At 72.7% G+C, this 161,860-nt stretch carries 157 protein-coding genes; 80 read left to right on the forward strand and 77 right to left on the reverse strand.

Going from position 1 to position 161,860, the window contains the following annotated elements:
* From AB0J71_RS17170 to AB0J71_RS17180, 3 genes are all read left to right on the forward strand, one after another.
* Window positions 1–330 (forward strand): aldehyde dehydrogenase family protein (locus AB0J71_RS17170; RefSeq protein ID WP_364414877.1); only part of this gene is annotated, 330 nt, incomplete at its 5' end.
* Between the two features lie 85 nt (window positions 331–415).
* On the forward strand, window positions 416–1,573 hold the full coding sequence (locus AB0J71_RS17175; RefSeq protein ID WP_352319364.1) for an extracellular solute-binding protein: 1,158 nt from the start codon (window positions 416–418) through the stop codon (window positions 1,571–1,573).
* Window positions 1,574–1,756: 183 nt separating this feature from the next.
* The gene (locus tag AB0J71_RS17180; protein WP_352319366.1) at window positions 1,757–2,977 is read left to right on the forward strand and encodes a saccharopine dehydrogenase C-terminal domain-containing protein; all 1,221 of its coding nucleotides are present in this window, start codon (window positions 1,757–1,759) and stop codon (window positions 2,975–2,977) included.
* A 52-nt stretch (window positions 2,978–3,029) separates the two neighbouring features.
* Here AB0J71_RS17180 and AB0J71_RS17185 read toward each other — a convergent pair whose 3' ends face one another.
* Complete coding sequence (locus AB0J71_RS17185) at window positions 3,030–3,230, reverse strand: hypothetical protein (RefSeq protein WP_352319368.1); 201 nt, start codon at window positions 3,228–3,230, stop codon at window positions 3,030–3,032.
* A 210-nt stretch (window positions 3,231–3,440) separates the two neighbouring features.
* On the reverse strand, window positions 3,441–4,769 hold the full coding sequence (gabT, locus tag AB0J71_RS17190) for a 4-aminobutyrate--2-oxoglutarate transaminase (RefSeq protein WP_352319370.1): 1,329 nt from the start codon (window positions 4,767–4,769) through the stop codon (window positions 3,441–3,443).
* A 124-nt stretch (window positions 4,770–4,893) separates the two neighbouring features.
* On the opposite strand from gabT, the gene AB0J71_RS17195 reads away from it, so the two are divergent.
* A complete protein-coding gene (locus tag AB0J71_RS17195; RefSeq protein WP_364414879.1) occupies window positions 4,894–6,522 on the forward strand; it encodes a PucR family transcriptional regulator in 1,629 nt (542 codons plus the stop codon).
* Window positions 6,523–6,545: 23 nt separating this feature from the next.
* Here the strand turns inward: AB0J71_RS17195 and AB0J71_RS17200 are convergent, their stop codons facing one another.
* Window positions 6,546–7,193 (reverse strand): TetR/AcrR family transcriptional regulator, encoded by a 648-nt coding sequence (locus AB0J71_RS17200; RefSeq protein ID WP_352319373.1) that lies wholly within the window; start codon window positions 7,191–7,193, stop codon window positions 6,546–6,548.
* A 291-nt stretch (window positions 7,194–7,484) separates the two neighbouring features.
* On the opposite strand from AB0J71_RS17200, the gene AB0J71_RS17205 reads away from it, so the two are divergent.
* Window positions 7,485–8,912, forward strand: coding sequence for an aldehyde dehydrogenase family protein (locus tag AB0J71_RS17205; protein ID WP_352319375.1), 1,428 nt, complete (start codon window positions 7,485–7,487; stop codon window positions 8,910–8,912).
* Window positions 8,913–9,008: 96 nt separating this feature from the next.
* On the opposite strand, the gene AB0J71_RS17210 is transcribed toward AB0J71_RS17205, so the two are convergent.
* Both AB0J71_RS17210 and AB0J71_RS17215 read right to left on the reverse strand, forming a co-directional pair.
* Entirely contained in the window at window positions 9,009–10,085 is a 1,077-nt protein-coding gene (locus AB0J71_RS17210; protein ID WP_364414881.1) for a trypsin-like serine protease, read from the reverse strand.
* A 55-nt stretch (window positions 10,086–10,140) separates the two neighbouring features.
* Complete coding sequence (locus AB0J71_RS17215; protein ID WP_364414883.1) at window positions 10,141–11,154, reverse strand: peptidase; 1,014 nt, start codon at window positions 11,152–11,154, stop codon at window positions 10,141–10,143.
* 198 nt (window positions 11,155–11,352) lie between these two features.
* Between AB0J71_RS17215 and dxr the strand changes: the two genes are divergently transcribed.
* The 4 genes from dxr to AB0J71_RS17235 all read left to right on the forward strand — a co-directional run bounded on the left by dxr (window position 11,353) and on the right by AB0J71_RS17235 (window position 16,354).
* On the forward strand, window positions 11,353–12,543 hold the full coding sequence (gene dxr / locus AB0J71_RS17220; protein ID WP_364414885.1) for a 1-deoxy-D-xylulose-5-phosphate reductoisomerase: 1,191 nt from the start codon (window positions 11,353–11,355) through the stop codon (window positions 12,541–12,543).
* Between the two features lie 40 nt (window positions 12,544–12,583).
* Window positions 12,584–13,753 (forward strand): flavodoxin-dependent (E)-4-hydroxy-3-methylbut-2-enyl-diphosphate synthase, encoded by a 1,170-nt coding sequence (ispG, locus tag AB0J71_RS17225; protein ID WP_352319382.1) that lies wholly within the window; start codon window positions 12,584–12,586, stop codon window positions 13,751–13,753.
* Window positions 13,754–13,882: 129 nt separating this feature from the next.
* Complete coding sequence (locus tag AB0J71_RS17230; protein ID WP_364414887.1) at window positions 13,883–15,475, forward strand: alpha/beta hydrolase; 1,593 nt, start codon at window positions 13,883–13,885, stop codon at window positions 15,473–15,475.
* A 36-nt stretch (window positions 15,476–15,511) separates the two neighbouring features.
* The gene (locus AB0J71_RS17235; RefSeq protein ID WP_352319456.1) at window positions 15,512–16,354 is read left to right on the forward strand and encodes a GNAT family N-acetyltransferase; all 843 of its coding nucleotides are present in this window, start codon (window positions 15,512–15,514) and stop codon (window positions 16,352–16,354) included.
* Window positions 16,355–16,364: 10 nt separating this feature from the next.
* On the opposite strand, the gene AB0J71_RS17240 is transcribed toward AB0J71_RS17235, so the two are convergent.
* From AB0J71_RS17240 to AB0J71_RS17250, 3 genes are read right to left on the reverse strand one after another with little or no spacing between them, the layout of a single operon-like run.
* Window positions 16,365–16,742: a DUF3037 domain-containing protein gene (locus tag AB0J71_RS17240; protein ID WP_352319386.1), complete on the reverse strand. Its 378-nt coding sequence runs from the start codon at window positions 16,740–16,742 to the stop codon at window positions 16,365–16,367.
* Window positions 16,739–17,551 carry a HipA family kinase gene (locus tag AB0J71_RS17245; protein ID WP_364414889.1) on the reverse strand — a complete coding sequence of 271 codons (813 nt, stop codon included), beginning with the start codon at window positions 17,549–17,551 and terminating at the stop codon, window positions 16,739–16,741. Before AB0J71_RS17245 ends, AB0J71_RS17240 begins: the two co-directional genes overlap by 4 nt.
* Window positions 17,552–17,599: 48 nt before the next feature.
* Window positions 17,600–18,778: an FAD-dependent monooxygenase gene (locus AB0J71_RS17250; RefSeq protein WP_364414891.1), complete on the reverse strand. Its 1,179-nt coding sequence runs from the start codon at window positions 18,776–18,778 to the stop codon at window positions 17,600–17,602.
* A gap of 62 nt (window positions 18,779–18,840) precedes the next feature.
* Here AB0J71_RS17250 and AB0J71_RS17255 point away from each other — a divergent pair, with 62 nt between their 5' ends.
* Complete coding sequence (locus AB0J71_RS17255) at window positions 18,841–19,296, forward strand: MarR family winged helix-turn-helix transcriptional regulator (protein ID WP_364414893.1); 456 nt, start codon at window positions 18,841–18,843, stop codon at window positions 19,294–19,296.
* Window positions 19,297–19,396: 100 nt separating this feature from the next.
* Here the strand turns inward: AB0J71_RS17255 and AB0J71_RS17260 are convergent, their stop codons facing one another.
* Window positions 19,397–20,266: a TIGR03619 family F420-dependent LLM class oxidoreductase gene (locus AB0J71_RS17260; RefSeq protein WP_352319393.1), complete on the reverse strand. Its 870-nt coding sequence runs from the start codon at window positions 20,264–20,266 to the stop codon at window positions 19,397–19,399.
* Window positions 20,263–21,510 (reverse strand): LLM class flavin-dependent oxidoreductase, encoded by a 1,248-nt coding sequence (locus tag AB0J71_RS17265; protein ID WP_352319395.1) that lies wholly within the window; start codon window positions 21,508–21,510, stop codon window positions 20,263–20,265. The genes AB0J71_RS17260 and AB0J71_RS17265 overlap by 4 nt, the downstream gene beginning before the upstream one ends.
* An 86-nt stretch (window positions 21,511–21,596) precedes the next feature.
* Here AB0J71_RS17265 and AB0J71_RS17270 point away from each other — a divergent pair, with 86 nt between their 5' ends.
* From AB0J71_RS17270 to AB0J71_RS17280, 3 genes are all read left to right on the forward strand, one after another.
* Window positions 21,597–22,418 carry a TIGR03619 family F420-dependent LLM class oxidoreductase gene (locus AB0J71_RS17270; RefSeq protein ID WP_352319397.1) on the forward strand — a complete coding sequence of 274 codons (822 nt, stop codon included), beginning with the start codon at window positions 21,597–21,599 and terminating at the stop codon, window positions 22,416–22,418.
* A gap of 9 nt (window positions 22,419–22,427) precedes the next feature.
* Window positions 22,428–23,963 carry a protein kinase gene (locus AB0J71_RS17275; RefSeq protein WP_364414895.1) on the forward strand — a complete coding sequence of 512 codons (1,536 nt, stop codon included), beginning with the start codon at window positions 22,428–22,430 and terminating at the stop codon, window positions 23,961–23,963.
* Between the two features lie 108 nt (window positions 23,964–24,071).
* Window positions 24,072–26,168 carry a PASTA domain-containing protein gene (locus AB0J71_RS17280; protein WP_364414897.1) on the forward strand — a complete coding sequence of 699 codons (2,097 nt, stop codon included), beginning with the start codon at window positions 24,072–24,074 and terminating at the stop codon, window positions 26,166–26,168.
* A gap of 112 nt (window positions 26,169–26,280) precedes the next feature.
* Here AB0J71_RS17280 and AB0J71_RS17285 read toward each other — a convergent pair whose 3' ends face one another.
* A complete protein-coding gene (locus AB0J71_RS17285) occupies window positions 26,281–26,802 on the reverse strand; it encodes a TetR family transcriptional regulator (RefSeq protein ID WP_352319403.1) in 522 nt (173 codons plus the stop codon).
* Window positions 26,803–26,899: 97 nt separating this feature from the next.
* Here AB0J71_RS17285 and AB0J71_RS17290 point away from each other — a divergent pair, with 97 nt between their 5' ends.
* The gene (locus AB0J71_RS17290; protein WP_364414899.1) at window positions 26,900–29,131 is read left to right on the forward strand and encodes an MMPL family transporter; all 2,232 of its coding nucleotides are present in this window, start codon (window positions 26,900–26,902) and stop codon (window positions 29,129–29,131) included.
* A 100-nt stretch (window positions 29,132–29,231) separates the two neighbouring features.
* Here the strand turns inward: AB0J71_RS17290 and AB0J71_RS17295 are convergent, their stop codons facing one another.
* The 4 genes from AB0J71_RS17295 to AB0J71_RS17310 are packed head-to-tail and all read right to left on the reverse strand — an operon-like array spanning window position 29,232 to window position 31,854.
* Window positions 29,232–29,543 (reverse strand): hypothetical protein, encoded by a 312-nt coding sequence (locus tag AB0J71_RS17295; protein ID WP_352319407.1) that lies wholly within the window; start codon window positions 29,541–29,543, stop codon window positions 29,232–29,234.
* Between the two features lie 24 nt (window positions 29,544–29,567).
* Window positions 29,568–30,233, reverse strand: a complete 666-nt coding sequence (locus AB0J71_RS17300; protein WP_364414901.1) for a metalloregulator ArsR/SmtB family transcription factor — start codon at window positions 30,231–30,233, stop codon at window positions 29,568–29,570.
* The gene (locus AB0J71_RS17305) at window positions 30,233–30,724 is read right to left on the reverse strand and encodes a cupin domain-containing protein (RefSeq protein WP_364414903.1); all 492 of its coding nucleotides are present in this window, start codon (window positions 30,722–30,724) and stop codon (window positions 30,233–30,235) included. The genes AB0J71_RS17300 and AB0J71_RS17305 overlap by 1 nt, the downstream gene beginning before the upstream one ends.
* A 41-nt stretch (window positions 30,725–30,765) precedes the next feature.
* Window positions 30,766–31,854: an alcohol dehydrogenase catalytic domain-containing protein gene (locus AB0J71_RS17310; RefSeq protein WP_364414905.1), complete on the reverse strand. Its 1,089-nt coding sequence runs from the start codon at window positions 31,852–31,854 to the stop codon at window positions 30,766–30,768.
* A gap of 130 nt (window positions 31,855–31,984) precedes the next feature.
* On the opposite strand from AB0J71_RS17310, the gene AB0J71_RS17315 reads away from it, so the two are divergent.
* From AB0J71_RS17315 to AB0J71_RS17325, 3 genes are read left to right on the forward strand one after another with little or no spacing between them, the layout of a single operon-like run.
* The gene (locus AB0J71_RS17315) at window positions 31,985–33,217 is read left to right on the forward strand and encodes an ABC transporter substrate-binding protein (protein WP_364414907.1); all 1,233 of its coding nucleotides are present in this window, start codon (window positions 31,985–31,987) and stop codon (window positions 33,215–33,217) included.
* Entirely contained in the window at window positions 33,214–35,874 is a 2,661-nt protein-coding gene (locus tag AB0J71_RS17320; protein WP_364414909.1) for an ATP-binding cassette domain-containing protein, read from the forward strand. Before AB0J71_RS17315 ends, AB0J71_RS17320 begins: the two co-directional genes overlap by 4 nt.
* The gene (locus AB0J71_RS17325; RefSeq protein ID WP_364414911.1) at window positions 35,875–36,615 is read left to right on the forward strand and encodes an ABC transporter ATP-binding protein; all 741 of its coding nucleotides are present in this window, start codon (window positions 35,875–35,877) and stop codon (window positions 36,613–36,615) included.
* On the opposite strand, the gene AB0J71_RS17330 is transcribed toward AB0J71_RS17325, so the two are convergent.
* Window positions 36,607–37,335, reverse strand: coding sequence for a dienelactone hydrolase family protein (locus AB0J71_RS17330; protein WP_364414913.1), 729 nt, complete (start codon window positions 37,333–37,335; stop codon window positions 36,607–36,609). The two genes, AB0J71_RS17325 and AB0J71_RS17330, sit on opposite strands and share 9 nt — an antisense overlap.
* Window positions 37,336–37,380: 45 nt before the next feature.
* Window positions 37,381–38,274: a LysR family transcriptional regulator gene (locus AB0J71_RS17335; protein ID WP_352319422.1), complete on the reverse strand. Its 894-nt coding sequence runs from the start codon at window positions 38,272–38,274 to the stop codon at window positions 37,381–37,383.
* Between the two features lie 73 nt (window positions 38,275–38,347).
* Between AB0J71_RS17335 and AB0J71_RS17340 the strand changes: the two genes are divergently transcribed.
* Window positions 38,348–39,004 carry a type 1 glutamine amidotransferase domain-containing protein gene (locus AB0J71_RS17340; RefSeq protein WP_364414915.1) on the forward strand — a complete coding sequence of 219 codons (657 nt, stop codon included), beginning with the start codon at window positions 38,348–38,350 and terminating at the stop codon, window positions 39,002–39,004.
* A 183-nt stretch (window positions 39,005–39,187) separates the two neighbouring features.
* Entirely contained in the window at window positions 39,188–40,153 is a 966-nt protein-coding gene (locus AB0J71_RS17345) for an alpha/beta hydrolase (protein ID WP_364414917.1), read from the forward strand.
* Here the strand turns inward: AB0J71_RS17345 and AB0J71_RS17350 are convergent.
* Window positions 40,131–41,375: a helix-turn-helix domain-containing protein gene (locus AB0J71_RS17350; RefSeq protein ID WP_364414919.1), complete on the reverse strand. Its 1,245-nt coding sequence runs from the start codon at window positions 41,373–41,375 to the stop codon at window positions 40,131–40,133. The genes AB0J71_RS17345 and AB0J71_RS17350 overlap by 23 nt on opposite strands.
* Before the next feature lie 66 nt (window positions 41,376–41,441).
* Here AB0J71_RS17350 and AB0J71_RS17355 point away from each other — a divergent pair, with 66 nt between their 5' ends.
* Genes AB0J71_RS17355 through AB0J71_RS17365 form a run of 3 tightly spaced genes read left to right on the forward strand, consistent with a single transcriptional unit; the run spans window position 41,442 to window position 44,345 of the window.
* Window positions 41,442–42,542 (forward strand): acyl-CoA dehydrogenase family protein, encoded by a 1,101-nt coding sequence (locus tag AB0J71_RS17355; RefSeq protein ID WP_352319429.1) that lies wholly within the window; start codon window positions 41,442–41,444, stop codon window positions 42,540–42,542.
* Between the two features lie 19 nt (window positions 42,543–42,561).
* Window positions 42,562–43,536 (forward strand): acyl-CoA dehydrogenase family protein, encoded by a 975-nt coding sequence (locus AB0J71_RS17360; RefSeq protein ID WP_364414921.1) that lies wholly within the window; start codon window positions 42,562–42,564, stop codon window positions 43,534–43,536.
* Window positions 43,533–44,345: a TIGR03619 family F420-dependent LLM class oxidoreductase gene (locus AB0J71_RS17365; protein ID WP_352319433.1), complete on the forward strand. Its 813-nt coding sequence runs from the start codon at window positions 43,533–43,535 to the stop codon at window positions 44,343–44,345. The genes AB0J71_RS17360 and AB0J71_RS17365 overlap by 4 nt, the downstream gene beginning before the upstream one ends.
* 85 nt (window positions 44,346–44,430) lie before the next feature.
* Here the strand turns inward: AB0J71_RS17365 and AB0J71_RS17370 are convergent, their stop codons facing one another.
* The 7 genes from AB0J71_RS17370 to AB0J71_RS17400 all read right to left on the reverse strand — a co-directional run bounded on the left by AB0J71_RS17370 (window position 44,431) and on the right by AB0J71_RS17400 (window position 53,617).
* A complete protein-coding gene (locus AB0J71_RS17370; RefSeq protein WP_364414923.1) occupies window positions 44,431–46,449 on the reverse strand; it encodes a CHAP domain-containing protein in 2,019 nt (672 codons plus the stop codon).
* Between the two features lie 267 nt (window positions 46,450–46,716).
* Entirely contained in the window at window positions 46,717–47,466 is a 750-nt protein-coding gene (locus tag AB0J71_RS17375; protein ID WP_352319437.1) for a glucose 1-dehydrogenase, read from the reverse strand.
* Window positions 47,453–49,546 (reverse strand): acetate--CoA ligase family protein, encoded by a 2,094-nt coding sequence (locus AB0J71_RS17380; RefSeq protein WP_364414925.1) that lies wholly within the window; start codon window positions 49,544–49,546, stop codon window positions 47,453–47,455. Before AB0J71_RS17380 ends, AB0J71_RS17375 begins: the two co-directional genes overlap by 14 nt.
* A complete protein-coding gene (locus AB0J71_RS17385; RefSeq protein WP_364414927.1) occupies window positions 49,543–51,057 on the reverse strand; it encodes a class I adenylate-forming enzyme family protein in 1,515 nt (504 codons plus the stop codon). Before AB0J71_RS17385 ends, AB0J71_RS17380 begins: the two co-directional genes overlap by 4 nt.
* Window positions 51,058–51,073: 16 nt before the next feature.
* Window positions 51,074–51,397, reverse strand: a complete 324-nt coding sequence (locus AB0J71_RS17390) for a VOC family protein (protein WP_352319442.1) — start codon at window positions 51,395–51,397, stop codon at window positions 51,074–51,076.
* Window positions 51,394–51,756 carry an OB-fold domain-containing protein gene (locus tag AB0J71_RS17395; RefSeq protein WP_364414929.1) on the reverse strand — a complete coding sequence of 121 codons (363 nt, stop codon included), beginning with the start codon at window positions 51,754–51,756 and terminating at the stop codon, window positions 51,394–51,396. The genes AB0J71_RS17390 and AB0J71_RS17395 overlap by 4 nt, the downstream gene beginning before the upstream one ends.
* A gap of 10 nt (window positions 51,757–51,766) precedes the next feature.
* Entirely contained in the window at window positions 51,767–53,617 is a 1,851-nt protein-coding gene (locus AB0J71_RS17400) for a protein kinase (protein WP_364414931.1), read from the reverse strand.
* 184 nt (window positions 53,618–53,801) lie between these two features.
* On the opposite strand from AB0J71_RS17400, the gene AB0J71_RS17405 reads away from it, so the two are divergent.
* Together AB0J71_RS17405 and AB0J71_RS17410 are read left to right on the forward strand one after the other, a co-directional pair.
* Window positions 53,802–54,392: an isochorismatase family cysteine hydrolase gene (locus AB0J71_RS17405; protein WP_352319448.1), complete on the forward strand. Its 591-nt coding sequence runs from the start codon at window positions 53,802–53,804 to the stop codon at window positions 54,390–54,392.
* Window positions 54,392–55,129 (forward strand): SDR family NAD(P)-dependent oxidoreductase, encoded by a 738-nt coding sequence (locus AB0J71_RS17410; RefSeq protein WP_364415073.1) that lies wholly within the window; start codon window positions 54,392–54,394, stop codon window positions 55,127–55,129. The genes AB0J71_RS17405 and AB0J71_RS17410 overlap by 1 nt, the downstream gene beginning before the upstream one ends.
* A 14-nt stretch (window positions 55,130–55,143) precedes the next feature.
* Here the strand turns inward: AB0J71_RS17410 and AB0J71_RS17415 are convergent, their stop codons facing one another.
* Entirely contained in the window at window positions 55,144–56,346 is a 1,203-nt protein-coding gene (locus AB0J71_RS17415; protein WP_364414933.1) for a serine hydrolase domain-containing protein, read from the reverse strand.
* Between the two features lie 29 nt (window positions 56,347–56,375).
* Between AB0J71_RS17415 and AB0J71_RS17420 the strand changes: the two genes are divergently transcribed.
* The gene (locus AB0J71_RS17420; protein ID WP_352319452.1) at window positions 56,376–57,284 is read left to right on the forward strand and encodes a cyclase family protein; all 909 of its coding nucleotides are present in this window, start codon (window positions 56,376–56,378) and stop codon (window positions 57,282–57,284) included.
* 10 nt (window positions 57,285–57,294) lie between these two features.
* Here AB0J71_RS17420 and AB0J71_RS17425 read toward each other — a convergent pair whose 3' ends face one another.
* The 4 genes from AB0J71_RS17425 to AB0J71_RS17440 are packed head-to-tail and all read right to left on the reverse strand — an operon-like array spanning window position 57,295 to window position 61,784.
* A complete protein-coding gene (locus AB0J71_RS17425; RefSeq protein ID WP_364414935.1) occupies window positions 57,295–58,008 on the reverse strand; it encodes a cytochrome P450 in 714 nt (237 codons plus the stop codon).
* Window positions 58,009–58,016: 8 nt separating this feature from the next.
* Window positions 58,017–59,504, reverse strand: coding sequence for an AMP-binding protein (locus AB0J71_RS17430; protein ID WP_364414937.1), 1,488 nt, complete (start codon window positions 59,502–59,504; stop codon window positions 58,017–58,019).
* Window positions 59,505–59,506: 2 nt separating this feature from the next.
* Complete coding sequence (locus tag AB0J71_RS17435) at window positions 59,507–60,574, reverse strand: LLM class flavin-dependent oxidoreductase (RefSeq protein WP_352319977.1); 1,068 nt, start codon at window positions 60,572–60,574, stop codon at window positions 59,507–59,509.
* Between the two features lie 46 nt (window positions 60,575–60,620).
* Window positions 60,621–61,784, reverse strand: coding sequence for an MFS transporter (locus AB0J71_RS17440; protein WP_364414939.1), 1,164 nt, complete (start codon window positions 61,782–61,784; stop codon window positions 60,621–60,623).
* Window positions 61,785–61,858: 74 nt separating this feature from the next.
* On the opposite strand from AB0J71_RS17440, the gene AB0J71_RS17445 reads away from it, so the two are divergent.
* Complete coding sequence (locus AB0J71_RS17445; RefSeq protein WP_352319973.1) at window positions 61,859–62,860, forward strand: ROK family transcriptional regulator; 1,002 nt, start codon at window positions 61,859–61,861, stop codon at window positions 62,858–62,860.
* 39 nt (window positions 62,861–62,899) lie between these two features.
* Here AB0J71_RS17445 and AB0J71_RS17450 read toward each other — a convergent pair whose 3' ends face one another.
* Window positions 62,900–64,330, reverse strand: a complete 1,431-nt coding sequence (locus AB0J71_RS17450) for an ATP-binding protein (protein WP_352319971.1) — start codon at window positions 64,328–64,330, stop codon at window positions 62,900–62,902.
* On the reverse strand, window positions 64,327–65,976 hold the full coding sequence (locus AB0J71_RS17455; protein ID WP_364414941.1) for an FAD-dependent oxidoreductase: 1,650 nt from the start codon (window positions 65,974–65,976) through the stop codon (window positions 64,327–64,329). Before AB0J71_RS17455 ends, AB0J71_RS17450 begins: the two co-directional genes overlap by 4 nt.
* A gap of 84 nt (window positions 65,977–66,060) precedes the next feature.
* On the opposite strand from AB0J71_RS17455, the gene AB0J71_RS17460 reads away from it, so the two are divergent.
* Window positions 66,061–66,633, forward strand: a complete 573-nt coding sequence (locus tag AB0J71_RS17460; protein ID WP_352319967.1) for a helix-turn-helix domain-containing protein — start codon at window positions 66,061–66,063, stop codon at window positions 66,631–66,633.
* On the opposite strand, the gene AB0J71_RS17465 is transcribed toward AB0J71_RS17460, so the two are convergent.
* Window positions 66,623–67,384, reverse strand: a complete 762-nt coding sequence (locus AB0J71_RS17465) for an SDR family oxidoreductase (protein ID WP_352319965.1) — start codon at window positions 67,382–67,384, stop codon at window positions 66,623–66,625. The two genes, AB0J71_RS17460 and AB0J71_RS17465, sit on opposite strands and share 11 nt — an antisense overlap.
* A gap of 24 nt (window positions 67,385–67,408) precedes the next feature.
* Window positions 67,409–68,254, reverse strand: a complete 846-nt coding sequence (locus tag AB0J71_RS17470; protein ID WP_352319963.1) for an RNA polymerase sigma-70 factor — start codon at window positions 68,252–68,254, stop codon at window positions 67,409–67,411.
* Between the two features lie 144 nt (window positions 68,255–68,398).
* On the opposite strand from AB0J71_RS17470, the gene AB0J71_RS17475 reads away from it, so the two are divergent.
* On the forward strand, window positions 68,399–69,076 hold the full coding sequence (locus tag AB0J71_RS17475; protein WP_352319961.1) for a ThuA domain-containing protein: 678 nt from the start codon (window positions 68,399–68,401) through the stop codon (window positions 69,074–69,076).
* 51 nt (window positions 69,077–69,127) lie between these two features.
* Window positions 69,128–70,015: a hypothetical protein gene (locus AB0J71_RS17480; RefSeq protein ID WP_364414943.1), complete on the forward strand. Its 888-nt coding sequence runs from the start codon at window positions 69,128–69,130 to the stop codon at window positions 70,013–70,015.
* A 7-nt stretch (window positions 70,016–70,022) separates the two neighbouring features.
* On the opposite strand, the gene AB0J71_RS17485 is transcribed toward AB0J71_RS17480, so the two are convergent.
* Both AB0J71_RS17485 and AB0J71_RS17490 read right to left on the reverse strand, forming a co-directional pair.
* Window positions 70,023–70,661, reverse strand: a complete 639-nt coding sequence (locus AB0J71_RS17485) for a MerR family transcriptional regulator (protein ID WP_352319957.1) — start codon at window positions 70,659–70,661, stop codon at window positions 70,023–70,025.
* Window positions 70,662–70,676: 15 nt separating this feature from the next.
* Window positions 70,677–71,525 (reverse strand): LysR substrate-binding domain-containing protein, encoded by an 849-nt coding sequence (locus AB0J71_RS17490; protein ID WP_352319955.1) that lies wholly within the window; start codon window positions 71,523–71,525, stop codon window positions 70,677–70,679.
* A gap of 270 nt (window positions 71,526–71,795) precedes the next feature.
* Between AB0J71_RS17490 and AB0J71_RS17495 the strand changes: the two genes are divergently transcribed.
* Window positions 71,796–72,866, forward strand: coding sequence for an acetyl-CoA acetyltransferase (locus AB0J71_RS17495; RefSeq protein ID WP_364414945.1), 1,071 nt, complete (start codon window positions 71,796–71,798; stop codon window positions 72,864–72,866).
* Between the two features lie 103 nt (window positions 72,867–72,969).
* On the opposite strand, the gene AB0J71_RS17500 is transcribed toward AB0J71_RS17495, so the two are convergent.
* A complete protein-coding gene (locus AB0J71_RS17500; RefSeq protein ID WP_364414947.1) occupies window positions 72,970–73,920 on the reverse strand; it encodes a BadF/BadG/BcrA/BcrD ATPase family protein in 951 nt (316 codons plus the stop codon).
* A 79-nt stretch (window positions 73,921–73,999) separates the two neighbouring features.
* Between AB0J71_RS17500 and AB0J71_RS17505 the strand changes: the two genes are divergently transcribed.
* The 5 genes from AB0J71_RS17505 to AB0J71_RS17525 are packed head-to-tail and all read left to right on the forward strand — an operon-like array spanning window position 74,000 to window position 78,864.
* Window positions 74,000–74,869, forward strand: a complete 870-nt coding sequence (locus AB0J71_RS17505; protein ID WP_352319951.1) for a MurR/RpiR family transcriptional regulator — start codon at window positions 74,000–74,002, stop codon at window positions 74,867–74,869.
* A gap of 1 nt (window position 74,870) precedes the next feature.
* Window positions 74,871–75,605 (forward strand): SIS domain-containing protein, encoded by a 735-nt coding sequence (locus AB0J71_RS17510; protein ID WP_352319949.1) that lies wholly within the window; start codon window positions 74,871–74,873, stop codon window positions 75,603–75,605.
* Window positions 75,606–75,622: 17 nt separating this feature from the next.
* Window positions 75,623–77,035, forward strand: a complete 1,413-nt coding sequence (gene ngcE, locus AB0J71_RS17515; RefSeq protein WP_364414949.1) for an N-acetylglucosamine/diacetylchitobiose ABC transporter substrate-binding protein — start codon at window positions 75,623–75,625, stop codon at window positions 77,033–77,035.
* Complete coding sequence (locus tag AB0J71_RS17520) at window positions 77,035–77,946, forward strand: sugar ABC transporter permease (protein ID WP_352319946.1); 912 nt, start codon at window positions 77,035–77,037, stop codon at window positions 77,944–77,946. Before ngcE ends, AB0J71_RS17520 begins: the two co-directional genes overlap by 1 nt.
* The gene (locus AB0J71_RS17525; RefSeq protein ID WP_352319944.1) at window positions 77,947–78,864 is read left to right on the forward strand and encodes a carbohydrate ABC transporter permease; all 918 of its coding nucleotides are present in this window, start codon (window positions 77,947–77,949) and stop codon (window positions 78,862–78,864) included.
* Between the two features lie 251 nt (window positions 78,865–79,115).
* Here the strand turns inward: AB0J71_RS17525 and AB0J71_RS17530 are convergent, their stop codons facing one another.
* Together AB0J71_RS17530 and AB0J71_RS17535 are read right to left on the reverse strand one after the other, a co-directional pair.
* Window positions 79,116–79,583 carry an NUDIX domain-containing protein gene (locus AB0J71_RS17530; protein WP_364414951.1) on the reverse strand — a complete coding sequence of 156 codons (468 nt, stop codon included), beginning with the start codon at window positions 79,581–79,583 and terminating at the stop codon, window positions 79,116–79,118.
* 13 nt (window positions 79,584–79,596) lie between these two features.
* Window positions 79,597–79,818: a hypothetical protein gene (locus tag AB0J71_RS17535; RefSeq protein ID WP_364414953.1), complete on the reverse strand. Its 222-nt coding sequence runs from the start codon at window positions 79,816–79,818 to the stop codon at window positions 79,597–79,599.
* A gap of 123 nt (window positions 79,819–79,941) precedes the next feature.
* Between AB0J71_RS17535 and AB0J71_RS17540 the strand changes: the two genes are divergently transcribed.
* Window positions 79,942–80,124, forward strand: coding sequence for a hypothetical protein (locus tag AB0J71_RS17540; protein WP_352319938.1), 183 nt, complete (start codon window positions 79,942–79,944; stop codon window positions 80,122–80,124).
* A 14-nt stretch (window positions 80,125–80,138) separates the two neighbouring features.
* On the opposite strand, the gene AB0J71_RS17545 is transcribed toward AB0J71_RS17540, so the two are convergent.
* Complete coding sequence (locus AB0J71_RS17545; RefSeq protein WP_364414955.1) at window positions 80,139–80,585, reverse strand: MarR family transcriptional regulator; 447 nt, start codon at window positions 80,583–80,585, stop codon at window positions 80,139–80,141.
* A 97-nt stretch (window positions 80,586–80,682) separates the two neighbouring features.
* Here AB0J71_RS17545 and AB0J71_RS17550 point away from each other — a divergent pair, with 97 nt between their 5' ends.
* The 3 genes from AB0J71_RS17550 (at window position 80,683) to AB0J71_RS17560 (ending at window position 83,226) form a co-directional block, all read left to right on the forward strand.
* The gene (locus tag AB0J71_RS17550; protein WP_364414957.1) at window positions 80,683–81,525 is read left to right on the forward strand and encodes an alpha/beta fold hydrolase; all 843 of its coding nucleotides are present in this window, start codon (window positions 80,683–80,685) and stop codon (window positions 81,523–81,525) included.
* Between the two features lie 146 nt (window positions 81,526–81,671).
* A complete protein-coding gene (locus AB0J71_RS17555; protein ID WP_352319933.1) occupies window positions 81,672–82,586 on the forward strand; it encodes an ABC transporter permease in 915 nt (304 codons plus the stop codon).
* An 88-nt stretch (window positions 82,587–82,674) separates the two neighbouring features.
* A complete protein-coding gene (locus tag AB0J71_RS17560) occupies window positions 82,675–83,226 on the forward strand; it encodes a GNAT family protein (RefSeq protein ID WP_364414959.1) in 552 nt (183 codons plus the stop codon).
* On the opposite strand, the gene metE is transcribed toward AB0J71_RS17560, so the two are convergent.
* Window positions 83,217–85,376 carry a 5-methyltetrahydropteroyltriglutamate--homocysteine S-methyltransferase gene (metE, locus tag AB0J71_RS17565; RefSeq protein WP_364414961.1) on the reverse strand — a complete coding sequence of 720 codons (2,160 nt, stop codon included), beginning with the start codon at window positions 85,374–85,376 and terminating at the stop codon, window positions 83,217–83,219. The two genes, AB0J71_RS17560 and metE, sit on opposite strands and share 10 nt — an antisense overlap.
* An 82-nt stretch (window positions 85,377–85,458) precedes the next feature.
* On the opposite strand from metE, the gene AB0J71_RS17570 reads away from it, so the two are divergent.
* Window positions 85,459–86,298, forward strand: a complete 840-nt coding sequence (locus AB0J71_RS17570; protein WP_364415075.1) for a LysR family transcriptional regulator — start codon at window positions 85,459–85,461, stop codon at window positions 86,296–86,298.
* A gap of 67 nt (window positions 86,299–86,365) precedes the next feature.
* On the opposite strand, the gene AB0J71_RS17575 is transcribed toward AB0J71_RS17570, so the two are convergent.
* Both AB0J71_RS17575 and AB0J71_RS17580 read right to left on the reverse strand, forming a co-directional pair.
* Window positions 86,366–87,046: a DNA alkylation repair protein gene (locus tag AB0J71_RS17575; protein WP_352319928.1), complete on the reverse strand. Its 681-nt coding sequence runs from the start codon at window positions 87,044–87,046 to the stop codon at window positions 86,366–86,368.
* Window positions 87,043–87,714 carry a TetR family transcriptional regulator gene (locus tag AB0J71_RS17580; protein ID WP_352319927.1) on the reverse strand — a complete coding sequence of 224 codons (672 nt, stop codon included), beginning with the start codon at window positions 87,712–87,714 and terminating at the stop codon, window positions 87,043–87,045. The genes AB0J71_RS17575 and AB0J71_RS17580 overlap by 4 nt, the downstream gene beginning before the upstream one ends.
* 98 nt (window positions 87,715–87,812) lie before the next feature.
* Here AB0J71_RS17580 and AB0J71_RS17585 point away from each other — a divergent pair, with 98 nt between their 5' ends.
* The 3 genes from AB0J71_RS17585 (at window position 87,813) to AB0J71_RS17595 (ending at window position 91,240) form a co-directional block, all read left to right on the forward strand.
* On the forward strand, window positions 87,813–88,967 hold the full coding sequence (locus tag AB0J71_RS17585; protein ID WP_364414963.1) for an acetyl-CoA C-acetyltransferase: 1,155 nt from the start codon (window positions 87,813–87,815) through the stop codon (window positions 88,965–88,967).
* A gap of 124 nt (window positions 88,968–89,091) precedes the next feature.
* Window positions 89,092–90,570 (forward strand): glycoside hydrolase family 3 N-terminal domain-containing protein, encoded by a 1,479-nt coding sequence (locus tag AB0J71_RS17590; protein ID WP_364414965.1) that lies wholly within the window; start codon window positions 89,092–89,094, stop codon window positions 90,568–90,570.
* A gap of 4 nt (window positions 90,571–90,574) precedes the next feature.
* Window positions 90,575–91,240 carry a pentapeptide repeat-containing protein gene (locus AB0J71_RS17595; RefSeq protein ID WP_364414967.1) on the forward strand — a complete coding sequence of 222 codons (666 nt, stop codon included), beginning with the start codon at window positions 90,575–90,577 and terminating at the stop codon, window positions 91,238–91,240.
* A gap of 48 nt (window positions 91,241–91,288) precedes the next feature.
* On the opposite strand, the gene AB0J71_RS17600 is transcribed toward AB0J71_RS17595, so the two are convergent.
* The 4 genes from AB0J71_RS17600 to AB0J71_RS17615 are packed head-to-tail and all read right to left on the reverse strand — an operon-like array spanning window position 91,289 to window position 94,530.
* The gene (locus tag AB0J71_RS17600; protein WP_352319919.1) at window positions 91,289–92,311 is read right to left on the reverse strand and encodes a nitronate monooxygenase; all 1,023 of its coding nucleotides are present in this window, start codon (window positions 92,309–92,311) and stop codon (window positions 91,289–91,291) included.
* On the reverse strand, window positions 92,308–93,042 hold the full coding sequence (locus AB0J71_RS17605) for a CoA-transferase (protein ID WP_352319917.1): 735 nt from the start codon (window positions 93,040–93,042) through the stop codon (window positions 92,308–92,310). Before AB0J71_RS17605 ends, AB0J71_RS17600 begins: the two co-directional genes overlap by 4 nt.
* Window positions 93,029–93,805, reverse strand: coding sequence for a CoA-transferase (locus AB0J71_RS17610; RefSeq protein WP_364414969.1), 777 nt, complete (start codon window positions 93,803–93,805; stop codon window positions 93,029–93,031). The genes AB0J71_RS17605 and AB0J71_RS17610 overlap by 14 nt, the downstream gene beginning before the upstream one ends.
* Window positions 93,802–94,530: an enoyl-CoA hydratase family protein gene (locus AB0J71_RS17615; protein ID WP_352319914.1), complete on the reverse strand. Its 729-nt coding sequence runs from the start codon at window positions 94,528–94,530 to the stop codon at window positions 93,802–93,804. Before AB0J71_RS17615 ends, AB0J71_RS17610 begins: the two co-directional genes overlap by 4 nt.
* Before the next feature lie 46 nt (window positions 94,531–94,576).
* On the opposite strand from AB0J71_RS17615, the gene AB0J71_RS17620 reads away from it, so the two are divergent.
* Window positions 94,577–95,305, forward strand: a complete 729-nt coding sequence (locus AB0J71_RS17620) for an SDR family oxidoreductase (RefSeq protein ID WP_352319912.1) — start codon at window positions 94,577–94,579, stop codon at window positions 95,303–95,305.
* A gap of 29 nt (window positions 95,306–95,334) precedes the next feature.
* Complete coding sequence (locus AB0J71_RS17625; RefSeq protein ID WP_364414971.1) at window positions 95,335–96,243, forward strand: SDR family oxidoreductase; 909 nt, start codon at window positions 95,335–95,337, stop codon at window positions 96,241–96,243.
* Between the two features lie 10 nt (window positions 96,244–96,253).
* Here AB0J71_RS17625 and AB0J71_RS17630 read toward each other — a convergent pair whose 3' ends face one another.
* From AB0J71_RS17630 to AB0J71_RS17640, 3 genes are read right to left on the reverse strand one after another with little or no spacing between them, the layout of a single operon-like run.
* Window positions 96,254–97,324, reverse strand: a complete 1,071-nt coding sequence (locus AB0J71_RS17630; protein ID WP_364414973.1) for a hypothetical protein — start codon at window positions 97,322–97,324, stop codon at window positions 96,254–96,256.
* Window positions 97,321–97,809: a SigE family RNA polymerase sigma factor gene (locus AB0J71_RS17635; RefSeq protein ID WP_352319906.1), complete on the reverse strand. Its 489-nt coding sequence runs from the start codon at window positions 97,807–97,809 to the stop codon at window positions 97,321–97,323. The genes AB0J71_RS17630 and AB0J71_RS17635 overlap by 4 nt, the downstream gene beginning before the upstream one ends.
* 45 nt (window positions 97,810–97,854) lie before the next feature.
* Window positions 97,855–98,508, reverse strand: a complete 654-nt coding sequence (locus tag AB0J71_RS17640; RefSeq protein ID WP_364414975.1) for an NIPSNAP family protein — start codon at window positions 98,506–98,508, stop codon at window positions 97,855–97,857.
* Window positions 98,509–98,723: 215 nt separating this feature from the next.
* Between AB0J71_RS17640 and AB0J71_RS17645 the strand changes: the two genes are divergently transcribed.
* From AB0J71_RS17645 to AB0J71_RS17655, 3 genes are all read left to right on the forward strand, one after another.
* Window positions 98,724–98,981, forward strand: a complete 258-nt coding sequence (locus tag AB0J71_RS17645) for a hypothetical protein (RefSeq protein ID WP_352319902.1) — start codon at window positions 98,724–98,726, stop codon at window positions 98,979–98,981.
* A 32-nt stretch (window positions 98,982–99,013) separates the two neighbouring features.
* The gene (locus tag AB0J71_RS17650; RefSeq protein WP_352319900.1) at window positions 99,014–99,271 is read left to right on the forward strand and encodes a hypothetical protein; all 258 of its coding nucleotides are present in this window, start codon (window positions 99,014–99,016) and stop codon (window positions 99,269–99,271) included.
* A 90-nt stretch (window positions 99,272–99,361) separates the two neighbouring features.
* The gene (locus AB0J71_RS17655) at window positions 99,362–100,177 is read left to right on the forward strand and encodes a hypothetical protein (protein ID WP_364414977.1); all 816 of its coding nucleotides are present in this window, start codon (window positions 99,362–99,364) and stop codon (window positions 100,175–100,177) included.
* Here AB0J71_RS17655 and AB0J71_RS17660 read toward each other — a convergent pair whose 3' ends face one another.
* The 6 genes from AB0J71_RS17660 to AB0J71_RS17685 form a co-directional block, all read right to left on the reverse strand.
* Entirely contained in the window at window positions 100,178–100,924 is a 747-nt protein-coding gene (locus AB0J71_RS17660) for an SDR family oxidoreductase (protein WP_352319897.1), read from the reverse strand.
* A 34-nt stretch (window positions 100,925–100,958) separates the two neighbouring features.
* Window positions 100,959–102,164: a hypothetical protein gene (locus AB0J71_RS17665; protein ID WP_364414979.1), complete on the reverse strand. Its 1,206-nt coding sequence runs from the start codon at window positions 102,162–102,164 to the stop codon at window positions 100,959–100,961.
* A 28-nt stretch (window positions 102,165–102,192) separates the two neighbouring features.
* The gene (locus AB0J71_RS17670; RefSeq protein WP_364414981.1) at window positions 102,193–103,488 is read right to left on the reverse strand and encodes a DUF2252 domain-containing protein; all 1,296 of its coding nucleotides are present in this window, start codon (window positions 103,486–103,488) and stop codon (window positions 102,193–102,195) included.
* A gap of 63 nt (window positions 103,489–103,551) precedes the next feature.
* Complete coding sequence (locus AB0J71_RS17675) at window positions 103,552–104,325, reverse strand: SDR family oxidoreductase (RefSeq protein ID WP_352319891.1); 774 nt, start codon at window positions 104,323–104,325, stop codon at window positions 103,552–103,554.
* Between the two features lie 11 nt (window positions 104,326–104,336).
* Window positions 104,337–105,458 (reverse strand): acyl-CoA dehydrogenase family protein, encoded by a 1,122-nt coding sequence (locus AB0J71_RS17680; RefSeq protein ID WP_352319889.1) that lies wholly within the window; start codon window positions 105,456–105,458, stop codon window positions 104,337–104,339.
* Window positions 105,445–105,966 (reverse strand): flavin reductase family protein, encoded by a 522-nt coding sequence (locus AB0J71_RS17685; RefSeq protein ID WP_352319982.1) that lies wholly within the window; start codon window positions 105,964–105,966, stop codon window positions 105,445–105,447. Before AB0J71_RS17685 ends, AB0J71_RS17680 begins: the two co-directional genes overlap by 14 nt.
* Window positions 105,967–106,252: 286 nt before the next feature.
* Here AB0J71_RS17685 and AB0J71_RS17690 point away from each other — a divergent pair, with 286 nt between their 5' ends.
* The gene (locus AB0J71_RS17690) at window positions 106,253–107,413 is read left to right on the forward strand and encodes an acetyl-CoA acetyltransferase (protein ID WP_364415077.1); all 1,161 of its coding nucleotides are present in this window, start codon (window positions 106,253–106,255) and stop codon (window positions 107,411–107,413) included.
* 3 nt (window positions 107,414–107,416) lie between these two features.
* Entirely contained in the window at window positions 107,417–107,860 is a 444-nt protein-coding gene (locus AB0J71_RS17695) for an OB-fold domain-containing protein (RefSeq protein WP_352319887.1), read from the forward strand.
* A gap of 377 nt (window positions 107,861–108,237) precedes the next feature.
* On the opposite strand, the gene AB0J71_RS17700 is transcribed toward AB0J71_RS17695, so the two are convergent.
* Window positions 108,238–108,561: a hypothetical protein gene (locus AB0J71_RS17700; protein ID WP_352319885.1), complete on the reverse strand. Its 324-nt coding sequence runs from the start codon at window positions 108,559–108,561 to the stop codon at window positions 108,238–108,240.
* 138 nt (window positions 108,562–108,699) lie between these two features.
* On the opposite strand from AB0J71_RS17700, the gene AB0J71_RS17705 reads away from it, so the two are divergent.
* The 3 genes from AB0J71_RS17705 to AB0J71_RS17715 all read left to right on the forward strand — a co-directional run bounded on the left by AB0J71_RS17705 (window position 108,700) and on the right by AB0J71_RS17715 (window position 111,103).
* On the forward strand, window positions 108,700–109,452 hold the full coding sequence (locus tag AB0J71_RS17705) for a GntR family transcriptional regulator (protein WP_352319883.1): 753 nt from the start codon (window positions 108,700–108,702) through the stop codon (window positions 109,450–109,452).
* 265 nt (window positions 109,453–109,717) lie between these two features.
* Window positions 109,718–110,254 carry a GNAT family N-acetyltransferase gene (locus AB0J71_RS17710; protein ID WP_352319881.1) on the forward strand — a complete coding sequence of 179 codons (537 nt, stop codon included), beginning with the start codon at window positions 109,718–109,720 and terminating at the stop codon, window positions 110,252–110,254.
* 168 nt (window positions 110,255–110,422) lie between these two features.
* The gene (locus AB0J71_RS17715) at window positions 110,423–111,103 is read left to right on the forward strand and encodes a copper homeostasis protein CutC (RefSeq protein WP_364414983.1); all 681 of its coding nucleotides are present in this window, start codon (window positions 110,423–110,425) and stop codon (window positions 111,101–111,103) included.
* A 4-nt stretch (window positions 111,104–111,107) separates the two neighbouring features.
* Here the strand turns inward: AB0J71_RS17715 and AB0J71_RS17720 are convergent, their stop codons facing one another.
* The 5 genes from AB0J71_RS17720 to AB0J71_RS17740 all read right to left on the reverse strand — a co-directional run bounded on the left by AB0J71_RS17720 (window position 111,108) and on the right by AB0J71_RS17740 (window position 117,414).
* Window positions 111,108–112,244, reverse strand: a complete 1,137-nt coding sequence (locus AB0J71_RS17720; RefSeq protein ID WP_364414985.1) for an aldolase — start codon at window positions 112,242–112,244, stop codon at window positions 111,108–111,110.
* A gap of 8 nt (window positions 112,245–112,252) precedes the next feature.
* Window positions 112,253–113,575 (reverse strand): FAD-dependent oxidoreductase, encoded by a 1,323-nt coding sequence (locus tag AB0J71_RS17725; protein WP_352319875.1) that lies wholly within the window; start codon window positions 113,573–113,575, stop codon window positions 112,253–112,255.
* Between the two features lie 173 nt (window positions 113,576–113,748).
* Window positions 113,749–115,266: an AMP-binding protein gene (locus tag AB0J71_RS17730; RefSeq protein ID WP_364414987.1), complete on the reverse strand. Its 1,518-nt coding sequence runs from the start codon at window positions 115,264–115,266 to the stop codon at window positions 113,749–113,751.
* A gap of 16 nt (window positions 115,267–115,282) precedes the next feature.
* Window positions 115,283–116,350: a hypothetical protein gene (locus tag AB0J71_RS17735; protein ID WP_364414989.1), complete on the reverse strand. Its 1,068-nt coding sequence runs from the start codon at window positions 116,348–116,350 to the stop codon at window positions 115,283–115,285.
* Window positions 116,347–117,414 carry an LLM class flavin-dependent oxidoreductase gene (locus AB0J71_RS17740; protein ID WP_352319869.1) on the reverse strand — a complete coding sequence of 356 codons (1,068 nt, stop codon included), beginning with the start codon at window positions 117,412–117,414 and terminating at the stop codon, window positions 116,347–116,349. Before AB0J71_RS17740 ends, AB0J71_RS17735 begins: the two co-directional genes overlap by 4 nt.
* Window positions 117,415–117,515: 101 nt before the next feature.
* On the opposite strand from AB0J71_RS17740, the gene AB0J71_RS17745 reads away from it, so the two are divergent.
* Window positions 117,516–118,001 carry a hypothetical protein gene (locus AB0J71_RS17745; RefSeq protein WP_364414991.1) on the forward strand — a complete coding sequence of 162 codons (486 nt, stop codon included), beginning with the start codon at window positions 117,516–117,518 and terminating at the stop codon, window positions 117,999–118,001.
* Between the two features lie 6 nt (window positions 118,002–118,007).
* Here AB0J71_RS17745 and AB0J71_RS17750 read toward each other — a convergent pair whose 3' ends face one another.
* The gene (locus AB0J71_RS17750; RefSeq protein ID WP_364414993.1) at window positions 118,008–118,979 is read right to left on the reverse strand and encodes an acyl-CoA dehydrogenase family protein; all 972 of its coding nucleotides are present in this window, start codon (window positions 118,977–118,979) and stop codon (window positions 118,008–118,010) included.
* 133 nt (window positions 118,980–119,112) lie between these two features.
* On the opposite strand from AB0J71_RS17750, the gene AB0J71_RS17755 reads away from it, so the two are divergent.
* Both AB0J71_RS17755 and AB0J71_RS17760 read left to right on the forward strand, forming a co-directional pair.
* Window positions 119,113–119,784 carry a hypothetical protein gene (locus tag AB0J71_RS17755; protein ID WP_364414995.1) on the forward strand — a complete coding sequence of 224 codons (672 nt, stop codon included), beginning with the start codon at window positions 119,113–119,115 and terminating at the stop codon, window positions 119,782–119,784.
* A gap of 129 nt (window positions 119,785–119,913) precedes the next feature.
* Window positions 119,914–121,656 carry a proline--tRNA ligase gene (locus tag AB0J71_RS17760; RefSeq protein ID WP_352319862.1) on the forward strand — a complete coding sequence of 581 codons (1,743 nt, stop codon included), beginning with the start codon at window positions 119,914–119,916 and terminating at the stop codon, window positions 121,654–121,656.
* A 159-nt stretch (window positions 121,657–121,815) separates the two neighbouring features.
* Here AB0J71_RS17760 and AB0J71_RS17765 read toward each other — a convergent pair whose 3' ends face one another.
* Window positions 121,816–122,304: a ferritin-like domain-containing protein gene (locus AB0J71_RS17765; RefSeq protein ID WP_364414997.1), complete on the reverse strand. Its 489-nt coding sequence runs from the start codon at window positions 122,302–122,304 to the stop codon at window positions 121,816–121,818.
* 26 nt (window positions 122,305–122,330) lie between these two features.
* Entirely contained in the window at window positions 122,331–122,864 is a 534-nt protein-coding gene (locus AB0J71_RS17770) for a hypothetical protein (RefSeq protein WP_364414999.1), read from the reverse strand.
* 308 nt (window positions 122,865–123,172) lie between these two features.
* Here AB0J71_RS17770 and rimP point away from each other — a divergent pair, with 308 nt between their 5' ends.
* The 8 genes from rimP to truB all read left to right on the forward strand — a co-directional run bounded on the left by rimP (window position 123,173) and on the right by truB (window position 130,988).
* On the forward strand, window positions 123,173–123,667 hold the full coding sequence (gene rimP, locus AB0J71_RS17775) for a ribosome maturation factor RimP (protein WP_352319856.1): 495 nt from the start codon (window positions 123,173–123,175) through the stop codon (window positions 123,665–123,667).
* 12 nt (window positions 123,668–123,679) lie between these two features.
* Window positions 123,680–124,684 (forward strand): transcription termination factor NusA, encoded by a 1,005-nt coding sequence (nusA, locus tag AB0J71_RS17780; RefSeq protein WP_352319854.1) that lies wholly within the window; start codon window positions 123,680–123,682, stop codon window positions 124,682–124,684.
* Entirely contained in the window at window positions 124,668–124,967 is a 300-nt protein-coding gene (locus AB0J71_RS17785; RefSeq protein ID WP_352319852.1) for a YlxR family protein, read from the forward strand. The genes nusA and AB0J71_RS17785 overlap by 17 nt, the downstream gene beginning before the upstream one ends.
* A 125-nt stretch (window positions 124,968–125,092) precedes the next feature.
* On the forward strand, window positions 125,093–128,203 hold the full coding sequence (infB, locus tag AB0J71_RS17790; protein WP_352319850.1) for a translation initiation factor IF-2: 3,111 nt from the start codon (window positions 125,093–125,095) through the stop codon (window positions 128,201–128,203).
* A gap of 120 nt (window positions 128,204–128,323) precedes the next feature.
* On the forward strand, window positions 128,324–128,620 hold the full coding sequence (locus AB0J71_RS17795) for a DUF503 domain-containing protein (RefSeq protein ID WP_352320823.1): 297 nt from the start codon (window positions 128,324–128,326) through the stop codon (window positions 128,618–128,620).
* A 39-nt stretch (window positions 128,621–128,659) separates the two neighbouring features.
* Window positions 128,660–129,100: a 30S ribosome-binding factor RbfA gene (gene rbfA, locus AB0J71_RS17800; protein ID WP_352320726.1), complete on the forward strand. Its 441-nt coding sequence runs from the start codon at window positions 128,660–128,662 to the stop codon at window positions 129,098–129,100.
* Window positions 129,097–130,134, forward strand: coding sequence for a bifunctional oligoribonuclease/PAP phosphatase NrnA (locus AB0J71_RS17805; RefSeq protein WP_352365331.1), 1,038 nt, complete (start codon window positions 129,097–129,099; stop codon window positions 130,132–130,134). Before rbfA ends, AB0J71_RS17805 begins: the two co-directional genes overlap by 4 nt.
* Window positions 130,116–130,988, forward strand: coding sequence for a tRNA pseudouridine(55) synthase TruB (truB, locus tag AB0J71_RS17810; RefSeq protein ID WP_364415001.1), 873 nt, complete (start codon window positions 130,116–130,118; stop codon window positions 130,986–130,988). The genes AB0J71_RS17805 and truB overlap by 19 nt, the downstream gene beginning before the upstream one ends.
* 19 nt (window positions 130,989–131,007) lie before the next feature.
* Here truB and AB0J71_RS17815 read toward each other — a convergent pair whose 3' ends face one another.
* Window positions 131,008–132,027: an SAM-dependent methyltransferase gene (locus AB0J71_RS17815; protein ID WP_364415003.1), complete on the reverse strand. Its 1,020-nt coding sequence runs from the start codon at window positions 132,025–132,027 to the stop codon at window positions 131,008–131,010.
* Window positions 132,028–132,129: 102 nt separating this feature from the next.
* Between AB0J71_RS17815 and AB0J71_RS17820 the strand changes: the two genes are divergently transcribed.
* The 8 genes from AB0J71_RS17820 (at window position 132,130) to AB0J71_RS17855 (ending at window position 141,242) form a co-directional block, all read left to right on the forward strand.
* Window positions 132,130–133,056: a bifunctional riboflavin kinase/FAD synthetase gene (locus tag AB0J71_RS17820; RefSeq protein WP_352320734.1), complete on the forward strand. Its 927-nt coding sequence runs from the start codon at window positions 132,130–132,132 to the stop codon at window positions 133,054–133,056.
* A 181-nt stretch (window positions 133,057–133,237) separates the two neighbouring features.
* Complete coding sequence (gene rpsO / locus AB0J71_RS17825; RefSeq protein WP_090945762.1) at window positions 133,238–133,507, forward strand: 30S ribosomal protein S15; 270 nt, start codon at window positions 133,238–133,240, stop codon at window positions 133,505–133,507.
* 375 nt (window positions 133,508–133,882) lie between these two features.
* Window positions 133,883–136,219, forward strand: coding sequence for a polyribonucleotide nucleotidyltransferase (locus AB0J71_RS17830; RefSeq protein ID WP_352320736.1), 2,337 nt, complete (start codon window positions 133,883–133,885; stop codon window positions 136,217–136,219).
* 46 nt (window positions 136,220–136,265) lie between these two features.
* Complete coding sequence (locus AB0J71_RS17835) at window positions 136,266–137,573, forward strand: pitrilysin family protein (RefSeq protein ID WP_352320738.1); 1,308 nt, start codon at window positions 136,266–136,268, stop codon at window positions 137,571–137,573.
* A 113-nt stretch (window positions 137,574–137,686) separates the two neighbouring features.
* Window positions 137,687–138,424 carry a 4-hydroxy-tetrahydrodipicolinate reductase gene (dapB, locus tag AB0J71_RS17840; RefSeq protein ID WP_352320740.1) on the forward strand — a complete coding sequence of 246 codons (738 nt, stop codon included), beginning with the start codon at window positions 137,687–137,689 and terminating at the stop codon, window positions 138,422–138,424.
* Window positions 138,425–138,570: 146 nt separating this feature from the next.
* Complete coding sequence (locus tag AB0J71_RS17845; RefSeq protein WP_364415005.1) at window positions 138,571–139,044, forward strand: GNAT family N-acetyltransferase; 474 nt, start codon at window positions 138,571–138,573, stop codon at window positions 139,042–139,044.
* Between the two features lie 9 nt (window positions 139,045–139,053).
* A complete protein-coding gene (locus AB0J71_RS17850) occupies window positions 139,054–139,716 on the forward strand; it encodes a TenA family protein (protein ID WP_352320742.1) in 663 nt (220 codons plus the stop codon).
* On the forward strand, window positions 139,707–141,242 hold the full coding sequence (locus AB0J71_RS17855; protein WP_364415007.1) for a helix-turn-helix domain-containing protein: 1,536 nt from the start codon (window positions 139,707–139,709) through the stop codon (window positions 141,240–141,242). The genes AB0J71_RS17850 and AB0J71_RS17855 overlap by 10 nt, the downstream gene beginning before the upstream one ends.
* Before the next feature lie 38 nt (window positions 141,243–141,280).
* On the opposite strand, the gene AB0J71_RS17860 is transcribed toward AB0J71_RS17855, so the two are convergent.
* Complete coding sequence (locus tag AB0J71_RS17860; protein ID WP_352320746.1) at window positions 141,281–141,517, reverse strand: glutaredoxin domain-containing protein; 237 nt, start codon at window positions 141,515–141,517, stop codon at window positions 141,281–141,283.
* Window positions 141,518–141,647: 130 nt separating this feature from the next.
* On the opposite strand from AB0J71_RS17860, the gene AB0J71_RS17865 reads away from it, so the two are divergent.
* From AB0J71_RS17865 to AB0J71_RS17885, 5 genes are read left to right on the forward strand one after another with little or no spacing between them, the layout of a single operon-like run.
* Entirely contained in the window at window positions 141,648–143,270 is a 1,623-nt protein-coding gene (locus tag AB0J71_RS17865; RefSeq protein WP_364415009.1) for an ABC transporter substrate-binding protein, read from the forward strand.
* Window positions 143,243–145,183, forward strand: a complete 1,941-nt coding sequence (locus AB0J71_RS17870) for a prolyl oligopeptidase family serine peptidase (RefSeq protein WP_364415011.1) — start codon at window positions 143,243–143,245, stop codon at window positions 145,181–145,183. The genes AB0J71_RS17865 and AB0J71_RS17870 overlap by 28 nt, the downstream gene beginning before the upstream one ends.
* Window positions 145,183–146,136, forward strand: a complete 954-nt coding sequence (locus AB0J71_RS17875) for an ABC transporter permease (RefSeq protein WP_364415013.1) — start codon at window positions 145,183–145,185, stop codon at window positions 146,134–146,136. The genes AB0J71_RS17870 and AB0J71_RS17875 overlap by 1 nt, the downstream gene beginning before the upstream one ends.
* Window positions 146,133–146,975: an ABC transporter permease gene (locus AB0J71_RS17880; protein WP_364415015.1), complete on the forward strand. Its 843-nt coding sequence runs from the start codon at window positions 146,133–146,135 to the stop codon at window positions 146,973–146,975. The genes AB0J71_RS17875 and AB0J71_RS17880 overlap by 4 nt, the downstream gene beginning before the upstream one ends.
* A 2-nt stretch (window positions 146,976–146,977) precedes the next feature.
* Window positions 146,978–148,726: an ABC transporter ATP-binding protein gene (locus tag AB0J71_RS17885; RefSeq protein ID WP_352320825.1), complete on the forward strand. Its 1,749-nt coding sequence runs from the start codon at window positions 146,978–146,980 to the stop codon at window positions 148,724–148,726.
* Here the strand turns inward: AB0J71_RS17885 and AB0J71_RS17890 are convergent.
* The 10 genes from AB0J71_RS17890 to AB0J71_RS17935 all read right to left on the reverse strand — a co-directional run bounded on the left by AB0J71_RS17890 (window position 148,723) and on the right by AB0J71_RS17935 (window position 158,635).
* Window positions 148,723–149,298, reverse strand: coding sequence for an XRE family transcriptional regulator (locus AB0J71_RS17890; protein WP_364415017.1), 576 nt, complete (start codon window positions 149,296–149,298; stop codon window positions 148,723–148,725). The two genes, AB0J71_RS17885 and AB0J71_RS17890, sit on opposite strands and share 4 nt — an antisense overlap.
* 35 nt (window positions 149,299–149,333) lie before the next feature.
* Complete coding sequence (locus AB0J71_RS17895) at window positions 149,334–150,179, reverse strand: alpha/beta hydrolase (RefSeq protein ID WP_364415019.1); 846 nt, start codon at window positions 150,177–150,179, stop codon at window positions 149,334–149,336.
* A gap of 7 nt (window positions 150,180–150,186) precedes the next feature.
* Window positions 150,187–150,912: a GAF and ANTAR domain-containing protein gene (locus tag AB0J71_RS17900; RefSeq protein WP_364415021.1), complete on the reverse strand. Its 726-nt coding sequence runs from the start codon at window positions 150,910–150,912 to the stop codon at window positions 150,187–150,189.
* Between the two features lie 98 nt (window positions 150,913–151,010).
* Complete coding sequence (locus tag AB0J71_RS17905) at window positions 151,011–152,009, reverse strand: adenosine deaminase (RefSeq protein ID WP_352365297.1); 999 nt, start codon at window positions 152,007–152,009, stop codon at window positions 151,011–151,013.
* Between the two features lie 2 nt (window positions 152,010–152,011).
* Entirely contained in the window at window positions 152,012–153,751 is a 1,740-nt protein-coding gene (locus AB0J71_RS17910; protein WP_364415023.1) for an adenine deaminase C-terminal domain-containing protein, read from the reverse strand.
* Window positions 153,748–155,097 carry a cytosine permease gene (locus AB0J71_RS17915; protein ID WP_352320763.1) on the reverse strand — a complete coding sequence of 450 codons (1,350 nt, stop codon included), beginning with the start codon at window positions 155,095–155,097 and terminating at the stop codon, window positions 153,748–153,750. Before AB0J71_RS17915 ends, AB0J71_RS17910 begins: the two co-directional genes overlap by 4 nt.
* A 216-nt stretch (window positions 155,098–155,313) precedes the next feature.
* Complete coding sequence (locus AB0J71_RS17920; RefSeq protein WP_352320764.1) at window positions 155,314–156,189, reverse strand: 1,4-dihydroxy-2-naphthoate polyprenyltransferase; 876 nt, start codon at window positions 156,187–156,189, stop codon at window positions 155,314–155,316.
* Between the two features lie 12 nt (window positions 156,190–156,201).
* Entirely contained in the window at window positions 156,202–156,690 is a 489-nt protein-coding gene (locus AB0J71_RS17925) for a GNAT family N-acetyltransferase (RefSeq protein ID WP_352320766.1), read from the reverse strand.
* Between the two features lie 164 nt (window positions 156,691–156,854).
* A complete protein-coding gene (locus tag AB0J71_RS17930) occupies window positions 156,855–157,007 on the reverse strand; it encodes a CGNR zinc finger domain-containing protein (protein ID WP_364415079.1) in 153 nt (50 codons plus the stop codon).
* Between the two features lie 260 nt (window positions 157,008–157,267).
* A complete protein-coding gene (locus AB0J71_RS17935) occupies window positions 157,268–158,635 on the reverse strand; it encodes a PLP-dependent aminotransferase family protein (protein ID WP_364415025.1) in 1,368 nt (455 codons plus the stop codon).
* A 376-nt stretch (window positions 158,636–159,011) separates the two neighbouring features.
* Between AB0J71_RS17935 and AB0J71_RS17940 the strand changes: the two genes are divergently transcribed.
* The 3 genes from AB0J71_RS17940 (at window position 159,012) to AB0J71_RS17950 (ending at window position 161,383) form a co-directional block, all read left to right on the forward strand.
* Window positions 159,012–159,857 (forward strand): DMT family transporter, encoded by an 846-nt coding sequence (locus tag AB0J71_RS17940; protein WP_364415027.1) that lies wholly within the window; start codon window positions 159,012–159,014, stop codon window positions 159,855–159,857.
* A 95-nt stretch (window positions 159,858–159,952) separates the two neighbouring features.
* Window positions 159,953–160,975: a hypothetical protein gene (locus tag AB0J71_RS17945; protein WP_352320774.1), complete on the forward strand. Its 1,023-nt coding sequence runs from the start codon at window positions 159,953–159,955 to the stop codon at window positions 160,973–160,975.
* Between the two features lie 9 nt (window positions 160,976–160,984).
* On the forward strand, window positions 160,985–161,383 hold the full coding sequence (locus AB0J71_RS17950) for an ASCH domain-containing protein (protein WP_352320775.1): 399 nt from the start codon (window positions 160,985–160,987) through the stop codon (window positions 161,381–161,383).
* Window positions 161,384–161,860 lie beyond the last annotated feature (477 nt).

A 161,860-nucleotide genomic window follows, 5' to 3' on the forward strand; every position in this document is an offset into this window, starting at 1 on the left:
TCGGTGGTGCGGGTGTCCTCGTACGAGGAGGGCCTGCGGGTGATCAACGAGGGTGTGTACGGCAACGGCACGGCGATCTTCACCAACGACGGCGGCGCGGCGCGGCGGTTCCAGAACGAGGTCGAGGTGGGGATGGTGGGGATCAACGTGCCGATCCCGGTGCCGATGGCGTTCTACAGTTTCGGCGGGTGGAAGTCGTCGTTGTTCGGTGACACGCATGTGCACGGCGCCGAGGGGGTGCATTTCTACACGCGGGGCAAGGTCGTGACCTCGCGCTGGCTGGACCCGTCCCACGGCGGCGTGAACCTCGGCTTCCCCACCAACGGGTAACTCACGCCTCACGGCCGGGAGGGACCGGCGTCCCTCCCGGTCCCGTCCCCGGTAAGCTCCAGCGCAACGGACAAGGGGGGACATCGTGAGACGCCGTCGCATATCCGCCGTGGCGCTGGCCGCGGCGGCGCTGGTCGCCGGCACGGGAGCGGTGTCCTCGGCTGCCGGGCAGGCCGCACAGCCGGCCGCCAAGCCCAGCCCCAAGCCGACCCCGTCGGCCACGCCCTCGCCCACGGCCACCCAGAGCGACGGCACGCTGCAGATCCTCACCTACCGCGGCTACGCCGAGTACGGCGGCGTCAGCCCCAAGGCCAACTGGGTCGGCTCCTTCGAGAAGGAGACCGGCTGCCGCCTGGCGCGCGTCGACACCGTCCGCACCGCCGAGGAGATGGAGCGGGCCGTCGCGGCCGCCGAGCGCCCGTACGACCTGATCTCGGCGGGCCCGGCGCTGGCCGGCGACCTGATCACGCGCAAGCTGGTGCAGCCGATCGACTCCGCCAAGGTGAGCGGCTACGACGACCTGAACGAGCGTTTCCGCGACATGACGAAGGTGTCCGGCAAGGTCTACGGCGTGCCGTTCCTGTGGGGGTACCACGAGTTCATCTACGACTCGGCCAGGGTCAAGGGCGCGAGCATGAGCCAGGCGTTCGCCTCCGGCCGGGCCGCGCTCCGCGACAGCCCGCTGACCATCGCCGACGCCGCGCTCACCGACGCCACCGTCAAGGACCCGTACGAGCTGAGCCAGGAGCAGCTCGACCGGGCCATGGCGCTGCTCAAGCAGCAGAAGGAGCGCACCTACTGGCGCAAGCCGATCGACCTGGTCAAGGGCTTCGCCACCGGGTCGCTGGATTACGCGCAGGCCACACCGTACTATCGCCTGCTGCTGCAGAAGGCCGGCAAGCCGGTCCGGACGGTCGGCGCCAAGGCGGCCACCGGCTGGCTCGACTCGTGGATGCTCGGCGCCAACCTGCCCGACACCACCTGCGCCTACCGCTGGCTGACCTGGATGACCGCGGCCGACGCCCAGCGCGACGCGGCCGCCTGGGTGGGGCTGGCGCCGGCCAACGACAAGGCGTGCAAGGGCCGGGCCAAGTCGATCTGCGACCTCTACGGCGCCGACGACCCCAAGAAGCTCGACCGGATCGCCTTCGCCGTCCGGCCGCCGGGCGGTTGCCGCGGCGAGGACGGGGAATGCACTGATTATGCCGTCTGGGGGAAACGGTGGGCCGAACTCGCCGAGTAGGTGAGATCTCCGCCCCCCGCTCGACCCCATCGCGGGCGCACTTTCCCCCGGGTGCGCCTGCAGAGACGCCCCGGGCCTTCCCCCCTGTCCCGGGGCGTCTCGCTGTCTTCCGGCTGAAGGACGTCCGGGACTTTTCGGCGCGAGAATTCGACTGAATGACCAGTCAGTGAGTATGTTCTCTCCATGAGAATCCTTCTTGTCGGCGCCGGAGGCGTCGGCTCCGCCGTGGTGCCCATCGCCGCCCGCCGCCATTTCTACGAACACATCGTGGTGGCCGACTCCCAACAGAGCCGGGCGGCCCGCGCCGTCGCCGCCGTGGACGACCCCCGCTTCACCGCCATCCAGCTGGACGCCTCCGACCGGGCCCAGGTCGCCGCGGCGCTCCGGGAGCACCGATGTGACGTGCTGTTCAACGCGGTCGATCCGCGCTTCACCATGCCGCTGTTCGAGGCCGCCCTGGAGGCCGGGGCCCACTACCTGGACATGGCGATGTCGTTGTCGAAGCCGCATCCGCGCGAGCCGTACCGCAAGCCGGGGGTGAAGCTGGGGGACCGGCAGTTCGAGCGCGACGGCGAGTGGCGCGGCGCGGGCCGGCTCGCCCTGGTCGGCATGGGCGTCGAGCCGGGGCTCGCGGACGTGTTCGCCCGCTACGCCGCCGACCACCTGTTCGACGAGATCGACGAGATCGGCATCAGGGACGGCGCCAACCTCGTCGTGGACGGCTACGACTTCGCGCCCACGTTCTCCATCTGGACCACGATCGAGGAGTGCCTGAACCCGCCCGTCGTCTGGGAGGACGGGCAGTGGCGCACCACCGAGCCGTTCAGCGAGCCCGAGGTGTTCGACTTCCCCGACGGGATCGGGCCCGTGGAGTGCGTGAACGTCGAGCACGAGGAGGTGCTGCTCGTCCCGAGGTGGATCCCGGCGCGGCGGGTGACGTTCAAGTACGGGCTCGGCGAGGAGTTCATCGGCGTGCTCAAGACGCTGCGCAAGCTGGGCCTGGACAGCGCCGACAAGATCAGGGTGGGCGGGGCGGAGGTGGCGCCGCGTGACATGGTCGCCGCGAGCCTGCCGGACCCCGCGACGCTGGGCGCCCGCATGCGCGGCAAGACCTGCGCGGGCACGTGGGTCAAGGGCACCGGCAAGGACGGCTCGCCGCGCGAGGTGTACCTCTACCACGTGGTGGACAACGAGTGGTCGATGCGGGAGTACGGCTCCCAGGCCGTCGTGTGGCAGACGGCGATCCATCCGGTCGTCGCGTTGGAGCTGGTGGCGACCGGGGTGTGGAAGGGCGAGGGCGTGCTGGGCCCCGAGGCGTTCGACGCGGTGCCGTTCCTCGACCTGCTGCGCGAGTACGGCTCGCCGTGGGGCCTGCGCGAGACGGTCGCAACGGCCGCGGCTTGACGGCCGGGTTTCCCTGGCCGCGCTTGCCCGGCCGCGCTTGCCCGGCCGCGGCCTAGCGGCCGGGGAAGGCCACCACGGTCGCCATGGGAGCGGGCAGCAGCGCCTCGGCGCAATCGGTGCAGGCGAGCACGGAGGAGTTGTCGGGCAGTTTGCCGACCCGGACCCGGGGCCGCGGCCACCTCTTGTGGCACACCACGCAGGCGTCGCCGTCGCGCTGGGCCGGCGTCAGGCCCTCAGGGTCGAACGTCAACATACTCCGTGCCGTTCTGGTGGGACCCCAGTTCATCACGCTCCCAGCTGCCATCGCCCCTCCGCATGTCCGGATCCGTTATAACCCTGACCGAGGCCGTGATCGTCTAGCTGAGCGTCAAGCCAGGGTGAATTCTCTACCCGAGTGACCTGCGTTACACACACAAAATCGGGCATCCAGCCGCAAGCTGGATGCCCGATTTTTCGGTCTTTGCTATAGAGCGGAGATGGCCTTCTCCAGGATGCCCAGGCCCTCCTCGAGCAGGTGCTCGGGCATGACCAGCGGCGGCAGGAAGCGCAGCACGTTGCCGTACGTGCCGGCGGTCAGGACCACCAGGCCCTCGGCGTGGCAGCGCTTGACGATCTCCTGGACGGCGGTCGGGTCCGGGTTCTTCGTGCCCGGCTCGACCAGCTCGATCGCGATCATCGCGCCGCGTCCGCGCACGTCGCCGATCGCCGGGAACCGCTCCTGGAGCGAGCGGAGGCGGGGGAGCATGATCTCGCCGATGCGGCGGGCCTTGGCGACCAGGTCCTCCGACTCGATCGTCTCCAGGACGCCGAGCGCGGCCTCGCAGGCCAGCGGGTTGCCGCCGTACGTGCCGCCCAGGCCGCCGACGTGCACGTGGTCCATCAGGTCGGCGCGGCCGGTCACGGCGGCCAGCGGCAGGCCGCCCGCGATGCCCTTGGCGGTGCAGATGATGTCGGGGACGACGCCCTCGTCCTCGCAGGCGAACAGGTCACCGGTACGCGCGAAGCCGGTCTGGACCTCGTCGGCCACGAACACGATGCCGTTCGCCCGGCAGAACTCGGCGATCCGCGGTAGGAAGCCCCTGGCCGGGACGATGAATCCGCCCTCGCCGGCGATCGGCTCGATCACCACGGCGGCCACGTTCTCCGCCCCGACCTGCTTGTTGATCTGGTCGATGGCCTGCGCGGCGGCCTCCTCCGCGCAGTTGTCCGCGCCCGTCGGCCAGCGGAACGGGTAGGCCAGCGGCACCCGGTACACCTCGGGCGCGTACGGGCCGAAGCCCTGCTTGTACGGCATGTTCTTGGCGGTCATGGTCATCGAGAGCAGCGTGCGGCCGTGGTAGCCGTGGTCGAACACCACGACGGCCTGCCTGCCGGTGGCGTGCCGGGCCACCTTGACGGCGTTCTCGACGGCCTCGGCGCCGGAGTTCACCAGGAAGGTGCGCTTCTCGTGGTCGCCGGGGGTCAGCTCGTTGAGCTTCTCGCAGACCTGCACGTAGGACTCGTACGGGGTGACCATGAAACAGGTGTGGGTGAAGTCGGCCGCCTGCTTCTGGACGCGCTCGACGACCTTCGGCGCGGAGTTGCCCACGTTCGTCACGGCGATGCCGGAGCCGAAGTCGATCAGAGAGTTCCCGTCGGCGTCCTGGAGGATGCCGCCGCCGGCGCGGGTGACGAAGACCGGCAGCGTGGTGCCGATGCCGGAGGGGACGGCGGCCTGCTTGCGGGCCAGCAGCTCCTGCGACTTGGGGCCTGGGATCGCGGTCACGACGCGCCGCTCCTGGGGAATGCTCATGGGCTCGACGCTACGTCGGGCTCCGACCTGGACCGATACGTCGATATGGCACACTGGGGGTGCTCGCCTTTGCCGGAATGGACAAACTCGTATGGCACCTTCGCTGCGCACCGTGGTGCGACGGATGAGGTTGCGTCAGCTGGCCGGCGCGGCGGCCCCCGGAGCGCTCGACGCGGAGGTGCGCTGGGTCGCGGTCAGCGAGCTGGAGGACCCGACGCCGTTCCTTGAGGGTTCGGAGCTGCTGCTGACGACTGGGATCCGCCTGGAGGGCGACTTTTCCGGATATGTCGCCCGGCTGGTGGGGCGCGAGGTGGCCGGGCTCGGCTTCGGCGTCGGGCTCTCCCACGAGCACGTCCCGGCCGCCCTGGTGGCGGCCGCCGACCAGGCGGGGCTGCCGCTGTTCGAGGTGCCGCGCGAGACGCCGTTCATCGCCATCGGCAAGGTGGTCAGCGAGCTGCTCGCCGCCGAGCAGTACGACGAGATCACCCGCGCCTTCGCCGCGCAGGGGCGGCTCACCCGGGCGGCGCTGCGTCCGGAGGGCATGAACGCAGTCATCGACCGGGTGGCCAAGGAGATCGACGGCTGGGCGGTGCTGCTCGACGAGACGGGTGAGGTCCGGCACGCCACACCGGGGGCCCACGTGCCGGTCGTGGTGGCCGAGCTGCGCCGGTTGCGCGCCGGCGGCCGACCCCAGCCCGGCCAGACCGCCGAAGCCGAGCACGCGCCCACGGACGAGCCCGTCGCCCCCGGGGGGCAGGGCGGTGAGCGGGCGCGCGATGGCATGCCGGCCGAGCGACGCACACGCGGCGGTGGCCCGGCCGGTGATCGGGTGAGCGGCGGCGTGCCGGCCGGGGAACGCGTGCGCGGTGCGGTCCAGGCCGGTGAGCGGGTGCCGGCGAGCCTGGCGTTGTCCGGGCCCGACGAGCACGTCGTGATCCAGCCGCTCGGCGGCGGTCCACGGCCGCGCGGATTCTTCGCGGTCGGCGCCCGCAGGCCGTTCTCGCCGGTGACCCACACGGTGATCAACGCCGCCGGCTCGCTGCTCACGCTCGCCATGGAGCAGGGCAGGGCCCAGCGGGAGGCCGGTCGGCGGCTCCGTTCGGCCGTGCTGGAACTGCTGCTCGGCGGGGCGGTCGAGCAGGCGCGGGCGGTGGCCGGCACGCTCGGCGCGCGGCTGCCCGGCGAGCCGCTGGTGGTCCTGGCGGCGGGCGCGGCCGCCCTGGAGACCCTGGAGCCGCACGGCTTCACAGCGCTCCTCGACGACGGCACCGGCGGTGTTGAAGGCGGGGAGCAGGTGAGTGTCTGTCTGGTGTCCGAGGGGGGTGCGGAGAAGGTGGCGCGGGAGGTGGAGGGGCCGGTCGGGCTGAGCTCGCCCTGCCGCTACGGCGGCCTGCGCGACGCGCTCGACCAGGGGCGCCGCGCGCTGGCCCACAGCGACGGCGGCATGACGCGCTTCGCCGACCTGGCCGGGCAGGGCCTGCTCGCGCTGCTGGACGCTGACGCCCTGCGCGCGTTCTCCGGCGCGCTGCTGGCCCCGCTCACCGCGTACGGATCCCGTGCCGACCTGGTCGAGTCGCTGCGCGCCTACCTCGACAGCAACGGCCACTGGGACGCCGCCGCCCAGCGGCTCGGCGTCCACCGGCACACGCTGCGCTACCGCATGCGCCGCGTCGCCGAACTCCTCGGCCGCGATCTCGACGACCCGGGCGTACGCGCCGAGCTGTGGCTCGCCCTGGAGGCGGCCCGCCGCTGAACGCGCCGCCGCCTACAGGTGCTTCAGCGGCCGGGGGCCGACGGCAGGCTGTCCTTGTCCACCAGGTAGCAGCAGATCGTGGCCAGGGTGACCGCCTCGTACGTGCGGTCGTCCCGCAGGTGGCCGGCCCGTTCCAGGCTGATCGCGCCCTGCGCGGCGGCCCAGAGCGCGTCGGCGATCTTGCGTGGCTGGGTCGGCGTCAGGTAGCCGGCGGAGATGCAGTCGGCGATCACCCGGTCGAGGATGTTCAGCGCCGCGCGGGCGAGCGTCCTGGCTCGCTCGCTGGGCTCGAAACCGGGGATGGCCCGTTCGAACATCAGGTTGTAGTAGCCGGGCTCGGACAGGCACGCCTGCCGGTAGGCGGGGCCGAGCGCGGTCAGGTACTCCAGCGGGTTGCGCCGCTGCGGGACCGCTTCGAGAAAGCGGCGAAAACGCTCGAAACCCTCCAGATACAGCGCCTCGGCCAGGCCCTCCCGGTTGCCGAACATCGTGTAGATGACGGTCGTCGTGCAGCCGGCCTCGGCCGCGATCCTGCGCATGGTCAGACTGTCGGGACCCTCGCTCTGCAGCAGGTTCACCGCCACGTCGAGCAGGCGGGACCGGAGTTCGTCCTGGGTGGCGCGCTCGCCCAGCAGGTAGGCGCCCTGCAGGCCCAGCGGGGCCGAGGTCATGCGACCTCCCCAGCGACCAAGGAGCTCAGTGTCCTTGTGACCTGGCGTTGCTCGGTCACGGGGCCCACGCCTTTCTGATCGGGGGCCCACCGCGCTGGAGACCCGCACCCGATGACTTAGCCATGGCGGAGATCGCTCAAACCACTCCGCATGGTAAACATCCCGAATTGGGTCTACTTCTGTTACATCATGGGTATACACCAGGGCTTGTACTTAACGGTGAGCGCTCATGGGAGTCTTGTGCACCGTGGTGTAAATCCCCGGCCTCCCGCTTGGCATAACGTCGTGGGTATGGACGTGCGTACCTTCTGGCTTGCCGGCCGGCCCGCCACCGGCGAAACCGATCTCACCGTGACCAACCCCCATGACGGTCGTGAGGTCGGCCGGTACTCCGTACCGACCGATGCTCAGGTCGAGGAGGCCGTCGCGGCCGCCCACGCGGTCTCGCGCGAGGCCGCCGCGCTGCCCGTGCACGTACGTGCCGAGGCCCTGGCCCACGTCTCGCGCAGGCTGGCCGAGCGGGCCGACGAGATCGCCCACCTGATCACCGCCGAGAACGGCAAGCCGATCTTCTGGGCGCGCGGCGAGGTCAACCGCGCCATCTCCACGTTCCGCTTCGCCGCCGAGGAGGCCCGCCGCTGGTCCGGCCAGGTGCAGCGGCTCGACACCGAGCCGGCCGCCGCGGGCCGTCTCGCCTACGTCTCCCGCGTGCCCAAGGGGCCGGTGCTGGCGATCACCCCGTTCAACTTCCCGCTGAACCTGGTCGCCCACAAGGTCGCGCCCGCCATCGCCGTCGGCGCCCCGATCATCGTCAAGCCTGCCCCCGCCACGCCGCTGTCCTCGCTGGTCCTCGGTGAGATCCTGGCCGAGACCGACCTGCCCGCGGGCATGTTCTCGGTGCTGCCCGTGCAGAACGAGCGCGCCGCCGCCCTCGTCGACGACCCCCGCCTGCCCGTGGTCTCCTTCACCGGCTCCGCGCCCGTCGGCTACGCCATCGCCGACCAGGTGCCGCGCAAGCACGTGACCCTGGAGCTGGGCGGCAACGCCGCGGCCGTCGTGCTGGCCGACGCCGACCTGGACTGGGCCGCGCAGCGCATCGCCCTGTTCTCCAACTACCAGGCCGGTCAGAGCTGCATCGCCGTCCAGCGGGTGATCGTCGAGCAGCCGGTCTACGACGCGTTCGTCGAGCGTCTGCTGCCGGCCGTCGGCGGGCTCGTCACGGGTGACCCGGCCGACGAGAAGACCCAGGTCGGGCCGCTGGTGTCGGAGGCCGCCGCCGAGCGTGTGGAGCAGTGGGTGCGCGAGGCGGTCGCCGCCGGCGCCCGCGTCCTGGCCGGCGGCACCCGCGAGGGCGCCACGGTCGCGCCGACCGTGCTGGCCGACGTCCCGCACGACGCCAAGGTGGCCTGCGAGGAGGTCTTCGGGCCGGTCATGATCCTCCAGCCGGCCGCGTCGATCGACGAGGCGTACGCCATGGTGAACGACTCCAAGTACGGCCTCCAGGCCGGCGTCTTCACCCGCTCCCTGGACGCCGCCTTCAAGGCCAACCGCGAGCTGGAGGTCGGCGGTGTGATCATCGGCGACGTGCCGTCGTACCGGGCCGACCAGATGCCGTACGGCGGCGTGAAGGACTCCGGCATCGGCCGCGAGGGCCTGCACTCGGCCATGGAGGACCTGACCTACGAGAAGGTCATGGTGCTCACCGGCCTGTCGCTGTAGCTCCCCGCCCCGCGCCACCCCGCCCCGCCCCGCGGCTCCCCGGCGCGGGGCGGTCGTGCGTCCGGCGCCGTTCTCAGGCGCGTCCGGCGGTGGGTTTCAGGCGCGTTCGGCCGTGGCGTAGACCGCCTTGGCGGCCTGGCCGAAGTACGGGCCGTACATGGTGTGCTGGTCGTCGCTGTACTTGAAGCTGCTCAGCGAGGTGACCGTGCCGCGGCCGGTCATCGGGTCGAAGCCGGACAGCCAGGGGCCGCCGCTCGACCCGGCGGTCATGGCGCAGCCGAGCCCCTGGTCGCGCGTCTGCTTGTAGGGGTCGTCGCGCAGCCGTCCGGCGCAGTAGACGAGCTGGTCGCCGTCGTAGGGCGGGTCGGCCGGGTAGCCGAAGCCGTAGGTCTGGCCGCCGCGCCGGGTGTTGAAGGCGATGTCCTGGGTGCCCACCACGTCGGCGACGTGCCGCCCGCCCGAGGTGGCAAGGGCGACCATGCCGACGTCGTGATTGTCGTCGCCGGAGCGCGACCAGGGGGCGGAGACGAACATGCGGCGGGCCGCGTACTGGCCGTAGGGCTGCTCGCCGCCCCTGCCGTAGCCGGGGACGAACGTCCAGTTCTGGGCCCATTCGCCGGCGCCGTCCTTGACGCAGTGGCCGGCGGTGACGACGAGGTCTCTGCTGGCGCTGGTGACCGTGCTGGCCGAGCAGACGAAGTCGGCGCCCGCCAGGGTCAGGAACACCCGCCCGGTGGTCCTGGTCACGGCTCCGCCGGTGCTCCAGCGCGCGCCGATCGTGCTGGCCTGCGGCCTGGACGACGCCTGGTGCCGGCGGCCGACGTTGATCTCGGTACGGCCGCCGGACACGCCGGGCTTCGCCTGCACCCCGCCGCGGCCGGTCAGGCCGCTGAGCAGGCCGTCGCCGTCGGTCACGGAGTCGAGCAGACCGATGGGCAGGGCCGCCGCCATGCGTTGCGGGGTCCAGTAGCCGAGCACTCGCCGCTGCTCGGCGTCGCTGCGCGCGGCCTCGTGCTCGACCACCATGCTCTGCCGGGCCGCGGCGTGCTCGACGGCGTGCTCGACGGCGGGACGATCGACCTGGTGCTGGCCCGGGACCGCGCCGAGGATCGCCGGTCCCGTCAGCCCCACGATCAGCGGGGCGGCCGCAAGCAGGGAGGTGCTCAGGGTCATGGCCCCCGAGTGTGCACCACGTCGTGTGTTCTTGTGGCTACTTTCCGTAAATTGATCAGAGTGCGCCGGAGGTTTGCGCTGCCTGGTACACCGCCTGCGCTTCGTTTCCGAAATACGGGCCGAACATCCAGTTGGGGGCGAAGTTGTATTTGAAGCTGTTGACCGAGTTCTGCGTGCCGAGACCGGTCGACTCGTCGAAATTCAGCATCCACGGGCCGCCGCTCGCGCCGCCGGTCATGTCGCAGGTCAGGCCGAGGTCGTCGGAAAGCAGGAAGTCGTCGAACGCGCGGCCGCTGCAGTAGATGAGCTTCGAGCCGTCGTAGGGGGCCGCGGCCGGGTAGCCGAAGGAGTACATCTGCCGGCCCCGCGGCTGGTTGAAGGCCACACCCTGGCCGCCGACGACGTCCACCAGGCTCTTGCCGTCCACCTGGGCCACCACGGCGGCGGCCACGTCGAAGTTGACGTCCTCACTGGCGTTCCACTGGGGGGTGGTCAGCAGTCTGGCGGCCGGCCAGGTGCCGAAGGGGCGCTGGCCGGCGGCGTAGCCGGGCACGAACACCCAGTTGGTGTGGAAGGCGCCGCCGAGCTTGACGCAGTGGCCGGCGGTCAGCACCACGCTCTTGTTCGCGCTGGTCACCGCCGAGCCCGAGCACGAGGCGCTGCGTCCCTGGTAGGTGAAGAAGACGCGGCCGGTGGTCTTCACGACGGCGCCGCCGCCGCTCCAGGGGGCGCCGGAGCTGTTCGCCGACCGGAGCTGCCGACCGTCGCCCCGGCCGCCGGTGGGCGGCGCCTGCCAGGGGGTGCCGCCGCCTGGCTCGCCGGGCCCGGCCGCCGCGCCGCGGGCCGCCTTCCCGCCGTCCTTGGGCGCGGGCAGGTCGAGCGGCTGCGCGCTCTCCATGCGCGCCTCGGTCCAGTACCGCGTGACCTGCCGTTGCTCGGACGTCGAGTCCGCGGCGGCGTGCTGGGCGGGACGGGGTGCCGCGCCGGCCTGGGCCGCGGTGCCGGGGAGCAGGGCGATGCTCCCGGCGGCGAGGGTGAGGATGGAGAGCAGGGCAAATCTGCGGGGCATTACGTAACCTCCCGAAACCGGAGCTGGGGCTTGGAAGGTAGCCGCACAATAATCAGGATTTCTCAAGAAATGCGCATCCCGATATAGCGATATTTGGACATAAATGGCCTGGGTTATCGCCCGTCACTCAGGAGTCGGGATCGCGGCCGTAGGGCCCTCACGTGCCCGTCCGCGTCCGGCAGCGGCGACAATGGACACGTGCATGCAGAGACCCTCCGCTCCGTCGTCGTGCTCGGCTCCACCGGCTCGATCGGCACCCAGGCCCTCGACGTCATCGCCGCCGATCCCACCGGGTTCGAGGTCGTCGGCCTCGCGGCCGGGGGCGGCAGGGTCGAGGAGCTGGCCGCGCAGGCGGCCCGGTTCGGCGTGGAGGTCGTGGCGGTGGCCGACGCCGCCGCCGTCCCGGCGCTGAAGGAGGCGCTGGCCGCGCGCGGGGCGTCCCCCGTCGTGCTGGGCGGCCACGAGGGCGTCGCCGAGGTCGCGGGCTGGCGGTGCGACACCGTGCTCAACGGCATCACCGGCGCGCTGGGCCTGACGTCCACGCTGGTCGCGCTGGAGGCCGGCCGCACGCTCGCGCTGGCCAACAAGGAGTCCCTGATCATCGGCGGGCCGCTGGTCAAGCGGCTGGCCGCGCCGGGGCAGATCCTCCCGGTCGACTCCGAGCACTCGGCGGTGCAGCAGTGCCTGTGGGCGTCCGGGCCGGGCGGCCACGACCCCGCCGCCGTCAGGCAGCTCGTCATCACCGCCAGCGGCGGCCCGTTCAGGGGCATGAAGCGCGAGGAGATGGCCGACGTCACCCCCGAGATGGCGCTGGCCCACCCCACCTGGTCCATGGGCCCGGTCATCACCATCAACTCCGCCACCCTGGTCAACAAGGGGCTGGAGGTCATCGAGGCCCACCTGCTGTTCGACATCGGCTTCGACCGCATCGAGGTCGTCGTCCACCCGCAGTCGGTGATCCACTCCATGGTCGAGTACGTCGACGGCTCCACCATCGCCCAGGCCAGCCCGCCCGACATGCGCCTGCCGATCGCGCTCGCGCTGGCCCACCCGGCCCGCGTGCCCGGCGCCGCCCGGCCCGTCGACTGGACCAGGGCCCACACCTGGACCTTCGAGCCGCTCGACGACGCCGCCTTCCCGGCGGTCGCGCTGGCCAGGCACGTCGGCGCGGAGGGCGGCACCGCGCCCGCCGTCTACAACGCCGCCAACGAGGTCTGCGTCGAGGCGTTCACCAGGGGCGGGCTGCGTTTCCCCGCGATCGTCGACACGGTCGCCAAGGTCGTCGAGGAACACCGCGTCACCCCGGCCTCCAGCGTGGAGGAGGTGCTGGCCGCCGACGCCTGGGCCCGGGCGCGTGCGGCCGAACTCACAGCCGGGCAGTCCTTCTAGCTACCTAGACTGGGTAGCGTCGTCACACCTAAGGGTAGAAATGTCTTCTGTAGCACTTGGCATCCCGACGGTCCGCCCCAAGCCGCTCGCCGAACGCCGGCACTCCCGCCAGATCATGGTCGGCAGCGTTCCCGTGGGCGGCGACGCGCCCGTCTCCGTCCAGTCGATGACGACGACGGTCACCGCCGACGTCAACGCCACGTTGCAGCAGATCGCCGAGCTGACGGCGTCCGGCTGCCAGATCGTGCGGGTGGCCGTCCCGTCGCAGGACGACGCGGACGCGCTGCCGATCATCGCGAAGAAGTCCCAGATCCCGGTCATCGCCGACATCCACTTCCAGCCGAAGTACGTGTTCGCGGCCATCGAGGCGGGCTGCGCGGCGGTCCGCGTCAACCCGGGGAACATCAAGAAGTTCGACGACAAGGTGGGCGAGATCGCCAGGGCGGCCGCCGACCACGGCGTGCCGATCAGGATCGGCGTCAACGCCGGGTCGCTCGACCCCCGCCTGCTCCAGAAGTACGGCAAGGCCACGCCCGAGGCGCTGGTCGAGTCCGCCCTGTGGGAGTGCTCGCTGTTCGAGGAGCACGGCTTCAGGGACATCAAGATCTCGGTCAAGCACAACGACCCGGTCGTCATGATCAACGCCTACCGGCTGCTCGCCGCCAAGTGCGACTACCCGCTCCACCTCGGCGTCACCGAGGCCGGGCCCGCCTTCCAGGGCACGATCAAGTCGGCCGTGGCGTTCGGCGCGCTGCTGGCCGAGGGCATCGGCGACACCATCCGCGTCTCGCTGTCCGCGCCGCCCGTCGAGGAGGTCAAGGTCGGCGCCCAGATCCTGGAGTCGCTGGGGCTGCGCGAGCGGGGGCTGGAGATCGTCTCCTGCCCGTCGTGCGGCCGGGCCCAGGTCGACGTCTACACGCTGGCCGAGCAGGTCCAGGCGGGCCTTGAGGGGCTCAAGGTCCCGCTGCGGGTGGCCGTCATGGGCTGCGTCGTCAACGGCCCCGGCGAGGCGCGCGAGGCCGACCTCGGCGTCGCCTCCGGCAACGGCAAGGGCCAGATCTTCGTCAAGGGCGAGGTCATCAAGACCGTGCCCGAGTCGCAGATCGTCGAGACCCTGATCGAGGAGGCCCTGCGGCTGGCCGACGAGATGGGCGTCGAGGTCGACCTCGACGACGACGACGTGTCCGGGCCCCAGGTGACCGTGGGCTGAGCGCCCCCGGGGGCCGGTGACCCGGTGCAATGGCCCCATTACAAACTGGCAAGCCTTTCCCCATACCCAGCGTCATGACCCGCCCGCCCGCGGGAGCATCACAGGGCCATGACGAGGGGGAGGGGCTGGGTGAAGCGCGTATTCAGTGTTGCCATCGGCATCGCGGTGCTGGTCGCCGGGGTTGTCAGCGCGGACGGTGTGGCGTCGGCCGGCAGGGGCGCGGCCTGGGGGGCGCAACAGGTGGTCTGGGGGCCGTGCCCGGCGAAGGAGGGCAAGACGGTCCGGGCCGACCTGGAGTGCGCCACCGTACGCGTGCCGCTCGACTACCGCGACCCCTGGGGCCAGTCGATCAAACTGGCGATCAACCGCATCAAGGCCAAGGTGTCCAGGGACGGCAACCACCTCGGCACCCTGCTGATCAACCCGGGCGGCCCGGGGGCCTCGGGGCGTGACCTGACCGAGTTCGTCTCGAACGGGCTGCCGAACCGGCTGGGCGAGCGCTACGACGTCGTCGGGTTCGACCCGCGCGGCGTCGGCGGCAGCGAGCCGTCGCTCCACTGCGTTGACCCCGACGCCTACTACCGGGCGCCGCGCCCCGACGCGGTGCCGCGCACGGCGGGTGACGAGAGCAAGCTGCTGGCCAGGGCCGACGAGTACGCCACCCGTTGCGGCGACCTCTGGGCCTGGATGTTGCCGCACCTGACGACCGAGAACTCGGCCAGGGACATGGACACGATCAGGGCGGCGCTGGGCGAGGAGAAGATCAGCTACCTGGGCTACTCGTACGGCACCTACCTCGGGGCCGTCTACGCGACCCTGTTCCCGCAGCGGGTCAGGCGGCTGGTCATGGACAGCACGGTCAACCCCGAGGGTGTCTGGTACCGGTCGAACCTGGGCCAGGACGTCGCCTTCGAGCGCCGCCACCGCGCCTTCCTCGCCTGGACGGCCCGGCACAACGACGTCTACCGGCTGGGCGGCACGCTGAAGCAGACCTCGTTCGCCTACTACGCGATGCGCGACCGGCTGCGCACCCGCCCGGCCGGCGGCGTGGTCGGCCCGAGCGAGCTGGACGACACCTTCACCCTCGGCGGGTACACCGACCGGGTGTGGCCGGAGTTCGCCCGCGCCTGGTCCGCCTACGTGCGCAAGGGCGACGTGCAGCCGCTGGTGGAGGCGTACAACCGGCGCGGCAAGAACGACGCCGACGACGAGAACGGCTACGCCGTCTACCTCGGCGTCCAGTGCCGCGACGCCGCGTGGCCGCGCGACTGGGCCAAGTGGCGCACCGACATGGCCCGGCTGCACCGCAGGGCGCCGTTCCTGACCTGGCCGAACGCCTGGTTCAACGCGCCGTGCGCGTTCTGGCCGGTCAAGGGCGGCACGCCCGTCGCCGTGCACGGCTCGCCGAAGCTGCCGCCGGTGTTGTTCCTGCAGTCGCGCGACGACGCCGCGACGCCGTACCGGGGGGCGCTGGCCATGCACCGGCGGTTCCCGCGCAGCGGCATGGTGATCGACGAGGGCGGCAACCACGGCGTGTCGCTGGCCGGCAACCGGTGCGTGGACGGCCACCTCGCGGCGTACCTGGCCGACGGCACGCTGCCGGCCCGGACGGTGTCCTGCGCGGCCCTGCCGGACCCGGCTCCGGCCGCCCACCTGGCCGCCCACATGGCCGCCCGAGACGCGCAGGGTCACGATCGGCTCACCGACGTGCTGTCCCGGTGAGCTATTCGGGGTACGTTCGCGTAGTCTGACCATGTGATGCTGCGTACATCGGCGTCGCGCGTGCTCGACGACAGCGACCGGGACGAGGTTCTCGCCCTGCTTGACTGCGATCCGGTCGCCAACGTCTTCGTCTCCTCCCGGGTGCGGGCCGTCGGACTCAATCCGGCACGGCTCGGTGGGCAGATGTGGGGATTCGGGCCGCGCGGCGGGCTCGTGTCGCTCTGTTACGCCGGCGCGAACATGGTGCCGGTCAACGCCGGTCCCGAGGCCGTGCACGCGTTCGCCGACCGTGCCCGCAAGCAGGGGCGCAGGTGTTCGTCCATCGTGGGCCCCGTCGAGGCGGTGTCCCTGCTGTGGGAGCGGCTGGAGCCGCACTGGGGCAGGGCGCGGGCCATCCGGTGGGCGCAGCCGGTGATGGCGACCTCCAGCAAGGCTCCCGTGCCCGCCGATCCGCTGGTGCGCCGGGTGCGGCCCGAGGAGTTCGACATCGTGCTGCCGGCGTGCGTGGCGATGTTCACCGAGGAGGTGGGCGTCTCGCCCAACCTCGGCGACGGCGGCGCGCTCTACCGCACCCGGGTCGCCGAGCTGATCCGCATCGGCCGCTCCTACGCGCGCATCGACGACGGCCGGGTGGTGTTCAAGGCGGAGGTGGGCGCGGTCACGCCGCACGCCTGCCAGATCCAGGGCGTGTGGGTGGCCCCCGACCAGCGCGGCAAGGGCCACGCGGTGGCGGGCATGGCGGCGGTCGTGGAGGCGGCGATGAGCTGCTTCGCCCCCGTCGTGTCGCTCTACGTCAACGACTTCAACCACTCGGCGCGGGCCGTCTACCGCAAGGTGGGGTTCCGCGAGGTGGACACCTTCATGTCGGTGTTGTTCTGAGGGTGTGCGGCTAGAGGCGGACCAGCTTGTCGAAGAGGCGGGACAGCTCGGTGCCGGGGTCGGCGGTGAGGCCCGCGTGCACCGGCCCGGTCTGGACGATCGTGCTGCGCGGCGCGGTCAGCCAGCGGAACCGGCCGCCCAGCGGCTCTCCCGCGAGGGGGCCGGGACGGTCGCCGCAGGCCCGCTCGTAGGCGCTGAGCGCGTGGCGCACGCCGTCGAGGTCGGCGCCGGGGTCGAGGGCGCGCAGACGGGCCGGGTCGAGGTGCACGCGCGCGCACAGGTAGTCGCGCGGCTGGCAGTAGAGCAGCACGCCGGCGTTGATCAGCTCGCCGCGCTCGATCTTCGGCATGACGCGGATCACCGCGTACTCGTAGACGTCTCTGGTCACCGGCTGCCTCCCCGCCAGAACTCGCCGACCGAGCCGGGCCCGGACGCCCTGCGTTCCTTGTCGGGGCCGCGCAGCAGCCACTCGCGCGGCCCGTGCGCCCGGCTCAGCAGATGGTCGGTGTAGGCGTCCCGCACGGCCTGGGCGGAGTCGAAGCCCGGCTCGCCGTCGAGCCATTCGTCGGGCACCAGGGCCGTCACCTCGTCGAGCAGCTCCCGGGTGATGCGGCCGGCCAGGTCGTCGCCGGCGGCGGGCACGTCGGGCGCGAACGGGGCGAGCACGTGGTCGCCGGTGTCGAAGGCGCGCTGCGGGTCGGCCGTGCGCCAGTTGTGGTGGAACCACAGGGCCGCGCCGTGGTCGATGAGCCAGGTGTCGCGGTGCCAGACCAGCAGGTTGGGGTTGCGCCAGCTCCGGTCGATGTTGTGGATCAGGCCGTCGAACCAGACGACCCTGGAGGCGAACACCGGGTCGGGGATCCAGCCGAGCGGGTCGAACCCGAGCGCGCCGGGCAGGAAGTCGACCGCCAGGTTGAGGCCGGTGCTGGCCTTGAGGAGGTCCTGGACCTCCTCGTCGGGCTCGCGGACGCCGAGCTGCGGGTCGAGGTCGATGAGCTTGAGCTCGGGAGTGCGCAGCCCCAGCCGGCGGCCCAGCTCGGCGGCGATGATCTCCGCGACGAGCACCCGCCGGCCCTGCCCCGCCTCGCGGAACTTCACCACGTACGTGCCGAGGTCGTCGGCCTCGACGACGCCCGGCAGCGACCCGCCCTCCCGCAGCGGGGTCACATATCGGGTGGCTGCGATCTTTTCCAGCACGGGACGAGGCTATCGTCCCCCTGGCCCCCATCCGTAACTCCGGCCGGTTCAACGCGCCGGTGGTCGGACAGGACGGGCGAAAGGGGCGAACGGCTGCTGCAACGAGGCTTCGACGGCGGTGAACGCGTAGTCGAGCATGGCGTGCTCGTAGGCCGTCTTCGCCTCGGCGAGCGGGCGGCCCGCGGCGACGGCCGCGGCCAGACCCGCGCTCAGGGTGTGGGCGTCGCGCAGCGCGACGTTAGCGCCTTCGCCGCGCCCCGGGCTCATGCTGTGCACGGCGTCGCCGAGCAGGGTCACCGCGGGCTCGTCCCAGGGGCGCACGCGCCGTGCCGAGTGGGTGTGCACCAGGAACGTCGCCTCGGGGCCGGCCCGCTCGACGATCCGGCGCACGCCCTCGTGCCAGCCGGCGACCATGGCGAGCGCGAGCCGGTGCAGGGCGGCGGGGGAGGTGTCGTCAGGACGGGGGCCGGGGGCGGTCAGCGTCCAGGAGAAGTAGCCGGGGACGTCGGTCAGCCGCAGGCCGGGGGCGTGCCGGGCGGCGGCCTCGGCCACCGGCTCGCAGGGGCGGCAGGTGGCGACCGAGATCGCGGTGTGGTCGGGCGCGGTGACCCGGTTGAAGGTGTCGACCAGGTCGGGAGGCGTGGCGGCCAGCAGGTCGGGGGTCAGGACGGTCCTGCCGTACAGGGCCCAGTCGAGCCGGTCCACGACGGCGTCGGGGAGGAGCTGGGCGCGGACGCGGGAGCCGACGCCGTCCGCGCCGGCGAGCAGGTCGCCGTCCAGGGCGGAGCCGTCGGCGAGGTGGGCGCGGACGCGGCCGCCGGGCAGCGGCTCGTACCGGCTGAACTCGGTGCCGAAGCGCACGTCGAGGCCGGACAGCAGGATCTCGCGCAGGGTGAGCCGGTTGACGCCGAAGCCGTCCACGCCGGGGAGCTGGGGCGGGACGTCCTTGGAGAACTTGGGGACCAGCCGGGTGTCCATGAAGGTCATGCGGGTGGCGGGGCGGATGGAGGTGGCCACGGCCAGGTCGTACAGATCGGGGGGCAGGCACGCGCGCAGCGCCGCGGCGCCGGTCTCCTTGAGGCTGATGCGGTAACCCTGGGGGCGGTGGCCGGCCGAGGGGTCGCGCTCCAGGACGGTGGCCTGGAGACCCGCCTTGCGCAGGCCCTGGGCCAGGGATAAGCCGCCGATGCCGCCTCCTGCGACGATGATGTGGGCAGAAGTGTCCATGGGCCTGACGATAGACGATAGCTGTCGCGACAGTAAATGCTTGCGCCAGCTATTCTGGTCGCGTGACCGACGATCGTGTGCCGCCGCCGTTCGAACTGGTGCTGGGCGGCGGGTCGCTGCTCGTGCAGGTGGGGCGGGAGCTCAACACCGAGACCGAGCGCCGCCTGGCGCCGCTCGGGCTCACCGCGCAGCAGGCGGCGCTGCTGCTGCACGCGGCGGGCGGGCGCAGCACGCCCGGCGTGCTGAAGGGCCGGCTCGGCACGGACACGGCGGGGATGACCCGGCTGCTGGACCGGCTGGAGGCCAAGGGGCTGCTGCGGCGGGTGCGGCGGCCCGAGGACCGGCGGTCGGTCGTCATCGAGCTGACGGACGAGGGGCACGCGCTGGTGCCGCGCCTGCCGCCGATCTTCGGCGGGGTCAGCCGCCAGGTCTTCTCGGGCTTCTCCGGGGAGGAGATCGAGCAGGTCACGGGCATGCTGCGGCGGATCATGGCCAACCTGGCGGAAGGGCGATCGTGACCGGGACGCGCGCGTGCCGCGCTCCCGGCCAGGATCGTCGGAGGTTCTGAGGCTCCGGGGGTTCCGGGGCCCTGGTTTCTGGGGGGCCGGGGCTTCGGGGTCAGAGTTTGGCGATGACCTCCTCGGCGAAGCGCTCCATCGTGGCGATCTTCAGGTCGAGGCTGTCCGCGCCGTACCGGGCCTTCTCCTCGGGGGTGGCCAGCCACCAGGGGGCGGCCATGGTGGCGGTCACGCCCTTGGCGGCGAAGCGGCGGTAGGTCTCGGCGTCCGGCAGCACGGCCAGCGGGGCGACGATGTCGAACGGGCCCGTCCTGCCGTTCTCGTCGAGGTGCCGGCGGAGGGTGTCGAGCACCGGGTCGAGCTGCTCCTCGGTGTAGATGCGGTTGCCCAGCCAGCCGTCGCCGAAGCGGGCGGCCCGGCGCAGCGCCGCCTCGCTGTCGCCGCCCACGTAGACGGGCACGGGCCCGGCGGGCGTGGGGGAGATCGACAGCGGCGGCAGACCGTCCAGCTCGACGGTCTCGCCGGACCACAGGGCGCGCAGCGTGGGCAGCATCCGGTCGAGGCGGCGGCCCCGGGTGTGGAAGTCCTGGCCGGTGCCGGCGAACTCCTCCTCGCACCACCCCACCCCGACCCCGAACGTCACCCGTTCCCGCGACAGCACCGCCGCCGTGGAGACGAGCTTGGCCACGGTGAACAGGTCGCGGGCCGGGGCGATGTAGACGTTCGGCGAGAAGCGCAGCGTCGTGGTGGCCGTGGCCATCGCGCCGATCGTCACCCACACGTCGGGCCAGTGCGTCGCGGCGTCCCAGCGGGGCGCGCCCGACCGCGAGTACGGGTACCGCGAGGCGAAGTCGGCGTAGAACAGGTGGTCCGACAGCGTGAAGGTGTCGAAGCCGCAGCGCTCGGCCGCCCGCGCCAGCTCCACGAACTGGTCGGTCGGGACGAACGAGGCCCCCAGCCACATCTTCATCGGAACTCCGGCGCGACCTTGGTGGCGAACATCTCCAGGTTCCGCTTGACCGTGTCCAGCGGGAGCACGCCCTGCTGCCCCTGCATGTACAGGCCGAACCACTCCAGGTCCGGCATGCGGTCGAGCATGCGCTGGATGCCGCGCTTGACGTCGTCCGGCGTGCCGAACAGCGCCATCTCCACGTCGTTCATCCGCTTGGCGTCGCCCTTCTCGGGGGAGATCGGCTTGTGCTTCTCGTCCTCCTTCTTGCGTAGCACCTCCAGGTAGCCGAAGGGGCCGAAGAAGGCGGCGAAGTCCTTGGGGATGCTGCGGCCGAAGGTGTTGATCGCCTCCTCTGTGGTGTCCGCGATGCCGACGATCTTCAGGATGCCGGTGTGCTCGCCCAGCTTGTAGTGGCGGCCCTGCCGGGCCGACTCCTCCTGGTAGAGCTTGGCCTTGGCGGCGTGGTCGTCGGGGTTGGGGGTGAACATCCACGGCAGGATGTCCTCCTGCGCCGCCCTGATCACCGACCGGTCGGAGATCGTGAACGGCTGCCACAGCTCCGGATGCGGGTTCTGGTACGGCCGGGGGCAGACCGAGACGGCCTGGATCTTCCCGTCGTCGGAGACCTCGCCGGGCGCCCCGAACGTCTTGGTCCATTCCATCGCGGGCCAGCCCTCGATACCGTCAAAGGGGTACGGCACCTCGTAGTCCAGCACGTCGGACTTGTAGCGGAGGGTCTCCTGCGTCCAGGCCATCTTCATGATCTTCAGCACCTCGCCGAAGACGTCGAAGTTCCGCGTGTCCGAGGCCGAGCCGTCGGAGCGGGCGGCGGCGGCCTGCCAGCGCTGGCCGAGGACGTTCATCCAGCGGTTCTGGTAGCCGCGGGCCACGCCGAGCCGCAGGCGGCCCTTGCTGAACTGGTCGAGCAGCGCCACGTCCTCGGCGGCCCTGATGGGGTCCCAGGCGGGCAGCACCATGCCGAGCGGGGCGAGCAGGATGCGCTCGGTCCGCGCGGCGAGGTCGGTGAGGAACATCAGCGGATTGACCGAGAACTCCATCCCCTCGGAGTGGAAGTGGTGCTCGGTCATCATCAGCGCGTCGAACCCGATCTGGTCGGCGTGGACGGCTATCTCCCGCACCTCGTGCAGCAGCCGCTGATACGACTCGGTGTCGCGTCCGATGGGACGCCGTGCCTTGGCGTTCTCCTCGGCCGCGTATCCAGAGCCTGGAATCTGCGGATTCAGGAAGATAGAGAACTTCACCGGGAACCTCTTTCCGCGGACGTCGCCTTGCAAGCTACCCTGGAAATCTTAGCCGAGCAATCGCTTGGTTGATATGAGGAGGCCGTATGAGGCTGGGTGTCACGATGTTCGCCACGGATCTGGCCATGCCGGTCCAGGACCTCGCGGCCGCGGCCGAGGAACGCGGGTTCGACTCGCTCTACCTGCCCGAGCACACCCACATCCCGGTCAGCCGCCGCACGCCGCCCGCCGGCGGCCAGGCCGAGCTGCCCGAGGAGTACAAGCGCACGCTGGACCCGCTGGTCGCGCTCTCCTTCGCCGCCGCCGCGACCCGGCGGCTGCGCGTCGGCACCGGCATCCTGCTCGCCGCCCAGCGCGACCCGATCGTGACCGCCAAGGCGCTGGCCACGCTCGACCACCTGTCCGGCGGGCGCGTGGTGGTCGGCGTCGGGTTCGGCTGGAACGTCGAGGAGATCGAGAACCACGGCGTGCCGTACGGGCGGCGGCGCGAGGTCGCCCGGCGCAACGTGCTGGCCATGCGGGCCTTCTGGCGGGACGAGGTGGCCGCCGTCGAAGGGCTCGAACCGTCCTGGTCGTGGCCCAAGCCCGCGCACGACCTGCCCGTCTACCTCGGCGGGGCCGCCGGGCCGAAGCTGTTCGCCCACATCGCCGAGTACGGCGACGGCTGGATGCCCATCGGCGGCAAGGGCATCAAGGACGCGCTGCCCGCCCTGCGCGAGGCGTGCGAGAAGGCCGGGCGGCCGATGGCCCGGGTGATCCCGTTCGGGACGCTGCCCACCAGGGAGAAGCTGGACTACTTCGCCGGGCTCGGCATCGAGGAGGCCGTGGCCACCCTGCCGAGCGGCCCGGCGGACGTCGTGCTGCGCGCCCTCGACGGCTACGCCGCGCTGCTACAGGCGATGCCATAATGACGCCCTATGTCCGAGCTCCGTGCTGATGATCCCCGGCGGCTGGGGGAGTACCGGCTCTCGCGCAGGCTCGGGCAGGGCGGCCAGGGCGTCGTCTTCCTCGGTCACTCGGCGGCCGGGGCGCAGGTCGCGATCAAGCTGCTGCACGCGAGCGTGTCCAAGGACGCCGACGTACGGCGCAGGTTCCTCGGCGAGGTGGAGGCGGTGCGCCGGGTCGCGGCCTTCTGCACCGCCCAGCTCCTCGACGCCGACCTCGACGGCGACCGGCCCTACCTGGTCAGCGAATACGTCGAAGGGCCCTCGCTGGGCGAGCACGTGACGGCCGGCGGGCCGCGGCGCGGCGGCTCGCTCGACCGGCTGGCCATCGGCACCGCCACCGCCCTGGGGGCGATCCACCGGGCGGGGGTCGTCCACCGCGATCTGAAGCCGGGCAACGTGCTGCTCAGCCTCGACGGGCCGCGGGTGATCGACTTCGGGGTCTCCCGGCTGATGGACGCCGCCGCCACCACGACCAGGTCGCCCATCGGCACGCCGGCCTACCTGTCGCCCGAGCGCATCAGCGGGGAGCCGGCGGGGCCGCCCGCCGACATGTGGGCGTGGGGGCTGACCGTGGCGTACACGGCCGGGGGGCGGCACGCGTACATGGCGGACACCTACCAGGAGGTCCTGGCCCGGATCCTGTACGGCAAGCCGGACCTGCGCGGGTTGTCGGGTCGGCTGCGGGAGATCGTGGAGGCGTGCCTGGCCCACGACCCGCGCGACCGTCCGGACGCCGAGGAGACGTTGCGCGCGCTGCTCGGCCAGGACGGCGGAACGGGCGACGTCCTCCCCTCCGGCGCCCAGGCCGCCGCCCCCACGACCACCCCCGACCGAACCCCCGCCACAGTGCCAAGCCTCTCCCCGGAAGGGCCGCCCGCCACAGTGCCCTGGCCCTCCCCGCGGGGAACCCGCGCCCCCGCGGGCTCACTCCCTGAGACGGCCGCCGTCGCGGGCTCCTCTCCCCTTGAAGGGACGCCCGCCGTCGCGGGCTCCCCTCCCTCCGAAGGGACGGCCGCCGTCGCGGGGCGGAGGACGTGGCGGGGGTGGCAGGTGGTCGTGGCGGTGGCCGGGGTCGTGATGGGGGTCGCCGGGTTCGTGTTCTGGCTGCGGGCGTCCCAGGGCCCCGGCCTGGACGGCACCTGGAAGGGGACGGCCCAGCACACCCCCACCACCGGGCAACCGGACGCGACGCGCACCACCCTCGACGGCACCTGGACGGGATCGGCCGAGCACCCCACGGCCGGCCGGGTCTTCCCGGTCGAGCTGCGCCTGCGCGCCGACGGCGGATCCACCATGCGCTGGGGCGCCGACCTGCACTGTTCCGGCCGGCTCGCCCCCACCAGGAGCCCCGTCGTGTTCGCCCTCGGCCAGGTCAAGGGCCAGGCGTGCCACGCCGGGACGGTCCGCATCGTCCCCTCGGACGACCCCGACCGGTTCCTGGTCAAGGTGACCCGGTCCGACACCGGCGCCGTCATGTACGCGGGCCAGCTCTCCCGTTCCTCCTGACCGGCTGTGTCACGGTCAGGCGGCGATTGCCGTGCACACTGTTGACTGAACGCCGCCCGTTGCCTTCAGTGGAGAGCAAGAAGGGGTGGCGGCGAGGGGAGGCGCCCCATGCCGACGGCGCAGCCGCTGAGAACGGGGGACCCGCACAGACTCGGCGAGTACGAGCTCGCCGGGCGGCTGGGTGAAGGCGGACAGGGCGCGGTGTTCCTCGGTTCGCGAGGCGGCGAGAGGTACGCGGTCAAGCTGCTGCACGGGCCCGTGGGGGACGAGCAAGGGGCGTTCCTGCGGGAGGTGGAGCTGGCCAAGCATGTGGCCAGGTTCTGCACGGCCCAGGTGATCGACGCCGGGTTTGACGAGGGCCGGCCGTACATCGTGAGCGAGTACGTCGACGGGCCCTCGCTGCACCGGGAGGTCTCGCTGACCGGGCCGCGGCACGGCGGCGCGCTGGAGCGGCTGGCGGTCGGCACCGCGACCGCGCTGGCCGCGATCCACCGGGCGGGCATCGTGCACCGGGACTTCAAGCCGCAGAACGTGCTGCTCGGGCCCGACGGTCCACGGGTGATCGACTTCGGCCTGGCCAGGGCGCTGGACGCGGCGGCCACGGTGACGAACCGGGGCGTGGGCACGCCGGCGTACATGGCTCCCGAGCAGATCACCGCCTCGGCCGTGACCGGGGCGGCCGACGTCTTCTCCTGGGGCGCGACGATGTGCTTCGCGGCCAACGCGAGCGCGCCGTTCGGGCAGGACTCGGTGGCGCCGGTGCTGCACCGCATCCTGACCGCGCCGCCCGAGCTGGGCCGGCTGGACGGGCGGCTGCGGGTGCTGGTGGCCGCCTGCCTGGACAAGGACGTCAGGAACCGGCCCTCCAGCAGGGAACTGCTGCTCGCGCTGCTGGGCGAGCCGGACGCGCCGGACCGGGGGTACGGGGACGTGCCGCTGGTCCCCGGGCAACGTCCGCCCGTGCCGCTGGCCGAGCCCGAGGTCACCGGTGCGGCCGGCGCCTACCACCTGCGCTCCCGGACGGGCGCCGGCCCGGAACCTCCCACCTCCACCGGCCCGACGACCCCGCCGGACCCGACGGCCCCGGTCGAGCCGGGACCGCGACGCCCGAGGGCGCCGTACGAGCCGGGTCCGCCAGGCCCGAGGGCGCCGTACGAGTCGGGAGCGCGAGGCCCGAGGACGCCGGACGAGCCGGACGGTCTGAGGACGCGGGCCGGGACGGGCGCGACGGACCGCCGGGGGCGCGGGGCCGGGTGGGTGCAGGCGGTCGTGGCCGTGTGCGCGGCGCTGCTGGTGACCGCGGTCGTGCTCACGGTGATCGTGCCCGCGCTCAACGGCCACCGCTCCGGCCAGGCGTCCGTGCTGCCGGCGGCGCCGCCGAGCCCGGCGGGTTCGGCGCACTCCTCCTCGCGGCCGGGCGGGAAGCCGGCCGAGCGGCAGCGCGTGCCCACGGTCGCGCCCGCCGTCGAGCCCACCGTCGAGCCCACCGGCGGACCTACCGGCGGACCCACCGGTGAGCCGACAGCCGGGCGGCCGGTGACGGTCGCGGTTCCGCCGCTGACCGGCATGGACCGGGCCGCCGCGGTCAAGGCGCTCAAGCAGGCCGGGCTGACGGTCGGCGCGGTCACCAGGACCGACTCGCCGCGGGAGATCGGCCGGGTGCTGGGCAGCCGTCCGGCGGCCGGCACGGTGGTGGGCCGGGGCGGCGCGGTCGCGCTGGAGGTGTCGGCGGGGGTGCCGGTGCCGTCCCTGATCGGGCGGCAGCGCAAGGCGGCCGAGGCGGCGCTCACCGCCGCCGGGCTCGCGGCGGGGACGGTCACCCGGGCCTGCTCCGACCAGCCGGACGGCCAGGTCCTCGCGACGCGGCCGGAGGCCGGCGCGCGGCTGCCGGGCGGCGCGACGGTGGCGCTCACGGTGGCTCGCCAGGGCGTCGAGGTGCCGTCCGTGGTGGGGCGGCCCCGCGCCGACGGCCGGGCCGCCCTGGTCGCGGCCGGCTTCACGGTACGGTCCCGTGCCCAGGTCGTGGACGACGACGCCAAGGCGGACACCGTCCTGAGCCAGAGCCTGACCCCGGGCGCCTGCGCCGCGCCCGGCGACGTGGTGGTGATCACGGTCGGCGTCGCCGGCCAGTCCGGCGGCCCCGGCCCCGAGGAGCCCACGCAGACCCCGACCGGCCCCGCCACTGACCCCTCGACCGGCCTGTAGCCGCCACCGGCACGCCCGGAAGCGGCCCGGACGCGGCTTGGACGCGGAGGGGGAGCGGCCCGGACGCGGAGGGGGAGCGGCGAGGAGGCCGCGGGAAGCGGCGGGGAAGTCGTCAGAAGGCCAGCGCGGACTCCAGCATGACCGCCGTGACCTGGTCCTCGGGCAGGTCCATGGTCTTGACCACGCCCCACTGCAGCGCCCCGAGCAGCGCCCAGCACCTGACCCTGGCCTCCGGGCCCGGGTTCTCGCCGGCGAGCTTGGCGAAGATCTCGTCCCTGAACGTGCCGACGACCGCGCGCTCGGAGCCGGGCGGCTGGCTGTCGTCGGCCGCCAGGTCCTCCATGAACAGGCGGATCACCGCGCGGTGCCGCACCGCGAAGACGGCCAGGGCCTCGACGAACGCCTTGCGGTCCGGGTATTCGGTGTCGAGCAGCGTGATCATCTCGGCCGCGGCGGGGGAGAGCAGTTCCGAGGCCAGCCGGTCCTTGGGGTGGAAATGGTAGGCGACGGCGGTCTTGGTCAGCCCGACCGCGGCGGCGATGTCGGCCAGCGAGGTGCCCGCGTAGCCGCGCTCGGCGAACAGCTCGCGCGCGGCCGCCAGGATCCGGGAGCGGGTGTCGTCGGGTGTGGTCATCGTCTCATTTCCCACGGGATCCGGAATTTCGGATGTCCTCCGTTTTATCGTAGTCCTGTACGACCGTACAGGACGGCCGTCGGGCAGGGGCGAGACGATGACGCGGTTTCTTGGTCGGCTGGGTGGCTGGTGCGCGCGGCACGGGCGGATCGTGCTGGCTTTATGGGTGGCCCTGGCCGCGGGCCTGATGGGCGCGAGCCTCGCGCTCGGCAGCCCGGTCAGCAACGACGCCTCCATCCCGGGCACCGACGCGCAGCGCGCGCACGACCTGATGAAGGAGGGCTTCGGCCCCGGCTACGCCACCGGCGGAACCGTGCAACTCCTCCTGTACTCCGCGGACGGGAAGCTCACCGACGAACCGCGCAAGCAGGCCGTCGAGCGCGCGGTCGCCGCGATGCGCACGATGCCGCACGTCGTCCAGGTGGACACGCCCTACCGGATGGGCGGCATCGCCTCGAACCTGCAGATCGGCGTGATCACCGTCAAGATGCAGGGCAACGACCCCGACAAGGTGGGCGAGGACACCCAGGCCCTGTCCGACGCCGCTGCCCCGGCCAGGGACGCCGGGCTGGAAGTGGTGCCCGCCGCCGACTCCAACCCGGCGAGCAAGGAGATCAAGACCGGGCCGAGCGAGATCATCGGCGTGGTGTGCGCGCTGCTCGTGCTGGTCTTCGCGTTCGGGACGCTGGTCGCCGCGATGGTGCCGATCTTCGCCGCGCTGGTCAGCGTTGCGACCGGGCTCGGCGTGATCGGCCTGCTCGGCTACGTCGTGGACATGCCCAAGCAGGCCGGGATCATGTCCACGATGATCGGGCTCGGCGTCGGCATCGACTACGCGCTGTTCCTGCTGTCGCGCCACCGCAAACTGCTGGCCGACGGCGTGCCGGTCGTGGAGTCCGTACGGCGGACGGTGGCCAGCTCGGGCGGGGCCGTCGTGTTCGCCGGCGGCACGGTGATCATCGCGTTGAGCGCGCTGATGCTGGCCGGGTTCCCGCTGCTGAGCACGCTCGGCTGGGTGACCGGCATCTCCGTCGTCTTCGCCGTGCTGACCTCGGTCACCCTCGTGCCCGCCCTGCTCGGGCTGCTCGGCCACCGCGTCAACGCGCTCAAGGTGCCGCTGGTGCGCGGGCGGTCGTCCACCCGCGGCGGGGGCGCCGGCTGGGCCGGGCTGGGCGCGTGGGTGGCGCGCCGGCCGTGGCGGGTGCTGATCGGCAGCGTCCTCGTGCTCGGCGCGCTGGCCGCGCCCGCGCTCGCGCTGCAGCTGGGGCCCCTGGACGAGGGGTACGCGGCCAAGGACTCGGCCGGGCGCCGCGCGTACGAGCTGATGGCCACGGCCTTCGGCCCCGGCAGCAACGGCCCGCTCATCGTGGTCGCCGAGCTGCCGGAGAAGGTCTCCGGCGCCGGGGACGCCACCGTGAAGCGCATCGCCGACGAGGTCGCCCGCGTCGACGGGGTCGCCCACGTGTCGGACCCCAAGGTGAACGCCTCCGGCCGCTCGGTCCTGCTCCAGACGATCAGCGACTACGCCCCGAGCGACCCGAAGGCCGCCGAGGTGGTCAGGGAGGTCAGGGCCATCTCGATCCCGGGCGTCCAGGTGCACGTCGGCGGCAAGGTGGCCGGGCTGACCGACGCCGGGGACCGCATGAACGAGCGCACCCCGCTGGTCATCGGCGTGGTCGTGCTGCTCAGCGCGCTGCTCCTGCTGTTCGCCTTCCGCGCGCCCGTCGTCGCGGTCAAGGCCGCCGTGATGAACCTGGTGTCGCTGGGCGCCGCGTTCGGCGCGCTCGCGCTGGTGTTCTCGATCGGCCTCGGCAGCGGCCTGGTCGGCATGGACGCCCCCATGGACGCCTCCTACCTCCAGACGTTGTTCTTCTCCGTGCCGATCGAGAGCTACGTGCCGCTGATGTTGTTCGCGGTGCTGTTCGGCCTGTCGATGGACTACGAGGTGTTCCTGCTCACGGCGGTGCGCCAGGCCCACGCCCGGCACGGCGACAACAGCCGGGCGGTGGCCGAGGGCCTCGGCTCGACCGGCCGGGTCATCACCTCGGCCGCCCTGATCATGGTGGCGGTGTTCGTGGCGTTCATCGCCTACCCGGACGCGATGGTCAAGACGTTCGGCGTCGGGCTGGCCGTGGCCATCGCGGTGGACGCGACCGTCATCCGCGGCTTCCTCGTGCCGGCCACGATGGTGCTGCTCGGCCGGGCGAACTGGTGGTGCCCGCGCTGGCTGGACCGGCTGCTGCCGAACCTGTCGGTCGAGGGCCACGAGGAGGACGAGCCGGAGCCGCGCCGCGAGCGCGCGCAGGAGCCGGTGGGCGCCGGGCGTTGACCCCGCCGGCGGCCGGTGAGCCGGGGGCGCCGAGGTCGCAGGCCGGTCCGGGGCCGTCGAGGTGGCAGGCCGGTCCGGGGCCGTCGAGGTGACAGGCCGGTCAGTCGGGGTCGTCGAGGTGGCAGGCCGGCACCCACCCGACGACGCCCGTGGCCGCGTCGGTGCCGTGGTGCCACAGGGTGCTGTCGAAGGCGTCGTCGCAGCGGAACAGCTCGTGCTCCTCCGAGCGGTCGGAGTCGAAGCCGTCGCCGGGACGGCCCACGCCGAGCTGGGCCGCGCCGCCCTTCGGCTCGCTCCAGATGACCACCTCGCGGCTGCGGAAGTCGTAGCGGTAGCGGGCCTGCGCGGGGCCGGCGCCGCCCACGGTCACGACCGCGAGCAGGCCGGCCGCGACGGCTCCTCTGGCGAGCATGCGGACCTCCCTCACTGTGGGCGATTACCCGCTCACAGTACGCTCCCGCACGACCTCGTGCCCGGCACGCCGCCAGCCGACCAGGCCGCCGTCCAGCGGGCGGGCGTCGAGACCGCGCTCGCGCAGCAGGCGTGCGGCCTGCGGGGAGAGCACGCAGTACGGCCCGCCGCAGTAGGCCACGACCCGGGCGTCGGCCGGCAGCTCCGCCAGGCGGCCCGCCAGGTCGTCCAGGGGCACCGAGATCGCGCCCGGCACGTGTCCCTTGGCGTAGGCGCCGGCCGGCCGGACGTCGACGACCACCGTGCCGGGGTCGGCCAGCCGGGCGGCCAGCTCGTCGGCCGTGACGCCGGACAGGTCCCCCAGGTGCTCCCGCACCGCCTCGCGCAGGCCGGACAGCCGGTCGTGGGCGAACCGCTGGAGGTCGCCCAGGAAGCGCGAGACCTGCTCGTCGGCCAGCCGGTAGCGGATCCGCGTGCCGTCCCGGCGGCTGGTCACCAGGTGGGCCGCGTGCAGGTGCTGGAGCTGGGCCGAGGTGTTCTTGAGCGGCACGCCGGCCGCCCGCGCCAGCTCCTCGACCGTGCGCTCGCCCTGGTCGAGCACGTCGAGCAGGCGCAGCCGCACCGGGTTGGCCAGCGCCTTGCCGACGCGGGCCAGGTGCCGGTAGACGGGTTCCTCGGGGAAATCGGCCATCAGACCGCGTACTGGTCGTGGCGCAGCCAGAGTTCGGTCCACTCCTCGGGGGTGAGCTCGCGGCCGCTGTGGGCGATCTCGGCCAGCTCCTCGAAGTACGCCTCGCGCGGCGCGCCCGGCGTGAAGAGCACCAGCATCGAGGCCGGCTCGCCGGAGGCGTTGCGGAAGGCGTGCACGCCACCCTCGGGCACGTGCAGGAAGTCGCCGGGGCGCCCGTCGGCCCACTTGTCGCCGTCGTAGAGCTGGACGGTGCCGGTCAGCACGTAGAACGACTCGGTGATGGTGCGGTGGAAGTGCGGGGACGCGCCGCCGGGGCGCGGGCCCATCTCCCAGCGGTACAGGCCGTAGGCGCCGTTCGTCGAGCCGCCCGTGCCCAGGTAGTGGACGCGGGTGCCGGTCGCCATCGACAGGTCGGGGCCCTTGTCCGCCGGGCGCAGGGTGGCGCTGATCTCGCCGGTCTCGGCCAGGTAGCGCTGCTGGGGGTACGACATGGGACAACCTCCACTATTCCAAAGGAAATTAGAATAGCGTCTCAGAACGTGATAACCGTACGGGCGACCGTCCCCTGGCGGACGTGGGCGACCGCCTCGTTGATCTGGTCGAGGGGGAGGCGTTCGGTGATCAGGCCGTCGAGGTCGAGGCGGCCGCGGAGGTACTGGGCGGCCAGCATGGGCAGGTCGCGGTGCGGCGCAGCGTCGCCGCCCTGGGTGCCCATGAGGCGGCGGGAGGAGAACAGCAGGCCGGTGTCCAGCGCCATGGGGTGGCCCTGGGGCGGGCTGCCGACCATGACCGTGGTCCCGCCCGGCTGGGTGGCGGCGAAGGCCTCCGCCAGCACGCCGGGGACGCCGGTCGCGTCGAAGGCGTAGTCGACGCCGCCGCGGACCAGCGCGCCGACCTGGCGGGGCAGGTCGCCGGCGGTGAGCAGGTGGGTGGCCCCGAAGCGCTCGGCCAGCTTGAGCTTCCCCTCGGCCACGTCCGCGGCGATGATCGTGGTGGCGCCGGCGAGCACCGCGCCCTGGATGACGTTGAGCCCCACGCCGCCGCAGCCGACCACCAGGACCGAGGCGCCCGGCGGCACCTCGGCCACGTTGAGGACGGCGCCCACGCCGGTGATCACGCCGCAGGCCAGCAGGCACATGGCGGCGAAGGGCGCGTCCTTGGCGATCTTGACGCACATGGCCTCGGCGACCACCGCGTACTCGGCGAACGAGCCGATGCCGATGAAGCGGCGGGTCTCCCGGCCGTCGAGGGTGACCCTGGGCGGGCCGCCCATGATGGTCGGCAGCCGCTGCGGGCCCGAGCACAGGTGGAAGCGGCCGGAGCCGCAGTGGCGGCAGCGCCCGCAGGGGCCGCTCATGGCGATGATGACGTGGTCGTCCGGCCTGACGGAGGTGACGCCCGCGCCGACGCTCTCGACCACGCCCGCGCTCTCGTGCCCCAGGATGAACGGCGGCGCGCCCACTACGGGGCTCTTGCCGTCGATGGCCTTGAGGTCGGAGCCGCACACGCCCGAGGCCATGATCCGGACGCGCACCTCGCCGGGGCCGGGGTCGTCGATCTCGACGTCGCGGATCTCCAGCGGGGCGTGGAACCCGGTCAGCACGGCCGCGCGCATCAGCATGCGCCCCACGCTAGCCCGGCGCGCCGCCTGCGAGCAAGCGGTTGCTCGGTTAGTCGTTGACACCCCTTCCCGGCAAATCTACGCTCAGCGAAACCAAGCGAGCGCTAGGCCGAGTCGCGAGGAGAACAACATGGTACGGCGGGGCGCGGCGGCGCTCACCCTGACGCTGCTCGTCGCCGGCTGCGCGGCCCAGCAGACCGGCGCGGCCCAGTCGGGCGCGGGAGTGACGGACACCACGATCAAGGTCGGCGGCGTGCTGACCAAGACCAGCGCGAGCGGCTACTCGACCAGGGACGCCGAGATCGGGGCGAAGGCCAGGTTCGCCCGCGCCAACGCCGAGGGCGGCGTGCACGGCCGGAAGATCGACTTCATCGGCGCCGAGGACGACGCCCAGGACGCGGCCAAGGGCGACGCGGCGGCCAAGAAACTCGTCCAGAAGGACCAGGTGTTCGCCCTGGTCCCGGTGCACGCCCCGAACTTCGGCGGCGCGGCCTTCCTCGAACAGCAGGGCGTCCCCTGGTTCGGCTGGGCCACCGGGCCGCAGTGGTGCGGCACCAGGACCGGGTTCGGCTACAACGGCTGCCTGGCCCCCAAACGCGGCGCCGGGTCCCAGACGTGGTGGGGCAGGCAGCTGGCCGACCTGCTCGGCGGCGCCGCCGGCAAGAGCGTCTACGTGCAGACCAGCGACTCCAGCGGCAGCAAGTACGGCGGCACGACCATCTCCCAGTCGTTCACCGCGGCCGGGTTCAGGCTGGCCGGCGTGAACTCCGGCCTGCCGGCCGCCGCCCCGCCCCCCGACTGGCTCCCGTACGTCAACAAGATCATGACCTCGGACGGCGGCAGGGCCCCCGACGTCGTCGTCTCGGTGATCGCCGGCACCAAGTTCAACGTCGGGCTCTACGCGGCGCTCAAACGGGCCGGCTACAAGGGCGTGCTCACCGACGCCACCAGCTACGACCTGGCCATCCTCAAGGACCCGGCCGGCGCGCAGGCGCTCGACGGCGTGATCGCCGCGCCCATGTTCGAGCCGTTCGAGTCGCCGGCGCCCGAGATCGCCCAGCTCAAGAAGGACGTCGAGCAGGTCGCCCCCGGCGCCGCGCTCACCCAGCACCTGGCGATCGGCTACTGGTCCGCCGACATCTTCCTCGACGTGCTCAAGCGCACCGGCAAGGACCTGACCAGGGAGAAGTTCCTGGCCACCGCCAACGGCGACTACCTCTACGAGAACCCCGGGTTCGGCCGCATCCGCTACCCGAGGGACCACAGCGAGCCCAACGGCTGCGGCGCCCTGGTCAAACTGGAGGGCGGCGCCTTCCAGGTGGCCAGGAGGATGGCCTGCTTCGACAACGTGCCGCTGAAATGATCCTCCAGTACGTGCTCAGCGGCCTGGTCACCGGGGCCGTCTTCGCGATCATGGGCTCCGGCCTGACCCTGTCGTACGCGGCGACCGGGGTGTTCAACTTCGCCCACGGCGCCGTCGGCTTCCTGGCCGCCCTCGTGTTCTACGAGCTCACCGCCGCCGCCGGGCTGCCCGCCTGGCTGTCGGCGCTGGTGGCGGCCGGGCTGTTCGCGCCCGCGCTCGGCTACCTGCTGCACCGGGCCATGTTCCGCGGGCTCGCCCAGGCGGGGGAGACCGTGCAGATCGTCGCCACCATCGGGCTCACGATCGCGCTGCCCGCGCTCGGCCTGCTGGCCGTGGAACTGGCCGGGCTGCCCGCCACGGACGCCACCTCCCTGCCGCGCGGCGTCGGCCCCCATCCGGCCCGGGCGTTCGACCAGCTCGGCGTGCGGCTGGACAGCGACCAGCTCATCACCTTCGCCTTCTCGGCCGTCGCGGCGGCGGGGTTGTGGGCGTTCCTGCGGCACACGCCGTACGGGCTGCGCATGCGCGCCTGCGTGGACCGCCGCAGCCTGGCCACGCTCCGGGGCATCGACGCCGACGCCACCTCGGCGCTGGCCTGGATGCTCGGATCGGGGCTCGCCGGGCTGGCCGGGGTGCTGGCGGCGCCGGTGCTCGGGCTGGACGCGACGGCGTACACGGTGCTGCTGTTCGCCTCGGCGACGGCGGCCGTGTTCGGGCGGCTGCGCTCGATCCCCTGGACGTTCGCCGCCGGGCTCGCGCTCGGCGTCGTGCAGAACCTGGTCGCCGGGTACACCGACTTCCTGGAGGAGGTCACCGGGCTGCGCACGGCCGTGCCGGTGATCCTGCTGTTCGCCGGGCTGCTGCTGCTGAACCGGTCGCGGGAGCGGGTGGCGGGCAGCGCCGCCGAGGACGTCCCGCCGCCCGACCACCTGGCCGGGGTGCCGGCCTGGCGCAGGCGGCTGCCGTGGGCGGCGGGCCTGGCCGCGCTGGCGGCCTTCGCCCTGCTCGGGCCGGAGTACTACGTGGGCGTCGCGGCCCAGGGGCTGGTGCTGGCGCTGATCTTCTGCTCGTTCGTGGTGGTCACCGGGATCGGCGGCATGGTGAACCTGGCGCAGGCCGCCTTCGCCGCCATGGCGGCGCTGACCTGCGGGTGGGCGTTCGCCTCCGGGCTGCCGTTCGTCGTGGCGATCCTGCTCGGGGTGGCCGCGGCGGGGGCCGTCGGGCTGGTCGTGGCGCTGCCCGCGCTGCGGCTGGGCGGCCGGGTGCTGACGCTGGCCACGCTGGCCCTGGCGCTGCTGGCCGACCAGGTGCTGTTCCAGGTGGACGCCTTCAGCAACGGGACCATCGGATGGGCGCTGCCGGCGCTCGGGCTCGGCTTCGCCGACACCTCCGACCCGCGGGTGCGGGTGGCCGTGCTGCTGGCGCTGATCGGGCTGGTGGCGCTGCTGGTGCGCAACCTGGAGCGGTCGGCGTCGGGGCGGGCCGTCCTCGCCGTACGGTCGGCGCCCGCGGCGGCCGTCACCTCCGGGCTGTCCGCGCCGCGGGCCAAGATCGTGCTGTTCGTGCTGGCGTCGGGGATCGCCGGGCTCGGCGGCGTGCTGTTCGCGATCTCCAAGGGGTCGGTCACGGCCACCGACCTGCCGGCGTTCGCCGGGTTCGTCTGGCTGGCCGTGGTGGTGCTGCAGGGCGTGCGCAGGATCGGCGGGGCGGTGCTCGGCGGGCTGGTCGCGGTGGCCGTGCCCGAACTGCTGGCCACCTGGGACGTCTCCGCGCACGTCGGGTCGATCCTGTTCGGCGCGGGCGGCATGATCCTGGCCCGGCATCCGGACGGCGTGCTCACCCAGCTCGCCGAGGCCCGCCATCGCCGCCGCGCCCGCCGCCTCTCGGCCACTTCTCCCGCTGCTTCTCCCGCCGCTTCTTTCGGTGCTTCTTTCGGTGTTTCTTCCGGCAGGCCTTCCGCGCCCGGCGGCCCCGGGGGGCCGCTGTTCGTGCTGGAGGACGTCGTGGCCGGCTACGCCGACTGCACCGTGCTGCGCGGGGTGCGGCTGGAGGTGCGGCCCGGCGAGGTGGTGGCGCTGCTCGGCGCGAACGGCGCGGGCAAGTCCACCGCGTGCGCCGTCGCCGCCGGGGACCTGCCGGTGACCGGCGGCCGCGTCCTGCTCGACGGCGTGGACGTCACCGCCTGGCCGGCGCACCGGCGGGCGCGCGCCGGCGTCCTGCTGGCCCCCGAGGGGCGGGGCGTCTTCCCCGGGCTCACCGTGGAGGAGAACCTGCGTACCTGGCTGGAGGATCCGGAGCCGGTCTACCGGCGCCTGCCGCAGCTCGCGGCCCGCCGTACGGTGGCCGCGGGTGCCCTGTCCGGCGGCGAGCAGCAGCTCCTCACGCTGGCCCCGGCCCTGGTGCGGCCGCCGCGGGTGCTGATCGCCGACGAGCCCTCGCTGGGCCTGGCCCCGCTCGTGGTGCGGCAGGTGTTCGACGTCTTCGCCGAGCTGCGCGACCGGGGCGTGGCGCTGCTGCTGGTCGAGGAGAAGGCGACCGAGGCGCTGGCCGTCGCCGACCGGGTCGCGTTCATGCGGCTGGGCGCCGTCACCTGGACGGGCCCCCGCTCGGAGGTGGACGGCGACCGGCTGACCGCCGCCTACCTGGGGGTGAGGTGAATGCTGGCGGTGCAGGGCGTGTCCGTGGCCTTCGGCGGCGTCAGGGCGCTGGACGGCGTGTCGTTCGAGGCCAGGCCCGGCCAGGTCTGCGGCGTGATCGGCCCGAACGGCGCGGGCAAGACCACGCTGTTCGACGTGGTGTCCGGGCTGCGCAGGCCGGTCGCGGGCCGGGTCACGCTGGACGGGCGCGACCTGACCGGCGTGTCCGCGCTCCGGCGGGCCAGAGCCGGCGTGCGCAGGACGTTTCAGCGCACGCAGGTGTTCGGCCGGCTCACCGTGGCCCAGAACGTGCTGGCCGCGCTCGACTGGCACGGCGGTGGCGGCGGGCTGGCCGCCGATCTGGCCGGGTGGCCGGGCCGGCGGCGGATCGAGCGCGAGCGCGGCGCACGCGTGGCCGAGGTGCTCGACCTGTGCGGGCTCACCCCGCTGCGCGACGCGTACGCCGCCGCGCTGCCGGTCGGGCAGCGCCGGATGGTCGAGCTGGCCCGCGCGCTCGCGGACCGTCCTCGGCTCCTGCTGCTGGACGAGCCCACCTCCGGCCTGGACGCCGCCCAGACCGCCCGGCTCGGCGAGGTCGTCAGGGCCCTGGACACCACCGTGCTGCTGGTCGAGCACGACATGGGCTTCGTCATGGAGATCTGCGACCGCATCGTCGTCCTGGACCTGGGCAGGGTCATCGCGTCCGGGACGCCGGCCCGGGTCAGGGACGATCCGGTGGTGCGGGCCGCGTACCTAGGCTGAGTGCCGTTCGGTGAAGGACAGGATGCGGCGCCAGGCGTCCTGGCAGACGCCCTCCCACTCCTTGAACGAGCGGTCGAAGAAGGAGTGCGGCGCGCCCTCGTAGAGGTGGGTCTCGTGCTCGGTGCCCACCCGGTCCAGCGCCGCGGTGTAGGCGTCGAACTCCGCCGGGCTCGACACCTTGTCTGCGCCGCCCCGGAGCAGCAGCAGCGGCGCGCCGGGACCGGTCCTCGGCTCGTCGATGAAGCGCAGCGCGCCGTAGAAGCCGATGCTCCCGGCCAGGCCGTTGCCCTCCGCGCCCTGACGCCACGACAGCGCGCCGCCCATGCAGAAGCCGACCGTGAACACCGGACCGCCGGCCGCCAGCTCGGCGGTCGCCGCCGCCGCGTCGGCCTGCACCTGGTCGAGCTTGAGCTGGTCGACGTGCGGCATGTAGTCGAAGTCGTCGCCCCGGTCGTCGGTCCCGGCGGTGCGGCCGAAGTAGTCGATCGCGATCGTGCGGAACCCGGCCTCGGCGAAGCGCACCGCGAGGTCGCGATAGAACGGGTGCAGGCCGCGCACGTCCGGCATGATCACCACGCCGCGGCCGTTCGGCTCGGCCGGGTCGGCCCGGTAGGCCATGAAGCGGGTGCCGTCGGCGGAGGTCAGCGTGATCTGCTCGTGCGCCGCCACCTCCCCCTGGATCGGCGGGGCGGGCGGCAGGCTGTCGGTGGAATGACACATGTGCCCAGCATGCCCAAGCTGATCGCCCGTCATCCACCTTCGTCGTCAGTACGGCGGCGCCGCCCGGAACGCCGCCAGCAGGTGGGCCCGCACCCGCCCCACGGCCGGCCTGGCCGGCGCGCCCGACCGTACGGCCAGGTAGCCGGTGTTGATCGGCGGCTCCGCCGGCTCGGCCAGCACGACCAGCGTGCCCTCGGCCAGGTCGCGCCGGCACAGGTACGCGGGCAGGACGGACACGCCCATGCCGGCCCGCACCGCGCTCAGCACCCCGCGCAGGTCCGGGATGACGACCTGCGCGGCCATCGACGGCCGCCGCCCGAAGACGGCCCGCCAGTAGCGGCGCACGATGGGCAGGTCCTCGGCGTAGGCCACCACCGGGACCGCGGCCAGCTCCTTGGGCCCGACCCGGCCGACCGGCAGCCCGCGGGCCACGGACGGCGCCGCCACCAGGACGAACTCCTCGTCGTAGACCGGGTCCGCCTGGATGCCGCGCACCCGGGGCCGGATCGTGGACAACACCAGGTCGAGCCGTCCGGCCGCGAGGTCGGCCAGCAGGTCGTCGGCCAGGCCGAGGGTGGTGCGCAGGCGCAGCCCGTCGCGGACGAGCGGGGCGAGCATCGGCATGACCTCCTCGCACAGGAACTCGGCCGGGCCGCCCAGGTGCACGGCCTCGTCCGAGGGCAGCTCCGAGCCGGCCACCTCCTCCAGCGCGTCGAGGGCGGGGGCCACCCGGCGGGCCAGCTCGTCGGCGGCGGGGGTGGGCGCGACGCCGCGCGGCAGCCGGTCGAACAGCGGCCGGTCGAGCGTCGCCTCCAGCGTCTTGACCTGGGCGGTCACCGCCGGTTGCGAGAGGCCGAGTGTGTGCGCGGCGGCGGTGATGGAGCCGGTCCTGTGGACGGCGAGAAAGGTCCGCAGCAGGTCCAGCGAGAGAGACGACACATCACTATTCTGATGCCACGACCGACGTCTCGCTATTTGTGGCTGATGGGCTTTCCCGGCCATGCTCAACGGCATGAGCAAGCGCATCCTGATCGTGCTGACCAGCCACGACGACCTCGGCGGCGTGGAGCGTACCGGATACTACGTCCCCGAGGCGGCCCATCCCTGGCAGATCTTCACCAAGGCCGGCTTCGAGGTGGACGTCGCCAGCATCGCCGGCGGCCGGCCGCCCCGCGACGGCCACGACCCGGACGACCCGGCGCAGGCCGCCTTCCTCGCCACCGGCCTGGACGACGACACCGCCCCCCTCTCCGCGGTGGACGCCTCGGCCTACGACGCCGTCCTGTACGCCGGCGGCCACGGCACCATGTGGGACTTCCCCGCCGACCCCGACGTGGCCCGGGTCGGCCGCGAGATCTACGAGCGCGGCGGCGTGGTCGCGGCGGTCTGCCACGGCCCGGCCGCGCTGGTCGGCCTGACCTTGTCCGACGGCTCCCACCTGGTGGACGGGCGGCGGGTGGCCGCCTTCACCAACAGCGAGGAGACCGCGCGGGGCGTGGCGGGGGTGGTGCCGTTCCTGCTGGCCGACGCGCTGACCGAGCGCGGCGCCCGGCACGAGCCCGCCCCCGACTGGCAGCCGCAGGTCGTCGTGGACGGCCGGCTGGCCACCGGCCAGAACCCGGCCAGCGCCGCGCCCCTGGCCGAACAGGTCGTCGCCCTCCTGAGCTGACCCCGGCCGAACAGGCCGTCGCCCTCCTGAGCTGACCCCGGCCGACCTTGACCCGGCCCTGGCCGAGGTCGCCGGACGGCGGACGTCGGGCCGCCAACGGCAGCCGGATGGCGGTTGCCGCACCGTCGCGCGAGATCCGACCATCGAGGGGTACGGCAAGCCCCTCCGTGGAAGGAAGTCCTCATGGCGTTCCACCCCAACCTCGATCCGGACCTGCGTGCCGCCCTGGAGAACGCGCCGTTCCCGGCGTTCGACGTGACGGCGCTCGACGCGGAGGAGCTGGCCGGGCACCGCGCCCAGATCCACGCGATGCTGGCCGCGACGCCGCCCGCCGAGACCGAGGTGCGGATCGAGGACCGCCGCGTCCCCGGCCCCGACGGCGAACCGGACATCCGGGTCCGCGTCTACCGCCCCGCGCAGGACGGCGCCGGCCGGCCCGGCCTCTACTGGATCCACGGCGGCGGCATGATCGTCGGCATGCCCGAGGTGGACGACGCCACGATGATCGATTACGTCGAGCGGCTCGGCGTCGTCGTGGTCTCCGTCGACTACCGTCTGGCGCCCGAGCACCCGCACCCCGCGCCGGTCGAGGACTGCTACGCGGGCCTGCTGTGGACCGCCAAGAACGCCGAGGAGCTGGGCATCGACCCCGCCCGGCTGGCCGTCGGCGGGGCCAGCGCGGGTGGGGGGCTGGCCGCCGGGACCGTGCTGCTCGCCCGCGACCGGGGCGGGCCCGAGGTGGTCCTCCAGCTGCTGATCTGCCCGATGCTCGACGACCGCAACACCACCCCGTCGAGCCTGGAGTTCACCGAGGCCGTGGTCTGGGACCGGGCCGCGAACCTCTACGGCTGGTCCGCCCTGCTGGGCGACCGGGCGGGCGGCCCGGACGTCCCGGCGTACGCGGCGCCGGCGCGGGCCGAGGACCTGTCGGGGCTGCCGCCCGCGTTCGTCGACGTGGGCGAGCTGGAGGTGTTCAGGGACGAGGACATCGACTACGCCCAGCGGCTGGCGCGGGCCGGCGTGTCCACCGAGTTCCACCTCTACCCGGGGGCGTTCCACGGGTTCGACGTCATGGTGCCGGACACCCCGCTGAGCAGGCGGGCGCGGGAGACCCGGCTGGCCGCGCTCAGGCGGGCGTACCGCCTGTAGCGGTGGCGGCGGTGGCGGCGGTGACGTTGGCGGCGCCGGCGGTGGCGGCCTCAGCGGTGGTGGCGTTCGCGAGGAGGCGCAGCAGGGCGAGGGCGAGGTGGGCGCGCAGGCGTCCGGCCGGGTCGGCGAGGGAGAAGCCCAGCACCGACTCCGCCCGCGCGATGCGGGCCGCCATCGAGCTGTGGTGCAGGTGCACCCCGGTGGCGGCGGCGCGGACCGACCCGGCCGAGCACAGCGCGCGCACCGCGAGCAGGTGGTCCTCGCTCAGCCGCGCCATCGCCCGTACGTCGGCCAGCTCCGCGACGGCCGGGCCGGGCAGGTCGGCGAACAGCGCGAGCGCGCCGAGATCGGTCCAGCGCACCACCCGGTCGTGCGGGCCGGTGAAGCGCAGCGCCGTGCGGGCCTTGGCCCAGGACTCGGCGGCGTGCGACCCGGGCAGCTCCGGGCCGATGCCCACGCGGGCGCCCTCGGGCAGCTCGCCCTCGACGGTGGTGGCCACCAGCACGGCCTGGGTGTCGCCGATCCTGGCCGTCCGCACGCGGTGCCCCATCGCCCGCAACCCGGCCGCGAGCGGGTCGCGAGAGAGGGCGGACGCCGTGGTCCGGAGCGGGTCGCGGGGAATGGTGGACGTCGTGGCCTGAAGCGAGTCGCGGGGGAGGGTGGATGCCGTGACCTGAAGCGGGTCGCGGGGGAGGGCGAAGGCCATGGCCTGGAGAGGGGTGGACGGCGCGAAACCGAGCAGGCGCAGTGCCCGCGCGCGTTCCGCCTCGCCGGTCTCGGCCGACAGCACCAGCTCGACCAGCGCCGGGTCCCGGCCCTCGCGGGCCTGCGCGGCGGCGCGTTCCAAGGTCAGCTCGGCGGCGGCGGCGAACCGTTCGAGCACGATGTCGTCGAGGCCGTGGGGGGCGCCCTCGCGTTCCATCCACACGCTGCCCAGGCCGCCGCTCAGCTCCCTCGCCCGGACCCCCTCCCCGGCGCCCGGCCCCTCCCCGGCGCGCGGCGTCTCCGTGTCGGCGGACCGGCCGTCCGGGCCCGTCCGGAGGCGCCGGCCGGTGGTGGCGTCGTGCAGGCCGACCGGGCATCGCGCCAGCCGGGCGGTGGCCGCGAGCAGCACGGGCACGGTGACGTGGTCGCGCACCAGCGAGTCGAAGTAGGCGATGACCCGCACCGCGCTCTCGGCGTCGGTGTCGAGCGTGGAAAGCCGGAGCAGAAGACCCTGCACGACGTCCAGAGTAGGCCGACGGACGGCGGCCTGGCCAGTAGACCAAGCGTGCGCTAGTTTGGTTTTGTGGATCTCGACTTCTCCCCGGCCGAGCAGGACTTCCGCGCCGAGGTTCGCGACTGGCTGGCCGCCCACGTGCCCGAGCGGCTGCCGCCGATGGACACCGATGAAGGCTTCCTGGCCCACCGGGCCTGGGAGGCGCTGCTGGCCGGCGAGCGGCTGTCGGTCGTCTCCTGGCCCCGCGAGTACGGCGGCCGGGCCGCGTCCCTGATCGAATGGCTGATCTTCGAGGAGGAGTACTGGGCCGCCAGGGCCCCCGCCCGGGTCAGCCAGAACGGCATCTTCCTCCTGGCCCCCAGCCTCATGCGGTTCGGCACCCCCGAGCAGCGGCGGCGCTGGCTGCCCCGGATGGCGACGGCCGAGGACGTCTGGGCGCAGGCCTGGTCCGAGCCCGAGGCCGGCAGCGACCTCGCCGCGCTCACCGCCCGCGCCGAACGCGCCGACGGCGGCTGGCTCCTGTACGGGCACAAGACCTGGAGCTCCCGAGCCGCCCATGCCTCCCACGGCTTCGGCCTCTTCCGCACCTCCGGCGCGCGGCACAAGGGCCTGACGTACTTCCTGTTCCCCCTGGACGACGTCGCCGTCCGGCCGATCGCCCAGCTCGACGGCCTGCCCGGGTTCGCCGAGCTGCACTTCGACGGGGTGTTCGCGCCCGACTCCATGGTGCTCGGCGAGCCCGGCGACGGCTGGCGCATCGCGATGTCCACCACCTCCTCCGAACGCGGCCTGACCCTGCGCAGCCCCGGCCGTTTCCTCGCCACCGCCGACCGCCTCCTCGACCTGGCCCTGGACGCCGACCCCGCCCTCGCCGACCGGGCCGCGCGCTGCTGGACGGCGGCCGAGGCGTACCGGCTGCACACCTTCGCCACCGCGCGCCGGATCATGGCCGGGGCCGAGATCGGGGCGGCGGCCAGCATGGGCAAGGTCTTCTGGTCGGAGCTGGACCTGCGCATGCACGAGCTGGCCATGGAACTGCTCGGCGACCGCGCCGGCGGGACGGCCTGGCTGGACGGCTTCCTGTTCTCGCTGGCCGGGCCCATCTACGCGGGCACCAACGAGATCCAGCGCAACATCATCGCCGAGCGTGTCCTGGGCCTGCCCCGATGACCCCTCTGGAGTCGCCCTCATGCACTTCGCCTTCACCGACGAGCAACTCGCCCTGGGGGCGACCGTCCGCGACGTGCTGCGGGCGCACTGCCCGCCCGGCGCGCTGCGGACCGAACGCCGTCCCGCCTGGGACCGGCTGGCCGAGCTGGGGTTCTTCGGGCTGCTGCTACCGCCGGAGCTCGACGGGCTCGGGCTCGGGCTGACCGACGTACTGCCCGCCGTGGAGGAGACCGGGCGGGCCTGCCTGCCGGGGCCGGTGGTCGGGACGGCGGTGGCGGCGGCGTTCCTGACCCCCGGGCTGCCCAAGCTGGCCTCGGGCGGGGTGTGCGTCGGGGTGCTGCTGCCGGGGGAGGCGTACATGGCCGACGCCGATCTCGCCGACGTGCTGGTCGTGGCGCGTACGGGGGAGGGGGTGCGGGTGCTGCCGCGGCACGAGGCGCGGCTCGCCGCCGTGCCGGGGGTGGATCCGTGCCGGCCGATGTTCGACGTCGCCTTCGAGGCGTCCGGACACGATGATCCCGGCCCGGACCGGGTGGCGCTCGCCGCGCGGGCCGTCGCGGTGGCGACCGCCGCCCAGCTCGTCGGGGTCGCGCGGGAGCTGCTCGCGGTCTCGGTGTCGTACGCGGGGGTCCGGAGGCAGTTCGGCGCGCCGATCGGGTCCTTCCAGGCAGTCCGGCACCGGCTCGCCGACGTGGCCGTCGCCGTCGAGTTCGCTGCGCCGCTGGTGCACCGCGCGGCGCTGTCCGTCGACCGGGACGCGCCCACGGCCGGACGGGACGCGAGCGCCGCCAAGGCCGCGGCGGGCGAGGCGGCGACGCTGGCCGCCCGGGTCGCCCTGCAGACCCACGGCGCGATCGGCTACACCGAGGAGCTGGACCTGCGCTTCTGGCTCGCACGGGCCTGGTCCCTGTCGGCCGCGCACGGCACCACCGCCGCCCATCGCGAACACGTCCGCGCCTGCCTGCGCGCCCGCGACCTGCGGAGGTACCCGTGAAGTACGGCGTGCCGCTGGGCCTGCTGCACCCGGACGCCTGGAAGGACGTGGCCGTGGCCGCCGACGAGCTGGGGTTCGAGTCCGTCTGGCTGCCCGAGCACCTGGTGTTCGCCACCGACCTGTCGCTCGCCGTCTACCCGGGCACGGAGGACCCCGGCATCAAGCCGACGACCCCGCTGTTCGACGCCCCGGCCTACCTGTGCTGGCTGGCCGGGCTCACCACCCGCGTCCGGCTCGGCACCGCCGTGCACCTCCTGGCGCTGCGCCACCCGTTCGTCTCGGCCCGCGCCTTCGCCACCCTGGACGTGGTGTCGGGCGGACGGGCGATCTGCGGCGTGGGCGCGGGCTGGTACCGCGGCGAGTGGACGGCGGCCGGCCTGCCCTTCGAGACCCGCGGCGCCCGCCTGGACGAGGTCATCGAGATCGTCCGGCGGCTCTGGACCGAACCCGTGGTCGCCCATTCCGGACGGTTCTACCGGTTCCCGGAGGTCGCCTTCGAGCCCAAGCCCGTGCAGCGGCGGCTGCCGGTGCTGGCCGGCGGGGAGTCGGCGGCGGCGCTGCGCCGGGCGTCGCGGCTGTGCGACGGGTGGATCAGCATGCCGCACACCATCGAGTCCATCAGGCCACAGCTGGCCCGGCTGGGGGCGGGGGTGCCGGTCACGGCGCACGCGTACGCGCTGGGCTCTCCGGGGGAGGTGGCCGCCTGGGCGGAGCTGGGGGTGGAACGGCTGATCGTCCGGCCGTGGACGCGCAGCCGGGACGCGGTCACCCGCCTGGCCGCCTTCGCCGCCGAGTACGACGTGACCTGACCCCGCTGGGCCGCCGGGCCGCCGGGCCGCCCGGCCCTCCCCGCCACTCTCGCCACCCGGCCGTTCGGTCGCCCGTGGGCCGTCCTCACACGGGGGTGGGGGTGCGGTGACGGCGGCCGCGCAGCGGGGCGTCCTGGACGAAGGCGTCGATGGTGCTTGTCCCGCCGGACTCCTGGCGCAGCCCTCGCGGGTGCTGCGAGCCCGTGATCCCGGCAGGCGCGGCGCGACGGTGGCGGCGGCCGCGCGGGACGGAATCGGCGGTGAACTCGTCCATGAAGAAGGGGTGCTCGGAGGCGTACGCGTCCGCGACCGGCTCGCTGCGGCGGCGGCGGCCCCGGTACGTCGCGCCGATCCTGGACGCCTGGGCGGCCCGCGGCGTCGTCCTCGTCCGGGCGGCCACCTCGGCGCCCGGTCGGGGGCTGGGGGAGAAGGCGCTGAACGTGCTCGTCGCCGGGGGGAGCGAGATCGGAACCATCGGGCCGGCGTCGAACATGGGCTCGAAGGGCGCCGTGTCGGGGGCGGGCCGGAACGAGGCGCTGTCCAGCCGCCGCGGCGGGGCCATCCGGTCGGTGAACGGCTCGAACGCCTCCAAGCCGGCCGCGAGCTCGCCGCCGCCTGCGGGGCCGAGCTCGGGGACGGGGGCGGCGAACTCGAAGGTGCGGTTCCGACCGGCCTCGAAAGAGCCCGCGCCAAGCTCGAAGCGTTCCCTCTGACCGGTCTCGGGAGAGACGGCCGCGCGTTCGAACCCCGTGCCGGAAGGGGTGATGGGCAGTTCGAAGTGGTCGGCGGGCTCGGCGGTGGTCCGCAGCGAGGAGGGGCGGGTGTGGTCGTGGCGCGTCTCCGCGGGACGGCGGCGACGCCGGTGACGTGAAGGGGCGGCGTGGGTGCCGCGCCTGGAACGCGTCCCGGGAAGAGGCACGGCGACGGGCACCGGAACAGGCAGAGCGACGGGCACGGCAATGCCCGCAGTGACGCCCGCAGTGACGCCCGTAGTGACGCCCCCAGCGACGCTCAGAGCGGCGGTGCTCTGCGCCGCGGTGACGTTCAGGGCGGCGGTGCTCAGGGTGACGCCTTCCCCTGCGGATTCCCCCGCGGAGAGGGTCGCGGCGGCGGCGCGTACGCGGGCGGCCTTCGCCGAGGCGGCGGCCGGGCGCAGGCGGCTCTGGCGGGTCTTCGCCAGGGCGACGAGCGCCAGCGCGGCGATCAGCGCGGACCCGACCAGCGACGGGGAGCCGATCGCGGGCATCGAGCCGGTCGAGGAGGCGTCCACGAGCGCGGGAAGGGGCTCGGCGGTGGCGGACGTGGTGTCGGCGGTCGTCGCCTTGGCGTGCTTGGACTTCTGTCCCGACTTCCCGGCCGCCGCCGTCGGCACGGCCGCCGCCCCCGTCGCGGGCGAGGCGGACGCGGAGGGCGCGGCGGGGGGCGCCGAGGGCGAGGTCGCCGTGGTCCTGGCCGGCTTGTCGGTCTCGGCCTTCGGACGCGCGGCGAGCGGGACCTCGGCGGCGCGCTCCTGCTCGACGTGCGGAATCAGGGAGCTGAGCGAGTCGGCGGGAAGCTGGAGCGTTCCCACGTCGGTGCCGGGCCTGGCGGGTGTCGCCGCCTGCTCGTCGGCCCGCTTCTGGGCCGCCTCGGCGTCGAGGCGGGCCTTGATGCGTTCGGGGTAGCCGTAGCCGACGACCTTGCTGGTGTCGCGCTCCTTGCGCTTGGCGACGCCGCCGTCGATGTTGCCCTCGATGGTGAAGATCGTGTCGCCCTCGACCCGCGTGACGATGCCGACGTGGTCGATATTGTCGATCTTGCCGGTGCCGCTCCAGTCGTAGAAGACGAACGCGCCGGGCTTGGGCGTCTTCCCCCAGGCCCCCTGAGCCTTGAACCATTCGGCGTGCCGTACGGTCCAGGCGAACTGCCCGATCCACTCCTGGTAGCCGAGCTTGTGCGCGGCCCAGGAGAGGTACATGTCACACCAGGGTGCGGCGGAGTAGTCGGCGTCGAACTCGACGGTCTTGCCGTACCAGTCGCCGAACTTGGTGTACGCACCGGCCTTTTCGGCGTAGCCGAGCTGGCTCTCCAGCAGGTCGATGTACTTCTGCATCTCGGGCGTCATGGAAGTATGGGGGAACCTTCCGGTCAAGATCCGGATTTATCCGCACATACTCGGGTACACGGGGGTAACCCGGGACATGTGTGGCAAAACCGGAAACCTGTAGTCTTCCGTGCGGTGCGAGGTTACCGCTTCGTGACCAAGGTCAAGCACGTCCCAAGAGAGGGTAAAGACGTCACCGGGCGCATAACCGCAGCTCAACCAAGCCGGCGGACCCCGCCAAGGTGGGTGATTTAACAGGAAAAGACCCGCGTGTCGCGCTCATGGGGCCTAATAACCGGCTCCCGTCAGCAGCCCTCCGTCCACCGTGAACTCGCTCCCCGTGCAGTAGCTGGCCCGGTCCGAGGCCAGGAACGCCACCACGTGCGAGACCTCCACCGGCTTCGCGAACCGCTTGATGACCATGGACTTCACGAACGCCTCCGCGTCCACCTCGGCCATCAGGTCCGGGTTCACCGCCATCGCCGTGTTGATCGCCCCCGGATGCACCGAGTTCACCCGGATCTTGAACCGGGCCAGCTCCCGCGCGGCCGACTTGGTCAGCCCGCGCACCGCGAACTTCGAGGCCGCGTACGCCGACAACCCCTCCGCCCCGACGAACCCCTCGATCGAGGAGATGTTGACGATCGCGCCGCGCCCGGCCGCCTTCATGGGGTCGATCACCGACTTGACCCCCAGCCAGGTGCCCTTGAGGTTCACGTCGATCACCCGGTCGAAGTCCTCGGGCGCCATGTCCTGGATGCGGCCGTAGGTGAGGATGCCGGCGTTGTTCACCAGGACGTCGAGCCGGCCGTGCAGCTCCGTGGCCGCGCCGACGGCCCGCCGCCATTCGTCCGGGCTGCGCACGTCGTGCCGCACGTACGTGGCCCCGGTCTCGGCGGCCAGCGCCTTGCCCTCCTCCTCCAGCACGTCGCCGAAGACCACCCGCGCGCCCTCCTCGAGGAACAGGCGCACGTGCGACTCGCCCATGCCCCTGGCCCCGCCCGTGATCAGCGCGACCTTGCCGTCAAGCAGTCCCACGACTACCTCCTGCCGCGACCGCCGCCGCGGCCGCCTCCATGGAGCGGTAGACGGGGACGCCCGCCGCCGCCGCGATCCGCCGTACCTCGTCCTCCACGCCCGCGGGCGCGCACTCGCCGTTCCTGGTGACGAGCGTGATCCGGACGCGCGGCAGCGCCTCCTGCGCGCCGGCCAGGGCCCGCGCGTAGGCGTACAGGGGCTCGGCCGCGTCGCCGTAGGTGAAGAAGCTCTGCACGTTCACGTGGGCGACCACGTCCGCGTACGGCTCCCGCCGGACGATCGCCTCGATCACCTCCGCCACCAGCCCGGGACGCCCGCGCGGCCCCACCGGCACCTCCAGCGGGTTGCCCGCCGCGGCCAGGCCCAGCCCGTCGAGCACGCCGTCCCGCAGCGGGGCGAGCCGCACCCCGGCCCGGTCGAACGCGTCGGCCGCCAGCACGCCCGCGCCGCCGCTCGGCCCGATCACCAGCACCCGGTCGCCGTCCGTCACGCGGGAGCCGTGGGCCTGGAAGAAGGCCAGCACGCCGATCAGGTCGTCCTGGGAGGAGACCAGCGCCGTGCCGGTCTGGGCCGCGACCGCCGCCCACACCCGCAGGTCGCTCACCATGCCGCCGGTGTGCGAGAGCGCCGCCCGCTGTCCCTGCGAGCTGCGCCCGCCGACCAGCAGCGCCACCGGCAGCCCGGCCGCGCGCAGCGCCTCGTGCAGCTCCCGGCCGCCGCGCGGGTCCTCCAGGTAGAGCCCGACGGCCCGCGTCTCGGGGTCGCGGGCCAGCCAGGACAGCAGCTCGGCGGGGGTCACGTCGGCCGCGTTCCCCACGGTGACGACCCGGCTGAACGCCAGCCCGCGCCGCTCCCCGACCTTGATCACCTCACCCGCGAGGCCGCCGCTCTGCGAGATCAGCGCCACCGTCCCCGCCGGTCCGACGCCGCCGCCGACGAACGTCTGCCGGCCGCGCGGGCAGTACACGCCCATGCAGTTGGGGCCGAGCAGCCGGGTGCCCGCCGCGCGGGCGGCCCCGGCCAGGTCGCGTTCCAGGTCCGCGCGTCCGGCCTCGCCGAACCCCCCGCTCATCACCTGCACGTACGGGATGCCCGACGCCTGCCGCACCACCTCGGCGCACCGCTCGGCGGGCACCGCCACCAGCGCGTAGTCCACGTCGGCGGCGGCCAGCGACGGCACCGCGGGCACCCCCGCCACCTCGGCGGCCGACGGGTGCACGGCCACCAGCGGCACCCCGGCGGCCCGGTAGAAGTCGAGGAACATGTTCCCGAAGTTCGGCCGGCTCGCCGAGGCGCCGACGACGGCCACCGCGCGCGGCTCGAAGAGCGGCAGGAAGTCGGCCGGCTCGCGGGCGGTGGACGGGCGCGGCCGGCCGGGCAGGTGGCGCGCGTCCACCGCGGTCACGCCGGACGGGGTGGCGATGACCGGGTTCAGCTCGAACTCGCCCAGTTCCAGCCGTTCCCACAGGCCGCCGGGGCCGCCGACCGTCATGAGCAGCTTGACGACGGCGTCCACGTCCACGGGCGGGTGGCCGCGGTGGCCGTGCAGGAGGGCCGCGCCGCGCAGTTCGTCCAGCATGAGCCGCGCGTCCCGCTCGGAGATCGGGCAGAGGCGCAGCGCCGTGTCGCGCATCGCCTCGGTCCAGACGCCGCCCAGCCCGGCCAGCAGCACCGGGCCGAACCCCGGGTCGCCGACCAGGCCGACGATCAGCTCCACCCCGGCGGGCGCCTGCTCCTCGACCAGGAACCCCTCCACGTCCAGCCGGGAGCGCATCTCCGCGGCCGCCGCGGCGAGGCCGTCCGCCCGCAGGCCGAGCCGGACGGCCCCCGCCTCCGACTTGTGCACCAGCCCCGGGCCGAACGCCTTCAGCACCAGCGGCTCGGTCAGCCCTCCGGCCGCCGCGAAGTCCAGGTCGCGCACCACGATCCCGCGCGGCACCGGCACCCCGGCCGCCGCGACCAGCTCCTTGACCTCGTGCTCGCGGGGGACGCGGGGGACGTCCCGGGTGTCGCGCTCGTGAAGGTCGCGGGGGACGTCGTGGGAGGCGTCCCAGGTGCTCCCGTGCTCCTGGGCGTTCACCCGAGCAGGTGCCCGTGCTGCTCGCGGATCCGGCGGCGCAGCAGTTTGCCGGGGCCGCCGGAGGCGTCCTGCGAGTGCGGCAGCTCGCCGGTCACCACGATGTGGTCGGGCCGTTGGTGCGGGGGCAGCGTGTCGGCCAGGGCGAGGGACAGTTTGGCGGCGTCCAGCGACTGCCCGTCGCGCGGCACGACCGCCAGCAGCACCCGCTGCTCGGCCGCACCCTCCGGGACGCCCACCGCGCCGGCCTCGGCCACGCCGTCCAGGGCCGAGACGGCCTCCTCGATCGTGGCGGGCTGCGTCCACTGGCCGTGCTTGAGTATGGAGTCCTCGCGGCGGCCGAGGACGCGCAGCACGCCGTCGGCCGACAACGTCCCGAGGTCGCCGCCCACGTACCACTCGCCGCGCAGGACGCCGTGGTCGTCAGTCCCGTCGTAGCCCGCCATGCGGTGCGGCCCGGCCAGGTTGATCTCGCCGACCTCGCCGGTCACCGCGGCGCCGGACGGGCCGGTGATCCGCACGGCGTTGCCCGTGCGCGCCCGTCCGGACGACCCGAGCGGCGTCGAGCCGTCGTCCACGCGGCCCATGCACGTGTACGGCGCCTCGGTCTGCCCGTAGTAGGAGTAGACCCCCGCCCCGGGCAGCCTGGCCTTGATCCGGTCGAGCATGGTCGCGGTCAGCGGCTCGCCGCCCAGCATGATCACCTGGATCGACGACAGGTCCACCCCCTCGTGCTCGGACGTCCCCAGCAGCGCCGCGTAGAACGACGGGATCTGCGACACGTGCGTGACCCGTTCGCGCGGCACCACGCGCAGGAAGTTCGCCGGTCCCCAGTCCTGCTCCAGCACCAGGCGCATGCCCGCGTACAGGGCGGGGCCGACGATGGCGGGGAAGCCGATGCCCCAGATGATCGCGCCCGTGCCGAACACCGAGTCGGGGCCGCGCGGCACGTCCAGCCAGATCTGGGCGGTCGCCAGGGAGGAGGCGTGGGTGTGCACGACGGCCTTGGGCAGGCCGGTCGTGCCGGAGGTGTAGTAGAGGGCCAGCGGGTCGTCGTGGAAGCCGCCCAGCGGCGGTTCCTCCTCCTGGCCGCCGGCCAGCTCACCGGCGTCGATCCAGGTGGTGACCTGCGGGAGGGCGCCCCTGATGCCGCCGACCAGGTCGGCGACCGTGGAGTCGTACACGAAGGCCGTGCAGCCGGAGGCGGCCACCACCGCCCGCAGCGTCTCGGCCGGCCAGTACGGGTTGAGCGCCGCCGTCACCGCTCCGATCTTGGCCTGGGCCAGGTAGACCTCGGCGACCAGCAGCGTCTCGTTGAGCAGCGCAGCCACCCGCTGCCCGGCGGTGATCCCGGCCGCCAGCAGCGCGTTCGCCCGGCGGTTGACGGCCCGGTTGAGCTCGTCGTAGGTGAAGCTCCGCTCGCCGCAGTACGTCAGCGCCACCCGGTCGGGCGTGCGCAGCGCTCCCGCGGTCAGGATCGCGTGGCCGTAGTTGCCGTAGGGTGATCGCGCCATGGGGGATGCCTCCAGGTCAGAGGGGCGAGTAGAGCACGAACGTGTTTCCTGAGGGGTCGCGCAGCACGGCCCGCCTCTCGTGCGGCCCGTCCTCGGGCGCGCGCACCACCTCGGCCCCGCGCGCCGCCATCTCGCGCACCGTGACCGCCACGTCGTCCACCTTGTACGACGGCGCCGCCGACGCGGTGACGTGCTCGGCGGGACCGGCCAGCGCCACGGTGACGCCGCCGCCGTCCAGCGCGGCGAACCTGTCGCCGTCCCTGAACTTCACCGGCAGGCCGTAGAAGGCGATCGCCTCGTCCAGGTCGGCTACGGGGATGAGCACGTTGCCGAGCTTCACACGGGCCTCCAATGCGGCAGATCGTCCACGAACGTCACCCGCACCGGCATCCCGACGCGGACCTCCTCCGGCGCGCACCCCACGACGTGCCCGAACGCGCGCACACCCTCGTCCAGGTCCACCCACGCCGGCACGTACGGCTCCCGCCCCCGGTAGCCGGGCGCGAACGACCGGTGAACGACGGTGAACGTGTGGACCGTCCCCGTGCCCCTGGCGGGCTCGGCGGCCGTCTCGCCGCCGCCGCACGCCGGGCACGACGGCTCGGGCAGGCAGCCGCGGCGGCCGCAGCTCAGGCAGCGCCGGATCACCAGCTCGCCACGCGCCCCTGCGGCGCCGGTGGGGGAGGTCTCACCGCTCATCGCTGCCAAGCTAGCGCACGCTTGGTTGCCGAACAAGAGCCCGGGAGCCTGCCGGGGAGGCGGCCTCCATGAGGTAGGTGGTTCCCGGCGTGGGATGTGCCACGGGCGGGCTGCTGACCGGTGGCGTCCCTTCCGAGGTCGGGTGCGCCACGGGCTGCCCGCCGGTCGGGGACGCGGTGCCCGTCGGGGACGCGGTGCCGGTCGGGGTGGGCGGTGCGGAGCGGGTCGGCGGGACGGTGCAGGCGGGGCCGTCCACCGCGACCTCGCTCACCTGCGGTCCGTTGACCGCCGCCGGCTCGGTCATGACGATGATCCCGAGGTAGGCCCGCACCCCGCAGTCCACGCTCCCGGGATCGTGCCGGACCCCGCTGGTGTAGGCGGTGCTGCCGCGCAACGTGAGGGTCTCCCGCCGCACGGTGGTGACCGGCCCGTCGCCGAGCCGCCGCGTGTACGCGATCCGCAGCCGCACCGGCCCCGTGCCGTCCGCGGAGACCCTGATCGCGCCCGCCGAACCGCTCCACCGCGCGATGCTCGCCTCCCGCACGGCGGGCGGCGGCAGGGCGGTCCCGCTCTGCGCCCGCGTCGGCACCGTCGGCGGAACCGTCGGGGGCGCCGTTGTGGGAACTGTCGGCGGCACAGGCGGCGGCGCGGCACTGGTCGGCGCGGCCGGGCCGGTCGGGACGCGCGGCCCGCCGGTGGGCGCGGGCGGGGACGCGCTGCCGCGGGCCGTGGCGGGCACGCTCCTGCGGGGCGTCGGCGTGTGGGCGTCGACCGGCGCCGGGTTCAGCTCGCCCGACGGCTTCGGCTGCGGCATCAGGATCGTGCCCGCCCCCGGCGACAGCCGCCCGCCGGAGATCACCAGGGCGATCGCCACGGCGACCACCGTCGCGCCCGCCACCCACAGGTGCGGCGGCAGCGCGGGCAGCCGGACCGCCCGCCCCCGGATCCCGGCCGGGACGCGGGCGTCCTGCTCGGTCCTGGCCGCCAGCGGGAAGCGCAGCGCCAGCAGCGTGGCCAGCTCGGCGAGCCGGCGGCGGCCCCGCTGCTCCCAGCCGGGCCCGTACCCCGCGACGGCGTCCTCCTCCAGCTCGGCCGCGAACTGCCGGGCCGAGGCGTACCGGGTCGCCGGGTCCTTCGCCAGCCCGCGCCTGAGCAGGTCGCGCAGGGCGTCCGGGACCACCTCCAGCGGCACCGGCGCCGTCAGGTGCAGGTCCCGCAGGGCCGCGACGTCCTGCTCGCCGTCCCCGCCGTCCTTGTACGCCCGGTAGGGCGGCCGCCCCCTGACCGCCTCGAACAGCACGCAGGCCGCCGCGTACAGGTCGGCCGGCGGCCCCGCCCGTCCCTGCGTCCACAGCTCCGGCGACATGTACGCCGGGCTCCCCGCCGGCACCCCCGGCTCCTCGGCGTGCACGACCACCCCGAAGTCGGCCAGCTTGCTCGTGCCGTCCGCCTGGACCAGGACGTTCTCCGGCTTGACGTCCCGATGCGGCACGCCCTTCTCGTGCGCGGCGGCCAGGGCGGCGAGGATGCCCTTGAGCAGCACCAGGGCCGCCTCCGGGGCCGTCCGGCCGTGCTCGGCCAGCAGCGTGCGCAGCGAGACGCCGTCCACCAGCTCCATGACGACGGCCGCTCGGGACGGGGTCTCGACGTACTCGTAGAGGCGGACGATGTTGGGGTCGTCGAGCTCGACGAGCCGATGGGCGTCGGCCCTGAAGCGGTCCATGAACTCGGGGTCCCTGCGCAGGGTGGCGTTCAGGTACTTGATCGCGACGTAGGCGCCGGTGGACTGGTAGGTGGCGAGGAACACGCGGCCGGTGCGGCCCGCGCCGAGCTGACGAACTTCACGGTAACCAGGGACCAAGTCCAACCCCCATCAGCCATGCCGTCGTGCATTCGACGGTCTCACCCGGGGTGTGGGTTGTCACGTCTGGAGAAATTTCGCCCTTTGTGATGAACGGTGACGCCGGGTGAGGGTGAGGGTGTGGGTGCGGTGTTATGCTGTGGCGAACCCAAGCAAGCGCTCGGCTAAATGACGGAGGGTGCGGGTGGAGCGGTCGGCCGTGCTGGTGATGGAGATGCAGCGCGGGGTCGTCGGCGACCTCACGAAATTTCCGGATTTGGTGGCGGCCTGCGCCCGTCACGACGTCGTCCCCAACGCCGCCCGCGTCCTGCGCACGGCCCGAGCGGCCGGGCTCCCGGTGATCCACTGCACGGCCGCCTTCCGGCCGGACCGGGCGGGCTCGCACACCGGCAACTGCCCGTTCATCGTCTCCCTGCTCAAGGACCCCGTGCACATGCTGGAGGGCACGCCCGCCGTGGAGGTGCTGCCCGAGCTGCGCGAGGACGGCGACCTGGAGAGCCGGCGGCACCACGGGTTCTCGCCGTTCACCGGCACCTCGCTGGACATGACGCTGCGCTCGCTCGGCGTCTCGTCCGTGGTCGCGATGGGGGTCTCGCTCAACCTGGGCATCCCGGGGCTGGCGCTGGAGGCGGTCGACCTCGGCTACCGGGTGACGGTGGTGCGGGACGCGGTGGCCGGGATCCCCGAGGACTACGCCGAGGCCGTCCTGCGCAACACGATCAGCCTGCTGGCCACCCGCGTCGCCGCGGCCGACCTCGTCCGGGCGTGGACGTGATGGACGGCCTGCGCCTCGACGGCCGCGTCGCCGTCGTCACCGGGGGAGCGGGCGCGATCGGCACGGCGGTCGCCACCGACCTCGCCGCGCTCGGCGCCCGCGTCACCGTCGCCGACGTGGACCTCCCGGGCGCCCGCCGGACGGCCGTGGCGCTGCCCGGCGCGCGGGCGCTGGCCGTGGACCTGGCCTCGCCCGTTTCGGTCGAGGCGTTCTGCGCCGAGGCCGGGCCCGTGGACGTGCTCGTGCACAACGCCGGGGTGTCGATCGTGCAGCCGTTCACGGCGAGCGACCCGGCGGACTGGGACCTCATGTGGCAGGTCAACCTGCGCGGCCCGATGCTCATGACCAAGCTGCTCCTGCCCGGCATGACGGCCAGGGGCTGGGGACGGCTGGTGTTCGTCTCCTCCGACGGCGCCAGGGCCGGGTCGGGCGGCGAGGGCGCGTACGCGGCGACCAAGGCGGGCCTGTTCGGCCTGGCCAAGACGCTCGCCCGGGAGGCCGCGAGGGGCGGGGTGACCTCGAACGTCGTCTGCCCCGGGCCGACCGACACCCCGATGCTCCGGCGCGTCTCCGAGGCCGAGCCGGGGCTGGTGGACAAGATCGCCAAGGGGATCCCGCTGCGCCGGCTCGGCACGCCCGCCGACGTCGCGGGGCTGATCGCCTACCTGTGCACCGACCGCGCCGCCTACATCACCGGCCAGACGCTGTCGGTGAGCGGCGGCGTGACCATGCAGTGACGCGCGCCGTGGGGTCACAGACAGCGGTAGACCGCCTCGATCAGGCGCAGGCCACGCAGGTTGCCGGTGAGGCTGTCGGCCATCCGGTTCATCACGTACCCGAAGGCGAGCTTGCGGTCAGGGTCGCCCATGCCGAGCGAGCCGCCCATCCCGGAGTGGCCGAACGCGGTCGCCGACGGCATCGGGAACGCCAACGACGGGCGCATGTAGCCGAGGCCGAACGCGGTGTCCATGAACAGCACGCGGTCGGGGCCGCTGACGCGGGGGCGCAGGGCGTCCTGGAGGGTCGCGGAGCTCAGCAGGTCGCCGCCGACCAGCGCGCGGTAGAACCCGGACAGGCCCTTGGCGGTGGTGACGACCCCGGCGGCGGGCCATCCGGCGCGCAGGATCACCGGGTTGTTCGCGCCGCCTTCGAGCAGGCGGATGGCGGGGTTGCCGAGCGCCCGGTTCATCAGGCTGCCGGGGTCGAGCACCGCCCGGCTCATCTCGCCCAGCAGATCCCGCCCCCCACCGTCGCCCGGCTCGGCCCCGCCGCCGGAGGGCGCGGAGGTCCCCGGGGCGGCCGCGGGACTCTCGGGGTTGGGGCGGGGGCGGGCGGGGGCCTTGAGGCGGGCGGCGCGGGGGATCACGTCGTCGGGCGCGCCGACCCACAGGTCCAGCCCCAGCGGCCCGGCGATCTCCGCCGCCACCAGCTCGCCCACCGACTTCCCGGTGACCCGCCGCACCACCTCCCCGACCAGGAAGCCGTACGTCAGCGCGTGGTACCCGTGCGCCGTCCCCGGCTCCCACAGGGGCGTCTGACCGGCGAGCCGGGCCGCGATGGCCGGCAGGTCCTCGAACTCCGCCACCGGCACCGGCGTCTCGATCACCGGCAGCCCGCAGGAGTGCGTCAGCACGTGCTCGACCGTGACCGCCTCCTTGCTTCCGGCGGCGAACTCCGGCCACACGTCGGCGACCGGCGCCCGCACGTCCACCAGCCCCCGCTCGGCGAGCCGCAGCAGCACGGTGGCCGCCACGGCCTTCGTGCACGAGTAGGCGAAGGCCGGGGTGTCCGCCTCCCAGGCGCGTCCCGTGTGCCGGTCGGCGACGCCGTCCCACAGGTCGACGACCAGCTCGCCGTCGAGGTGGACGGCCACCGCCGCGCCCAGCTCCTCGCCCTCGGCGAAGTTCCGCTCGAACGCCTCCCGCACGCGGGAGAACCGGGGATCGCAGTACATCAGACCTCCGCAGGAAAGGAAGCGCTTACTTGGTGCACGAGCCTAACAACTGGGGACGATTCGGCCCAGACGATCAGCGGGGCACCCTCAACCTGCTGACCCCCGCCGTCGTCCTGGAGGCCCTGCGCAGCGCCGTCACGGGCGAGGTGCTGAGCCTGGCCATGCCGATCAGGGGAGCCACCTCCTCGGCGGCCCCCACGACCGTCCCCCACCTGCGGGGCCGCCCGCTGCCGCAGCACTTCATGTCCGTGGACGGCGGCGACTACGCCGCCGGTGCCCGGCCGGTCGGCGACGGCCTGCGGGTGGCCGACGACGCCCTGCTGGTCAGCCACCACGGCACCACCACCCACATGGACGCGCTGTGCCACATGTGGACCGGCGACCGGCTCTACAACGGTCACCCGGCCGCCCGCGTCCGCTCCTACGGCGCCACCAGGTGCGGGATCGAGCACGTCGGCGGCGTGGTCGCCAGGGGCGTGCTGTTCGACGTGCCCCGGCGGCTCGGGCTCGACCACCTGCCGGCGGACTTCCGGATCCCGGCCGGGCTGCTGGAGGAGATCGCCACGCCGCGCCCCGGCGACGTCGCGGTGGTCCGTACGGGATGGCCGCTGGTGTGGCAGCGGTCGCGCGAGGAGTACTGGGCAGGGCAGCCGGGGTTGTCGGCGGAGGCCGGCGCCTGGCTGGCCGCCCGGGACGTGTCGGCGGTGGCCTGCGACAACGCCGCCGTGGGCGGCCTGAACGAACGTCAGCTCGCCGACGAGTGCGCCGCCGACGACCTGCACCTCATCCTGCTCCACCGGCACGGCGTGCACCTGCTCGAGATGTTGTGGCTGGAGGAGCTGGGCGCGGCCGGGCGGACGGAGTTCGTCTTCGTGGCCGCGCCGCTGCGCATCGAGGGAGGCACCGGCAGCCCGATCACCCCGCTCGCCGTCCTGTGAGCGCGCCGGGTCACCAGGTGACGGGCAGGCTCCTGACGCCGTAGACCGAGGCGTCGTGCTTGACCGGCACCTCGGCCGCCGGCACGGCCAGCCGCAGGCCGGGGAAACGCTCGAACAGCGCCCGGTAGCCGATCCGCAGCTCGATCCTGGCGAGCTGCTGGCCGAGACACTGGTGCACGCCGTGCCCGAAGGCCAGGTGGCGGCGCGCCTCCGGACGGCCCGGGATCAGCCGGTCGGGGTCGGCGTACACGGCCGGGTCGCGGTTGATCACGGGCAGGGACAGGGCCACGGTCTCGCCCGCCCTGACCGTCACGCCCGCCACCAGCAGGATCACCGCGAGCCCGGCGAGCTCGTCGTCGAGCTCGCCGGTCAGGTCGCTGATCAGGCCGCCGTCCGGCTCCACGCGCCGGCGGCGGGCCAGGTCGCGCAGGTATCCTGTCAGCTCGGCGAGCGCCCCCGCGCCGTCCGCGCCGAAGGTGACGAGCCGGGCGCTGAGCTCCTGGAACCAGTCGTGATCGGCGTACGGGACGCCGAGCAGCTCGCAGATGACCAGCGACGGGATCGGCAGCGCGTACGCCGTCACCAGGTCGGCCGGCGGCCCGGCGGCGGCCATGGCGTCGAGGTGGTCGGCGGCGATGCGCTCGATCCGCGGTTCGAGCAGGCGCATCCTGCGCAGCGTGAACCGGCCGGTGAGCAGCGCGCTGAACCGGGGATCGCCCAGCACCGCGCGGGTCAGGCGCCCGGGTAGTTGCCGCCGCCGTACGCGGCGTCGAGGGCGTCGTAGTCGGGGGTGAAGCCCTGCTTGGGGATGGCGTCGGCGAACACCACCTCCCGCGGCCTCTTGTACGCCGCCAGCTCACCCCTGACGTGCGCGACCAGGTCCTCCTGCGAGGCGGCGGCGTCCGGCCTGAGCACCACGACCGCCTTGACGGCCTGGTGCCAGCGCGGGTCGGGCACGCCGATCACCGCGGCGTCGGCGACGGCCGGGTGGGTCCTGAGCGCGCGCTCGACCTCGGCCGGGTAGATGTTCTCGGCGCCCGACTTGATCATGCGGAGCCGGGGGCCGATGAAGGTGATGGTGCCGTCGGGTTCGCGGCGGCCGAGGTCGCCGGTGTGATGCCAGCCGTACCGCGACTTCTCCGCATTTAAGTCGGGCCGGGCGAAATATCCGGAAAAGAGGGTCTTGCCCCTCGCGCAGATCTCGCCCACCTCGCCCGCCGGCACCTCCGCGCCCTCCGGATCCAGGATGCGCACCTGGACCAGCGGCGACGGCCGTCCCGCGAACCCCGCCCCGCCCTCGGCCAGCCCCAGGAAGGTGAGCATGCCGCCCACCTCCGTCTGCCCGTACCCGCCCATCTTCGAGCGGCACCAGGGAGAGTCGTCCACGGTGATCATGTCGTCCCACTCGGCGGAGTGGGCGACGAAGCGCAGCGAGGACAGGTCGTACTTGCCGCCCGCGTTCGCCGCCGCGACCGCGTCGATCATCGGTCCGAACAGGAACGCCTGCGTCACCCGCTCGGCGTCGACCAGCCGGCAGACCTCCTCGGCGTCGAAGGCGGGCGTGAACACGTTCGTGCCGCCGATCTGGAGGGTGGCCAGGCAGAACATCATCGTCCCGACGTGGAAGAGCGGCCCGTCGTTGAGGAAGGTGAACCCCGGCTCCATCTGCCGTACGACGAGCAGCGTGGCGCTGTGGGCCACCAGGGCGGCGCTGCTGAGCAGGGCGGCGCCCGGCCGCCCCCCGAAGGCGGCGGTGTAGAGGGCGAGCACCGGTTCGGCGTCGTCCACCTGCGGGAACTCGCGCAGCGAACCCCCGGCGACCAGCTCCTCGTACGCCTCGCCCGCGCGCACCCATGTCACCTCGTCCGCCAGCTCGGCTGCGGTGTCGGAGTGCTCCCAGACGACGACCCGCGGCGCCAGGTCGGCCAGGACGAAGCGCAGCTCGTCCCCGGACTGCCGCCAGTTGGCCGGGCAGAGCACCGCGCCCAGGCGGGAGCAGGCCAGCAGCAGCTCCAGCACGGCGTGCGAGTTCTGGCCGAGCCACATCACCCGCTCACCGGCGGCCACGCCGCGCCCGGCCAGGGCGTCGGCCAGCCGCGTCACGCGGGCGTCCAGCTCGGGGTAGGTGAGCCGCACGTCCCCGTCCACCACGGCGGTGACCAGGGGGCGGCTGCGGGCGTGGTCGGCCAGGACGTCGGACAGGGTGAGGCTGTGGATCATCGTCATCCTCCTGCGGGGGCGAAGGCCGGCATGACCTCGGCGGCGAAGAAGCGCATGACCCGCTTCATGTCCTCCAGCGGCATGGGCCTGGTGCTGCCGAAGTCGCACAGGAGGTTGCTGAAGCCGGCGTCCCTGAGCAGCGAGATCTGCTCGATCACGCGGGCGGGGTCGCCGATGACCTCCAGCTGTTCCCAGCGGAAGTCCGGCGAGACCGAGCCGCCCTTGAGGTAGCGGTCCTGGTAGTACTCGAAGCCCTCGGCGGCCTTGCCGGTCCTGGGGTCGATGGGCGCGCTGCGCTCGTTGAAGATGCGCGAGCGGTCGAAGGACGCCTCGAACCTGGCCTGGTCCTCGCGGGCCCGCTCCAGCGTGGGGGCGACATAGACGCTGCGGGCCACCACCAGGTCGGCCCCCGCCGGGTGGCCGGCCCGCGCGGCCGTCTCCCGCCAGGTCTCGGCCGCCTTGACGACCTTGCGGAACGTCGCCGCGGGGTCGGCCAGGACGGGCAGGCCGCGCTCGGCGTACATGGTGACGGTCTCGGGGGAGACCGCGGCCACGTGCAGCGGCGGGTGCGGCGACTGCAACGGACGCGGTACGAGCGAGACCTCGGCGCCGGTCCGGTAGAACTTCCCCTCGTGCCGGTACGACTCCCGCGTCCACAGCCCGAGGATCACCTCCAGCGCCTCGTTGAACCGGTCGCGCGCCTCGGCCAGGTCGATCCCGAAGCCCTCGAACTCGAAGCTCTGGTACCCCCGGCCGATCCCCAGGTCGAGCCGCCCGCCGGAGAGCACGTCCACCTGCGCGGCCTCCTCGGCCACGTGGACGGGGTTGTGCAGCGGCAGCACCACGATGCCGGTGCCGAGCCGGAGCCGGGAGGTGCGGGCGGCGGCGTGGGCGAGCATGGTGAACAGGTTGGGGGCCACGCCGTAGTCGCGGAAGTGGTGCTCGGCCAGCCGCACCCCGTCGAAGCCCAGCTCCTCGGCCAGTTCGATGAGCTCCAGATGGTAGTCGTAGACGTCCTTGAAGCTCTGGCCGTCGAAGCGGTGGAAGAGGTGGAAGGTCGAGAACTTCATGCGGCGGCCTCTCCGTATGTAAACCAAGCGCTCGCTTGGGAGCGTATCACGCCGGCTGCCGCTCCAGGACCACCTCCGTGGCGGCCGCGCGCGGCCGCAGCACCGGCGCGAGCAGCGTGAGCGCCACCAGGATCCCCGTGATCAGCGCGAACGCCGCCGGGTAGGACACGCCGTCGGCCACCCATCCCGTCACCGCCGGCGCGGTCAGCCCCGACAGGTACGTGATCGTCGCGACCCCGGCGACCCCCTCGCCCGGCGTGGGCCCCGCGTTGCCCGCCGCCGCGAACACCAGCGGCACGATGACCGCGACTCCCAGTCCGACCAGCGCGAACCCGACCATGCCCAGTGCGGGCGTGCGGGCCAGGACCACCAGCACGCCGCCCGCGACCGCGACGATCCCGCCCGTCCTGACCGCCCGCACCGGACCGGTCAGGCGCACCACCCGGTCGCCCAGCAGCCGGGCGCCGGCCATGCAGAGCATGAAGATCGTGTAACCCGCGGCGGCCACGCCCGGCCCCGCGTCGGCGACGTTGGTGAGGTAGACCGCGGCCCAGTTGGAGCTGGCGCCCTCGGCGAACGTGCCGCAGAAGCCGACCACGCCGATGGCCGCGATGGCCCGCGAGGGCAGGGCGAACCGGCGCGGCGCGGGCCCGGCGGCGGCCCGCGGCCCGTCGGGCAGCAGCCCGCGCCCGGCGATCCCGCCCGCGACCACCAGGACGGCGGCGACGACGCCCAGGTGCAGGCGGGCGTCGATGCCGGCGTGCGCGGCCAGGGTGCCGAGGCCGCCCGCCGCCAGGCTGCCGACGGCCCACATGCCGTGCAGGCCGGAGATGACCGGCTTCTTCAGATGCCGTTCGAGCGTGACGCCGTGGGCGTTCATGACGACGTCGCACATGCCGGCCGACGCGCCGTACAGCAGGAAGATGACGAACAGCCAGACGGGGGCGGGGGCGAAGGCGGGCAGGGCCAGGCCGCCGCACCACAACGCGAGCAGCGCGCGCGTGGTGGCGCGGCTGCCGAACCGGTGGGCCAGGCGACTGGCCAGCGGCATCGCCGCGAAGGCCCCGATCGAGGGGCAGAGCAGCGCGAACCCGAGCATCGCCGCGCTCAGGTGGACGTGCTCCTGGAGCCACGGGATGCGGGTGGCGAAACTGCCGGCGACGGCTCCGTGTGCGGCGAAGACGGCCGCGATGGCGCGATGAGGGCTCATGGCCAGAAAAACTATCAGGCAACCTTCCTGATGAAAAGAGCTATCAGGGAGGCTTCCTGACTATTATGGGCGGCGTGAAGACCGCGACCCCGTCCATGGCCCGTGCGATCAACGACCGGCTCGCCCTCGACCTGCTGCTGGAGCACGGTCCGCTGACCGCCCCGCAGCTTCGTGAGCTGACCGGCCTGTCCCGGCCCACCGTCTCCGACCTGATCGAACGGCTCAAGGGCGGCGGCCTCATCGAGGAGGCCGGCGAGCGCGGCGAGGACCGTCGCGGCCCCAACGCCCGCCTCTACGCGCTGGTCGCCGGCCGGGCCCACGTCGCCGGGGTCGACCTGCGCCGCACGGCGATCAAGGTCACGGTCGCCGACCTCACCGGCCAGGTGGTCGGCTCGGCCGTCCGCGAGATCTCCGGCGACCTGGTCGCCCTCGTCGCGGCCACGGTCGCCGAGGCCGCCGCGGGCCGCCCGCTCGACAACGTGGTCATCGGCGCGCCCGGCCTGGTCAAACCCATGGACGGCGAGCTGGCGGTGGCCAACGACGTGCCCGGGTGGCGGCCCGGCCTGGTGGGCGCCGTGCGCGAGCGGCTGGGCGTGCCCGTCGTCCTGGAGAACGAGGTGAACCTGGCCGCCGTCGCCGAGCTGCGCACCGGCGCGGCCCAGGGCAGCGACGACTTCGTGCTGCTCTGGCTGGACGACGGCATCGGCGCCGCGGTCGTGCTCGGCGGGCGGGTGAGGCGCGGCGCGTCAGGGGGCGCGGGTGAGATCGGCTTCCTCGACGTGGAGGGCACGCCGTTGTGCATCCTGCTCCAGAACACCACCCGGCCAGAGGAGCTGGCGCGCCGGGTGGCCAAGGGCGCCTTCGCCTTCGTCACCCTGCTCGACCCCGGCCTGGTGGTGCTCGGCGGGGCCACCGGCCAGCAGGGCGGCGACGAGCTGGCCGAGCAGGTCGCCGTCCGGCTGGGCGAGCTGTCGCCCGCGCCCACCGAGGTCAGGGCCACCCGGGTCGGGGGCAACGCGGTGCTGGAGGGGGCCGTGCTGACGGCCCTCGACACGGCGCGGGACAACGTCTGGTGACCCGCGCCGCGCCGGAGGGCCCGCCTCAGACGGGCCGGCTCACTGGACGGCGGCGGGCTCGCGCAGCGGCAGGCGCACCTCGAACCAGGTCTCGCCCGGCACCGAGCGCACCTTGAGCTCGCCGCCGTGCCGCCCGGCCACGATGCGGTAGGAGATGTCCAGGCCGAGCCCGGTGCCCTCGCCCACGCTCTTGGTGGTGAAGAACGGCTCGAAGATCCGGTCCTTGATCGCCTCGGGCACGCCGGGGCCGGTGTCGCCGATCTCGACGATCGCCTCGTCCTCGTCGTGGGCGGTGCGGACGGTCAGCGTGCCCTCCTCGCCCATGGCGTCGAGGGCGTTGTGGATCAGGTTCGTCCACACCTGGTTGAGCTCGCCCGCGTAGCAGGGGATGAGCGGCAGCGTGCGGTCGTAGTCGGTGACCACGCTGACGCCCGGCGGAGTCTTGCCGCGGAAGATGGCGATCGTGCTGTCGAGCAGGTCGTGCACGTCGATCATCTGGAACGGCGCCCGGTCCATCTGCGAGTACTGCTTGGCCGAGCGGATCAGCGAGGTGATGCGCTCGGTGGCCTCGGTGACCTCGTTCAGCATCTGGGAGATCTCGACGGCCTCGGCCAGCCAGTGGAGGGCGGCCGGGGTGTGCTCCTCGCCCACCTTGCCGCGGATCTTCTGCAGGTACTCGGCGGTGAAACCGGCGTTGACCAGCGCGGGAGCCAGCTCCCACGCGTCCTCGACGCCGACGTCCTCCAGCGCCTCGCCCAGCTCGTCCTCGGCGTCGGAGATCTCCAGCGGGGAGCGCTGCGGCTGGTTGCCCAGGTTGCTCGTGCACGCCTCCTGGGCCTCGATCAGCGTGCGCAGCTTCTCCGGCGGGATGCCGGCCTCGGCGAGCTGGGCCAGCTGGATGCGGGACGCCTTGATCAGCGAACGCAGCTCGCTCACCGCGCGCACGGCCGCCGCCGCCGGGTTGTTCAGCTCGTGCGTGAGCCCGGCCGTGATCGTGCCGAGCGCGGTCAGCCGCTGCCGCCGGTCGATGATCTCCCGCTGCATGCGCCCGCCCGACATCATGCCGTCGAGCAGGTGCATCGCCATCGGGAACCACTCGGCCACGATGTAGGCGAACTTCTTGGCGGGCAGCAGGAAGATCCGCGAGGGCGCGGTCGCGCGCAGCGTGTGCTGGTAGGTCTCCGGCGCCCGGTCGCCCAGGTAGGCCGAGGTCGCGCCGCCGTACACGCCGGGCTGGGAGGCGCGCGGCATGGCGACGGTGCCGGCGCTGACCGTCTCGTTGATCATCTGCACCTCGCCCTCCAGCAGAACGGCGAAGCACTCGGCCGGCTCGCCCTGCCGGACGATGTCCTCGTCCTGGGCGAACGAGCGCACCCGGCCGCTGGCGGCCAGCTTGCCGAGCTGCTCGTCGGTCAGCCGCTCGAACAGGAAGAGTTTGCGCAGTTCGTCGATGTCGACGGTGTCGGTCATTGCTTCTCCAGATAACGATGCACCAGCGCGACGGCCATCGCGCCCTCACCGACGGCGGAGGCGACCCTCTTGATCGACTCGGCCCGCACGTCCCCCGCGGCGAACACGCCGGGCACGTTGGTCTCCAGGTAGTAGGGCTCGCGGCGCAGCGCCCAGTTGCGCGGCCGCCTGCCGCCCTGCACCAGGTCGGGCCCGGTCAGCACGAACCCCTTGGCGTCCCGCTCGATCGTCTCGCCCAGCCACGACGTGTACGGCTCGGCCCCGATGAACACGAAGAGGTACTGGGCGTCGACCGTGCGCTCCTCGCCCTTGGTCGACAGCGTGAGCTGTTCGAGGTGGTCGTCACCGGCGCCGGCGACGACCTCGGTCAGGAGGCTGACCTCGATGTTGTCGATCGCGTTGATCTGCTCGATGAGGTAGTGGGACATGGACTTCTCCAAACCATCACTCCTCACCAACAAATGGACCTTGCGTGCGAATCCCGCCAGGTAGACGGCCGCCTGCCCGGCCGAGTTGGCCGCGCCGACGATGTAGACCTCGTTGTCCTTGCACGCCGGGGCCTCGGTCAGCGCGGCGCCGTAGAAGACGCCCCGGCCGACGAACTCGTCCAGGCCGGGCGCCTCCAGCCGCCGGTAGGTGACGCCGGTGGCCAGGATCACCGCGTGGGCGGCGATCTCGCCGCCGTCCTTGAACCCGATCACCCGGGCCTGCCCGCGCGGCTCCAGATGGGTGACCTTGCGCGCGCTCAGCAGCTCGGCCCCGAACTTCAGCGCCTGCCGGCGCGCCCGGTCGGCGAGCTGCTGCCCGGACACGCCGTCGGGGAAGCCCAGGTAGTTCTCGATCCTGGAGCTCTGGCCCGCCTGGCCGCCCGAGGCGTGCGCCTCGACCAGCACCGTGTTCAGGCCCTCCGACGCGCCGTAGACCGCCGCGCCGAGGCCCGCGGGCCCGCCGCCGACCACGATCAGGTCGTAGAAGTCGGTGGCCGGCGTGGTGGACAGCCCGACCGCGGTGGCCAGCGTGGCCTGGTCGGGGGACTCCAGCGTGGTGCCGTCCTCGGTGACCACCAGCGGCAGGTGACAACCCTCGCCCGCCGCCTTGACGAGCTGCGCGCCCTCAGGGTCCTCGGCCAGCATCCACTGGTAGGGCACGTGGTTGCGGGCCAGGAAGTCCCGCACCTGGTACGAGCGCGCCGACCAGCGGTCGCCCACCACGCGCAGCTCGGGACGGGCCGTGCGATCGGTCCGCATCCAGGCGTCGAGCTGGCCGTCGATCACCGGGTAGAACTTCTCCTCCGGCGGGTCCCACGGCTTGAGCAGGTAATGATCGAGGTCGACCACGTTGATCGCCTGGATCGCGGCGTCGGTGTCGGCATAGGCGGTCAGCAACACCCGGCGCGCGTACGGGTACATGTCCATGGCGGCTTCCAGGAACTGCACGCCGTTCATCTGCGGCATCCGGTAGTCGGCCAGGATCGCCGCCACCTCGTCGCCGCGCAGCCGCATCTCCTTGACCGCCTCGATGCCGTCGTGGGCAGCCTCGGCGCGGACAATCCTGTACTCATGGCCGTACCGGCGCCTGAGGTCACGAGCCACCGCCCGCGACACCCCCGGGTCGTCGTCGACCGTCACGATGACCGGCTTGTCCATTCCCCTACCTTCTCCCCAATGGTCCCTAAGGGAAGGATGTCATGCACGCGTGGGTTGGTGAGCACTCGCTCATATCATGGGCGGATGAGCACCCGTGAGCGCATCCTCGACGCCGCCGAGCAGGCCATTCGGGAGTTCGGCATCTCGGGTGCGACCACGCGGCGCATCGCCCAGGCGGCCGGCTGCTCCGAGGCGCTGCTCTACAAGCACTTCGCCGGCAAGGAGCAGATGTTCCTCGCGGTCCTGCTCGAACGGCTGCCCGCGCTCGCGCCCGCGCTGGCCCGGCTGCGGCTGAGCACGGGCGAGGGCGACCTGGCCGACAACCTCACCCGCTTCACCCTGGCGGCGCTGGAGTTCTACACCGAGGCCGCCACCATCGCCTCCGGCATGCTGGCCGACCCCTCGCTGCTGGCCCGGTTCAAGCACATGCTCGCCAGCACCGGCACCGGCCCCCACCTGCCGATCGGGGCCCTGGCCGAGATCCTCGACGCCGAACGGGCCGCGGGCCGCACCGACCCCGGCCTCGACCCCGGCCCGGCGGCCGCCCTGCTGATGGGCGCCTGCTTCCACCGGGCCAACCTGTCCTACTTCGTCGACCCGGCCGACAAGGACGAGGAGTGGGCGGCCGGCGTCGTCGCCACCCTGCTCAGGCGATGACCCGGCCCGCGCCGCCGTCGACCAGCATCGAGACGCCGTTCACGTACGAGGCCCGCTCGCTGGCCAGGAACGCGATGACGTCCCCCACCTCCTCGGCCTGACCGACCCGCCCGACCGGCACGGCCCGGCCGCGCTCCTCGACCACGTCGTCGCCGCCCGACATGCCGCGCAGGCGTTCGGTGTCGATCGCCCCCGGCAGCACGTTGTTGACCAGCACGCCGTCGCCGCCCACCTCGCGGGCCAGCGTGCGCACGAGCCCGGCGACGGCCGGGCGCATGGCGTTGGACAGCGCCAGCCCGTCGATCGCCTCGCGGACGGACGAGCTGGTGACGGTGACGATCCGGCCCCACCCCCGCGAGCGCATCTCCGGCAGCACCGCCTGGATCAGCCGGACGGTGCCGAGCAGGTTGCGCTGCACCGCGACGTCCCAGTCTTCGAGGCCGACCTCGTCGAAGCGGCCGGTGGGCGGGCCGCCCGCGTTGGCCACCAGGATGTCGACCGGGCCGAGCACGTCGCGCGTCTCGTCGGCCACCCGCTGAGCCGCCGCCGGGTCCTCCACATCGGCCAGCACCGCGTGCACCACGTGGCCGAACTGCTGCAGCTCCACCACCGCGTCCGCGAGCCGCTCGGGGTTGCGCGCGCTGACGCACACGTCGCAGCCCTCGCGCGCGAGGCTCTTGGCGGCGGCCAGGCCGATGCCCGCGCTGCCGCCGGTGACCAGGGCGACCTTGCCCGAGATGCCGAGATCCATAAGGCGACTATAGTGACGGGCCGATCACTCCGGCCGCACCCGGGTCAGCTTGTCGGGGTTGAGCACGCCGTAAAGCCCCTGGATGCGGCCGTCGCGCACGTCCAGGGCGATGAGCTGGTCGGTCCCGGCCACGTGCGTCCACAGGGCGGGGCGGCCGTTGGCCTCGACGAGGTGCGCCCGGCTGAAGTCGTAGCGGGCCAGCAGGCCGCCGATGAAGGCGCTGACCTTGCGCCGGCCCAGGATCGGCCGCAGGGCGGCCCGGACCTTGCCGCCGCCGTCGTTCCACATGACGACGTCCTCGTGCAGCAGCTCGGTCAGCGCGTCGAGGTCGCCGCCGCCGGCCGCCTCCATGAACTTCGTCAGCAGCCTGGCGTGGTCCTCGTTCGTCGGCGTGAACCGGTCGCGGCCCTGCGACACCCGGACCGAGGCGCGGTGGTGCATCTGCCGGGCGTTGGCCACCGACGAGCCGACGATCTCGGCGATCTCGTCGTACGGCAGCTCGAACGCCTCCCGCAGCACGAACACCGCCCGCTCCGGCGGCGACAGCTTCTCCATCAGGTGCAGGGTGGCGAAGGAGACGGTGTCGCGCAGCTCGGCGGTGTCCAGCGGCCCGGCCTCGCCCGTCGCGACCGGCTCGGGCAGCCACGGCCCGGTGTAGGCCTCCCGCCGCACGCGGGCCGAGCGCAGCTGGTCGAGGGCCAGCCGCGAGACCACGGTCAGCAGGAACGCGCGGGGCTCCCTGATCTGGCTCCGGTCGGCGCCCTCCCAGCGCAGCCAGGCCTCCTGCACGACGTCCTCGGCGTCCCACATGCTGCCGAGCAGGCGGTAGGCCAGGCCCAGCAACATCGGGCGGTATTCCTCGAAGTCCACGTCCGGCATCATGCCCTGCCACCCGGCCGGGCGGGTCGGCGGGGCGGCTCGGCGGGGCTGCTCGGCGGGGTGGTACGGGTGGGCGGCTCGGGTGGGCGGCTCGGGTGGGTGGTCAAGGCGGGCCGGGCGTGATGGGCTGGGGGCGTGGCGAGAAATCTGATCCTGTCAGGAGGGCTCTTCCACGACTTCGCCGCCACGTCGGCCGCGCTCGCCGACGTGCTGGGCGAGGTGGGCGTCGAGTCCGAGATCACCGAGGACATCGCGGGCGCGCTGAGCGAGCCGCCGGAGGTGCAGCTCATCACGGTCAACGCGCTGCGCTGGCAGATGGGCCAGGACCGCTTCGCCGACCTGCGCGGCGAATGGCGCTTCGCGCTGCCCGCCCAGGCCCGCACCACGCTGCTCGACCACCTCGACCGGGGCGGCGGCCTGCTCTGCGTGCACACGGCCGCGGTCTGCTTCGACGACTGGCAGGGCTGGCCGCGGGTGCTCGGCGGCTGCTGGAACTGGCCCAAGTCCCACCATCCGCCCCTCGGTTGGACCGGCGTGCGGGTGCACGGCGCCGCCCACCCCATCGTGGCGGGCCTGCGCGACTTCGACCTGGTGGACGAGGTCTACAGCGACCTCGACGTGCTGCCGGACGTGCGCCCCCTGGCCTCCGCGAACGGCCAGCCGCTGGTGTGGGCGCGTCCGGTGCGCCGCGGCCGGGTGGTCTACGACGCGCTGGGGCACGACACCAGGTCCTACGACAACGAGATCCACCGGACCCTGCTCCAGCGGGCCGCGTTGTGGCTGCTGAAACGGCCGGTGAGCGACACCGGGTGACATGTCCGGTTCGAACAAGACCCGAGCTCGCGCGGCGGGCACGATGGCCCTATGAACGTCAATCTCTCGGCGGTCGCCGGGTTCCTGGCCACGCACGCGCGGGTCCTGGACCGGCGCCGCTTCCACTTGCTCATGGGGGAGACCGGCCCGGCCTCCGTGCTCGGCGCCCTCGACGCCTACCGCAACCCCGACGGCGGCTACGGCTGGGGCCTGGAGCCCGACCTGCGCTCGCCGGAGAGCCAGCCGGGCGCGGCGCTGCACGCCTTCGAGGTGCTGGAGGAGATCGGCCCCGACACCGCGCCGCAGGCCGTCGCGCTGTGCGACTGGCTGGAGTCGGTGACGATGCCCGACGGCGGGCTGCCGTTCGCGCTGCCGCTCACCCTGACCGAGGGCACCGCGCCCTGGTGGGCGGGCGCGGACACGAGCACCTCGTCGCTGCAGATCACGGCCATCTCCGCGGCGGCGGCCCACGGCGTGGCCGCCCACGACCCGGCCGTGGCCGGGCATCCGTGGCTGGAGCGGGCCACCCGCTACTGCCTCGACGCGATCCAGGCGCTGGACGAACGGCCGCACGCCTACGTGCTCTCCTTCGCCGTGCGCTTCCTGGACGCCGTCCACGGGACGCGGCCCGAGGCGGCCGGGCTGCTCAAGCGGCTGGCCGCGTACATCCCCGAGGACGGACGGGTGCCCGTGGAGGGCGGCACCGCGGAGGAGCGGCTGAACCCCCTCGACTTCGCGCCCTACCCCGGACGGCCGGCGCGCGAGCTGTTCGCGCCCGAGGTGATCGCCGCCGACCTCGACCGGCTGGCCGGGACGCAGCAGGAGGACGGCGGCTGGGTCGTGGACTACGCGCGGATCTCGCCCGCCGGCGCGCTCGAATGGCGGGGCGCGGCCACCGTACGGGCCGTCGAGATCCTGCGCCGCAACGGCGTGCTCTGACCGGTTCTCACCGGCCTGACCGCTGGCGCTGCCCCACCCGGCGGGCCGACTCCGACTCCTGGGCCATGCGGCGCAGCGTGTCGAACGCCTTGCCGTACAGGACGGTGCCCAGCACCAGGGCCTCCACGGCGGCGTCGCGCGGCCCGTCGAAGGGGATGGTGTCCATCTCGACCTCGGTCACCAGCTTCCTGGCGGCCTCGACGTACGGCGCGAGGTCGACGCGCAGGCCGAGCTGGCGCATGCGGACCACCGTCTGCGCCAGCTCGTCGCGGGTGGGGGCGTCCTCGACGACGGTCCAGCCCAGCTCGTCGAGCAGCCGGTCGACCTCGGCCCTGGCGGTTCGCCACTCCTCGTCCTGCTCGGGCTCGACGACCGGGCCGAGCGCGTAGTGGGCGATCCCCAGCATGCGGTGGATGGGCAGCGTCTCGTCGTCGACGGCGGCGATGACCTGCTTGATGGCGGCCACGGGGAGCCTGCCCACCTCCAGCAGGGCCCGGATCAGGCGCAGCCTGCGCAGATGGGACTCGTCGTACTCCGCGCGGGTCGCGGCGGTCTGCTCGCCCGGGTGCAGCATGCCCTCACGCAGGTAGTACTTGATCGTGGGGATGGCGACATCGGATCGGGCGCTCAGTTCTGAGATGCGCATCGATAGATAATAGCGCTATCCAGAGCGGGCGACGTGGCGGGCCGCGCTCACCACCTCGTGCACGTCGGCCTGCCGGTTCCACAGGAAGACCGCCTCCAGCGGTGGCACGTCCTCCTTGATGGGCACGAAGGCGAGCGCGTCGGGCACGGTGCTGCCCTCGTGGACGCACAGGCTGTAGCCGGCCCCCGCGGCCACCATGTCGATCACCAGGTCATGGGTGGCGGCGGCCGGGCCAAGCCGGGGATGCAGCCGATGCCGGACGAACCCCTCCAGGAACCGCCGGGCCCCGGCGACCGCGTCCGACTCCGGCATGATCAGCGGCTCGCCGGCCAGGTCCGCCAGTGACAGCGCCTCCCGCCCGGCCAGGGGATGGTCGCGCGGGAGCAGCGCGCGGACCGGGAAACGATGGACGAGCATGCGGGCCACGCCCCTCGGCAGCGATCCGGGGGCGTAACCGAGGCCGGCCTGCAACGTGCCGTCGGCGATGGAGATCAACTGCTCGGCCGTGCTCATCGGCGCGATCCGCACCGGCACGTTCTGGAGCTGGGCGAGCAGCCGGGCGGCCACGTCGGCCAGCCCGTCGGCCACGCCCAGGCGGGCGGTGCGGCCCTTGCCGCGCGCGGCGGCCACGGCCCGTTCGTAGGCGTCGAGCGCGACCGTGGCCTGGGCCAGGAACGCCTCGCCCGCCTCGGTGAGCCGCACACCGCTGGACGAACGGCTGAACAGCTCGACGCCTATCTCCTTCTCCAGCGCCCTGAGCTGCTCCGACAGGGTGGGCTGCGCGATGTGCAGCGCGGTCGCGGCGCGGCGGAGGCTGCCGGCGCGCGCGATCGCCATCGCGTATCTGACGTAGCGCAGATCCATCTCTCACCTCGGGGTGATGATGATGGGCTATCGGCTGATCACCTCTCCGTATTACAAGACGGGGCAGCCCGCGTGAAGACATCCAGTCACGGCTCATGCCTTCCCGCTGCTCAGGGCCTCGCCCGACCTGGCGGCGAAGACCTTCGGACGGAAGACGCCGCCGTTGTGGCCGCCCGGAACACCGCGCCCGGAACACCGCGTTCGGCATCCCCGGCGCCTCGGCCGCCCGCGTGCCGAGCAAGCGCTTGTCTCGGCGTGTTATCGTGCGGGATGCAGTCCTTCGCCGGGTGCGCGGCCGTGGCCGGGATCGGGATGACCGCGCTGACCAGGCAGTCCGGGCGCACCGAGCTGGAGCTGGCCACCGAGGCGTGCCGGGCCGCCTGCGCGGACGCCGGGATCACACCCGGCGAGGTCGACGGGCTGCTCAGCTACCACATGAACGACTCGGCGCCGGTCGTCCAGGTCGCCCGCGCGCTGGGGATCGAGCGGCTGCGCTGGCACAACGACATCTCCGGCGGCGGCACGCAGGCCGCGTCCGTGCTGGGGGACGCGGCCATGCTGATCCACGCCGGTCTGGCCAGGAACGTCCTGGTCTTCCGGGCGCTCAACGGGCGGTCCGGCACGCGGATGAACACCGCCTCCACCGGCCCCCTGGAACGCCACACCTACGGCCTGGCGGGGCCGATCCCGCTGTTCGCCATGGCCGCCACCCGCTACCTGCACGACACCGGACTCACCGCCGAGCACCTGCACGCCGTGGTCGGCCAGTCCAGGCGCAACGCCGCCGCCAACCCGCGCGCCCTGCGCCGCGAGCCCCTGGACCTGGCCGCCTACCTGGCCAAACCGTACGTCTGCACGCCGCTGCGCACCGCCGACTGCTGCCTGGAGACCGACGGCGCGTGCGCGCTGCTGGTGAGCGGCGTCCTGGACGGCCCGCGCATCCGGGCGGTCGTCCGCGGGGGAGGGCCCGGCTGCTCCTCCATGGACCGCTCGCCAGACGTGACGGCCGTCTTCTCCGAGCACGTCGCGCCGATGTTGTGGGCGGCGTCCGGGATGCGGCCCTCGGACGTCCGGGCGGCGCTGCTCTACGACGCCTACTCCTGGCTGGTGCCCCGGCAACTGGCGGACTTCGGGCTGGTGGCACGGGAGGACCTGGGGGCGTACCTGCTGGAACGGCGGCACGCGTGGGTGAACCCGCACGGCGGCCTGCTGTCGGAGGGGTACGTGCACGGGCTCAACAACGTGGCCCAGGCGGTGCGGGAACTGCGCGCCGGGCACGAGACCGCCCTGGTGACCGGTTTCGGCGGCAGCTACGGCAGCGCGGCCCTGCTCACCCGTTGAGCGTCAGGGAACGAGCGTGAACTGAACGTCAGGGAATGAGCGTGAACTGAACGTCAGGGAATGAGCGTGAACTGAGCGTCAGGGAACGAGCGTGAACTGAACGTCAGGGAGTGAGCGTGAACGCCGCGTGCGAGCTCCGGCCGTCGTCGCCGGGCAGCACGCCGCGGGCCGCCAGCCAGGCCGCCGCGCCCGCCGCGTCGCGCGCCGTGCGCACCCGCTCGCCGGACAGCCGCGCCAGCACGGCCCGGCGCACCGGCCCCTCGCTGGTCAGCACGCTGCCCGCGAGCACGACGTCGCCCGAGACGTGCACCCTGCGCAGGGTGGCCACCAGACGGTCGGCGGCCTCCTCGGCGACCTTGAGCGCCATCGGGTCACCGGCCTCGGCCGCCCGGCTGACCAGGGCGGACAGCGCGGCCAGGCGCATGTGGTGGGCCTGCGCGAGCCGGACGAACCGGTCGGCGACCGCCCGCGGCGACCCCGGACGCTCCTCGCCCAGGAAGTGCTCGACGACGAGCGCGACCAGGCTGCCCGGCTCGCCCGTCGCGCCCCGGTCGAGGGCGGAGACCACGGCCTTGGCGGCGGCGCGGCCGATCCAGAAGCCCGAGCCCTCGTCGCCCAGCAGCCAGCCGAGCCCGTCGGCGATCGTGTCGATGCGGTGGCCGGCGACCCTGGCCGCGACCGCGCCCGTGCCCGACAGCAGCAGCGAGCCGTCGGGCTCGGCGGAGCCGGCGGCGTAGGCCACCGCCACGTCGCGCTCGATCAGCGGGCCCGCCTCGATGCCGTGGCCGGCCCAGACCCGGGCCAGCTCGGGGACCAGCGTGTCGACCTGGCCCGCGACCCCGGCCAGCGAGGCCACGACCTGGCCGCCGTCGTGCGACCCCAGCGCCTGCCCGAGCGCCGTGCCGATCGCCGCCACCGCCTTGTCCAGACCGTGCGCCGAGGGGTTGCCGGCGCCCGCCCGCGCGTAGCCGACCCGGGTGCCGTCGAGGGTGTGGACGGAGACGCGCGTCGAGGTGGCTCCCGCGTCGACACCGACCACCAGCGATTTGGTCACGGTCAAATTCTGGGGGTTGACGTGACCGGGAAGCAAGAATAATTTTCGCCAGAAGACCGAGTATTCGGAAGGAATATTCGTGACTTCAGGAGCCCTCGGGCGCGTCGAAACAGAACTGCCCGGCCTGCCGGAGGCGTTGCGCCGGGTCGGCGAGGTGATACTCGGCGACCCCGCCGAGGCCGCCCGGTCGACCATCATCGCGCTGGCCGAACGGGCGGGCAGCTCGCCCGCCACCGTGACGAGGTTCTGCCGGGCGTTCGGCTTCTCCGGCTACGCCGAGCTGCGGGTCGCCCTCGCCACGGAGACCGGCAGGGCCGCGCAGGCCGGCTGGGGCGCGGGCGTCGGGCACGAGATCGGCCCCGACGACCCGCTCGACTCGGCCATCGAGGTGATGGCCGCCGCCGACGCCAGGCTCATCCAGGACACCGCCGCCCAACTCGACCTCGCGATGGTCGCCCAGGTCGCCGACGCCGTCGTCAGGGCCCGCCGGGTGCTGCTGATCGGCGTCTCCACCAGCGGGAACGTCGCCACCATGCTCGAAGGCAGGCTGCGCCGCATCGGCATCCCGTGCTGGAGCGCCGGCGACGCGCACGTGGCGCTGTCGGAGGCGGCGCTGCTCGGCGCGGACGACGTCGCCATCGGCATCAGCCACCGGGGCCGCACCCGCGAGGTCATGGAGGCGCTGGCCGAGGCGGGCAGCCACGGCGCGACGACGGTCGCCGTCACCTCCTTCGCCCGCTCGCCGCTGGCCGAGCTGGCCGGCCTGGTGCTGACCACGGCCAGCAGGGAGACCACGTTCCGGCTGGGCGGGCTGGCGGCCGTGCACTCGCAGCTCTTCGTGCTCGACGCCGTCTACGTGGCGGTCGCGCAGCGCACGTACGAGCGCACCAACGAGGCGTTCGAGCTGACGATCAGCGCGGTGGAGAGCCACCGCGTGGAGAGAGGCTGACATGCGGTACGCGTCCAAGGCCCTCGCCCTCGCCGGGCAGGTCGCCGAGAGCCAGGCGGAGCCGGTGCGCCGGGCCGCCGCCCTGATCGTCGCCGCGCTGCGCGCCGGCGGGGTGGTCAACGCGTTCGGGTCGGGGCACTCCGAGGCCATCGCCATGGAGATCGCCGGACGGGCCGGCGGCCTGGTGCCCAGCAACCGCCTCTCCCCGCGCGACCTCGTCCTGTACGGCGGCCGGCCGCCGAGCGTGCTCACCCCGGAGCTGGAACGCGACCCGGCCGTCGCCCACGAGATCTACGACCTGGCCCCCGTCGAGCCGCAGGACGTGTTCGTCCTGATCTCCAGCTCCGGCGTGAACGGCACGGTCGTGGAGCTGGCCACGCTGGTCAAGGAGCGCGGCCACCCGCTCGTCGCGATCACCTCGGTCGCGCACAGCACGCGCATGACCTCGCGCCATCCCTCGGGCGGCAAGCTCATGGACCTGGCCGACGTCGTGCTCGACAACGGCTCCCCGTACGGGGACGCCGTCCTCGACCTGCCGGACGGCGGCACGTACGGCGCGGTCTCCACGATCACCTCGGCGCTGCTCGCGCAGATGGTGGTCACCGAGGCGGTGGAGGAGCTCGTCGCCCTGGGCGAGCGGCCCCCCGTCTACCTGTCGGTCAACGTGACCGGCGGCGACGAGCACAACAAGGCCCTGGAGAGCCGGTACGCAGGGCGAATACGACGAGGATCATGAACAGCTAGGAGCCATCAATGCCTGACACCCCCCATATCAGCCGTCGTCAACTCCTGCGCGGCGCGGCCCTCGTCCCCGTCGCGGGGGCGCTGGCCGCCTGCGCCACCCCGGCCGCCAAGCCCACGGCCACCGCCTCCTCCGCGCCGGTGGCGACCAGCGCGGCCAACCCGTTCGGCGTCGCGGACGGCAAGCCCCTGGAGGTGTGGATCTTCGACGGCGGCTTCGGCCAGGACTACGCCAAGAACATCCACGAGCCCCTGTTCAAGACGAAGTACCCGAAGAGCGAGATCAAGCACAACGCCACCAAGGAGATCACCAAGGTCCTCCAGCCGCGGTTCGCCGGCGGCAACCCGCCGGAGGTCATCGACAACTCCGGCGCCAACTTCATGGACTTCGGCGCCCTGTCCCAGGACGGCCAGCTCCAGGACCTCACCGCCCTGCTCGACGCGCCGAGCTGGGACGACCCCGCCGTCAAGGTCCGGGACACCATCGACCAGTCGGTCATCGACATCGGCACCTACGACGGCAAGTTCAGCGTGCTGGGTTACGTGAACTACATCCACGGCATCTGGTACTCACAGAAGGTGTTCAGGGACAACGGCTGGGAGATCCCCAAGACGTGGGACGAGTTCGTCAAGCTCTGCGAGACGATCAAGAAGTCCGGCAAGATGGCGCCCTTCACGTACGCGGGCAAGTTCCCCCAGTACCTGTACGAGCCGCTGCTGACCATGGCCGCCAAGATCGGCGGCAACGAGGTGCTGGTCAACATCGACAACCTGGAGGACGGCGCCTGGACCACCGAGGCCATGAAGACCGCCGCCACGGCCTGGGCCGAGGTGGGCGCCAAGTACCTCATGGAGGGCACGACCGGCCTCGACCACGTGCAGACCCAGACAGCCCAGAACAAGTACAAGGTGGCCATGCTGCCGTCCGGGTCGTGGCTGGAGAACGAGCAGAAGAGCACCACCCCGCCCGACTTCGAGTACGGCATGTTCCCGATCCCCGACGTCACCGGCTCCGACAAGATGCCGTACGGCACCCTGCACACCCAGCCCGGCGAGAACTTCATGGTCTCGGCCAGGAGCGCCAACCCGCAGGGCGGCATCGAGTACCTGCGCGGCATGTTGTCGAAGAAGGCGGCCGGCGACTTCAGCGAGATGGTCAAGACGGTGACCGCGGTCAAGGGCGCGACCGAGGGCCGGACGATCTCGCCCGGCGTCACCAGCGCCTCCAAGGCCGTCGCCGACGCGGGCGCCAACACCGTCTACTACCGCTGGTACACCTGGTACGGCCAGCTCAAGGACGAGGGCATCGCCGCCACCGGCGAGCTGATGTCCGGCGGCCTGACGCCGGAGAAGTACCTGGAGCGCATGCAGAAGAAGGCCGACGAGATCAAGAACGACTCCTCGATCAAGAAGTACAAGCGCTGATGTTGTTCAACAGGTATCGCCGCGGGCTGTTCATCACCGCGTTCCTGGCAGCCCCGGTGATCCTCTACCTCGCCTACGTCATCTCGCCGCTGATCCAGGCGTTCCGGATCGCGATGACCGACTGGCGCGGCGTGACGGCCACACCGGACTTCATCGGGCTGGACAACTTCGTCCGGCTGTTCAAGGACGGCGTCTTCTGGAAGGCCGTCAGCCACAACGCCATGCTGCTCGTGCTGCTGCCGCTGCTCACGATCGTCATCGCGCTGTTCTTCGCCTTCCTGCTCAACGTGGGCGGGCGCAAGGGCTCCTCGGGCATCGCGGGCTCGAAGTTCTACCGGGTGGTGTTCTTCTTCCCGCAGGTCCTGGCCGTGGCAGTGGTGGGCGTGCTGTTCCAGCAGGTGTTCCGGCCCGACGGCAGCGGCATGCTGAACGGGCCGCTGATCGCGCTCGGCGCCAAGCCGGTCGGCTTCCTGTCCGACCCCGGCGTGGCCTTCTGGTCGGTGCTCGGCGTGCTGGTCTGGCAGGCGGTCGGCTTCTACGTCGTGCTGTTCTCGGCCGGGCTGGCCTCCATCCCGCGCGACATGTTCGAGGCGGCGCAGATCGACGGCGCGGGCCGGTTCAGCCTGTTCTTCCGCATCACGCTGCCGCTGCTCTGGGACACCATCCAGGTGGCCTGGGTCTACCTCGGCATCCTGGCGCTCGACGCGTTCGCGATCGTGTGGGTGATGACCGACCAGCACGGCGGCCCCGACTGGTCGACCACCGTCATGGCCGCCGAGATCTACCGCAACGCCTTCCAGTACTTCCGCTTCGGCTACGCCTCGGCCCTCGGCGTCATGATGTTCTTCTTCACCGTCGGCTTCGCCATCCTCTCGCTGCGCCTGTCACGCCGCGAACGAATCGAGTACTAGATGACAACGACGACCACATGGACGGTGGCGAACTCCCGCAAACTGGCCCGCCAGGAGCGCCGGCGACGGCTCGGGCCGATGGCCCTGCTCTCCCACGTCGCGCTCCTGGTGTGGACGGTGCTCGTCGTGGTGCCGATCCTGTGGACCTTCCTGGCCTCGGTGAAGAGCGAGGACGAGATCTTCGGCGAGGCATGGGGGCTGCCGGCCAGGCTCAACTGGGACAACTTCGCCCGCGCCTGGGAACAGGCGCACATCGGGCAGTACATGCTCAACAGCGTCATCGTCGTCACCTTCAGCGTGGCCGGGACGATGCTGCTCGGCTCGATGGCCGCGTACGTGCTGGCCCGGTACCCCTTCCGCGCCAACCGGCCGATCTACTTCCTGTTCGTGTCCGGGCTGGCCTTCCCGGTGTACCTGAAACTCACGCCGCTGTTCTTCGTCGTGCAGAACATGGGGGCGGTGCCGGTGGTGGGGCCGTACATCGGGCTGAACACGCACGCGGGGCTGGTGCTGGTCTACATCGCGTACTCGATGCCGTTCACGGTGTTCTTCCTGACGGCGTTCTTCCGTACGCTGCCCACGGCGGTGGGGGAGGCGGCCATGGTGGACGGGGCCTCGCACACCCGCGTGTTCTTCCAGATCATGTTGCCGATGGCCAGACCGGGCATCATCAGCATCACGATCTTCAACGTGCTCGGGCAGTGGAACCAGTACCAGCTGCCGCTGGTGTTGCTGCAGGATCGGGACAAGTGGGTGCTCACGCAGGGGATCGCTGACATCTCCACGTCCGCCGGGTACGACCAGGACTGGTCGGCGCTGTTCGCCGCGCTGACGCTGGCGATCCTGCCGATGCTGGTCGTCTACACGGTGTTCCAGCGCCAGATCCAGTCCGGCCTGACCTCCGGAGCCCTCAAGTAGGGAGGTCGCCTTCGGCCGATGGTCTTCGCCGAGGGGGCGCTTCGCGCCTCGGGAGCTCAGGCAGTTCAATCTGAGGCGCCTGGCGGCGCAACCCACGCGCCTGGCGGCGCCATGGTCCGGCCCGCTCACGGCCGGCTACCGGGTTGCTCCTGGGCTCTGCCGGGAGGCCCATCGCAGTCGGCATGGTGTCGCCCTGGGCGGGCCCGAACCTCGTTCCGCTTCCACGAGACATCGACGACAACGGATCCAGGTCAATCGATATGCGGATTCCTCTGCTGCAGATAGTCGTTGAGCTGTCGCCACTGGGTCGGATGGATGTCGAGGATGTGCAGTTTGTCCGGCTCGACCCAGCGCACGTCGCTCGCCTCGTCGTTGGCCTCCGGACGGCCGCCGACCGGGCGGGCGATCAGCATCACCTCGTACTCCTGGCGGACCTCGCCGTCGGTGTAGGCCACGATGTGGCCAGGGTCGGAGTAGACGCCGAGGAGGCCGGTGGGCGCGACGCGGACGCCGGTCTCCTCTTCCGTCTCCCGTACGGCGCACTGTGAGGGGGTCTCGCCGATCTCCATCTTGCCCATCGGCAGCGCCCACTGACCGGTGTCGCGCCGGCGCTGCATGAGGATGCGGCCGGCGTCGTCCACGGTCACCGTGCCGCAGGCCGGCACCAGGCTGTTCGCCTTCGGGGCGTCCGGGTCGTTCCAGTACTCGACTCGTCCCATGGGCGATGCCTCCTCAGACTTCCGCGCCGGACCACGGAACGGCTCCGGCCCAGACTCGCTCGAACGATGACATGTAGTGCTCGGCCATCGTCCCTCCGTCGAGACGATGGAAGTGGAAGGCCGGGTTGGCGGAGGCCGGTTCGCCGTACGCGTGCGGGTTGACCAGGATGTCGTCGTCGTAGCGGAACAGCGAGGCGTACAGAGTGAGTCGCGTGCAGACGGATCTCGCAGCCATCGAGGTCCGGCAGCGTCCGGTAGCAGGTCAAGGATGAGCGGATCTTGGCCGGCAGCGTTCCGCCCAGCCCTTCCTCGCGGTCTCGCGTCTCCACCGACTGCGCGCCGGGATCGCCGAATCACCTTGCGGGAGGTTCTCGGCAGGTTTCCCGGGTGGCGGATCATCGACGTGACCGGCGGCTGGGTCGCGTTCCGCGTGCCTCTCGTGTCCGGTGACAGCGGGCTCTCGAACGTCCGCTGCGGGGCGACCATGGCGGAACTGGCCGGCAACCTCCAGACCGAGAGCAGGCTGCAACAGCCAGGCTGACTTGCGCCGTCGGCCTAACTCCGGGTGACGGTTTTGTGGACGTCGCCGAGGAAGCGTTCGATGGTGGCCCGTTCTGCGGGGTCGTACCGGCCCATGAGGGCGACGATCTCCTGGATGAGCGGGCCGAAGAAGCTCCAGCCCAGCGTGACGGCGCTCTCGTCGACCTTCAGCAGCACCCGCCGCCGGTCCCGGGTGTCGCGTTCCCGGCGGACGTGGCCGAGCCGTTCCAGACGGTCCACCACCGCCGTGGTGCCCGCGGAGTTGAGGCCGAGGTGCGTGCCCAGCGTTCCTGGGGTGGCGGGGGCGCCGGTGCGGGCGGCGTCGAGCAGGCAGATGAGGGCGCGTACGTCGGTCGGGTGCAGGGCGTGCGCGGCGGCGAACCGCTCGCCCATGCGGTCGAGTTCCACGGTGACGGCGCGCAGCAGATGGACCAGCCGCATCCCGGCGTCCTGATCGTCCACGTTTTCGGCATGCTCCGGCCGCATCGTCATGCCACCAGTATGGCATTATCTCGCCGAGCGAGATTATTGCTGAGCAAGCTATTTAGTTAGGTGCGGCATGTCCGACTTCTTCTCCGCCTACGACGCGGTCCTCGAACGCTGGCCGGTTCCGGTCGAGCCGATCGACCTGCCCTCGGCGTACGGCACGACCCGGGTGAACGCGTGCGGCCCCGCCGATGGCCCGCCGCTGGTCCTGCTGCACGGCGGTGGCACCACGGCGGCGATGTGGTACGCCAACGTCGCCGCGTTCGCCTGCCGCCATCGCGTCTACGCCGTGGACCGCATCGGCGAGCCGGGCCGCAGCGTCCGCGGCGAACGCCGCCTGCGCACCGTCGGCGACCTGCTCGGCTGGCTGGACGGCGTGCTCGACGGCCTCGGCATCGACGGCGCCGCGGTGTGCGGACACTCCTACGGCGGATGGATCGCCCTGACGTACGCGCTCCACGCGCCCCGGCGGGTCGAGCGGCTCGTCCTCCTCGACCCGACGCAGTGCTTCGGCGGGTTCCGGCCGGGATACCTGGCCCGCGCACTGCCCACCCTGCTGCGGCCGACGGCCGCTCGCGCGCGGGCCTTCCTGGAGTGGGAGACCGGCGGCGCGCCCGCCGACCCCGCCTGGCTGCGGCTCTACGGCCTGGCCGCGGAGTTCCCGGACACGAAGGTCGTCACCGGGAAACGGCCCGAGCCGGGATCGCTGCGCGCGCTCACCACGCCCGCTCTCGTGCTCGTCGCCGGACGCGGCAAGGCGCACTCCCCGCACCGCGTCGCGTCGGCCGCCGCCCGCCTGCTGCCGGGCGCGCGGACCGAGGTGCTGCCGCACCTGTCCCATCACGCGATGCCGTGGCACGACCCCGCCGACCTCAACGACCGCGTCGTCGATTTCCTCGACGGACGAGCCACCTGACCCGCCGCCCGCGCCGCCGCCCTTCTCGAAAGCGCCCGGACGCCCGCGCCGCCGCCCCTCTCCAAAGCGCCAGGACGCCCGTCCCGCCACGCCGGAGCCTAGACTCCTGGGCATTCCGCGACGCAGCAGGCCGTGAGGAGACTCCCATGTCATCCGCGCCCGAACAGGAATCACTCGCCGCCCTCGCGACCCGGCACGGGCTGAGGCGAGCCATGGCCCGCCCGGACCTGCACGTCTACCTGCGCCGATTATGGGAACGCCGGCACTTCATCCTGGTGTACGCGACCTCGCGCACCGCCTCGAAGTACTCCGGCTCCGCGCTCGGGCAACTCTGGCAGGTGCTGACGCCGCTGCTGAACGCCGGCATCTACTGGGTCATGTTCGGCCTCGTCCTGGGCGGACACGACCACATCGAGAACTATGCCGCGTTCCTTGTCACGGGGATGTTCGTCTTCACCTACAGCCAGCGGTCGGCCTCGGCGGGGGCCAAGTCCGTCTCGGGGAACCTCTCGCTCATCCGCGCCCTGCACTTCCCGCGCGCCGCGCTTCCCCTGGCCTACACCCTTCAGGAGTTGCGGCAGGCGGCGGTCTCCATGGGGGTGCTGCTCGTGCTCGTGGTCGTCATGGGGGAGTTCCCCACCTGGTTCTGGCTGCTGATCCCGGTCGCCGTGCTGCTGCAGACGATGTTCAACATCGGGCTGAGCCTGGTCCTGGCGCGGTTGGGGGCCTCGCTGCGCGACGTGAACCAGCTCCTGCCGTTCGTTTTGCGGACCTGGTTGTACGCCTCCGGGGTCTTCTTCTCGATCCAGTACAAGATCGTGGGATATCCGGACCCGGTCACCGGCGAGCCGGTCGGCGGGGTGGGGCTGCCGCAGTGGGTGGCCGACGTCATGTATCTCAACCCCGCGGCCTCCATCATCGAGTTCATGCGCGACATCCTGATCCACGCGTCCAGCCCGCGCCCGCTCGTCTGGCTGAGCTGCGCGTTCTGGGCGGTCGCCGGGCTGACCCTCGGGCTCTGGTACTTCTGGCGGGCCGAGGACACGTACGGGCGCGGGTGAGGGCCGGAAAGCGGGTGAGAGCCGGAAAGCGGGTGGGGGCCGGAAAAGGGTTCGCGCGCCGGGGGCGTGCTCTGGTTTGCTCCCCATCATGACGTCTGCGTGGGTCGGCGAGCGCGTGCGCCTGAGGGCCATCGAACCGGAGGACTGGGCGGAGCTCTTCGCCTTCGAGGAGGACACCGACGCGGCCAGGAACGGCTGGCGGCTGCCTCCGCCCCGCTCGGCCGCCCAGGCGCAGAAGTGGGCCAGGGAGCTGGCCGAGCAGGAGTCCGACATGGACGAGCTCCGCCTGGTGATCGCCGACGCGGCCGACGGCCGGCCGGTCGGCATGCTCAACACGCACGAGGTCGAGCGCATGCACGGCACGTTCTGCTACGGCATCTCCATCGGCACCCCCCACCACCGCAAGGGCTACGCCAGCGAGGCGATCGTCCTGCTGCTGCGCTACATGTTCGCCGAGCGCCGCTTCCAGAAGGCCGAGGCGTGGGTCTACAGCTCCAACGAACCGTCGCAGGCCCTGCACCGGCGGCTCGGCTTCGTCGAGGAGGGCCGCCGGCGCAGGAGCCGCTTCGCCGCCGGGCGCTACGACGACGGGATCCTGTTCGGGATGACGGTCGAGGAGTTCACCGAGCTCTACGGCTGAAGCTCGGCCCGCAGCCGCCGGGTGGCCTCGACGACGTGCGCCAGCGAGGCTTCCACCTGCTCGTACGTGCGCGTCTTCAGCCCGCAGTCGGGGTTGACCCAGACCCGCTCGGCCGGCAGCGCCGCCAGCGTCCTGCGCAGCAGGTCCTCGACCTCGTCCGCGCCGGGCACGCGCGGGGAGTGGATGTCGTACACGCCGGGGCCGAGGCCGCGGCCGAACGTGCGCACCGCGCCCAGGATGCGCGCCCCCGAGCGGGCCGACTCGATCGTGGTGACGTCGGCGTCCAGGCCGTCGATTGCGGCCAGGATCTGGTCGGCGTCCGAATAGCACAGGTGGGTGTGGATCTGGGTGCGGTCGGCCGCGCCGGAGGTGGCCCGCCGGTACGCCGCCACCGCCCACTCCAGGTAGTCGGCCTGAGCGGCCCGCCGCAGCGGCAGCAGCTCGCGCAGGGCGGGCTCGTCCACCTGGATGATCGACACGCCGGCCGCCTCCAGGTCGCGCACCTCCTCGCGCACCGCGTCGGCCACCTGGAACACCACGTCCCGCAGCGGCAGGTCGTCGCGGACGAACGACCAGGCCACGATCGTCACCGGCCCGGTGAGCATGCCCTTGACCGGCTTGGCGGTGAGCGACTGCGCGTAGGAGGCCCAGCGCACGGTGATGGGCCCGGGACGGCCGACGTCGCCGTGCAGGATCGGCGGCCGGGTGCAGCGCGACCCGTACGACTGGACCCAGCCGTTCGTGGTGACCGCGAACCCGTCCAGGTGCTCGGCGAAGTATTGGACCATGTCGTTGCGCTCGGGCTCGCCGTGCACGAGCACGTCCAGGCCGAGGCGTTCCTGCACCCTGACGACGCGCTCGATCTCGGCCTCGACGCGCCGCTCGTAGTCCTCCGCCGACAGCGTTCCGGCCACCACGGCCGCCCTGGCCGCGCGCAGCTCGCCGGTCTGCGGGAACGAGCCGATGGTGGTGATCGGCAGTACGGGCAGGCCCAGGTGGGCGGCCTGGGCGGCGGCCCGCACCGGGTACGGCGCCCGCTCCTCCGGCGCGGCCGGCGCGGTCAGCGGCACGGAGGGCGCGGCCGGGACCGGCCCCCGGAAGTCCGGCCCCTCGGCGACGGTGAGGGCCAGCGCCACCACCTCGGCCACCTTCTGCTCGGCGAACGCCAGCCGTTCCCGCAGCGCCGGGTCCAGGTCGGGCTCGGCGGCCACGTCGTAGGGCACGTGCAGCAGCGAGCACGACGTGCTCACCGTCACCCGGTCCGCGCGCACGCCGCCGAGGGCGGCCAGGGCGCGTTCCGGCGCGGTGCGCCACACGTCGCGGCCCGACACCACGCCCGCGACCACGGTCTTGCCCGGCAGGTCGGGCACGGCGCCGCCGCGCACCAGGTCCACGCCGATCGCCTCGACGGGCGTGCCCGCCAGCACCGGCAGCGCGGGCCCGAGGTCGCCGAAGTAGGAGGCCACGAACAGCCCCGGGCGGACGGCCGCCGACCCCAGCCGGTCGTAGGCGAGCCGCACGGTCGCCAGCTCCTCGGGCGTGCGGTCGCCGACCAGCGCCGGCTCGTCGAGCTGCACCCAGTCGACGCCCTCGGCGGCCAGCGCCGCGAGCAGCTCCTCGTAGCAGCCGAGCACGTCCTCCAGCCGCTCGGGCGCCCCGGCCAGCAGCAGGAACGTCACCGGCCCGACCACGACGGGCCGCGTCTCGTAGCCCAGCGCGCGGGCCTCGCGCACCTCGGCGAGCGGCTTGGCGGCGTCCAGCTTGAAGACGGTCTCCGGGCCGATCTCCGGCACGATGTAGTGGTAGTTGGTGTCGAACCACTTCGTCATCCGCAGCGGCGCCAGCCCCTCGGTGCCCCTGGCCATCGCGAAGTAGGGGTCCTCGGCCGCGCGGTAGCGCTCGGGCACCGCGCCCAGCAGCACCGCCGTGTCCAGCACGTGGTCGTACAGGGAGAAGGTGTTGGACGGCAGCCCTTCCAGGCCCAGCTCGGCCAGCCGCCGCCAGGTCCGCTCCCTGATCTCCGCGCCCGTCCGCTCCAGCTCCGCGCGGCCGGACCGCCCGTCCCAGTACGACTCCAGGGCCCGCTTCAGCTCCCGTCGCGGCCCGATCCTCGGGTACCCGAGCACCGTGGACGTGGGGAATGGCGACATCTCAGCTCCTCGATCACGTCGGTCAGATGCGGGAATCGTGTCCGGCGAGGCCGACGTGGTGCATCATCGATAAGTGCTGCTTATGCTCAAGGAGATCCACTGCTTCCTCCTGGTCGCCGAGCGGCTCGGCTTCTCGGCCGCCGCCGACGACCTGGGCATGTCGCAGCCCGCCGTCAGCCAGGCCATCACCCGGCTCGAACGCGCCGCCGGGGTCAGGCTCTTCGAGCGCAACGCCCGCGAGGTGCGGCTGACGGCCGAGGGCAAGGGCCTGCTGCCGTACGCCCGGCAGGTGCTCGAATCGGCCCAGGCGTTCACCGCGGAAGCCGCCAGACTGGCCCGCCCGACCATTCACCTGGCTTATCCACCGCTGGTGGGCACCCTCGCCGCGCGCATCGCCAGACGGCTGGCCGGACGTGCCCCGGCGATCGGCGTCGAACTCGTCGTGGCCGGGCGGGGCGCCGCGGCCCAGGCGCTGGGCAGCGGGGAGGTCTCGGCCGCGATCCTGGCCACGCCGGCGCCCGCGCAGTTCGTCACGGCGGCCCGCTTCCACGTGACCGTGGACCATCTGGCCGTCCCGCTCGGGCACCGGCTGGCCGGGCACGGCAGGGTGACGCCGGACGACCTGGGCGGGCAGGTGCTGCTGACGCCGGGGAGCCGGCCGTGGGCGGGGCTGCCGGGGCGGGCGCGGATGGTGGCCGACGACGACTTCGCCGCCGCGCTCGATCTCGTGGCCGCCGGGGCGGGGGTGCTGCCGATCCCGCAGCTCCTGGTCAGGGCCGTCAGGCGGGACGACGTGCGGTTCGTGCCGCTGGAGGCGGGGGAGCTGCGCATCACCTACGCGCTGGCCTGGGCGCGCGAGCGGGTGACGCCGGAGCTGATGGCGCTGGTGCAGGCGGTGCAGGACGCGCTCTGGACCAGGTGAGAGCAGGTGAGGGCAGGTGAGAGCGGGTGAGGGCAGGTGAGAGCGGATGAGGCCGGATGAGGAGGGGCTAACTCACGGGCAGGTTCTTCAGGGCCTCGCGGCGGCTCAGGCCGGAGATGCCCTTGGCGCGGACGTACCGGATGACTTCGTCGGGGTTGGTCTTGGCGTACTCGCGTAAGGACCAGCCGATGGCCTTGCGGGCGAAGAAGTCGGTGTCGGACAGGCTGGGCTCGATGCAGGCGTATAACAGGGCCGTGTCGGTGCGGGACTTGAAGCGGTTCTGGCACAGGATCGCCGTGCGGCGCTTCCACAGGTCGGCGTCGGCCGCCCATTCCAGCATGAGCGGGCGCATGGTGTCGGGGAAGGCCGCCAGCAGGTCGCCGACGCGATGGGTGGCCAGCTCGTCGACCAGGTCCCACCAGGCGCCGGTGACGATCATCTCCTCGTACATCGGCACGGTGTAGAGGGTCTGGAAGTCGCGGTAGTAGCGGTGGCCGGTCAGCTCGACGGCGGCGTAACGCTCCTCGCGGTACTCGGCCTCCCGCCACAGCGAGAGCACCGCGCGCCGCCACTCGGGCGCGGAGTCGAGGCGGTGGCGGGCGAACACCCGCCGCAGCGCCGCCCGCCTCGGCGTGGCCTGCACGCCGAGGAAGGGCATCTCCGACTTCATGTACGCGCGCATCGGCTCGGCCTTGTCCGGCTCGGCGACCTCCTCAAGGGCCAGCCGCACCGCCTTGCCGAGGCTCATCCCTGACGCTGGGTCGTGCGCTCGCCGGTGGCGAGCCCGTCGAACAGCACCGTGATGTAGTGCTCGGCCAGCGCGGTGGTGTTGAGCCGGCCGCCGGGACGGAACCAGCGCACGGCCACCCAGATGGTGTCGCGGATCATCCGGTAGGTCAGCTTGGGGTCGACGTCGGCCCTGAACAGCCCGGCCGCCTGACCGGCCTTGATCTGGGTCACCCAGATCTGCTCGACCTCGTCCTCGGCCTTGACCAGGTAGTTGAAGCGCTCGAACTGGCGCAGGTAGTTCCAGTCGTTCTGCATGACGGTGATCGCGGCGCGGTGGGGCTCCAGCGTGCCGAAGCCGATGCGCACCATCTCCGACAGGACCGTGCGGGCGTCGGAGTTGGTGTCGACGGCGGCGCGGTAGCGGGCGATGAGGTCGTCGAGGAAGGTGGACAGCACCTCGTCGACGATCGTCTCCTTGGAGTCGAAGTGGTGGTAGAGGCTGCCGGACAGGATGCCCGCCTCGTCGGCGATCTCGCGTACGGTCGTGGCCTGGAAGCCCTTGCGCGCGAAGAGCTCCGCGGCGAGTTTGACGAGGTGGTCGCGCCGCTCTGAGGCCGCCCCAGTGGAGGAGGCGCGCTGGCGCTTCGCCGGTGACGTGGTGGTGCCGGAGTTCTTTCGCGTGGTCACGTTTCCCATTATGAGCCCTCAGACAATCGCTTGTTCACGCGTCAGGCCCAGCTCGTAGGGCATTATCTTACTTACCAAGCGCTTGTTAGGATTGCGGGATGAACGAGGCTTACATCGTCGCCGCCGTCCGTACCCCCGTCGGGCGCAGGAACGGCGGGCTGGCCGCGGCCCACCCGGCCGACCTCGGCGCGCACGTCCTGCGCGAGCTGATGCGGCGGGCCGACGCCGATCCCGCCGCCGTCGAGGACGTGATCTTCGGCTGCGTGGACACGATCGGGCCGCAGGCCGGGGACGTCGCGCGTACCTGCTGGCTGGCCGCCGGGCTGCCCGAGCAGGTGCCGGGCGTCACCGTCGACCGCCAGTGCGGCTCCTCGCAGCAGGCCCTGCACTTCGCCGCCCAAGCCGTGCTGTCGGGAACCAGCGACCTGGTGGTGGCGGGCGGCGTGCAGAACATGAGCATGATCCCGATCTCCTCGGCCATGCTGGCGGGCCGGCCGCTCGGGCACGAGACCCCGTACGCCGGGTCCAAGGGCTGGGCGGCCCGCTACGGCGCGGCGGAGGTCTCCCAGTTCGCCGGGGCCGAGCAGATGGCGGTGGCCTGGGACCTGTCGCGCGAGGAGATGGAGCTCTACGCCTACGAGTCCCACCGCCGCGCGCTGCGGGCCGTGGACGAGGGGCGCTTCCGGCGCGAGATCGTCCCCTGTGAGGGCGTCGCCGACGACGAGGCCCCCCGCCGGGACACCTCGCCGGAGAAGATGGCCGCGCTCAGGCCGTTGAGCGAAGGGGGACGGCTCACGGCGGCGCTGGCCTCCCAGATCTCCGACGGCGCGGCGGCGCTGCTGGTCGCCTCGCCCCGGGCCGTACGCGACCACGGGCTGACCCCGCGCGCCCGCGTGCACCACCTCTCGGCGCGCGGCGCGGACCCGATCATGATGCTCTCCGCCCCCATCCCCGCCACGGCCCACGCCCTGGGCCGGACCGGCCTGGCCATCGACGACTTCGACGCGATCGAGATCAACGAGGCGTTCGCCTCCGTCGTGCTGGCCTGGATGAAGGAGACCGGCGCCGACCCGTCCAGGGTGAACCCCAACGGCGGCGCCATCGCGTTCGGCCATCCGCTCGGCGCGACCGGCGCGGTCCTGACCGTGAAGCTGCTGCACGAACTGGAACGCACCGGCGGCCGGTACGGCCTGCAGACCATGTGCGAAGGCGGGGGACAGGCGAACGTCACCGTCATCGAACGTCTCGGCTGAAAGGCCGTGCCGCGCAACTGAAGTGAGCATTTACGGCAATGGTTGAATAAGACACGGAAGGAACCGGGCTGACATCAGAAAATGCCTCTAGCAAATAGGAAACTTTCCTATTAGATTTCGGGTCATGCCCCTCAGCGGTGACCTTCTTCGCCTCGCCGATGCCGTCCTCCTCCCTGGTTTCGTGGGACAGATGCCTCCGGACTGGATCCGCCGACGACTCGGCGAGGGACTGGCCGGCGTGGTGCTGTTCTCCCGCAACATCGCCGACCCCGCGCAGGTCGCCCGGCTCACCGCCGCACTGCGCGCGGAGAACCCCGCGGTGCTCGTCGGCACCGACGAGGAGTCCGGTGAGGTCACCCGGCTGGAGGTGAGCACCGGCAGCAGCCGTCCCGGCGGCTACGCGCTCGGCGTCGTGGACGACGTCGGCCTCACCGAGGCTCTGGCCAGGGACATGGGCGGCGAGCTGGCGGCCGCGGGCATCACGATCGACTTCGCCCCGTCCGCCGACGTCAACTCCAACCCCGACAACCCGGTCATCGGCCTGCGCTCCTTCGGCGCCGACCCCGCGCTCGTCGCCCGGCACACCAGGGCGTTCGTCCGCGGCCTGCAGTCGGCCGGGGTGGCCGCCTGCGCCAAGCACTTCCCCGGCCACGGGGACACCACCGTCGACTCCCACCACGGCGTGCCCGTGGTGGCCGACGCCGGCATCGAGGAGGCGCTCTTCCCGTTCCGGGAGGCGATCAAGGAGGGGGTCCGGTCGATCATGACCGGCCACCTGCTCGTGCCCTCCTACGACGCCGAGCTGCCCGCCACGCTCAGCCCCAAGGTCCTCACGGGCCTGCTGCGCGAGGAGCTGGGCTTCCAGGGAATGATCATCACGGACGGCATAGAAATGGCTGCGGTGTCGGGGGCGTACGGGATCGGGGGCGCCTCCGCCCGCGCCATAGCCGCGGGGGCCGACGCGATCTGCGTGGGCGGCGAGCGGGCCGACGAGGCCACCGCCGTCGAGGTCCGCGACGCCATCGCCGCCGCCGTGACCGAAGGACTGCTGCCCGAGGAGCGACTGGCCGACGCCGCACGCAGGGTCCGCGAGCTGGCCGCCTGGACCACCTCCTCGGGCAGCCCCGTACCGGAGGACGGCTACCTCGGGCTCTCCGCGGCCCGCCGGGCCGTCCGCGTCACCCGCAGGTCCACGGCGGCCGTGCTGCCGCTGACCGGGGCGGCGCACGTGGTCGAGCTGACGCCCGAGATGAACCTGGCCATCGACAAGGGCACCCCGTGGGGCGTCGGCGAACCGCTCGGACGGCTGCTGCCCGGCACCGCCGTCACCCGGCTGGCGGCCGGGGACACCACCGGGCCCAGGCTGGAGCGGCTGATAGGCGAGGCGGCGCAGCGCCCGCTGGTGATCGTGGTCCGCGACGCCCACCGCTACGCCTGGCAGGGCGAGGCGCTGCGGCACCTGCTCAGCGCCCGGCCGGACGCCGTCGTCGTGGAGATGGGCCTGCCCGCCCGCTCCGACCTCGGCGCCGTGCACATCGCCACGTACGGGTCGGCGCGGGTCTGCGGCCAGGCGGCGGCGGAGGTGCTCACCGGTACGCTGTGACACCGTGATCCTCGACGGCGAAGACCTCTCCCACAGCCGCCCCGCCCTCCACGACGACGGGCCGCACGTCTTCCGCGACTGCGACCTGACGGAGGCCGACCTGTCCGGAGCCGCGCTGGCCGGCGCCCGCTTCGAGTCCTGCGTGCTCGACGGCGCCGACCTGCGCAAGGCCGACCTCGACGGCGCGGTCTTCGCGGGCGGCGGCCGCATGCGGCCGAGGTTCAACGACGCCGACCTGATCGACGCGACCTTCACCGACGTCGACCTGTCCTCGGCCCAGTTCGGCGGCGCCCTGCTCACCGACGCCTCCTTCCAGGGCTGCCGCATGATCGGCGCCGCGCTCACGGCCTCGCGCGGCACCGGCTTCAAGGTCGCGCGGTGCAACCTGACGCTGGCCAACCTCGGCGGCTGCTCGCTGCGCGGCGAGTTCATCGAGGGCGTGCGCTTCGACGACGCCGACCTGTCGGGCTGCGACTTCACCGAGGCCACCTTCAGCGACTGCCGGCTCATCGGCACGCGACTGCTCAACACCACCTTCGCCAAGGCCGACCTGCGCGGCGCCGACCTCGGGCAGCCCGACGACGCCAAGCTGCGCGCCTTCGCCGGCGCGATCATCAACCAGACCCAGGCCAACGCCATCCTGCTGGCCAGGGGCATCACCGTCGTGTGAGCCAGACGCGCCGCGGATCAGACCAGCACGGATCAGGCGCCGTGCGGGTCAGGGCAGGCGCTTGAGCACCGCCTCGGCCTCGGCCATCACCCGGCCGATCAGCTCGGCGCACGACGGCAGGTCCTCGATCACGCCCACCACCTGGCCGGAGGCCATCACCCCGAGGTCGGCCCGGCCGTCCACCATCGCCGCGCGCAGCAGCACCGGCGTGTTGGCCGCCTGGAGCACCTGCGCCCAGGTCAGCTCCCGGCCGCGGCGCATCCGGCGTCCCTCGCGGACCAGCGCGCCCCACGACAGGCCGGACAGCCGCCGGAACCGTGCGCCGTTCAGCACCGCGCGCAGCAGCCGCGACCGTTCCAGCGAGGCCACGAACGGGGTGCTGAGCACGCGGTGCGGCACGCCGTCCACCCTGGTCGTCACGACGGTCTCGCGGGCGGTCAGGTAGACGTCCTTGACCGTGTCCGGCACCGGGGACTCGCGGGTCAGCAGGAACCGGGTGCCCATGGCGATCCCGCACGCGCCGTAGGCCAGCGCGGCGACCAGGCCCCGGCCGTCGAAGAAGCCGCCCGCCGCGATCACCGGGATGTCGACCGCGTCCACGACCTGCGGCAGCAGCAGCGTGGTGGCCAGCGGGCCGGTGTGCCCGCCGCCCTCGCCGCCCTGCACGATCACCGCGTCCACGCCCCACGCGGCCACCTTCTCGGCGTGCCGGCGCGCCCCCACCGACGGGATGGTGACGACCCCCGCGTCCTTGAGCCGGGCGATCAGCTCGCGCCGGGGCGCCTGGGCGAACGACGCCACCCGCACGCCCTCCCTGATCATCACCTCCACCCGCTCGGCCGCGTCGTCGGCGTCGGAGCGGATGTTCACCCCGAAGGGAGCGTCGGTCCGCTCCTTGACCCGCCTGACCGCCGCCGTCATCTCGGGCACCGACATGGTGGCGGCGCCGATCACGCCCAGCCCGCCCGCCGCCGAGACGGCCGCGGCCAGCCGGGCGCCCGCGACGTACCCCATGCCGGTCTGGACGACGGGATGGCGGCAGCCGGTGAGCTCGGTCAGCGCCGTCCTCACCCGGCCACCTCGCGGTCGCGCGCCCGGCCGGGATCCAGCCGGTCCAGGACGGCCAGCTCGACCGCGTCCGGCTCCCGCGTCGTGGGCACCTGCGGCGGGACGACCAGGTCGAAGCCGGTGGCGGCCAGCACGTCGGCCACGCCCACCCCCGGATGCGTGGACACCAGGCGCATCGAGCCGTCGGGCGTGGCGAAGTCGAGCACCGCCAGGTCCGTCACCACCCGCCGCAGCTCGTACGCCCCCCGGTCGGTGCCCAGCCCGCTCACCATGTCCACCTCGGGCACGAACACCCGCCGCGAGTGCCGCGGGATCCAGTAGCTCGTCGGGTCGCACCGCGTGTTCCCCGGCGCCCCGCGCACCCCGAGGAGCTGGGCCTTGGGCCGGGCCCAGTCGCCGATGCAGGAGATGTTGCTGTTCCCGTGCCGGTCGATCTGGCTCGCGCCGAGCATCACGTGCCGGCGGCCGTTCAGCACCAGCCACAGGTGCTCCCGGAACGGCAGCCACCCCTCCACCACCCCGGGCGCCGCCCCCAGCGCGGGCACGTCGCCGGTGAGCAGGCAGACGCCGTCGGAGGTGAGCAGCTCGGGCTCGAACGTCAGCCGGGCCAGCCGCGCGGCCAGCACCGTGATCGCGCCGCCGATCCCGGCCGCCAGGATCTCCCCGTCGCCCCTGAACGCCTCCGCGCAGGCCAGCACACAAACGTCCGCCCTGCTCACCTCAGTTCTCGTCATCGACGCCGCCCTCCACGTACCGCCGCTGCCGTTCCTCGTCGCGCGGGTAGTCCGGCTCGCACGAGGTGAACCCGGCCCCGCCGGGCGCCTCGACCACGCCGGTCACCATCGACCGGCTGATCAGCAACGACTGCACCGGGCCCTCCTTCAGCAGGTCGGCGGTGTCCACCAGCCGCTCGCAGGACACGTAGCAGCGCGCGGCAGCCTTGGCGTACAGGTCGTCGAAGTACGGGTCGGGCCCGAGGTACTGGGCGTTCCCGCGGGCGTCGGCCCGGTTCAGGTGCACCAGCGCCACGTCCATGGTCAGGGCGGGCACCGCGACCAGCTCCTCCCCGTCCCCGTACGGCGAGCGCACGGTCCGCAGCTCCGGATTGACCCGCAGCACGCCGGACCCGAGCCCCGCCCGCGTCGGCAGGAACGGCAGCCGGTGCGCCGCCGCCAGCAGCCCGAACAAGAACATGCCCTCGTCGTACTCGGTGAACTCGACCGCGCCCGCCTGCCTGGCCGCCCGGAAGTGCGGTTCGAGGGGGATGGAGTCGAGCGTGACGAACGGCGCCACGACCCGGCGCACCTTGCCCGCCGCGCACAACATGCCGACGTCCGGGCCGCCGTAGGAGACGACCGTCAGATCCCGCACGGACGTGCGCAGCAGGCCGCCCACCAGGGCCATGGGCTTGCGCCGCGAGCCCCAGCCGCCGATCCCGACCGTCATCCCGCTCTCCACCGAGGCCGCGACCTCCTCGACGGACATCACCTTGCTCATCGGAACCGCTCCCTGTGCTCGTCGCCCATGCCCATGAGGTTCAGCTCGAAGGTGAAGCCCTGCTCGAAGCGGTAGCTGCGCCGCACGTCCACCGGGTCGATGCCGTTCAGCGACTCCTTGGCGCGGCGGATGACGTACGGATCCTTGGCCGCGATCTGCCCGGCCACCTCCATCGCCGCCGCGCGCAGCTTGTCGCGCGGCACCACCTCCAGGACCGACCCGAACGCGCGCAGCTCGGCCGCCGTGACGTTCCGGCACGTGTAGACCATGGCCCGCATGAGGTGCTGGGGCACCAGCCGGGCCAGGTGCGTGGCGGCCCCGAGCGCCCCGCGGTCCACCTCGGGCAGCCCGAAGTAGGCGTCCTCGCTGGCCACCACCACGTCGGCGTTGCCGGCCAGGCCGACGCCGCCGCCCAGGCAGTGTCCGTGCACGGCGGCGACCACCGGCACCTCGCACTCGTAGACGGCCGCGAACGCCTCGAAACACTGCCGGTTCGCCCCGACGAGCGCCGTGTGCCCGGCGTCGGCTTGCATCTCCTTGATGTCCACGCCGGCGTTGAACCCGCGGCCCTCGGCCCGCAGCACCACCACCCTGGTCGCCGGGTCGCGCCCGGCCGCGCGCACCGCCGCCGCCAGGTCGGCCCAGCCCTGGACGGTCAACGCGTTCACCGGCGGCACGTCCACCACGACCTCGGCGACCGGCCCGTCCCGCAGTGTGATCCCCATCGCGCTCCCTGGTCGCACCTAACGCTTGCTTGGTACGGTAGCACCCGTGACGGTCACTTACGACTACACGGGCAGGTCCGTGCTGGTGACGGGCGGCACCCAGGGCATCGGCGCGGGCATCGCCAGGGCCTTCCGCGCGGCCGGCGCCGACGTGACGGTCTGCGCCAGGAAGGATCCCGGCCCGCTGGACGGACTCCGCTTCGTCCAGGCCGACGTGCGCGTCCCGGCGGACGTCGAACGGCTGGTCGCCGGGTTCGACCGCCTGGACGTGCTGGTCAACAACGCCGGCGGCTCGCCGCCCGCCCCCGTGTCGGGCACCTCGCCGCGCCTGCACGCCCGCGTCATCGAGCTCAACCTGACCGCCCCCCTGCTGGTCTCCCAGCGGGCCCACCCGCTGCTGGCGGCCGCCCGCGGGGCGATCGTGATGATCGGCAGCGTCAGCGGCGCCCGTCCCTCGCCCGGCACAGCCGCGTACGGCGCCGCCAAGGCGGGCCTGCACCACCTGGCCCGCTGCCTGGCCGCCGAATGGGCCCCCGAGGTCAGAGTCAACTCGGTCGTGGTCGGCCTGGCCGACACCACGGCGGCCGAGCGGTACACCGGACAGGGCCGGGCGGACGCCACCATCCCCGCGGGCCGCCCGGCCACGCCCGCCGACGTGGCCGCGGCGTGCCTGTGGCTGGCCGCCCCCGGCTACGTCACCGGCGCCGAGGTACGGGTGGACGGCGGCGGCGAGATCCCCGCCTGGCAACACCTGGCTTCTGACGATATTTCCTGATATCTGTGCATGATCCCTTGGGAGGTCTTGTGGGCATTTGCGCTGGCCGCGTGGTGATCGTGACAGGCGCCGGACGCGGCATCGGCAGGCAGCACGCCCTGGAGTTCGCCCGGCAGGGCGCCCGCGTCGTGGTGAACGACCTCGGCACCGCCCGCGACGGCGGCGGCGCGTCCGCCGGCCCGGCCCACGAGGTCGTCGCCGAGATCGAGGCCCTCGGCGGCCGGGCGGTGGCCAACTGCGACGACGTGTCCGACTGGGCCGGCGCCGCCCGGCTGGTCAAGACCGCCGTCAGCGCGTACGGCCGGCTGGACGTCCTGGTCAACAACGCCGGCTTCCTGCGCGACCGCATGCTGGTCTCGATGACCGAGCAGGACTGGGACGACGTCGTCCGCGTGCACCTCAAAGGCCACTTCCTGCCGCTGCGGCACGCGGCCGCGTACTGGCGGGAGCGCTCGAAGGCGGGCGAGGAGGTGTCCGGCAGGGTGGTCAACACCTCCTCGGGCGCGGGCCTGCTGGGCAGCGTCGGCCAGGCCGGCTACTCGGCGGCCAAGGCCGGGATCGCCGCGCTCACCCAGGTCGCCGCCGCCGAGCTGGCCCGCTACGGCGTCACCGTCAACGCCATCGCGCCGGCCGCCCGCACCCGGATGACCGAGGAGGTGTTCGCGGCGACCATGGCCAGGCCGCAGGACGGGTTCGACCCCATGGACCCGGCGAACGTCGCCCCGCTCGTGGTCTGGCTCGGCTCGGCGGCCTCCGCGCACGTGACGGGCCGGGTCTTCGAGGTCGAGGGCGGCACGATCGCGCTCGCCACCGGCTGGCGCCACGGCCCCGCCGTGGACCGGGGCGCCCGGTGGTCGCCGGAGGAGGTGGGGGAGGCCGTCGCCACGCTCCTGGAGGCCGCGCCCGCCCCCGAACCGGTCTACGGCGCGGCCCCCTGACCCCCGCCGGCTAGCGGACCAGTCCGGGCACGGACGACTGGCCGTCCCCCCGCAGCGCGAACAGCTCGGTGGCACGTCCCGAGTCCACGTCCACCGCGTAGACCACGGCGGTGGCGCGGGGGGCGTCGTCCGGATAGGCCAGCATCGTCACCTCACGGGCGGACGTCCAGCCGCCCAGTTTGGCCGGCCGCAGCCCCGCGGCGAGCCCGGCCGGCCTGACCCGGCGCTCCGCGCCTCCCGTGACGTCGAAGACGACGATCGTGCCGTCGCGCCGCACCATGGGCTCGCGGTTCCGGTCGAGGGTCGTGCCGACGCGGGCGATCGTGCGGCCGTCCGGGGCCAGGGCGCTGAAGTCGTAGGTGTGCTCCGGGACCGTCAGCGGGTCGCGGCCGGACACCCACAACGACGTGGTGTCCCCCTTGGCCCTGGCCAGCACGACCGGGCCCGTCCCGTCGGCCACGCTCACCGGCCACGAGCCCTTCGGCAGCGAGGCCGACGTGCCGGCCCGCACGTCCACGAGCCGGGGCGCGCCCGTCGCCGACACCGCGAACCGCAGGCCGCCGGGGGAGAGCCGCAGCGCGTACTCGCCGGCGAAGTCCCGGTCGTCCTGCTTCAGCGGCGACGTCCACACCTGGCCGCCGGCCAGGTCCCGGACGACGATCGTGCGCTTGCCAGGGCTGTAGTAGGCGATCCGGCGCCCGTCGGCCGTCGCCTCGACCGGCCCGTTCCGAGGCCCGTCGGTCAGCTCGTACGTGGCGCCGTCCCGGGTGACCAGCCGCCACCGGCACGCCGGACCGTCGGTGCGGCACATCGGCCGGTAGAACTGCTCGACCGGCGCGACCCCCTTGGCGGGCAGCGGAGGGGCGGTGGCCGCCGGCGGCGTGAGCACGATCGGCGGCGCCGGACGCGCCTGCTGCAGCAGCACGGCGCCGCCGCCCCCGACCACGCAGAGCGCCGCCGCGACGCTCACCGCCAGCCGGGTCGCGCGCCTGCGCCGGGCGCGCAGGACGGCCCGCGCCCCCAGGTCGACGACCGGCGCCTGCTCGGCCAGCGCGTGCAGGTCCTCGCGCAGCGTCTTCATCGGTACACCTCCGCGGGGGTCAGGGCGCGCAGCCTGGACAGCGCGTAGTGCGTCTGGCTCTTGACCGTGCCGAGCGAGACGCCCATGAGCCGGGCGGTCTCGTGCTCGGTGCGGTCCTCGTAGAAGCGCAGCACGATCACCGCGCGCTGTTTCGGGGTGAGCCGGGCCAGCGCCTTGAGCAGGGTCAGGCGGCGCACGGTCGCCTCGTCGTGCGCGTGCCCGCCGATCTCCGGCAGCTCGGCGGCGGGCAGCTCGGGCCGTCTGCGCCGGCGCCAGGAGATGGTCTGGTTCACCAGCGCCCGGCGCGCGTACGCCTCGGGGTTGCCGTCCTTCGCGAGCTTGCCCCAATGCGAGGCGACACGGGTGAGGACGGTCTGCAACAGGTCCTCGGCGAGATGGGGGTCTCCGGTGAGCAGGTACGCGGTCCGCATCAGCGACTGCTGACGGGCGCGGACGAACTCGTGGAACCCCTCGTAGCGGTCCATGTAGGAAATCAACTCCGCCGAGGGCCCGAGGGTTGGAAGAAGTCGTCAGCGCATCGACGACCGGGCGGTGGGACGCAGGCGCAGCCGCACCGGCGGGGCGGTCAGGCGGGCGTCCAGCATGGGCAGGTCCGCCTGGCGCTCGTCCTCCGGCCGGGCGAACCGGGCGAACCACACGAACACGTTCTCCCCGGTCCGGACGGGCAGGCGGGGGAAGGTGTTCTCGGCGTGCTCGCTCTCCAGGCAGCCGACCGGCGGCGTCCCGGCCTCGGCCAGCGCGGGCGCGACCTGCCCGGCGAAGAACTCGGCGAAGCCCTCCCCGACGTGGCAGATGGTGGCGACGTACAGGGCGGCGGGGAGCTCGGCCGCACCCGCGGGGGGCCGTTCCCAGGAGGGCAGCTCCGGGCCGGACGGGCGGAGCAGCAGCACGTCGTCGGAGTCGATCATGGTGGCGTTGGCGGCGTCGCGGTGCGCCCGCCAGACCGGGCCGTCGTAGAAGCCCTCCAGTGCCGCCCGGCGCGCCTCCATGTCGGGGAAGGCGCGCAGCCAGGTGAAGGTGTCGGGCGCGTCCGGATCGCGGAAGGTGCCCGCGACGCGCATGCCGACCGCCTCCTGCGGCTCGACGAACTCGCGCTCGAACAGCGTGATCAGGGTGTCGCGCCGTCCGGGGTGAAGGGTGTACCGCCGTAGTTCGTAGATCATGGCCGGACGCTAGGGCGGGGTCACTGCCATCTCGTGTCAGGGTAGGCGGCGAACAATGTTCTGATAACTCTGTGCTACCGATTGGCAACGCAGAGTTATATAGTCGCATTGACCTTGATCCCAATGGGTCACAGAAGGTCAAAAAGAGGGCGGCGGCTGCCCAGGGCCCTGGCTCCCGCCTCCTCGCAGGGGTCCACACCGGTGAAGGAGCAGAAGTGATCAAAAGGCTGTGCGCCGCAGGGGCCGTGCTGGCCGCGGCCGCCGGCGTCGCCATGGCGGCCGTTCCCGCCCACGCTGACACCTGGTCCGACAACTGGAGCAGCAACAGCGACTCGTCGCAGTCGGGCAACAACTTCGGCGACGTCTCCGCGGCCAACCGTGGTGGCTGGGACTCGACCAACGTCAACAACATCAACGGCGTCGCGACCACCGCCACCGACGGCGGCATCGCGGTGACCTACATCTTCTACTGACCTCCGTACAGCTCCGAGGAAGGGACATCGACATGATGAAGAAGCTCTGCGTGACCTCCGGCGCCGTCGCCGCGGCCGCCGCCCTGACGCTCCTGTCCGCCCCGGCCCACGCCGACGTCACCGCGGGCAACTCCAGCTCCAACCACGACACCTCCCAGTCGGGCAACAACTTCGGCAACGTCGTGAACGTCAACGTGAGCGGCACCGACGCCACCAGCGTCAACAACGTCAACGGCAACGCCACGACCGCCACCGACGATAGCCACGCCGGCACCAGCGTCGACTCCTAGCCAGGCCCGGGGGCGCCCTCCGGCGCGGAGAGGGCGTCCCCGTGCGGGCCGGGTCGAGGCGGCCCGGCCCGCCCCCACTACCATCCCTGGATGACGAACTGTGCATATGTCACCTTTGATGACCCAACCGGCCTGGACGACGAGCGTGACCTCGCGCTCTCCCACTGGCACGCCCACGGCATCGAGGGCCGCGCCGAACGCTGGGACGACCCCGCGGCCGACTGGAGCGCCTACGACGCCGTCGTGGTGCGATCGGCCTGGGACTACATCGACCGGCGCGCGGAGTTCCTGGCCTGGGCCCGCCGCGTCGAGTCCGTCACCAGGCTGCTCAACCCGGCCGTCGTCCTGGAGGGCAACACCGACAAGACGTACCTGAGAGACCTGGGCGTGCCGACCGTGCCGACCCACTGGTCCGCCCACGACCTGCCCGACTGGCCCGAGTACGTCGTCAAGCCCGCGATCTCCGCCGGAGCCCGCGACACGACCAGGACCACCGACCGCGACCAGGCGGCCGAACTGGCCGCCGCGCTCCAGGCCGCGGGGCGGCAGCCGATGGTCCAGCCCTACCTCGACATGGTGGAGTCGGAGGGCGAGACCTCCCTGCTGTACTTCAACGGCCGCCTCAGCCACGCCGTCCGCCGCCATCCGATGCTGAAGGCGGGGGCCACCCTCGACCACAACGCGCGGGCCGAGCTCCGCACCCCGGCCCCGGACCAGGTCGACCTGGCCGAGAAGGTGCTCGCAGCCATTCCCCACGCCCTTCTCTACGCCAGGATCGACCTGGTCCGGCTGTCCGACGGCACGCCGGTGGTCATCGAGCTGGAGCTGACCGAGCCGTACCTGTTCCTGCGCTACGCCCCGGACGCCCCGGCGAACTTCGCCAGGGCCCTTAAGGCGCTGGTCTGATCAGCAGGAGATCCCGCCGTCCACCGGGATGACCGTGCCCGTCAGGTAGGACCCCGCCCGCGAGGACAGGAAGACGGCCGTGCCCGCCATGTCGTCGGGACGGCCGATCCGCCCCAGGGGCACGTTCGAGGCGATGGCGGCGCGGGTGGCGGGGTCGTCCAGGGCGAAGGCCATCATCTTGGAGTCGAACGGCCCGGGGGCGATGGCGTTGACCGTGATGTGCTCCTTGGCCAGCTGCCTGGCCAGGTGGCGGGTCAGCATGTGCACGGCCGCCTTGGTGGAGGAGTAGGCGTAGCTCTCCAGGGCGGGCACCCGGATGCCGTCGATCGAACCCACGTTGATCACCCGGGCCGGGTCGTCCGGGCCGGCCGCCTCGCGCAGGTTCGGCAGGAACTTCTGGGTCAGGTAGAAGACGCCCTTGACGTTGATGTCCCAGAGCTTGTCGAAGGCGTGCTCCGGATACTCCTCCAGAGGCGCGCCCCAGGTGGCGCCGGCGTTGTTGACCAGCACGTGCAGCGGGCCGCCCACCGCCGTGACCAGCGTGTCCACCCCCTCGGGCGTGGACAGGTCGGCCTGCACGGCCGTGCACCCCAGCTCGGCGGCGGTCTTGTCGACCTCCGCCGCCTTGCGTGCCGATATGACGACGGTCGCGCCGGCCGCCACGAACCCGGCGGCGATCATGCGGCCGATGCCGCGCGAACCGCCGGTGACGACGACCGTCTTGCCTTCCACCGAGAACAGACTCATGTTCCGGAAGCATGCCATACCGACTGGTCGGTTACTAGCTGCCCTCGTCCTTCACCCAGAGTCGCAGCAGCCCCCGGAAGTGCTCGGTGAACCGCTCGCGCTCGGCCGCCGGGTACGTGGCCGCCACCGTGTCGACCAGCAACCGGTCGAACTCCGGCCCGTCCACCCACTCCAGGACGATCTCGTCGAGGTGCGCCAGATGCGTGCGGCAGAACTCCTCGTACCGGTCCACCTCGAAGTAGCGGTCGGCCAGCTGGCGGTACTGGGCCAGCCGTTCCCCGTAGTCGCCGGTGACCTCGAAGTAGTCGTGCGTCTCCAGGTCGATGCGCGGCCGGCGGCGGGTGGCCACGCAGAACACGCTCCACTTCACCAGCGCCTTGATCGCCCACGGGAAGTAGTAGTGCAGGCTGGTCAGCGCCACGTCGGGGCAGGCGTTGGCGTAGTCGATCGGGTGCACGTCGGCGCCCTTGACCAGCGTCTCGCAGGAGTTGAACTCCCAGCGGAAGAACGCGTTCACCAGCCGCCCGACGGTGACGACCTCCTCGCCCACGGACGGCGAGAGGAACTCGTGGTCCACGGCGTACCTCGCGTGCATCGGCTCGTCGGGGCGGAAGCGCATGACCATGGTCTCCGCGCCGATCGACAACGACCTGGCGAAGGCGTCGTACCCCTCGACGGACTGCTGGAGGTGCATGAGCATCGCGCCGCTCTCGTCGTAGGCGCGGTGCAGCTCGTCGCGGTCGCGGACGCGGGAGACGCCCCGCCAGGCGCCGCCGTCGTAGGGCTTCATGAACAGCGGATAGCCGATGCGCTCGGCGACCGCGTCGAGGTCGAAGGCCCGGTTGTAGCGCTCGGCGGTGTAGGCGTACCGGGAGTTGTCCACCGGGTTCTTGTACGGCACCAGCACCGTCTCCGGCACCTTGAGCCCGAGCCGCATCATCGCGCAGTAGGCCGCGTGCTTCTCCATCGACTGGAACGTGAACGGGCTGTTCAGCAGATAGACGTCGTCCATCATGGCGATCTTCTTCAGCCACTCGCGGGGGTGGTAGTACCAGTACGCCAGCCGGTCGATCACCAGCTCGTGACGTGGCTTGGCGCGCAGGTCGAACGGCTCGATCGTGATGCGCTCGACGTCGAACTCGCCCACCCCCTTGATCGGCCCCACCCGGCGTAACACGGTCTCGAACGCCGCCGGCCAGTCCTCCTCGGTCCCCAGCAGCAGCCCAATGAGATGACGCACGATGCTCCTCCGCGGCCGCCGCGAGGGCTCACAGGCCGGGCAGGCGACCGTTCCTGAACAGGTCGACGAACCGTTGATGGTCTTCACGGGCCTGTGCCCCATATCGGTGGGCGAAATCCACCAGCATGCCGATAAATCCGGATTGATCGCCGTCGATGACCGCCACGATCGCCTCCTCCGTCGAGAAGTCCACCAGGTCGTGGCTGGACTCGTCGTCGGCCACCGAGTGCATGCGCGCCACCGCCCGTCCCAGGTCGCGCATGATGGAACGCAGCTCGTCGGGCTCGTTGACGTCGTCCCAGTCGAGGTCGGCCGAGTACGGCGACACCTCGGCCACGAGCTGGCCCACCCCGTCCAGCGAGGCGTACCCGAGCCAGGGGTCGGCGTAGGCCTGCAGCGCCCGCTGCGACTCGGCCGTGCGGTGGCCCTGGTGCAGGAAGTAGGAGGCCGCCTTCTCGTTGTCGACGTACCGGGCCACGGCCGGCGCCTGGGCCTGCTTCATGTAGAGGATGACGTCGTTCTCCAGCGCCTGCGAACGCCCCTCCAGCAGCAGGTTGTACGACGGCAGCCCCGCCGACCCGATGCCCACGCCCTTGCGCAGCGCCACGTCCTTGACGACGTGCTCGACCGGGCTGGACGGCGTGGGCAGCGTCCCCAGGTAGCCCTCGAACGCCGCCAGCACCTTCTCCCGGGTCGCGGCGTCGACCTCCTCCCGGCCGTCCATGAGGGCGAAGCGCCGGTCGTAGTCGTCGATCACGGTCTCCACGTCGAGCATCGCCACCCGCGTGCTGAGCCGTGCCGTCTGCAGCACCCGGTGCAGCACGCCGCCGGTGGTCTCCAGGGTGAGCGAGCCGATGGCGTCGTCGCCGCCGGTCGCGATGCCGTGCAGCTCGGTCAGGTACGCCCGCGCGAACTCGGTCACCAGCGCGCTGATCGTCTCGTCCGACAGCGCCTTGGCGTAGCCGATCAGCGCCACGCTGGCGGCGAAGCGCTTGAGGTCCCAGACGTAGGGGCCGACGTAGGCCTCGTCGAAGTCGTTGACGTTGAAGACCAGCACCCCGGAGGCGTTCATGTACGTGCCGAAGTTCTCGGCGTGCAGGTCGCCGTGGATCCAGACCCGGCCCGTGGGCTCGTCGAGGTAGGAGCCGTCGGCGAAGTCGCCGGTCAGGTCGGCGTAGAACAGGCCGGCGCTGCCCCGGTAGAAGGCGAAGGGGGAGGCCGCCATCTTGCGGAACTTGCGCCGGAAGGCGGCCGGGTCGCGTTTGATCGACTCGCCGAACTCGCTGATCAGGACGTCGAGCAGGAAGGAGGAGCGTGTGCCCATGCAACGGACGGTAGCCCGCCCGATGCCCGCCGCCTACCCCGAGTTCTCCCTGACAGGGCCAGGTCAGGGATGTTGCGAGGACACCGAGACGGTCTCGCCCGTCATGTACGAGGAGTAGTCGCTGGCCAGGAAGACGATCACGTTGGCCACCTCCCACGGCTCGGCCGACCGTCCGAACGCCTCCTTGGCGGCCAGCTCCGCCAGCAGCTCCTCGCTCGTCACCTTCGCCAGGAAGGGGTGCACGGCCAGTGACGGCGCCACCGCGTTCACCCGTACGCCGTGCTCGGCGACCTCCAGCGCGACGCACCTGGTCAGCGCCATCACCCCGGCCTTGGCCGCCGCGTAGTGCGCCTGCCCGCGCTGCGCCCGCCAGCCGACCACCGAGGCGTTGTTGACGATCACGCCCGAGCCCTGGCCGATCATGTGCCGGACCGCCGCCCTGGTGCACCGCATGGTGCCGTTGAGGGTGACGTCGAGGACCGTGTGCCACTGCTCGTCGGTCATCTCGGCCAGCGGGGCCGTACCGCCGAGGCCGGCGTTGTTGATCACCACGTCGAGCCGGCCGTGCGCCTCCACCACCGCGTCGAACAGCGCCAGCACCTGCGGCTCCGACGTCACGTCGCACGGGACCGCCAGGGGCTTGACGCCGGTCAGCTCGGTCAGCGCGTCGGCGGCGGCGGCCAGGCGGCGCTCGTGCCGGTCGGACAGGACGATCGTCGCCCCCTCCTCGGCGCAGCGCCTGGCGGTGGCGTAGCCGATGCCCGCGCCCGCGGCGGCGGTCACCAGCGTGACCTTGCCGTCGAGCAGACCGTGCGACTTCGGATAGGGCGGTGCCATCCGTGCTCCAATCAGCGGGGGAGTCCAAGAGTGCGCTCGGCGATGATGTTCCGCTGGATCTCACTCGACCCGGCATAGATCGTGTCCGCCCGGCTGAACAAATACAAGCGCTGCAGGTCGTTCAGCCCGCCCGCCGCCACGAGCCCGGCCTTCCCCTGCACCTCCTGCGCCAGCTCGCCCAGCCGGCGATGCCACTCCGACCAGTAGAGCTTGGCGATCGACGCCTCCGGACCCGGGCTCGGGCCCAGCATCCGCAGGGCGTTCAGCCGCATGATCTCCAGCTCCAGCCACGACCGCACGAGCCGGTCGCGCAGCACCGGGTCCTCGGCCGCCCCCGTCCGCCGGGCGGTCGCGATCACCTCGGCCAGCTCCCGCCGGAACCCGATCTGCTGCCCCAGCGTGGACGCGCCGCGCTCGTGGCCCAGCGTGGCCATGGCCACCCGCCAGCCGTCGCCCGGCGCCCCGAGCAGGTTCCCCGCCGCCGTGCGGGCGCCGTCGAAGAACACCTCGTTGAACTCGGAGGTGCCGGTGAGCTGCCTGATCGGACGCACGGTGACGCCCGGCCCGCCCATCGGCACCAGCAGGTACGACAGCCCGCGATGCCGCTGCGAGCCCTCCTCGGTCCGGCACAGGACGAAACACCAGTCGGCGACGTGGGCCAGCGACGTCCAGACCTTCTGCCCGGTGATCACCCACTCGTCGCCTTCGAGCCGCGCTCTGGTCTGGACGTTGGCCAGGTCGGACCCGGCCTCGGGCTCGGAGTAGCCCTGGCACCACAGCTCCTCGCCCCGCTGGATCGGCGGGAGGAACCGGTCCTTCTGCTCGTCGGTGCCGAACTCCAGGATGGTCGGGCCGATCAGCCCCTCGCCGATCAGGCCGACCCGGGCGGGGGCGCCGGCCCTGGCGTACTCCTCGTAGAAGGCGACCTGGTCGTCGAGGGAGGCGGCCCGGCCGCCGTACCGCTCGGGCCAGCTCAGGCAGGTCCACCCCGCCTGGCCGAGCCGGCGTTCCCAGGCCAGGCGCAGGTCGTGCCCCTCGTGCTCCCTGCCGGGCCCGCCAAGGCCGCGGACGTGCGCGAACTCGCCGGACAGGCTCTCCTCCAGCCAGGCGCGGGCCTGCTCACGAAGGCTCAACAAAGCCCCCGTAGCCGCCCTGGAAGAAGACCAGGGGGCCGCCGTCGGCGTGCGTGTCGAGCTGCAGCACCCGGGCCACCACGATCATGTGGTCGCCGGCCGGGTGCTCGGCCTCAATCACGCAGTCGAGCCAGGCCAGCGCGCCTTCGAGCACCGGGTTGCCGCCGGGGGAGCCGGTCCAGGCCAGGCCGGCGAACTTGTCGCCGCCCTTGGCCGCCATCTGCGCGCAGACCGGCTGCTGGTGCTCGGCCAGCACGTTGACGGTGACGACCTTCGCGCCGCGTACCCGGGGCCAGCTCGTGCTGGTGTGGGCCACGCAGAAGGCCACCAGCGGCGGGTCGAGCGAGACGGAGGTGAAGGAGTTGGCCGCCAGGCCGCACGGCTGGTCGTTCGCCGGGTCGAGGGCGGTGATCGCCACCACGCCGGTCGCGAACCTGCCGAGGACCTGGCGGAACCGGCGGCCGTCGATGTGGCCGTTCCCGTTGTGCTGTGCTGGGCCGGGCGGCATGGCGGCTCCGTTACGAGTCCTGCTGCGCTGGTAGGGCGTCGGAAGGCCGCGACAGCCGTCCGGCGCGATGAGCCGGGCAGCGTGTGTGCTCATGGGGTCCGCCTCCTCGTCACCGACTGCGCCCATCATACATACCAAGCGCTTGCTTGGACACTAGGCTCGTTCCGGAAAGCCTGTCAAGCCGCCCGCAGCCCGCTGCGGCTGCCGCCCGCCTTCCGGCGGCCGGGTCGTTCGCGGTTGACATGGGGAAAAGGGTGGGCATAGCGTGATCTATGTGCCCAAGCGCTTGCTTGATTTTCGGGATGTGACCGCCATCGCGGGGATCGGCTACACCCCCTTCACCAAGAACTCGGGCGTCAGCACCCTCACCCTGGCCTGCCGGGCCGTCCTGGCCGCCCTCGACGACGCCGGCCTGCCCCCGGACGCCGTGGACGGCCTGGCCACCCACCGCGTCGGCGACTCGGCCCCGCCCTCCCTGGTGGCCCCCGCCCTCGGTCTGCCCGACCTCGCCTGGCACCTCGACCAGTTCGGCGGCGGCAGCGTCTCGCACGCCGTCGTCGGCCAGGCCGCCCTGGCCGTGGCCACCGGGATGGCCGAGACCGTCGTCTGCTACCGCGCGATCAACGCCCGTTCCGAGTTCCGCATGGGCGGCACTGGGCGTGGGGTGCCGGTCAGCCCCGAGGTCCAGTACCAGGCCCCGTACGGCTACGTCGCCCCGCCGCAGCAGTACGCCATGTACGCCCGCGCCCACATGCTGCGGTACGGCACCAGGCCCGAGCACTTCGGCCGCGTCGCGGTCACCCAGCGCGCCAACGCGGTCAAGAACCCGCGGGCCCTCATGCGCACCCCGATCACGCTGGAGGACTACCTGGCCGGCAGGTGGATCGCCGAGCCGTTCCGCCTCCTGGACTGCTGCCTGGAGACCGACGGCGCCTGCGCCCTCGTCGTCACCACCGCCGAACGCGCCCGCGACCTGCGCCGCCACCCCGTCCTGATCTCGGCGGCGGCCTGGGGCGGCGGCACGTCCCACCTGTCGGGCACGGGCCCGGCCGATCCCACGGTGACCGCGGCCGCCGCCCTGGCCCCGCGCCTGTACGCGCAGGCCGGCCTCGGCCCCGGCGACGTGGACGTGGCCGAGATCTACGACTGCTTCACCTACTCGGTGATCGTGCAGCTGGAGGACTACGGCTTCTGCGCCAAGGGCGAGGGCGGCCCGTACGTGGAGTCGGGCGCCACGGCCCCGGACGGCGAGCTGCCCGTGAACACCCACGGCGGCTTCCTGTCGGAGGGGTACGTGCACGGCGTCAACCACGTCGCCGAGGCGGTCGCCCAGCTCAGGGGCGAGGCCGGCGACCGGCAGGTGCCCGGCGCCGAGGTGGCGCTCTCGACCGCCCAGCCCGGCTACATCCTGCCCGCCACCTCCGCGCTGATCCTCAGGAGGTCGTGACCCATGCCCTACGGTCCCCGCCCCGAGCCCGACCGCGACTCCGCCGAGTGGTGGGAGCGCCTGGCGCGCGAGGGGTTCGCGGTGCAGCGCTGCGACGGCTGCGGCACCGCGCGCTTCCCGGCGCGGGCCTTCTGCCCGTCCTGCCGGGGCGAGGCGTGGCGGTGGCTGCCGGTGCCGGCCGAGGGCGTGGTCGAGAGCTGGATCGTCAACCGCCGGGCCTTCCTGCCGGGGGCGGGGGAGCCGTACGTCGTGGTGATGGTCCGGCTGGACGCCGTGCCCGGCTGCCTGGTGCACGGGAACTGGCGCGGCGCCGCGCCCGAGCCGCTGCCCGGCCAGCGCGTACGAGGGGTGCGCACGCGCGTCGACGACCGGCTGACCCTGCTCGACTGGGAGCCCCTGGACGGGGACGCGGATGCCCATTCGCCCGAGCGCACATCCTCCCGCTGATCGGTCCAGATCCGGACTTTCGATTCGTACCGGAAAATCCCACCAGTCCCACCATTGCGAAGGTGCCTACAGGTTGGCCCGTGAGGGTTGATGATGAAGCTGAGGCGTCAACCATGGAGGCGACCCGGACGTGGCGGCGTACGTGTGCGGTAGCGACTCGGCGACAGACGTGACACCGAGGTCACGACCGCTGACCCCTGCCGCCGGCCCGGGCCCGCGTCGGACGGCGCGCAGCCCTCCGGGCACGGGGGCGGTACGGCGGCGCAAGACAGGTCCCTCTCGGAGGAAGGCGCGTCCTGGCGGGCGTGGGGGACCCGCCAGGACGCGCTTCCTGCCCCGTGCGCGGCGACGCCAGGACTCCGGCGAGGGATGGAGTCCTAGGCCGCGAGTTCGCGCACGGAGTCGGTGGGGGTGTGCGAAGGCACGTGCCGCCGGTGACGAACGGTGCTGCGTCGAGCCGCACCGACAGGGTCATCGATGGGGTGCGTGACGGGGGCGCCACCCTCCTCGTTCCAGACAAAGGATCCGTCTATGCACCACACGGTCAGTTCGGTCGACACCGAGAGCACGGACAATGCCTTTTCGTTGCTCTGGTGCTTGTGGGAGAACCCGTCGCGGCGCAACGCGTAACGCAGTAAACGAGTTGCTTCGCGGGGGTCCTGCCAGGGCAGGAACGGCGTGTCCGAGTGAACCGGCAACACTTGGCCTCCACCCCCTCACCGGCCTTTAGATGGATTTGTACCAACGAATGGATGATGGGCCGGTCGAGGGGCTTCGGTCAAGGGGTTGTGGCCTGCTAGAACCAGATCGTCTAAATTGTTGGAACAAAAGGGGTGAAAGTGGCAAGGTCGGTGCTGTATCAGCAGGTGGCGGCGGAATTGCGTCGAGCCATCTACTCGGGTGTCCTCGGCCCCGGGGCGCAGCTGCCGACCGAGGCACAGCTCATGGAAGACCACGGGGTGAGCAGGAACACCGTCAGGCTGGCTCTCGGGGAGCTCGTCAACGAGGGGCTGGTCACGCGCACGCCGAGGCGCGGCACGGTGGTCCGCGACCGCAGGCCGCTGCTCATCTACCCGCAGCGCGAGCTGGAGCCGCAGCCCACCGGTGAACTGAAGGAGGCCTTCGCCTACGCCGTTGCGCAGGAAGGCCGGGCGCCGAGCCAGTACATTGAAGTGCTGACGGTTTCTCCCGTCGAGGAGATCGCCAGCAGGCTGGAACTGGCCGACGGAGAGCTGGCGGTCGTGCGTCGCCGCCTGCGGTTCGTCGACGGCCAGCCGTACAACACCAACGACTCCTACTTTCCCCGTGATCTGGTCGCCGACTCCGAGATCGCCAGGCCCGGAGACATCGCGCGCGGGGCGAACAGGGTTCTGGAAGAACTCGGGCACGCGCAGATACGCGTCGTCGACGACATCTGGGCCCGCATGCCCAACCAGGAGGAGGCCGAGCGCCTCCAACTCGAACTCGGCACGCCAGTCATGGTCTACGTCCGAGTCGGATACGACGGGGCCGACATGCCAGTGCGTGTCGCTGTGTCGGTGCTGCCCGCCGACAAACATCTGATCAGATACGAGCTCGATCGTCGCCGCTGACGGGCTCGGTTGAAGGGGTGATCCCGCCGGCCGGGCGCAGCGAGAAAGCCGCCTCGCTGGCCTAGGGGAGTCGTGCATACTCCCCTAAATCGCCATTTATCCATATATATCGGGTTGAGGACCCATATCGCCCCTGCGCGACATTGCGTCATCACGCTGTGTGTCGGCACGGGCACCCAACGCATCGAAGGGCTGTATTATGCACACAAACACCCTCCTTCACCCCCTCGCACTCCGGCGCGCGGAGCCCTCGGACCTTCCCGGCGTGCTCCGGCTTCTCGCGGACACCGCCGAGTGGCTGCACACCCAGGGAGTGCGGCAGTGGCCGCGGCAGGGATTCGGCCCCGAGCGGATCGAGCCGCTCATCGAGGAGCGGGTCCTGTACCTGCTCGACGACGAACTGCGCTATCTCGACCCCGACGTCCAGGCCCCGCCCGTGGCGACCATCGCCCTCGACGGCAACGCCGACCCGGAGTTCTGGACCCCGGCCGACGACCCGGGGGCCGCGCTCTACGTCCACAAGCTGGCCGTGGCCAGGCCGTGGTCCGGCAGCGGGCTCGGCGACGCGCTCCTCGACTGGGCCTGCTCCGCGGCCCGTTCCGCCGGGCTGCCCTGGCTCCGGCTCGACTGCGCCAAGGCCAACCCGCGGCTGCAGGAGTACTACCGCATGCGCGGCTTCCGGCACGTCCGCACGGTGGACCTGCCGCACCGCTCGTCCGGGGCCCTGTTCCAGCGGCCGTCGCGCGACCTGACCACGACGGCCTTCCGTGACCTGACGGTCGCGGAGCTGATCAGCGCCTAGCGAACCCCTCTGGCCGGATCCGGTCCGGAAGGCGGCCGGGTCCGGCCGGTGGTCGCGCGCCGTCTCGCGCCAGGCGGCAGGTCACCTCGCCGGCATGTACCGCAGCGGCCCCGATGGGCACGTGCGTTTCCGGCGCAAGTGGACAGAGCGCCATATAACCTCTTTGCCATGACCGGATCCCTCCTTGAGGTGATCGCGCTCAATGTGCGCGACGCCGTGGCCGCCGAGCAGGGCGGCGCCGACCGCCTGGAGGTCGTCGCCGACATGGCGGCCGACGGGCTCACCCCTGCACCGGAGACGGTCGCCGCGATCGCCGCGGAGTGCCCCCTGCCCCAGATGGTGATGCTCCGCTGCGCGGCCAACTTCACCGCCGACCCCGAGGTCCTGGACCGGCTGCGCCGCGACGCCAAGGCGCTCGCGCAGGCCGGCGCGGCCGGGTTCGTGTTCGGCTTCCTGGACGGCGCCGGCGTGGTCGACCTGGCGGCCACCGAGGCGCTCATCCACGCCGTCTCGCCGCTCCCGTGGACCTTCCACCGCGCGGTCGACCACGCCGCCGACGTGCAGGCGTCCTGGCGGGCCGTGCGGCTGCTGCCCAACCTGGCCACCGTGCTCACCTCCGGCTCCCCCCAGGGCGTCGGCGCAGGGCTGTCCACGCTCAGGTCCAGGGCCGAGGCCGGCGACGGGTCGATCATCCTGGCCGGCGGCGGGCTCAAGCCCGCGCACGTGCCCGACCTGCTGGAGTACGGCATCCGCGCCTTCCACGTGGGCTCGGCCGTACGGGCGAGCTGGACGGACCCCGTCGAGTGGCGGCTGGTCCGGCAGTGGCGCTCCCTGGTCGAGCGCGACTGAGCCCTCAGGGATCCCCGGGCCGCCCGGCTCGGAGGGACAGGGCCGCGTCGGCGCGGCGGAGGGCGGCGGCCAGCGTCCTGACGGTGGCCGGCTCGTCCATGACGCCGCCCCCGGCCGCCCGCCGCTCCTCCCAGGCCCGTACGCGCTCCCGGTAGGAGTCGTAATGGGCCAGGTGGAAGGCGTAGACGGTGGCGAACCTGCTGACGAGCTGCGCCGGATGCATGTCCCAGCCCTGGTGGAAGCCATGGGCCAGGGAGTGGCCGACCAGCCGGGCGTGCCTGCCCCACAGGGCGTGGACGTCGTCCGCCCGGTCGGAGGCGGGCCCGGCGGCCAGCGAGCCGTCGGACAGCTCGACGCCCGTGCCCGCGAACGCCGTCTGCATCACGTGCCTGGCGTGGTCGCAGGCCGGATGGTCGAGCCGCTGCTCGTGCGGCGGCAGGCCGATGGCGGCGGTGTAGTCGAACACGCCGAAGTGCGCCGCGGCCAGCCGCCCGCCGAGCGTCCCGGGCAGCTCGGCCCGCAGGAAGGACAGCGTCTGGGGAGCCTCCACCTGCATCTCGAAGCGCAGTCCGGCCAGGCCGAGCCGCGCCTCCAGCCGTTCCAGCACGCCCGCGAACTGCCCGAGGTACTCCTCCATCAGCACCTTCGGGAACGTCACCGTGAACCCCGCCGGCAGCTCGCCCGCCCGCTCCAGCACCGCGGCCAGGAAGCCGCCGAGCGTGCGCACCGACCTCGCCGGGTCGCCGTCGGCGAACGACTTCACCCGCAGCCCCCACCGCCGCGGCAGGGTCCCGGCGGCGTGCAGGGCGGCCACGGCCCGCGCGGCCCGCTCGGCGTGCCCGTCCTCCTCCTCGGGCGGGCGCACGCCGTAGCCGTCCTCGAAGTCGATCCGCAGGTCCTCGACCGGCTCGCGGGCCAGCTTGCCGAGCACCCGGTCGCGCATGTCCGGTGCGAACGCCTCCAGATGGGCCTCGGCCAGCGACAGCGCCCGCCCGCCCCACTCGGCGACGGTCGAGGCGGAGAACCGGTCGGCCGGCACGTAGACGGTGTGGACCGGCTGCCAGCCCGGCTCGGCCATGGGGTACCGAGCCTGCTGCGCCGCGTGAACCTCGGCGAAGCCGGGCACGGGCTCGTCGTGCACGTACGGGCTCATTCCCGGTGGGCGCAGGCGCGGAGCATGGTGTCGACGCCGACCAGTTTGACGCGTTCGCCCCGGCCGAGCGACCTGGCCAGCTCGCCCTCGGCCCGTTCGATGGCCAGCCAGTCGTCGTAGGTGACCGGCCGCACGCCCCGCTCGGCCAGCAGCGACTCGACCGTCGGCCGCGACGCGGGCGCACCGCCCTCCGGCGACCCGCCCTCCAGGTCGGCCAGCAGCGTGCGGACCGTCTCGGCGGCGTCGGACTTGTTGGTGCCGATGACGCCGGTCGGCCCGCGTTTGAGCCAGCCCGCCACGTACTCGCGCGGACGCACCCGGCCCGCCTCGTTGGGCACGGTCATGGTCCGCTCGGAGAACGGCACGCCGGGCAGCGGGACGCTCTGGTAGCCGACCGAGCGCAGCACCATGCCGACGGGCAGCGTCTCGTACTCGCCGGTGCCGACCACGCGGCCCTCCTCCGACAGGCGGGTGCGTTCGAGCCGGAGCCCCTCGACCCGGTCGGCGCCCAGGATCTCCACCGGCCGCAGCCAGAAACGCACGTCGAGGCGGCGCGGCCGGCCCACGGGCTCGCGACCGGCCCACGACTGCAGGACCTTGATGTTGCCCTGGACCTGGCGCGGGAAGTCGGCGCCGAGCACGGCCGCCTCGTCGGGGCGCACGCATACGTCGGCGTTGGCCAGCTCGCCGAGCTCGCGCAGCTCCTTCAGGGTGAACTTGGCGTGCTCGGGCCCGCGCCTGCCGACCATGTGGATCGCCTTGACCTGGCTCTGGCTCAGCCGGTCGAGGACGTCGTGGGGCACGTCGGTGTGTCGCAGCTCCTCGGCGGTCTTGGCCAGCACGCGGACGACGTCGACGGCCACGTTGCCGACGCCGATCACCGCGACCTCGGAGCTGTCCAGGGTGAAACGGCCGGGATCGACGTCGGGGTGACCGCAGTACCAGTTGACGAAGTCGGTGGCCGCCACGCTGCCCGGCAGGTCCTCGCCGGGGATGCCGAGCCGCCGGTCGACCATCGCGCCCGTGCAGTAGACGACCGCGTCGTAGACGCCGAGCAGGTCCGCGACGGAGACGTGGTCGCCCAGCGTGACGCCGCCGAGGAAGCGCACCTGGGGCAGTTCGAGGACCCTGCGCAGGTAGTTCGCGATCGACTTGATCGAGGTGTGGTCGGGCGCCACGCCGTACCTGACCAGCCCGTACGGCGTGGGCAGCCGTTCCAGGACGTCGACCAGCACAGGCCCGGCCGACTGCTTGACCAGCGCCTCGGCCGTGTAGATCCCGGCCGGGCCCGACCCGATGACCGCCACGTGCAACGCCACGCTGCCTCCTCATGCCGGTGAAGGTGCGACGCGGAGGACGCGTCCCAAGAGGTGCAACCGGCCCGTGTGCTCGATGTATCCCCGGTCGCCCGCGGGTGAACCCGTCTCCCGTGAATACCCCTCCAACCGGATTCTCGCTCACGGGACCCCGCATGGCAGCCCCTGAAACGCCGCTATCCGGCGACGGCCCGCGCGCGCAGAGCGAGCTTGTCGACCTTGCCGTTGACGTTGACGGGCAGCGCGTCCACCACCTCGACGCGCTTGGGCACCTTGTAGTTGGACATGTTGGCCTTCGCCCAGGCCAGCAGCGCGCCGGCGGTGACGCGCGCGTCCGGGCGGGGCACCACGTACGCCACGCCGGCCTCGCCGGAGACCGGGTCGGGCACGCCGACCACGGCGGCCTGGGCCAGCGAGCCCTCGCGCAGCAGGAGCGCCTCGACCTCGGCGGGGGAGACGTTGAACCCGTTGACGATGTAGAGCTCCTTCTTCCTGTCCACGATGGCGAGGTTGCCCGCCTCGTCCAGCACGCCGACGTCGCCGGTGTGCAGCCAGCCGTCGGCGTCGATCACCTCGGCCGTCCTGGCGGGCTCGTCCCAGTAGCCGCGCATGACGCCGTAGCCGCGTTGCAGGATCTCGCCGCGCCGGCCGGGCGGGACCTCCTTGCCGTCGTCGTCCACGATCTTGACCTCGATGCCCGGGACGGCCCTGCCGGTGGTGTTCGCGATCACGTCGATGGGGTCGCCGGCCCGTGTCATGGACACGACCGTGCCCTCCATCAGCCCGTACGCGTTGATCATCCGTTCCAGGCCGACCCGCTCGGCCAGCCGGGTGATCAGCGTGGCAGGCACGGAGGCGGCCCCGCAGATGGCCACCCGCAGGGAGGAGACGTCCCAGTCGGCGCGGTCCAGCTCGTCCAGGATCCGGGCGAACAGGGTGGGCGGCCCGGCCAGGATCGTCACCTTCTCCGCGGAGATCAGCGACATCAGGGCGTCCGGCGAGAACACCGGGATCGGCAACATCGTGGCCCGCCGCAGCACGCACGCGACGAGCCCGGCGTTCAGCCCGAACCCGTGGTTGAACGGCGCGATCACCGGATAGCGGTCGTGCTCGTCCAGCGTGACGATCTCCGCCCAGTCCCAGTAGCCGCGCAGGACCTGGGCGTGGTCGAGCATCACGCCCTTCGGCGTGCCCGTGGTGCCGGACGTGGACACGATCTCGCACAGGTCGCCGGGCCCGACCGCCAGCGCCCGTTCCTCGACCGCCCGTCCGCTCACCCCGCCCGCCTCCAGGCTGCCGGCCGCGCGCACGGCGACCCGGGCGTCCATGGGCGGCAGCAGGCCGGCGAGCGGCGGATCGCCGACGATGACGACCTTCACCCCGGTCCGGCCGATCAGCCCGGCCGCCTCGATGCCCTTGTACCGCGACGACAACGGCACGAGGACGGCCCCCGCGTCCCAGACGCCGAACGCGTGCCGCACCCACGACGCCGAGTTCGGGCCCCAGATCGCCACCCGGTCGCCGGGTTCCACGCCGAGGGCGATCAGCCCGCGGGCCACCTCGGCGGCCCCCGTCCTGAGCTCCGACAGCGTGACGCGCGCGCCGCCCTCGACGACCGCGACGGTGTCCGGATGGCGTGCGGCCTGGTCGCGCAGCATGCGGGGGAGCGTCCCCCAGTCGGGCATCGATGCCATCGGCTACTCCGTCGCGCTAGCTGACGAGGGCCCTGTCCCGGCCGAGATGGTGGCCGCGCCGGTCGTCCACCGTGCCGGGCACGGGGGTCTCCTGGACGTCCTGGGCGATGCGCACGTCGATCGAGATCGGGGTCAGGGCGCGCACGGCCTGCTCGATCCGTGACCGCCACATCGGGTTCCTGACCAGGCTCTCCCGGCCGAACGAGACGGTCAGGGCGGCGGCGTCCAGGGTGCCCTGGCGTTCGACCGACAGCTCCCAGCCGGTCACGCCGTCGATCTTCGACAGCGCCTTCTCGACCCGCGGCAACGCCAGCCACACGCCCCTGACCAGCACGTGGTCGCCTACGGTGTGCGCGGGCGCGGGCAGCCCTGAGCCGCCGGCCCTGGCCACCAGGCCGGTCCTGAGCACGGCGTCGCCCAGCGTGGAGTGCCCGGACGGAGTGAGGACCAGCTCCGCCAGCGCGTCCTGCGGGCCGGCCAGGTCGTCCTTGGTCAGCGAGGCCAGGCCCAGCACGCCGTCCGCGAGCGGCGTGAGCGGCGCGTCCTCGGCGGCCCTGAACGCGAGCGCGGCCCCGCCGAACGGGCTGGCGAGCACTTCGGTGACCGCGCAGCCGAACTCGCCGGCCAGATGTCCCATCGTGCGCCTGGAGGCGATCTCGCCGGTCAGGACGATGTGGTCGAGCCCGAGGTCGAGCGGGTCGAGGAGGAACTCCAGGTGCAGGCGGGCCAGCAGGTCCATCGCCCCCGTCGGGGTGCTGACCAGCGTGGTCGCGCCGAGCGCGGTCAGCGCGTGGTGCAGGCGCAGGCGGCCGCGCGGCCCGACGGCGGCGGCGGCCCGCGCGACCTGCGCGGCGGCGGCGGCCCACAACGCGCCCGCGGGCTCGGCGAGCGCCACCACGACCCGGTCGCGCCCGCCGACCCCGGCCGCGCGCAGCGCCGCCGCGGTGAGCCCGGTCGCGACGGCGGCGTCCTCGGGGCCGAGCGGGAACACGCTGGACAGGTCGGGCGCCGCGAGCAGCAGCCCTTCGGCGGAGCGTGCGGCCGAGGCGAGGTCGTCGCGGGTCAGCCAGCGGGCGGCGGTCAACGGGCCACCTCGTTCATGAACAGCGTCATCGACTCGCAGACCCGCTCGTGGGCCAGCCCGCCGACCTGCGCCTGGATGATCAGGTCCGTGGCGCCGGCCTCGGCGATCCTGGCCAGGGCCTTGCGCGAGCCCTCGACGTCGTCCACCACGACCATGAGGTGCTCGCGCAGGGTGGCCATCGCCTCCTCCGGCGGCATCCCGGCGGCGAGCTGGCCCAGCACGCGGTGGGTGGCGTGCCGGGCGTCGTAGTAGTCGGGCGGGGTGACCAGGTTGACCTGACGGCGGATGTACCACAGGACGGCGTCGGCGGCGGTGGCGGTGGCCTCGTCCCGGGTGGGGGCGGCGAACCAGGGGATCATCAGCGCCACGCGCCGGGAGGCGGGGTCGAAACCGCTCTCGGCCAGGCACTCCCGGTATTTCGCGATGTCGGCGGCGACGTCGTCGATGCCCTTGAGCATCGTCATGCCCAGCAGGTTGTAGCCGTGCCGGGCGGCGGCCAGGTAGCCCTCCAGCGAGGTGGAGGCCACCCACACGGGCGGGTGCGGCTCCTGGACCGGACGCGGGTAGACGGCCACGTCGGGGATCTCGAAGAACTCGTTCGACCTGCTGATCGGCTCGCCGTCGGCGCGCCAGATGGCGAGGGTGGCCTCCAGCGAGTCCTCCCAGATCTGCCGCGACTTCTCGAACGGCCGCTGGAAGGCCTGGTACTCCAGGGGGGAGGCGCCGCGTCCGGTGCCGAACTCCACCCGGCCGCCGCTCAGCACGTCGAGGGTGGCGACCCGCTCGGCGGTGCGGATGGGCGACTGGAACGGCAGCAGCACCACGCCGAGCCCGAGGTGGATGCGCTCGGTGCGCTGCGAGATGGCCGCGAGGACCAGGTCGGGGGCGGAGGAGTGGGAGAAGCCCCTGGTGAAGTGGTGCTCGACGAACCAGGCCGTGTCGAACCCCAGCCGATCGCCGAGGACGACCTGCTCGATCACGTTCTGGAACGCCTGTCGTTCGACCCCGCGGGTGCGGCCGCGGACCTCCAGTTCGTACCCCAGGCTGATCCGTAGGGACGTCATCGCGCCTCCGGCGAAAGTAGTGAACCAAGCGCTCGCTTGGTAGAGCGTATCAGGGCCGAACACTTGCGGGAAGGGCGCGCCGCCGATCAGAGTGGTTGCTCGTGAGGCGAAAGCACGCGCTGCGGCGGTCGAAGGACGGCACGTTCCACGACCATGGCCACGACCATGGCGACGACGGTCCCTCGCTCCCCGACGCGCGCGGTTACGAGGCTTTCGGCCGGGTCATGGCCGCCCTCGCGACCGAGGCCGACGTCATCGAGTCGTGCCGCGACCTGACGTGGTGGCGCGGCGCCGACCGGAGCTGGCACATCGAGTGGCGCGACGGGCCGTACGCCTCGGAGGTGGCCGCGCTGCTCGCCGGCCAGGTCGGCGACGCGGGCGGCGCGCCGCTCACGGCCGCCGGCCCCGCGGGCGCGGGCTCGGCGGTGCTGGAGGTGCTGGGGGTGCGCTTCGAGCTGCGCGCGATCGACCCCATGGGCCGGGCGCGGGTGCGCGCGCGACCGGGGTTGTGGCGGCTGGCCGAGGCCCTCGACACCACCCGCCGCACCAACACCCGCCACCCGTGGGAGGAGCTGCTCGGCGGCTGAGCCGCCTCACGCCTCGCCGAAGACGTGCGCGGCCAGGCGGGCGCGGTGCGTCCGCGGCGGGCACAGGAGCTGGGCGTCGGACGTGGCCCGCTTGAGGTACCGGTGCGCCGGATGCTCCCAGGTCACCCCGATCCCGCCGTGCACCTGGATGTTCTCGCCCGCCGCCGTCAGGTAGGCCTCCGCGCAGTACGACCCGGCGACGGCGGCGAAGACCTCCGTCTCCGGTCCCGACGCCGCCTCCGCCGCGGCCCGTGCCGCCGAGCGGGCCGACTCCACGAGCAGCAGCACGTCGGCCAGCTTGTGCTTGATCGCCTGGAACGAGCCGATCGGCCGGCCGAACTGCCGCCGCGAGCGCGCGTACTCGGTGGCCATCTCCAGGCAGCGCGCCGCGCCGCCGGTCTGCTCGGCCGCCAGGGCCGCGATCCCGAGGTCGCGTACGCGGGCCCAGGACGTCCCCGGGCCCAGCCGTCGTATGGGTGCGCGGTCGAAGGCCAGGGAGGTCAGGAGGCGGGTCTCGTCCATGGTCGGGTACGCCGTCCGTCGCGTCGGCGCGGCCTCCACGAGGTGCTCGCCGGTGTAGACCAGCACGATCTCGCCGTCCAGCGCGTACGGCACCGTGCCCGAGAGCCGGTCGTCGGCCAGCGCCAGCTCCCCGTCGCCCGGCAGCACGACGGTCGCGGTCGCCGCCCCCGAGGCCAGCTCCGGCAGCAGCCGGGCCCGCGCCTCCTCGTCCCCGTCGGCCATCAGCGCCCCGACGGCCAGCACGGCCGACTGCAGGAACGGGTGGGGTGACAGCGCCCGGCCCAGCTCCTCGGCCACGGCCGCCGCCTCGGCCGGGCCGCAGCCCGCGCCGCCGTACCGGTCGGGCACGAGCAGCCCCGCCGCGCCCACGTCCCGCGCGAACGCCTGCCAGGTCGCGTCCGGCCGGTCGGCGAGGTAGGCGCGGACGACGGCGCCGAGCTCATCGGAGAGGGTCATCCGAGCATCGTAAACCAAGCGATTGCTTGCCTTAGATACGGATGACCGAAATTTGCCTTTTGTGGATGGATACATAATCTGGATGCGGTCATCCCTAGACATTTCCGGGGGTGGGATTGACCAGGGAATGAAGATGAACCACACCGCCATCGAGTACGCCGACTTCGCCGAATGCGACCGGCGTCTGCGCCGCATGGAACGCCATGTGCTGGCGGCCTTCCTGGCAGGACTGGCCGTCGGCCTCGTCGGCATGTTCACCGCCGGCAAGGGCCCGGAATGGTTCGGCCAGCTCTACGACCCGTACGCCTACCTGACTCTCGCGCTGGTCGTGGGCGCCACCGCGTCGGGGTTCGGCTGGGCGCTGCTGACCACGTTCCTGGCGGCCGTGTCCACCGTGGTCGCGGCCATGGGCGCGGGCGCGCTGCGCGGTGTGGACGGCTTCGACGTCATCGGCGGCGGCGTCGCCGGGCTGAACTGGACGGTCGGCCTGCTCGTCGGCCTCGGCCTGCTCGCCTACGTCACCCGCAGGCGGGACCGCTGGGGCGACCTGGCCGCGGGCGCGATCGGCGCCCTGCTGATCGCCGACGTCGTCGACCGGGCGACCCCCGGCTTCATCGACAGCGAGCAGTCGTTCTGGCCCGGGCCCGCCACGGTGGTCGCGCTGCTGGCCGTGGCCCTGGTCGTGGTGATGCGCAGGAACCGGCGGGCCCGCGTGCGCGCCCTGGCTGTCTCGGCCGTCGTCGCCGGCCTGTTCACCCTGTGCCTGGGCGTCTTCGTGGGCGGCTGGCTGCCCCTGTCGGCCTGAGCCGGCGTACCGGCCGCGAACCCGGCGATCCGGCCGATCAGGACCCGCGCCCGATTAACGCCGCGCGGCGCGGCTCCCCGAGTCGATAGCCTGTAATCCTTCAGATCCAGGCCCGAGCAAGGAGTAGCCGTGTTGCTGCGCATGTCGTCGTTGTTTCTTCGCACCCTGCGGGACGACCCGGCAGACGCGGAAGTGCCGAGCCACAAGCTCCTCGTCCGCGCCGGCTACGTCCGTCGCGTGGCCCCCGGCATCTACTCGTGGCTGCCCCTCGGCAAGCTGGTGCTGGAGAACGTCACCAGGATCGTCCGCGAGGAGATGAACCGGATGGGCGGCCAGGAGGTGCTCTTCCCCGCCCTGCTGCCCCGCGAGTACTACGAGGCCACCGGCCGCTGGACCGAATACGGCGACACCCTGTTCCGGCTCCAGGACCGCAAGGGCGCCGACTACCTCCTCGGCCCCACGCACGAGGAGCTCTTCACCGACATGGTCAAGGGCGAATACTCCTCGTACAAGGACTACCCGGTCACGCTCTACCAGATCCAGACCAAATACCGCGACGAAGCCAGGCCCAGGGCCGGCATCCTGCGCGGCCGCGAGTTCCTCATGAAGGACTCCTACTCCTTCGACCTCGACGACGACGGCCTCAAGCGCTCCTACGAGCAGCACCGCGAGACCTACATCCGCACGTTCGACCGGCTCGGCATCCAGTACAAGATCGTGTTCGCCACCTCGGGCGCGATGGGCGGCTCGGCCTCCGAGGAGTTCCTGGCGCCGACCCCCACCGGCGAGGACACGTTCGTCGCCTGCCACTCCTGCGGCTACGCGGCCAACGCCGAGGCCGTCACCACCACCGCGCCGCCCGCCCGCGACCTCGACGGCGCCGCGCCGATGCGGGTCCTCGACACGCCCGACACCCCGACCATCGAGTCCCTGGTGTCCTACGTCAACGAGCGCCACGGCCTGTCCGTCACCGCCGCCGACACGCTGAAGAACGTCGTCGTCAAGGTCACCACCCCCGGCTCCGACAAGGTCGAGACGCTGATCGTCGGCGTGCCCGGCGACCGCGAGGTCGACTTCAAGCGCCTGGAGGCCGCGCTCGCGCCCGGCGAGCCCGCCATCTTCGAGGCCGCCGACTTCGCCGCCCACCCCGGCCTCGTCCGCGGCTACATCGGCCCGCAGATCCTGCGCGAGCTCGGCATCCGCTACCTCGTCGACCCCCGCGTCGTCACCGGCAGCTCCTGGGTCACCGGCGCCAACGAGCCCGGCAAGCACGCCGTCGACGTGGTCGCCGGGCGCGACTTCGTCCCCGACGGCACGATCGAGGCCGCCGAGGTGCGCGCCGGCGACCCCTGCCCCCGCTGCGGCTCCCCGCTGTCCATCGACCGCGGCATCGAGATCGGCCACATCTTCCAGCTCGGCCGCAAGTACGCCGACGCCGCCGGCCTCGACGCCCTCGGCCCCGACGGCAAGCCCGTCCGCATCACCATGGGCTCCTACGGCATCGGCGTCTCGCGGGCCGTGGCCGTCATCGCCGAGCAGGCCCACGACCAGCTCGGCCTGGTGTGGCCGCGCGAGGTCGCGCCCGCCGACGTGCACATCGTCGGCACCGGCAAGGAGAACCAGGTCGAGGCGGCCCTCGAGCTGGCCGGCGAGCTGGAGGCGCAGGGGCTGCGGGTGCTCGTCGACGACCGCGCCCAGGTCTCGCCGGGCGTCAAGTTCAAGGACGCCGAGCTGCTGGGCGTGCCCACGATCGTGGTGATCGGGCGCGGGCTGTCGCAGGGCGTCATCGAGCTGCGCGACCGGGTGACCGGCGTCAAGGAGGAGATCCCCCTCGCCGAGGCCGCCCCCCGCATCCTGGCCGCCTGCCGCTGACCCACCCCCGCGGGCCGATCCGCGGTCCCGGCTCCCGTGCGGGGGTCGGGCCGCTGTCCCGGCTGTCGTGATGAGACCGGGCCGCTGTCCCGGCTCCTGTGGCGGGGCCGGGCCGCTGTCCCGGCTTCCGCTTCGGGCGCCGGCCCGTTCGTGGTGTCGTCAGCCGCCGGAGCGGGACGGGGCCGGCGTGGGAGGCGGCGTGGGGGGCGGAGTGCTGCCCGGCATGCCGGGGAAGGCCGCGGGCGGCGCCGGCTGGAAGGCGTAGGCGCGGGTCGCCGACTCCTGCATGGCCAGGGCGGCGTACTTGCGCAGCGCGGGGTCGCCGGCGGCGGCCAGCTCCAGATAGGCGGCCGTGACGCCGTTCTCCACCTGCACGGCCAGCCGGGCGGCCTGCGCGGCGCCCGTGGGCACGTACGGCAGCGCGTAGGAGGGCTCCGACTCGCTCGGCCGGCCCCCGCGGCCGACGATCAGGTTGCGCAGCTGGTCGCGGCGGGCCCGGTGGGCCTCGTACGCGGCGCCGGTCAGGTCCCGCAGGGAGCCGGTCGTGCGCGCCCCCAGGAGCCCGTAGGCGAACACGGCGGCGTGCTCGGCGGCCAGAGCCTTGCGCAGCTTCCCGACGTCGTCCCCGTCCGTCAGGGCGCTGTTCATCCCGATCCCCATCATCCCGATCCCGTTCACGACGACTTGGGCAGCGACACGGCGTGGACCGCCTCGCACGCCCCGATGCTGGCGAGGAGCTGGGCCACGCCGGGCGACAGGCCGGCGAGCTGACGGGGCCGCTGCGCCGCGGCCCGGCGCTCGACGTCCCGCAGCCGTGACAGCGTGGGCCTGGGGGACTGCGACGGCGTGGCGCCGGGCGACGCGCCCGGCGATGCGGGCGAGGAGACGGCGGGCGAGGAGACGGCGGGCGAGGAGACGGCGGGCGAGGAGACGGGCGGCGGGCCCGCGGGCAGGTACTTGCGCAGCTCGGCCAGGTGCGCCTGGTGCCGGGCGCGGAAGGGCTCCAAGGAGTCGGCGCCGCCCGCGATCAGCGCCGAGTAAAGGGCGACCGTGCGCTCCTTGTCGGCGACCACCTGCCGCAGCAGGACGGTCTCGGGCGAGTCGGGCGCCGGGGCCGCGGGCCCGGCGGGGCCCGAGGCGCTGCAGGCCGTCAGGGCGGCCGCTCCGCCCGCCAGCACGGCTCGCCTGGAGAGGTGACGCGGGCGCACGGGCTTGGACCTCCGGTGACTACGGACCCGGTGACGAGGGACCCCAGTGACCGGGGCGCCGACGGCGACGGCTCCAGGTGACTGCGGACGCAGATAGCATCGTACGGGCTGGTGCCCGGGAACGCCGTCAGGTGACGCCCCGCCGCTCGCCCCGCCACTCGACCCGCCACTCGACCACGACGAGTGGCGCTCTCCCCGTGCCTCCGTACAGATAGGGTGTCAACTGTCGTCGCTGGCTGCGCAGCCAGACGGCGGAGAGCCAGTGGCGAGGTCCGCCCGGCTGAGACATGACAATAGGGGAGGTCGATATGGGCAGCGCATCACCCCGCGACCACCTGATGAAGCTCCTGGAGCCTGTGGTCGGCGCGGAGGGCCTCGATCTGGAGGACGTCACGGTCACCCAGGCGGGCAAGAGGCGGTTGCTGCGCGTGATCGTCGATCGCGACGGCGGCGTGAGCCTCGACGACATCGCCGACGTGAGCCAGGCCGTCTCCACGGCGCTCGACGAGGACGACGTGATGGGGCAGGCCGCCTACACCCTTGAGGTCTCCTCTCCGGGCGTCGACCGCCCGCTCACCGAGCCGCGCCACTGGCGCCGTGCCGCCAAGCGGCTGGTGAAGGCCGAGATGAGAGACGGCACCGTGGTGGAGGGCCGTGTTCTGGCGGCGGACGAGAGCGGCGTCGACCTCGACGTCGCCGGCTCCGCCCGCCGGCTTGATTACCAGGACCTGACCCGAGGCCGGGTGCAGGTGGAGTTCCGCCGGATCGACGACACCGACGACGTCGACGGCGACGAAGGCTAAGGGGGAAGCCTCGTGGACATCGACATGAGCGTCCTGCGCAGCCTGGAGCGGGAGAAGGACATCTCCTTCGACCTGGTCGTCAAGGCGATCGAGGACGCGCTGCTGATCGCCTACTTCCGCACCGAGGGGGCGGCGCCCAAGGCGCGCGCCGAGCTCGACCGCGGCAGCGGCCACGTCACGATCTGGGCGGCCGAGCTCGACGACGAGGGCGACGTCGTCAGGGAGTTCGACGACACTCCGGGCAACTTCAGCCGGATCGCCGCGACCACCGCCAAGCAGGTCATCCTGCAGCAGCTCCGCGACGCCGAGGACGAGATCAACTTCGGCGAGTTCGCCAGCCGCGAGGGCGAGCTGGTCTCGGGCGTGATCCAGCAGGGCAAGGACCCGCGCGTGGTGCTGGTCGACCTCGGCAAGATCGAGGCCGTGCTGCCGCACGCCGAGCAGGTCCCGGGCGAGGACTACGTGCACGGCGAGCGCATCCGCGCCTACGTGGTGCAGGTGAAGAAGGGCCACAAGGGGCCGTCGGTGACGTTGTCGCGCACCCACCCCGGCCTGGTCAAGAAGCTCTTCGCGCTGGAGGTGCCCGAGATCGCCGACGGCACCGTGGAGATCGCCGCGGTGGCCCGCGAGGCCGGCCACCGCACGAAGATCGCGGTCCGCTCGCGCAAGCCGGGCGTCAACGCCAAGGGCGCCTGCATCGGCCCGATGGGCTCGCGCGTCCGCAACGTGATGACCGAGTTGCACGGCGAGAAGATCGACATCATCGACTGGTCCGAGGATCCGGGCGAGTTCGTCGGGAATGCGCTGTCACCGGCCCGTGTTTCCCATGTCGAGGTTCTCGATCTCGAAGGACGGGTCGCACGGGTGACGGTCCCCGACTACCAGCTTTCGCTGGCCATCGGCAAGGAAGGGCAGAACGCCCGGCTTGCCGCAAGGCTCACCGGATGGCGTATTGACATCCGGCCTGACACACAAGCCGAGGATGCCGCCGGTTCCGTAGATGCGTCAACACGGTAAGCTGGAATATGGTGGCCACGCGGCCCCACAGCGCACCTGTGTGGGCTGCAGGGTTCGCACGGCAAAGTCCGAGCTGCTCCGCCTGGTGCGGATCGAGGACCATCTGGTCCCTGATCTGCGAGGACGGCTTTCTGGCCGCGGTGCATCGCTGCATCCGTCCTTGAGCTGTCTGGAGCTCGCCGAGCGTCGCCGAGCGTTCCCGCGCGCGTTCCGCGTGCCGGGACCGCTTGACAGCTCGCGTGTGCGGGCACACCTGGAGGAGGAATCACGAAATGTCATGTAGGACGCCGAGTTGATGGGCGGAGTCAGATTGCTATGAGCGCCTGATGAGCACGCGGCGATGAAGACGTCAAGTTAACGACGGTCCGGACGGCACAGCCAGCCTCCCGGGCCGAGTAAGGGAGTGCAGTGGCGAAGGTCCGGGTATACGAGCTCGCTAAGGAGTTCGGCGTAGAGAGCAAGGTCGTCATGGCCAAGCTCCAAGAGATGGGGGAGTTCGTCCGATCGGCGTCCTCGACCATCGAGGCGCCGGTGGTCCGCAGGCTCACCGAAGCTCTGGGCGCATCGAAGGGTGGGCCCTCCAGGGGCGGCGGTTCGTCGTCCAACAGGCCGCAGCCGCCCAAGGCTGCGCCCCGTCCGGCAGAACACCAGGCCGGCAACGGCGCCGCGGAGGCGCCGACCCCTATTACTCCGCGTCCAGGCCCGGCCCCGAGGCCCGGCCCGCGTCCCGGCCCCGCGGGCGGCGCGCAGCCGCGTCCGCCGGTGCCGATGCCCCACCAGCCGCAGCAGCAGCCCGAGGCGGCGCGCGGCGAGACCTCCGGGGCTCCGCAGGCCCGCTTCGAGAGCGCGGCCGGTTCCGGCGCGCCCGCCCGTCCGACTCCGGGGCCGCGTCCGGGTCCCGCCGCCCGTCCGGGTCCCAAGCCCGGTCCGGCGCCGCGTCCCGGGCAGCCTTCCGGTGGTGGCGGCGGCCAGCAGCAGGCTCCGCGTCCGGGTGCGCCCGCAGGCGGCGGCCCGCGTCCTGGTCCCGGTCCCAAGCCGGGTCCGCGTGGCCCGCGTCCGGGTAACAACCCGTTCTCGTCCAACGCCAGTGGCATGGGCCAGTCCCGTCCGCCGCGTCCCGGCGGCAACCGCGACGGCGGTGGCCCCGGTCAGCGCGAGCGTCGTGAGGGTCCGCCGCGTGACGGCGCGATGCCGCGTCCGCCGCGTCCCGGTGGCGGCGGCGAGGCCGGTCCGCGTCCCGCGGGTCCGCGTCCCGGTCCGCCCGGTGCGGCCGGTCCGCGTCCGGGTCCCGGCGCCGGTGGTCCGCGTCCCGGTGGGCCGCGTCCCAACCCGATGATGATGCCGCAGGGTCGTCCTGCCGGTCCGGGCGGTGGCCCGCGTCCCGGTGGCGGCGGCGGTGGCGGTCGTCCCGGCGGCGGTGGCGGCGGTGGCCGTCCCGGCGGTGGCGGCGGTCGTCCTGGTGGCGGCGGCGGCTTCGCCGGTCGTCCCGGTGGCGGCGGCGCCGGTCCCCGTACCGGCACCGGTGGTCCCGGTGGCGGCGGCGGTGGCTTCGGCGGTCGCCCGGGTGGCGGCGGCCGTGGTCGCGGCGGTGGCACGGCGGGCGCGTTCGGGCGTCCCGGCGGCCGTCCCGCGCGTGGTCGTAAGAGCAAGCGTCAGAGGCGCCAGGAGTTCGACAACATGTCGGCGCCGGCGATCGGCGGTGTGCAGGTCGCTCGCGGCAACGGCGCGACGATCCGCCTGCCGCGCGGCGCGTCGCTGTCCGACTTCGCCGACCGCATCGGCGCGAACCCCGCCTCGCTCGTGCAGATCATGCTGCACCTCGGCGAGATGGTGACCGCGACCCAGTCGGTCAACGAGGAGACGTTGCAGCTCCTCGGCGCGGAGCTCGACTACAACATCCAGGTCGTCAGCCCGGAGGAGGAGGACCGCGAGCTTCTCGAGGCCTTCGACATCGAGTTCGGCGAGGACGAGGGCGACGAGGCCGACCTGGCCGCGCGTCCGCCGGTCGTGACCGTCATGGGTCACGTCGACCACGGTAAGACCAAGCTGCTCGACGCCATCCGCAAGACCAACGTGGTGGCGCGCGAGGCGGGTGGCATCACCCAGCACATCGGTGCCTACCAAGTCGCCACGACGCACGAGGGCGAAGACCGCAAGGTCACCTTCATCGACACCCCGGGTCACGAGGCGTTCACCGCCATGCGTGCCCGAGGCGCCAAGTCCACCGACATCGCGGTGCTGGTGGTCGCGGCCGACGACGGTGTGAAGCCGCAGACGATCGAGGCGCTCAACCACGCCCAGGCGGCCGACGTGCCGGTCGTGGTCGCGGTGAACAAGGTCGACAAGGAGGGTGCCGACCCCAACAAGGTCCGCGCCCAGCTCACCGAGTACGGCCTGGTCGCCGAGGAGTACGGCGGCTCGACCCTGTTCGTCGACATCTCGGCGAAGAACGGCACGGGCATCGACAACCTCCTCGAGGCGATCCTGCTCACCGCCGACGCCGAGCTCGACCTGCGGGCCAACCCGACGATGGACGCCCAGGGCATCGCGATCGAGGCGCACCTCGACAAGGGCCGCGGCCCCGTCGCGACCGTCCTGGTCCAGCGCGGCACGCTGCGCGTGGGCGACTCGATCGTGTGTGGCGAGGCCTTCGGCCGCGTCCGCGCGATGCTCGACGACAACGGCGACCCGGTCGAGGAGGCCACGCCGTCCCGTCCGGTCCTGGTCATGGGTCTGACGGCCGTGCCGAGCGCCGGTGACAACTTCATCGTCGTCACCGACGACCGGATGGCCCGCCAGATCGCCCAGCAGCGCGCGGCGCGCAAGCGCAGCGCCGACATGGCGAAGTCGAGCCGTCGCCGCACCCTCGAAGAGCTGTTCAGCGACCTTGAGAAGGGTCGCGTCGACGAGCTCAAGCTCATCATCAAGGGTGACGTGTCCGGTTCGGTGGAAGCCCTGGAAGACGCCCTGCTCAAGATCGACGTCGGCGACGAGGTCAGGCTCCGTGTCCTGCACCGCGCGGTCGGCGCCATCACCGAGTACGACGTCAACCTGGCCGTCGCCGACGACAACGCGGTCATCATCGGCTTCAACGTGCGCCCCGAGCCTCGGGCGCGCGACCTGGCCGAGCGCGAGGGCGTCGACATCCGCTACTACTCGGTCATCTACCAGGCGATCGAGGAGATCGAGGCGGCGCTCAAGGGCATGCTCAAGCCCGAGTTCGAAGAGGTCCAGATGGGCACCGCCGAAGTCCGCGAGGTCTTCAAGGTGCCGAAGATCGGCAACGTCGCCGGTTCGCTGGTCCGCTCCGGCACGATCGTCCGCAACAGCAAGGCCAGGGTGATCCGCGATGGCGTCGTCATCGCCGACAACCTGACCGTCTCGTCCCTGCGTCGCTTCAAGGATGACGCCACCGAGGTCCGCGAGGGCTTCGAGTGCGGCATCGGTGTCGGTTACAACGACATCCGGATCGACGACACGATCGAGACGTTCGAGATGCGGGAGAAGCCGCGGGCCTGACCCGCGGCCGGGCGCCCGGCGGAACCTCCGCCGGGCGCCTCTCGCACGCCCGGGCCCCCTTCCCACCGCAGCGGGCCGGTCGTGCTTCCACCCCACCAGGCCAAGCGGTGGTTTCACACGATGTATGTGGGTGCTCTGACCCTGGACATCCTGCTCGGCGACGTGCGTTCGCTGAAGCAGAAGCGCTCTGTCGTCCGGCCTCTGATCGCCGAGCTGCAGCGACGTTACCCGTCCATCGCGGTGGCCGAGACCGGTCATCTTGACCTGCATCGCAGGTGCGAGGTGGGCGTCGCGGTGATCTCCGCCTCCGCGGGTAACTGCAAAGAGGTGATGGACGCCTGCGAGCGGATGGTGGCCTTCCGCCCTGAGATCGAGTTGCTGTCAGCCAGACAGCGCCTCTACAACGACGAAGATTGAACGACAGCACGGCCAGGTCGTGCGTGAGGGGGAGCGAACATGGTGGATGCCGCACGAGCGCGCAAGCTCGCCGACCGCATCCAGCAGATCGTCGCCGAGATGCTGGAGCGCCGGATCAAGGACCCGCGCCTGGGCTTCGTCACCGTGACCGACACGCGGATCACGGCCGACCTGCGTGAGGCGACGGTGTTCTACACGGTGTTCGGCTCCGACGCGGAGCGGTCCGACAGCGCGGCCGCCCTGGAGAGCGCCAAGGGCATCATCCGCGCCGAGGTGGGCCGCCAGACCGGCGTGCGCTTCACCCCGACGCTGACGTTCCGGCACGACCCGCTGCCCGACAGCGCCCGCCAGCTCGACGACCTGATCAACGCCGCCAGGGCGCGGGACGCCGAGGTGGCGCGCCGGGCCGAGGGCGCGGCCTACGCCGGCGAGGCCGACCCCTACAAGAAGCCCGATGAGGGTGAGGACGACCAGGCGTGACGTCGCACGTGCGCGCCCGAGCCGAGCAGCCCTCCCAGGAGGCCACGGACATCCCCGAGGCCGCCTGGGAGCGCGCGGTCCAGCTCATCGGCCAGGTCGACGAGGTCGCCCTGGCCTGTCATGTGTCGCCCGACGGCGACGCGCTCGGCTCGATGCTGGCCGTCGGTTACGTGCTGCGCTCGATCGGCAAGCGGGTCGTGGCCTCCTTCGGTGACCAGTACTTCGCGGTCCCGCGGATCCTGCGGTTCCTGCCGGGGCAGGAGATGTTGTGCCCGCCGGCCGACTATCCCGAGGCCCCGGCGCTGATGATCACCTTCGACTCCTCCACGTTCGAGCGGCTGGGCCTGCTCAGCCCCAACGCGGCCAGGGCGGAGGAGGTCATCGTGATCGACCATCACCCGTCCAACGCCGGGTTCGGCACGCACAGCCTCATCGACCCGCGGGCGGCGGCCACGGCCATGCTGGCCGAGCAGCTCATCTACCGGCTCGGCGGCAGCCTCGACCGGGACATCGCCACCTGCCTGTACACCGGCCTGGTGACCGACACGGGCTCCTTCCGGTACGCCTCCACCACGCCGGCCGTGCACCGGATGGCGTCCCGGCTGGTGGCCACGGGCCTGCACACCGACGAGATCGCCCGCGAGCTGTGGGACCGCTCGCCGTTCGGCTACCTCAAGGTGCTGGCCAGGGCGCTCGACCGGGTGCAGCTGGAGGGCTCGATGGTCTGGACGTACGTGCCGCGGGTCGACCGGGCCGCGTACGGGCTGCCGTACTCGGAGATCGAGGGCATGATCGACATCGTCCGCCGTACCGACGAGGCCGAGGTCGCGGTCGTGCTCAAGGAGGACGACCACGGCGACTGGCAGGTGTCGACCAGGTCCAAGGGCGGGGTCGACGTGGCGGCCGTGTGCGCCGCGCTGGGCGGCGGCGGACATCACAACGCGGCCGGGTTCACCTCCTACGACAGCGTGGAGGAGACCATGGCCAAGTTCAGACGAGAGCTGGGGAAGGCTGGATGGCCGAGAGCGGTCTGATCATCGTCGACAAGCCGGGCGAGTGGACCTCGCACGACGTGGTGGCCAAGATGCGGCGCATCGCGGGCACCCGCCGCGTCGGGCACGCCGGCACGCTCGACCCGATGGCCACGGGCGTGCTGGTGATCGGGGTGGAGAAGGCGACCCGGCTGCTCGGGCACCTGGCGCTGACCGAGAAGGTCTACGAGGCCACGATCCGGCTGGGCGTGTCCACCAACACCGACGACGCCGAGGGCGAGACCGTGGCCACGGCGTCGGCGGCGCAGGTGGGCGCGGCCGAGGTGCACAAGGGCGTCGAGGCGCTCACCGGCGCCATCATGCAGGTGCCGCCGCAGGTCAGCGCCATCAAGGTCAACGGGCAGCGGGCGTACAAGATGGCCCGCGCCGGCGAGGAGGTCGCGCTCGCGGCCCGGCCCGTGACCGTGTACGGCTTCGACGTGCTCGACATCAGGGCTGCCGGCGACGTCGTGGACGTCGACGCGGTCGTCACCTGCTCCAGCGGCACCTACATCCGGGCTTTGGCCCGCGACCTCGGGGCCGCGCTCGGCGTCGGCGGCCACCTGACGAGCCTGCGCCGGACCCGGGTCGGCCCCTATGACCTGTCGCTGGCCCGCAGCATCGACCAGCTCGCCGAGGAGTGCGTGGTGCTGCCCATCGGCGAGGCGGTGTCGGCGGCCTTCCCGCGCCGGGACGTGACCGCCGAGGAGGCGCGCGTGATCGGCCACGGCGGCCGGCTGCCCGCGGCCGGGCTCGGGGACGGGCCGATCGGCGTGTTCGGGCCGGCGGGCGAGCTGCTGGCGCTGGTGGAGGAGCAGGGCCGGATCGCCAGGCCCCTGGCCGTGTTCGCGGGCTGAGCCGCGACGCCGTCGCTTGTCAGGCGGGTTTGCGGGCGACCAGGATGTCGCGGACGATCGCCTGGTCGACCCAGTGCTCGAAGTCGGGGTAGTCCATGACCTCCAGGCCCGCGCCGGTGAGGATCGCGGCCAGCTCGGCGCTCTTGCCGCCGTAGGTGTTCCAGGAGATGCCCATCGCGCCGCCGGGGCGCAGCAGCTCGGCCCAGACCGGCACGGCCTGCCTGAGCAGCTCCAGCGGGCTGCGGGACAGGCCGCCGCCGCCCTTGCTGCCGTGCTGGACGCCGTAGGGGGCGTCGGTCACGACGACGTCGAACGTGCGGGGCTTGAAGAACTCGCGGCTCTTGAGCGTGTCGGCGTTGACCACGGCGAGCTGCTGCACGTCGCCCGCCTTGACGGCCTCCTTCGACACCCCGAACGTGACGTTGAGCCGCCGCCCCACCAGCGCCCGCGCCCGCCGCACCGGCACGGTCTCGGCGGTGTGCTTGAGCCGCTTGTTGCGCAGCCAGGTCTTGATGAACGTCGTGTACGCCTCGAAGTCCTTGCCGTCGACGTCGAGGCCGTAGGCGTCGTAGCCGTACATGAGGGCCTGGTTGAGGGTGGTGCCGCGGCCGCACATCGGGTCGAACACCGACAACTTCCCGGACATGGGCCGGTCGGAGGCGAGCACGGTGACGTTGAGCAGCAGCTTGGTGAAGTGCTCGTTGGTCTTGCCGGCGTATTTCTGGATGGTCAGCAGGTCGCTGCTCAGCCGGTCGAGGGGGCGCATGGCCAGCGGGCGCAGCAGGTCGCCCTCGACGCCGAAGACCGCGTAGACGGAGGACAGGTTGGACAGCAGCGCGACGTCGGGCTCCGACAGCGGCTCGGCGGTCTCGAACGTGATGTACGGGACGCCGCCGATGGTGGTCTCCGCGCTGTCCAGCACGGTGTTCTCGATGGCGTGGTCGCTGAAGACGGCCAGCTCGCCCCTGGTCAGACGTGGGGAGCTCTCGCCGTAGACCCGGTTGAAGGCGGGCAGGATCAGGAGCGCGTATCGAGGCATGATGGCTCATCCTACTTGCGGGAATACCGCGCTCCGCCCCTCGATTGGAGGTGAGCGGGAGGTGCATGGCAGGCTTGTGTCGGATTGATCTGCCACGAACGAATGGGGCCTAGCGTGCGGGGTTCGAGAGGGTCTGTGGTGACCATCGGCGTGTACGACGGGGTCCATCGCGGGCATCGCAAGGTGATCGAGCGGACGGTCGAGCTGGCCCGCGAGCGAGGGGCGCGCAGCGTGGCGGTCACGTTCGAGCCGCATCCCGACGAGGTGGTGCGGCCGGGCACCCGGCGGGCGCGGCTGACCACGCTCAAGCGGCGCGCCGAGCTGCTGGCCGAGCTGGGCATCGACGACGTCGAGGTGGTGGAGTTCACCCTCGACCTGTCCAGGACGAGCCCCGACGACTTCGCCCAGGGCGTGCTGGGTGAACGCCTCGGGGCGGCGGTGGTCGTGGTCGGGGCGGACTTCACGTTCGGGCACCACGCCGTCGGCGACGTCGAGACGCTGCGCACGCTGGGCGACAAGTACGACTTCGAGGTCGAGGTGGTGCCCCTGCTCGACGGCGTCTCCTCGACCTCCGCGCGCGAGCGGATCGTCGCCGGTGACGTCGAGGGGGCCGCCGCCGAGCTGGGCCGTCCGCATCGGGTGGAGGGCGTGGTGGTGCGCGGCTACCAGCGGGGGCGGCAGCTCGGCTTCCCGACCGCCAACGTCGAGACGCCGCAGCAGACGGCCATCCCGGCCGACGGGGTCTACGCGGGGTGGCTGGAGTGCGTCCCGGTGGCCAACCTGCCCGCGCCGTACGAGGGCGAGCGGTGGCCGGCGGCGATCTCGGTGGGCACGAACCCGACGTTCGAGGGCGTGCCGCGTACCGTGGAGGCGTACGCGCTCGACCGCGACGACCTGGAGCTCTACGGGGTGCACGTGGCGGTGGAGTTCGCCGCCCGGCTGCGGGGCAACACCCGCTTCGAGTCGATCGAGGCGCTGATCGACCAGATCCACGCCGACGTCGACGCCGCCCGCCGCATCACGTCGTGACATCAGGTGCGAGGCCCTTGTGGGCGCGGAACGCTTGACTCCGATGGTAACCTTGCATGTCGGCTCTGTGACGGTGGCGCTGCTGCGCTGCCCATGACGGCCTTCACGCGGCGACTGTAGGCACGCACGGTCGTTCGCACTCTCATCTCATTCGCGCGTGTCCGTAGATCGAAGGAGAGCCGTGTCCCTCGACACCGCTGCCAAGAAGACCATCATCAGTGAGTACGCGACGGCCGAAGGCGACACCGGTTCGCCCGAGGTGCAGATCGCGCTGCTCAGCAAGCGCATCAGCGAGCTCACCGAGCACCTGAAGACGCACAAGCACGACCACCACAGCCGTCGTGGCCTGCTTCTGCTCGTCGGTCGCCGGCGTCGTCTGCTGAAGTACCTGCAGAAGGTCGACATCCAGCGTTACCGTTCGCTCATCGAGCGACTCGGTCTGCGCCGATAACATGAAAGGGAGCGGCGCGCGGCGCCGCTCCCTTCTCATATGGCTCCGCCCATGTGGGTAGGAGCACACACGAGCGCCGCGCCGTCGGCGTACAACTGAATATCCGAGACACACAGCCCCCGCGTCCGATTCAGCACCATGCGACCCGCGACGCCTGCGGGCCGGTCCTCGGTAGTGGCTTCCGGTAAGAATGACCGGGCGCTTCGATCGAAGACCGGCGCTGCACCTTCTATGGGGAGACACGCTGATGGATCTCCGCCACCGTGCCACCGGGCACGACGGATGGGCGGCGGTCTGACGAGCGGGTCCTTTCATAGGCACGAGGGTGCCGGTGAGAAAAGAGGGCGCGGGTGACCGACCACAAGGAGGTCCCCCGTGGAGGGTGTCCACACCGCTGAAGCCGTCATTGACAACGGCTCTTTCGGCACGCGCACGGTCCGGTTCGAGACCGGTCGTCTCGCGCGCCAGGCGGCGGGTTCCGCCGTCGCCTATCTCGACAACGACACGATGGTGCTCTCGGCCACCACCGCGTCCAAGGCTCCCAAGGAGAACTTCGACTTCTTCCCCCTCACGGTCGACGTCGAAGAGCGCATGTACGCCGCGGGCCGCATCCCCGGCTCGTTCTTCCGCCGTGAGGGCCGTCCGTCCGAGGACGCGATCCTGACCTGCCGCCTGATCGACCGGCCGCTGCGCCCGTCGTTCGTCAAGGGCCTGCGCAACGAGATCCAGGTCGTCGCCACGGTCATGGCGCTCAACCCCGACCACCTCTACGACGTGGTCGCCATCAACGCCGCCTCGCTGTCCACGCAGCTCGCCGGGCTGCCGTTCTCCGGCCCGATCGGCGGCGTGCGGGTCGCGCTGATCGAGGGCCAGTGGGTGGCCTTCCCGACGCACCCCGAGCTGGAGCGGGCCACGTTCGACATGGTCGTGGCGGGCCGCCTGCTCGACGACGGCGACGTCGCGATCATGATGGTCGAGGCCGAGTCCACCAAGGACACGCTCAAGCTGGTCGCCGACGGCGCGGTCGCGCCGACCGAGGAGACCGTCGCGCAGGGTCTTGAGGCCGCCAAGCCGTTCATCAAGGTGCTGTGCGAGGCGCAGTCCCGCATCGCGCAGGTCGCCGCCAAGGAGACCGCCGAGTACCCGGTCTTCCTCGACTACCAGGACGACGTCTACAACGCGGTCGAGGCCGCGATCAAGACCGAGCTGGCCGCCGCGCTGACCATCGCCGGCAAGCAGGAGCGCGAGACCGAGCTCGACAAGGTCAAGGCGCTGGCCGCCGAGCGGCTGCTGCCCGAGTTCGAGGGGCGCGAGAAGGAGATCTCCGCCGCGTTCCGCTCGGTGATGAAGAAGCTCATGCGCGAGCGGGTCGTCAAGGAGGGCGTCCGCATCGACGGCCGCGGCACCAAGGACATCCGCGCCCTGTCGGCCGAGGTCCACGTGGTGCCCCGGGTGCACGGCTCGGCCCTGTTCGAGCGCGGCGAGACCCAGATCCTGGGCATCACCACGCTGAACATGCTGCGCATGGAGCAGAACATCGACACGCTCAACCCCGAGCGGACCAAGCGCTACATGCACAACTACAACTTCCCGCCGTACTCCACCGGTGAGACGGGCCGCGTGGGCTCGCCCAAGCGCCGCGAGATCGGTCACGGCGCGCTGGCCGAGCGGGCGCTCATCCCGGTGCTGCCCTCGCGCGAGGAGTTCCCGTACGCCATCCGCCAGGTCTCCGAGGCCCTCGGCTCCAACGGCTCCACCTCGATGGGCTCGGTCTGCGCGTCCACGATGGCGCTGCTGGACGCCGGTGTGCCGCTCAGGGAGATGGTCGCCGGCATCGCGATGGGCCTGATCAGCGAGGGCGGCAGCTACGTCACGCTGACGGACATCCTCGGCGCCGAGGACGCCATGGGCGACATGGACTTCAAGGTCGCCGGCACCAAGGACGTCATCACCGCCCTGCAGCTCGACACCAAGCTCGACGGCATCCCCGCCTCCGTGCTGGCCGCCGCGCTGAAGCAGGCCAAGGGCGCCCGCCTGGCGATCCTCGACGTGATGCAGGAGGCGATCGACTCCCCGGCGGAGATGAACCCGACCGCGCCGCGCATCATCACGATCAAGGTCCCGGTCGACAAGATCGGCGAGGTCATCGGCCCGAAGGGCAAGATGATCAACCAGATCCAGGACGACACGGGCGCCGAGATCACCATCGAGGACGACGGCACGATCTACATCGGCGCCACCGACGGGCCCTCCGCCGAGGCGGCCCGTTCGGCGATCAACGGCATCGCGAACCCGCACATGCCCGAGGTCGGCGAGCGTTACCTGGGCACGGTCGTCAAGATCGCGGCCTTCGGCGCGTTCATCTCGCTCATGCCCGGCAAGGACGGCCTGCTGCACGTCTCCCAGATCCGCAAGCTGCACGGCGGCAAGCGCATCGAGAACGTCGAGGACGTCATGGGCGTCGGCGAGAAGATCCAGGTCGAGATCGCCGAGATCGACGGCCGGGGCAAGCTCTCCCTCGTGCCCGTCGAGGTCATCGAGAAGGAGGCCGCCGAGAAGGAGGCCAAGGCCGCGGCCGGCGCCGAGGACGGCGAGGCTCCCGCGCCCGAGGCCGACTCCGCCGCCGCCGAGGACAAGCCGGAGCGGCCGCGCCGCACCCGGACCCGCGTGCGCACCAGCCGCCCCAACGAGGGCGACGACCGCAACTCGTGACCGCGCAACCACAGTTCTCGGCACCCCCGAAGCAGGAGGCCTCGTGATGACCACCACGCTGCACCCCGGCAAGGACGGAGCCGGGGTCGTCAGGCGCACCGTCCTGCCGGGCGGGCTCCGTGTGGTGACCGAGACCATGCCGACCGTGCGTAGCGTCGCGGTCGGCATGTGGGTCGGCATCGGCTCGCGTGACGAGGCCCCCGAGCACATGGGGGCCACCCACTTCCTCGAACACCTGCTGTTCAAGGGCACGCCCACGCGGGACGCGATGGAGATCTCGGCCTCCATCGAGGGCATCGGCGGCGAGATCAACGCCTTCACCGCCAAGGAGTACACCTGCTACTACGCGCGGGTCCTCGACGAGGACCTGCCCGTGGCGGTCGACGTGCTCGCCGACGTGGTGACCAGCTCGCTGATCACCGACGAGGACGTCGAGTCCGAGCGCGGGGTGATCCTGGAAGAGATCGCCATGCACGACGACGACCCGTCCGACGTGGTGCACGAGCAGTTCGCCGCGGCTCTCTACGGTGACTCGCCGATCGGCCGGCCCATCCTGGGCACGGTCGACTCGATCAACGCCCTGGGCCGTGAGCGCATCGCCGAGTACTACCACCGGTACTACCGGCCGCGTACCACGGTGGTGTCGGTGGCGGGCAACGTGCGGCACGAGGAGGTCGTCGAGCTGGTCGCCCGCGCGTACGAGCGGGCGGGCGCGCTGGAGGGCCCCTACGAGTTCGCCCCGCCGCGCACCAGCGGTCCGGGCGCCGAGACCCGTTCCGGGGTCAGGGTGCTGGACCGGCCGACCGAGCAGGCCAACCTGGTGCTCGGCACGACCGGCATGTCCCGCACCGACGACCGCAGGTTCGCGCTCGGCGTGCTCAACGCCGCGCTGGGCGGCGGCATGTCCTCCCGGCTCTTCCAGGAGATCAGGGAGAAGCGCGGGCTGGCCTACTCGGCCTACAGCTACACCTCGGCCTACGCCGACACCGGGCAGTTCGGGATCTACGTGGGCTGCCTGCCCTCGAAGATCGACGACGTGCTCAAGATCTGCCGGGACGAGGTGTCCCGGGTGGTGGCCGAGGGGATCACCGCCGACGAGATCATGCGCGGCAAGGGGCAGATGCGCGGCGGGCTCGTGCTGGGGCTGGAGGACACCGGGTCGCGCATGTCGCGGATCGGGAAGAACGAGCTGGTCTACGACGAGCTGATGTCGGTCGACGAGGTGCTGGCCCGGATCGAGGCGGTCACCCCCGACGAGATCGGGGAGGTCGCCCGTGACGTCCTGAACCGGCCGCTCACACTGGCCGTCATCGGGCCGTACGGGGACAAGGACTTCTCGGAGGCCATCGCCTGACGGGGTTCGCCCTGGCCGGGGCTGTTTTCGAGGGGGAGAGCGGGGTTCCGCTCTCCCCCTTCTCGGTTCGGGGGGTGCTTGGGAGGGGGTGGCGGGCGTAATAGGGTTGGGGCGTGATCAGGGTTGGTGTGCTGGGCGCGCGTGGTCGCGTGGGCGTCGAGGTGTGCAGGGCGGTCGAGGCGGCGGACGACCTGGAGCTGGTGGCCGCGCTCGACAAGGACGATCCCGTCGAGGGGCTCGAAGGCGCCGAGGTGGTGGTCGACTTCACCCATCCCGACGTGGTCATGGGCAACCTGGAATGGGCCATCGCCCACGGCGTGCACCCGGTGGTGGGCACCACGGGGTTCGACGCCGGCCGGCTGGAGACCGTGCGGGGGTGGCTGGAGCGCTCGCCGGGCGTCAACTGCCTGATCGCTCCCAACTTCGGCATCGCGGCCGTGCTCATGATGCACTTCGCGCAGCAGGCGGCCCGCCACTTCGAGTCCGTCGAGATCATCGAGCTGCACCACCCGAACAAGGCCGACGCCCCCTCGGGCACCGCCCGGCGTACCGCTGAGCTGGTGGCCGAGGCGCGCGGCAAGGCCGGGCTCGGCGGGATGCCCGACGCCACCAGCACCGCCCTCGACGGCGCCCGCGGCGCCGACGTGGGCGGGGTGCACGTGCACGCGGTGCGCCTGTCCGGGCTGATCGCCCACCAGGAGGTGCTGCTCGGCGGCGACGGCGAGATCCTCACCATCCGGCACGACACGATGAGCAGGTCGGCGTTCACGCCTGGCGTGCTGCTGGGCGTGCGCCGGGTGCGCGAGCTGCCCGGCCTCACCGTGGGCCTGGAGCCCCTGCTCGACCTGTGACCGCTGCACGACGTGCCCATGACCGCGTGTGACCGGGGTCATGGGCACGTCGTGAGGAGAGGGTCCCGGCTCCGCACAGCCGGGCCTACGATCATCAACACTAATACCAGCGGCGTGGTCCACCCGAAACATGAGACCGTGTCGTCATGGTGCGATGGGCCGACCCGGACGAGCTGGCCGGGCTGATCTCCGTGGAACTGGCCGCCGACAAGCTGTTCGAGCAGGTCGGCATAGTCTTCCCGCCGGGCACGACCATGGTCGAGGAGGTCACGGACGCGGCCTCGGTGCTGGTCGAGGGCGACCCGCCGGTGGGGTTCGCGATGATCGGCCGGGTCGACGGCAACCTGCATCTCGACCAGCTCGCGGTGCATCCCGACCACATGCGGCAGGGCATCGGCGGGCGGCTGATCGAGGCGGTGGCCGACCACGCGCGGGCGGTCGGGGCCCCGGCGGTCACGCTGACGACGTTCCGCGACGTGCCCTGGAACGCCCCCTGGTACGAGCGGCACGGCTTCGCGGTGCTGCCCGAGGCCGAGTGGGGCCCGGAGCTGCGTGCGCTGGTGGAACACGAGCGCGAGCTGGGCATCGAGGTGGCGCCGCGGGTCGTGATGCGCCGATAGCCTGGGCGGGTGAGCCGGTTTCGTGATGAGTTGTGGCAGGTAGTCGGCGGTGTGTACGACCAGATCCTGGCCCACCCGTTCCTGTCGGGGCTGACCGACGGCTCCCTGCCGCGGGAGGCGTTCCGCCACTACGTGGTGCAGGAGGCGCACTTCCTGCCCGACTACGCCAGGGCGCTGGCGGCGTGCGCGGCGCGTTCGCCGGAGCCGTCCGGCGTGCAGCGGTTCGCCCGCGACGCCGCCATGACCGTCGAGGTGGAGCACAGCCTGGTGGTGGAGCTGCTGGCCGCGTTCGGGCTGGACGAGGCCGACGCGCGCAAGACGCCCGCCGGGCCCACGACGGTCGGATACACCTCGTACCTGGTGCGTACGTGCTCGCTGGGCACGTTCCCGGAGGCGCTGGGCGCGATCGTGCCCTGCTACTGGATCTACGCCCGGGTCGGCGAGACCCTGCTCGGCCGGTCCTCGCCCGACCCGCTGTACGCCTGGTGGATCGACACCTACGGCGGCGAGGGCTACCAGGAGACCGTGGCCGGGGTGCTCGACCTGCTCGACGGGCTGGCGCCGGCCGGCGAGGAGCGGCTGCGGCTGCTCGACCGCGCGCTCACCACGGCCCGCTACGAGTGGATGTTCTGGGACGCGGCCTGGCGCCGGGAAGGCTGGCCATGCGGTTGAGGGACCTTCTCCAGGCCGGTCAGCTGGCCCTGAAGGTGCTGACCGGGCACGACCTGCTCGACCGGCGCGTACGCGGCGTCACCACGACCGACCTGCCCGACCCGGCCATGTTCGTCAAGGCGGGCGAGCTGGTGCTCACCGAGCTGACCTGGCACACCGGCCCGGCCTCCTCGCGCGACTTCGTCGCCAAGCTCGGGGACGTGGCGGCGCTGGTCGCCGGCACCGCGCTCAAGGTGCCGCCGGCCGACCTGATCGACGCCTGCGCCGAGGCCGGGCTGCCGCTGCTCACCCTGCCGGTGGACGTGCCGTTCAGCCAGCTCACCGAGCACGTCCTGCGGGCGCTGATCGCCGAGCTGGGCACGCCGCCGCGGCCCGCGTACGCCGCCCGCAGGCGGCTGGCCAGCACCCTGGTCGACGGCGGCAGCCTCACCAAGCTCGTCACGGCGGTGGCGGGCGAGCTGGACGTGCCCTGCTGGGTGCTCTCGCCAACGGGCCGGGTGGTCGTCGGCTCCCAGCCGCTGGACGCCACGGCCCGGCTGCGGCTGGCGCACACGTTCCTGACCGCGCGGTTCCTGCCGGGGATGGTGACGCAGGAGGACGGCACGACGCTGTCGGTGTTCCCGGTCAGCAAGGGGGCGCCGCACCGCATCGCCAACTGGTTCCTGGCGTACGCGGGCGAGCAGGTGCAGGGCGAGAACGAGGACCTGGTCGTCGAGCTGGCCGCGCTGGTGGCGCTGGAGCGCTCGCGGCTGGAGGCGGCGCAGCGCATCGAGCGGCGGGTGCTCGACCAGCTCCTGACGCTGCTGGAGTCGGGCGACGCGGCGCTGCCCGGCGTGGTGTCGCGGCTGCACACGCTGCACGTGGAGACCGAGCACGGCCTGCTGGCCGTCGCCCTGTCGGCGCGGCTCGACGGCGGCGGCGGCGAGGTCGCCGTGCCCGTCCTGGACGAGCTGCTGCGGCCGCTGGCGCCCGGCATCGTCACGGCCACCGGCCCCGCCGAGGCGGTCGCGCTCGTCCCGCTGGCGGGCAACACGGCCGACGAGCTGACGGCCCACGTGCTCAGGGGCGCGCGCACCCTGGAGGCGGGGCTCGGTCAGGGCCGCATCACGCTCGGGGTGAGCAGCGTGACGACCGGCCCGGCGGCGCTGAGCAGCCTGATCGAGGAGGCCAGGCACGCGCTCACGCTGGCCGGCCTGAGCGGCGACCGGGTCAGCGTGATCACCGGCGACGACGTCAGCTCCCACCGCACGCTGCTGGCCGCCATCCCGGGGGAGCTGCGGCGGGCGTTCCGGTCGCGGCTGCTGGGGCGGCTGGAGTCGTACGACGCGGCCAACCAGACGGACCTGCTGGAGACGTTGCAGGCGTACCTGGAGGAGTCGGGCTCGTGGGCGGCCACGGCCGAGCGCCTGCACGTGCACGTCAACACGCTGCGCTACCGGATGCGCCGGATCGAGGAGCTGACCGGCAGGTCGCTCAACTCCTGGGACGAGCGGGTCGACTTCATGCTGGCCCTCAGGATGCGCTGAGAACGCCGGCCCTCAGGATGCGCTGAGAACGCCGGCCCTCAGGAGGCGCCGAGCCGCGCCCGCACCTCCTCCACGCCGGGGTTGACCAGGGCAGAGCCGTCCGGGAAGACGACCGTGGGGATGAGCCAGGAGCCGCCGTTGAGCTCGGCGATGAGGTCGACGGCGCCGGGGGTCTCGTCCACGTCGATCTCGGTGTACGGGATGCCGGCGCGGGAGAGCTGCGTCTTCAGCCGGTGGCAGTGACCGCACCAGGGAGCGCTGTACACGGTGATCATGTATTTCCGATTCGATAGGTGGGTTTGACTGGTGGCGCAGGCGCCGAATACTCTCGTGTGCCAAATGGAGTTTACCGGTAGACACTGCAGCTAGGCGGGTTGGCCGGTCGTGTGAAAGTAGGGTCCCCCGGTGACCGATCTGCCTGTCTCCCGGCGTTCTGTCCTGCGGTCCGCCGCCTTCGCGGGGGCGCTCGCCGTGCTGCCCGGCCTGCTGTCGGCGTGCGGGCCGGCCGAGCAGGAGGCCGGGACGGCCGCCAAGAAGAGCCTCGACGTCCTGCGCGTCGCGCTGCCCTCCTCCATCGGGTCGCTGGACGCGGCCAAGGAGGCGGGCATCATGAACTACGTCGTCGCCCTCCTCGTGCAGGAGTCCCTGGTCGGCGTCGGCCCGGACGGCAGCCTCCAGCCGTCCCTGGCCGAGTCCTGGGCCAGGAAGGACGCCACCACCTACGTCTACAAGCTGCGCCCCGGCGTGACGTTCTCCGACGGCAGCCCGCTCACCGCCGCCGACGTGGTCGCCAGCCTGAACCTGCACGCCAAGAAGGGCTCGACCACCGCCTTCGCCTACGCCTACGCCAACGTGGACACGATCGAGGCCACCGGCGACGCCGAGGTGACGATCAGGCTCAAGAGCCCCGACGCGGCGTTCGCGTGGGTGCCCACGCCCGGCACGCTGCTGGTGACCAGCGCGAAGTTCATCGAGGCCACCGGCGAGCGCATCGGCACGCCGGAGGGCAAGCTGCTGGGGACGGGGCCGTACAAGGTGGCCGAGTTCGCCCCCGACTCGCACGTCACGCTGGAGCGCAACGACGCCTACCGGGGCGGCGAGCCGGCCTTCCGGCAGATCAGGATCGACTTCATCCCCGAGGAGTCCACGCGGCTGCTGGCCATGCGCGGCGACAACGTGGACGTCGCGCTCAACGTGCCGGCCGAGCAGATCGACCAGTGGAAGGCCGTGCCCGGCGCGCAGGTGCTGACCGCCGCCGACCGTTCGCTGGTCACGCTGGCCTTCAACACGGCCAAGAAGCCCTGGGACGACGTGCACGTGCGCCGGGCCGTCGCCCACGCCGTGGACCGGGAGGGCATCGTCAGGAGCGTGCTGCGCGGCCACGGCAAGGTCGCCACCGTCATCCCGGACCCGGCCCAGTGGGGCGGCGTGCTGGCCGAGGCCGAGGTCACCGCGCTGTACGCGGCCATCCCCCAGTACGGCTTCGACCTGGCCCAGGCCAAGGCCGAGCTGGCGAAGTCGGCCACGCCGCAGGGGTTCGCCGACACGCTCACGTACCCGAGCAGCGGCCCGCAGCTCGGGCGGGCGGCGCTCACCCTGGCCGAGAACCTCAAGACCATCGGCATCACGCTGGAGGTCAAGGAGGTGCCGCTCGAACAGTGGATCGCCGACCTCGGCAAGCACGGCTCCGGCGTCTACCTCGGCTGGTACTTCGCCACCACCGGCGACCCCGCCGAGTACGTCCAGCAGCTCCTGCACGGCGGCGCCACCGGCGAGAACGGCACCAACATCGCCGAGTACGACAACGCCGAGGTGACCGGCCTGCTGGACCGGGCCAAGGCGGGCACCGACGACGCCGCCCGGGGCAAGCTGCTCGGCCAGGCGCTGGTCAGGGCGGCGGCGGACGTGCCGTACCAGCCGCTGTGGTGGGGCGAGGCGGCCACCGCGTTCGGCAGGGCGGTCGCCGCCGAGGGCTTCGGGCCCTACTTCTTCGTCGGCCCGTGGGCGACGAAGGTGGCCGCACGCTGATGACCGACCCCACCGACCCGACCGGCCCCACCCGCCCCATCGACCCGACCGACCTCACCTACGCGAACCGGACGGACGGGACGCGCGACCCCATCGACGTGCATCAGGCGCTGGCCGGGATGCGCTATCCCGAGTCGGTGTCGCTGCACCCCGGCGGCGACCGCGTCGCCTGCGTGATCGACGGCGTCGCGTACGTCGTCGGGCTCGACGGCGCCATGGAGGCCGCGGGCGACTGCCACGGCCCGGTCCGGTGGCTGCCCGACGGGCGGCTGCTGCGCACGCCGTCGCCGTCCGAGCTGGCCGTCGACGGCTGGCGGGCCCGCGTGGACGGCGAGATCGAGGACCTGATCCCCGGCGCGGACGGCACCGTCCTGGTCCGGCTGGCCGACCCCGGCAGCGAGCGCGACGGCAGCCACCTGGGCCTGCGCGTGCACGACCCGTCCGACCCCTTCGTCCTGACGCCGGGCGGCCGGCTGCGCCGCCTGGCCTGGTTCGAGATCGGCGACGACCGGCCGCGCGAGCTCGCGCTGCCCGGCCTGACCGTGTGGGACGCCGACTGGCGCGCAGGCCGCGCCCTGGCCGTGACCTCGCCGGACGAGACGCCCGCCGGGTACTACCGGCCCCGGCTCGACCTGGTCGAGGACGGCGAGGTGCGCACGTTGCACCGCACGTCCTGGCAGCTCGCCCGGCCCCGGCTGGCCCCGGGCGGCCGGATCGCCGTGGTGGTCGAGGGGCTGTCGATCGTCTCGGGCCGCGTCCTGCGGGCCGACCTGGTCACGGGGGAGGTCGCCTACCTGGGCGACCTGGACGACGTCACCGACCTCGGCTGGCTGGACGACGACACCCTGTGGTTCACCGGCTGGTCGGGCACCGGCGTGCACGGCGGGGTGCTCAGCGCCGCCGACGGCCGCGTCCTGAGCCGCTGGACGGCGCGGGGGACGCTGGGTGGCCGCGACGGCCAGCCCTCGCTGTCCGTGGACCGCGCCGGCACGGTGGCCGCGGCCTGCTGGGAGAGCCCCGGGCAGCCGCCCGAGGTCGCCGTGGCCGTCCTCAGGGAGGGCGACTGGCGTCCGGTCACCGCGCTCAACGCCGGGCTGGCCGCGCTGGCGGCACGCCAGGAGGAGATCACCTGGACGGGCCGCGACGGCCTGCCGGTCAGCGGCCTGCTGCTCACCACCCCCGGCGCCGGAGAGGGACCCAGGCCGCTGGTCGTCATGGTGCACGGCGGGCCCACCTGGTTGTGGTCCAGCTCGTTCGCGCCCGCCGAGTCCAACCAGCTCGCCCTGCCGCTCGCGCACGCCGGCGCCGCCGTCCTGCTGCCGAACCCCAGGGGCAGCAGCGGCCGCGGCCAGGACTACGCCCGCGCGGTCATCGGCCAGGTCGGCGCGGCGGACCTGGACGACGTGCTGGCCGGCGTGGACCACCTCGTCGCCACCGGCGTCGCGGACCCCGGCCGGACCGCGGTCATGGGCCTGAGCTACGGCGGCTACCTGACCGCCTGGGCCGTCACCCGCACCGACCGCTTCCGCGCCGCCGTCGTCATGTCCGGCGTGAGCGACTGGCTGAGCTTCTCCACCGCCAGCAACCTCGCGGGCGGCTTCGACCCGCTCTACCACGCCGGCGCCGACCCGGCCACCAGCGAGGGACGCGAACGCCTGGCCGCCCGCTCACCCGTGCACCACGCCGCCAAGGCCGCCGAGGCCGCCACCCCGACCCTGATCCTGCACGGCGAGCGCGACCGCACCACCCCTCCCGGCCAGGCGGAACAGCTCTATCGTGCCTGGTCGGCGGCGGGCGTGAGCACTCAGCTGGTCCTCTACCCTCGGGAGGGTCACGAGCTGGTCGAGCCCGCCCACCGCAGGGACGCGGCGGAGCGCGTGATCGGCTGGCTGACCGGGGGCGGGGTGTTGTGATGGGCTGGGCCGGGTTCCTGCTGCGCAGGTCCGCGGGCACCGCGGCCGTCGTGCTGCTGCTGTCGGCCGGCGTGTTCGGCCTGCTCTACCTGGCCCCGGGCGACATCCAGCAGACCCTGCTCGGCACCCGTCCGGCCACCGCCGACACGATCGCCGCCCTGCGCATCCGCTACCACCTCGACGACCCCGTCGCCGTCCAGTACCTGCGCTGGCTCGGCGGGGTGCTCGGCGGCGACCTCGGCACCTCCATCAGGACCGGCCAGCCGGTCGCCGCGATGCTCGGCGAACGCCTGCCGCGCACGCTCGTCCTGACCGGCTACGGCACGCTGCTGGCCGCGCTGGCGGGCCTGCCGCTCGGCGTGCTGGGCGCGCTGCGCAAGGGCCGGGCGAGCGACCGCCTGGTGGTGACCGCCGGGGTGGTGGGGCTCAGCGCGCCGCCGTTCGCGGTCGGCCTGCTGCTGCTCGTGGTGTTCGCGCTGGGGCTCGGCTGGTTCCCCGTCTACGGCACGGGGGAGGGGTTCGCGAGCGAGCTGTGGCACCTGACGCTGCCCGCCGTCGCGCTGGCGGCCGGGGCGGCCGGGATGCTGCTGCGCTTCAGCAGGGCCGCGCTCGTCCGCGAGCTCGACCAGGACTACGTGGTCTTCGCCCGCGCCCGCGGCCTGAGCGCGCCCGTCGTGCTCGGCTACGCCATGCGCAACTCGCTGGTGCCGGTCCTGACCGCGGCCGGGCTCGTCGTCACCGGCATGCTCGCCGGGACCGTGCTGGTGGAGGTCACGTTCGCGCTGCCGGGGCTCGGGTCGCTGCTGGTCGACTCGGTCACCTTCAAGGACGTGCCGGTGGTGCAGGCGCTCGCGCTGCTGCTCACCCTCCTGATCGCCGCCGTCAACCTGCTGGTGGACGTCGCCTACTCGGTGGCCGACCCGCGCGTGCGGCTCGGCGGGGGCCCGTCGTGACCGCGCCGGCCCGTACGCGCGGGCGTGCCGTGATCCGCCGGTTCCCGATCGCCGTGCCGCTGGCGCTGGCCGTGCTCGCGGTCGTCGTGGCCGCCGCCGCGTTCGCGCCCTGGCTGGTCACCGGCGCCACCGCGCAGGACCTGATGACCGGCATCTCCATGCCCGGCCCCGGCCACCCGCTCGGCACCGACGACCTGGGCCGCGACGTGCTGAGCCTGCTCGTCGCGGGGGCCCGCACCGCCGTGCCGGGGGCGTTCGCCGTGGCCGCCGGCTCCATGCTGATCGGCAACCTGCTCGGCCTGGCCGCCGGGTACTTCGGCGGCTGGACGGACACCCTGGTCATGCGCTGGGCCGACCTGATGTTCTCGCTGCCCGCGCTGCTGGTCGCGATCGTCGTGGCGGGCGTGCTGGGCGGCGGTTACGGCCTGGCCGTCGCCGTGCTGGTGGTGCTGTTCGCGCCCACCGACACCCGCGTGGTGCGCGGCGCGGTCCTGGAGCAGCGGCACCGGCCCTACGTCGAGGCGGCCCTGCTCAAGAACCTGTCGTCCTGGCGGATCATGACCCGGCACATCTGGCCGAACATCGTCCCGGTGAGCCTGGCCTCGGCGTTCCTGAACTTCGCCTTCGCCCTGGTCTCCCTGTCGTCGTTGTCGTTCCTCGGCCTGGGCGTGCCGGCCGGATCGCCCGACTGGGGGCGTACGCTGGCCGACAACCGCACCCAGCTGCTGGCCAATCCGTGGGCGGTCATCGCGCCCGGCCTGGCCGTGATCGTCACCGCCGCCGCGCTCAACCTGGTGGGCGACTGGCTGCACGAACGTTTCGAGCGGAGGGCCCGGTGACCATGCTGCGGGTGGCCGACCTGACCGTACGGCAGCCGGACACCGGCCGTACGCTGCTGTCGCAGGTGTCCTTCGAGGTCGCCGCCGGCGAGTCGGTGGCGATCGTGGGCGAGTCCGGCTCGGGCAAGTCGCTGACCGTCCGCGCGCTGCTCGGGCTGCTGCCCGCCGGGCTGGAGTCCACCGGCCTGGTCGAGATCGACGGGCGGCGGGTCGACGACGACCCCAGGGCCAGGCGGCGGCAGCGCGGCGGCACGGTCTCGCTGCTCATGCAGGACCCGTTCACGCTGCTCAACCCCCTGCGCAGGGCCGGCAAGCAGATCGCCGACGGCCTGCCAGACGGCGCCGACCCGAAGACCGAGGTGCCGCGGCTGCTGGCCGAGGTGGGCCTGCCGGGCGAGGTGGCGGGCCGCTACCCGTTCCAGCTCTCCGGCGGCATGCGCCAGCGGGTGGGCCTGGCCTGCGCGCTGGCCGCCGCGCCGCGGATCCTGCTGGCCGACGAGCCGACCACCGCGCTCGACGCCACCACGCAGCGCGAGGTCCTCGCCCTCATCCGTCGCATCCAGCGCGAACGGGACATGACGTTCCTGCTCATCACCCACGACCTGCGGCTGGCGTTCTCGATGTGCGACCGGGTCGTGGTCATGTACGCGGGCCGGGTCATGGAGGTCGGGCGCGCCGCCGAGCTGCGTAGGGAGCAGCGGCATCCGTACACGCGGGCGCTGCTGGCCGCCGAGCCGCCCGCCGACCGGCGGCTGCCGGTCATCCCGTCCGTGCCGGGCTCGGTGCCGGCCCACGACGCGGTGGCCGGGCGCTGCGGGTTCGCCGACCGGTGCGCGCACGCGGGGGAGGAGTGCCGGGCGGGCGTCCCGGCCCTGGTTCCGGTGCCGGGCGCGGAGGTTCGCCTGTCGGCCTGCGTACGGGCCGCCGCGCTGCCCGAGGCGCCGCCGCCCCCGCCGGGCGTGCCGTCGCCGCCGCGCACCGCCGCCGCGCCGCTGCTGGCGGTGACGGGCCTGCGCAAGACGTACGCGGGCGCGTCGCGGCCGGCCCTGGCCGGTGTGGACCTGACCGTGGCGCCGGGCGAGGTCGTGGCCGTCGTCGGCGAGTCGGGGTCGGGCAAGACCACGCTGGCCCGCTGCGTCACCGGCCTGGAACGGCCCGACGCGGGCGTCGTCACCCTCGACGGGCTCGACTGCTCCGACCACACCCGCCTGTCCCGCCAGGCGGTGCGCCAGGCCCGCCGGACGGCACAGATGATCTTCCAGGACCCGTACTCGACGCTCAACCCGGCGCGTACCGTCGGTGCGACACTCAAGGAGGCGCTCGCCGCCGAGGGACGCCCCACGGACGTCGGCGCGCTGCTGCGCCTGGTGGGCCTCGACCCGGCACTCGCCCGCAAGCGCCCAGCCGGCCTGTCGGGCGGCGAGCGCCAGCGCGTGGCCATCGCGCGGGCCGTGGCCGGCGAGCCCCGCCTGCTGGTCTGCGACGAACCCGTCTCCGCCCTCGACGTCTCCGTGCAGGCGCAGGTGCTCACCCTGCTCGCCGGGCTCAAGGAACGCCTGGGCATGGGCCTGCTGTTCATCACCCACGACCTGGCCGTCGTCCGCCAGCTCGCCGACCGCCTGTACGTGCTGCGGGCCGGCGAATGCGTCGAGACCGGCGACGTGGACCGGGTGCTGGACGCCCCCGCCCACCCCTACACCCGCGAGCTGCTGGCCAGCGTGCCCGACGGAAGCAGCCGCTGGCCCGGCTAGTCGTAGGAGATCAGCGTGAGCATCCGGCAGCCGCGCTCGCCGGTGGAGTAGACGTGGTCGACCTCGGCCCCGAACCGCACCGCGTCGCCCTCGCCCAGCCGCACCGACCACGTGTCGCTCTCGACCGTCACCTCGCCGGACACCACGTAGGCGTGCTCCAGGGACCCGTGCCCGTGGGCGCTCCTGGCGCTGCGCGTCAGCGGCGGCAGCTCGCCCTCGGCCAGCTCGAACCGCCGCCGGTCGGCCGCGGCGAACAGGCCGCGCACGGTCGTGTCGCCCACCGCCACCGGCAGGCCCTCGCTCCTGCGCAGCACCTCGGGCTCGGCGAGCTGGGTACGGGTCAGCTCGGCGAAGGTGAGCTCCAGCGCCCCCGCCAGCCGGGTCAGCACCTCGATCGTGGGGTTGGCGACGCCGCGCTCGATCTGCGAGATCAGCGCCTTGCTCACCCCGGTCAGCTCGGCCAGCTCGCGGACGCTGAACCCCCGGGCCAGCCGCGTGCGCCGCAGGTTGCCCGCCAGCGCGCCGCGCACCCCGGCGGCCTGCCCGTTGGTGACCGCGAGTTCCTGCCGCACGTGGTGAGTCCTTCCTGTCCCGGCGTCCACCCCCATCATGCCCTGTGCGTCAGGCCGTCTCGTCCGGCCGCCGCGTCCAGGAATCCGGACACCGCCGAGACGAACGCGGCGGGGTCGTCCACCCACGGGAAGTGCCCGGCGCCGGGCAGCGTCACCAGCGTGGCGTCGCGGAACAGGGCGGCGAAGGGCCGCGCGTGCAGGCGGCAGGGGTGGACGTCCAGGTCGCCGGTCAGCAGCAGCGCGGGCGCGTCCAGCGTGGCCAGCCCGGCCCTGACCTCCTCGGGCGTCACCGGGGACGGCGCGTAGAAGCCGTCCGCGGCGGCCTCGCCGCACTCCTCCTCGGCCCGGGCGGAATGGGCCGCGGCGCGTTCGGTCCAGGGGCCGTAGAAGAACCGGTGGCGCTGCACGCCCTCGTCCGCCAGGAACTCCGCCAGGGCGGCGGCGTACCACGGCTCGTGCGCGCGCAGCTCCAGACCGGCCCGCCAGTCCTCCTCCGTCGGCGCGAAGCCCACGGCGACCGGCGAGGGCGCGACCAGGCACAACGACCTCAGGCGGGCCGGATGCAGCCCGGCGTACCGGACGGCCACGTTCGCGCCCGCCGAGTGGGCCAGCAGGTCCATGCGGTCCAGCCCCAGGTGCTGCCGCAGGGCCTCGACGTCCGCGGCCAGCCGGTCCCACCGGTACGTCCCGGTGTCGGCCGGGATCGCCGAGTCGCCGGTGCCGCGGCCGTCCAGCCGGATCAGCCGCCGGGGCAGGCCGCCGAGGTCGCCCAGGTAGACGGAGGCGCGGCCCGGGCCGCCTGGCACGCACACCAGCGGCTCGCCCGTCCCGTGGACGTGGTAGGCCAGCTCGGTCCCGTCGTGGGCGAGGAAGGAGGGCATGGGGCGATTATGTCGAATGCCCCTGGTCGCCGGGCGGCGGATCCTCGAACCGCGGCCGCTGCGGCGGGCCGCCGCTCACCGACCGGACGATCGTCGCCGCGACGTGATGCACCTTGAGGTTGCGGTCCTGGGAGACGTTGCGCAGGATCTCGAACGCCTGATGCGCGGTGCAGCGGCGCTGCGCCATGACGATCCCGATCGCCTGGTCGATGACCGGCCGGGTGCCGAGCGCCTCCTTCAGCTGCGCCGCCACCTCCCGCGTACGGGCCGCGCCGATCGCCACGTCGAACAGCACGCCGATCGAGGCGGCGCTCACCTGCGCCGCGACGTGCGTCCGCGCGGCGAAGCCGGCCGTGCCCGCCGAGTAGAGGTTGAGCGTGCCCAGCAGCCGCCCCTGGGTGGTCAGCGGCTCGGCGTGCAGGCTGAGTATCCCGTGCGGCTGCGGGCAGAAGGACCCCCAGCGGGCGTCGCCGGCCGCCAGACCGGCCGCCGTGACCGGGCGCCCGGCCTCGATCGCGTCGAAGCTCGGCCCCCGCCCGGCCGCCGACTGCATGCCGTCGAGCACCCTGGCACGGGCGTGCGCCCACGCCGCCGACCGGATGCCGCGTTCGGTGCACAACGTCACGCTGACCAGCGGAGAGTCGGGCATCGCACGGGCGGCGACGACGACACTCCGCGTCAGTGCCCGTTCGAACTCGTCGATTCCGGCCGGAACAGCGGTCCTGTTCAACAAATCCCTCGCGCTCGGCTGCGGCTCACGCCTGCGACCAGACAGCCTGCCCCTCCAGCGGGGTTCTAAGCGGCCCCCGCCGGAGGTTTTCCCGGGACTGCTCAGGCGAGGTAGGCGTCGACCTCGGCCAGGTAGGCGTCCTTCAGGTGCCGCGGCAGCCAGGTGATCTCGAACGCGTTGCGCTCCAGCCGGGCCAGCTCCTCGCGGGTGAGCTGCAGCTCCTCCTGCAGCGCCACCAGGTTCTCGCCCACGTACCCGTTGAAGTACGCCGGGTCGTCGGAGTTGATCGTCACCCGGACGCCGAGCTCCATGAGCTTGCGGATGCCCTCGGCCTTCATGGAGTCGGTGACGTACCCGTTGGAGATCGGGCAGCAGGTCAAGCCGATGCCGCGGGCCAGCACCAGGTCCACCAGCCGCTGGTCCTCCAGGATGTTGACGCCGTGGTCGATCCGGTCGACGCCGATCTCCTCGATCGCCTGCCGGATGTGCTCGATCGAGTTGTCCTGGTCGACGTCGCAGTGCATGGTCAGCAGGTAGCCCTCCTGGCGGGCCCGCTCGTACACGGCGGCGAACTTGGCCGGCGGGTTGCCCTTCTCGTCGGAGTCCAGGCCGATGCCGACGATCCACTCCTTGTACGGCAGCGACTCCAGCAGCGTCGCCATCGCGTACTCGGCCTGGAAGTCGCGCAGGAAGCACATGATGAGCTGGGCCCGCACGCCGAGCTGCCGGTCGGCGTCGATCAGCGCCCGCCGCAGCCCGCGGATCACCACGTCGAACGGCACCCCGCGCGAGGTGTGCGCCTGCGGGTCGAAGAAGATCTCGGCGTAGCGCACGTTCTGCTCGGCGGCCTTGCGCAGGTAGGCCATGGCCAGGTCGTAGAAGTCGGGCTCGGTGCGCAGCACCTGCATGCCCTCGTAGTAGACCGTGAGGAAGGAGGGGAGGTCGTCGAAGGAGTAGGCGGCCCGCATCTCCTCGACCGACGTGTAGGGCAGCGCGATGCCGTTGCGCCGGGCCAGGTCGAACTTGAGCTCCGGCTCCAGCGTGCCCTCGATGTGCAGGTGCAGCTCGCACTTGGGGAGACCGGCGATGAAGTCCTTCATGATCAAACCTCCGTGAGGATGGGGTCGACGACCTCGAGCCGTACGCAGTCGACCAGCCCGAGGTCGGTGACGGCGTAGTCGGGGATCGCGGTGATCGACAGGAAGAACAGGTACATCAGCGGCGCCGGCAGCGTGCAGCCCAGCTCGCGGGCCAGGTCGTCGAGCCGCTCCTCCAGCACCGCCATCTCGGCGGCCGGCAGGTCGGAGACGATGCCGCCGACCGGCAGCGGCAGCAGCGCCCGCACCTCGCCGTCCACCACCACGGCCTGGCCGCCGCCGTGCTCGGCGACGGTGTTGACGGCCAGCGCCATGTCCTCGCGGGAGGCTCCCACGCAGATGATGTTGTTGTCGTCGGGCGCCGCGCTGGTGGCGATCGCGCCGGCCCGCAGGCCCATACCGCTGACCATGGCGACCGGCTTGTTGCCGGTCTTGCCGTAGCGCTCGACGACCGTGACGAGCAGCGCGTCCTGCTCCACGGACGGCTCCACGACGCCGTCGGTCACCGGCAGGGTCACGTCCCGCCTCCTGCGGACGAAGACCTGGTCGGTGAAGCCGAGGGTCAGCACGGTCGCCTGCTCGCCCTCGGCGCGCAGCACCAGGTCGCCGGCGGTGACCGGGGCGATCGGGAACGGCCGGACCGGGCCACGCTCGGGGGCGGGCGTCGGCGTGACCATCCGGCCGTCGCGGGCGGCGGGCACGCCGTTCGCGATCACCTCGCGGACCCGGAAGTCCTCCAGCGAGTCGACGATCAGCACGTCCGCGAACCGGCCGGGGGACAGGCTGCCCACCAGGTGGTCGATGCGGTACATCTCCGCGCAGTTCACCGTGGCCATCTGGATCGCCGTCACCGGGTCGACCCCCGCCGCGACCGCCATCCGGACCAGCTTGTCCATGTGGCCGCCCGCCAGCACGTCGGCGGCGTGCACGTCGTCGGTGCAGAACGCCAGCCTGCGGGAGCCGGCCAGGGCCACGGCCTTGATGTTCTCGTCGAGGAAGTGGGCGACGGAGGACTCGCGGATGATGCCGTACATGCCGCGGCGCAGCTTCTCCAGCATCTCCTCGTGCGAGTAGGACTCGTGGTCGAGCCGCACCCCGGCCGCCGCCAGCCCGCTGATCCGGCGCGGGTCGGACAGCGGCGCGCAGCCGAACACCGGCAGCCGCCGCTCCCGGGCCAGGTCGAGGGCCTCCATGACGGCAGGATCGGAGTGTTCCACCATCTCCTGGACGGTCTCCCAGATCCCCACACATTCCGGCCATTCGTGGGCGATCCTGTGCTCAGCCGGACCGAACGGGTGCCCGACGGTCGACTCAGGCACGGTGTAGGGCGCCTTGGCGGGTGCACCCCACCAGATTCGCATGCCGGTCGCCACCGACTCGTCCAGGAAACGCCGGACGCCCGGCAGTCCCTCGGCCACGAGGATCTGATCCAGCCCCGACACCACGCTCGTCGTGCCGAACGGCACCACCAGGTCGGCGAAGCTGGTGACCGACAACTTGCTGCACTCGATGTGCAGGTGGCCGTCGATCAGGCCGGGGACCAGGTAACCGCCCCGGGCGTCGACGATCCCGGTGTCCGGGCCGCGCTCCAGCACCGGCTCGACGGCGGCGATCCGGCCGCCCACGATGCCGATCTCGGCCGGGTACAGCTCGCCGGTCAGCACGTTGACGAGCGTGCCGTTCGTGATGATCGTGTCCGCGGGCCTGCGCCCGTACGCCACGTCCAGCAGGTCGCGGTCCATCATGCCTCCACAGTCCGTACGGCGGGCCGCGGGACGAGCAGCGCGTAGGCCGCGCCCGCCACCAGGAAGCCCGCGAAGATGCTGAAGTCGCTGCCGCCCGTCGCCTCCGACAGCGGCCCGACGAAGACGGCCGAGTTGATCCACAGGGCCGCCGCCACCATGCCCAGGACCTGCGCGATGATCGCCGGCCACCGGACCTGGCCGGGCGCCTGCTCGTCGAACAGCGCCTCGGCGTCGTAGCGTCCCCTCCTGCGCAGCCAGTCGGTGATGTAGACCCCGGCCCAGGGCGCCAGCCAGATGATCAGCAGCGCGAGGAAGTTGTTGAGCATGGTGTTGAAGCTGTTCGAGGTGACCGCCACGAACGTGATGATCACGCACAGCACGAGGTCGCCGACGACCGCCACCCAGCGCTTGACCTTGATCCCGGCCGCCTGCAGGTTCAGCCCCGAGGAGTACAGGTCGGTGGTGTTGACTGCGAACAGCGACACGATCGCCAGCAGCAGGTACGGCACCACGAACCACTGCGGCAGCGCGCCCGGCAGCCCCGAGATCGGGTCGGTGTTGTCCTTGACCACGGTCGCCACGGCCGCCCCGAGCGTCATCAGCAGCACGTACGGGACGAACCCGCCCAGGGCCGCGTACCCGAAGACCGCCTTCCTGGAGGAGCTCGCCGGCAGGTAGCGGGAGTAGTCGCCGCCCAGCGGCCCCCACGACAGCCCGCCCGCCGACATGATCATCGCGATCGCCATCGTGAACGTGGCGAAGTCCGCCGACCCGCCGCCGCCCCCGAGCTCTACCTTGGGCGCGATCAGGATCGCCATCAGGCCGAACAGCACGACGAACACCCAGGTGAAGTACTTCTGCGCCTTCATCACCGCGGCGTGCCCGATCAGCGGCAGCACCAGCTGGATCGCCGCCGCCACCAGGATGACCACGACCTTGAGCCCGAGCCCCTGGTCGCTCACCCCCGCCTGCTCCAGCAGCGACAGCGCCGCGAACGTGATGAGCACCATGCCGCCGGCCTCGAAGCCCACCATGTTGAGCCAGCCGAAGAAGCTGAGCACGCGGGCGCCCTTGGGGCCGTAGGCGGCCCTGGAGACCGCCATGGTGGAGGTGCCGGTGGCCGGGCCCTGCAGGCTGGTCAGGCCGACCAGCGGGAACGACAGCAGGTTGCCGATGACGATCGCGACGACCGCCTGCGTGAAGCTGAGCTGGAACGCCGCCACGATGGTGATGCCGTAGACGAGGGTGAAGATGCCCATCGTCGTCCCGGACCAGAGGAAAAGCAGGTCACGCGGGCGGCCGTACCTTTCGCCGGCCGAGACCAGTTCGATCCCGCGTTGTTCCATGGCCCCTCCTGAGGGTCGCTGGGTGCGTGCGCACACAGTGAACCGTAGGGGGGTGACCTGGTGAGTTATCGGGACATACGAGCGTGCTGGGGGCCAGTTGTGCCCCGCCTACAAAGTGATCGCCAAGCCGACTGCCGTACCTGGCTAGAGGGTGATCACCAAGCTGACTGCCGTACTTGGCTAGAGAGTGATCGCCAAGCCGACCGCTGTAACTGGCTACAGGGTGATCGCCAAGCCGACCGCGAACAGCAGGCCGTACGCCATCTGCAGTTTGCCCGTCTGCTGCAGGACCGCGATCAGCGCCGGCCCGACGGCCTTGCCCAGCACGGTCCTGATCGGCGTGACCGCGAGCGGCGCGGCCAGCGCCGCGAGCGCCGCCCAGGGCGTGACCGCGATCATCGCCAGCGCCACCACGAACGGCACCACCTGGCACAACACGTACAACGCCCGGGTGCGCTCGGCGCCGAGCACCACCGCCAGCGTGCGCTTGCCCGACGTGCCGTCCGTCTGGACGTCGCGCAGGTTGTTGACCACCAGCATCGAGCACGACAACAACCCCACCGGGATCGAGGCCAGGAACGCCGTCCAGCTCAGCTGCTCGGTCTGCACGTACGCGGTGCCCATCACCGGGACCACGCCGAAGAACACGAAGACCGCCAGCTCGCCCAGGCCGCGGTAGCCGTAGGGCCGCTTGCCGCCGGTGTAGAACCAGGCCGCCGCGATGCACGCGACCCCCACCAGCAGAATCCACCACGCCCGCGTCACGACCACCAGCACCAGCCCGAGCACCGCCGCGACCGCGAAGCAGCCCAGCGCCGCCGTCAGGACCTGCCGGGGCGTGGCCGCCCGCGAGCCCACGAGCCGCATCGGGCCGACGCGCTGGTCGTCGGTGCCGCGGATGCCGTCGCTGTAGTCGTTGGCGTAGTTGACGCCGATCTGCAGGGACAGCGCCACGAGCAGCGCCAGGACCGCGCGCCACCAGACGAATCCGCCGTCGCCGATCGCCACGCCCGTACCGACCATGACGGGGACTACGGCGTTGGGAAGCGTGCGCGGGCGTGCGCCCGCGATCCACTGACCGGGGGTTGCCATGCTGTCGAACCTCTAGCTGATATCCGTGGTGAGCCTGACCATGCGGATCGGACGGCCCATGTCGAGGACGCGTTCGGCCATGTCCTCGCCCCAGCCGGCCGACTCCAGGAAACCGAGCACCGCGTAGTTGTCGGCGAACACCCAGGTGACGATCTGGCGGAAGCCGTCCTCACGCAGGTAGTCGACGGTGGCGTTGAGCAGGCGGCTGCCGTGGCCGCGACGCACGAAGTCGGGGTCGACCAGCAGCGTCAGCATCTCGGCGACCCTGCCCGGATCCAGGTCGGGGTCCTCGGCGGGGGCGTGCGAGGCCAGCCCCACCACCCGCTCGCCGCCGCGCGGGGTCGTCAGCGCCGCGCTGCCGCCCGCGCCCAGCGCGGGGAAACCTTCGGTGTCGAGGATGGTCTCCACCGCGACCAGCACCCGGTGTGAGGGGCCGGGCGGGGCGACGATCGCCTCGTCCCACTGACGCAGCCACATCTTCTCGGCCGCCGGCCCCGTCATCTGCTCGAGTGGGCCTTCCGGGAGGAACTCCCGATATCCGTAGCGCCAGGCGCGGATCTGAGTATTCGCAACCTGGAGAACATCCTCGCGCCGGGCCGCCCGGACGCCTACGTCTGCCATCTCGGCCCGCTCCTTCGCCTGCCGTTCGTGCCACAAGGCACGAGTTACACCGTATCGGTGTTTGAGCCTTGGAGACGACGCGAACCCCGCTTCCCCGCCCGGTAAGCGCGTGTCTTGGTGTTGTCACCGCATACCCGCATCGAACACCATGAGCGCGAACGATTCCCGGACACGTTGACGACCACCCGCCGACACATTCCCCCGCCGGGCCGACAACCCACCCCAACCGCCTCCAACGGGCTTCCGCCCGCCCGCCCCCCGGCCCGCCCGCGGCCCGCCCGCTCGCCGCCCGCCCGCTCGCTGCCCGCCGGCCGCGCTGTCCGTCGGGGCCCGCCGCCGTCTGCCGCCGCCCGTCGATCCACGCGTGTCGATCGCAGCCGTCGGCTGAGGTGGCTGGGACCGGTGCGGCGGCGGTCGCGGTCGGGCGCGTCCCGGTCGTCACTGACCGGGCGTCCGATCACCGGACCTGTGCGTCCAGCGCCTGCCCGAGCCTCCGCACCCCTTCGGCCAGGACCGTCAGGTTGGCGGCGGCCATGTGCGTCACCCTGATCCGCGGGCCCGGCGGCTCCGACGGGTAGTACATCCGCCCCGGGCTCACCAGCGTCCCGTACCGCCGGGCCGTCTCGACCAGGGCGTTCTCGTCCACCTCGGCAGGCAGCCGCAGCCACAGGTGCAGGCCGCCGATCGGCAGCAGATGCACCTCCGCCCCCGGGACGTGGGCCGCCAGCGCCGCCGCGAGCGCGTCCCGCCTGGTCGCGATCTCGGCGTGCACGGCGTTCAGATGCCTGCCCCACGCCGCCGAGCCCACGAACTCCAGCGCCGTCTCCTGCAACGGCCGCGCCACGAAGAACGACTCGACGAGCTGGCTGGCCCGCAACCGGTGCGCGGCCGGCCCACGGGCCACGACCGCCGCCACCCGCAGGCTGGGGGACAGGATCTTGGTCAGCGAGCCGACGTTGACGACGGTGCCGTGCGCGTCCATGGAGGCCAGCGACGGGGGAGCGGTGGGGGACAGGTAGCGGGCGTAGTCGTCCTCGATCACGAACGCCCCCGCCGCCCTGGCCACCTCCAGCACCTGCGTGCGCCGCTCCAGGGGCAACGTCGCGCCGGTGGGGTTGTGCAGGGTGGGCTGGCAGAAGAACACCCGCGCGCCGGTGACGGCGAACGCCTCGGCGAGCAGGTTCGGCCGTACGCCGTCGCGGTCCATCGGCACGGCGGTCGCCCGCAGCCCGGCCGCCTTGGCCGCCGCCAGCGCTCCGGGATAGGTGGGCGTCTCGACCAGCACCGGCGTCCCGGGGGCCGCCAGCGCCCTGAACGCGTGCGTCAGCGCCGCCTGGCCGCCGCTGACGATCAGCGCGTCCGCCGCCGTCACGTCGCCCCCGGCCTGACGGGCGAACCAGCCGCGCAGCTCGTGCAGGCCGGTCAACGGCGGCGTCGCCCAGACGTCCGGACGGCGCACCGCCCGCGCGGCGGCCGCCGCCAGCTGCCGGTCCGGCCTCAGCCCCGGGTTCAGGTAGCCGCCGGTCAGCGGCACCACCTCCTCGGACGGCTGCGCGAGCAGCGCCGCCACCGGCCCGTCGTCCACCACCCGGTCGCCGAGGGCGACCGTCTGCCAGGACAGGTCCAGGGGGTCCTGACCGCGCACGACCTGCCGCGGCGCCACGAAGGCGCCGCTCCCCGGACGCGACACCACTCGCCCTTCGGCGGCGAGCTGGCTGATGGCACGCGAGACCGTGACGGGGCTGACGTTGTGCCGCCGCATGATCTCCCGGCTGGACGGAAGCCGCCCACCAGGCCCCAGACGGGCAGCCTCTTCACGCAGCATCGCCGCAATCTGGGCGATACTGCTATCGTTGGTCATGAAGGACAAGGATAGCGCTACCGTTCAAAACGCAGTAGCACCCCCTCCCACCCCCCACCCTGCAACGCCCCCCACCACCGGCTCTCCCGCTACCAGCTCTCCCACCACCCTCAACCAGCCGGCCGCCCCTCAACTCCCGACCACCCCTCCCAGCCCTCCCCACAGGACCGGCACCGCACCCTCCTCTCCAGTCTCTGTCCCGAAGCCCGCCCCCGCGACCGGCACCGCACCCTCGACCGGCACCACATCGTCGAACGCCGCCTCCTCGACCGGCGCCCGCACGCTCCGCGACGCCCTAACAGGAACCGGCGGGACCGCCGCCCGCGCCCGGCAAGGGACGATGCTTGCCTTCCTGGGCGTCCTGGCCTTCTCCGGCAGCTTCCCCGGCACCGTCTACGCGATGCGCGGCTTCGACCCCTGGCTCGTCGCCATCGGCCGCGCCGCCGTCGCCGGCGTCATCGCCCTGGTCTGCCTCAAGGCCGCCCGCCTGCCCCTCCTCCCGCCGCGCCGCCACTGGCCCTCCTACGCCGTGATCTCCCTGGGCGTGGTCTTCGGCTTCCCGGTGTTCAGCAGCCTCGCCCTGGACCTGGGCGCCAGCACCTCCCACGCCGCCGTGGTCATCGCCCTGCTCCCCGCGGCCACCGCCGCCTGCGCCGTCGTACGGGCGGGCGAACGCCCCCGCCCCCTGTTCTGGGCCGCCTGCGCTACCGGCGCCGCCGCGATCACCGCCTTCACCCTCACCCGAGGCCAGGCCGGCGCCGGCTGGCCGGACCTGCTCCTGGTCGGCGCCCTCCTGTCAGCCGCGCTCGGCTACACCGAGGGCGGCCGCCTGACCAGGACGACCCCCGGCTGGCAGGTGATCAGCCACGCTCTCGTCCTCTCCCTCCCGCTGACCGCCCCGATCACGGCGATCCTGACCCTCACCACCCCCATCACGCCGACCGCCCCCGCCCTGGCCGGCTTCGCCTACGTGGCGCTGATCTCGATGTTCCTCGGCTTCATCCCCTGGTACGCCGGCCTGGCCAGAGGCGGCATCGCGAGGGCCGGCCAGACCCAGCTGGCGCAGCCGCTGCTGACCCTCATCTGGGCCTGGGTCCTGATGGGTGAACGTTTCGGCCTCGCCACCGTGGCGGCGGCGCTCGCCGTCCTGGCCTGCGTCGCCGTCACGCAGCGCACCCGCTCGTAGGGAAAGGCCTGGTACGACGACGTGCGCACCGGGCCGCGGCGAAGCTTGCAAGGCGTGACGCCGCCACGCAGGATGGCAGGGGAGGTGTCACAACCATGGCGGACCTCACGATCCCGGAAGGCGGCTTCTGGCCCGCGCCGGAGATCCCGCAGCCCAACATCTATCCGATGGAATGGCGCGTGGAGACCGAGAAGCTCGCGGCCATCTACGAGAAGTCCAAGCGCAAACTCTGGAACCCGGCCGACCTCCCATGGGACGGCCTCAACCCGGACGACTTCACCCGCGAACAGCGCCTGGGCATCATGTACTGGTTCGCCGTCCTCGCCAATTTCGACGCCTCGGGCCCGGCCGTGTTCGCCCGCGCAACCGTCCAGGCTTTCGAGAAACACGAGGAAGACCCGGTCAGGAAGTGCTTCTTCTCCATCACCCGCGACGAGATGAACCATGAGGAGTGCTGCCAGCGCACCATCGCCCGGCTGTGGCCCGGCGGCCCCCTGAACTGGACCCCCGAAGACGATCTCGAAAAGGCCGCCCACAACAACATCGGCTGGCTCTACCACAACGGCGGCCGCTACTGGAACGGCTACACCAGCGCCGTCGGAAGATACTCGCTGCCGGTCCTGTTCACGAGCTTCATGATGGGCGAGATGGCCGCGTCCACGCTGTTCAGAGGCATGGCCACGGGCACCCGGCATCCGGTCTTCGGCGAGATGTTCCAGCGCATCGGCCTCGACGAGTCCCGCCATCTGCAAATCTGCATGACCATTCTGGAAAACGAATGGCCGGGCCTCACCGACGAGACCCGCAGCCTCATCACCCGCCAGCTGCGAGCCGGTTTCGTGTTCCTCTCCATGATTCTCTGGGAGCCTCCGGAAGGTTTCTGGGAACTTCCGCCGTACTTCCTCGCCAACCATCGCGTCCTGATGGACCACGCCAGGGAAGCGGGCCTCGGCGTGCTCTCGTACGAGGAACAGAAGGAGAACTGGCGCGTGGCCATGGCGAAGGTCCGCGCGATCGTCGAACGATGGGGCATCGCCTTCCCCGCCATTCCCGAACTGGACCTGGAAGGCGTCGAGGTGAACGTCATCGACCCGGAGGAGATCATCCCCGTCTTCTAGGATGCGCGTATGTGGCCCCGCATCGACGGACGCAGAGTCCTCGCCCTCGGCACCCCCGGCAAGGTACGCACCCTGCTGACCGACCTCACCCTCGCAGGCACGAAGACCGCCACCGCCGGCCTCCTGCCCCTCGACTACGAGGCGGAAGGCGAAGAGGTGGAACACGTCGGCGAACACCTTATCCTCGTGAACGACGCCGGCGAGAAGGCCGCGACCATCGAGATCACCTCAGTGGCGCTGGTGCCGTTCGCCGAGGTGCCGTGGGAGTTCGCCGAGGCGGAAGGCGAAGGATTCACCTCGATCCAACACTGGCGAGAAGTCCACCAACGCTACTGGTCATCCCTGGGCCACGACGTGAACGACACCTCCACCATCGTCTGCCTCCACTACCGCCTACTCCCGGAATAACCCCCAGCCACAAAAGCCCCAAGCCCCCCGAACACACCCAGCCCCCAACACCCACCCACCAGCCGCACTGCCCCTCACCCCCCGCCACGCCCTGGGGGAGTGCACCATGAACCACCCGTACACAGCCCCGACCACACCCCTCGGCCAAGCAGTCGCCTCTAGGCCATGCATCCGCCTGTAGGCCGAGCATCCGGTCCGGGCCAAGCTTCCACGCCTGGGCCAAGCATCCTCTCCCCGCCGAGCATCCACCTCCCGTCAGGCACACATTCGCAGCCCCCAGGCACGAGCCTTACCGCAAAGGCGAGCCGCCTCGCGCCGCCGTCACTCCCGCACCGCCGGCCTCAGCGAACCGCCCGACCAGGCTCCCGCGTACTCCCGCCTCTGTCGTCCCCTGTGCTGTCGTCCCCTGTGCTGTCGTCCCCTGTGCTGTCGTCCCCTGTGCTGTCGTCCCCTGTGCTGTCGTCCCCTGTGCTGTCG

Origin of the sequence: Nonomuraea sp. NPDC049637 (assembly GCF_040675235.1) — a bacterium.
Lineage (GTDB): Bacteria > Actinomycetota > Actinomycetes > Streptosporangiales > Streptosporangiaceae > Nonomuraea.

What these genes read in the sequence shown, in the direction of transcription:
- AB0J71_RS17180 (WP_352319366.1), top strand. Translation starts at nt 1,757, where the DNA reads ATGAGAATCCTTCTTGTCGGCGCCGGAGGCGTCGGCTCCGCCGTGGTG.
- AB0J71_RS17185 (WP_352319368.1), bottom strand. Translation starts at nt 3,230, where the DNA reads ATGTTGACGTTCGACCCTGAGGGCCTGACGCCGGCCCAGCGCGACGGC.
- gabT (WP_352319370.1), bottom strand. Translation starts at nt 4,769, where the DNA reads ATGAGCATTCCCCAGGAGCGGCGCGTCGTGACCGCGATCCCAGGCCCC.
- AB0J71_RS17195 (WP_364414879.1), top strand. Translation starts at nt 4,894, where the DNA reads ATGAGGTTGCGTCAGCTGGCCGGCGCGGCGGCCCCCGGAGCGCTCGAC.
- AB0J71_RS17200 (WP_352319373.1), bottom strand. Translation starts at nt 7,193, where the DNA reads ATGACCTCGGCCCCGCTGGGCCTGCAGGGCGCCTACCTGCTGGGCGAG.
- AB0J71_RS17205 (WP_352319375.1), top strand. Translation starts at nt 7,485, where the DNA reads ATGGACGTGCGTACCTTCTGGCTTGCCGGCCGGCCCGCCACCGGCGAA.
- AB0J71_RS17210 (WP_364414881.1), bottom strand. Translation starts at nt 10,085, where the DNA reads ATGACCCTGAGCACCTCCCTGCTTGCGGCCGCCCCGCTGATCGTGGGG.
- AB0J71_RS17215 (WP_364414883.1), bottom strand. Translation starts at nt 11,154, where the DNA reads ATGCCCCGCAGATTTGCCCTGCTCTCCATCCTCACCCTCGCCGCCGGG.
- ispG (WP_352319382.1), top strand. Translation starts at nt 12,584, where the DNA reads ATGTCTTCTGTAGCACTTGGCATCCCGACGGTCCGCCCCAAGCCGCTC.
- AB0J71_RS17235 (WP_352319456.1), top strand. Translation starts at nt 15,512, where the DNA reads ATGCTGCGTACATCGGCGTCGCGCGTGCTCGACGACAGCGACCGGGAC.
- AB0J71_RS17250 (WP_364414891.1), bottom strand. Translation starts at nt 18,778, where the DNA reads ATGGACACTTCTGCCCACATCATCGTCGCAGGAGGCGGCATCGGCGGC.
- AB0J71_RS17260 (WP_352319393.1), bottom strand. Translation starts at nt 20,266, where the DNA reads ATGAAGATGTGGCTGGGGGCCTCGTTCGTCCCGACCGACCAGTTCGTG.
- AB0J71_RS17270 (WP_352319397.1), top strand. Translation starts at nt 21,597, where the DNA reads ATGAGGCTGGGTGTCACGATGTTCGCCACGGATCTGGCCATGCCGGTC.
- AB0J71_RS17275 (WP_364414895.1), top strand. Translation starts at nt 22,428, where the DNA reads ATGTCCGAGCTCCGTGCTGATGATCCCCGGCGGCTGGGGGAGTACCGG.
- AB0J71_RS17280 (WP_364414897.1), top strand. Translation starts at nt 24,072, where the DNA reads ATGCCGACGGCGCAGCCGCTGAGAACGGGGGACCCGCACAGACTCGGC.
- AB0J71_RS17285 (WP_352319403.1), bottom strand. Translation starts at nt 26,802, where the DNA reads ATGACCACACCCGACGACACCCGCTCCCGGATCCTGGCGGCCGCGCGC.
- AB0J71_RS17290 (WP_364414899.1), top strand. Translation starts at nt 26,900, where the DNA reads ATGACGCGGTTTCTTGGTCGGCTGGGTGGCTGGTGCGCGCGGCACGGG.
- AB0J71_RS17295 (WP_352319407.1), bottom strand. Translation starts at nt 29,543, where the DNA reads ATGCTCGCCAGAGGAGCCGTCGCGGCCGGCCTGCTCGCGGTCGTGACC.
- AB0J71_RS17300 (WP_364414901.1), bottom strand. Translation starts at nt 30,233, where the DNA reads ATGGCCGATTTCCCCGAGGAACCCGTCTACCGGCACCTGGCCCGCGTC.
- AB0J71_RS17305 (WP_364414903.1), bottom strand. Translation starts at nt 30,724, where the DNA reads ATGTCGTACCCCCAGCAGCGCTACCTGGCCGAGACCGGCGAGATCAGC.
- AB0J71_RS17310 (WP_364414905.1), bottom strand. Translation starts at nt 31,854, where the DNA reads ATGCTGATGCGCGCGGCCGTGCTGACCGGGTTCCACGCCCCGCTGGAG.
- AB0J71_RS17315 (WP_364414907.1), top strand. Translation starts at nt 31,985, where the DNA reads ATGGTACGGCGGGGCGCGGCGGCGCTCACCCTGACGCTGCTCGTCGCC.
- AB0J71_RS17320 (WP_364414909.1), top strand. Translation starts at nt 33,214, where the DNA reads ATGATCCTCCAGTACGTGCTCAGCGGCCTGGTCACCGGGGCCGTCTTC.
- AB0J71_RS17325 (WP_364414911.1), top strand. Translation starts at nt 35,875, where the DNA reads ATGCTGGCGGTGCAGGGCGTGTCCGTGGCCTTCGGCGGCGTCAGGGCG.
- AB0J71_RS17330 (WP_364414913.1), bottom strand. Translation starts at nt 37,335, where the DNA reads ATGTGTCATTCCACCGACAGCCTGCCGCCCGCCCCGCCGATCCAGGGG.
- AB0J71_RS17340 (WP_364414915.1), top strand. Translation starts at nt 38,348, where the DNA reads ATGAGCAAGCGCATCCTGATCGTGCTGACCAGCCACGACGACCTCGGC.
- AB0J71_RS17345 (WP_364414917.1), top strand. Translation starts at nt 39,188, where the DNA reads ATGGCGTTCCACCCCAACCTCGATCCGGACCTGCGTGCCGCCCTGGAG.
- AB0J71_RS17360 (WP_364414921.1), top strand. Translation starts at nt 42,562, where the DNA reads ATGCACTTCGCCTTCACCGACGAGCAACTCGCCCTGGGGGCGACCGTC.
- AB0J71_RS17370 (WP_364414923.1), bottom strand. Translation starts at nt 46,449, where the DNA reads ATGACGCCCGAGATGCAGAAGTACATCGACCTGCTGGAGAGCCAGCTC.
- AB0J71_RS17385 (WP_364414927.1), bottom strand. Translation starts at nt 51,057, where the DNA reads ATGGCGCGATCACCCTACGGCAACTACGGCCACGCGATCCTGACCGCG.
- AB0J71_RS17395 (WP_364414929.1), bottom strand. Translation starts at nt 51,756, where the DNA reads ATGAGCGGTGAGACCTCCCCCACCGGCGCCGCAGGGGCGCGTGGCGAG.
- AB0J71_RS17410 (WP_364415073.1), top strand. Translation starts at nt 54,392, where the DNA reads ATGGACGGCCTGCGCCTCGACGGCCGCGTCGCCGTCGTCACCGGGGGA.
- AB0J71_RS17415 (WP_364414933.1), bottom strand. Translation starts at nt 56,346, where the DNA reads ATGTACTGCGATCCCCGGTTCTCCCGCGTGCGGGAGGCGTTCGAGCGG.
- AB0J71_RS17430 (WP_364414937.1), bottom strand. Translation starts at nt 59,504, where the DNA reads ATGATCCACAGCCTCACCCTGTCCGACGTCCTGGCCGACCACGCCCGC.
- AB0J71_RS17435 (WP_352319977.1), bottom strand. Translation starts at nt 60,574, where the DNA reads ATGAAGTTCTCGACCTTCCACCTCTTCCACCGCTTCGACGGCCAGAGC.
- AB0J71_RS17440 (WP_364414939.1), bottom strand. Translation starts at nt 61,784, where the DNA reads ATGAGCCCTCATCGCGCCATCGCGGCCGTCTTCGCCGCACACGGAGCC.
- AB0J71_RS17450 (WP_352319971.1), bottom strand. Translation starts at nt 64,330, where the DNA reads ATGACCGACACCGTCGACATCGACGAACTGCGCAAACTCTTCCTGTTC.
- AB0J71_RS17455 (WP_364414941.1), bottom strand. Translation starts at nt 65,976, where the DNA reads ATGGACAAGCCGGTCATCGTGACGGTCGACGACGACCCGGGGGTGTCG.
- AB0J71_RS17460 (WP_352319967.1), top strand. Translation starts at nt 66,061, where the DNA reads ATGAGCACCCGTGAGCGCATCCTCGACGCCGCCGAGCAGGCCATTCGG.
- AB0J71_RS17465 (WP_352319965.1), bottom strand. Translation starts at nt 67,384, where the DNA reads ATGGATCTCGGCATCTCGGGCAAGGTCGCCCTGGTCACCGGCGGCAGC.
- AB0J71_RS17480 (WP_364414943.1), top strand. Translation starts at nt 69,128, where the DNA reads ATGAACGTCAATCTCTCGGCGGTCGCCGGGTTCCTGGCCACGCACGCG.
- AB0J71_RS17485 (WP_352319957.1), bottom strand. Translation starts at nt 70,661, where the DNA reads ATGCGCATCTCAGAACTGAGCGCCCGATCCGATGTCGCCATCCCCACG.
- AB0J71_RS17490 (WP_352319955.1), bottom strand. Translation starts at nt 71,525, where the DNA reads ATGGATCTGCGCTACGTCAGATACGCGATGGCGATCGCGCGCGCCGGC.
- AB0J71_RS17495 (WP_364414945.1), top strand. Translation starts at nt 71,796, where the DNA reads ATGCAGTCCTTCGCCGGGTGCGCGGCCGTGGCCGGGATCGGGATGACC.
- AB0J71_RS17510 (WP_352319949.1), top strand. Translation starts at nt 74,871, where the DNA reads ATGCGGTACGCGTCCAAGGCCCTCGCCCTCGCCGGGCAGGTCGCCGAG.
- ngcE (WP_364414949.1), top strand. Translation starts at nt 75,623, where the DNA reads ATGCCTGACACCCCCCATATCAGCCGTCGTCAACTCCTGCGCGGCGCG.
- AB0J71_RS17520 (WP_352319946.1), top strand. Translation starts at nt 77,035, where the DNA reads ATGTTGTTCAACAGGTATCGCCGCGGGCTGTTCATCACCGCGTTCCTG.
- AB0J71_RS17525 (WP_352319944.1), top strand. Translation starts at nt 77,947, where the DNA reads ATGACAACGACGACCACATGGACGGTGGCGAACTCCCGCAAACTGGCC.
- AB0J71_RS17530 (WP_364414951.1), bottom strand. Translation starts at nt 79,583, where the DNA reads ATGGGACGAGTCGAGTACTGGAACGACCCGGACGCCCCGAAGGCGAAC.
- AB0J71_RS17535 (WP_364414953.1), bottom strand. Translation starts at nt 79,818, where the DNA reads ATGGCTGCGAGATCCGTCTGCACGCGACTCACTCTGTACGCCTCGCTG.
- AB0J71_RS17550 (WP_364414957.1), top strand. Translation starts at nt 80,683, where the DNA reads ATGTCCGACTTCTTCTCCGCCTACGACGCGGTCCTCGAACGCTGGCCG.
- AB0J71_RS17555 (WP_352319933.1), top strand. Translation starts at nt 81,672, where the DNA reads ATGTCATCCGCGCCCGAACAGGAATCACTCGCCGCCCTCGCGACCCGG.
- AB0J71_RS17560 (WP_364414959.1), top strand. Translation starts at nt 82,675, where the DNA reads ATGACGTCTGCGTGGGTCGGCGAGCGCGTGCGCCTGAGGGCCATCGAA.
- metE (WP_364414961.1), bottom strand. Translation starts at nt 85,376, where the DNA reads ATGTCGCCATTCCCCACGTCCACGGTGCTCGGGTACCCGAGGATCGGG.
- AB0J71_RS17570 (WP_364415075.1), top strand. Translation starts at nt 85,459, where the DNA reads ATGCTCAAGGAGATCCACTGCTTCCTCCTGGTCGCCGAGCGGCTCGGC.
- AB0J71_RS17575 (WP_352319928.1), bottom strand. Translation starts at nt 87,046, where the DNA reads ATGAGCCTCGGCAAGGCGGTGCGGCTGGCCCTTGAGGAGGTCGCCGAG.
- AB0J71_RS17585 (WP_364414963.1), top strand. Translation starts at nt 87,813, where the DNA reads ATGAACGAGGCTTACATCGTCGCCGCCGTCCGTACCCCCGTCGGGCGC.
- AB0J71_RS17590 (WP_364414965.1), top strand. Translation starts at nt 89,092, where the DNA reads ATGCCCCTCAGCGGTGACCTTCTTCGCCTCGCCGATGCCGTCCTCCTC.
- AB0J71_RS17605 (WP_352319917.1), bottom strand. Translation starts at nt 93,042, where the DNA reads ATGACGAGAACTGAGGTGAGCAGGGCGGACGTTTGTGTGCTGGCCTGC.
- AB0J71_RS17610 (WP_364414969.1), bottom strand. Translation starts at nt 93,805, where the DNA reads ATGAGCAAGGTGATGTCCGTCGAGGAGGTCGCGGCCTCGGTGGAGAGC.
- AB0J71_RS17615 (WP_352319914.1), bottom strand. Translation starts at nt 94,530, where the DNA reads ATGGGGATCACACTGCGGGACGGGCCGGTCGCCGAGGTCGTGGTGGAC.
- AB0J71_RS17630 (WP_364414973.1), bottom strand. Translation starts at nt 97,324, where the DNA reads ATGAAGACGCTGCGCGAGGACCTGCACGCGCTGGCCGAGCAGGCGCCG.
- AB0J71_RS17635 (WP_352319906.1), bottom strand. Translation starts at nt 97,809, where the DNA reads ATGGACCGCTACGAGGGGTTCCACGAGTTCGTCCGCGCCCGTCAGCAG.
- AB0J71_RS17640 (WP_364414975.1), bottom strand. Translation starts at nt 98,508, where the DNA reads ATGATCTACGAACTACGGCGGTACACCCTTCACCCCGGACGGCGCGAC.
- AB0J71_RS17650 (WP_352319900.1), top strand. Translation starts at nt 99,014, where the DNA reads ATGATGAAGAAGCTCTGCGTGACCTCCGGCGCCGTCGCCGCGGCCGCC.
- AB0J71_RS17655 (WP_364414977.1), top strand. Translation starts at nt 99,362, where the DNA reads ATGACGAACTGTGCATATGTCACCTTTGATGACCCAACCGGCCTGGAC.
- AB0J71_RS17660 (WP_352319897.1), bottom strand. Translation starts at nt 100,924, where the DNA reads ATGAGTCTGTTCTCGGTGGAAGGCAAGACGGTCGTCGTCACCGGCGGT.
- AB0J71_RS17670 (WP_364414981.1), bottom strand. Translation starts at nt 103,488, where the DNA reads ATGGGCACACGCTCCTCCTTCCTGCTCGACGTCCTGATCAGCGAGTTC.
- AB0J71_RS17675 (WP_352319891.1), bottom strand. Translation starts at nt 104,325, where the DNA reads ATGGCACCGCCCTATCCGAAGTCGCACGGTCTGCTCGACGGCAAGGTC.
- AB0J71_RS17685 (WP_352319982.1), bottom strand. Translation starts at nt 105,966, where the DNA reads ATGCCGCCCGGCCCAGCACAGCACAACGGGAACGGCCACATCGACGGC.
- AB0J71_RS17695 (WP_352319887.1), top strand. Translation starts at nt 107,417, where the DNA reads ATGCCCTACGGTCCCCGCCCCGAGCCCGACCGCGACTCCGCCGAGTGG.
- AB0J71_RS17715 (WP_364414983.1), top strand. Translation starts at nt 110,423, where the DNA reads ATGACCGGATCCCTCCTTGAGGTGATCGCGCTCAATGTGCGCGACGCC.
- AB0J71_RS17730 (WP_364414987.1), bottom strand. Translation starts at nt 115,266, where the DNA reads ATGGCATCGATGCCCGACTGGGGGACGCTCCCCCGCATGCTGCGCGAC.
- AB0J71_RS17740 (WP_352319869.1), bottom strand. Translation starts at nt 117,414, where the DNA reads ATGACGTCCCTACGGATCAGCCTGGGGTACGAACTGGAGGTCCGCGGC.
- AB0J71_RS17750 (WP_364414993.1), bottom strand. Translation starts at nt 118,979, where the DNA reads ATGACCCTCTCCGATGAGCTCGGCGCCGTCGTCCGCGCCTACCTCGCC.
- AB0J71_RS17755 (WP_364414995.1), top strand. Translation starts at nt 119,113, where the DNA reads ATGAACCACACCGCCATCGAGTACGCCGACTTCGCCGAATGCGACCGG.
- AB0J71_RS17765 (WP_364414997.1), bottom strand. Translation starts at nt 122,304, where the DNA reads ATGAACAGCGCCCTGACGGACGGGGACGACGTCGGGAAGCTGCGCAAG.
- rimP (WP_352319856.1), top strand. Translation starts at nt 123,173, where the DNA reads ATGGGCAGCGCATCACCCCGCGACCACCTGATGAAGCTCCTGGAGCCT.
- AB0J71_RS17785 (WP_352319852.1), top strand. Translation starts at nt 124,668, where the DNA reads ATGCGTCAACACGGTAAGCTGGAATATGGTGGCCACGCGGCCCCACAG.
- AB0J71_RS17795 (WP_352320823.1), top strand. Translation starts at nt 128,324, where the DNA reads ATGTATGTGGGTGCTCTGACCCTGGACATCCTGCTCGGCGACGTGCGT.
- rbfA (WP_352320726.1), top strand. Translation starts at nt 128,660, where the DNA reads ATGGTGGATGCCGCACGAGCGCGCAAGCTCGCCGACCGCATCCAGCAG.
- truB (WP_364415001.1), top strand. Translation starts at nt 130,116, where the DNA reads ATGGCCGAGAGCGGTCTGATCATCGTCGACAAGCCGGGCGAGTGGACC.
- AB0J71_RS17815 (WP_364415003.1), bottom strand. Translation starts at nt 132,027, where the DNA reads ATGCCTCGATACGCGCTCCTGATCCTGCCCGCCTTCAACCGGGTCTAC.
- AB0J71_RS17820 (WP_352320734.1), top strand. Translation starts at nt 132,130, where the DNA reads ATGGGGCCTAGCGTGCGGGGTTCGAGAGGGTCTGTGGTGACCATCGGC.
- AB0J71_RS17835 (WP_352320738.1), top strand. Translation starts at nt 136,266, where the DNA reads ATGACCACCACGCTGCACCCCGGCAAGGACGGAGCCGGGGTCGTCAGG.
- AB0J71_RS17845 (WP_364415005.1), top strand. Translation starts at nt 138,571, where the DNA reads ATGGTGCGATGGGCCGACCCGGACGAGCTGGCCGGGCTGATCTCCGTG.
- AB0J71_RS17855 (WP_364415007.1), top strand. Translation starts at nt 139,707, where the DNA reads ATGCGGTTGAGGGACCTTCTCCAGGCCGGTCAGCTGGCCCTGAAGGTG.
- AB0J71_RS17860 (WP_352320746.1), bottom strand. Translation starts at nt 141,517, where the DNA reads ATGATCACCGTGTACAGCGCTCCCTGGTGCGGTCACTGCCACCGGCTG.
- AB0J71_RS17875 (WP_364415013.1), top strand. Translation starts at nt 145,183, where the DNA reads ATGGGCTGGGCCGGGTTCCTGCTGCGCAGGTCCGCGGGCACCGCGGCC.
- AB0J71_RS17885 (WP_352320825.1), top strand. Translation starts at nt 146,978, where the DNA reads ATGCTGCGGGTGGCCGACCTGACCGTACGGCAGCCGGACACCGGCCGT.
- AB0J71_RS17895 (WP_364415019.1), bottom strand. Translation starts at nt 150,179, where the DNA reads ATGCCCTCCTTCCTCGCCCACGACGGGACCGAGCTGGCCTACCACGTC.
- AB0J71_RS17905 (WP_352365297.1), bottom strand. Translation starts at nt 152,009, where the DNA reads ATGAAGGACTTCATCGCCGGTCTCCCCAAGTGCGAGCTGCACCTGCAC.
- AB0J71_RS17910 (WP_364415023.1), bottom strand. Translation starts at nt 153,751, where the DNA reads ATGATGGACCGCGACCTGCTGGACGTGGCGTACGGGCGCAGGCCCGCG.
- AB0J71_RS17915 (WP_352320763.1), bottom strand. Translation starts at nt 155,097, where the DNA reads ATGGAACAACGCGGGATCGAACTGGTCTCGGCCGGCGAAAGGTACGGC.
- AB0J71_RS17920 (WP_352320764.1), bottom strand. Translation starts at nt 156,189, where the DNA reads ATGGCAACCCCCGGTCAGTGGATCGCGGGCGCACGCCCGCGCACGCTT.
- AB0J71_RS17925 (WP_352320766.1), bottom strand. Translation starts at nt 156,690, where the DNA reads ATGACGGGGCCGGCGGCCGAGAAGATGTGGCTGCGTCAGTGGGACGAG.
- AB0J71_RS17930 (WP_364415079.1), bottom strand. Translation starts at nt 157,007, where the DNA reads ATGTGTCGGCGGGTGGTCGTCAACGTGTCCGGGAATCGTTCGCGCTCA.
- AB0J71_RS17935 (WP_364415025.1), bottom strand. Translation starts at nt 158,635, where the DNA reads ATGCTGCGTGAAGAGGCTGCCCGTCTGGGGCCTGGTGGGCGGCTTCCG.
- AB0J71_RS17940 (WP_364415027.1), top strand. Translation starts at nt 159,012, where the DNA reads ATGCTTGCCTTCCTGGGCGTCCTGGCCTTCTCCGGCAGCTTCCCCGGC.
- AB0J71_RS17945 (WP_352320774.1), top strand. Translation starts at nt 159,953, where the DNA reads ATGGCGGACCTCACGATCCCGGAAGGCGGCTTCTGGCCCGCGCCGGAG.
- AB0J71_RS17950 (WP_352320775.1), top strand. Translation starts at nt 160,985, where the DNA reads ATGTGGCCCCGCATCGACGGACGCAGAGTCCTCGCCCTCGGCACCCCC.